We start from the raw sequence: 228,318 nt of genomic DNA on the forward strand, positions 1-228,318 counted from the left end.
ATGTCGCTGCTCTACCTGTATAGCCAGACGCACAGCTTCGACCTCGCCGTGTGGCGCGAAGCGCACCTCGACATGGTGCCGCAGGCGCTGATCTTCCTCGGCTTCCTTGCCGCGTTCGGCGTGAAGGTGCCGATGTGGCCGCTGCACACGTGGCTGCCCGACGTGCACCTCGACGGCCCGACGGGCGCCGCGGTGATGATTGGCATGCTGAAGATCGGCGGCTACGGTCTGCTGCGTTTCGCGCTGCCGATCGCGCCGCAAGCGAGCCATTTCTTCGCGCCGATGATGATCACGCTCTCGCTCGTCGCGGTGATCTATTCGAGCCTGCTCGCGCTCGTGCAGACCGACATGCGCCGACTGCTCGCGTATTCGACGGTCGCGCATATGGGCCTCGTCACGCTCGGTCTGTTCGTCTTCAACCGCTTCGGCCAGTCCGGCGCAATCGTGCAGATGATCTCGTACGGCGTGGTGTCCGGCGCGATGCTGTTGTGCACCGGCATGCTCTACGACCGCACAAAATCCGCGTCGATCGCCGAATACGGCGGCGTCGCCAACACGATGCCGCGCTTTGCCGGCTTCGTGATGCTGTTCTCGATGGCCAACATCGGTCTGCCGGGCACGTCGGGTTTCGTCGGCGAATTCATGGTGCTGATGGGCGCGATCCGCTTCAACTTCTGGATCGGGGCGATCGCCGCGACCACCCTGATCCTGAGCGCGGCCTACACACTGTGGATGTACAAGCGCGTGATTTTCGGTGCGATCGCCAACGCGCGCGTCGCGAAGCTGAAGGACCTCGGCAAGCGCGAGTTCGCGCTGCTCGGTGCGTTGGCGCTGCTGGTGCTCGCGATCGGACTCGATCCGAAGCCGTTCACCGATGCGATCGATCCGTCGGTCGGCACGCTGCTCGCGCAATCGGAACGCTCGGCGCTTCCTTCAGATTCCGTGCCGACGGAAGGCGGCGAGCATCTGCAGGCAGCGGCGCCCGGAGCGGCACCCGTCGCCGCGCACACTCCGGGTTAAAAGAACAGAGCGCAAGAGCCGTTGTTGCATCCACGCGTCAGGATGCGGCGACGCTTTTGCGCTTTTGCGCGTCGCTACTAGTCCCTTGATGAATGCATGAGTCGTGAGGTATGTCGGAATCGCCGCGCATTCAGCGATTTTTTAGTGCTTGTTCTTAAGGGACTTTGCGATGCGTCAACCTTTCGATGCTTCGTATCGGAGCGTCGCGAACGACGCTGGTGAATAGGGTGTGCGGGGAAATGCGGCAACGTGTCGCACTTCGTCTTGGCGCAATAGTTCGTTGCTGAATCGAGTGTTTACCGGACATTCGACGCCCACCTATTATGCGAGCGCTTATTAATGGAGAGCCGTCGAATGACGTTCGTTGAAGTCAAAAAAACGAGGCAGTTGAAATGAAAGGACGGACGCTTAGAAGGCCGGCAAGTTTCCTTTCCGCCAGCCTTATGTTGTTGCTTTCGGGTTGCAGCAACCTCGATATTCTGAATCCGAAGGGGAGTGTGGGACTCGCGGAGCGTGATCTGATCGCGACTTCGGTGTGGGCCATGCTGATCGTGGTGGTGCCGGTCATTCTGATGACACTGTTTTTCGCGTGGCGTTATCGCGCGTCGAACAGGAACGCCGACTACCAGCCAGGGTGGACGCATTCCACCGCGGTTGAAGTCGTCGTCTGGACGATTCCGACTTTGATCATTCTGTTCCTCGCCGTGTTGACGTGGCGGACGACGCATGAGCTCGATCCGTATCGCCCGCTCGAATCGCAGGTCAAGCCGATCAACGTCGAAGTCGTCGCGCTCGATTGGAAGTGGCTCTTCATCTATCCGGACCTCGGCATCGCTTCGGTGAACCAGCTCGCGATCCCGGTCGGTACACCGGTGAACTTCCGGATCACGTCGGACACGGTGATGAACTCGTTCTTCATCCCGCAGTTGGGCGGCCAGATCTATGCGATGGCGGGCATGCAAACGCGTCTGCACCTGATCGCCGATCACGCTGGCGACTACGCGGGTACTGCGGCGAACTTCAGCGGCAAGGGCTTTTCGGACATGAAGTTCCGCACGCTCGCCAGCTCGCCTGAAGACTTCAACGCGTGGGTCGCCAAGGTTCGCGCTTCGTCGGACCGTCTCGACATGGACCGCTATCACGCGGTGTCCGAGCCGAGCGAAAAGGACCCGGTGCGGTACTTTTCGACGGTCGATCCGAAGCTGTTCAACAACATCATCGCCCGCTACAACAACGGCAACGTCCTCGACAACATGAAGGACGCTAACTGTGCGCCTAAGGGGTAACGCATGTTCGGAAAACTAACGCTCGATGCGATCCCGTATCACGAGCCAATCATCGTTACGGCGGGCGCGGGGATGATCCTCGCTGCGCTGGCCGTGCTCGGCGCAATCACGTATTTCGGCAAATGGCGCTACTTGTGGTCCGAATGGTTGACCTCGGTCGACCACAAGAAGATCGGTGTCATGTATATCGTCATTGCCTTCGTCATGCTGCTGCGCGGCTTTGCCGACGCGATCATGATGCGTATGCAACTGGCGCTGTCGTACCTGGCCCCGGGCTTTTTGCCGCCGCATCACTACGACCAGATCTTCACCGCGCACGGCGTCATCATGATCTTCTTCATGGCGATGGCGTTCATGGTCGGTCTGATGAACCTCATCGTGCCCCTGCAGATCGGCGCACGCGACGTCGCGTTCCCGTTCATCAACTCGCTGAGCTTCTGGATGACGGCAATCAGCGCGATCCTGATCAACATCTCGCTGGTGATCGGTGAATTCGCGCAGACGGGCTGGCTCGCTTATCCGCCGCTGTCCGAATTGCAGTTCAGCCCCGGTGTCGGCGTCGACTACTACCTGTGGAGCTTGCAGCTCTCCGGTATCGGCACGTTGCTGACCGGGGTGAACTTCTTCGTGACCATCGTGAAGATGCGCGCGCCGGGCATGTCGTTCATGAAGATGCCGGTGTTCACGTGGACCGCGCTGTGCACCAACGTGCTGATCATGGCGTCGTTCCCGATCTTGACCGTCACGCTCGCGCTGCTCGGTCTGGACCGTTACCTCGGCATGCACTTCTTCACCAACGATGCCGGTGGCAACGCGATGCTGTACCTGAACCTGATCTGGGCATGGGGACACCCCGAGGTGTACATCCTGATCCTGCCGGCGTTCGGTATCTTCTCGGAAGTCGTCGCGACCTACGCGAAGAAGCCGCTGTTCGGCTACAAGACGATGGTGTGGGCGACCTGCGCGATCATGGTGCTGTCGTTCCTCGTGTGGTTGCACCACTTCTTCACGATGGGTTCCGGCGCGGACGTCAATGCGTTCTTCGGTATCGCGACGATGATCATCTCGATCCCGACCGGCGTCAAAGTGTTCAACTGGCTGTTCACGATCTACAAGGGCCGTCTGCAATTCACGACGCCGGTTTTGTGGACGATCGGCTTCATCATCACTTTCACGATCGGCGGTATGACCGGCGTGATGATGGCGATTCCGGGCGCGGACTTCATGCTGCACAACAGCCTGTTCCTGATCGCTCACTTCCATAACGTAATTATCGGTGGCGTGCTGTTCGGCTATCTGGCCGGCTTCAACTACTGGTTCCCGAAGGCGTTCGGCTTCAAGCTGAACGAGAAGCTCGGCAAGGCCGCGTTCTGGTTCTGGCAGATCGGCTTCTGGGTCGCGTTCACGCCGCTGTACGTGCTTGGTTTCATGGGCATGACGCGTCGTCTGAATCACTACGACAACCCGGCCTGGCATCCGTGGCTGATCGCCGCCGCGTTCGGCGCGGTGCTGATCGCAATCGGTATCGCTTGTCAGTTGCTGCAACTGGTCGTCAGCATCCGCGATCGCAACCTGAAGGAAAACCGCGACCTCACGGGCGATCCGTGGGACGGTCATACGCTGGAATGGGCGACGAGTTCGCCGCCGCCGGCTTATAACTTCGCGCATATCCCGGACGTTCGCTCGCTCGACGCGTTCACCGAAATGAAGTCGCGCAAGGGCGGTGTCAAAGTGCCGGCGTATCGCGACATTCACATGCCGTCGAATACGTCCGCGGGTCTGTTGGTGGGTCTGTTCTCGCTAGTGCTCGGTTTTGCTGGTGTGTGGCACATCTGGTGGCTTGCGATCGTTGGCGCGGTCGGCGCGATCGCCACCGTGATCATCTACAGCTTCATGGACAACGACGGCTATTACATTCCTGCCGACACTGTCGCGCTGATTGAGGACAAACGCAACGGCGGTGCTGGTGCCGTGGCCGGTGTCGGCGCAAGCGCCGGCAACCAGGTCGCGCTGGAGGTGGACTGATGTTACAGAAGACTATTGCGGTTGAGCCGCAACTCGCGCCGGACCACGTGCCGTCGCACTCGGTGTTCGGTTTCTGGCTGTACCTGATGACCGACTGCATCATTTTCGCGGCGCTGTTCGCGGTGTTCGCGGTGATGAGCCACCAGTTCGCGGGCGGTCCGAGCGGCAAGGACCTGTTCGAGATTCCGGGCGTCGCACTTGAAACGACGATGCTGCTGCTCTCGAGTATCACGTACGGCTTCGCGATGCTCGGCGCGCACAAGAACCGCAAGGGCGTGCTGCTCGGCTGGCTCGGCGTGACGTTCCTGCTGGGCCTCGCGTTCCTCGTGCTGGAAATGCGCGAGTTCTCGCACCTGATCGCCGAAGGCGCGGGTCCGAGCCGCAGCGCGTTCCTGTCGTCGTTCTTCACGCTGGTCGGCACGCACGGTCTGCACGTGACGTTCGGCCTGATCTGGATGGTCGTGCTGGCGCTGCAGGTGATGCGTCATCGCGACCTGACCGAACGCGACATGATCCGTCTGACGTGCCTGAGCCTTTTCTGGCACTTCCTCGACGTCGTGTGGATCGGCGTTTTCACCTTTGTCTATCTTGCGAGCGTGATCTAAATGGACCATAGTCATAGCGCCCATGGCGCACACTCGGAAGGCGGTCATGGCAGCTTCGGCAGCTATACGGCGGGCTTCGTGCTCTCCGTCATTCTGACCGTCGCGGCATTCGCGATCGTGATGACCGGCACGTTGACGGGCCAGAGCGCGTTGCTCGCGATCGCGGGTCTCGCGTTCGTGCAGATCCTCGTGCATCTGGTGTTCTTCCTGCACATGAACACGTCGTCGTCGCAGCGCTGGAATGTGACGGCGTTTGCGTTCACCGTGCTGACCGCTGTTATCGTGGTTGGCGGCACGTTGTGGGTGATGCATAACGTTAGTATGAATATGATGTCGCGGTAGGCGGATAACGCTTTAGCGCTGGCCTCGATAAAAAGCCCCGCAAGATCTCGATCTTGCGGGGCTTTTCTTTTGTCTGGACGGTTTGTTTTTTTACCATGCTCGTGGCGCGCGCTTTGGCTAGTGGGTAGCGCAGCAGCACGTCGAAGCCCGCGAGCGACGATAGCGCGTGAACTTCATCTGCCCCATCGACGAGCGACAGCAGGTCCGCTTCGGTATCGACGACGTCGGCGAGTTGCTGCGCGTCGATCAGACCATTTCGATTGCCTGATAGCACGTCGGGATGCGGTTTGTAGACGACGAATGCGTCGGGCCGCAGGCGGTGGACTTCGCGCAGCAGCGCATCGGCGGTGTCGATTGCGCGCGTGCCGAGGCGGATGGATGCATCGTCTGCGAATAAGAGCGTGAAACCTGCGATGCGGCCCGATCGTACCAACCCGGGCCGCAACCCATGCGTGATTGCGCCATGGTACGCAACGGCGCGAGGCCTCGTGCTTACAGCGGCACGATTTTGCCCGGCTCCGGATGGAAGACCGGAGTGTAGACCGGCCCGCAGCCGTAATGCACGGGCTGGCAGGGGTTGTAGGAGGGCGGGTTGTAGTACGACGGGCCGCGAACCGGCGGTTTTTCGCCGTAACACGAAGGCGGGTATTCGTGCGGGAAACACGAGTGGCCGCCGCGCACGGACTGTGCAGCTGCGTGATCGAGGTCGTCGCAGCGCGACAGGTCTGCAAGGGTCAAGTTCGACATGATGATTCTCCGGCAACGTTGGATGGGTATAGAGCGCGCGAATGCTTTACGCTCGGGCGTTCCAGTTGCACGCACCATGCCATGCGGCGGGATTCAATGTGTGCTGGCTCGAGCGCTGATCGACCGTATCTGCGCAGTCGAAAACTGATCGGCGTCGGCCAACTTGCGGCAAGCCGGTGTCGTTCAACCGCCAACACGTCGGTCGATCAGCGCGTGCCCCATCCGGCGAGCAACGCCGGTAGCTCGGCCATCTCCCTGAACACGTGCACCGCGCCCGCGCCATGCAACGCGGTCGCGCTGCTATGGCCGAGGTGCGTCGGGCAATAGCCGAATACCGTCGCGCCGGCCGCGACGCCCGCGGTCGCGCCCGTCACCGTATCCTCGATGACCGCACAGCGTGTCGGCTCGACGCCGAGTCCCGCGGCCGCGGCGAGGTAGACGTCGGGAAACGGCTTGCTGCGCGGCGTTTCGTGGCCGCTGAAGATGCGTCCGTCGAAGCAGTCGAGGATGCCGGCCTTCACGAGCTGCAATTCGATCTTGATGCGATCCGCGCCCGACGCCACCGCGATGCGTCCATTCAACGTCTGCTGCAGCGCGCGGACCGCGAAAGGCGCGCCGTCGATCGCGCGCAACTCATTGTCGAGCGCCACGTTGCGACGTGCGCGGAACTGCGCCAGCCATTCGGCCGTGATCGCGAAGCCGGTGCGCGCCTCGATCAACGCGGCTTCGTCCCTGACCGTCTTGCCGACAAAAATGCGCATCGTCTCTTCGACGCTCAAATGCCAGCCGAGCTCGCCTAGCATCTCGGTGAGCACGCGGTTCGTGATGGGTTCGGAATCGACGAGCACGCCGTCGCAGTCGAAGAGCACGGCGTCGAAAGGAAAATCGGACATCGGGGAGGGTAGGGATAAGGTCGCGGACCGGCAAGGATACCGCACCGTGCCGCGTGCCGCAGCCTGGAAGCTGCAGCGGCGGCGTCCAGCGCGGCTGCTCAGTCCTTGTACCCGTCGCTCAGCGTCCTCATGAACGCGATGATGTCCTGGATGTCCTGATCGGTCATCGCGGGCTGGTCGCCGAACTTGCGGTCGAACGGCGCATCGGCGACATCCACGTTCGCATGGTATTGCGGCGGCAGATCGTCGTACTTCTGCACCTTGCCCGACGCATCGCGCGGATAGATTCTGTCCGGCGACGTATTGCGCAGGTTGTAGAAGTCCAGCACCTGCTTGAGGTCGTGATACACGCCATTGTGGAAGAACGTCTTGCGTTCGGCGGCATTGCGCAGTGTCGGCGTCAGGAACATGCCGCAATACTGCGTCTGCCTGGCCATGTCGGTCCGGAATGGCCCACAAATGCCCATGTCGTAGAACTTCGGATTCCTGTTCTGCGCAAGTTCGCGATTGCGCGGCACGCCGAGCGCTTCATACTGCGTGTCGGTAAAAAGAGGTGGAAGGCCGTCCGACGTCGGCTGGCTCAGGTGGCAACCCGCGCAATTGGCCTTGTCCTTGTCGTTGAACAGACGCAAGCCACGTAGTTCGGCTTGCGTGAGGCGTGCACGTCCTTCGAGCCAGGCGTCGTATTTGCTCGAGAATGGATGGAACTCTGGGTCTTCGAATTCATACCGACCAATCGCGAACATGGCTTCCGACACGAGCAGATCGGGATCGTTGACGACGTGCGGACCGAAAAGTTGTCTGAGCGTATCGATGTGCTTCGAGTGCCTTAGCTTGTCGGCAACCGAAGCCAGATCGGGGTTCGCCATCTCGACCGGGTTGGTCAGCGGCCCAAGCGCCTGGTCCTGCAGCGTGCTTGCCCGGCCGTCCCAGAAGAGTCCCCCTTGCGGCACCATAGCCGGCGCGGCAGGCGCAACGCCCGCGGTTTTCTGGGCGCGCTGCACGCCTAGCGCGGCCGATGCCTGAGTATCGAGGCTGACCGGTGCGGCGTCGGTATCGCCCTGATCGGGACCGATGCTAAACGGCGCCTGGCGATACAGGTATGCGAGCGATGGCACCGGCCGATAGCCCGCTTCCGTCATGTGAAGGCCGCCTGGTTGTACCGTCAGGTCGTTGGGAGGCGAGAAAGCGTGCGCGGCGCTGTGGCACGACGCGCACGACTGTTTGCCCGACGCCGAAAGCGACGGATCATTGAACAGGTCCCTGCCGAGTACCGCGACCGCGCTAAGGGGCGCGACGGGGGGACGCAGGAGCTTGACCGGATGGGCGTTGAGGCCCGTCAGATTCTCGACCGTATCGCCGATCGCCGCGGGCATACGCTCGGGATAGATCAGCGCGTAGCCAACCAGAGCGGCGCCCAGGAGCACGATGCCCAGCACTATCCGGAGGATCAGGCGACGCCGCGTGCTGCTCGCAGCGCGAAGGGACGGGCCGCTTCCGGTGGGTAGTTGCGAAGACAAGGTGGCGTTCGAACGACGATTCATGGCGATAGCGGTAGTCAAGCTGAACTGCAAACAAGCACGTCGAGCCACCGTACCGGCTGGCTCGACGTCATCACTGATTGACGGGCATCAACAGCTCCGTTCCCTGAACGTCGCACCGCGTACTTCTCTGTGCGGCAGAACGGACGGATAAACGGGTGGCTCCTTAGTTCGTTGCAGGAGGAGCCGACAGCTTGGTGCCAAGGTTCGTGTCGAGGTACAACGCCGGCGTTTTGCCACCGTTGGTGAAGTCGAACAGCGACGTGATGCTCCCCGTCGTCGCATCGTGCGAGCCGTTGCCGATGCGGGTGCCGCCGAGCCAGTTGTCTTCGATGAACCTGACAACCGAAGCCTGAGTGATCGCCGTGTGGTCAACGTAGTTGCTACGTGCGTACGGCGAGATCACCAGAAGCGGAACACGCGTTCCCGGGCCGCAACGGCCGTTGACAGCCGCGCCTGTCACGCCGACGCCTTGCTTCGCGCCCGTTGCGTTGCAGGCGCCGCCGTTCAGTTGGTCGGCGGTGGCGTCAAACGACGAAGTCGTCGGCGTCGCATATGCGTGGTCGTACCAGCCATCCGAATCGTCGTACGTGATGATGATGGCGGTGTTCTTCCAGTCCGGCTGTTGTTGCAGGAAGTTGACGACCTTCGTGACGAACGCCTGCTCGTCGATCGGATCCGAGTTGCCCGGGTGCGCATCGCCGACGGCCGGTGCCTTCAGGTAGCTGACCGACGGGAAGTTGCCCGCCGAGACGGCCGTGAAGAAGTCGTTGACGTCGTATTGATGGTGCACCGGCGTAGCCGTCGAATCGAGCGGGTCGGTCTGTCCAATCAGCGCGGTCGACGTCGGGCGCGTGTGCGCCAGGTTGGCCGTCGTAGCGTAGTACTGGAACCAGTTGTGGTGAGGTATGTAGTCCGTCTTCGTTGCGCCGAGGACCGACGAGTAGGTACTGCGCTTGCACGCCGTGGTGCCGTTCGAGTTGGTGGCGCTCAGGTCGAAGCCGCCCATGAAGCCGCCCCACGTAATGCCTTTCGCGTTGAGGAGGTCACCGATGTTTTTGTTATTCGAGCTCAGCGTGGCCTGGCCGCTCGACGTCGAGGTGTTGCACACGTCCCCGGTCGGGTCGGAATCGCCGTTCATCGTGAAGCTGCCCGCGCCGTCGGCAATCACGTTGTCGCCTTGAGCGGCACCGTTCGCAGGAATAGCGCCGTTGGTCTGGCCGGAAACCACCTCGAGCGCGCCCGGTGTCGACGGACCGTACGTGTCGGTGTACATGTTGTCGCTCATCGCGAAGTTCTGCGCGTAATTCCACAGCGCGGTGACCGTGTTGCCGTCGAAATAGCCCATCACGAGACCCGGCGTGCCGAACGTCGAACCGCTGCCGGCGCTGTTGTTACCCGTGTACTTGGGGAACAGGTCCGCCGCGCCATTGTCGTAGGCGAGTTGTTCCTTCATGTAGTCGTGCGACTGGCCGTTGGTATTGGCCTGGCTGCGGTCGAGGCGGAACGGATTGATGCCGCTGCCTGCGGAGGCCGCGTTGTTCGCCGTGTTCAGGAAGTTCGGGTTGCTCGTCAGAAGCGAATTCTGATTCAGATTGTTGATCTGGGCCGGCGTGTTCGCCGCCGTGAACGCCGGTTCACCGACCGGGTTCTGCGCGTTCGGATAGGTGCCGAAGTAGTGATCGAAAGAACGATTCTCACCGAAGATCACGACGAGGTGCTTGATCGGCGTTGCCGTGGTCAACGCGTCCTGGGCGGATACGGTAGCAACCGGTGCGGAGGCGGGCGCGGATGCAGTCGAAGGAGAGCTGACGCTGCTGTTTCCGCATGCGCTCAGCACGAACAGTGCGGCGGCAAACGGAATGGGCAAAAGGGCTTTACGAAACATTCTTTGGTGGCTCCACATTCGCGGTCCAGCCCTTCCATCGATAGGTGTGAACGGTGCTGGAAATTGTTGTTAGAAGCGTAACGGCCGACGCCATTGATTGCAGCCCGTGCATTGGACCATCAAAAAGTGAAAATTTTCGGGCAATACGCCGACTATTGCCTTTCGTGAGCCCGACTGTATTCGTGCTTTTTTGCCAATAGCGCGACGGATTTCTTCCGCTGCCGCGTTCAAGTAGAAACGGGGCCGTCCTGGGCGCCGACTTGTTCCAGCTTTGAAGGGAGAAATCGACATGAACACCAACCGCATCACTCGTCTGCTCGGTTCCACGCTGAGCGCCGCGCTGTGCTGCGCGGCCACGCTGACGGCCGCGCCCGTCTCCGCACAAGTGATGATCGCGCCGATGGCACCGCCGCCGCCGCGCGTCGAAGTCGTGCCCGCGCCACGGGACGGCTATGTGTGGGATCAGGGCCGCTGGCGCTGGGAGCACGGCCGCTATGTGTGGGTGCCGGGCCACTGGCAGCCGGTGCGCCTCGGCTATCACTGGGTGCCCGGGCATTGGGCGCAACGTGGGCCGCACTGGCGCTGGATCGAAGGACATTGGGCTTGAGAGGCTTGCGATGAAACCACTCGTGATGATTCTGCTGGCGGCCTCGCTCGCCGGCTGTGTGGTCTATCCGGCACGCCCGACCTACTACCGGCCGGCGCTCGTCGTATATTGACCGCGTACGTGATACCAGCCCGGATAGCGGCGTAGCGGCACGACGACATAACGACACGACAGCTGAAGGAGCGGCGGCAAGTGAACGACGTTGATCCCGTGATGCGGTCCTCACGCGAGAGCGCGCGCGTGATGTCGCGACCGAGCCGCACGCCTTGAGCGACGCACCACCCGATCCGGACGCCGAGCTGATCGCGCGGGTGGGCCGCGCGGAGCCCGGCGCGGTCCGCTCGCTGGTCGCGCGCAAGCTGCCGCGGCTACTTGCGCTCGCCACGCGCATGCTCGGCGATCGCATGGAAGCGGAGGACGTCGCGCAGGAGGTCTTCGTGCGAATCTGGAAACAGGCGGCCCGCTGGCGTGAGGGCGAAGCGAAGTTCGACACGTGGATGCACCGGGTCGCGCTCAATCTTTGCTATGACCGTCTGCGCGGCCAGCGCGAAGACCCGAGCGACGAACTGCCCGACTCGGCCGATCCCGCCGCGCCGCCCGACGCGCGGCTCGAAGCGCGTGCCGACCACGCGCGCGTGCGCGCGGCGCTCGCCGCGCTGCCGGCGCGACAGCGCGAGGCACTCGTGCTGACCTACTACCAGGAGATGTCGAATGTCGACGCTGCCGCCTTGATGGGCGTCAGCGTCGATGCGCTGGAGAGTCTGCTGAGCCGCGCGCGCCGCGGTTTGCGCGCCCAACTGGCCGGCAGCGGCCTTAGCAAGGACAAGTCATGACGCCCGAAAGATTCCATCAGATCGTTGCAGCTTACGGCGCCGACGCGCGCCGCTGGCCGGAGCGCGAACGCGAAGCCGCGCAGGCGTGGGCGCGCGAGCATCGCGTCGAAGCCGATGCGGCGTTGAGCGACGCGGCCAGCCTCGACGCGTGGCTCGCCGCCGACGAGCTCGAACCGCCGAGCCTCGAACTGCAGCGTCGCATCATCGAACGCGCGCCGTCCCGACGCCCAGCCGCGCGCTGGCGTTTGTGGTGGTCGGGCGCGGCGGTGGCAGGTGTCGGGCTGCTCGGCGGCGTGGCGGGGGCGTTCGCGGTGTCGTTCTTCGTGCTGACCGGGAACGCGCCGGTCGTGCATGAATCCTCGTATCTGACTTCGAGCTTCGGCGGCAGCTCCGCCGATTGGAGCGGCGAATGAACGGGCGCTCGTGGAAATTTGCGCTGCTGGGCTCGGTGGTGCTCAACGTGTTTCTGCTCGGCGCGATCGCCGGCGGCGCGTATCAATGGTTCGCCGCGCACGGTGCGAATCCGCCGGCGGCGGCGCAGGACCAGCGCGCGCTGCGGTTCGCCGCCGAGCCGCTGTCGGCGCAACAGCGGCAGGCGTTTATCGACGGCCTGAAGAGCGCGCGGCGCGACGGGCGCCAGTATGCGCGCGACGCTCGCGAAGGGCGTCGTGAGGTGCTGCGTCTGCTGGCCGCGCCGCAGTTCGATCGCGCCGCACTCGATGCCGCGCTCGCGCGCACGCGCGCGGCCGACGTCAGCTTGCGCGCGATGGTCGAAGCGAGCGTCGCCGATTTCGCGGCGACGCTGACGCCCGAGGAGCGCGTCGAATTCGCCGAGAGTTTGAAGTTGCGCGGGCAATGGCGCGAAGCGCCGCCGGCGCCGAACGCGAAAAAACCGGCGGCGAATGCCGCATCGAGCGAATAAAAAATGCGCGCGATGGCGACGGATTTCAGCACGTCGGCCGTTTAACGGACATGCAGGTGTCCTACCTGCCGACGAGGATCGTATGGCCAACTCACCGAACCTGAATGCCGCGGCGATCGCACTGAACCGCTTCGGCCTCGGCGCGCGCGCCGACGAAACGCCGCCCGCCGATCCGAAGGGCTGGCTGCTCGCGCAGTTCGAGCCGTATCAGCCGCGGCCCGACGCGTGGGCGAACCAACCTGATTCGATCGCATTGTCGACGCAGCTCGTGCAGCAGCGCATGCAGATGGAGCAGAAGTCGAAACAGAGGGCGGGCGAGGAGACCAACCCGAGCCAGAATGCGAACCACGGCGCAGACAACAGCGCAAACAAAAGCGCCAGCAACACCGCAGCGGTCAGCCAGACCGACGCGCAAGCCGCCAGGCAAGCCGAAAGAAAAGCACTGCGCGTCGAGATACTCGACATGTATCGCTCGTCGGTCAATGCGCGCGTCGCAAGCGCGCTGACCACGCAGACGCCGTTCATCGAACGCCTCGTGCATTTCTGGGCGAATCACTTCGCGGTGTCGACCGAAAAGCCCGGCGTCGCGGCGCTCGCCGGGTCGTTCGAAGCGGAGGCGATTCGCCCGCACGTGCTCGGCCGTTTCGAGGACATGCTGGTGGCGGTCGAGCGTCATCCGGCCATGCAGCTGTTCCTCGACCAGACCCGCTCGGTCGGTCCCGACAGCATGGCCGCGCTGCGCGCCGCGCAGCGCAATCCGGACAACAAACGCGGACTCAACGAGAACCTCGCGCGCGAGATCATGGAGCTGCATACGCTCGGCGTGCGCAGCGGCTATAGCCAGGACGACGTGACCGAGTTCGCGCGTGCGCTGACCGGCTGGAGTCTCGTCGGCAATCCGGGGAACGGCGGCGCCAATGCAAACCGGCGCGTGCTGGAACAGAACGGCGAACCCGGCAGCTTCGTGTTTCGTCCCGCGCTGCACGAGCCCGGCTCGCGCACGATCATGGGACGCCGCTACGACGAAGCCGGCGAACAGCAGGCGCTCGCGATCCTGCACGACCTCGCGCACGCGCCGGCCACCGCGCGGCATATCGGCACGAAGCTCGCGCGCCATTTCGTCGCCGACAATCCGCCACCTGGCGTCACCCAACGTCTGGCCGATGCGTTCGCGCACAGCGACGGCGATCTGCCGGCCGTCTATCGCGCGTTGATCGATACGCCGCAAGCGTGGTCGCCGGCCGCGGTGAAGTTCAAGACGCCGTGGGAGTGGACCATCTCGTCGATGCGCGGACTCGGCTGGCACGAGCCCGGCAATCTGCAGAGCGCGCCGATCCTCACGCAGCTTGGCCAGCCGGTGTGGCGGCCCGGTTCACCCGCCGGCTACGACGATATCGCCGCGAGCTGGGCCGCGCCCGATGCGCTCGTGCGCCGCGTCGAAGTCGCGCAACGTTTCGCCTCGCGCGTGGGTGACCGGCTCGATGCGCGCTCGCTCGGCCAGACCTTGCTGGCTGGCTCGCTCAGCGAGCCGACGGCCACGGCGGTGTCGCGCGCGGAAAGCGCATCGACGGCGATCGCGCTGCTGCTCGTATCGCCCGATTTTCAACGGAGATGAATGCCATGCTGTCACGCCGCCAGTTTCTGAGCGTCGCCGCCGCCGGTGCCGGCGCACTGCTCGTGTCGCCGCGGATTGCGTTCGCGCATGTCGCGACCGACCGCCGCTTCGTGTTCGTGATCCAGCGTGGCGCGGCCGACGGGCTGAACATCGTGGTGCCGTACGCGGACCCCGCGTATGCGACGCTGCGCGGGCCGCTCGCGATCGATGCGTCGAACGCGCCGCATCTGGACGGCACGTTCGCGCTGCATCCGGCGCTCGCGCAGATGGCGACGCTGTACGCGCAGCGCGAGGCGTTGTTCGTGCACGCGGTCGCCTCGCCGTATCGCGACCGCTCGCATTTCGACGGACAGAACGTGCTCGAAACCGGCGGCACGTCGCCGTATCGGACGAAGGACGGCTGGCTCAACCGGCTCGCAGCGCTACTGCCCGCCACCCGCGAAAACGCGATCGCGTTCGCGCCGACCGTGCCGATGGCGCTGCGCGGGCCCGCGGCGGTGACGTCGTATGCACCGTCGGCCTTGCCGCAGGCGCCCGACGATCTGCTCGCGCGCGTGTCGCAACTGTACGAGCAGGACGCGCAGCTGCGTCCGCTGTGGGAATCGGCGATGGCGGCGCGCGGCCTTGCGGGCGACGCTGGCGCGCGCCAGGACCCGGCGAGCCTCGGCAAGCTCGCGGCCAGTTTTCTGGCGCGCGACGACGGTCCGCGCATCGCGATGATCGAGACCGGCGGGTGGGACACGCACAGCGCGCAGAACGCGCGGCTCGCGAATCAACTGAAGGCGCTCGACACGATGCTCGCGGCGTTGCGCGACGGCATGGGTTCATCGTGGAGCAAGACCACGGTGCTGGTCGCGACGGAGTTCGGCAGGACCGCCGCCGCGAACGGCACGGGCGGCACCGATCACGGTACCGGCTCGGTCGCGATGGTGCTGGGCGGGTCGGTGCAGGGCGGACGCGTGATTGCGGATTGGCCGGGCCTCGCGCCGCATCAGCTGTATCAGTCGCGCGACCTGAAGCCGACCGCCTCGCTCGATGGGTTGATCGCCGGCACCGCTAGTGAAAGTCTCGGGCTCGATCCCGAACGGACGGCGGCAGCGCTGTTTGGCCGGACCATGGCGGGCAGACCGATGACGGGCGTCGTGCGGGCGTGACGCGCTGATCGAACAGCGGCGTGCAATGACGATGGCACGGAGGCGTGATGGGCGATCGAGGGTTCGATGGGCGAGCGACGTGTGATTGTGAAGGACGGAGGTTCGCGTCGCATCGGCGCGGCGAGTCGCGTGAGCTGACGCTGACTGCTTTGCTCGACGCGTTGATCGTCGGTGCAGCGAGCGAAAGTATTGCGCTCGATCCGGAGCGCACCGCGGCCGCGCTATTCGGCCAGACGATCGCGGCCGGGCCGTTGGCGTGGGTGGGGCGGGGCAGGTGAAGCGGCGGGCGTCGCGTGAACCGAGCGCTCGCCGACGCGATGATAGCGGCGGCCGTAGTAGATCAGCGCATCGCCCGCGTCATGCGTGCGCGCGGCTTTCACCGCGCAGAAGAACACCGTGTGCGTGCCGACTTCGGTCACCGACTCGATCTCGCAGTCGAGCGACGCGAGCGCGTCCTGCAACACCGGAGCGCCGGTTGCGAGGTCGTCCCATTGCGCGGCGGCGAAGCGCTCTTCGATCGCGAGCGCGCTCGTGGCGAAGTGCGCGGCAAGCGCCTGCTGCTCGGCGCTCAGCACGTTCACGCAGAGCTTGCCGTTGCTGCGAAACGCCGCGTTGTTGCGGCTACTGCGGTTGATGCAAACGAGCAGGGTGGGCGGCTCGTCGGTGACGCCGCAGACCGCCGACGCGGTGCAGCCCGCAAGGCCGGCTTTGCCGTCGCTGCTGATGATGTTGACGGCCGCGCCAAGCCCTGCCATCGCGTCGCGGAACGTGCTCTTGTCAAGCATGGGGGCCTCTGCTGGAAGTCGGGGTTCGCGAAAACAAGGGTGGTCGAGTTAGCCGCGAGCCTCGTCGTCCGGCGCCGCTGCGCGAGCCGGCGAACGGAAGCGCGCCGCCGTGTGGCTCTCAGGCAGCCGCGCGTGGCCGAACAGCTTTTCGCGCAGCGTGCCGTCACGATACGCGCGCTTGTACGCGCCACGCTCCTGCAGCAGCGGCACGACCAGTTCGATGAAATCGTCGAAGCACTCGGGCACGACGGTGCGCGACAGATTGAAGCCATCGACGCCGGTTTCCTCGGTCCACGCGATCAGCTCGTTGGCGATTTTGTCGGCCGAACCGACGAGCGGCTGTTGGCGGCTGCCGAGCACCATCTGTTCGAGCAGCTTGCGCTTCGTCCATTGCGGACCGGCCGCGCGCGTCATCGCTTCGACGTTCGACACGATCGCCTGGCTCTTGCCCGTTTCGATCGGCTCGTCGAGGTCGTAGCGCGCGAAGTCGATGCCAAGCGACGCGGCCGCATGCACCAGCGCCGCCTCCGAGCTCACATAGCGGCGGTACTCGTCGAATTTCTCCCGCGCTTCCTGATCGGTGCGGCCCGTGATCACGGTCTGGCCGAGCAGTACCTTGATGTCGTCGGCGCGGCGGCCGCCGGCGACCGCGTGCGCGCGGATGTCGTCGACGATCGTCCTGACCGCCGGCTTCGCCTGGCCGTTGACGAACACGCACTCCGCGTGTGCCGCCGCGAACTGTTTGCCGCGCGCGGACGAACCGGCCTGATACAGCACCGGCGTGCGCTGCGGCGACGGCTCCGCGAGATGCATCGCATCGACGCGGTACTGCTTGCCGTGATGATGGATCACGTGGACTTTCGACGCGTCCGCATAGACGCCGCGCGCCTTGTCGCGCAGCACCGCGCCGTCTTCCCAGCTGCATTCCCACAGCTTGTACACGAGCTCCATGTACTCGTCGGCGAGATCGTAGCGGTCGTCGTGCGCCATCTGGCTGCTCAGGCCGATCGCGCGCGATGCGCTGTCCAGATAGCCGGTCACGATGTTCCAGCCGACCCGGCCGCGCGTCAGATGATCGAGCGTCGACATGCAGCGCGCGAACAGAAACGGCTGCTCGACCGACAGATTCGACGTGACGCCGAACGACAGATGCCGCGTGAGCGCGGCCATCGCCGGAATCAGCAGCGTCGGATCGTTGACCGGCACCTGCACGGCGCCGCCGATTGCCGCGTCCGGGCTGCCGCCGTAGACGTCGTACACGCCGACCACGTCCGCGAAAAAGATGCCGTCGAACAGGCCCGCTTCGAGCTTGCGCGCGTAGTCGGTCCAGTACTGCAGATCCGTGTAGCGCGTGGACTGATCGCGCGGATGGGTCCACAGCCCTTGCTGGATGTGGCCTACGCAGTTCATGTCGAACGCATTGAGAACGATTTCCTTCGGCATGGTGTGTTCCTGCTGACGAGCGGGTTCGGGCGATGGCGTTTCGTTTAATATAGTGGACGAAAAATCACTATGCAAGACATTGTTGGCTGGCTGTGCCGGTTGCAGTGGTCGTAGCGGGCTGAACTGGTCTGCGCTGATCCTGGCGCTGGTGCGTCAAAGGCAATCAGCTTGGCGTAGGCTGTGCCGGGGCAGCAAGCCCGCCAACGCAACCGGCATGACACGGGAGGTGAAGGCATTGCGAGTCTCGACTCAATCGCTTATCGTCTCGATGAGTTTCGATAAGAAAGGATGCCCATGCGACCGTCCGTTGTTCTCGACATGAAGCGCAGCGTAGTGCGCGAAGCGACGAGTCGCTTCCGCGCAGCGAACCCGCGCGTGTTCGGCTCGGTGCTGCACGGCACCGACCGGGACGGCAGCGACCTCGATCTGCTGGTCGATGCGTTGCCAGGGGCGACGCTGTTCGACCTTGGGGGGTTACAGGATGAACTGGAAGCGCTACTCGGCGTCCACGTCGATCTGCTGACCCCGGCCGACCTGCCGCAGAAGTTCCGGGCCAAGGTGCTTGCGGAGGCGCAGCCGGTATGAACGAGAACCGCTTGCCGGACTACCTCGACTACATGCAGCAAGCCGCAATCGATGCTTGCAGCTTCGTGAAGGGGCAGGCCAAGGATCACTTCCTTGAGGACAAGCGCACCCAGCGGGCCGTCGTCATGAGCCTCATCATCATTGGCGAGGCCGCCACGAAAGTAATGGACCGCTATGCCGACTTCGCTCAGGCGCACCCTGAAGTGCCGTGGCGCAGCATGCGCGGGATGCGCAACCGCATCGCCCACGGCTACTTCGATATCAACCTTGATGTGGTGTGGGACACAGTGCAAACGGCGCTACCAGAGCTACTGAAACAACTACCTGCCGCGTGCCAGGATGCCGAAGATGAAGACCGCAAGGACGGTGGAATGAAGCAATGACCGAGCGGATGGAGTTAACGGAACTGAAGGCAATTATCTCGGCCGCCGGCGGCAACGAACTCGTCAATGGGCACTGTCACGCCATGATGATCGGCTATGCCCGTGTCTCGACGCAGGATCAGAACCTTGAGTTGCAACAGGAGGCCTTGACCAAGGCCGGTTGTCGGAAGGTCTTTGAGGATAAGGTGCCCCGCACTTGCGCAACGACGACCCCGCCATGTCCGAAACTTCCGCCATCGATCTGACCCAGGCGATTTCCGCGCGCGTGAAGACCGAGCGCGAGGCGCGCAACTGGTCGCTCGCCGAGCTGGCCGAGCGCTCGGGTGTATCGAAGGCGATGATCAGCAAGATCGAGCGTGGCGAGGCGAGTCCGACCGCGACGGTGCTCGGGCGGCTGTCGGGCGCGTTCGGGCTGACGCTGTCCACGTTGCTCGCACTCGCCGAGCAGACCGGCGAGCGGCTCGTGCGTCATGCGGACCAGTCGCTGTGGGAGGACCCCGAAACCGGCTATACGCGGCGGCGTATTTCACCGCCGACCGGCGGCGTGCTGGAACTGCTCGAAATCGAATTGCCGATTGGGGTGAGGGTGCCTTATCCGTCGGATGCGTTCGTGTTTCAGCATCAGCAGATCTGGGTCACGCAAGGGGTGCTGACGTTTCGCGAGGGCGCGCTGACGCACCAGCTCGAAGCGGGGGATTGTTTGCAACTCGGTGCGCCGGTCGAATGCGAGTTCTTCAATGCGGGCACCGAGGTGTGCAGGTATGTGGTGGGGTTGGTGCGGCGCTGAGTTGCGTCCAGCTTGTGCTCAGCTCCCGCCACTCCCGCGGGATGGCAGGTTCAGGGTGAGTCTGTTGGTCACCGAGGTCACGCCCGGCACGCCTTTCGCAACATCGCCGGCCTGCTGGATCATTTCGCCCTGAGGCACCGAGCCGGTCAACGTCACCGCGCCGCCGCGCGCCCGCACGAACACGTTCGATACATTGAAGCCCGGTGCTTTACCGAGCGCGCGCCGCACGTCGCGGCCGAGCTTGCGATCCGCCGCACGCGTCGATTGGGCATTCGTGGCCGGCGCGGCTGCCGTGGCGGCAGGCGCCTGCGCGTCGCTCGCCTGGGCATAGGCGCTGGATGCGGTTGCCACGCACAATGCAATACCGAGCACCTTCAAAAGATTGACTGTTTTCACGGTTTCACCATCCTCGATAGATTGATGTTGCTTCGTTGCATGTTAGAAACGTCGCGCTTTGTCGAGCTGGTCTGGACTCTGGGAAGCGCCTGTCTTGTAGAGGAGTGGTGTTTTTGGCGCTTCCGGCGCGGTTAAAAGATACTCCTGACGGCGCGGACATGCCAAAAAACTGAATCGCGGAAGGAAGTGCGTGCGCCTTGATTCCAGCACGGTGAGACACAGGCACCGGCATACGACGCAGCCGACTATAAGCGCGGGCGCTCGGTGACCAGTTTGTCCCAGAACGACGGAGGTAACGAAATACTCGAATCTCCTTCACCGCCATTTCCGCGGGAAAATTCGACGGACGGACCGAGATAACGGGGCGGCGAATACGGATTCAGCGAGTATCGCAGACCCGTTGACCAGAAAAGATCGGGGACAGGCGTGCTGAACGTGCGCTGTGCTAGCAGCTTCCCAGTTTTTGCATCGAATAGCCTGCCGACATATTCAGGGCTTCCACTGCGGCCCGGAATCCATCGCAACGGTCAAAGCTCTGCCGTGTACAGGCCGTGGGCAGGTGCCGATTTGCGACACTCGCTTCCTTGCGGAGTATGGTCGAAGAGACCGAGACAAAGCACGACGATGAGACCCGCGAACAATGCGACACGCGTAGAGATGCGTTTCATAGATAGAGCACGATCGGCAGAAAGGGTGGCGGCGCACATAGCGCAGGATAAGCCCACGGTGGGGCCGCTCGAGCTGGTTGTAGCGGAAGCGGCGCAGGACCGACGCGACCCACTCGCGCCGTTCGTTGGGGCTTGCTGCCGGAGCAAAGTCGAGCGTATGGGTGCCATCGAGGATAGCGCGCACCTGGTCCAAGGCGCGGATTTGCGATTCGTTCAAGTCAATGATCATCCGGTGATCATCACCCATCCCCGTTACCCGGCGGCGGTCAACTCTGGCGTGTTTGGCACACAACGGGCTCTTCTTCCGTTGGAAACGCGCCAGACGCCGTCGCGCAGGCCTCCGAAAACACTCGTTCACGCTCGCGTCCGGTTGGACAGCGCTTAGCAGTACGCCCTGACAATAAATGACAAATTTCCAGACTTCGCTGGATTGAATCGGGGCGGCTCGCAGGGTAAAAGCGTTGTGGGACGAAATTAGTCCCTCATCGCGGCCTTTCACCACTTTTGCAGTCCCCACGTACCGGGCCGCGCCTCCAAAAACAATCAGCAAGGAGGCCTGCCGATGGCGGACCTGCAAGGCGTACTGCAAGCCATACCAGGGCGGCAGGCGTATCACTTCAATGTGCCCGGCACGGATAGCGCGGCGGCGCTCTCGGTCGTGTCGTTCACGGCGACCGAAAAGATGGGCGAACCCAACGTTGTCCATATCGAACTGACCCACCCGCAGCAGCTACCGCGCGCTGATTTTCTGAACCGTGACGCGGTGTTTTCCATCGTGGCCGACGATGGGATCTTGCGGAAGTTCTCGGGATTCATCGCGCGGTTCTCGACGGCGCAGACCGCGAAAGATTTCGTCAAGTACGAAATCGTGCTCAAGTCGCACCTTGCACGGCTGGAGGCGTGCTCGCGTTGCAGTGCGCGCGAGTGCTGGAGACGGACGAAGTATTGCCCGATGCACCGAAAGGCATGGTGATTATCGAGATCACGCACAGCGGCGCGCGCGACAGGCCCTATTCGAACACCTTCAGGGCGATCCCCGCCGACCGGCGTTTCGGCCTGGAACTGGAGCCGGAAAAATGGGCCAGGGTAAGCGGCACACTCAGCGGGCGGATTTGCAGCCCGGATAAATACACCTATTCGTACATCGACAAGGACGGGCGTTATATCGTCCGCTTCGATTCGGACTTCGAGATGTGGCCCAACGGTGGCGAGAGCGTGCCGCTGCGCCTGGCGAAACCGTTCGCGGGCAAGGGGCAAACCGGCATGCACTTCCCGGCGCTGGACGATGCCGAAGCCGTGATTACCTGTCGCGATGGCGACCCGGACAAGCCCGAAATTTCAGCATTCCACCATCACAGCCAGGCGCGCGACCTGGTGACGAATGACCGTCGCTGGCTCTCGCGCAACATGATCCGCACGCAGAAGAACAACAAGATTCGTTTCGAGGACTGGGAAGGCCAGGAAGGCGTGAAGGTTAGCACCGAACATTCGGGCAAGTCGCAACTGAATCTCGGCTACCTCGTCAATAACAAGCTGGAATACCGGGGCGAAGGGTTCGAGGCGAGAACGTCGGGTTACGGGGTGAATCGCGCAGGCAAGGGAATGATGCTGACGGCCTACGACCGCCCCGCCGCGACCGGCCAGCAACTCGACATGCAGGAAACCATCGCGCAGCTTGAGAGCGCGCTGGCGACCGCGAAGGCGCTCGCCGCGTCCGCCGGCAGTGCCAAGGCCGAGCCTGCCGACACCGACGCCCAGCAGCAGATGAAGGGCGATCTGGACGGCCTGAAAAAGCCGGGGCTGCTGATGAGCACGCCCGCGTCGGCTTCGCTTGTCGCGGGCGGCGGCATGCAGTTCGCCGCCCAGGACAGTATCAACGCCGTGGCGGGAAAGAATGCCGACTGGAGCGTACTGAAGCGCTTCACGGTCGCGGCGGGTGAACTCGTGTCGATGTTCGCGCAGAAGCTTGGGATAAAAATCTTCGCGGCCAAAGGGCCGATCGAGGTGCAAGCCCAAAGCGGCCCGATGTCCCTCATTGCGGACAAGGATGTGAACGTTGCCAGCGTCAACGGCAAGGTCAAGGTGTCGGCCGCGAAGGAAATCATCCTCGAATGCGGCAGTGCGTTCATCCACATGAAGGACGGCAGCATTACGCTCGGCGGTCCAGGCGACCTGTTCCTCAAGACCATTACCGTGCAGAAGAAAGGCAAGGCGTCGATGAATTCGCCCATGCTATCCATGCCACGGTCTGCACCAACTGTCACCGATCTGGAATACCGGCGCATCTATCCCGATGGCTCACCCGTGCCCGGCGCAAGTTACGTCGCGCGACTGGACAGCGGCGCGGTCCATAGGGGCACGCTCGACGCTGAAGGGTACATGCGCCTGAGCGGCCTGCCCGCCGGTACAGGTGCGCAGGTGCGATATCTCGACGACCCGAATTCGCACAGCAGCATCCACACGGTCGCCGCAGACGATGACTTGAACGATGTGATGCAGGCAGCGCGGGGGGCGACGGCATGAGCATGCTGGGAGACGTGTGGGACGAAGCGGTGGGGACGTACAACTGGCTCAAATCGCTGACGCTGGGAGAATTCGCGGAGGGCAGACCCACGAGCGTGATCGTGACGGACATGCTGGTGGCCATGACGGTGCCGGGTGCGGTGATTGTCACGAGCGCACGCGATCTGGCGGCGGTATGTCTGCGGCTTGGCAGGCGGTACGAAGGCGAATCGACCGATGCGCAGAACGCCGCCCATCCCGAGTGGCAGGAATGGGTGATCCTGATTGCATCGGTGCTGGGGGTGTTTGGTCCGGTGATCTGCGCGGCGGTGGGGTCGCTGGTTGGCGCAATGATTGGTGACGAGGCCGCAGCAGTGATCCGCGCGGTATGCCTGCTGCTGATCGACAAGGGCGGCGAAGTGCTGGAAAAGGTGGTGGGCTTTCTGGCGCGCTTCACGAAGGGCAACATCATCAAGCTGCTGGAGAAGGTTCACTTCGCCGCCTACGGCGATGCGATGGTGAAGAAGCTGAAGGAATTCCTTCAGGGCATGCAGTCGCTTATCAAGAAGGCCCAGGGCTGCTCAGCCAGATTGAGTACATTGGTCGCGCGCGGGCGCTGCTGGCGGAACTGGAGCGCATGGAGAAGGCGTTCTACGCGGTACAGGCGAACTGCGCGAAGGAGAAACCGCAGGCGCTGGCAAGGCTGGACGAGGCGTTACAGAAGCTGCTGAAGGACAAGCTGCCGCCGACGTATCATCCGGCCTATGCGGGCGTCCCTGCCCCGAAGCCCGAGGTGGTGACGCCGCCGAAGGTGCGCGTAAGTTCGGGTATCGGTGAGCCGCCGAAGGTGCTGCCGATGAAGCGAGACGGTGCCGAAGGCACGGGCGGCGCGGCGCAAGGCGGCCCGTTGCCCGAGTCGCCGGAGCCGGTGCCGGGCAGCAGCAATGTGCATCGCGACGATGTGGCGAAGATGAGCCGCGCGCAGAAGGGTATCTTTGGCGAGAAGGTGAGCGACGATTTCATGACGGCGCGGCGCTACCGGTCGGAACTGTCGGCGGACCGTCAGATGCGATTGCTGGAGCAGCAGCCGACGGGCCGGGGCATCGACGGCGTGTACATGAAACCGTGGGGCGAACCACCACCGCCTTATGTCGTAACTGAGACGAAGTTTCGGACAGGTGGAGACTTCAGCCCGAGCCAGTTGCCGATGACCAAGAGTTCTGGCAAGCAGATGAGCGCCAGATGGATTGGTGATCGGTTAGGAGATGCCGTCGGCCAAATCAAAGCTCGTACAATATTGAAGGCAAAGTACGAAAGTTGGTTAATGGTTGTTGATGAAACGGGCGCGGTAGTTGACATCACGAAACTGGATTCAAAGGGTAACGCGTTGCTTGACAACACCGACAAACCAATCAAGGTCCCTCTAGATTGATATGTCGTTAACCTATGTGGCCGATATTGAACAGTGAGATAGTCGTGAACCAACCATTTGACAAAACAAAACGCGAGCCGTTACTTCCCGAGCACTATTATCGGGAGACGTTGGAATTTTACAAAGAGGGTTTGGTTGACCCTGAAATTGATGAAATGTTGGCGTCTCCGGAGGAGTCGCTGGATCATAAGATTCGGTTGCTGTGGGGACGGGTGGGTGATGCTTTAAAAATTCTGATTGTGCGCTACTCAGCGGGCGAGGATGTCCAATCTCTGAGAGCCGATGCGGTTACAACGTTTGAATGTTTAAAAAAATACGATGAGTTGAGTAATGATAAATTCAAACTTTGGGAGCCCGACGCCTATCAGTACGTGATGTGGTTGCTGTCGCTGGCGGTGTTGCTCGGACTGAAGGAATGGGTGCCGACCATCGCGACGTGGATTAGCACCGATCCCGAGGACGGCCAGGACGTGCTGATGAGCCGCCTGTTTGGCTGCCTGGGCGTGTCGCTGCCGGGTGAGTCGCTGACACACCAGAAGCCGTTCGGCGACCTGCTACGCGCAACGGAGACGCACGGCGAGGCGCAGCAGCAGGCAATGGCCGACTACCTCAAACGATGGTACGGCGGCATGAAGGATTGCTATTGGCATGATCGCCATAAGCGCCTTGAGGCCGGATTCTTTGGCTACTGGGCCTTTGAGGCCGGGCTGGTGACGCTGCTCTGGAACATCGACGACGGCAGCTATCGCGACGCGCGTTTCTATCCGAAGGACCTGGCGGACTTCGCGCGCGAACAGGCAATGGCCCCGCAGGGCGAAGTGCAGAAGCCGCATATTTCGCGCAGGACCGGCGAGCGCTGCCCGTATGCAGGGCGCTGGGGCGTACTCGAATCGCCGGGTGCGTTTGTCCAGGAGCGCATGTTCAAGGAGGGCGACGTGTTCCCTGAGGGCATCGGCCGCGACCGCCGCGAAGGCCCGGTAACGTGGATTGTGATGAGGCGCGAGGATGGCGGCCCGACCCGCGAAGCTTGAAACACGTCCCCCGGCTAACGCGGGCCACGCCGGGACTGTCAATCAATCAGCCATTCCACACACATGCGCTGCCCACGCGCCCATCGTCGGGCGGCGCTGTTCCATCAAATCAGTGCGGTGATAGGCAACTTCGACCTTGTTTGCCACGGTATGCGCGAGCGCCCGCTCGGCAAGGTCGCGCGCATAGCCCTGTTCGCTGGCCCGATCGCGGAAGCTTGAACGGAAGCCGTGCAATGTCGCCGTGCGCCCGGGCGTGTCGCTCTTCGCCTTGCCGCCCAGCTTTGGAAACACGTAGGTCTCGAGCGTGCTGATCCACTGCGCGGCGTGTTTCTCGTTTTTCCAGCCCGGTTTCAGTTCCTTGTGAAGCTCGCGCGCCGCCTTCTTGAAGGTAAGCGCGGCGGCGGCGCTGCTGGCGGAACTGGAGCGCATGGAGAAGGCGTTGTACGCGGTACAGGCGAACTGCGCGAAGGAGATACCGCAGGCGCTGGCAAAGCTGGACGAGGCGTTACTGAAGCTGCTGAAGGACAAGCTGCCGCCGACGTATCATCCGGCCTATGCGGGCGTCCCTGCCCCGAAGCCCGAGGTGGTGACGCCGCCGAAGGTGCGCGTGAGTTCGGGTATCGGTGAGCCGCCGAAGGTGCTGCCGATGAAGCGAGACGGTGCCGAAGGCACGGGCGGCGCGGCGCAAGGCGGCCCGTTGCCCGAGTCGCCGGAGCCGGTGCCGGGCAGCAGCAATGTGCATCGCGACGATGTGGCGAAGATGAGCCGCGCGCAGAAGGGTATCTTTGGCGAGAAGGTGAGCGACGATTTCATGACGGCGCGGCGCTACAAGTCGGAACTGTCGGCGGACCGTCAGATGCGATTGCTGGAGCAACAGCCGACGGGCCGGGGTATCGACGGCGTATATCGGAAACCGCCTGGCGAACCGCCCCCGCCTTATGTCGTGACGGAGACGAAGTTTCGGACGGGGGGCAACTTTGATGCAAATGACCTGCCGACGACTAGAGGCTCGAAAGGATACCCATCAGCAAGGCAGATGAGCGATGATTGGATCATTCCGAGATTGGATAAGGCCGTAGGGGAAGAGAACGCTGAAATCATCGACAGGATGGGCTATGAACGGTGGCTAATGGTTGTTGACGAATCCGGTGCCGTCGTGGACATCACAAAGTTAGATGAAAGCGGAAATGCGTTACTGGGTGCAAATAAGCAACCAGTCAAAATACCCACGAAATAATTTCGGCTAGCTAAGGACCTACGATATGAGTGAATTATTTGAACAAAGGCGTCGCGAGCCTTTATTGCAGGAGGTGTATTACGAGCAGTCTGTCAATTTCAAAGAGAAGAACTTGGCCGACCCCGAAATCGACGCCATGCTTACAGACCTGTCTATCGACAATGCGCGACGAAAGCGAACGAGTTGGCGACGCGCTTATAAGTCACTCGAATTGCTAATTCAGCGTTATTCAGGCGGAGCCCCCTTGGCCGACCTCGAAGCATACGCCGCACGAGCTTTCGCTCAGTTTCAGCGGCACTATGCTGCATTTTCAGACGCGAAACTTAAGCTGTGGGAACCCGACGCCTACCAGTACGTTATGTGGCTGCTTTCGCTGGCGGTGTTGCTCGGCCTGAAGGAGTGGGTGCCGACAATCGCCACGTGGATTAGCACCGATCCCGAGGACGGCCAGGACGTGCTCGTGAGCCGCCTGTTTGGCCGCCTGGGCGTGTCGTTACCGGGTGAGTCGCTGATCCACGATAAGCCCTACGCCGACCTGTTGCGCGCAACCGAGACGCACGGCGAGGCGCAGCAGCAGGCAATGGCCAACTACCTGAAGCGCTGGTATGGCGGTATGAAGGATTGCTATTGGTTCGATTTACACAAGGAACGAACGGACGCGGGTTTTTTCGGCTATTGGTCCTTCGAGGCCGGGCTGGTGACGCTGCTATGGGGCATCGACGACGGCAGCTATCGCGAGATGCGTTTCTACCCGAAGGACCTGGCGGACTTCGGACGTGAACAGGCGATGGCCCCGCAGGGCGAAGTGCAGAAGCCGCACATTTCGCGCAGGACCGGCGAGCGCTGCCCGTATGCAGGGCGCTGGGGCGTGCTCGAATCGCCGGGCGCGTTTGTCCAGGAGCGCATGTTCAGGAAGGGCGACGTGTTCCCCGAGGGCATTGGCCGCGACCGCCAGGAAGGCCCGGTGACGTGGATCGTGATGGGGCGCGAGGATGGCGGCCCGACCCGCGAAGCGTGAGCCGATGAATCTTGAGGGTAAATTCCGGCACCCGGGCGCGGTGCCGTTTTTCGTTTCACCGCCAGCCTGGGTGCTCGTTCACGAGGACGCGGGCGGAGAACTGCGTGTCGCGACGGAAAGCGCAGGCGAAGGCCGCGCGATCCTCTGTTTTCTGTCACCGCTGGACGCGCTGATCGAGACCGCGCGCTTCGCGCAGTTAGGCGAGACATATCACGTCGCGCCCGCTGCGCATTTTGATGGCGGTCTCTTTCGCGATGCGGATGGGCGCGGGCTGGTCGCCTGTATCCACGCCGGATGGCCGACGCAGGGTGGACGTATCCTGCTGCGTCCAGGCGGCGCGCTGGGCCGCTATGCCAGGACGATACGCATCTGGGCCAACGATCCACCCTGGTTTGAAGTCGATCCGGCCACCATCGAGATGATCGACCGGCTGCACGAACAGGCGGGCCTGTTCGCCTGGCGTGAGACCCTTAGCGCGATCCACGAATGGGACGCGGCGCGTCTGCGCGAAGCGGCGGGCCTGGCGCTTCGCACGGCGGCGGGCGCAGTCGTTGCCGCCCCTTCAACCTGTGACGGGATTGGGCTGTTCGACCCGGAGTTCGGACAGTGGCATTGCGTTGCCCCACCCGACGGTTGAGAGACGCGAGCATCGATGCCCACGTGGGTTGTATTGTGGGTCGAAAAATGCAAAGCACCGTAAGCCATTGACTATACGGGGCTTTTTGTTCATTCATGGCGAAAAGAGTGGAGCGAAGCGACGGTCCGAGTAGATGATGAAATCGATCCACGCCACTATTGCTCGTGAGTCAATCTCGGCGAAACCCGGAGCATTCTGAAAGCGAGGCCGCAGGGGTCGTCCACGCTCCCGACCCGCATCCCGCTATTTGGCTGTAAGCTCCCGTTGACGGGTTCGCGTGTAGGCTGCGCGACCCGGCGTGTGGTTCACGATTCGCAGACGCAATTCGTACGTTATTGCCAATTTTTTCAGGGGATATCAGTGATGAAGAGCTTCGCCATTAAACGAATCATGCTGGGGGTTTCGGCCGTCGCACTGATGGCCGGTACGATTCCGCTCGCGGTCGCGCAGGGCTCGACGGATGCCGCAGCCCAGGAAGGCGCGACGACGAACACCCCAAAGCCGACCAAGGCCGAGCGCAAGGCAGAGCGCAAACAGGCCCGCGCGAAAAAGAACGCCGAGTTGAAGAAACTCGAAGACGCGGGCTACCAGCCGGCGCAGAACGATCCGAACTATCCGGACAAGCTGCAGGCAGCCCAGAAGAAGGCCGGCGTTGGTGCGCCTGCCAGCCAGTAACGGACAGGCGGACGCCCGGCGTGGCATTCATCGTTGATGAGGCGCCGGGCAGTTGCGAGGCGCGATCATGGCAACGAAACATGAAGTGAAACGCTACAAGGCGAATCTCTCCGACGAACTGCACAGCGCCGCCCTCTATGAGACGCTCGCTCAGGTCGAGCAAGACGAGACCCGCAAGCAGGTCTATCAGGATCTCGCGCAATCCGAACACAGCCACGCGCAAGTGTGGGCCGACAAGCTGAGAGCCAATGGCATCGAACCGAAGGGCCGTGGGCACGCGGTCAAAACGCGTCTGATGAAGGGTCTCGTGCGCGTGTGCGGCGCGGACTTCGTGCTGCCGACGCTCGCCGCCGCCGAATACGCGGACCGCAACAAATATCAAGGCCAACGCGACGCGGGCCACATGTCGGCCGACGAACATCATCACGCGGCCGTCGTGCAGACGCTCGCGAGCACCGGCAATGCCAACCTGTCGTCCGGCGCGCGCATTGCCGCGGCCGAGTCGTGGCACAAGGGCGCCGCGTCGGGCAACGATCTGCGCGCGGCGGTTCTCGGCGCGAACGATGGCCTCGTGTCCAACTTCTGCCTGATCATGGGCGTCGCCGGCGCGGGCACCGGCAACAAGGCGATCCTGTTGACCGGCCTCGCCGGGCTGATCGCCGGTGCCTGTTCGATGGCGCTCGGCGAATGGCTGTCGGTCACCAATGCGCGCGAACTCGCGAGCACGCAGATCGCCAAGGAAGCCGAGGAGATCGAAGAACAGCCCGAAGCGGAGGAGCACGAGCTCGCGCTGATCTACCGCGCGAAAGGGCTCGATGCGAACGAGGCGAAACGCGTGGCCTCGCAGATGATGCGCGACAAGGACAAGGCGCTCGACACCCTCACGCGCGAGGAGCTCGGTCTCGATCCGGCGGAACTGGGCGGCAATCCCTGGTCGGCGGCGGGCGTGTCGTTCTGCCTGTTCTCGCTCGGTGCGATTTTCCCGGTGATGCCGTTCCTATGGACGCGCGGCGTCAGCGCAATCGTGCAGTGTATCGTGCTGAGCATGCTGGCGCTCGCGTCGATCGGCGTGTTCACGTCGTTGTTCAACGGCCGCAGCGCGGGGTTTTCGGCGCTGCGCCAGATCATCATCGGACTGATTGCGGCGGGGTTTACGTTCGGCGTCGGGCGTTTGCTGGGCGTGTCGATTTCCTGACCGGTTCACCCCGCAAACGTCGCGCGCTCGCCGCCGTCCGGGAGCGCTGCCTGCTCTGTGGCGACACGCTCCGCGCGCCGGCCAATCCGCGCCAATCCTTTCTCCCACAAGGCTTTCCTCGCCGCGTCGAGCGTTCACCGCGCACCCGGGTGTCGCATTTCCTCATGTGGTTGTCGGAATTAGTCGGTTAGCCGCACTTTTTTCTGGCAACTATGGAGGCACAGCGCGGACGGACGTCCGCGAGCGAGGAGAGCATTCGATGAATTCCCCCAAGGTCGTGGTCGAAGGGCTGTGCAAGGTGTTCGGCAGCAACCCGAAACAGGCGCTCGCGATGCTGGCCAGCGGCGCCACGAAAGAAGAGGTGTTTGCCCGCACCGGTCAGATCGTCGGCGTCCACAACGCGTCGTTCGAGGTTCGCGAGGGCGAGATCTTCGTGCTGATGGGCCTGTCCGGCTCGGGCAAGTCGACGCTGATTCGACTGATCAATCGGCTCGTCGAGCCCAGCGCCGGCAAAGTGCTGATCGACGGCCGCGATGTCGCGAGCGTGCCGCGCGCCGAGCTGACCGCGCTGCGCCGCAAGGACATGAGCATGGTGTTCCAGTCCTTCGCGCTGATGCCGCAGCGCAGCGTGCTGGCCAACGCCGCGTTCGGACTCGAGGTCGCGGGGGTCGGCCGCAAGGAGCGCGATGCGCGGGCGCTGACGGTGCTCGAACAGGTCGGCCTCGCACCGTTCGCGCAGAAACTGCCGGCCGAGTTGTCGGGCGGCATGCAGCAGCGCGTCGGGCTTGCGCGCGCGCTCGCGGTCAACCCGTCGCTGATGATCATGGACGAGGCGTTCTCCGCGCTCGATCCGCTCAAGCGCAAGGAGATGCAGAACGTGCTGCTCGATCTGCAACGCGAGCAGCAGCGCACGATCCTGTTCGTGTCGCACGATCTCGAGGAGGCGATGCGCATCGGCACGCGCATCGCGATCATGGAAGGCGGGCGCGTGGTGCAGATCGGCACGCCGCGGGAAATCATCAAGAACCCGGCCGACGACTACGTGCGCGCGTTCTTCGAAGGCATCGACACGAGCCGCTATCTGACGGCCGGCGATCTGATGCAGACCGACGACGTGCCGCTGATGCACGCGCCGCAGATCGACGCGTCGAGCGTCGCCGCGACGCTCGACGGCAGCGCCGACTACGCGTTCGTGCTCGACAGCGAGCGCCGGATTCGCGGCTTCGTGTGCCGCGATGCGACGGGCAGCGCGTCGCCGAAACTCAACCAGATCGAATGCATCCGCCGCAGCACGCCGCTCGACGACGTGGTCGAGCGCGTGGTCGCGAGCCGCGCGCCGCTGCCGGTCGTCGAAGCGGACGGCTCCTACTGCGGTTCGGTCAACAAGACGAACGTGCTGACCGTTCTCACGCGCCATCGAGGTTCCCATGTCTGAAGTCATTCCACTTGGCGCCTGGGTCGATCACGGCGTTCACTATCTGCTCGATCACGATGCGAAGACTTTCGACACGATCGGCAAGGTCATCGAGAGTTTTGCCGCGGCGGTCGAGCACGGTTTGCAGGCCGTGCCGATGTGGGCGCTGATGGCGTTTTTCGTCGGCATCGGCTTGTGGCGCGTCGGCTGGCGCTTCGCGCTGTTCACGCTGGCGGCGCTGCTGCTGATCTATGGCACCGGCTTCTGGGATCAGATGGTGATCACGCTCGGCCTCACGCTGTCGTCGACTGTGATCAGTCTCCTGCTCGGCGTGCCGCTCGGCATCTGGATGGCGAAGAGCCGCACCGTCGAAATGATCGTGCGCCCGGTGCTCGATCTGATGCAGACGATGCCCGCGTTCGTCTACCTGATTCCGGCCGCGATGCTGTTCGGTCTCGGCCGCGTGCCGGGCATCCTGTCGACGGTGATCTTCGCGATGCCGCCCGCGGTGCGTCTGACCGCGCTCGGCATCAGGCACGTGAATCGCGAAATCGTCGAAGCGGGACAGGCGTTCGGCTGCACGCCGTGGCAACTGCTGTACAAGGTGCAGTTTCCGAACGCGCTGCCGTCGATCATGACCGGCGTGAACCAGACCATCATGATGGCGCTGTCGATGGTGATCATCGCGTCGATGGTCGGCGCCGGCGGCCTCGGTAACGACGTGCTCGCGAGCATCCAGCGGCTCGATATCGGACTCGGCTTCGAAAGCGGGATGTCGGTCGTGATGCTGGCGATCATTCTGGACCGCATCACCGAGAGCTTCGGCCGGGCGCCGGGCAAGGTACGCGCCCCCCTGTTCGCCGGTTTGCGCAATGCGATGAAAGTGCGCCGCGAGCTGGCGGCGCAACACGGTTGACGGCCTGATTCGAGACGTCCATGAAGCGCGACGCAATCGCCTCCGCCGAAGCCGATGCGCGGCTGTGCGCCGTCGCGCACGTCGGCTTCCTGACGCTGCCGAATTTCTCGATGATCGCGTTCACGAGCGCGGTCGAGGTGCTGCGCATGGCGAATTACGTCGGCCGCGCGCAGCACTACCGGTGGTCGGTGATCACGCCGGACGGCGAGCCGGCGCGCGCGAGCAACGGCATCACGGTGAAACCGACCACCACGCTCGCCGAGGCCGGCATGCCGGACCTGCTGTTCGTGTGCGCGGGCTGGCACGTGCGTGAGTATGTGAACGACGCGGTGATCGCGCTGCTGCGCGAGGCGGCCGCGCACCGCGTGCCGCTCGGCGGCATCTGCACGGGTCCGTATGCGCTGCTCGCGGCCGGGCTGCTCGACGGCTATCGCGCGACCGTGCATTGGGAGGACATGTCGCCGTTGCACCAGCGCTATCCGCACGTGCATTTCGACGACGAACTGTTCGTGATCGACCGCGACCGGCTGACCTGCACTGGCGGAACCGCGCCGCTCGACTTGATGCTGCATCTGGTGGGCATGCGGCTGGGGGCCGCGGTGGCAGCGCAGGTGTCCGAGCAATTCATCGTCGAGCGGATTCGCGGCTCGACAGATTACCAGCACATTCCGGTCGACGCGCGGATCGGCCTGTCGCGCGCTGAACTGATCGAAGTGGTGCGGCTGATGGAGGCGAACGTCGAGGAGCCGCTATCGCTCGACGAACTCGCCCGGCTCGTCAACCTGTCACAGCGTCATTTGCAACGGATGTTCAAGCTATTCCTGAACGTGTCGCCGACGCATTACTACCTGAGCTTGCGGCTGCGCCGCGCGCGCGATCTGCTGCGCAATACCGATGCGTCGATCGCGCGTGTGACCACGGCGTGCGGTTTTCATTCTCCGTGTCATTTCAGCAAGGCCTATCGCGCGCAGTTCGGACATGCGCCGAGCGTCGAGCGGCGCATGCCGGAGTAGCGGGTGCCGCGGCCTCTCATGCCGCGCGGATTCAGATCGCCTGCGCGCGGCCCGGAAACGTTTCGTCGTAGCACGAGCCGTCGTCGGCTTGCTGCGCCGTGCCGCGCTGCTCTCGATACATCATCGGCGGCACGCCGAACTGTTTGCGAAATTCCCGTCCCAGGTGCGAGGCGTCCGAAAAGCCGCAGCTCGACGCGATATCGGCGACGGTTTTGTCTGAGCTCGTCAACAACCACGCGGCGGTGCGCAGGCGCACCTGCTTCGCGTAGGCTTGCGGCGCCTTGCCGGTCTGCGCCTTGAACAGCCGTTCGAGCTGACGTGGCGACAGATCGAGCTTGCCCGCCAGTTCGTCGAGCGGCAGCGCGCGGCCCACGTGCTGCTCCATCAGCAGGATCGCGCGCTTGACCTTCGGATGCGAGGCCGGCGCGAGACCGGGGGGATGCGGCTGCGGCGCGTTGCCTTTCTGCAGGTCGTCGACGAGCAGAATGCGCAGCGCCTTCTGCACCGTGGCGGTTTCGAAATGACGCAGCAGGATCGCGGCGGCGACGTCGATCGACGCGCGGCCGCCGGAACAGGTGATGCGCCGCCGGTCGATCACGAACAGCCGGTCGGCGACCAGCATCTGTTCGTCGACCGACGGAAAGCGCTCGATGAAATCCCAGTAGTGAAACCAGCTCACGCAGATCCGATGGCCGTCGAGCACGCCCGCGCGCATCAGCGAGAACACGCCGGTGCACATGCCGACCAGCGTCGCGTCGCGGGCGGCGGCGCGGCGGATGAACGCGAGCGTCGCCTCGCTCGCGGCCGGCCCCGAGTGCAGCAGTCCGCCGACCACCACCACGTAGTCGAACTTCTCGGCGGTCTCGAAGGTTTCCCACGGCGTGATCTGGATGCCGCAACTCGCGCGCACCGGAGCCAGGGTTTCCCCGATCACGCTCCACGAACAGCGTACCGGCTTGCTGAAGTCGCCTTCGTCGGCGGACAGGCGCAGCAGGTCGACGAAACCCGAGAATGCGGTCAGCGTGAAGTTCGGCAGCAGGATGATGCCGAAGCGGATGCGCTGCTTCGTGGCTGTGTCGAGTGAGGGAGGGGCAAGCGTTTCAGCGGAATTCATGCGCGCGGCGGGTCGGTGAAAAAAACGGCGAAAGAGGAACGAACGTTGACCGAAACGGTGAAGCCGAGGATAGCACCACGGACCTTCAGCATTGCCGGCCGCAATCGGGCCGCCTGTCGCAAATGCGTCCCAATTCATCGCAAATGCGCCGGGAGACCCGCGTGGCGGCTCACTTGACGACGCCATCCCATTGCGATGCCGTTTTTATTCTATCGATCCGGCCCGGCGTGCGGTGCAATAGACGCACATTCCATCCGGACGCATCAGTCGAGTCGAAGCGCTTCCGGCCATCGCAACACGCAAGACACAACGCACAAGGCACGCCATGAACGTCAGCGTCTTCGATCTGTTCAAGATCGGCATCGGTCCATCCAGCTCGCACACGGTCGGGCCGATGATCGCCGCATGCCGCTTCGCATCGCATATCGAGGACGCGAATCTGCTCGGCTTCGTGCGGCGCGTCAGAGCCGAGCTGTTCGGCTCGCTCGGCGCGACCGGCAAGGGCCACGGCACCGACAAGGCGGTGCTGCTCGGCCTCGAAGGCAATCTGCCCGACCGGCTCGATCCTGAGCTGATCGAGCCGCGGCTGCGCGCGATCCGCGAGACCCGACAGCTCGTGCTGCTCGGCAAGCATCCGGTCGCGTTCGACGAGCGCGAACATGTCGGCTTCTTCCGCAAGCTGATGCCGGGCGCGCCGGGCTCGGGCGTCGTGCATCCGAACGGCATGCGCTTCCAGGCCTTCGACGAGAACGGTCAACTGCTCGTCGAGAAAGAGTATTTCTCGATCGGCGGCGGCTTCGTCGTCAATCGCGACGGCGATCGCGTGAACGGCCGGCGCGCCGACGCCGAGGTGCCGTATCCGTTTCGCACCGGCGACGATCTGATGCGCGTGTGCCGCGAAAGCGGCCTGTCCATCGCCGAAGTGACGTTGCGCAACGAATGCGCGACCCGGCCCGAACACGAAGTGCGCGAGGGCCTGCTGGCGATCTGGCGCACGATGGCCGCGTGTGTCGAGCGCGGTTGCAAGGTGCACGGCGAGTTGCCAGGCCCGATGCACGTGAAGCGTCGCGCGGCCGAGCTGTGCGAGCGCTTGCGCGCACGCTCGGAGGAATCGCTGCGCGACCCGCTGTCGATGCTCGACTGGGTCAACCTGTACGCGATGGCCGTCAACGAGGAGAACGCCGCGGGCGGCCGGGTCGTCACCGCGCCGACCAATGGCGCGGCCGGCGTGATCCCGGCAGTGCTGCACTACTACGTGAAATTCATGCATGCGGCGAACGACGCCGGCATCGTCGACTTCCTGCTGACCGCCGCGGCAATCGGCATCATCTACAAGGAAACGGCGTCGATCTCCGGCGCCGAGGTGGGCTGCCAGGGCGAAGTGGGCGTGGCCTGCTCGATGGCCGCCGCGGCGCTCGCGGCCGTGATGGGCGGCACGCCCACCCAGGTCGAGAACGCCGCCGAAATCGGCATGGAACACAACCTCGGCATGACCTGCGATCCGGTCGGCGGGCTGGTGCAGATTCCGTGCATCGAGCGCAACGCGATGGGCGCGATCAAGGCGATCAACGCGGCCCGCCTCGCGATGAAGGGCGACGGCAAGCACGTGGTATCGCTCGACAGTGTGATCCGCACCATGCGCGAAACCGGCGCCGACATGAAGACGAAATACAAGGAGACGTCGCGCGGCGGACTGGCCGTGAACGTCATCGAGTGTTGAACCGCTACACCGCATCCGCAAAACCGCAAAGGACCGACGATGAGCCGCTATTCGATATTCAGCCTGCTACGCAACGGGATGTCGTATCACGAGAACTGGGAGCGGCAATGGCGCAGCCCCGAGCCTAAACGTGAATACGACGTCGTGATCGTCGGCGGCGGCGGGCACGGTCTCGCGACCGCGTACTACCTCGCGAAGGAGCATGGCGTGCGCAATGTCGCGGTGCTCGAGAAGGGCTGGATCGGCGGCGGCAACACCGCGCGCAATACGACGATCGTGCGGTCGAACTACCTGTGGGACGAATCCGCCGCGCTCTACGAGAAGGCGATGAAGCTGTGGGAAGGGCTCGCGCAGGATCTGAACTACAACGTGATGTTCAGCCAGCGCGGCGTGATGAATCTCGCGCATACGTTGCAGGACGTGCGCGACACCGAACGCCGCGTCAACGCGAACCGCCTGAACGGCGTCGACGCCGAATTTCTCACTCCCGCGCAGATCAAGGAACTCGAGCCGACCATCAATCTGAACAGCCGCTATCCGGTGCTCGGCGCATCGATCCAGCGGCGCGGCGGCGTGGCCCGGCACGATGCGGTGGCGTGGGGCTTCGCGCGCGGCGCCGATCAGGCCGGCGTCGATATCGTGCAGAACTGCCAGGTCGTCGGCATTCGCCGCGACGGCAGCCAGGTGACGGGCGTCGACACGACGAAAGGTTTCATCAAGGCGAAGAAGGTCGCGGTGGTCGCGGCCGGCAACACGTCGACGCTCGCCGACATGGCCGGCGTGCGACTGCCGCTCGAAAGCCATCCGTTGCAGGCGCTGGTGTCGGAGCCGATCAAGCCGGTCGTCAACACGGTCGTGATGTCGAATGCGGTCCACGCGTATATCAGCCAGTCCGACAAGGGCGATCTCGTGATCGGCGCGGGCGTCGATCAGTACACGGGCTTTGGGCAGCGCGGCAGCTTCCAGATCATCGAGGGCACGCTCGAGGCGATCGTCGAGATGTTCCCGGTGTTTTCCCGCATGCGGATGAACCGGCAGTGGGGCGGCATCGTCGATGTGTCGCCGGACGCGTGCCCGATCATCAGCAAGACCGATGTGAAGGGACTGTATTTCAACTGCGGCTGGGGGACGGGCGGCTTCAAGGCGACGCCCGGCTCGGGATGGGTCTATGCGCACACGATCGCGAAGAACGAACCTCATCCGTTGAACGCGCCGTTTTCGCTGGACCGGTTCTATACCGGTCATCTGATCGATGAGCATGGCGCTGCCGCCGTGGCCCACTAGTCGACAAGGAGACACAGATGCTGCTGATCGAATGCCCCTGGTGCGGTCCCCGCGCCGAAACCGAATTCTCGTGCGGCGGCGAGGCGGACATCGCCCGCCCGCTCGACACGGACAAGCTCACCGACAAGGAATGGGGCGACTACCTTTTCATGCGCAAGAACCCGCGCGGCGTGCATCGCGAGCAATGGTTCCACGCGCAGGGCTGCCGCCGCTGGTTCAAGGCGCAGCGCGACACCGTCAGCTATGCGTTCCAGGGATATCAGACGTTCGAGCGTCCGTTGCTGGCGCTGGACAGTACCGATACACAGGCAGCAAACGCACAGGTAAAGGCACAAGAGGGCAAAGCATCATGAGCCAGAAAGACCGACTCCCGACCGGCGGGCGCATCAATCGCGCGATCGCGCTGAGCTTCACGTTCAACGGCGTCGAGTATCAGGGTTATCAAGGCGATACGCTCGCGTCTGCATTGCTCGCGAACGGCATGCATTTCGTCGCGCGCAGCTGGAAATATCATCGGCCGCGCGGCATCGTGACCGCGGGCGTCGAGGAGCCGAACGCGGTCGTGCAACTGGAGACCGGCGCCTACACGGTGCCGAACGCGCGGGCCACCGAGGTCGAGTTGTACCAGGGGCTCGTCGCGAGCAGCGTGAACGCGAAACCGAGCATCGAGAAGGACCGCATGGCGATCAACCAGAAGATCGCGCGCTTCATTCCGGCGGGCTTCTACTACAAGACCTTCATGTGGCCGCGCAAACTCTGGCCGAAGTACGAGGAAGCGATTCGCGACGCGGCCGGCCTCGGCACCGCGCCGCGACAGCGCGACGCGGACCGCTACGACAAGTGCTTCGCGCATTGCGACGTGCTGGTGGTCGGCGGCGGCCCGACCGGGCTCGCGGCCGCGCACGCAGCGGCCTTGTCCGGCGCGCGCGTGACGCTCGTCGACGATCAGCCCGAGCTGGGCGGCTCGCTGCTGTCCTGCGGCGCGGAGATCGACGGCAAGCCCGCGCTGCAGTGGGTGCGGAAAATCGAGGACGAATTGCGGCAGTTGCCCGATGTGAAGATCCTGAGCCGCAGCACCGCGTTCGGCTATCAGGACCACAATCTCGTCACGGTCACGCAGCGTCTGACCGATCATCTGCCCGTGTCGCAGCGCAAGGGCACGCGCGAACTGCTGTGGAAGATCCGCGCGAAACGCGTGATTCTCGCGACCGGCGCGCATGAACGGCCGATCGTGTTCGGCAACAACGATCTGCCTGGCGTGATGCTCGCGTCGGCGGTGTCGAGCTATCTGCATCGGTATGCGGTACTGCCGGGTCGCAATGCGATCGTGTTCACGAACAACGACGACGGCTATCAATGCGCGCTCGACCTGAAGGCGGCCGGCGCGCAGGTGAGCGTCATCGACCCGCGCGCGGGCGAATCGAAAGGCACGCTGCCGGCGCTCGCGCGCCGCCATGGCATCAAGGTGCTGAACGGCACGGTCGTCACGGCGGCGCATGGCAAGCTGCGCGTCGCGTCGGTGTCGCTCGCCTCGTATGCGAAAGGGCAAATCACCGCTCAGCAGGGCCAACTGCCGTGCGATCTGCTCGCGATGTCGGGTGGCTGGAGCCCAGTGCTGCATCTGTTCGCGCAGTCGGGGGGCAAGGCCCATTGGCATGACGACAAGGCCTGCTTCGTGCCGGGCAAGGCGGTCCAGCCTGAGACCAGCGTCGGCGCCTGCGCGGGCGACTTCACGCTCGGCCAGGGCATCCGCTTCGCGCTCGACGCCGGCGTCGAAGCGGCGCGCGCGGCCGGGCACATCGTCGCGCGGCCAAAGCCGGTGCAGGTCGCCGAACTGAGCGAAACGAAGCTGGAACCGCTGTGGCTCGTTGGCGGACGCGAGTTGGCCACGCGCGGGCCCAAACAGTTCGTCGATTTCCAGAACGACGTCGCGGCGGCCGATATCTTCCTCGCGGCGCGCGAAGGCTTCGAATCCGTCGAACACGTGAAGCGCTACACCGCGATGGGCTTCGGCACCGACCAGGGCAAGCTCGGGAACATCAACGGCATGGCGATTCTCGCCCAGGCGCTCGGTAAGACCATTCCCGAGACCGGCACGACGACGTTCCGGCCGAACTACACGCCGGTCACGTTCGGCACGTTCGCCGGCCGGGAATTGGGCGAATTGCTCGATCCGGTGCGCAAGACGGCGGTGCACGAATGGCACGTGGAACACGGCGCGGCGTTCGAGGACGTCGGCAACTGGAAGCGTCCGTGGTATTACCCGAAAGCGGGCGAGGATCTGCACGCGGCGGTTGCGCGCGAAGCGCTCGCGGTGCGCACGAGCGTCGGCATTCTCGATGCGTCGACGCTAGGCAAGATCGATATTCAGGGCCCCGATTCCGCGAAACTGTTGAACTGGGTGTACACGAATCCGTGGACCAGGCTCGAAGTCGGCAAGTGCCGCTACGGCCTGATGCTCGACGAAAACGGCATGATCTTCGACGACGGCGTGACCGTGCGCCTCGCCGAGCAGCACTACATGATGACGACCACCACCGGCGGCGCGGCGCGTGTGCTCACGTGGCTCGAACGCTGGCTGCAAACCGAATGGCCCGACCTGCGCGTGCGGCTCGCATCGGTCACCGATCACTGGGCAACTTTTGCGGTGGTCGGCCCGATGAGCCGCAAGGTGCTGCAAAAGGTCTGCGACGACATCGACTTCGCGAACGCGGCGTTTCCGTTCATGACGTATCGTGAAGGCACCGTCGCGGGCGCGGCGGCGCGCGTGATGCGCATCAGCTTCTCGGGCGAACTCGCGTATGAGGTGAACGTGCCGGCCAACGTCGGACGCGCGGTGTGGGAAGCGTTGATGGCCGCGGGCGCGGAGTTCAACATCACGCCGTACGGCACCGAGACGATGCACGTGCTGCGCGCGGAGAAGGGCTACATCATCGTCGGCCAGGATACGGACGGCTCGATGACGCCGCACGACCTCGGCATGGGCGGGCTCGTCGCGAAGTCGAAGGACTTTCTCGGCAAGCGCTCGCTCGCCCGCTCGGACACCGCGAAGGCGGGACGTAAGCAACTGGTCGGGCTGCTCGCGGAGGATGCGTCGTTCGTGATACCCGAGGGCTCGCAGATCGTCGCCGGTCCGTTCCAGGGCGACACCGCGCCGATGCTCGGGCACGTCACGTCGAGCTATTACAGCCCGATTCTGCAACGCTCGATCGCGATGGCGGTCGTCAAGGGCGGTCTCGACAAGATCGGCACGACCGTCACGATTCCGCTCGCGAGCGGCAAACAGATCGCGGCGAAGATCGCGAGTCCGGTGTTCTACGACAGCGAAGGAGCACGTCAACATGTGGAATGAAACTGGCGGAACGGTGTCCATCGTGGACCGCACGCTCGGGCGGCAAAACGGCGCGTGGCAGGAGTCGCCGCTGGTCGGTGTGGATGGGCTGCTGAAACAGCATCAGGCCAACGCGACTGCCGCGTTCCGGCTCGGCGAGCGGCCATTTCTCGAACTCGTGAACGTGCGCGGCGATACGCGCGACGCGGCGTTCATTCGCGCGGTGGAACAGGTGATCGGCTGCAAGCCGCCGGAGAAGCCGAACACCGTCGCGCGCGGCAACGGCTACGACATGGTCTGGCTCGGCCCCGACGAATGGCTCGTGCGTTCGGAGACCGCGCACGATGCGACGCGCACGGCGCCGTTGCAGGCGAAGCTCGGCGCGGCGTTCGCGGGCGTGTTCGCATCGGCGGTCGATGTGGGCAGCGGCTATACGGTGCTTGAAATCAACGGCACGCGCACGCGCGACGTGCTCGCGCGCGGCTGTCCGCTCGATCTGCATCCCAAACTTTTCGGCCTGGGGCAGTGCGCGCAGAGCCATTACTTCAAGGCGTCGATCACGTTGCTGCCCACGGGAGCGGACAGTTTCGACATCGTCGTGCGTCGCAGTTTCGCGGATTACTTCGTCAGGATCATGCTCGACGCCGCCGAGCCGTTGATGTGCTGAGCGACGCGCGCTTCGCTTTGCTGATTTCGCCATGACGTCGGCACGCGCGGCCACCTCGCTTCTCACGGCACGCGCGTGCGATGAGCGCGATGCCGGCGCCGCGCTCGCGCTGCTCGATCAAAGCATCGCGTTGCGTCATCGGCGCATTGCGCTGATCCGCTATCTACTCGCGCGGGAGCTCGGTGCGCCGCTCGAAGCGCGGCATCATGCGTACGTCGAGAAAATCGCGGCTCGTCTGAGCGCGGATGCGCTCGCGCGGATCGCCGGCGCAGCGCGTGCGCGGCTGCGCCCGTAAGTCCACGCCGTATCAGGGCTTGCCGCCATCCAGCGCCGTGAGGATCTGATGCGCGGCGCTCACGCGGGCCTCGTTCGGGAAATTGCGGTTGGCGAGCATCACGATGCCGATCCGCTTTTGTGGCACGAACGCGACATACGCGCCGAAGCCGCTCGTCGATCCCGTCTTGTTGATCCAGACGTTCTGCTGCGGCGGCAGCGGCGGTTTGATTGCGGTCGACGGCGTGCCGTTCAGGGCCATCTCGAGCGAGTTGCCCGCTTGCAAGGTGCGCAACTCGACCGGATACGGGTACTGCTCCCACATCAGATCCTGGGTCAGCACGCCGGACTGGAAGTAGCCGGTATGCGTGTCCGTGATCGCGCGCTGCCACTGACTGTCGAGCGGAATCAGGTTCATGTTGGCTTGCACGTAACGCAGCATATCCGCGGCGGTCGACTTCACCCCGTAGGCTTCGGCGGAAATCACGCCGCCCGTCAGACGGACCGGCGCGCCGTCTTTCGCATAGCCCTGCGCATAGTCCGGCATTTTCGCCGCGGGCACGTCGATATAGGTGCTCTTCATACCGAGCGCCGGAAACACGCGTTGCTGCATCAGCACGGTGAAGTCCTGGCCCATGCTCTTCGCGGTGATCAGGCCGAGCGTACCGATGCCTGGATTGGAGTAGGTGCGGAACGTGCCGGGCGCGTGAGCGGGCTGCCAGTCGTGGAAGTACTGCAGCAATTGGGCGTTGTTGTGGATGTCGTCCGGCACCTGCAGCGGCAGGCCGCCAGGCGTGTGTGTGCCGAGGTTCAGCAGGCTGACTTTGCCGAACGGGCGGCCGCGCAGCGTCGGCAGATAGTGCTCCGTGCTATCCGACAACGACAGCTTGCCGTCGAGCTGCGCATACGACGCGAGCGTCGCCGTGAAGGTCTTGCTGACCGAGCCGAGTTCGAACAGCGTGTCGCGGGTGACCGGCTTGCCGGTTTGCGTCGACGCGACGCCGTAGTTGTACACGTAGGGCTTGCCGTCGTCGATCACGCCGATCGCCATGCCGGCGATATGGTACTTCGCCATCAGCGGCCTGATCGCGGCATCGATGGTCGTTTGGAGTTGCGCGGCGGTGGGCTCGGCCGCGTGGCCGACGGGTGAGATCGCGCAGAGCGTGAACAGCGCGAACGTGGCGGTTGTTATCAGTTTGAGCGCTCGGGTCTTCATTGCAAACGGGTCCTCGGTCGGGGGAGTGTGGATCGGCGATTCGGCTGAGGCAGCACTATCCGGCTTTTGCGAACCGCTGGCAAACGAGGATAAGTTAGGCGACGGTAAAGAAAAAGTTGTGGGCGGCAATCCGAGCGGCGCCGGCGTTGTCGGCTGAAGCCAAACGCGTGTCGGGTTCGGCACAGGTGTCGCTCCGGGCGGCCGCTACGCTGGTGAAACGGTGCGCCGCGCGGCGTGCGGGGCGTGCCGCTCACGAACATGGAGACGAGACAATGAGCAGCAATCGCGGCGTCGTGTATCTGGGGCAGGGCAAGGTCGAAGTGCAATCGATCGACTACCCGAAGATGGTCGATCCTCGCGGCCGTTCGATCGGCCACGGCGTGATCCTGAAAGTGGTCAGCACGAATATCTGCGGCTCCGATCAGCACATGGTGCGTGGCCGCACGACCGCCGAGATCGGCCTCGTACTTGGGCACGAGATTACCGGCGAAGTGATCGAGGTCGGGCGCGATGTCGAGACGCTGAAGGTCGGCGATCTGGTGTCGGTGCCGTTCAACGTCGCCTGCGGGCGCTGCCCGACCTGCAAGGCGCAGCATACCGGCGTGTGCCTGAACGTGAACCCGTCGCGCGCGGGCGGCGCGTATGGCTACGTCGACATGGGCGGATGGATCGGCGGCCAGGCCGAATACGTGCTCGTGCCGTACGCGGACTTCAACCTGCTGAAATTTCCCGACCGCGCGCAGGCGATGTCGAAGATCCCGGACCTGACGTGCCTGTCCGACATTCTGCCGACCGGCTATCACGGCGCGGTGATGGCCGGCGTGCAGCCCGGTGCGAGCGTCTACATCGCGGGCGCGGGCCCCGTCGGCATGGCGGCGGCCGCGTCCGCGCGCCTGCTGGGTGCGGCCTGCACGATCGTCGGTGACATGAACGAGGCACGCCTTGCGCATGCGCGCAAGATGGGCTTCCAGACTATCAATCTGTCGAAGGACGCGACGCTCGGCGAGCAGATCGAGCAGATTCTCGGCAAGCCCGAAGTGGATTGCGCGGTGGACTGCGTCGGCTTCGAAGCACACGGTCACGGCAGCGGCGGCTCACACGAGGAGGCCCCGGCCGCGGTGCTCAATTCGCTGATGGAAATCACCCGCGCGGCCGGCGCGATCGGCATTCCCGGACTCTACGTGACCGACGATCCGGGCTCGACCGATGCCGCCGCGCGCCAAGGCAGCCTCAGCTTGCGTTTCGGGCTCGGCTGGGCCAAATCGCACTCGTTCCACACCGGGCAGACGCCGGTCATGAAGTACAACCGCAATCTGATGCAGGCGATCCTGTGGGACCGTTTGCCGATCGCCGACATCGTCAACGTGACGGTGGTGTCGCTCGACGATGCGCCCGAGGGTTACCGGCAATTCGACGGCGGCGCGCCGAAGAAGTTTGTGATCGACCCGCACGGGTTGTTGAAGGCCGCTTGAGTTTGGTTGGCCGCTGGTATCAAGCGGCCATCACCGGCGCATTCGATAGCGAAGGCACCTGCTTGCGACGCTCGCGCGTCGGCGCGGTGCCGAACGCATCGCGATAGCTCTTCGAGAAGTGGCAGGCCGACTGGAAGCCGCACGCCATCGTGATGTGCATGATCGACATGTCGGTCTGCAACAGCAGCTCGCGCGCGCGCCGCAGGCGCAATGTCAGATAGTAGTGCGTCGGCGTCATGCCCAGATGCTCGCGGAACAGCCGTTGCAACTGCCTTTGCGACATGCCGGCGAGCCGCGCCAGCTCTTCGCGCGACAGCGGCTCCTCGATGTTGTTCTCCATTAGCGATATCACTTCGAACAGCGACTTGTTGGCCGAGCCGAGCCGCGCGACGAGCGGCATCTTCTGCTGCGCGCTGGTGTCGCGCACGTGTTCGACGATGAACTGCTCGGCGATCTGCGTGACCCGAGCGGTGCCAACACGCGGCGCGATCAGGTTCAGCATCATGTCGAGCGGCGCGACGCCGCCGGTACAGGTCACGCGATCGCGATCGATCACGAATAGCTCTTTCAGAAAGCGCGTCTCGGGAAACTCCTCCTTCAGCGCCGACATGTTTTCCCAATGAATCGCGCACGCATAACCGGCCAGCAGGCCGGCGCGCGCGAGCGCATAGGTGCCCGTGCAAAGACTGCCCAGCACGCAGCCCATGCGCGCGAAACGGCGCAGCGCGGACAAATGCTCGGCGGTGGTGGAGCGCTGCACGTCGATGCCGCCGACCACGAACACGATGTCGGGTTGCCCGATGCATTCGACCGGACCCGTATCGACGGATAGCCCGTTGCTCGCCATGACCGGCCCGCCGGCGGGACTCACGATCGACCAGCGGTAAAGCGTCTGGCCCGTCAGATAGTTCGCCATGCGTAGCACTTCGATCGCGTTCGTGAAGGCGATCATCGTGAAGTTGGGGACCGGCATGAATGCGAAATGCGACAACGATGCCGTGCGATCGGTGGACATGGGAACGGTGATTCCTGATGTAAATGTCGCGTCGCCGTGGGAGGGCGACTATCTCAATTCTGAGTATCAGGGCAACTACCGTGCCATCAGGCTAAACCCTTGGATACTGCGCACAAAACCTGGAATAGCTAAGCAATCGACTGATGAAAGCATCCGCGCGGCACCGGAACAGCGCGGCGACGCCCTTGCAGCGCACCCGATCGGCGCAGGAATACTGCGTTGTAGTGCAGCGCTGAGCGCGCGGATCGCGCCGACTTGTCGAAAAAGGTTGCGTATGGCGGAAAAGGCAAAGAACGCGTCTGAATTCGTAAATAGACGCGCCGGGCGACCGTCAAGAATAGACCCAGGGCAAAGCGGTAGCGCGATCCCGCCGGCAACCCGCAGCGGCCTTCCCGTCAACGATCTCACGGACCTTCCATGTCGAACCCGAATCCCTTCTTCGAAGACTCGCTAGCGGCGCGCGACCCGGCCGTGCGCGGCGCCATTCTGAAAGAGCTCGAGCGTCAGCAGTCGCAAGTCGAGCTGATCGCGTCTGAAAACATCGTGTCGCGCGCGGTTCTCGACGCGCAGGGCTCGGTGCTGACCAACAAGTACGCGGAAGGGTATCCGGGCAAGCGTTACTACGGCGGTTGCGAATACGTCGACGCGATCGAGACGCTCGCGCTCGATCGTATCAAGCAGCTGTTCGACGCGAAGTTCGCCAACGTGCAGCCGCATTCCGGCGCGCAGGCGAACGGCGCGGTGATGCTCGCGCTCACCAGGCCGGGCGATACGGTGCTCGGCATGTCGCTCGACGCGGGCGGGCACCTGACGCACGGCGCGAAGCCCGCGTTGTCAGGCAAGTGGTTCAACGCGGTGCAGTACGGCGTGCGGCGCGACACGATGCTGATCGACTACGAGCAGATCGAGGAACTGGCGCAGCAGCACAAGCCCGCGCTGCTGATCGCCGGCTTCTCCGCCTATCCGCGCGCGCTCGACTTCGCGCGGCTGCGTGCGATCGCCGATGGCGTCGGTGCGAAGCTGATGGTGGACATGGCGCATATCGCCGGCGTGATCGCGGCTGGCCGCCATGACAATCCGGTCCCGCATGCGCACGTGGTCACGTCGACCACCCATAAGACCTTGCGCGGTCCGCGCGGCGGCTTCGTGCTGACCAACGACGAGGAGATCGCAAAGAAGATCAACTCTGCCGTGTTCCCCGGCTTGCAGGGCGGCCCGCTGATGCACGTGATCGCCGGCAAGGCGGTCGCATTCGGCGAGGCGCAGCAGCCGGGCTTCAAAACCTATATCGACAGCGTGCTCGCGAACGCGCGGGCATTGGGCGAGGTGCTCAAATCGGGCGGCGTCGATCTGGTGACGGGCGGCACCGACAACCATCTGCTGCTGGTCGATCTGCGGCCGAAGGGGCTCAAGGGCAATCAGGTCGAACACGCGCTGGAGCGCGCGGGCATCACCTGCAACAAGAACGGCATTCCGTTCGATACGGAGAAGCCGACCATCACCTCCGGCATCCGCCTCGGCACACCGGCGGCGACGACGCGCGGCTTCGGCGTCAGCGAGTTTCGCGAGGTCGGGCGTCTGATCGTCGAGGTGCTCGATTCGCTGCGCGTGTCGCCCGAAGGCGATGCCGCAACCGAACAACGCGTGCGCCGCGAGATTTTCGCGCTGTGCGAGCGGTTTCCCATTTACTGAGTACGCGTGGAGCAAACGATGAGTCAACTGCACGAGAACAGCATCATCATCGACGGGCTGAACATTTCGAAGTTCGAGCGCTCGGTGTTCGAAGACATGCGCAAGGGCGGCGTGACCGCGGTGAACTGCACGGTGTCGGTCTGGGAGAGTTTTCAGAAGACCGTCGACAACATCGCCGAAATGAAGCAGCAAATCCGCCAATACAGCGAGATCCTCACGCTGGTGCGCACCAGCGACGACATCTTCCGCGCCAAGAAAGAGAACAAGACCGGCATCATCTTCGGCTTCCAGAACGCGCATGCGTTCGAGGACAACCTCGGCTATATCGAAGCGTTCAAGGATCTCGGCGTCAACGTGGTGCAGCTTTGCTACAACACGCAGAACCTGGTCGGCACCGGCTGCTACGAGCGCGACGGCGGTCTGTCCGGCTACGGGCGCGAAGTGATTCAGGAGATGAATCGCGTCGGCATCATGGTCGATCTGTCGCATGTGGGCGGCAAGACGTCGTCGGAGGCGATCGCGGCGTCGAACAAACCGGTCTGCTATTCGCATTGCTGCCCGTCCGGGCTCAAGGAGCATCCGCGCAACAAGACCGACGAGCAGCTGAAGGAGATCGCGGACGCGGGCGGCTTCGTCGGCGTGACGATGTTCGCGCCGTTCCTGAAGCGCGGACCGGATGCGACCGTCGAGGACTATATCGAGGCGATCGAGTACGTGGTGAACCTGATCGGCGAGGACCAGGTGGGGATCGGCACGGATTTCACGCAGGGCTACAGCACCGAGTTTTTCGACTGGATCACGCACGACAAGGGCCGTTATCGCCAGTTGACGAACTTCGGCAAGGTCGTGAATCCCGAAGGCATTCGCACGATCGGCGAGTTTCCGAACCTGACCGCCGCGATGGAACGCGCCGGCTGGAGCGAGACGCGCATCCGCAAGATCATGGGCGAAAACTGGGTAAGGGTGTTCGGCGAAGTCTGGAAGGCGTGAGCTTTAGCCCTTGTTTTCATAGCGGATACGAAACGGAGTCTCCACATGCAACCCCAACTGCCTATCGACGTCGATCCCGACACCGGCGTCTGGACCACCGACGCGCTGCCGATGCTGTATGTGCCGCGCCACTTCTTCACCAACAACCACGTCGCCGTCGAGGAAGCGCTCGGCCGCGACACGTACGCCGGGATTCTCTACAAGGCCGGTTACAAGTCCGCCTATTTCTGGTGCGAGAAGGAAGCGAAGCAACATGGTCTTGCCGGCATGGCGGTATTCGAGCATTACCTGAACCGTCTGTCGCAGCGCGGCTGGGGCATCTTCAGGATCATCGAAGCCGATCCGGCCAGCTCGCATGCGCGGATTGAGTTGCGGCACTCGTCGTTCGTGCTCGCGCAGCCGGGCAAAACCGGCAAGCTCTGCTACATGTTCGCCGGCTGGTTCGCAGGCGCGATGGACTGGGTCAACGATACCGCGCCCGACGGCGCGCGCAAGGGCCCGCCGTCGCAGTCGAAAGAAGCGCGCTGCGCGGCGGAGGGACACGAGCACTGCGTGTTCGAAGTCTCGCCGCTCGCGTCAATCTAATCCGGGCATTCCGAGGTCGATCGCGATGCGTTACCCGAACCTTTTCAAGCCGCTCACGTTGAACAAGCTGACGCTGCGCAATCGCATCGTCAGTACCGCGCACGCGGAGGTCTATGCGGAGCCGGGTGGTCTGCCCGGCGACCGTTATATCCGGTACTACGAGGAAAAGGCCAAGGGCGGAGTCGGACTCGCCGTGTGCGGCGGTTCGAGCCCGGTGTCGATCGACAGCCCGCAAGGCTGGTGGAAGTCGGTGAATCTCGCCACCGACCGGATCGTCGATCCGCTCGCGCGGCTCGCCGAAGCAATGCACGCGCATGGCGCGAAAATCATGATTCAGGCCACCCACATGGGACGCCGCTCGGCGTTTCACGGCGAGCACTGGCCGCATCTGATGTCGCCGTCGGGAGTGCGCGAGCCGGTGCATCGCGGCAACGCGAAGATCATCGAGGTCGAAGAGATCCGCCGCATCATCGGCGACTTCGCGGCGGCCGCGAAGCGCGTGAAGGATGCGGGCATGGACGGCATCGAGATCTCGGCGGCGCACCAGCATCTGATCGATCAGTTCTGGAGCCCGCGCACCAACTTTCGTACCGACGAATGGGGCGGCTCGCTCGAAAACCGCCTGCGTTTCGGCGTCGAAGTGTTGCGGGCGGTGCGCGCGGCGGCGGGCGCCGACTTCTGCGTCGGCCTGCGCATGTGTGGCGACGAATTCCACGAAGATGGACTCGATCACGAGCAGCTGAAAGAGATTGCCCAGGCGATGAGCGAGACCGGCCTGATCGACTATCTCGGCGTGATCGGTTCCGGCGCGGACACCCACAATACGCTCGCCAACTGCATGCCGCCGATGGCGCTGCCGCCCGAGCCGTTCGTGCATCTCGCGGCCGGCATCAAGCAGGTCGTCAAGGTGCCGGTGATGCACGCGCAAAGCATTCGCGACGCGGGCCAGGCCGAGCGCTTGCTCGCGAGCGGCATGGTCGATCTGGTCGGCATGACGCGCGCACAGATCGCCGATCCGCATATGGTCATCAAGATCCGCGATGGCCGCGAGGACGAAATCAGGCAGTGCGTCGGCGCGAACTACTGCATCGACCGTCAGTACAACGGGCTCGACGTGCTGTGCGTGCAGAACGCGGCGACCTCGCGCGAAGCGACGATGCCGCACGTGATCGCGAAGACGCGCGGGCCGAAGCGCAAGGTTGTGGTGGTCGGCGCGGGGCCGGCGGGGCTCGAAGCGGCGCGGGTCGCGAAGTCGCGCGGTCACGACGTGGTGCTGTTCGAAAAGAACGATCACGTGGGCGGCCAGATCATGCTGGCGGCGAAAGCGCCGCAGCGCGAGCAGATGGCGGGCATCGTGCGCTGGTTCGACATGGAGACGAAGCGCCTCGGCGTGGACCGCCGCCTCGGTGTCGCCGCCGACGAGCGGACCATCATGGCCGAGAAGCCCGACATCGTCGTGCTCGCCACCGGCGGTTCGGCGTTCACGTCGCAGGTCGCGGCGTGGGGCGTCGACGCGGGGCTCGCGGTCAGTTCGTGGGACGTGCTGGCCGGCAAGGTCGAGCCGGGCAGGAACGTGCTCGTGTACGACGGCGTCAGCACGCATGCGGGGGCGGGCGTCGCCGATTTCATCGCGAGCCGCGGCGCGAACGTGGAGATCGTCACGCCCGACGTGAAGGTCGCCGACGACGTCGGCGGCACCACGTTCCCGATCTTCTATCGCCGTCTGTACGCGCAAGGCGTGATCCATACGCCCAATTACTGGCTCGACAGGGTGTACGAGGAGGACGGCAAGAAGATCGCCGTGATCCGCAACGAGTACACCGAGGAGCAGGAGGAGCGCGCGGTCGATCAGGTGGTGATCGAAAACGGCAGTACGCCGAACGACCGGCTTTACTGGAAACTGAAGCCTGAATCGGTCAATCGCGGCCAGGTCGACGTGCACAAACTGTTCGCGTCCGAACCGCAACCGGGTCTCGACGAGCAGCTCGGCGACGGCCGCTTCCTGCTGTTCCGGGTCGGCGACTGCATCTCCATGCACAACATTCACGGCGCGATCTACGACGCGCTGCGCCTTTGCAAGGATTTCTGACGATGAGCCCCGTGTTTGTCATCACCGTCCTGCTGTGGGTGTCGGTGGCCGGTCTCGCGTTCGCGCTGGCGCGCCGCGCCGCCTACTGGCGCGAAGGCCGCGCGACCGCCGCGGGCGCGTATGGCTGGGCCAATCTGCTCGCGATCCCGAAGCGTTACTTCGTCGACCTGCATCACGTGGTCGCACGCGATCCGTATATCGCCCGCACGCACGTTGCCACGGCGGGCGGAGCGATCCTCGCGATGGCGCTCGTGTTCGTCAACTACGGCCTCGCGATCTACTCGCCGTGGCTCGACAAGCTGATCTTTCTCGCCGCGCTGGCGATGCTGATCGGCACGGTGTTCGTCTGGCGCCGCCGGCATGGCGCGAAGACGGTGCCGGCGCGGCTGTCGCGCGGCCCGTGGGATCAGTTGCCGCTGCTGCTCGGCGCGTTCGCGCTCGGTCTCGTGCTGTTCATCGCGCTGCCCGCGACGGCGATGTCCGGCGCGCTCGCGGTGATCGTCGCGCTGCTGATCGCGGCGGGCGCGTTCACGATGACGTTCGGCGCGGCGCGTGGCGGTCCGATGAAACATGCGGTGGCCGGTCTGCTGCACCTCGCGTTTCATCCGCGTCAGGAGCGCTTTGCTGGTTTTGCCGCCGCTCGCGATGCCGTGCCGCCCGCCGCACTGAAAACACCGCTGCTCGACGCGAAAGAATACGGCGTCGGCAAACCGGTCGAATTCCGCTGGAACCAGTTGCTCAGCTTCGACGCCTGCGTGCAATGCGGCAAATGCGAAGCGGCGTGCCCCGCGTTCGCGGCCGGTCAGCCGCTCAATCCGAAGAAGCTGATTCAGGATCTGGTAACCGGCATGGTCGGCGGCACCGACGCACAGTACGCAGGCAGCCCGACGCCCGGCATTCCTGTCGGCAAGCACGCGGGCGCGCCCGGCAAGCCGCTGATCTCGACGTTGATCGAAGCGGACACGCTGTGGTCCTGCACGACCTGCCGCGCCTGCGTGCAGGAGTGTCCGATGCTGATCGAGCACGTGGACGCGATCGTGGACATGCGCCGCAATCAGACGCTCGTCGAAGGCAGCGTGCCGGGCAAGGGGCCGGCGACGCTTGCGAATCTGCGCGAAACCGGCAGCCTCAACGGCTACGACATCGGCGCGCGCTACGACTGGGCCGTCGATCTGCAGGTGCAGGTCGCGCAGCCGGGCCGTCACGTGGACGTGCTGCTGATCGCCGGCGAAGGCGCGTTCGACATGCGCTATCAGCGCACGCTGCGCGCGCTCGTCAAGGTGCTGAACCGCGCAGGCGTCGATTACGCGGTGCTCGGCGGTGTCGAGACCGATACCGGCGACACCGCGCGGCGGCTCGGCGACGAAGCGACGTTCCAGCAACTGGCCCGTACGCTGATCGGGACGCTCGCGCAGTACTCGTTCGCGCGCATCGTTACCGCCGATCCGCACGTGCTGCATAGCCTGCGCAACGAATATCGCGCGCTCGGCGGGTTCTATCAGGTGCAGCATCACACGGCGCTGATCGACGAACTTATCGCGAGCGGCAAGCTGTCGCCGCGCGCGGCCGCCGCCGTCGCGGAGCGCAACATCACGTATCACGACCCGTGCTATCTGGGCCGCTACAACGGCGAGACGGAAGCGCCGCGCCGGGTGCTGAAGAGCATCGGCATCAAGGTGGTCGAGATGGAGCGTCACGGCCTGCGCGGACGCTGCTGCGGTGGCGGCGGCGGCGCACCGCTGACCGATATTCCCGGCAAACGGCGGATTCCCGACATCCGTATCGACGACGCGCGCGCGAGCGGCGCGGAGATCGTCGCGGTCGGCTGCCCGAATTGCACCGCGATGCTCGAAGGGGTGGTGGGGCCGCGACCGGAAGTGCTGGACGTGGCCGAACTGGTCGCCGCGGCGCTGGAGTAACGCGATGATGAATACGCTCAAACGAATCGATCCGCGCCGGCCGTTCACGGTGACGGCACAGGGACTCAGGCGCATCACGCTCGGCGTCGTTGGCATCGCGGACGCCGGCGGCAGTGCGTCGCTGGCTGATGCGCGTCACGCCGCGCATGGCGAACAGCCGAAGCCGCGCCGCACGACGGCCACGCCGCACCATGCGCTGCTGGTCGCGGCGCACACGGACCGCGGCGCGCTCGATGAGCACGCGCGCCAGACGCTCGCGGCCGCCGCGCTGATCGCGGACACGCACAGCGAAGTCGTGCTGCTGGTGTTCGGCGAATTCACCGGCGATGCCGCCGCGCTCGGCGCCGACAAGCTGATCGAATTGCCGATGTTCGATCGCCGCACCTACGCGCCGGACGATGAACTGAATGCGCTGGCGGCCTGCGTCGCGGCCTATGCGCCAGCCCATGTCTTGCTGCCCGACAACGCGACCGGCGACGGCGACCTCGGCCGCCGCTATGCGGCGGCGGCCGATGCAAGCGTCGCGACGCACGTCGTCGAGATCGATGCCGGGCACGTGTGCACCTATATTCGCGCGAATTCGGCGCTCGCCAGCCGCGCGCTGCCCGGGGTCGTGCTGCTCGAGCCGAATGCGGTCGATCCGAAGCTGCCGTTCGTCGGCGCGGGCGAGCGGGTCGCGTGGCGCTTCGAGCGCGAAGCGAACAGCACAGTCGCGCAAGGAGCGATACACGATCTCGGCATCGACGAAATCGACGCCGCGCAGGTCGCGCTGGAGGAGGCGGATTTCATCGTGTCGGCGGGCAACGGCGTCAGCGACGTGCCCGCGTTCGAGCGACTCGCGGCGACCCTCGGCGCGGCGATCGGTGCCAGCCGGGTTGCCGTCGACGACGGCAAGTTCACGCGCGACAAGCAGATCGGCGCGACCGGCAAGACCGTCGAGGCGAGCGTGTATATCGCGTTCGGCATCTCGGGGGCGGTGCAGCATCTGCAAGGCATCAAGGATTGCCGCCATGTGATCGCGGTGAATCTCGACGCGAGCGCGCCGATCGCGAAGCGCGCGAATCTGACCGTGATCGCCGACGCGCAGGAAACCATCGCGGCGCTCAACGAGGCGGCGGCCGCGGCGCGCGGTGCCCGCGCCACCTCCGCCGCGCTGCTGCGGCCGGGCAAGCTTGCCGAAGGAGTGCTCGCATGAAGATCGCCGTGCTGGTTTCAGTCGGACGTCACCCGGTCAGCGGCGTCGCGCGCTACAGCCGCAACGATGCGGCGGCGTTGACGCTGGCGCTGTCGCTCGTCAGAACGCATGGCGCGACGCTCGACGTGCTGAACGCGGGCGATCCGTCGAACGCCGCGTTGAAAGAGTATCTGGCGCTCGGCGCGCGTTCGGTCGAAGTGCTCGAGATGCCGCCCGACGCCGATCCTGCGCCGCGACTCGCCGCGCGTTTGCGTGGCTACGAGCTGGTGCTGACCGGCACGCGCGCCGAAGGCGGTTTCGATAGCGGCATGCTGCCATATCGCGTCGCGCATGCGCTGGCGGTGCCGCTCGTCGGCGCCGCCGTCGATCTGGCGCTGCGCGACGGTCGAGCGCAGGTCCGGCAGTTCATGCCGAAGGGCCTGCGACGGCGCGTCGAAGTGCGGCTGCCGGCATTGGTTGCCGTGCATCCGCTCGCGAACGTCGCGACGTCGTACGCGTATGCACGGATGCGCGGAGGCACGATCGAGCGCGCCGACGCGCGGCACGGCACCACTCCCGAACAGTCCGTATGGACGATCGGCCCCGCCACAGCGAAACCGGTGCGCCTCGCCGCCGCCGAAAAGCGCTCAGGCCACGCGCGCATGCTGTCGGCGACGACGACCGAGAGCCGCGGCGGCAGCGTCGTAATTGAAGGGAGTTCCGTCGAAAAAGCACAAGTGATACTCGCGTATTTGCGCGAGCATCAACTGGTCGATTACTGAATTCCGGCTCGGGCCAGCATGCGACCAGGAGGGCCTGGCGCGGCGCCAGACGTGACACGCAACGGAGCACACAATGAAAGTTTCCGCAGACGTTCGCGCAATGATCGAACGCCGCAAGCAGAATTACACGCTGGAAGCGCCGTTCTATACGAGCGAGGATATTTTCGCGATCGACATCGACGCGATTTTCCGTCAGCACTGGATTCAGGTCGCGGTCGAGCCCGACGTGCCCGAGCCGGGCGACTATGTGACGGTCGAGATCGGCGACGATTCGATCCTGATCGTGCGCGACGACGACATGCGGGTGCGTGCGTTTCATAACGTATGCCGCCATCGCGGCGCGCGTCTGTGCAATACCGGCAAGGGCTCGCTCGGCAATATCGTCTGTCCGTATCACAGCTGGACGTATAGCCTCAATGGCGACCTGATGTTCGCCGAGCACATGGGCGAGCAGTTCGAGCGCTGCAAACATAGTCTGAAAGCGGTGCATGTCGAAAATCTCGCCGGACTGATTTTCATCTGCCTCGCCGAGCAGCCGCCCGCCGATTTCGCCGTGATGCGCGCCGCGATGGAACCGTATCTGTTGCCGCACAATCTGGCCGGCTGCAAGATCGCCGCGTCGATCGACATCATCGAGGAGGGCAACTGGAAGCTGACGATGGAAAACAATCGCGAGTGCTATCACTGCGTGGCGAACCATCCGGAGCTGACCATCTCGCTGTACGAATACGGTTTCGGTTATCAGCGCACGCCGGCGAACGAGGAGGGCATGGCCGCGTTCGAGACGACGGTCGCGCGCCGCACCGCGCAGTGGGAGGCGATGCAGTTGCCCTCGGCGGAAATCGAGCGGCTCGCCGACCTGGTCACCGGGTTTCGTACGCAACGTCTGCCGCTCGATCGCGACGGCGAATCGCAGACGCTCGACGCGAAGGTCGCCTCGAAGAAACTGCTCGGCGGTTTCAAGCATGCGGATCTCGGCGGCCTGTCGTTCTGGACCCAGCCGAACTCGTGGCATCACTTCATGAGCGACCACATCGTCAGTTTCTCGGCGATTCCGCTGTCGGCCGGCAAGACGCTGGTGCGCACCAAATGGCTCGTGCACAAGGACGCGCGCGAAGGCATCGATTACGACGTCGACAATCTGACCGCCGTATGGCGCGCGACCAACGACCAGGATCGCGCGCTCGTCGAATATTCGCAGCGCGGCGCGACGAGCAGCGCGTATGAGCCGGGGCCTTATTCGCCGTTCACCGAAGGACTCGTCGAAAAGTTCTGCGAGTGGTATATCGGCCGTCTCGCGGATTACGACGCGAACCCACGGGCGGTGCACGACGAGAAAGTCGTGTCGTCCGTGCGCTGAGCGCAAGACCGCAATGAGGAGCGGGGGGACAACCATGATGCGCGATCAGGCCATGTTTCAACCGGACATCGAGCAGACTTCACAGAATCCAGCCGACGCGCCGAGCCGGGTCACGCAGCCGCGCTTCTGGGACGCGTTGCCGGCGCGCTGGAGCAGCGACGCCGACGACACGCTGGAGTGCTGCCAGGTCCGCAGCGAAACGCACGACGTGAAGAGTTTCTTCTTCCGCGCGCCATTCGGTCGGGCGTTCGTGTTCGAGCCGGGGCAATTCATCACGCTGGAGTTGGAGATTGACGGCGAGCGCGTCAATCGCTGCTATACGATTTCGTCTGCGCCCACACGGCCGCATACGATTTCGATCACCGTCAAGCGCGTGCCGGGCGGCCCGGTGTCCAACTGGCTGCACGACCATCTGCACGCGGGTATGCAGGTACGCGTGCTGGGCCCAGCCGGCGAATTCACCTGCGCGCGGCATCCGGCGCGCAAGTTCCTGTTTTTGTCGGCGGGCTCGGGCATCACGCCGCTGATGTCGATGAGCCGCGCGCATCATGAACTCGGCGAGGACAGCGATATCGTCTTCGTGCACAGCGCGCGTACGCCGGACGACATCATCTTCGCGCGCGAGCTCGATCTGATCGCCGCCAATCAGGCGCATTTCCGCACCGCGTTCGTCTGCGAACGCGTGGGCACGCGCACCAATTGGCCCGGCATCACCGGCTTTCTGACGCTGCCGCTGCTGAAACTGATTGCGCCGGATTTTCTCGAGCGCGAGATTTTCACGTGCGGCCCCGCGCCGTATATGCAGGCGGTGCGCAATCTGCTCGATGAAGGCGGCTTCGATCGCCAGCACTATCACGAGGAAAGCTTCTCGTTCGAGACCGTCAGCGAAGTGGCTGCGCAATCGGCCGAAGCGCATGTCGCGGACACACTGAGCGATGCGTCCGCGCCGGCCGAAACCGCCACGCGTTTCAAGGTGAGCTTTACGCGCAGTCATCGCGAGATCGAGTGCGGCGGCGGCCAGCATGTGCTCGATGCGGCGAAGCAGGCGGGCGTGCGGCTGCCGGCGTCGTGCACACAAGGCATGTGCGGCACCTGCAAGGTGAAGCTCGTGTCGGGCGAAGTGGCGATGAAGCATGCGGGCGGTATCCGTCAGCGCGAGATCGATCAAGGCATGGTGCTGCTGTGCTGTAGCAAGCCGCTGACCGATCTCGTCGTCGACAAGTAATACGACTGATAACACCACAACGACACGGCAAATACTGGGCGGATTTGCGTGGAAGTCGCATGCGGACAACTGCATGTCGCAAAACAACGCTACCCGGCAATTCTGGTTGGCGATTCTAAATACGCAATGTGCGGTTCGATGGCAAACGCGTCAATGGGCAAATGGATCAACGGGAGAACGTCGATGAGACTGATCGGAAAGATAGTGGTGGCAAGCGCGTTGGGGGTGATGCTGGCGGCGGTCAGTGCGGGCGTGTCGGCCGATTCGAAACCGACCATCAAGATCGGTTACGTGGAGGGCTGGGACGATAGCGTGGCGACGTCGAACGTGGCCGCCGAGGTGATCGAAAAACGCCTCGGTTATCAGGTGCAACTGGTGCCGGTGGCGGCCGGCGTGATGTGGCAGGGCGTGGCGCGCGGCGATCTCGACGCGACGCTGTCCGCGTGGCTGCCGGTCACGCACGGCGCCTACTGGAACAACTTCAAGGACAAGGTGGTCGACCTCGGGCCGAACTTCAACGACGCGAAGATCGGTCTGATCGTGCCGGACAACGTGGACGTGAAGAGCGTCGGCGATCTGCAGGCGAAGAAGGCGGAGTTCGGCGCGCGCATCGTCGGCATCGACGCCGGCGCGGGTGTGATGCAGAAAACCAGCGAGGCGATCAAGGCCTATGGGCTCGACTATCAGCTGATGCCGAGTTCCGGAAGCGCGATGACCGCCGAACTGGCGCGCTCGGAGGCGGCCAGCAAGCCGATCATCGTGACCGGATGGAAGCCGCACTGGATGTTCGCCAAGTACAAGCTGAAATTCCTCGACGATCCGAAGAAGGTATTCGGTGAAGCCGAGCACGTGGATAGCGTGGTGAATCCCGAGCTCGAGAAAAAAGCGCCGACCGTGGTCGCGTTCCTGAAAAAGTTCCAATGGAAGCCGGGCGAGATCGACGCGGTGATGCTGGCCACGCAGAATGGCGAAAAGCCGGCTGCAGCGGCCGACGCGTGGGTCAGCGCGCATGCGGACCGGGTGGATAGCTGGGTGAAGTAACTCGGCCAGGCGTCGACGCAGCATCCGAAAACGCCGCTTTTCAGCGGCGTTTTTCTGTTTACCGCAGCACGACGGTGCGCTCGCCGTTGATGAACACACGCCGCTCGACGAACGCCTTGACCGCGCGCGCGAGCGTAATGCATTCGACGTCGCGTCCGGTCGTCAGTAGCCGTTCGGGGCTGTACGAGTGATCGACCGGTTCGACTCCCTGCTCGATGATCGGACCTTCGTCGAGATCGTCGGTGACGAAATGCGCAGTGGCGCCGATCACCTTGACGCCGCGCGCATGGGCCTGATGATACGGTCTTGCTCCCTTGAAACCGGGTAGGAACGAATGGTGGATATTGATCGCGCGCCCGGCGAGCGCGCGGCTCGTTTCGGCGGACAGGATCTGCATGTAGCGCGCGAGAATCAGCAGTTCCGCGCCGGACGTATCGAACAGATCGAGCAGGCCGGCTTCCTGTTGTGGCTTCGTGTCGGCTGTAATCGGCAGATGATGGAACGGCAGGCCGTGCTGTCGCGCGAGCGGTTCGAGATCGCGATGATTGGAGCCGATGCCGACGATGTCCATCTTCAGTTCGCCCATGCGCCAGCGAAACAGCAGGTCGGCGAGACAGTGTTCGAGCCTGGAAACCATGATCAGGACTTTCGGCCGGCTCGACAGATCGTGGATCGCCCACGTCATCCGGAAGTGTTCGGCGATCGGCGCGAATTCCTGCTTCAGCGTGGCGATCTGCAGCGCATCGTCGCTATCGACGTGGTGAAACACGCAGCGCACGAAAAAGCGCTCGCTCAGTTCGTCGTCGAATACGGTGAGTTCGTCGACATAGCAACGATGCCGTTCGAGAAAGCCAGCGACGGCGGCAACCTGGCCCGCCGCGCTCGGACACGCGACGGTGAGAACCCCTTGAGCAGGACGGGAAATGGCGGACATAAGCTCTCCACATTGACGATCAGGCGAGGCCGCGGGGTGCGGCGCGCATCGTCGCAGTAGAGCAAATCGGGCGATAACGCGGATAGAAGCTAACCGCCGTTGCGCTGGAATGGGAGCGCCAGAAGGATCTGCCGTGCTAATCCGCAGGTTCCGCCGCGAGCCTTCGCTTCAGCGTATCGATCAACGCGCGCACCTTCGCCGGCGGGTGACTCGTCGGCGGGAATACGGCCTGAATGCTCGCCGGTGCGCTCGCCCATTCGGGCAGCAGCCGGATCAGCCGTCCCGCCGCGACGTCGTCCGCGATCGAAAAATCCGTCAACAGACCGATGCCGCCGCCCGCGAGCGTCGCCGCGCGGCAGGCATCGGCCGTGTTGACGCGCAACGCGGACGCGCAGCGCACGCTCGCGATCTTGCCATCGACGTGCCGCAAATCGAGCGTCAACGGATGCGGCAGCACCGACAACGCGCAATAGGGCAGGGTCTCCAGCGCGGCCGGCGTGCCCGGCGCGCCCCACGTCCGCAGGAACTCCGGACTCGCGACGAGCCATTTGACGAAACTGCCGAGCTTCACCGCGCGATAGTTGGAATCCGCGAGGCGACCAAGCCGGATCGCTACATCGATGCCATCGGCGATCAGATCGACGTAGCGGTCGCTGCTCAGCAGCTCGACGTCGAGCTGCGCATGCGTGCGGCGCAATTCGACCAGCGCGGGCGTGACGACGAGCGTGCCGTAGTCGTTCGGCGCACTGACGCGCAGCGTGCCGCGCACCGGTGAGGTTTCCCCGCCGAGCGCGTTCAGCGCGTCCTCGGTGGCGCGCAGAATCTTCACGCTCGCCTCGTAGAACGTGCGGCCCGCCTCGGTGACGCCGAGCCGCCGGGTGGTGCGCACCAGCAGGCTCGCGCCGACCTCCGCCTCGAGCCTCTGCATGTGCGTGCTGACCATCGTCTTCGCGAGCCCGAGCCGCGTCGCGGCGGCGCTCAGCGAGCCGGCGTCGATGACCGCGACGAAGATCGCGAGGCGGTTCAGGTTCACGTTGCGCACATCGGCCATGATCGATTGTCCATTCTCGCTTGACTGTGTTTCCCGCATTATCGAGCTTCCGCGCGACAGTGCCTACGCCTTATGCTGGGCGTGTCATTCAACGTATCCGGAGCCATCCATGCCCGCTGCCAGACCCGCCGAGCCTATCAAGCTGTATACGACGCTGCTTTCAGGCCACGGTCATCGCGTGAAGCTGTTTCTGACGCTGCTCGATCTGCCGTTCGAGGTCATCGAGCTGAACATGAAGGCGGGCGACAACCGCAAGCCCGAATACCTCGCGCTGAACCTTTTCGGTCAGGTGCCGACGATTCAGGACGGCGAGTTCACGCTGTTCGACTCGAACGCGATTCTGGTCTATCTGGCGAAGCGCTATGGCGACGCATCGTGGCTGCCCGACGATCCGCGCGGCGCCGCGGCGGTGCAGCGCTGGCTGTCGCTCGCGGCTGGCCAGATCGCCTACGGGCCGTGCGCGGCGCGGCTCGTGACCGTGTTCGGCGCGCCGCTCGACCACGAACGTGCGAAGCAGATCGCCGTCAAGCTGTTCGACGTGATCGACGAGGAGCTTGCCGGTAAGCCGTTCGTGGCTGGCGCGCACGTCACGATCGCCGATATCGCCGCGCACACGTATATCGCTCACGCGCCCGAGGGCGGCGTGTCGTTGCAGCCGTATCCGAACATTCGCGCGTGGCTGCAGCGCGTGGAGGCACTGCCGCGTTTCATCGCGATGCCTTCGACGAAGGCGGGCTTGCTGGCGGCGTGATACGCGTCGACGGCCGCGTCAGATCTTGCAAAGGAGTCCGATCATGTCCGAGTTCGTCCCGTTGAATAGCTGGGGAGGCGACGCGTCGCCGTTTCATGCCGGCGAGCAGGATGCGCAGCAGCGCGCGGGTGTGCGTGAGGTGGCCGAGTCGATGGGACGTCGGGGCATTCGCCGATTCATGCCTGAGCAGCATCGCGAGTTCTTTGCCGCGCAGCCGTTCGTCGTGATTGGCGGCGTCGATGCGAGCGCTCAGCCGTGGGCGACGCTGCGTGCGGGTGCGCCGGGTTTCGTCTCATCACCGGATGCGCGGACATTGCGCATCGAAGGTGGCGCATTGGCTGGCGATCCGCTCGCCGCAGGTTGGCGGGAAGGCGCGCAGCTTGGTGCGCTGGGCATCGAGCCGCGTACGCGGCGGCGCAATCGGGCAAATGGCGTCGTCCGGTCCGTGGAAGGCGAGACGTTGCAGGTCGAAGTCATGCAGAGCTTCGGCAACTGCTCGAAGTATATCCAGAGCCGCGCGCCGTCTTTCATCGAGCGGGACGCGGCCGCGACGCGCGCGCAGCCCGAAATCGCCACGCTTCTGAGCAGTGCCGACCGCGAGTTGCTCGCGAGCGCGGACACGTTCTTTATCGCCAGCGCGAATCTGAGCGAGGAAGCGGGGCCGGGAAAGGGGATCGACGTTTCCCATCGCGGCGGTGCGCCGGGCTTCGTGCGCGTGGACGACGCAACTACGCTGACCACGCCCGACTACAGCGGCAACCGCTTTTTCAACACGATCGGCAACCTCGTGCACGATCCGCGCGCGGGTCTGCTGTTTATCGACTTCGCAACCGGCGATCTGCTTTATCTGGCGGTGCGAGCAGAGATCATCTGGGACGGCGACGAACTCGCGGCATTTGCAGGCGCGCAGCGGCTCGTGCGGTTTCATGTGAACGAAGTGCGGCGCAGTCGCGGCGCGTTGCCGTTCCGATGGTCGGAGGTCGAACTGGCGCCGCAGTTTCTGCCAAAGGTTCGAGAAAGCGCTTGAGCCGATGCGCACGCGCGTGCTTTAGCTGGGTACGCCCGCCGTTTTACTGCGCATTCCGGCCGAGCCGATAAGACACGCCGAGTCGGGTGGCCAGTTGCCATACATAGACTCGCGAGTACGAAATGCCGAACTGACGGCTTATCAGCTCGCGCATGCGCGCATTGCTCCAGCCATCGGCGTCGAAGCCATAGTCCCGCGGCGAGGCCCTCAGCGCCTGGGCCAACCAGTCCAGATCCGCCACCGCGAGTGCGGAATGGCGGCCGCCGACGCTCATGTTTCTCAGTGCCTCGAGCCCACCTTGCTCCAATAGCTTGCGATATCGCTCGACGGTGGTCTTTGCCATGCCCATTTGTCTCGCGACCTCGGCCGCAGCGACGCCGTCGAGCAGTTTCTTGCCCGCCGTGAGACGCCGTGCGACGGTCGGCAAATCGTCATTTGGTCGATGCATCGGAGAACTCCGCCGTTGGGTCGCTGACCGGACTTCAATCGGTTACCAGGGTAGACAGTGAGGAGGGCGCGTCACCTACAGATAATCTAAAAGTCGCCCGTTGTGTCCGAAAGAATAAAAAATCAATCGCGTCTTTCCTCTGATAGAAAATCACGCAAACCTCACGTAAGGCGGTTTCACGATGTTTTCTTTCCAAAATCTTAAATATCTGTCTTGCGATTGAATTTAACGTTTGCTAACCTGAATGAAGCGATTTTAAACACTCGGCTCGCTCTGGCAGCCCGGATAGCGCCAGGCCGCATACCGCTTGACGTCGGGCGCTTTTAAGTGCGGGCGGCAGGTCGAAAGACTGAGCCGTTTGTGTGCGCCGATTCCTGTTTTGCGAATCTAATTGGAATGCATTTTTCGATGCAGAGTGGCGATTCGCCGGAGAGCTGCGAAAAAACTGCTTGAAGCTTGAAAACCCTTCGCGGCGTTTTTCCGGCGGATTATAGCTAAACGGGGCATTCGCGCAGAGTGGCGTTGTGAAGCCCGAGTCCAGTAACCACCCGCTTAATTTTAGCTGCGTCGTTCAATACCGGAAATATTTTATGCCGCAGTTTCCGATGCGATACGCATAACCGCGATAAAGCTGACAGCGCTTTCATCGGTTGCCATTGGGCGCTTGCAAGCCGGCGGTAAGGAGAACGACATGAACATGGATAGGACCCGCGATATTGCCGCGATGCTACTGCGTGCCGCGAAACGCAAAAGACTCGTGACTTATCAGGAACTGCACGCGCTTTTCGGTCGCGACGAACCGTTGCAAAGCCGCTATCGCGCATTGGAGGACGCGGCGCGCTCACTGAGCGATTGCGCGTCGCTCGACTACGGCTGCCTGATGAGCCTCGACAACGGCCTGCCGGGCGATGACTTCTTTAATCGCTTCAGGCACGGCAGGCCGCGTGAGTACGAAAAGGTGATGGGCTTCGGATCGGCGGGACGCTCGATGACGAAGAAACGACTGATAGCGGATGCCGAGCGTCTGCGCGTTTTCGAACATGCATCTCGCATCGCGGCCAGTGGGAGGGTGGCGAACACGTTGCGCCCGTACGCCATGTCGAAATGCACGTAGCCCATTCACAGTCGCTCACCGGCGACACGCTGGCCGATTGAGAGAAATGCGAAACGTCTCTAAGCCACAAGGCAATAGCCGACGATAAAAAATCCCCGCGAACTGCGATAGCGGTATTGGCTTTCTCCACAAAGCTTATTCTCGTGGTGCGCAAGGCAGTATTTAGCAGTTGTCTAATTGCGGCGTGGGGCGTGCATGAATTAATCGGTACGCACGGCGCGTCTTAATTCGTGAGGGCTCTGATTAGGCCCGCCATAAAATTGGAATTGAATTGCCGCGCCAGTTTTGTTGAAACGGGCTGCACGCGGCGTCAGTTGTGGCAGGCGAACGAGTCGCGGTTCGGACGATTCGCGATCGTCACCGGGCATCGGTGTGCATCACCTGTGGCGTGGGGCCGACACGCGGCACGCGCATCGAGGGTGGCGCGTGCGATGCGTGCTCCCGAAGGATTCATAATTTGACATAAGATAAATTATCAACGAAAAATCTGTTAGTCCAAAGTTCAGATGTCGCGTTTCCGCTAAATTGAAATGTCGTGTTTTACCGTGACTGGCAAGCTGGCATTTTCCAAATCGGCCCAACGAGATCTACAAAAACTGTCAGATAAATCCGCTTTAGATTTAATGATTGAGCTCATCGCCTGAGGACTTTATGTACGCTGGCGCACATTGTGCGCGCCTCGTAGGGAATATTTTTCAATACGGTCGTAGAACAAAAAGCGAATGGAAATTTGGGCTATGGACACCCTCACAGACGTGCGCGGGCAGACAGAGACTAAGCGGATTCGAATCGACAAAAGCGTCGCGTTGAAGTCTTTTGATGACGTGATTCCGCAGGAGTCGATCGTCGAAATCAACGACTTCATCGACCACCTGTTTGCCACGACGGCACCGCGCTCGCAGTCCGGCGCAGAGATTGCGGAGATGCTGCGTCGCGGTCAGGCCTTTCGCGAACTCGAACAGTCGATCTGCGCGAATGCGCGCGCAATGGCCGCAAAGTTCGGTCGGACAAACTTACCGACTGAGCCGTTCCACGTACTGCGCTGTGCGAGCAAGACTTCGTTGGCCGAGAGCCACTGCCGCCACTACGACTCGCACCTGCTGACGCTGCTGATTCCGCTTCAGCTCGCACCCGACGGAGTTCACAACGGCGACCTCGTGATGTACCGCAAGCCGCGCCTGTCCGTAACGACGCTGACCAACGTGATCTGCAAGATGCGCCATGGCTTCCTGCAAAGCCTGCCGCTCAGCTGGCGCAGCTGGCATACCTTGCATGATCTGCGTGTCGGCAACTGCAAGCGCATTCCGGTCAAGCCGGGCAGCGTCTACGAATTCAACGGCTTCGCACTTCAGCATGCGAACCTCGACGTACAGAACGGACAGCGGCGCACACTCCTCATTCACTACTACGACCCAGGGCACTCGCTCGGTCTGAGCAGGGTGCTGCGGCGCGGACGGATCGGCTGAGGTCCGCCCCGCAAGCCTGAAATCGTCCACGTTGGCTTGCCGATTCCGCAATCGCACATCATAAGTCCTCCTGAATCGAACCAGAGGCCTTGCCTGCGATCGCAATGCACAAATGCACCACGGCCCGCGGCACGCCCGGCGCTACGCGCGCCAGCCATCGCACTGCCCTATCGCCCTGACAAAGCAAGCGGATTTCACTTTGCTTTTAATCCGGCATAGACTGAATTTTCCGTTAGACGCTTTCTCCGCACTTGCCGTGGCCCTTGGGCGCGGCGACGGATGTTTTTGTCGTGCTCCACGAGCCGATGGCAGCCTAACCGGTTCGTGCCTGATCAACACTGAAAAGGGACGACTTATCATGGCCGATACCGGTTACATGGCACGCAAAACCGTTGCTGATATCGTCGCCAGCGCGGACGTCGAAGAAGGCCGTCACCTGTCGAAAACGCTGGGCGCGACGAGTATCACCGCGATGGGCATCGGCGCGATCATCGGCGCAGGCATCTTCGTGCTGACGGGGACCGCCGCCGCGCAGTTCGCGGGGCCGGCCATCACGCTGTCGTTCGTGCTGGGCGGCATCGCGTGCGCGTTCGTCGGCCTGTGCTATTCGGAGCTTGCGGCGATGCTGCCCGTGTGCGGGAGCAGCTACACGTACACGTATGCGACGCTCGGCGAGATCTTCGCGTGGATCATCGGCTGGGACCTGATCCTCGAGTACGCGATGGGCGCCGCGACCGTCGCGGTCGGTTGGTCCGGCTATATCGTGAGCCTGTTGCGCAACGTCGGCATCGACATTCCACCTACCCTCGCCGCCGCCCCCGGCACCGTCGTCAAACTGGCCGATGGCTCGACGGTCACCGGCGTGATCAACCTGCCGGCCGTGTTGATCATCGCGATCCTGACCACGTTGCTCGTGTTGGGGACGAAGGAGTCGGCGCGGCTCAACAACGTGATGGTCGCGATCAAGCTGACCGTGGTGGTCGCGTTTATCGCCATCGGGATGTTTTTCATCAAGCCGGAACACTGGCATCCGTTCATTCCTGCCAATACCGGGCAGTTCGGCAGTTTCGGCATGAGCGGTATTCTGCGCGGCTCGGCCGTCGTGTTCTTCGCGTTCATCGGCTTCGATGCGGTGTCGACCGCCGCGCAGGAAGCGCGACGGCCGCAGCGCGACATGCCGATCGGCATTCTCGGCTCGCTGATCATCTGTACGGTGCTGTACATCCTCGTCGCCGGCGTGCTGACCGGCCTCGTTGCGTACCCCGAGCTGAACGTTCCTGATCCGATCGCCAAGGGCGTCGACGCGATCGGGGTCACGTGGTTCTCGATCCTGATCAAAATCGGCGCGTTGTCGGGGCTGACCACTGTGATACTCGTGCTGCTCTATGGACAAAGCCGCATCTTCTTCACGATGTCGCAAGACGGTTTGTTGCCGCACTTTTTCTCGAGGGTCCATCTGCGTCTGCATACACCCTATCTGAGTCAGATCCTGATCGGCACCGTCGTCGCGATCGTCGCGGCGCTGACACCGATCGGCGTGCTCGGCGAGATGGTCAGCATCGGCACCCTGTTCGCGTTCGTCCTCGTGTGCGGCGCGGTGCTCTATCTGCGGCGCAGCGACTCCGAGGCGACGCGTCCATTCCGGGCGCCCGGCGTGCCGGTCGTGCCAGTGCTCGGCATCCTGTTCTGCCTGCTGCTGATGGTCGGCTTGCCGCTCGTCACGTGGCTGCGGCTCATCGTGTGGCTCGTGATCGGCATGACGATTTATCTGTCATACGGGCGCAACCATTCGGTGTTGCGGCATCCGGAGCGCAAGCGTACGTGAGTGTGTGGCGACTCGGACTATTTTTTCAGGCGCATCGATTTCGATGACGGCAATCGCTGGATGACAATTGACGTGTAATTGACAATTACCATTCAAGATCTCGTCTGCGAGCGGGAATCCCCGGTCATGACCACCGCGTCCGCCGCCTGGTCGTGGCGAGTCCATTCCACTCGCGACCACCAAGAATAAATTGACAAGCCACCTAGACACGGTAGGATCAACAGAGATCTTTTCCCCGCATTAACGCCCCCACACACATTCTGGATAGTTAATACGACCGCAAACCGTTAAATCCGTCACCGATCTCACGCGCAAAAAAGACTGCCTTGGTCAAAGGAGTTTCTCTTGCTTTGCTCCGCATTCCGCCTGCGTAGTCGTGCCGTATCGCTTCTGATCACCGGTTTGCCGCTCCTGCTTGCCGCCTGCAACGACCGGCCGCAAACTCCCACCGCCGCGTCGATGCCGCCGGTTCCCGTGCTGGTCGAAACGGTTTCCACCACCCCTGTCGCCGATGTCGTCGAGTTGCCTGGCCGTATCGAGGCCGTGCGCACCGCCGAGATTCGCGCGCGCGTCGACGGCATCGTCCAGCGCACGCTCTATCAGGAAGGCACGGACCTGCCGGCCAACGCCCCACTCTTCCAGATCGACGCGAGCGACTATCGCGCGCAGTTGCAGCAGGCGCAGGCCGCGCTCACGCGCGCGACCGCCGTGCGCGACAACGCGGCGTCGGTGGTGGACCGTTTCAAGCCGCTCGTCGGCCGTCATGCGGTCAGCGCGCAGGAATACGACGCCGCGCTCGCGACCATGCAGCAGGCGCAGGCCAATGTCTCCGATGCGCAAGCTGCGGTTTCGCTTGCGCAACTGCGGCTCGATCGCTGCATCGTACGCACGCCGATCGCCGGGCGCGCGGGCCGCGCGCTCGTCACCGAGGGCGCGCTCGTCAGCGCGGGCGCGGCCACGCTGCTCACGCAGGTCAATCAGCTGACGCCGATCAACGCGGTGTTCACGCAGTCGAATACCGCGATGCTCGACGTCGAGCAGCAGATCCAGTCGGGCGCGCGCAAGCCGACCAGCATGAAGCACGTCGGGGTGCAACTGATCCTTGCCAACGGCCAGGTCTACAACGAGCGAGGTTTTCTGGACTTCGCCGATCTCGTCGTCGATCCGTCGACCGGTACGCAGACGGTGCGCGCGCAGTTCGCGAATCCGGACCGCACGCTGTTGCCGGGGCAGTTCGTGCGCGGGCGCATCATCGCGGCGGGCAATGTGCAGGGCATCCGTATTCCCGAGCGCGCAGTGCAGCTCGACAACGGCATTGCAAGCGTTGCGTTGGTCGCCGACGACGGCACCGTGGTCCGCCGCAATATCAATCTCGGCGAACAGGGCGAAGGACGCTGGACCGTGCGCGACGGTCTGAAGCCCGGCGAGCGCCTGATCGTCGATGGCTGGCAGAAGGTGCAGCCGGGTCAGCGGGTCGACGCGCGACCCGCCCCCGAGGCGTCGCCAGCGGCGCATTCGGCCGCGTCGCCCGCTCCCGCTTCGACCGCGCACTGACGGGCTCGCCGATGAATCGATTCTTCGTCGCCCGGCCGGTCTTCGCGTGGGTCATCGCCCTTTTCATCGTGCTGTTCGGCACGATCGCGCTCACGCTGTTGCCGGTCGAGCAGTACCCCGACGTTGCCCCGCCGTCGCTCAGCATCACCGCGGCCTTCAGCGGCGCCGACGCGAGCACGCTCGAGCGTACCGTCACGTCGATCGTCGAAGACGAGATGAACGGCATCGAGAATTTTCTGTACATGTCGTCGGTAAGCCGCTCGAACGGCACGATGCAGATCACCGTGGTGCTGAAGCCCGGCACCGATCTCGACATCGCACGCACCCAGGTGCAGGACCGTCTGAGCCGCGTCGAGCCGCGCTTGCCGCTCGAAGTCCGTCAGGTCGGCGTGCGCGTCACGAAGGCGTCGTCGGGCTTTCTGATGCTACTTGCGCTGCAGGCGACCGACGGCACCACCAGTGCCGTCGCGATGGGCAACTTCGCGTCGAACAACATCGTCAACGAGCTGCGCCGTATCGACGGTGTCGGCGACGTGCAACTTTTCGGCTCGTCGTACGCGATGCGGATCTGGCTCGATCCGCGCAAGCTCGCGGGCTTTGGGCTGTCGGCCAGCGAGGTGTTGCAGGCGATCCAGGAGCAGAACAGCCAGACCGCGGGCGGCGGCCTCGGCGATCAGCCGATCGCGCCGGGCTCCGAGTTCACCGCGCAGATCGTCACGCAAAGCCGCTTCACGACACCCGAGCAGTTCCGCGAAATCATCGTGCACGCGAATCCGGATGGCTCGACCGTGCGGGTGGGCGACGTCGCGCGCGTCGAGCTCGGCAACGACAGCTACGGCAACCGCCTGACCGTCAACGGCAAGGCGTCGGCCGGGATCGCGATCCAGCTCGCGAGCGGCGCGAACGCGCTCGCAGTCGCCAACGCGGTGCGCCAGCGCATGACCGAATTGCAGCCGATCTTCCCGCGCGGCGTCGCATGGACCGTGCCGTTCGACACCACGCCGTTCATCACGACCTCGGTGCAGGGCGTGATCCGCACGATGGTCGAGGCGCTGTTGCTCGTGACGGTCGTAGTGTTCCTGTTCCTGCAGAACTGGCGCGCGACCGTGATCCCGACGATCGTGGTGCCGATCGCTTTGATCGGCACGTGCGCGGGGCTCTATCTGTTCGGGCTGTCGATCAACATTCTGTCGCTGTTCGGCATGGTGGTCGCGATCGGTATCCTCAACGACGACGCGATCGTCGTCGTCGAAAACGTCGCGCGCATCATGCGCGAGGAAGGGCTCGGCGCGCCGCGCGCAACGGTGAAGGCGATCGGGCAGATATCGGGCGCGGCGATCGCGAGTACGCTGGTGCTCGTCGCGGTGTTCATTCCGATGGCGTTTTTTCCGGGCTCGACGGGCGGCATCTACCGGCAGTTTTCGGTCACGCTCGCGGTGTCGATCCTGCTGTCGACGCTGTTGGCGCTGACACTCGGCGCGGCGTTGTGCGCGGCGCTGTTGCGTAGCGAGGCGACCGCCAGGGAGCGGCCGAAGAACCCGGCGTCACGAATGCTGCATCGCGTGTTCGACGGCTTCAATCGCGGGCTCGATGCGGGCACCACGCGCTATATCGGCGGCGTCGATGCGATGTTGCGCTCGCCGCTGCGCTGGCTGCTGGTGTTCGTCGCGGCCTGCGCGATCACCGTGTTTTTCTTCACGCGGCTGCCGACCGGCTTTCTGCCGACCGAGGACCAGGGGCATATCTTCATTACGTATACCGGCCCGCCGGGTTCGACCGACCAGCGCACGCAGCGCGCGATCGACCAGGTCGAGGCGTTTCTGCGAACCCAGCCGCAAGTGCGCAACGTCGCGTCCGTGACGGGCTTCAGCTTCTTTGGCCAGGGGCAATCGGCGGCTCTGTCGTTTGTCGATCTGGAGCCGTGGGACGAGCGCTCGGGCGAGGCCAATTCGGCGAGCGCGCTGGTGCGTCGCGCGAACGCGGCGTTTCGGCAGATTCCCGAGGCGATCATTTTTGCGCTCGACCCGCCGGCGATTCCGTCGCTCGGCAACGCGACCGGCTTCACGATCAAGATCCAGGATCGCAGCGGCATCGGCGGCGAAGCGCTGCAACAGGCCGCGCGGCGGATGATGATCGAGGCGTCGCAAAGCCCTCTTCTCGCTGGCGTGCGCGCCGAGGGCATGCCGGAAGCGCCGCAACTGTATGTCGAGATCGACCGCGTGAAGGCGCGCGCATTAGGCCTGCAAATCGGTCAGGTCAACCAGGCGCTTGCGCTGACGTTCGGCGCGAACTATGTGAACGACTTCGTGTTCGAGGGCAACGTGCTGCGCGTGCTGTTGCAGGCGGACGCCGAGCAACGCATGCGTGCCCAGGACGTGACTTCGCTGCGCTTGCGCAATAACCGCGGCGAGATGGTGCCGTTCTCCGCGTTCACGCGCGTGCGCTGGATTTCCGGACCGCAGCAGCTCGAACGCTATAACGGCTTTCCGTCCGCGACACTGTCGGGTCAGGCCGCGCCCGGCCGTTCGAGCGGCGCGGCGATCGCCGAGATGGAGCGCATCGCGTCGCACGTGTTGACCGGCAACCTGAGTTACGAATGGACCGGCACCGCGCTCGAGGAAAAACAGGCGAGCGGCCAGATCGGCATGCTGCTCGGGCTGTCGCTCGTGGTCGTGTTCCTGTTGCTCGCGGCGCTGTACGAGAGCTGGGCGATTCCGGTCGCGGTGTTGCTGATCATCCCGTTCGGCGTGATTGGCGCGGTACTGTTGACGATGCTGCGTGGACTGTCCGCGGATGTGTATTTCAACATCGGCCTCGTGACGATCATCGGCCTTGCCGCGAAGAACGCGATTCTGATCGTCGAATTTGCGATCAAGGAGGAATCCGAAGGAAGGGACGCGCTAGCCGCCGCCAAAAGCGGCGCACAGCAGCGTCTGCGCCCGATTCTGATGACGAGCGTCACGTTCGTGTTGGGCATGCTGCCGCTCGTGCTCGCGACCGGCGCGGGCGCGGCGAGCCGCCGCGCGGTCGGCACCGGCGTGATGGGCAGCATGCTGACCGCGACGATGTTCGGCGTCTTCTTTACGCCGCTGTTCTATGTCGCCGCGCGACGCTGGCTGAGCCGCAAGAAACGCAGCATCGATCTCGACGATGACGATCTGCCGACGGCGATGCCGCGCGATTCGGGTGGAGGGCATCGCGATGCGTAAATGCCTTCATGTGCGCCTGTTGATGCCCCTCTTCTGCTGCTCGCTCGCCGCCTGCAACTTTGCGCCGAACTATCAGCAGCCCCAATTGCCGATCGCCGATCATTTCGACACGACGGAGACCGCCAATCCGGCCACCGCGCATCTGGCAAGCGAAGTCGACTGGCAGACCTTCTTCGCCGATCCGCGACTGAAGCTGCTGATCGAGGCGGCGCTCGAGCACAACCGCAATCTCGCCGCGTCGATCGCGCGCATCGAGCAGGCGCGCGCGTTTTATCGCATCCAGAACGCCGCGCGTTTGCCGCAGGTCAATGCGAACGCGGGTGCGACCCGCACCAGGGCGCCACTCGGTTCGATCGATCCCGAGTTCGACAACACGGACATCTCGGTCCAGTTCAACCAGTACAACGTTCAGGCGGCGGTGACGTCGTTCGAACTCGACTTCTGGGGGCGCGTGCGCAACACCAGCGAAGCCGCGCGGCGTCGATATCTGGCCACTGTCGACGCGCAGCACGCGTTCCGTTTGTCGCTGATCGGCAATGTCGCGTCGAACTACTACGCGATCCGCTCGGGCGAGGAAGGCATCGAGCTTGCACAACAGACGCTCTACAGTCGGCGCTACGCGCTGGAAGTCGCGAAGATGCGGCTCGACGCGGGCGTCACGTCGATGGTCGATTACGACCAGGCCGCCATTCTCGTCACGCAGGCGCAGACGCAGCTGGCGGAACTGCAACGGACCACCGCGCAGCAGCGCCATCTGCTCGAGGTGCTGATCGGCGGGCCGCTCAGCGAGTCGCTACCGCAGGCGCCGCCTATCGCCGACGCCGCGCAGTTCCGCGAGCTCGATGCGGGCCTGCCCTCCGCACTGCTGATCGACCGGCCGGACATCCAGCAGGCCGAGCAGCAGTTGCGCGCAGCCAATGCCGACATCGGCGCCGCTCGCGCGGACTTTTTTCCGCGCATCGCGCTGACGGGTAGCTTCGGTTATGTGTCGCCCGAACTCGGCGATCTGTTCGTGCCGGCCAAGCAGGCGTGGTCGTTCGGCGCGCTGGTTGGCATGCCGATCTTCGATGCGGGACAGCGCCAGGCGCAACTATCGCAGGCGCGCGCGCGACGCGACGAACTGGTCGCCGATTATCAGCGCACGGTGCAGAACGCGTTTCGTGAAGTGTCCGACGCATTGGTCGCGCGACAACGCTACAAGGAACAGATCGCGGCGCAGGAACAGGCGGTGCAGGCGCAGCGGCAACTCGCCGAAACGGCGGAGCTGCGCTACGAAAACGGGATCTCGATCTATCTCGAGGTGGTGGATGCGCGACGCAATCAGTTTGCCGCCGAGCAGCAGCTGATCCAGCTTCGGGCGACGGCTTTGCAGAACGGGGTGTCGCTTTACGTCGCATTGGGGGGCGGGCCCGACGAGCCGCGGAACGTCACGCAAAGCACGTCTCACGCTGAGGGGGGCCAGCCGTCCAACTGAGGCACGCGCGCCACAGCAGCGCGTCGTGCCGGCCGCCGGCATTGCACCGGCGGGTTCTACTCATCAGCCAAGCGTTACGTCGACCGATGCTTGTTCACCATCGCGCACCACGGTGACAGACACGCTGTCGTCCGCCTGAGCGATCATGCGGCGCAGCTGCTCGACACCGTGAATCACCTTGCCGTCGACGGCAACGATGATGTCGCCCGCCTGAATGCCGGCTTCGGCGGCCGGACCGGTGGCCTGCTGCACCACCACCCCGCCCGGCAGCTGCGCTTGCTGCTGTTCGTCCTGGGTCAGCGCACGCACGGCGACGCCGAGACGCGGACGGTTTTGCTGCGGCGGTTGTTCCTGCTGCTCTTCGGGTGGCGCGGCCGACGCCATGTCCGACGCTTGCTGCGCGCCCACCGTCACCGCCAGCTTGCTTTCGCTGCCGTTGCGCCACACGCTGATCGTCGCTTTGCTGCCCGGCGACAGTTGCGCGACCTGACCGATCAATTCGGTGGGGTTACCGATATGCTTGCCGTTCACGCCGACGATCACGTCGCCCTGGCGCAGGCCGGCTGCGTGCGCGGGACCATCCGGGTCGACCGAGCCGACCAGGGCGCCGCCCGTCGAGTCGAGGCCGAGCGCCTTGGCCTTGTCGGCGCTGAGCGGCTGCACGCCCACGCCGATGCGGCCGCGGCTTACGTGACCGGTACTCACGAGTTGGTCCTTCACGTGCATCGCCGCGTCGATCGGAATGGCGAACGACAGTCCCTGGAAGCCGCCGGTGCGCGAGTAGATCATCGAGTTGATGCCGATCACTTCGCCGTTCAGGTTGAACAGCGGACCGCCCGAATTGCCCGGGTTGACCGGCACGTCGGTCTGGATGAACGGAATCGGGCTATCGTCGGAGAACGAGCGCGATTTCGCGCTGATGATGCCCGACGTCACCGTGCTGTCGAAGCCATACGGCGAGCCGATCGCCACGACCCATTCGCCGACCTTGCTGCTGTCCGGATTGCCGATCTTCACGGTGGGCAGATTGGTCGCGTCGATCTTGACGACGGCGACGTCGGTGGCCTTGTCCTTGCCGATCACGCGCGCGTGGAATTCGCGGCCGTCGGTGAGCTTCACGGTCACGCTGGTCGCGCCGTCGACGACGTGATTGTTGGTCAGGATGTACCCGTCCTGGCTGATGATGAAGCCCGAGCCGAGCGCTTCACCGCCGCTCTTGCGTTGACCGTTCTCGTCGACCGACGCGGCTTCTTTCACGCCGATATGCACGACCGCTGGGCCATAGCGGGTCACGATGCCGGAGAAGTCCGGTGCCGACGAGCGCGAGCCGACGATATCCGCCGCCGCGTGCAGCGACGACGTCGGGCCCTGCGCGTCGTTCACCGACGCATCGGCATTGCGATGGCTGAGCGCATACGCGCCGCCGATTGCGAGGACGACGCCGATCGCAGCGCTACCGCGCCAATAGTTTTTGGTGGTCATAGTCAGGGAGTGTTGCGGAGGGTTACATGGAGGATGCGTAATGTAGTGGCCTCCACTTAAAGCAGACTTAAAGATGGTGTTCGATCAGAATGCGCGCGCAGGCCTTGTTTTAGGCGCTTTTTGCGTGTCGTGCGGCTTTTATGAGATAGCAACACGTGCATCTTTCGCGCGATTCGAGAACGGGTGCGGCGTCGCTTTATCGTGCCTACCAGTAATTTCCCCAGGATTGACCCCGCCCACAGCGGTTCCGATAATAACCATATTGTGGACTTTTTATCCACAATGTGGACAGTGCTTTTTTTTGACACTTTCGCGAGGAATCTCCATGCCAGAGGCCAATCAATCCGACCTGACGCCGTACCAGCTACCGTTCCCGAAGGAAGCGCAAAAGGAAATCGTCGTGCCCTGCGCGATTCCGACCGACGAACGCATGTGGGTCCCGCAGGCAGAAAACGTGTCGTTCCGCCCACTGTGCCTGAATGCGTCGCAGGGATACTGGATGAATCTGCTGCGCGTACGCCGCTCGGGGGTGTTGAGCCGGCATCGTCATCCGCAGGCCGTGCACGGCATGGTGCTCAAGGGCCGCTGGCGTTATCTCGAGCATGACTGGGTCGCGACCGAAGGCAGCTACGTGTACGAGCCGCCGGGCGAAACGCATACGTTATATGTGCCCGAGGACGTCGAGGAAATGATCACGTACTTCCAGGTCAACGGCGTGATGTTCTATTGCGATCCGTACGGGAACTACACCGGTTACGAAGACGTATTCACGAAGATCGACATGTGCCGCAGGCACTACGCGGCGGTGGGCCTCGGCGAAGACTACGTCGACCAGTTCGTCCGGTAAAAAACCGCGCAAGCCCCGACAGAACCAACAGGCAGGACACCGCAATACCGACAGGCACGGCAACACCATTCCCACACAGCAGGACCCATTGCGCAGGAGACAAACATGCTTCAGAAGTCGCAGCGTCTGAAACGTATCCAGGTGGTCGCCGTCGTCTTTCTGACGGTGGCGGGCGTCGTCAATTATCTCGACCGCAGCACGCTGTCGATCGCGAATCATCTGGTCAGCGAGGAATTGCATCTGTCGGCTTCGCAGATGGGGCTGCTGCTGTCCGCGTTCTCGTTGTCGTATGCGTTCGCGCAGTTGCCGGTCGGCGCGCTGCTGGACCGTTTCGGATCGCGCGTGATGCTCGGCCTCGGCATGCTCGTGTGGTCGATCGCCCAGGTCGCGGGCGGCTTCATCCAGACGCTCAATCACTTCCTCACGGCGCGCGTCGTGCTCGGCATCGCCGAGGCGCCGCTGTTTCCGGCCGGCGCGAAAGTCGTCAGCGAATGGTTCGCGGTACGCGAGCGCGGTACGCCGATCGGCACCTTCATCTCGTCATCCACCATTGCGCCGATGATCGCGCCGCCGCTGCTCACGGTGCTAATGCTTTCCTTCGGATGGCGAACGATGTTCGTCATCATGGGCGTGGCCGGCATTGCCGTCGCGCTCGCGTGGTACCTCGTCTATCGCAATCGCAGCGAAATCGCGCTGACCGAAGAAGAAACCGCGCATCTGAACGAAGGCGCGACCGGCCAGGAGAATCCGCAGGGCCTCAGCTGGTCCGAATGGGGCGCGCTGTTCAAGCTGCGCAACACGTGGGGCATGATCTTCGGCTTCATGGGCGTGATCTACATGGTGTGGCTCTATCTGACGTGGCTGCCCGGCTATCTGGAGCGTGAGCGTCATCTGAGCATCGCGCACACCGGCTGGCTCGTCGCGATTCCGTATGTGTTCGGCACGATCGGCATGGCGAGCAGCGGCGTGATCGCCGACTATCTGTTGAAGCGCGGCATGGCGCCGATCCGCAGCCGCAAGTGGCCGCTGTGCGTCGGTCTCGTCGGCGCGGCCGCGTTCACGGTGCCGGCCGCCTACACACCGAGCACGACGCTCGCGATCGTCTACGTGTCGCTCGCGATGCTGTTCGTGAACCTGTCGAGCGGCAGCGCATGGGCGCTCGTCAGCGTCGCCGCGCCGCGACATCTGGTGGCGTCGCTCGGCAGCATGCAGAACTTCGGTGGCTATCTGGGCGGCTCGTTCGCGCCGGTGATCACCGGCATCGTCGTCGATCAGACGCATTCGTTCGTCAACGCGCTGCTGATCAGCGCGGCCGTCGCGTTCGCGGCGGCGCTCGTCTATCTGTTCGTCGTCCAGGAAGTGGCGCCCGCGCCGCTCGCGAGCTCGATCGAGACCCAACCCACCTGAGGCGGCTTTTCCCATGACATTCCAGAACCAGCTCCTCGAAGGCAAGACCGCGCTCGTGACCGGCGGCTTGTCCGGTATCGGCGCGGCGATCGCCAACACGCTCGCGCAGCTTGGCGCGCACACGGTGGCGGCTGGTTTGCCGCTGCCCGAAGGCACGCCCGATACGCTCAATCGCGAGATTGCGCGCGTCACGCTGGATGTCCGCTCGGGCAACGCCGTAACGGCCGCGGTGAACGCGTTCGAGCGTCTCGACATCGTGGTCAACTGCGCCGGCGTGATCAGCCGCGTCGAAGAACATCGGCTCGACGTGTTCGAACGCGTGATGGATATCAATCTGAACGGCACGATGCGCGTGTGCGCCGCCGCGCGCGACTCGTTGAAGGCGTCGGCAGGCTGCATCGTCAATACGGCGTCGATGCTGAGTTTTTTCGGCGGCGGTCTCGTGCCCGCTTATAGCGCGAGCAAGGGCGCGGTGGCGCAGCTAACGAAGTCGCTCGCGATCGCCTATGCCGCCGACGGCATTCGCGTCAATGCGGTTGCGCCGGGCTGGATCGCAACGCCGCTCACCCAGGCGTTGCAGGACGACGATGGCCGCTCGCTGGCGATTCTGGAACGTACGCCGCTGCGTCGCTGGGGCACGCCGGAGGAAGTCGCGCAGGTCGCGGTGTTCCTGTGTTCGCCGGCGGCGTCGTTCATGACGGGCGCAATCGTGCCGGTCGACGGCGGATATCTCGTCGCATGAAGCGGCGCCGCCGTCGTTCGACGCCATCGATAAAGGCATAATTGCGTACCCCTGCCCTGCCCTGCCTCTGTGTGATGTCGAGTTCCGCTTCCAAACCCCGTTCCCACGCCGGCGGCGCCGGCCATGATGCTGTCGGGCACGCCGACAACAAAGCCGACTCCAGGGCCGTCGCCGGCGCCGCCGCGTTCTCGAAGTTCATTGCGGTGCTGCAACTGATCGCCGATGCGCCAACGCCGCCCAACGTCGCGAAGCTGAGCGCGGCGAGCGGCTATCCGCGCCCGACCGTCCATCGCATCGTCGCGGCTTTGCAGGCTGAAGGGCTGATCGTCGCGAGCGGCAGCGGCAACACCTTCGGGCTCGGACCGCGCCTGATCAACCTTGCGAGCCATAGCTGGGAGCGCTCGGATCTGCGGCTCGCGGCCGTCGATGCGTTGATGGCGTTGCGCGACTTCACATCGGAGACGATCCACCTCGCGGTGCCCAGCCAGGGCGAGATGGTCTACATCGAAAAGCTCGAAAGCCCGCACGCGGTGCGCATGGCATCGCGCATCGGCACGCGCGTGTCGCTCACGTCGAGTTCGGTCGGCAAGGCGTATCTGGCGACACTCAGCGTGGCCGAGCGCGAGGCGCTGCTGAAGAACGCGCCGCTCGAGCGTTTCACCGAGCACACGCTGACCGACCTCGACGCCGTGCGCCGCGAGCTCGACGCGACCGCGCAGCGCGGCTACGCGGAAGACCGCGAGGAGAACGAAGTATCGATCTGCTGCTACGGCGCCGCGATCCGCGGCCCGGACGGCCGCGCGGCCGGCTGCGTGAGCATCAGCATGCCGACCTTCCGCCGTCGCGACGATGTGCAAGCCACTTACATCGAGCCGCTGCTTGCGGCATGCCGCATTATCGCGGCGCGGCTGGGGCCGGCGAGCGGCAGATAGCGGACGATAGTGCGGCCGCGCCCGTCGATAAACTGCTATTCTTGCTGTCGCGCGGCCGCTCTGGCCGCCCGCCGCGTGCAAGCGGCAGACCCCGACAAGCTCCCGGCGGCGCTCACGCGCCCGCCTTCGCAAAGACAGGAATACGCATGTTCGGTTTTCTGCGCGGCTACTTTTCCAACGACCTGGCAATCGACCTCGGCACGTCGAACACGCTGATCTACATGCGCGGCAAGGGCATCGTTCTCGACGAACCGTCGGTCGTGTCGATCCGCCAGGAAGGCGGGCCGAACGGCAAGAAGATCATCCTCGCCGTGGGCCGCGAAGCGAAGCAGATGCTCGGCAAGGTACCGGGCAACATCGAGGCGATCCGCCCGATGAAAGACGGCGTGATCGCCGATTTCAACATCACCCAGCAAATGATCAAGCGCTTCATCCAGATGGCGCACGAGTCGCGGCTGTTTGCGCCATCGCCGCGCATTATCATCTGCGTGCCGTGCGGTTCGACCCAGGTCGAGCGCCGCGCGATCAAGGAGGCCGCGCATAGCGCGGGCGCCTCGCAGGTCTATCTGATCGAGGAACCGATGGCAGCGGCGACGGGCGCCGGCCTGCCGGTATCGGATGCAACCGGTTCGATGGTCGTCGATATCGGCGGCGGCACCACCGAGGTCGGCGTGATCTCGCTCGGCGGCATCGTGTACAAAGGCTCGGTGCGCGTCGGCGGCGACAAGTTCGACGACGCCATCGTCAACTACATCCGCCGCAACTACGGCATGCTGATCGGCGAGCAGACCGCCGAGGCGATCAAGAAGGAAATCGGCTCCGCGTTTCCGGGCTCCGAGGTCATGGAGATGGAAGTCAAAGGCCGCAACATGTCCGAGGGCATTCCGCGCAGCTTCACGGTGTCGAGCAACGAAATCCTCGAAGCGCTGACCGATCCGCTGAATCAGATCGTGTCGTCGGTGAAGATCGCACTGGAACAGACGCCACCGGAACTCGGCGCGGACATCGCCGAGCGCGGCATCACGCTCGCGGGTGGCGGCGCGCTGCTGCGCGATCTGGACCGTCTGCTCGCCGAGGAAACCGGCCTGCCGGTGTTCGTTGCAGAGGCGCCGCTGACCTGCGTCGTACGCGGCTCGGGCATGGCGCTGGAGCGGATCGAGAAGTTCGGCAGCTCGTTTTCCTACGATTGATGCGCGTGCCGAACACTGAACGATGACGACCCTGCCCGCCTATGAACCGCCCGTCGACGAAACCGAACTGCTGTTGAAATGGATTCGCCGCGCGCGCGAATCGCAGATGAGCCATTACGACATGGCGGATCTGCTGTCGGCGCGCGAGCGCCGCATGGGCTGGCTCGTGACCGCGCTGACCGCGTTCGTCGGCACAGCGGTGTTCGCGTCGTTGAGCGCGCCGCCGGTGTCGATCGAGATGCGGATAGTCGTTGGGCTCGTCAGCGTGGCGGCGGCGATGTCGGCCGCGTTGCAGACGTTCCTGCGCTATGCGGAGCGTGCCGAGAAGCATCGCGCGGCCGGTGCGCGCTATGGCGCGGTGCGTCGGCGGCTCGAAGCGGTGTTTGCCGGTGACGCCGATGCGCGCGAAGCGCACTACCTCACCGGGATCCGTACCGAACTCGACCGTCTCGCCGAAGACTCGCCGAACGTGCCGCCGCGGATCTTCTATCGCACGCAGCGCACGTTGCTGGCGGACAGGCCGCGTCGGCGTGATGCGTGAAACAGGCGGCCGGGCGCGTTTTCGCCTTCGCTTTCGTTTCAGATCACAGATCGTCCGCGCTGATACCCAGCTCGGTCGCCATGCGCCGCACGACGGCCCGCAGACGGCTGACTTCATCGGCGAGACGCTTCTGCTCGGCCTTCAGCGCCTCGAATGCCGACGGCGGCACGCTGTCGTCCTCGGCGAGCGCGGACTGCGCGGCTTCGGTGATGCTGACCTCGCCGCACAACAGATGCATCCAGCGATTCTCACGCTCGCCCGCCACGCGCGGCAGCCGGACGACGCGAGGCGGATCGCTCGCGGCCAGCTCGTCGAGGAACGCCTCGACCGACGAAATATCGGCGAAGCCATGCAGGCGCGCGCTGTTCAGGCGCAATTCGGCGGCCGTTTGCGGGCCCCGCAGCAGCAGCGTGGTCAGCAGCGCGATCGACTGTCCCGGCAGCCCGAGCACGCGGTTCATGTTGTGCTCGAAGCGCGGCACGCGGCTGCTGCTGCCCTCGAACACGAGGCTCAGGCGTTTCAGGCCGTCGACGGCGGTCAGCACCTCGGCCTCGGTCGCGCTCATCACCGGCGCGCGGCCGGTCTTCTGATTGCAGCCGAGCGTCAGCGCGTTCAGCGACAACGGATAACTGTCGGGTACCGTGTGCTGTTTTTCGACGAGCACGCCGAGAACACGTCCTTCGAGCGCGGTCAGCGCGCGCAGCGAGGGTCGGGAAGGAGCGTCGGGGGTCGAATTCATGGGATTGCGAGGTCTCGTGGAAGATGCGCGCGCCGTTCGCGGCTGGACGGCGCTTTCTGTCAGGTGGGCACTATGATAAACGTGGCGAGCCCGGCGCGGCGAGCGAATCTGCGCTGCCGGCGTTGCCGCGCGTCAGGCCGTCTTCGAATACTTGAAGGTGCCCTGCGCGCTCGCGATCAGCAGCTTGCCGTCCACCCACGCTTCCGAGCGCGAAAAGAAAATCGAGCGGCCCGCGCGTTCGAGAAAGCCCTTCGCGGTGACCGTCGAGCCGAGCCCTTTGTCCAGATAGTTCGTGGTCAGCGACAGCGTGAAGCCATGCCGCGCCGGCTGTCCCGGTGGCGCATAGAGGCCCGCGTAGCCCGCCGCGGCATCGAGCAGCGTCGCGATCGCGCCGCCTTGCAGCACACCCTGACGATTGAGCTTGCTCGCGTCGATCGGCATCAGCAGCTCGGCATAGCCGTCGCGCCATTGCGTCAGACGCACGCCGAGCGATTCGAGAAACGGGTTGTCGATGGGAAAGTCGGACATGATTCGGGCCTTGCCTGGGTCGGAACGAATCGTGAGCATACCCGCGATCCAGCGGCGGCAGCGGCGAAGCGCGTACGCCGGCAAAACCCGCCACATCTGCTAGTGTGAGTTGATCGACATTCTGTTTCGCGGAGACGCCATGCGGTCCACAAGCTCGATATCGAGCGAATCTGCCCGCTTGACCGACGCGCAGATCGCCGCCGAAGCAGCGCGCCGTCTCGCGTGGGATTCGGCCGTGCCGCCACGCGCCGTGCGCGTGAAGGTCGCGCGGGGGCGCATCACGTTGTCGGGCGAGCTTCAGCGCGAAGCACAGCGCGCCGCGATGCTCGAAGACGTGACGCGTCTGTTCGGCGTCACCTCAGTCGTGGACCGGACCGTCGTCCGCAAGGGCTGACCCCAGTCAGGGGGGCCGCTCCCGCCCGCTTGCAGCAGTTGCCGGCAATGCCGCGCGATCTGCCTTTCCTCCTCGGTGTGCAACACCCTCATGGCTTCATCGATGAGCGCGAGTGCCGGCGGAATATGCAATGGCGCGAAGTGCAGCGCGTCGCGCAACTGACGGCGCACGTCGTCGGTGATGAGCCGGTGCGTGCGCAGATGCGGACCGCCATGCACGACGCGATGCCCCACCGCCGAGGGCCGCGCATGATGCCGTTGCACGAGCACCTGCGAGAGCGCCTGCAACGCCTCGGTCTGCGATTGAAGCAAGTGCTCCTGCTGCAACAGCATGCGGCCATCGGCCGCTTTGATCCGCAGCCGGCCGTCGTCGCGGCCGATGCCTTCGGCCGCGCCTTCGAGCAACAGTGTTTCGTCGTTGGCCGAGCGGGCGAACAGCCCGAACTTTAGCGATGACGACCCGCTGTTCAGCACGAGGATCGTCCGTTCCTGATCGTGGTCGTGCATGGCGCCGCCTCGCTCAGCCTTTCCACGTCCAGTTGCGGATTTCCTCCTTGTCGATCCCTTCCTCGTGCGCATACGCGAGATGCTCGATGATCTGCCCGCGCAGCCACTCCTTCGTATGATCGCCGACGCCGCGCAGCGACGGCACGCGATCGATCGCATCGATCGCCAGCGTGAAGCGGTCGACGCCGTTGATGATCGCGAGTTCGAGCGGGGTATTGATGTTGCCCTTCTCGTTATAGCCATGCACGTGCATGTTGCCGTGATTCTGACGGTTGTACGTGAGCTTGTGCACGAGCGCCGCATACGAGTGGAAGTTGAAGATCACCGGCTTGCTGGTCGTAAACAGCGAATCGAAATCACGGTCGGACAGTCCATGCGGATGCGCATGCTCGGGCATCAGGCGGAACAGATCGACCACGTTGACGAAGCGGATCTTCAGCGTCGGGCAGCGCTCCTTCAGGATCTGCACGGCGGCGAGCGCTTCCATCGTCGCGATGTCGCCCGCGCACGCGATCACGACGTCCGGCTCGACGCCCTGATCGGTCGACGCCCAGTCCCAGATGCCGATGCCCTTGGTGCAATGCGTGACGGCCGCGTCCATGTCGAGATAGTCCAGGTGCGGCTGCTTGTCGGACACGATCACGTTCACGTAGTCGCGCGAGCGCAGGCAGTGATCGGCGACGCTCAGCAGACAGTTCGCGTCGGGCGGCAGATAGATGCGCACGACGTCCGGGCTCTTGTTCGTGACCACGTCGAGAAAACCGGGGTCCTGGTGCGTGAAACCGTTGTGATCCTGGCGCCACACGATCGACGTGATCAGCAGATTGAGCGACGGCACCGGCTGCCGCCAGCCGAGCTCGCGCTTGGCTTTTTCGAGCCACTTCGCGTGCTGGTTGAACATCGAGTCGATGACGTGCACGAACGCTTCGTAGGTCGCGAAGAGTCCGTGACGGCCGGTCAGCGCATAGCCTTCCAACCAGCCTTCGAGCGTGTGCTCGCTGAGCATTTCCATCACGCGGCCATCGGGCGACAGTTCGCCGCCGTCGGCGTCGCCCGGTTCGAGCGCGGCGAGCCAGGTCTTGCCCGACGCCTCGTAGACCGCGTGCAGCTTGTTGCTCGAAGTTTCGTCGGGACCGAACAGCCGGAAGTTCGACATGTTGTTGCGCATCACGTCGCGCAGGAACGTGCCGAGCACCGCGGTCGGCGACGTATACGCCGCCGCCGGTTTCTTCACGGCCACCGCGTAGTCGCGGAACGGCGGCATGTCGAGCATCTTGCACAACAGCCCGCCGTTCGCGTGCGGATTCGCGCTGATGCGGCGCGCGCCCTCGGGCGCGAGCGCGCGCAGTTCTTCGACGAGCCGGCCGTTCGCATCGAACAGCGTTTCGGGGCCGTAGCTGCGCAGCCATTCCTCGACGATCTGCAGACTCTTGCGATTGCTCACCGCATCGGCGACCGGCACCTGATGCGAGCGCCACGAGCCTTCCACCTTGTGACCGTCGACTTCCTTCGGCCCGGTCCAGCCCTTCGGCGAGCGCAGCACGATCATCGGCCAGCGCGGCCGCGTGGCGTCGTTGTTCTGCCGCGCATGCTGCTGGATCGCGCGAATTTCGCCGATGCATTGTTCGAGCGTCGCGGCCATCTGCTGATGCATTGTGTCGGGATCGTCGCCTTCGACGAAATACGGCTTGTGCCCGTAGCCGACCATCAATGCTTCGAGTTCCTCACGCGGAATGCGCGCGAGCAGCGTCGGGTTGGCGATCTTGTAGCCGTTCAGATGCAGCACCGGCAGCACCGCGCCGTCGCGGATCGGGTTCAGGAATTTGTTCGAATGCCACGACGTGGCGAGCGGGCCGGTTTCCGCTTCGCCATCGCCGATCATCACGGTGACGATCAGCTCGGGATTGTCGAACGCGGCGCCGTACCCGTGCGACAGGCTGTAGCCGAGTTCGCCCCCTTCGTGAATCGAGCCCGGCGTTTCGGGCGTGCAATGCGAACCGATGCCGCCCGGGAACGAGAATTGCCTGAAAAAGCGCTGCATACCGGCTTCGTCCTCGCTGCGGTCCGGATAAATTTCCGAGTAGTGGCCTTCCAGGTAGCAGTGCGCGAGGCTCGCGGGGGCGCCGTGACCGGGGCCGGACAGAAAGATCACGTCGAGATCGTGTTTGCGGATCAGCCGGTTCAGATGCACGAGCACGAAGCTCTGGCCGGCGTCGGAGCCCCAGTGGCCGAGCAGCCGGTTCTTGATGTGCTCGGGCTTCAGCGGTTTGCGCAGCAACGGGTTGTCGCGCAGATAGATCATGCCGACCGACAGGTAATTGCATGCGCGCCAGTAGCGATCGAGGTTGCGCAGCGTATCGGGGTCCAGAACTTGCGCTGGGGTGGGATGCGAGGTTGCTTCGGCCATGGCGTCACTCCTCGAAAAGAACTGTCAGGCTGGTTGGCGGATAATGCGGCGCACTCGAAACGAAGCCGGGCGGTGCGAGTCGAATGTACCAGGCTGCTCAAACGGGGGCGAATGCTTTCTACCCCTCGCAGTATGTCGCGCTGAATGTGGCATTCATACTGCAACTCCCTTGCGCGGTCTGCTTTCTTTTCGTGATTTTCTATCTCAGGTCAATGGCCGCCCATGTCGACATCTCCCAGTGCGCTCAAAGTGCTCGTGATCCTGGTCCTTACGCTCGTGTTGACATGCCTGGCTGTCGCCATACCGATCGGCATATTCGGGCTGCTGGTCAAGTTGTTCGGCCATGGCTAGCAAAGCGGCGCGGCTGCCAGCGTGCGAACGCGAGCGCCACGGAATGTGTATGCTCGCTGAAAGACCGGGCGCGGCATTGGCAACGCGCCGCTCATTCATCGCAAGGAGAGTGCCTTGACCGACCACACCGACAACCCGCCCGCAACGCAACCCGATCCCGAATTGCAGGCGCTCGCGCGCGAAGTCTTCGACCTCGCGCGGCGCGGCGATGCGACGATGCTCGCGGCCGTCATCGAGAAAGGCGTGCCGCCGAATTTGCGCAACGAGCGCGGCGACAGCCTGCTGATGCTCGCGAGCTACCACGGCCACGTCGACGCGGTGCGCGCGCTGCTCGACCGGGGCGCCGATGCGAACCTGCGCAACGACGCGGGCCAGACGCCGATCGCGGGCGCCGCGTTCAAGGGCTTCGACAAGGTGATCGCAACCTTGCTCGCGCATGGCGCCGACGTCGAAGGCGCATCGCCCGATGGCCGCACCGCGCTGATGATCGCGGCGATGTTCAACCGCACCGCGATCGTCGAACTGCTGCTCGCGCACGGCGCGGACCCGCATGCGCGCGACGCGAACGGCGTCAGCGCGGCCGATGCCGCCGCACGGATGGGCGCGGCCGATACCCAGGCGCGCCTGAAAGCGCTGGGCGCGTGAGCCCGCGATTTCACCCATGAAACGGCGCCCGCACACCGCGCGCGGCGCCGCCTAGTTGCCCTTCGCGCTACGCAACAGCGTTTCCACGTCGATCTCCGCCAACTCGCCGATCCGCCCGACCGTCACGTCCGCGGGCGGATTGCTCGCGATCTCCTTCGCATCGAACGCATAGTGTCCCTGGCGCGGAAACACGGTGGTCAGCTCCGCGCCCCATGCCTTCTTCATCGCGCTCAGAATTCGCAGCTTGTCGTCGACCATCACGTAATGGCGCGCCGGATAGCATTCCATCACCTGGTCGAGCATCAACTCCTTGTGGATGTAGATCAGCACGCGCCCGTCGACTTCGTCCCATAGGCCCGAGCGCGAAATCTTGCGCGGCTGGAACACGACGTCGCCATCCGACAGGATCACCGTCGGCCCGTGCTTGCCGAGATGCCGCAGCGCGTCGAGCGCACCCGGATAGAGCCGGTTCGCAAACGGATACTCGATCAGGAACGACGACATCAACAGCAGGCGCGTGTCGCGTGGATGCTCGGTCCGGTAGCGCTGCAGCGCGCCGAGGTAGTCGGCGTAACCGAGTTCGGTGCGCAGGTTTTCGAAGATCTCCCAATAGCGCGCACTGTTCTCTTCGCCGAACTGGCCCATCATGTGCGCGCGCAGATCCTGCAGAACGTGATCGTTGTCGAGCAGCGTGTTGTCGCAATCGAACAGAAACACGACGTCGTGCGGCGTGGCGGAGGTGACTGGCATCGGGGTTCCTTGTGGCAAGTTCGGCGGGACGGTTCGGCGGATCGGCGTGATAGCTAACGCGTGGATGACCTCGGCTACTTCAGCCCGCCGTCCGGCGCGACGGGTTTTTCCGCGTGACCGCCGAAATCGTGCCGCATCGCCGACAGCACGCGATTCGCGAAATCGGCTTCTCCGCGTGAACTGAAGCGCGCGAACAGCGCCGCGCTGAGCACCGGCGTCGGCACACCTTCGTCGATGGCCGCCGCGACGGTCCAGCGCCCCTCGCCCGAATCCGATACGCGGCCCGCATAGCCTTTCAGTTCGGAGTCGCTGGCGAGCGAGCCGGCGATCAGGTCGAGCAGCCACGAGCCGATCACGCTGCCGCGCCGCCAGACCTCGGCGATATCCGCGAGATTCAGATCGTACTGATACAGCTCGGGACGGCGCAGCGGCGAGGTCTCCGCATCGGCCTCGCGCGCGTGCCGGCCGGCGTCGGCGTGGCGCAGCACGTTCAGACCCTCGGCGTAGGCGGCCATCAGCCCATACTCGATGCCGTTATGAACCATCTTGACGAAATGCCCCGCGCCTTGCGGGCCGCAATGCAGAAAGCCCTGCTCAGCGGTGCTCGCGCCCGCCGCGCGGCCCGGCGTCGCGCTCTGCGTGCCCACGCCGGGCGCCAACGTCGAGAAGATCGGTTCGAGCCGTTTGACGACCTCAGCCTCGCCGCCGATCATCAGGCAGTAGCCGCGCTCGCGACCCGCGACGCCGCCGCTCGTGCCGACGTCCACGTAGTGAAGCTGGCGCGCGCCGAGTTGCTGGCCGCGGCGGATGTCGTCGTGGTAGTAGGAGTTGCCGCCGTCGATCACCACGTCGCCCGGCTCGAGCAGCGGCACGAGCTTGCCGAGCGTCGCGTCGACCACGGCGGCGGGCACCATCAGCCACACGGCGCGCGGCTTGTCGAGCTTCGCGACGAGGTCTTCGAGCGAGCTCGCGCCGGCCACGCCTTCCTGCTTCAGCCTGTCGACCGCCGCCGGCTGCACGTCGTAGACGATGCACTGCTGCGCTCCCTTGGTCAGGCGTCGCACCATGTCGGCGCCCATTCGTCCCAATCCAATCATGCCTAGCTGCATGGCTCGCTCCGAAAGATGCTGCGTTGCGCTGCCCGATTTTCCGGTCGTCGTGTTGCGGCGGCGTGGCTGCCCTTAAGCATAGGCGCTGTGTCGCGAGCTACGCCGAATGTACCGAAGCAAGCCGCACTTTTTTGCAGAGGCGCAGCGCGGCTCAAAGTTCCACGTAGCTGGAAGCGCGCCGCATCCGCACGAAAGCGAACGCGGCGGGCCCGCGTGTCATTCGCTGCGCTCGGGCACGCGGGTGCCGCGGCGGGCGGCCAGCTTCGCGTATTGCTCGGCCGCGAAGCGCTTGACCGCGCGCCACATCAGCGGATAGCGATAGCCGGGCACCGCGAACAGCACGAGCGCGCCCAGCGCCAGCAGTCCGCAGAACAGGAACGTGCCGCGATAGCTGAACGCCTGCACGAGCAGCCCCGATAGCACGCCCGACAGGATCGAGCCGACCCGCGCCGCATTGAAGAACAGCGCGGTCGCACGCCCGGGCGAATGCGGCATCAGATCCTGCACGTAGGTCATGCCGAGGCACGAGGTCACGGCGACCACGAACGCGTTCAGCATCTGCATCGGGATCAGCACGCTGACGTTGCCGGCCAGCGACATCGCGACGAAATACATCGCATGCACGGCCGCGCACGCGGCAAGCCAGTTCGGCTTGTGCAGCGACGACGACTTCGCGCCGAGCGCGAGCATCATCGGGATCTCGGTCAGCGCGCCGAGACCGAGCATCACCGACACGTCGAGATGCGTGCCGTTGAGCCCGTGCACGATGTACAGCGGCAGCACGATCATCGTCGCGTTCGCGGCGAGGCCGAGCAGGGTCAGCGCGGTCACCGAGCGCAGGATGTCGTTCGCCGACGCGGCCGGCAGCGTTTCGTGCGCGTCCTCGCCGGGCTGCCTCAGCGGCGGCACCGTGATCGACGCGGACGGCTCCGACGCGGTGTCCTCGACCGTGTGATCGCCGAGATGGCTCTGCGGCTCCTGCATGCGCCAGACGATGAAGCCGCAGGTCGCGAAGCTGGCGGCCGCGAACAGGAAGAGTCCGGTGAAGCTCGTCGCGGCGAGCACCAGCGCGCCGACCGCCGGCCCGAATACCCATGCGGCCGAGAGGATCGTACGCAGCGTCGCGCTCGCGAACACGCGCTCGGCAGGGTCGGGCACCGGCAGCGCCGCGCGGCTGAACGAGAACACCATCGAAATCGCCGAACCGCCCGCGCCGATGAACACGATGCCGACCACGAGCAGCAGCCGGTAATCGCGCACCACGCACAGACACAGGTAGCCGAGCGCGGCAGCGATGAGCGCCGCCAGCAATAACGGTCGATGCCGCCCGCTCCTGTCGCTCCAGCGCCCCGCCGCCGTGCTCGCGAGCACGCCGCTCGCGGCGATCAGCGTCATGAATACGCCGAGCCGGAACGGCGTCATGCCGGCGCGTTCGATGCCGAACAGAGACAGATACGGTGCGGTGAAGGACATCGCCACACCGAGCATCAGGGTGGCGGCGGCGAGCGGCTTGAAGCCAGGAATGCGAAGCAGGTCGAAAAAACGCGCAGTTCTCAACACGGGGACGGTGGGTCAGGTGGAGCGGGCCTCGATACGCAGCGAAGCGCTCGGAGGCACGTTAGGCGTCGCAGGCAGGGGGCCGGAACGATCGGGGCATTATCGACCCGGAGCGCGGCTCGCGTAAACCCGCTAAGAGCTGTCCCAAATCCGCGAGAAGCCTGCAGATTCATCCGGCTACTCGCGCCGCGCCGTGCCGATGCGTGCCGTTAGCTGCAAGCTGCTGGCACGCTCGCCCCTACTTGCCCTCAGTTGCGCGCATTTGCTGCGCCTGCGCCTTGTAGTCGTAGGTCGGATAGAACTCGGTGTGATAGCCGCCCCACGCGGTCGATTCGATCGCGCGGTTCACTTCACGCAACCGGCTCGCGGGCACGCGCAGCGTCACGACCTGCCCGATGCCCATCATCACGTACCACGACACGACTTCGATGCCTGGCGGCGGGAAGGTCTTGAAGAAGCCCTGCGCGCGCAGTTGATCGTTGATTTTCGGCAGCGGCTTCGATTCGTCGTGGCGCAGGAAGATCGTCAGCAGGAAGGTGTCGTCGGCGGGCGCGGAGGCTGCCGTGGCTGGGGTGGCCCCAATCGTGGCGGGGGGCGCCGCTTCGGCGCAGTGCGCGAGCGGCGCGATGGCCAACATGACCAACGATGCAGCCAGCGCTACCGCGCGCGCGCCGCGCGTCGAAAGCCGATCAGCGGAAAGACCAGCGACTGCCGATGCAATGAGCATGAAACGCCTCCATGACGGATTGAACTCAGCTTCGATAACACACCCCTGCGCGCAGCAATCCCCGCTCCAGCGCGAACGCATCACACCACGACGTAGCCGCGCTGTTCGAGCGTCCAGCGGTGCCACCGGTTGCCATACGCGCCGCATCCGAACGCGAACACGATCGACAGCACGAAGCCGATCAGATCGGCCGTCTCGCCCCACAGACCGATCCCGAGCAGGATCACGTTGATGCCTAGCATCACGAACGCGGCGAACCACATTCTCTTCGACAGCGCCCAGATGAAGCCGAGCAGGCACGCGCCCCAGCTGAAGCCGGTCGCGACCGCGATAGCGTCTTTGTGTTGCGGATGTTGCAGATAGATTCGTGCGTTCATGTTTTGCGAGGTTCCGTGCGATGACGCGGCGCGTCGATCGGTCGAGCACGCGCGCACCGCTTTTTAACATGCCGCGGTGACACCGCGCGCATCGGCAGCATACGGCCGCTGCGCTGACGATCCGCGGCATAGCTGCTACCCTTGGCAGACCACGATCAGCAGCGGAGCACGCATGACCTCGCCGACAGCTTATTCCCCGAAAGGACCGACCCGCGCCGAGCTCGACTCGCTGCCCGGCGTCACCGTCGTCGAATTCGGCACCGACTGGTGCGGCTATTGCCAGGGCGCGCAGGCATCGATCCGGCAGGCGCTCGCGCCGCACACGGGCCTGCGGCATCTGAAGATCGAGGACGGCCCGGGCCGCCCGCTCGGCCGCTCGTTCAAGGTCAAGCTGTGGCCGACGCTCGTGCTGATGCGCGACGGCGCCGAGGTCGCGCGCGTGGTGCGGCCACGCAGCGTCGAGGATATCGAGGACGCGTTCGCGTCGCTCTGAGATTGGAGCTCCGTCATGCGGCAGGCCATCCATCATCTGAGCGTCCATGCCCGCGGCTGCGGCCTCGTCGAATTTACCGACGACGCGCGCCGCTTCGTCGACGATACGGACATCCGTACCGGTCTGCTGACGCTGTTTTGCCGGCACACGTCGGCGTCGCTGCTGATTCAGGAGAATGCCGATCCGTCCGTGCGGCGAGATCTGCAGCGCTACTTCGAGACCCTCGCGCCCGAGGACGACACGCGCTACGAGCACGACACCGAAGGCCCCGACGACATGCCCGCGCATCTGCGCACGGCGCTCACCCAGGTGCAGTTGTGCGTGCCCGTCGAGCATGGAAGGATGGTGCTCGGTACATGGCAGGGGCTGTATCTGTTCGAACATCGGCGTCACCCGCAGCCGCGCGATATCGTGTTGCATCTGCTCGGCGAATGAAGTCCGATCTCGCACCCACTCGTCACGCAAAGGAAACTGTCACCGGCACTTCTCCGCACACCGCATCGAACGGAGCCTACCCAAGGGAGCACACCTCATGGACACCCGTAGCGAGCTGCAAGCCACCGTCAAGGCGATGGTTCAACCGGGCAAGGGTCTTCTCGCCGCCGACGAAAGCGGCCCGACCATCGCCAAACGCTTCAAGACGATCGGCCTCGAATCGACCGAGGAAAACCGTCGCGCGTATCGCAACCTGCTGCTGACGACGCCCGGTCTCGGCGAGTTCGTGAGCGGCGTGATCCTCTACGAAGAAACGCTCGGCCAGAAAGCCGACGACGGCACGCCGTTCCCGCAGGTGGCCGCGGCGAACGGCATCGTGCCCGGCATCAAGGTCGACCTCGGCAAGGTGCCGCTCGCGCTCGCTCCCGGCGACGAGATCACCGAGGGCCTCGATGGTCTCGCCAAACGCTTCGTCGATTACAAGCGGCAAGGCGCGCGCTTCGCGAAGTGGCGCGCGGTCTACAACATCACCGCGAGCCTGCCGAGCCGGCTCGCGATCGAGGCGAACGCCGATTCGCTCGCGCGCTACGCGGCGATCAGCCAGGAAGCCGGCATCGTGCCGATCGTCGAACCCGAGGTGTTGATGGACGGCGATCATACGATCGAGCGTTGCGCGGAAGTCACCGAAGCCGTGTTGCACGAGGTGTTTCACGCGCTGCATCGGCATCGCGTGGTGCTCGAACACATCGTGCTGAAGCCGAGCATGGTGCTGGCCGGCTCCGAGCATCAGCAGCAGTCGAGCACGGCGCATATCGCGGCGGCGACCGTGCGCGTGCTGATGCGTACGGTGCCCTCTTCGGTTCCCGGTCTCGTGTTCCTGTCGGGCGGACAGTCGCCCGAGGAGGCCACCGCCAACCTCGGTGCGATGAACCGGCTCGGCGCGCTGCCGTGGAATCTGAGCTTTTCGTACGGGCGCGCGTTGCAGGAGCCGCCGTTGAATGCGTGGCGCGGACAGCCGGCCAACGTGAAGGAAGCGCAGCAGGCGTTGCTCAAGCGCGCGCGTCTGAACGGCGCGGCCGCGCTCGGCAAGTACGACGCGGCAATGGAAAAGGATTGACCTCTGGCGAGCGATTGCAAATCGCCAGTAATCACGTTTATGTACAAAACGGCAGGAGCCGACACGCCGGGTCACACCCGACGCGGGACTCCAGCCGCCCTTCTGCCTTGATACACTGCGCTTACTGCCCCTTCGTATCGCTGCTCGCGTCGGCGCCCGGCATATTCGTCGAGTCGGTCATGGGCTTCTTCGACTTCGAATGCTTCTTCATGTGATGGTGAGTCGAAGGCGTGGTCATCCCGGTTGCGCCCGCATCGCCGCCCTCACGTGTCGAGGTCGCGGCGTTGGTGTTCGGGTCGTTGCCGGCCGGCCCTCCGCCGCCGCCTGCGCCACCGCCTTGCGCCATTGCGAGCGAAGAGGCCGCGAGCAAGGTGGAAACGAGCACTGCGTGTCTGATCTTCATGGCGATTCTCCTGGGTGTCGAGAGTGTCGAAAGGAAGTGGGCGCGCGGTGACCGCACGCGCAAACCTCGCGCTCTTTTCAGCAAGGGCTGTGCCGCAGCACAGCACGCCAGGAAAAGCCCAGGAACGCGATAGACGAACGGTGCCGTGGCTTCAGGTGCCGCAAGCCACCAGCGCATGCAGTTCGTCGATATTAAACGGCTTCGCGAGTATCGCGATGCCGAGCCGACGCGCACGGTCGAGCTCGTCGGCGTAACCGGTCATCAGTGCGATCTTCTGCGACGGCCACGCGCTGCGGATCTTCTCCGCCAGGTCGATACCGTTCAGCTTGCCCGGCATCTGGATGTCCGACAGCACGAGCTCGAAGCGCTCGCCGGCGCTCAGCACGTCGAACGCCTGGTCGGCGGTCGGCTCGTGATGCACCTCGCAGCCGAAGGTTTCGAGCACCGCGGTCACGCCGGCCGCGACGTCCTCGTTGTCCTCGACGAGCAGCACGGCCCCGGCCGCGGTCGGCAGCGGCTGGCGCGCATCGGCGCCGGCCAGCGCGGCGCGCTCACGATAGCGCGGCAGAAACATCCGCACCGTCGTGCCGCTGCCCAGCACGCTGTCGATCTTCGCGGTGCCACCGGCCTGCTCGGACATCGACAGCACCTGGGCGAGCCCGAGGCCGGTGCCCGAGCCGCGTAGCTTGGTCGTGAACAGCGGCTCGAACGCGCGTCGCGCGACCGATTCGGGCATCCCTTCGCCGTCGTCGGAACAGGCGATCAGCACGTACTCGCCGTCCGGCAGCAGCGTATCGCTGCTGACCAGCCGATTGTTCTGGCAGCGGATCACGAAGCGCCCGCCGCGCGGCATCGCATCGCGCGCGTTCATGGCGATGTTCACGATCGCGAACTCGAGATCGGTCGGGTCGACGAGCACCTGCCACAGGTTCTCCGGAATGCGCAACGCCAGTTCGATCGTGTCGCCGAGCGCCGCGTTGATCAGCGGCACGGCGGCCGGCAGCCAGCGCGCAAGCTCGACGGGCTCCTGCTTCAGCGGCTGCTTGCGCGCCACGCTCAACAGACGCCGCGTCAGCGCTTCGGCCGTGGCCGTGGCACGCTCGACCGCATGCACTTCCTTCTCGAGATTGTTGTAATGCTTGAGGCGTGCGAGCTCGGTGTTCGCCGACACTACCATCAGCAGGTTGTTGAAATCGTGCGCGACATTCGCGACCAGATTGCCGAGCGCGCCCATGCGCTGCAGTTGCCGGCTCGACGCCTCGGCCGACAGACGCATCGCGACCTCGCCCTGCCACCGCTCCCACGCGCGCCGCTCCGCCTCGAGCTGACGCAGCGAATACAGCACGAGCCCCCAGATCGCGATGCAGGGCACCGCCGTCAGCGCCGCGATCAGCATAAAGTGCGTGCGCCACGCCGCCACGATCGATGACATCGCGTACGCGCTCATCACATACAACGGATAGTCGTCGACGCGGCGAAACGCGAGCAGCCGCTCGACACCGTCGACGGTCGAATTCAGATGCACGTGCCCGAACAGCTGTTTGTCGCGCAAGGCGGACATGAACGCGCTCTGCATCGACGGTCGCGCGCCGGCCGGCCATGGCGGATAGCGCACCAGCAGATTGCCGTCCTGCCGGTACAATGCGAGCGCGAGCGACGGATCGCCGTTGGTCAGCTCGCGATAGAAGCGCGAAAAATATTCGTTGCGCAGAGCCACCGTGACCACGCCGAGAAACTGACCGTCCATACCCGAGCGGCCGATCGCGGTCGTGAACACGTCGGTCTTCGACAGCGGGCCGAACATCGGCAGCGAGAAATACGGCTGCGGACGCATCGCCTTCGCGGCGAGAAAGTCGTCGCGCAAACCGATCGTCACTGCCGGCGCCGGATACGCGAGGCTCGACGCAAGTAACTGGCCGTTCACGCCGAGCAGCGAGATCGACGCCACCTGCGGAAAGTCGCCGCCGATGCTCTGCAGACGTTCGTGCAATTCGCGCTCGCGCGCGCGGATCTGCGCGTCGTCGGAATTGCCGAGCAGCTCGATCACGCGCGAGGCCATCTGCCGGTTCAAATCCAGCACCTTGACGGCCTGCTCCTGCGCCACGCGCGCGAGGCGGTCGAGCATATCGTTCGCATCGGAGATTCGGCGCTGGTAGTCGAAGTAGCCGTAGCCCACGAGGCAGGCCAACGGAAACATGATCGACACGGCCAGCAAGATCAGCAGCATGCGCCGCGTCGCCGCGAAGTTGCGTGACGGCATCGGCACATCGACTGCGACACGTTCTGCACGCTGCACGGTCACCTGCTCCATCAAAGTTGCATACGGTCAGGGAAGGCACTGCCTGTGAATTCGCACGCCGCTGTTCGCGCGCTAATTCCCCTGTCTCGAAATTTACAGCAACTCGGCCCATCTTCCCAAGCGGGTTCACGGCATCCCTCCGCCGACGTGTCCGGGCACGGCGATTGCTGCCTTATCGCTGTTTGATGGCAAGCCTGCTTCCGTCACCGCTCGCGACGCGTTTGCGTGCGCTGCGCGAGTTCTTTCTTGCGCGAGGCCTCACCATGTCCACGACTGCCCGCCGCGTCGCGCGGCTCTCGGAATTACCAGCGGACCGCGCGGTGCGCGTGATGGTGGACCGCACGCCGATTCTGCTCGTGCGCGACGGCGAAACCGTGCGCGCGTACTCGCCGGATTGCCCGCATGCCGGGGGCCCGCTCGAAGAGGGCGCGCTGTGCCACGGCCGCATTATCTGCCCGTGGCACAAGGGTACGTTCGACGTCGCGACCGGCAACGTGCTCGAACCGCCCGCGCTGCTGCCGCTCGATCGCTACCCGGTCACGCTCGATGGCGACGACGTGCTCGTCTCGGCGGAAAAAATCGCAGCGTCGGAACCGGCGGCGCACCCATCGCCGCCCGATGCCACCGCGCAAGGAAAGCACTACGTGGTAATCGGCGCGGGCGCGGCCGGCGCCGCTGCCTGTGCCGCGTTATGCGAGTTCGGCTTCGAGGGCCGCATCACGCTGATCGGCGACGAAGCGCACGCGCCCTATGACCGCACCTCGCTGAGCAAATTCGTCCCCTCGTTTGAAATGACGCCCGCCGACGTGCCGCCGCTGCTGCCGCCCGACTGGCTGCACACGCACGGCATCGAGCGCATCGTCGCGAAGGTCGCGCGGCTCGACGTGCCTGCGCACACGATCCATTTCGAAGCCGGCGCGGGTAGTAGCGAACAGAGCATCGAACCGCTGAAATACGACACCGCGCTGCTCGCGACCGGCAGCGTGCCGAAAGTGCCCGACATGCCCGGCTGCGAACTCGGCGGCGTGCATGTGCTTCGACACCTCGACGATGCCGCCGCGTTGATCGACGCGCTCGGCGACGATGCATCGCAAACCCGTGTCGCGATTCTCGGCAGCAGCTTTATCGGCCTCGAAGTCGCGTCCGCGTTGCGCAAGCACGGCGTGCCCGTCACCGTGATTTCGCGCGACAAGGTGCCGTTCGAGAAGCAGTTCGGCGAGCGCGCGGGCCAGATGTTTCGCGCGCTGCACGAAAGCAATGGCGTGAAGTTTTATCTCGACGCCAAGGTCGCCTCGCTCGAGGGCGAGGAAGGCAATGTGCACACGGTGATGCTTGCCGGCGGCGAGGCCATCGCGGCCGATGTCGTGCTGCTGGGCACGGGAGTTGCACCGGCTACGGGGTTTGTCGAAGGACTGCCATTGCAGAAGGACGGCGGTGTGGTCGTCAATGCCGGAATGAACGCCGCGTGCGGTCTGTATGCGGCCGGCGATATCGCCGTGTTCACGCTGCATGAGAATCAGGAGCCGGTGCGTATCGAGCATTGGCGCGTCGCGCAGCAGCATGCGCGCATCGCCGCGCAGAACATGTGCGGTTTGCGCAATCGCTATGTCGACGTGCCGTTCTTCTGGACCTATCACTACGGCAAGAACTTCGAATACCTCGGCCACGCGAGCGAGTGGGATGAGATCGTCGTCGATGGCGACTTCGATCATCACCAGTTCATCGCGCTATACGTGCGCGACGGCCAAGTCGACGCGGTGTTCGCCTGCGAGCGCGAAGCGCTGACCGCGCGGCTTTCCGACGCGATGCGCGGCGGGCTATCGCGTACCGACGCGCTCGCGATCATCGGCGCAACGGCGCGCGGCGCGCCGGAAGCGGCGGCGTCGTGACCCATCGTGTTGCCGTTCAACCTTGACCAAGGAGTCACCATGACGACACACAAGGAAAAACATCCTCACTCGGAAAAGAGCGAAAAGCAGATCGACAAGCAGGTCGAAGACAGCTTCCCGGCTAGCGACCCGCCGTCGACGGGCGGCACCACGAGGATCGAGCCGGAGCCGGACAAGGCAAAGGCCGGGCACGACAAGCCCGCCGGTCAATAGCCGCGTGGCAGCGGTTCGCGCTGCCCGCGCTTCCCGAGCGCCCGCGGCCTCGCCCATCACTGAGTTCGCGGCGGCCGCGGATGGCATCTATTGCACTCCCCCATTCTCAACCCACTGGAACGACGGAAACGACTCACCATGTCAGACGAGACCGGCTCGGCCAGCACCGGGCAGGAAGCATTCGGGCTCGATGCGCCGCACGGCGATGATCGCCGCGACGGCAACGACGAACGCGATGGCGTCGGCAAGCGCGGCGACCAGGGCCGCGCTGACGGCAAACATGGCAACGGCAACAACGACAAGGACAACGGCGACGACGGTCAGCAGAAAAAGACGCCCGGCAAGAAGCCGCTGATCATCCTCGGCGCGGTCGTGATCCTGATCGGCATCGTCGGCTTCGTCTGGTGGTTCGCGACGCGTAACGAGGTGACGACCGACGACGCCTACACCGATGGCAACGCGATCACGATGGCGCCGAAGGTCTCCGGCTACGTGGTGACGCTCGCGGTCGACGACAACCAGTTCGTCCACAAGGGCGATCTGCTGCTCGTGATCGACAAGCGAGACTACCAGGCGCAGGTCGATCAGGCGAAGGCGCAGCTTGGTCTTGCAAAGGCGCAATTGAACGCCGCGCAGGTGCAGCTCGACATCGCGCGCGTGCAGTATCCGGCGCAGTACCGCCAGGCGAAGGCGCAAACCTCGTCGGCGGAAGCGAATCTGCGGGAGGCGCAAGCCTCCTGGCAGCGTCAGCACACGGTCGATCCGCGCGCGACCACGCAGCAGAACGTCGATACCGCCGACGCACAGCGCCAGTCGGCCAACGCGAGCCTCGAGCAGGCGCGCGCGCAGCAGCGGACCGCGAGCCTCGTGCCGCAGCAGTTGCGCGAGGCCGAGGCCGCCGTCGACGAACGCCGCCAGCAGGTGCATCAGGCCGAGGCACAGCTCGAACAGGCGCAACTAAATCTGTCGTACTGCGAGGTGCGCGCGCCGTCGGATGGCTGGATCACGCGGCGCAACGTGCAGCTCGGCAGCTTCCTGACCGCGGGCGTGTCGCTGTTCTCGATCGTCACGCCGCAGGTGTGGGTCACCGCGAACTTCAAGGAGTCGCAGCTCGAACGCATGCGCCCCGGCGACAAGGTCAAAGTCGACGTCGACGCGTATCCGAAGCTCGATCTGCGCGGCCATGTGGATAGCGTGCAACTCGGCAGCGGGTCGCGCTTCTCGGCGTTCCCGACCGAAAACGCAACCGGCAACTTCGTGAAGATCGTGCAGCGGGTACCGGTCAAGATCATCATCGACGAAGGTCTGCCGCGCGATCATCCGCTCGGGCTGGGCTTGTCGGTCACGCCGAAGGTGTACGTGAAATGACGGCGTCCGACGCGCCCGGCGAGGCGTCGCCCGGCGATGAGTCGCCCGGCGATGCGTCGAACTGGAAGCCATCCGCGAATCCGTGGCTGATCGCGATCGTCGTCACGCTCGCCGCGTTCATGGAAGTGCTCGACACGACCATCGTCAACGTCGCGCTGCCGCACATCGCGGGCACGATGTCTGCCAGTTACGACGAAGCGACGTGGACGCTGACCTCTTATCTGGTCGCCAACGGCATCGTGCTGCCGATCTCGGGTTTCTTCGGTCGGCTGCTCGGGCGCAAGCGCTATTTCCTCGTCTGCATCATTGCGTTCACCGTGTGCTCGTTTCTATGCGGCATCGCGACCGATCTGTGGCAACTGATCATCTTCCGCTGTTTGCAGGGCTTTTTCGGCGGCGGACTGCAACCGAACCAGCAATCGATCATTCTCGACACGTTCCCGCCGCAGCAGCGCGGCCGCGCGTTTTCGATCTCGGCGGTCGCGATCGTTGTCGCGCCGGTGCTGGGACCCACGCTCGGCGGCTGGATCACCGACAACTTTTCGTGGCGCTGGGTGTTCCTCGTGAACGTGCCGTTCGGCGTGCTGACCTCGCTCGCGGTGATGCAACTGGTCGAGGATCCGCCGTGGAAACGCAAGGGCGATCTGCGCGTGTCGGTGGATTACGTGGGCATCTTTTTAATTGCGATCGGCCTCGGCTGCCTGCAGGTGATGCTCGATCGCGGCGAGGACGACGACTGGTTTTCGTCGAACTTCATTCGCTCGTTCGCGGTGCTCGCGGTGTCGGGCATCGTCGGTGCGACGTACTGGCTGCTGTACACGAAGAAGCCGGTCGTCGATCTGCGCTGTCTGAAGGACCGCAACTTCGCGCTCGGCTGCGTGACGATCGCCGCGTTCGCGACGATTCTGTATGGCAGCGCGGTGCTCGTGCCACAGCTCGCGCAACAGCAGCTCGGCTATACGGCGATGCTCGCGGGCCTCGTGCTGTCGCCTGGCGCGGTGCTGATCACGATGGAAATTCCACTGATCAGCAAAATGATGCCGCACGTGCAGACGCGTTTTCTGGTGGCCACCGGCTTCGGGCTGCTCGCGTGCGCGCTCGCGTATTCGCACACGCTGGTGCCGGACATCGACTACTTCACGCTGGTGAAGATGCGCAGCGCGCAGTCGCTAGCGATCGGCTTCCTGTTCGTGCCGATCACGACGCTTGCGTATCTGACGGTACCGCCGCGACTGAACGACGACGCGTCCGCGCTGTTCACGATGTTCCGCAACGTCGCGGGTTCGATCGGCATCTCGCTGTCGACCGCGATGGTTCGAGAGCGCGCGCAGGCGCGCATGGCGCATCTGTCGGAGTTCATGTCGCCGCTTTCGCAGAATTACAACGATACGTTGCAACGCAACGCGCAGACGATCGCGGACATCAATGGCATGCCGCTTTCTCAGGCGCTGCAAACGGCGAACGGTCATCTGTACACCACGTACATCTCGCAGGCGACGTTCCTCGCCTATGTCGACGTGTTCGCGTTCCTCGCGATTTTCTGCACGCTTTGCATTCCGATCACGATTTTCTTTTCACCGGCCAAGGCGTCCGGCGGCGGAGGACATTGAAGTGAAGCCTGGTTTGAAGCGCGGCGTTCCCGAACCCGCCACGTGTTTGATTGCCTGTGTCGTCGTCGGCATGTTCGCGCTGCTCGCGTCCTGCACGGTCGGCCCCGACTTTCATGCGCCGCACGCCGACGTGCCGGCGCAGTGGCACGATACGCAGCGCACCGCGGCGAATGCCGCCGCGAGCGACGCGTCCGCAACGAGGCTCAACGTCGCTTCGGTGCCCACCCTCGACACCGACCCCGACCCGCGCTGGTGGCGCAGTTTCAACGATCGGACGCTCGACGCGCTGATCACGCGCGCCGCGCTCGGCAATCTTGACTTGCAGCAAGCGGTGCTGCGCATCGTCGAAGCGCGCACCCAGGTCCAATCGGCGGCCGCGCAGGGTCTGCCGAACCTGCGCGCGACCGGCAGCTATCAGCGCGAGCAGCTTGGCCTCAAAGGTTTTCTGCAGGAGAACGGCGCCTACGACAAGGTCGATCAGCTCGGCGCGCCCAATTCGCCCATCAATGCGATCGCACCGGGCGCGGGCGCCGCGTTGCAAAAAGGCGCGAACAACGTGCTCGCCCAGCTGACCGCGCCGATCAATCTATGGCAGGTCGGCTTCGACGCAACCTGGGAGCTCGATCTGTTCGGCCGCGTGCGTCGCTCGGTCGAGGCCGCGAACGCGCAAACCGAGGCCGCGTACGAGAGCCGCAACGACGCGTTGCTGTCGCTCGAAGCCGAGGTCGCGCAGACCTATATGCAGCTGCGCGGCGCGCAAACCTTGCACAACATCGCGATGAGCCTCGTCGAGCAGCAAACCGAGACCGTCGAGTTGACGGAGAGCAAGGCGAAGGTCGGGCTCGCGAGCGAGCTCGACGTGCAAAGCGCGCGGGCGCAGCTCGCGCAAACGAAAACGCAGTTGCCGCAATACGATCAGCAGATCGCCCAGTCGCTCAACGCGCTCGCGTATCTGATCGGCGAGCCGCCCGGCGCGCTCGAAGCGCAGCTGAGCACGCCGCAAACCGTGCCGCCGGTGCCGCCCGTCGTGCCGATAGGCTTGCCGTCGACGCTCGCGCGGCGCCGGCCCGACATCCGCCGCGCCGAGGCGAATCTGCATGCGGCGACGGCCAGTGTCGGCGTCGCGGTCGCGCAGTTCTACCCCGACGTGTCGCTGACCGGCCAGGCCGGCATGCGCGCGACGAATGCCCGCGATCTCGCGCGCTGGTCGCACCTGTTCTATTCGTTCGGGCCTACCGTCTCTCTGCCGATTTTCCAGGGCGGCGCGCTGGTAGCCAATCTGCGCCTGTCGGAGGCCCAACAGGCCGAAGCCGCGCTCGATTACCGCAAGACCGTGCTGACCGCGCTGAGGGACGTCGACAACGCGCTGGTCGTCTATCGCACCGATCAGGCGCGGCGCGATGCGCTCGCGGACAGCGTCACCGCGCAGCAGACCTCGTTCGATCTGTCGCGCGATAGCTATCGCAAGGGCCTGACGAGCTTCATCAACGTGCTCGATGCGCAGCGGCAGCTCGCGCAGGCACGAGAGCAATACGCTCAGGGCACGACCCAGGTCAGCACCGACCTGGTGGCGCTGTACAAGGCGCTAGGCGGCGGCTGGCAGAGCGATGCCGATGCGGCGGGAGCAACGGGCGCGGCGACGCCGTCAGGCAGCGGCGGATAACCAGCCACGCTGCCGCAAGGCTTCAGCCATGCTCGAACTGCGGCTCCGCGATCACCGTTCGCGTCGCATCGATGCGACGGCACGCGGCCAGCATCTGCTGCAACGACGTCACGGCGCGCTCCGCTTCCACCGATTCCTGCTGTTCCGCGCTCCATTGCTGCAGTTCCTCGGGTGTCCAAAGGCCGACCACGATCGACACATTCGGCAAGCGCGTGCGGATGCGCCGGATCAGATTGCGCAGATGCGACGGTATGCCGTCGATCTGCAGATACAGAAGGCAGACGATGCCCACGTCGTCCGCCACGAGGCTGTCGATCGATGCGCGCGACACCGCCTCGTGCGGCAGCGAGCGCGCCGCGAAGCCGTGCTTGCCGAGCAACTGCAGCAGAATGATCGTCGCGAGTGCATCGAACGGGCCACGGCCCGGCAGGCACAACACGCGGCTCGTCGGCGCATGCCAGGCGAATACGGGCGCGGCGGCGGACGGTTGGCTGAACGCCCCCTGCTCCGGGCCGTGGATCTGTTCAGGCGTGACCGCAGTGGTGCTGATGCCGCTGTTCGCGACGTCGACCGATCGTGACATCGCCCGCGCGGCCTGCGTTTCGTCGGAGGACGCCAGCGGCCCCACTGCGCCCGGGTTCGCCTGCGTCGCGAGCGGCGCCGGCTCGCGATCCTCGTAGCAATCGAGGCCGTCGACCAGGTCGTTGGTCGTCGACTCGATGCGCGCGAGTTGCGCGCTGGTCACGCTGCCGCGCGTGAGGTCATTGGCCGCGAGCCGCAAGCCCTTGATCGCGACTTCGTCGTAGTAGGCCGACAGCGAGCGGTCGCGCAATAGCACTTCGGCCTGCTCGATCGCTTCATCCGGATCGCCGGCGAGCGCGCGTTGATAGAAGTTTTCGACTGGCGTCAGCGCGGGCTGATCGCCGAGCAGCACGTCGAGAAACTCGAGACGCCGCACGTGCCGGCCGAGCACCAGCAGACACAGCGTCAACGGTGTCGACAGGATCAGCCCGATCGGCCCCCAGATCCAGCTCCAGAAGATCGCCGCGACCACCACCGAAAACGGCGACAGGCCGGTGCTGCGCCCATACAGCAGCGGCTCGACCACCTGCCCCACCGCCAGTTCCGCGACCACGAACAGCACCAGCGACCAGATCGCCATCGCCCAACCGGGACTGACCGCGGCCGCGAGCGCGGTGGGCAGTATCGCCGCGATCCAGATGCCGACGTAGGGCACGAGCCGCAGCAGCGCCGCGAGAATGCCCCACAGGATCGGGCTCGGCACGCCGATCAGAAATAGCCCTGCCCCGATCACGACACCGACGCCGGTGTTCACGCCAAGTTGCGACACGAAGTAGCGGCTCAGGCGCCGCGCGGTCTCGTCCATCACCGTGGTCGTGCGGTGCAGGTCGCGCGAGCCGAACAGCCGGATCGCGCGATCGCGCAGGTCGTCGCGTTGCAGCAGGATCACGATCGTGACGACGAAAACGATGAACGCGGTTTCCAACGGACTGATGGCCGGCGACAGCACGCGTCGCGCGAGCTCGAACGGCGTCGGCACCGGCTCGCGCACTTCCACCGGCACCGCCGTCGACGCCTGCGGACTCGCCGCGGCCGCCGCGCCGTTCGGCGCTCGCGGCTGCGGCGGCTCGATCGTCGCGCGCTGCAATGCCTGCCCTGCCTCGCTCGCGAAACGGTTCAGCTTGCCGATCGTCAGACTGTGCACGGTGTCGATCTTGTGCTGGATGGTCGCCTGATAGCGCGGCATGCCGGCCGCGAGATCGGTCAGCTGTGTGGCGATTACGGCGCACAGCAGAGCGATGACCGACACCGAGATCAGGACCGCCGCGCACACCGACGCGACATGGCCGAGTTTGAGCCGGGACAGCGCATCGGCGAGGGGTGCGACGAGAAAGCTCAACAGGATCGCGAGCGTGATCGGAATCATCACCGCGCTCGCGACGTACAGGCATGCGACCGCGATTACGCCGACGCCGAACGTGACGAGGCCCTCGATACCGAGTGCGGTGGAGGCCGCCTGAATGCGCGCGGCGGGGCTCGTGCCGCGCGGCTCGGGTGTGTCGTTCATCTTGCGGAGCGAAAATCGGGCATGGGAAAACGGTCCCTGAGCCGCACGCAGTTCGCCGGCTCCGAGTCTTATTACTCAATACCGTTGAGCGATGTCTATTTCATCGTATCGCCCGACACCGGCCCGCTCTCGACCGGTGGTGCCTCCTTCTCGATCTCACTGCGGGCCTGCTCCCAGTATTGCTCGGGCGTGCCCTTCGGCTCGGCCGCCTGCTCCCACAGATAGTAGGCGCGCATGCGGATCTGCTCGTCGACGCTCGGTTCCTGTTCCATTTGTTCACTCCAGCTTGGCCGTTTGCGTGCGCACGCCTGCCGTGGCGAAGGTCGGAGACGCGTGCGTATCGTCAACCACAGAAGGAGCAAACCTTGTACCTGTGCTGCGGCCCGTTTTTCCAACGAGGCTGGCGTCGCTCGCCAGCCTGCACTAGCCTGGCGCGGAGTCGCCTTCGTCGGAAGTCAACTGCTCTTCGAGGCGGTCGAACACGCGCTGCGTCGCGCGGCTCGGCGCTTCGAGCGCGAGCAGCAGCAGCGAGCGGCCGGTCACCTGGTAGGCATCGCCCGCGCTGAATTGCGGCAGCTCGGCGCGCACCGGCATGTTGGTGTCGACGAGGCAGGTCCAAAAATCGCCCTCGGGAATGTCGGGCAGCGTGAAGTTGACGACGTCGTGATACGCGTTCAGCACCAGCAGCAAGGTCGCGTCGGACGCGAGACGGCGAATGCCGCTCGCCTGCGCACGGCCGTCGATCACGAGGCCGAAGCAGCGCATCGCCGGATCGGCCCACTGCTCGTCGGTGATGTCGGTGCCGTCCGGCGATAGCCAGCGCGTGTCGGTCACGTCGAGCGTCTCGTTGTATTCGCCAGTCAGAAAACGGCCGCGCCGCAGCACCGGCAAACGGTGGCGCAATGTGGTCAGATTGCGCACGAACTCGCTCAGCGCGCGACCGTCGTCGTCGATCGCATCCCAGTCGACCCAGCTGATCTCGTTGTCCTGGCAATACGCGTTGTTGTTGCCCTGCTGCGTGCGGCCGAATTCGTCGCCGGCGAGGATCATCGGCGTGCCCTGCGACAGCAGCAGCGTCGCGAGCAGATTGCGCTTCTGGCGCTCGCGTTGCTGGCGGATGTCGGCGTCGTCGGTCGGTCCTTCGATGCCCATGTTCCACGACTTGTTGTCCGAATGGCCGTCGCGGTTGTCCTCGCCGTTTGCCTCGTTGTGCTTGTCGTTGTACGAGACCAGATCGTTCAGCGTGAAGCCGTCGTGCGCGGCGATGAAGTTCACGCTCGCCCACGGCCGCCGGCCGCGATGATTGAACTTGTCGCCCGACGCGGTGACGCGCGTCGCGAGATCGGCGGCGGTGCCCTCGTCGCCCTTCCAGTACGCGCGCGCGGTGTCGCGGAAGCGATCGTTCCATTCGGCCCAGCCCGGCGGAAAACCGCCCACCTGATAGCCGCCGGGGCCGCAATCCCACGGCTCGGCGATCAGCCGGATGCTGGAGAGCACCGGGTCCTGGCGGCAGCTGTCGAGAAAGCCGCCGCCCTCGTCGAAGCCGTGATCTTCGCGGCCGAGGATCGTCGCGAGATCGAAGCGGAAGCCGTCCACTTTCATTTCGGTGACCCAGTAGCGCAGGCTGTCGGTCACCATCTGCAGCACGCGCGGATGCGACAGGTTCAGCGTATTGCCGGTGCCGGTGTCGTTGATGTAGTAGCGCGGCTCGTCGGGCATCAGCCGGTAGTACGACGCGTTGTCGATGCCCTTGAACGAGACCGTCGGGCCGCGTTCGTTGCCTTCGGCCGTGTGGTTGTACACGACGTCGAGTATCACTTCGAGATCGGCCTGGTGAAAGCGGTCGACCATCTCCTTGAATTCGCCGACCGACTCGGTCGACGACGCGAAAAAGCGCGGATCGGCCGCGAAAAAACCGATCGTGTTGTAACCCCAGTAGTTCGTGAGACCCTTGTCGAGCAGATGGCTGTCGTTGACGAAAGTCTGGATCGGCATCAGCTCGACCGAGGTCACGCCAAGGCTGCGGATATGGTCGAGCACCGGCTGCTGCGCCAGACCCGCGAACGTGCCGCGCAAACGCTCGGGCACCCGCGGATGACGTTTCGTGTAGCCGCGCACGTGCGTCTCGTAAAGAATCACGCGCTCCCACGGCAGCGCGTTGCGCTCCGGATGGCTCCACGAAAAATTCGCGTCGACCACCTTGCACTTCGGCACGAAAGGCGCGCTATCGCGTTCATCGAATGACAGGTCGAGCTCTTCCGAGCCGAGCGTATAGCCGAAGATTTCGGGCGCCCATCTGAGCTCGCCGATGTGCGCCTTCGCATAGGGATCGAGCAGCAGCTTGTTCGGATTGAAGCGATGCCCGTTTTCGGGCTCGTAGGGACCATGCACGCGATATCCATAGACGGCACCCGGTTTCAGATTCGGTACGAACACATGCCATACCTCGTCGGTGTATTCGGGCAGTTCGATCCGTTCGAGTTCGTGTTGGCCAGTTTCATCGAACAGACACAGTTCGACTTTGGCTGCGTGCGCGGAGAACAACGCGAAGTTGACGCCACTGCCGTTCCATGTCGCGCCGAGCGGAAAAGGCGTGCCTTCGGAAATGCGCGTCGAGTAGCTGGGTGGGGATGACATAGGTGTTCTCAGTGGCTGCAAGGAGGTTGCTATCTCAGGATCATGCACGTGTTTTTTTCAACTGCCGTTCCACGTGTTCTTTGCTGCGCATTGTTCCAGTGTAGGCATTCGAGGCCCGCGCGCCGGACATTGCACCGCGCGCAAGCAGCAGGCCGGTTCGTGGAGCAACTTCTGGGCCTGATCTGCCTCGCTTTCCCTCAGATCAAAGTCGCGGCATGAGATTTGCAGCATTGCGGCAAGGCGCAACGCATCGGTGCGCCGTCGAAACGCCACGACAGTAAACAGGGAGAACACAGATGATGCGCAACACGCAGATCAAACCGCTGGCCGCTTCCGCATCGCTTCTCGCCGCGATTACGCTGATTTCCGCGTTGGGCACGTGCGGCAGCGCGTTCGCGCAAGGCGCGCCCCAGGCGATCACCGAAAAACGCACGGACGTCGTGCAGCTCGCGAGCGGCTATCGCGCGTCGAAGCTGTCGGGCGCGGACGTGTACAACCGCAACAAGGAGAACATCGGCACGCTCGATGATCTGATTGTGTCGCCGGGCACCGAGCGCACCACGTATGCGATCCTGTCGGTCGGCGGCTTTCTCGGCATGGGCAAGCATCTGGTCGCCGTGCCGTTCAACGATCTGCAGATCGACAACCGGCGCGTGGTGCTGCCCGAGGCGACGAAGAAATCGCTCGAGGCGTTGCCGGAGTTCAAGTACGCGGATTGAGCGCGGCGTTGCCGCGTCGAATCGATCGACGCGGCAACGGGCCATCCATGCACATGCGTTCAGGGGCGTAGTCAGCCGAGCAGCTTGTCGGGCGTAATGGGCAAATCGCGGATGCGTTTGCCGGTCGCATGCCAGATCGCGTTGCACACTGCCGCGGCCACGCCCACCACGCCGATTTCGCCGACACCCTTGACGCCGAGCGGATTGACGATGTCATCGCGCTCGTCGACGAACAGCACGTCGATCTCGTGAATGTCGGCATTCACCGGCATGTGATATTCGGCGAGATTGTGATTCATCTGCCGTCCTAGCGCGTGATCGAACTGGCCGTGCTCGTGCAGCGCCATGCTGATGCCCCACACGACGCCGCCCGCGACCTGATTGCCCGCCGTCTTCGGATTGACGATGCGTCCTGCCGCGACCGCGCTGACCACGCGCGTCACCCGCACCGTGCCGAGCGCTTCGTCGACGCGCACTTCGGCGAACACCGCCGAATGCGTGCCCATCGAATACGCCTGCTGCTTTTCGTGCGGCTTCACGCTGGCCTGCTCTTCGAGTTCGTCCAGCCCGGCGCGCTGCAACAGCGTCGCAATCGCGATCGAGTCGTCCGCGTGTGGGCCGCACACGAGCCGGTTCCGCTCGCGCCGCACATGTTCGCGAGTCGCCGACGCGAACCGTGCCCCACCATGTTCGCGCGCCAGTTCGACCAGACGGTTGTGCAGGCGCGTACATGCGGCATCGACTGCGCTGCCCACCGACGACACCGTCCATGATCCGCCCTCGATCGGCGCCTCCGGCAGCCGGGTGTCGCCGAGTTCGAAGCTGACGTCGCCTAGCGGCACGCCGAGCGCGTCGGCGGCGATCTGCGTCATCGCGGTGTAGGTTCCGGTGCCGATATCGGCGGTCGAGCTCGACACCTTGACGCGGCCATCGGGCGTCAATACCGCGCGTGCGGACGCTTCGTTCTGCATCGCGTCCCACGCACCGGTCGCCATGCCCCAGCCGATCAACTCGTTGCCGTCGCGGCGTGCGCGCGCCTCGAGCGGCCGCCCCGCCCAGCCGAAGCGGGCCGCGCCTTCGCGATAGCAGTCGCGCAGCGCCTTGCTCGAAAACGGCAGATTCTTGTTCGCGTCGCGCTCCGCATAGTTGACGAGCCTCAATTCGAGCGGGTCCATCCGCAATGCCTCGGCCAGTTCGTCCATCGCGACTTCGAGCGGAAAGAGCCCTTGTGTCGCGCCGGGCGCGCGCATGTCGGCCGGTGTCGGCACGTCGAGCTTCACGACCTTGTAGCCCATCGACACGTTGTCGCATCGATACAGCTGCCCCGCCCAGTTGACCACCACGTCGCAGTAGTCCTCGTAGCGCGAGGTTTCCGACACCGCCTCGTGGATCACCGCCTGCAGGCGGCCATCCGCCGACGCGCCGAGCGCGACGCGCTGCACCGTTTGCGGACGATGCGCGAAGGTGAACATCTGCTGCCGGGTCAGCGTGACGCGCACGGGTTTCTTCAGTTCGCGCGCGGCCATCACCGCGAGCGCCAGATGATATTGCGGCCGCAAGCCGGAGCCGAACGCGCCGCCGACGAATGGCGACACCACGTGCACTTCGTCGTCTTTCAAACCGAACACACGCGTCAGATAGCCCTTCGTATTGACGACGCCCTGAGTCTTTTCATAGACGGTCAAGCGTCCTTGCGCATCGGGCACCACGGTGCATCCGTGCATTTCCATCGGATTGTGATACTCCGGTGGTGTCGTGTAGAAAGCGTCCACGCGCGCCTTTGCATCGGCCAAGGCCTTGCGTGGGTCGCCACGCGAGGGCGGAGGCGGATCGAAGCCGCCCTTCTCGGCCGACGGCGCTACGGCGCTCTTCAACGCGGCCTCGATATCGGTCTGATGCGAGCCGGCCTCGTAACGCACCTGCACCAGCGACGCCGCGTAGCGCGCCAGTTCCAGCGATTGCGCGACCACCAGCGCGACCGGCTGCCCGCTGTACCACACGCGCTCGTCCCACAGCGGCCTCAATGGCGTGCCGCCGGGCGCAATCATGTCCTTGAACGCGTCGACGTCCGACGGCAGCGCCGGGCGCTTGCGATGCGTGAGCACGAGCAGCACGCCGGACAGCGCCTCGGCGGCCGAGCTATCGATCGATACGATCTTGCCCGTCGCGATGGTGCCCGACACGACGACGCCATACACGAGCCCTTCGGCGCAGAACTCGGCGGCATATTGCGCTGCGCCGGTCACTTTGACGGGCCCGTCCACACGCGAATGCGGGACGCCGGTGGCAGGCTTCGGGCTGCCTGTCGACGGCAGGGTTTCGGCACGGTTCATCGCGCGTCCTCCTCGAACGAACGTTGTGTGGCCTCGCCGAAGGCGCGCACGATCACGCGCGCCGCGAGTTCGATCTTGAACGCGTTGTCGCGCTGAGCGCGCGCACCGCGCAGCAGCGTCGCCGCGAAATCGCGCAAGCTTCGCGCGTTCAGCGTCTCGCCGCGCAGTGCGGCTTCGGCGGCGGGATCGCGCCACGGCTTGTGCGCGACGCCGCCGAGCGCGCAACGCGCGTCGACGATCCGCGACTCGTCATCCAGTTCGACACCGACCGCGGCCGACACCAGCGCGAACGCATACGATGCGCGGTCGCGCACCTTCACGTATGCGTGATGCGCGGCAAAGCCTTGCGGCGGCAGTTCGATCGCGGTCACGAGTTCGTCGTCGCGCAGGTTGGTGTCGATATGCGGCGTATCGCCTGGCAGCCGGTGAAAATCCGCGAACGGCAGCGTGCGTGCGCCGTCGTTGCCGATCAGATGCACGGTGGCGCCGAGCGCCGCCAACGCGACGCACATATCGGACGGATGCACGGCGATGCAGTGCTCGCTCGCACCGAGGATCGCGTGAATGCGGTTCACGCCGAGCAGCGCCGGACAGCCGCTGCCGGGTTCGCGCTTGTTGCACGGCGTGCCGATGTCGTAGAAGTAGTAGCAGCGCGTGCGTTGCAGCAGATTGCCGCCGACCGTCGCGACGTTGCGAATCTGCGGCGACGCGCCCGCCAGGATCGCCTTCGCGAGCAGCGGGTAGCGCGTCGCGACGGTATCGTCATACGCGAGCGCGCTATTGGTTACGAGCGCGCCGATCTTCAGGCCGCCTTGCGCCGACGCTTCGATCTGCCTGAGCGGCAAACGGTTGATGTCGACGAGCAAAGCCGGGCGCGCCACGTCTTCGCGCAGCAGGTCGACGAGATTCGTGCCGCCCGCGATGAACGCGGCGCCCGTGTCCGAACGATGCCGTTCGAGCGCATCCTGCACCGCATCGGCGCGCGTGTACGAGAAGCGGTTCATGGCCGCGCTCCAGATTTATTCGCGAGCGCACTGTCTCGCCTTGCGTCCTCGTCACCGAAATGCGCAGCGTCGAGAATCGCGGCGACGATGTTGGTATACGCGCCGCAGCGGCACAGATTGCCGCTCATCTGCTCGCGCACATCGTCCGCGCAGCGCGCATGTCCTTCTTCGAGCATCGCGTGCGCCGAGCAGATTTGTCCGGGCGTACAGTAGCCGCACTGGAACGCGTCGTGATCGATGAACGCCTGCTGTAACGGATGCAACGTGTCGCCGTTCGCGAGACCTTCGATCGTCGTGATCGATGCGCCGTCGTATACGACCGCGAGCGCGAGGCAGGTATTGATCCGCTGGCCATTGACGAGCGCCGTACAAGCGCCGCATTGACCGTGATCGCAGCCCTTCTTGGTGCCGCTCAGGTGCGCATGCTCGCGCAGCAGATCGAGCAGCGAGGTCCACGCTTCGACGTCGAAGCGCCGCGTCTCGCCGTTGATCTCGAACGTCAATGCATGCGACGCGGGCGCGTCGGCCCGGGCGGTTTCAGCATCGGGGATAGCCATCGGATTTCCTCCTCACAAGGCATCGCGCAAGCAATGCGACACGCGACGGAACTCAACGCAACTCAAACCCATGCAAAGCGGCGACAGCGCGCGAGCGCGATGCCGCCGCGGCGTCCGGCGCGTCGCGAGGCAGGCCGACGCGCTCGACGGATCGCTTATTGCCCCGCCCCACTACCCGCGCGCGGCGGCGTCGCGCCTTTGAAGCGCTTGTTGGTGGTTTTCCCATTGCCGCCGCCGGCGACGCCATTGGTGGCGCCCCCCGATTCGTCGACATTGCCGTTCGCATTGTTCGCGCTGGTCGTATCCGGCGTGCGCGACTCTTCCTGGCTTGCGCCGGGTTGCGCGGCAGACTTGCCGTGTTGCATGGACGGATTGGTACCGGTCTGCGCGAAGCCCGCCTGCGCAAAGCCTAGCGCGAGGCAGCCTGAAACGAGCGCGGCAGCCAGTTTGACGGATACATCGATCTTCATGGCACTCTCCCTTATGACGTTATGAAAACCCACTGCGCGAACCTCGTACGTGAGCGCAGGCGGCCATGCCGCCATCAGTTCGACAACCTAAATAATCGGCGCGCCGCCCGTTACCGCAATGGTCGCGCCCGAGATGTAGCTCGCTTCATCCGACGCGAGCATTACGTACGCGGCGGCCAGTTCGGCCGGTTGGCCGGGGCGCTTCATCGGCACCTGCTTGCCGAACTGCTCGACCTTGTCTGCTGGCATCGTCGATGGAATCAACGGCGTCCAGATCGGTCCCGGCGCCACGCAGTTCGCGCGAATGCCCTTTTCCGCGAGCAATTGCGCGAGGCCACCGGTGAAGTTCTGGATCGCGCCCTTGGTGGTCGCATACGCGATCAGGCCAGGATTCGGATGATCGGCATTGATCGACGACGTATTGATGATCGCGCCGCCCGGCTTCATATGGCGCACCGCCGCGCGCGTGATCCTGAACATCGCGCCGATGTTGGTATCGAAGGTCTTGTCCCATTCTTCGTCGCTGATCGCATCGAGCGACGGATAGCTCATCTGATACGCGGCGTTGTTGACCACCACGTCGAGCCGGCCGAATGCCTCGATCGCCTTGTCGACGATCGCATCGCAATGCTTGTGATCGCGGATATCGCCGCCGACCAGCACCGCCTTGCGACCCGCGTCCTCGACCCAGCGCGCAGTCTCGCGCGCATCGTCGTCTTCGTCGAGATAGGCGATCAGCACATCCGCACCTTCGCGCGCGAACGCGATCGCGACCGCGCGGCCGATGCCGCTGTCGCCGCCGGTCACGATCGCCGCCTTGCCTGCGAGACGCCCCGATCCTTCATAGGTTTTCTCGCCGTGATCCGGTTGCGGGTTCATGTCGGCCGTGCGGCCGGGCCTCTGGTCCTGCTGCTGTTCAGGAAACGGCGGTGCCGGACGTTGCGTGTCGCTCATGTCGGATCTCCCTCGGGGCGAATGACCATGGGCGGCGCGCACGAACGCGCCGCATCATCGGTCTTTCAGCAACGAGTGGGCCTGCATGCAATAGCGAGAGGAAACTCCTGCGCTCCGGGCAGCGCAGGGGCACGCATGGCGTAAGAAATCGCGTTGGACAGAACGGTGGCGGATAGATGGCAGATTGATGACAAACGGATTCGCAGAGCGACGAGTGCGATTTTCTGCCGACGACCGTGCAGAAATAACAGAACTGTCAGTGAGTTTTCGCTAACAACGTGATTCAGATGATGGCTCCGCCGCATGCAACGCCGCCGCCGATTCGAGCACGCGCAACAGACGCTCGGGTGTCAACGGTTTGGCGCAGTGCGCATCGAAGCCGGCGGCCTTCGCGAGCGCGCGATCGTCGCGCGACGCAAACGCGGTACACGCGACCAGCAGCATGTGTGAAGTCTGCGGATGCGCGCGCAGCCGCCGCGCGAGTTCGAGCCCGTCGAGTCCAGGCATCTTGATGTCGAGCACCACCGCGAACGGCTGCCATTCGCGCGCGGTCTCGCACACGGCAAACGGATCGTCGAGCGCGCGGCATTCGAAGCCGTCGGCCATCAGTAGCATTTGCAGCGCATCGGCCGCTTCCCGGTAATCGTCGACTACCAGCACGCGACGATGCGCGGCCATCGCATAGCGGATCGGCCGCCATACGAGCACGTCGTCGCTGCTGTCCACGTTGTCGTTGAACACAGTCATTTTTTCTCGCCGTTTTTACATTGGCCCTCAAGGGCATCCGCGCCACCCGTGCAAGATTCGATCCCGTTGCGTCTGCCGAACTACCACCGGTTTTTTGTTATTTCCGCTTCGCTCGGACGATGCCGCGGCCAGCACGCCTGGTCGCGCATTCCGACGTTGCAATCACCTGGAATGCGGAATTCAGCGTGCCAATTCATCACGGCGTTTGAATGACGGCGCCTGCGATGTGCGCGCTGCGCAACATCGATCGACGCACTGTCCTTGTGCGGTCCGTCTCGTTCAGAGGCGTCGCACGATATCGGTATTTCAACGGATTGAGGGGTCCACGCAATGCAAGCCGCAATCGCACTTATGGCGCGAATCGATGACGCGGTCTTATCCAAAGAATAAGCGACGATGCCGATAAAAAAATGCTCGACATGTTAGGGGTTTGTGCTCTGCGGGTTATCCCGCACGATTATCGATGAAGCCTTTCAGCATCGCAAGCGTATCGGCGTCGTCGATATGTTTGTCCGTGCGCCAGCGCAGCATGCGTGGAAAACGCACGGCCACGCCGGACTTGTGACGCGAGCTCGCTTGTATCCCTTCGAAGCCGATCTCGAACACGAGCGTTGGCGTCACGCTGCGCACGGGGCCGAATTTATCGACGGTGGTCTTGCGCACGATCGCATCGACCCGACGCATCTCTTCATCTGTGAGCCCTGAATAGGCCTTCGCGAACGGCACCAACGTGCGCACGCCGTCGGTCTCGTCCCACACCGCGAACGTATAGTCCGTGTAAAGACTCGCGCGACGGCCATGACCGCGCTGCGCGTAAACAAGTACAGCGTCCACCGCATAAGGCTCGATCTTCCATTTCCACCACGTGCCCGACGCCTTGGTACGACCGACGCCGTACATCGACTCGCGCTCCTTGAGCATCAAACCTTCGACGCCGCGCGCGCGGCTCTCGTCGCGCAACGCCGCGAGCGCGGTCCAGTCCGCGGCAAGGACGAGCGGCGATACGCGCAGCAGACCACGCGCGAGCGTGCCGTCGACTGAACTGGCCAGCGCATCGAGGCGTGCGCGCCGTTCAGCGAGCGGGTTCATGCGCTGGTCCTGTCCGTTCGCTTCGAGCAGGTCGTATGCGAGCAGCGCGGCGGGCGAATCCGCGAGTATCTTGCGCGTCAGCGTCTTGCGCGCGATGCGCGGTTGCAGCCGCGCGAACGGCAATGGCGCTGCCGCGCCGGGCTCCCACGCGAGAATCTCGCCATCGATCACGTAACCATCGGGTAATGAGTCGCCCAATGCCGCGACTTCGGGAAAACGATCGGTAATCAGATCCTCGCCGCGCGACCACAACCACACGCGGCCGCCGCGTCTGACCAGTTGCGCGCGTATGCCGTCCCACTTCCACTCGATCAGCCAGTGCGCGGGATCGCCGAGCGTCGCCGGATCGGTCTGCAAGGGATGCGCGAGAAAGAACGGATACGGCAGGCCGAGGTCGCTATCGTGTTCAGGCGCGTGCGCTTGCGGATCGTCGTCGGTCTGCGGCGCGATCAGACGCAGATAGCGCGCCGCATCGGGCTTCTGTTGCGAATCGGTCCAGCCGACCATTCGTTGCGCGATCCGCTTGTGATCGACGCCGGCCACTTCGGCGAGCGCACGCACCACCAGTTGCCGCGCGACGCCGACACGAAAGCCGCCGCCGATCAGCTTGGTCAGCAGGAAACGACCGCCCCAGTCGAGTTCGTCCCAGTAGCCAAGCAGGCGCCTGCGCAACTCGTCGGGCGGCAGGCCGCGCAACGGCAGCATGCGTTGCTCGATCCATTGCGTGAGACCCAGCTCGGAGTTGCGCGACGCGGGCGGCAGGATATGCGCGATGGTCTCGGCCAGATCGCCCACCGCGTGATACGACTCCTCGAACAGCCACTCGGGCAAGCCGGCGCGCTCGCGCGCGATTTCGGTCAGCAAACGCGTCGGCACGAGTTGACGCGGCTTGCCGCCCGCGAGGAAATACGACGCCCATGCCGCGTCTTCGGGGTCGGCCACCGAGAAATAACTGGTCAGCGCCGCGAGCTTGTCGTGCGTCGACGTGGTCGCATCGAGCGCGGTGTAGAGAGCCGCGAAGCGTTTCATACGGTGCCCGTCACGGTTCGCTCGCCGCCGGTGCTTCGTCGGCGCCGGCCGCGTCGGCTTCGACGGTATCGTCGCCGTATTGCGTTTCGAACGCGCTGGCGTGCAGGCCCTGCTCGTTGAGCCAGCGCACCATCGGTTCGATCGAGCCATGCGTGACGATCACGCGCGAGGCGCCGCTCTCGCGTATCGCCGTTTGCAAACCCGGCCAGTCCGCGTGATCCGACAGCACGAAGCCACGATCGACGCCGCGCCGGCGACGCGCGCCGCGCAGGCGCATCCAGCCCGACGCGAACGCATCGCTGTAGTCGCCGAAGCGCTTGAGCCACGAGCTGTTCTGCGCGGACGGCGGCGCGACGATCAGCGCCTGTTTGAATACGCCCTTGTCTTTCGCGGCAATCTCGCCGACCAGACCGAGCGCCGGCAGACGCACGCCCGCGTCGCGATACGCGCGATTGAGCGGTTCGAGCGCGCCGTGGCAGAAGATCGGCCCGATCGCCGCATCGACGCTCGCGAGCACGCGTTGCGCCTTGCCGAATGAATAGCAGAACAGCACCGACGCGCGCCCTTCGGAGGCGTTGTGACGCCACCATGAATCGATCGAATCGAACACGCTTTGCGGCGTATCCCAGCGATAGATCGGCAGACCGAACGTCGATTCGGTGATGAACGTATCGCAGCGCACCGGTTCGAACGCGGCGCAGGTCGGATCGGCCTCGAGCTTGTAGTCGCCCGACGCCACCCATACTCGGCCCGCGTGCTCGATGCGCACCTGCGCCGAGCCGAGCACATGCCCGGCCGGATGTAGCGACACGCGCGCCGCGCCGATCGTCAGCGGCTCGCCGTAGCCGAGCGTGTGCAGCGCGATGCCGGGCAGCCGCGACAGCAGCACGCTCGCGCCCGCGCGCGTGGCCAGGTAGCGCTGATGACCGAAACGCGCGTGGTCGGAATGCGCATGTGTGATCACCGCGCGTTCGACCGGCCGCCACGGATCGATGTAAAAATCGCCGGGCGGGCAATACAGTCCCTCCGGCCGCGCGATCACCAGATCGTTGGCTTGCGGCGCGGTGTTCGTCTGACGCGACGACTGATCCATCGGCTGTCCTCGGGAAAGGAACGCGATCTTGCGAACGCGGCCAAGCAAACTATATGCCGCGCCATCGATGCCGCGCCATCGATGGCCCTGTTTCTGCTTACGGTATATAAAGCACACAGGCGTGTCGTGAGCGGCTGCCCTCCGGCAGTGCCCGGCGCGCACCGCGAGGCCTCATGCCGATCCTGCTCGACCAGCAAGCGCTGAATATCGCCAGACATCCCTGGCGCTTCCTGCTGCAAACGCTGAAAGCGTTTCGCGCGAACCAGGGGCTGCTGCTCGCGGGCGCGGTCGCGTACTACGCGTTGCTGTCCATCGTGCCGCTGCTGATCCTGGTCGTCATCGTGTTGTCGCGCGTGGTGCCGCAGCAACTGGTGCTCGACGCGCTTGCGCATCTGCTGCGCTGGCTCGTGCCCGGGCAGTCGGCCGCGCTCGTGCGCGAGCTGTCGAACTTCCTGCTGCATCGCGCGGTAATCGGCTGGGTGCTGCTGCTGACGATGATCTTCTTCAGCTCGCTCGCGTTCACCGTGCTCGAAAACGCGATGTCGCTGATCTTCGTGCATCGGGTCGTCGTGAAGCGGCGCCACTTCCTGATCTCGGCGCTGCTGCCGTACTGCTACATCCTGTTTCTCGGCTTGGGGCTGCTGATCGTCACGTTCGTGTCGAGCGCGCTCGACACGATCGGCGCAGAAGGACTCCGACTGTTCGGCCTGCACGTGTCGTTGCAGGGCTTCTCGCGAGTGATGCTGTATCTGTTCGGGCTCGCCGGCGAAATCTTCGTGCTGACCTCGGTGTATCTGGTGATGCCGGTGGGACGGCCGTCGCTCAAACACGCGCTGATCGGCGGCGTGGTGGCCGGCGCGTTGTGGGAGATCACGCGGCACGTGCTGGTCTGGTATTTCGCCACGCTGTCGCAGGTCAGCGTAGTCTACGGTTCGCTGACGATGGCGATCGTGATCCTGCTCAGCTTCGAATGGCTCGCGACACTGCTGCTGTTCGGCGCGCAGGTGATATCGCAATACGAGCGCTTCGGCCACGAACCGCTCGACGCGCCGCAACCGAGGATCAAGACCGGCTAAGCAAGCCAGTCGCAAGGAACAACCCTTGCTCGCTCGATACCGACCATGGCCGCCGATTTTGCTCGGCGGCATCGACTGGCTATCGAGGGAGCGAGGATCATGGCTGAAACCGTCGGCGATTTCATCATCGGGCGGCTGCATGCATGGGGCGTGCGGCGTATCTACGGCTATCCAGGCGATGGCATCAACGGTGTGTTCGGCGCGTTGAACCGCGCGCAGAGCGAAGCGAAAAAACGCCACAAAAGCACGGATCAGCCGGGCCCGATCGAATTCGTCCAGGTTCGACACGAAGAAATGGCCGCTTTCATGGCCTCCGCGCATGCGAAGTTCACTGGCGAGTTGGGCGTGTGCATCGCCACCTCAGGGCCGGGCGCATCGCATCTGCTGACGGGGCTGTACGACGCGCGCATGGATCACATGCCGGTGCTGGCGATTACCGGTCAGCAGGCACGCGCGGCGATCGGCGGACACTATCAGCAGGAGCTCGATCTGCCCGCGATGTTCAAGGACGTGGCCGGCTCGTTCGTCGGCTTTGCGACGATGCCCGCGCAGGTCCGCCATCTGGTCGATCGCGCGGTGCGCATCGCGCTCGCCGAGCGCGCGGTCACGGCGCTGATACTGCCGAACGATCTGCAGGACATCCCCTACGAGCCGCCGGGGCGCAAGCATGGCACGCTGCATTCGGGCATCGGTTACGCGCGCCCGCGCGTCGTGCCGAGCGACGAGCAGTTGCGCCAGGCCGCCGACGTGCTGAACGCGGGCCGCAAGGTCGCTATCCTGGTCGGCGCGGGCGCGCTGCACGCGACCGACGAAGTGATCGCGATCGCCGAGAAGCTCGGCGCCGGCGTCGCCAAGGCGCTGCTCGGCAAGGCCGCGCTGCCCGACGATCTGCCGTGGGTGACCGGTTCGATCGGCTTGCTCGGCACGAAGCCGAGCTACGACATGATGACCCATTGCGATACGCTGCTGATGATCGGCTCGGGCTTCCCCTACTCGGAATTTCTGCCGAAGGAAGGCGACGCGCGCGGCGTGCAGATCGACATCAAGGCCGACATGCTGAGCCTGCGTTATCCGATGGAAGTGAACCTCGTCGGCGATAGCGCCGAGACGCTGCGCGCGCTGCTGCCGCTACTCGAGGAAAAGAAGGATCGGCTGTGGCGCGAGCGCATCGAAGGCTGGGTGTCCGACTGGTGGAAGACGCTGGAAAAGCGCGCGCACGAACCCGCGAAAGATGGCCTGAATCCGCAGCTCTCGGTATGGGAGCTGTCGAAGCGCATTCCCCCGAACGCGATCGTCACCAGCGATTCGGGCTCGGTCGCGAACTGGTACGCACGCGATCTGCAAGTGCAGCGCGGCATGATGTGCTCGCTGTCGGGCGGGCTCGCGTCGATGGGCGCGGCCGTGCCCTATGCGATCGCCGCGAAGTTCGCGTACCCCGAGCGGCCCGTGATCGCGCTCGTCGGTGACGGCGCGATGCAGATGAACAACATGGCCGAGCTGATCACGGTCGCGAAGTACTGGCAAGGCTGGAGCGATCCGCGCTGGATCTGCATGGTGCTCAACAATGGCGACCTGAATCAGGTCACATGGGAGCAGCGCGTGATGGAAGGCGATCCGAAGTTCGAGGCCTCGCAGGACATTCCGTCCGTGCCCTATCACCGCTTCGCGGAGATGATCGGTCTGAAGGGCATCTATGTCGACAATCCCGATCAGATGGCCACCGCCTGGGACGACGCGCTCGCGTCGAATCGTCCGGTCGTGATCGAGGTGAAGTCCGATCCGAACGTGCCGCCGCTGCCGCCGCATGTCACGCTCGCGCAGGCCAAAGCGTTCGCCGAGACGTTGATGAAGGGCGACCCCGATCAGGGCAACGTGGTGGTCGAAACGGCGAAGCAGGTGCTCGGTGCCGTGCTGCCGGGGCATCACGACAAATGACGCGGTAGCGGGTCGACGACGCGTGTGCGCGCCAACGTTCGACGCAGAACGTGGCTGGTAAAATGGCGCGCGCTCCGTGCATGCGCTCATTGGGTCTGCTTCGCCGCAGGCCATCACGTCGGCCGTTATCTCATGCTCACACACGTCCTCGCCGTTTTCGCGGCGGCCCACACTGCGTCATTCGCGCAAGTCGCATCATTCGCGTCATCAGGCGTGGACGCTCTTGCCCATGCTTGACGAAACCCGCATCGCGCGCGCATTGACCGCGCGCGGCATCTCTGCCGATGCGCGGCAGCGCGAGGCCATCGGCGCGCTCGTCGCGTTGGTCGGCGGGCAGCAGCGCGCGCGGCAGGCATGGTCCACCGCCGCGTTCGGGCCGCAAGGCGTCTACTGTCACGGACTGCCGGGCCGCGGTAAGAGCCTCGTCGTCGATACGCTGTTCGAGCTTGCACCATGCCGCAAACGGCGCCTGCATTTCCACGAGTTCCTGCGCGAGATGAACCGCCGGCTCGTGCACGCGCCGCGTGGCGACGACCGGCTCGGCGACGTGTCGCGACAATGGCTCGACGGTGTCGAGCTGCTGTGCTTCGACGAATTCCATGTGCACGATATCGCCGACGCGTTCCTGATGGGCCGCTTTCTCGACACCGCGATCAAACTGGGCACGCGTATCGTGCTGACGTCGAACTACGCACCGGACGATCTGTTGCCCGACCCCGAGTTTCACGAGCGCTTTCTGCCGACCATCGCGCAGATCAAACGTGGCTTCACGGTGATCCATTTCGACGGCGTGCGCGATTACCGCTTCGGCGGCGAAGCGGCCGAGGTGCCGCGCTTTTTCGCGCCGCTCGATGCGTCGAGCGAGGCCGCGTTGCGCGATATCTTCACGAGCCATGAACGCGACGCTGCGATCGAGCCGGTCAGGCTGAGCGCGGCGGGCCGGCCGCTCGAAGCGCGGGCCGTCGGCCGCGTGCTGCTGTGGGCGGACTTCGAGCAGCTGTGTGTCGCAAGCCGCTCGCACCTCGACTACCTCGATCTCGCCGAGCGATGGCAAGGCTTGATCGTCGATCGTCTGCATACGGAAGCGCTGAGGCAGTCGCATACGCTGCAGCGCCTCGTCTGGCTGATCGACATCTTTTACGACCGCAAGCATGCGCTCTTCATCGCCTCCGATCAGCCGATCGAGACCGCGTTGAGCGGCCTCGAAGGGGCGCACGATCTGTCGCGTACGCTGAGCCGGCTTGCCGAGATGCAGTCGCGCGCATATCGCAGCACGCTTGAACGAGACGGCGAGGACAACGCGCAACACGGCATCAACGCCAAGGCTTGATGGCCGGGCATCGCACCCGCGCGCATTTCTGCAATTCTTGCAAAGCGACGGTAAAGCGTGCCAACGCCGTTTCGCGTTGACGCACGCGCCACGGCGCCGCGCGATGCATCGCCGGCCACCCGAAACAAGCCTACACTCAACCATGCCATGCCCCGCGGTACCGGAAAACTCGCCGCCAGATCAATTCGATGGGCGTGGGCGAACACGTTCGTTCTTCATCGCGCCGCTCTTTCGCGGCAAAGGAGAAGCCATGGAAAAGATCTCAAAAGCCACGGCCTTATTCATCGCAGGTTTTGGCCCGATTGTGATTGAAGCCCCGGCAAGCCGCGATCTCTACGGTCGGGCCTTCGGTATCCCCTTCAAGGAAGAGAACGGCGGCTATCTCCATACGGAGAGTCTGAACGGCGCAAACTCTTTCGCCTTGTGGCCCCTCTCCCACGCTTCTCAGTCGTGCTTCGGCACGGATTCGTGGCCTCCCGACGTACCCATCCCGCAAGCCTGGATCGAGTTCGATGTCGACGACGTCGAGGCGGCAACGGCGGAACTTGAATCGCAAGGGTATCGGATGCTGGTCAGGAACCGGAATGAGCCGTGGGGCCAGACGGTCAGTCGCTTCATCGGGCCGGAAGGATTGCTGGTCGGAATCACGTTTACGCCATCGATGCGGGAAGGGAAATGATGGCGGCCGTCAGGTTACCCGGTTAGCGCCGAAAATCGATATTCACCATTGTGAATAATGCGCGTAACTATCAGCCACTGCTTTCCTAAACTTGGCATTACGCGACCGCGACGGAAACAGTATGAAAGCATCGTTTGCGTCGAAATCGCAGTCCAACCAAGGAGAAGCGTGTCATGAACAAGGCAACCAGCAAATCGATCGCGGCCGTCGCCGCACTCACGCTGTCGGGCAGCGTCTATGCACAAAGCAACAACACGCTGGCGACTCCGACCACACAGTCGCCGGCCGCTGCAACGAGTGGCTACGGCGCGCCTGGTGCCACCAACACGGACAGCGGCGCCGGGTCGCCGACCTCGGGCCAGCCGAATAACGCGAACAGTAGCTCGACGTCCAGCCCCCCCGCTTACGGGGTTAACAACTCGCTGGCGACCCCAACCACAAAGCCGCCAGCCGGCCAATGAGAGCAATCAAGGCTGGCAACCGGGCGCAAATGAGCGCAAGCGACCAAGCGGTTCAATTTCGTCGGGCGTAGCGTGACCGAATAGCAGCGACTGGCAACACAGATCACGACGGTAGAAAAAAGTTGGTGTGACTGGCCGGTCATAACGCGCCAGAAGGCCGGGTTCGCCCCAACGTGTCGGCCCTGATTGCCACGACGTCTCGATCGCAACGCTACTGAACCAACCGGGGCATCATGATCGTCCCATAGTTGGGCCCGATGCCGTCCGTCTGGTTGTTTTTGCAGTAGTTGGGATCGTTGCCCATCTGAACGGTGATGACTGCGTTGGAGCCGCTGCCCATCTCGTTCAGGATGTGCAGGCACCCGATTGCGACTATCGGCGGAGTACTCCCTTGTCCCCCCGTGACGTTACTCACTACAGCTACGGTCACCCAGGCACAAGTACCCGCCGAACCCGCCGGGATCTGACTACACGTTGCAACACTGTGGAACGCATTGCTATTCCGCTCGTCATCGACCCGACTATGTCGCTGGAACCAAGCCGGCTGTTCGCAGATGAGAGGGAAATCCATTGCTCTGCGTTGCGGTGTCCTCCGACGCTGAGTGCCACACTCCGCATCTGATTGCTGAATGCGAGCGGCCTCGAGAAGCCATCTGGTTGTCATTTTGGCTTCGCTTATAGCGCTAAAGCATACGAGGCGTATCGGGGGAATCTGTGCGCTTCCGGACAATTCTTCAGCAATAAAGGCAAAACGGCTATTGAAGACAACACATTGGATTAGTTTATCTCGCTACGCTTTATCCTGGCCGCGTGCCTTAAACGCACGCCGAATTGCATCATGCGTGCTGTCGGGCACGCGAATCGCGGCCATTTGATGGAGTATGCCAACCTGCTCGGCTTGCAGTCCCTGGACCGGCGAAACCGGCATGCCATGAGGAGCCTGTGCGATTGCCGACCATCAAGCACTCGCTGCGCTCCATCAAATGACAAGGGACTGGCGGTATCGATCAGATACGCGTGGTCGATCTCAGCCTGGCGCGCGCGTTTTCCCCGCGTGATCAATGGCCTTGTAATACCGACCGCCCCAGAACCAGTAACTCGTTGAACTGGGTTACCAGTTCAAAACACAAGACAAACAACACGGTATAAAAGGGCCCGGGAAATTTGTGCATCCACCCCAAAATCGGCACTGAAAAGCGCGTTCTAACGGCGTCCCGAGTCATTATCCCGGTGATGGTCGCTCCAATCGCCGCCCCCGCAAGTATGTCGGTCGGATAATGCCAGCCGAGATAAACGCGCGGCAGACAAATGAAGATCGCGGTGTATAAAAGTGCGAGCATGCCGACGCCGCGCCAAACCAGAAAGATCCCAGTTGCGACCGAAATCCACAGCATTGCGTGGTCACTCGGAAAGGAGCTCCAGGCTGGCAGCACGGCCGCTTCCAGACCACCCGATGGAAAATTCAAGTGCAGCTCAGGATTAAAGAGAGGCCGCATACGGAATGGCAAATAATGGGCAATGAGCCTGAATATTGCGAGCGCAAGAAGGCCGCTCGCGATCGTCGCGACGACCATTTCACGCTCCCATTCGCCACGCTGGCTGGGTTTGAACCATATCCACCACAATACGGGCATGAGCACCAAACCTTTGAATGTGTATAGGTCCGCGATGATTCTTATCGCGTGGTTCAACATGGCGCAACTCAAAGCAATGTGCGTCAGGAAAGTTTGGATTGCGGTATCGAAAAGGTCCATTCTGCAATTTCTCTAAATTTTTTAGTTATAGAGTTTCTGAGCAGCGGGAGCGGGCACGGGTTGTGTCGCGATAGTCATTCCACCAATCGCATCTGCCCGCGGGCTTCGAGTCGTTGCTGCGCAAGAACTTTAGCCTTGACGTTTTCGCGAACCCTCACGCAGGCACATGGCCCGACGAGTTCGTGCTTCGTCATCCACACACGCACAGCCATCTGGGCGCGTGACCGCGATCGTGTATTCGTCGTCAAGAGAAGTGGTCAACACGGGGCCTTTACCAGGCCGCTCGAAAAAGATCTTGGGCATGGGATTGTTTCCATTTGGTTTCTACGTCGCGCAGCCGAGCGACCAGCGGTGTGTTGTTGATTGAGCCCTTCATGCAGTCAGTTAATCCGTTGGCTGGGTGATTTGCATCGTCGCTTGAAAACGGCCGCCGTCCCAGTATCCCCCCTAACTTTCGGACAATCAGTGTGACATCGAACGTTCGCGCTCATCGGTGCCGGTTGTGATCCAGCGCTGCCCTGATTACGACGCGGGGCCGGCGGTCTCGCAACCCGCAGCCAGCGAAGACCGTTACTCGCGATGGGTTTCAACCTGCGCTGAAAGCCTCCCTCGTCAAAAGTAACCGTCCTCCATGACGACGTTGCGGGCGCATGCTTCTCACCGTCTAGCCGACATTCGTGGATGTCCGATCACTGATCTACGATCGAAGCGAACCGCGGCAAATTCAGTGCGACGAGACATAAGCCGTATCAGCGAATACTGCCGGCATCGCGAAGCTCTCGCGCATACGCTTTGCCTCTGCGGCCGGCGTCAAGCCAAACAGACGCCTGAATTCCCTGCTGAACTGGGACGGGCTCGCATAACCCACAGCATGTCCCGCCGCCTCCGCGGTTAGCTCATTGCGCACCATTAACAGGCGAGCCTGATGAAGGCGCGTCGACTTCACATATTGCATCGGCGACACCTGCGTAATTGCCTTGAAGTGGCTGTGGAAACTCGGAATGCTCATACCCGCTTGGTCGGCCAGTTGCCTCACGTCGAGGGGCTGCGCATAGCTTGCATGAATCAGGCGTAGTGAGCGGCCTATCTGGCCGAACTGTCCTCGCATCGCCAGAGCCTCGCGCAACGCGCCTCCCTGGGCTCCGGTGAGCACCCGGAAATACAGTTCACGCAGCAGGCCGGCGCCCAACACAGCAGATTCGAGTGGCCGATGCATCGCCTCGAGGAAGCGCAGCACGGACGCTTGCATTGCGTCATCCATCGGCGTCGACATCATGCTTTGAGGTGCTGGTGCGCACTCCCCCACGCCTTCGCGGTCGATCCGCTCCGCGAGTTCGGCGGCCAATGCGAAATCGAGGTGCAGATACAGCGCGAGCAGTGGGCGCTCCTCGGTTGCGTCGGTCTCCATGCTGAACGGCACGGGCACGGACACGGCGAGGTAGTGATGCTCGTCGTATAGGTAGAGCTGGTCGCCGAAATAACCTCGCTTGCGGCCCTGGCAGACGATCACGATACCGGGGTCGTACAGAACGGGCGTGCGCGATAACGCCCGGTTCGACCGCAAGATGCGGACGCTCGGCAGTGCCGTCAGGTTGTAGCCCTCGTCGGGCGCCAACGCGCGTAGCAGGACAATCATGCGTTTCCGGCTTCGAGAGGATAAAGCTGGATGCTGGGTCGAAGCGCGTATCGTGTTCATAGTTTTATGCAAGAAAATTAGCGGAATTCGGCTTAATTTGCCTCGCGCGTCAGATTAGTATGCACTCTCCAATCGACATTCGGGAGAAGCTTCAATGGCAACCAGCAAAACTCTGCTCATGACCGGCGTCAGCAGCGGCTTTGGCCGCGCGCTCGCACAGGAAGCACTGGCGGTGGGTCACAAGGTGGTCGGCACGGTGAGAAGTGCCCAGGCGAAGCGTGAATTCGAGTCCTTATCCGCGAATGCCGCTTGGGGACGTGTGCTCGACGTGACCGACTTCGACGCGATCGACGGCGTCGTGGCGGAAATCGAGGCTGGCGTCGGACCAATCGATGTGCTGGTCAACAATGCCGGCTACGGCCACGAGGGCATCATGGAGGAATCGCCGCTCTCGGATATGCGCCGACAGTTCGATGTGAATGTATTTGGTGCGGTCGCCATGATGAAGGCCGTCCTGCCGTTCATGCGCGAGCGCCGCCGCGGCCACATTCTGAATATCACATCGATGGGCGGCTACATCACGATGCCGGGAATCGCTTATTACTGCGGGAGCAAGTTCGCGTTGGAGGGCATCTCCGAGGCGCTTGGCAAAGAGGTCAAGCCCTTCGGTATTGCCGTGACGGCCGTGGCGCCGGGCTCATTTCGCACTGACTGGGCAGGTCGCTCGATGACGCGGACCCCCCGCTCGATTTCGGATTACGACGATATTTTCAATCCCATCCGCCAGGCCCGCGAGGAAAAAAGCGGCAAGCAATTGGGAGATCCCAGGAAAGCGGCGCGCGCAATGCTGGCCACCATTGCAGCGGATCATCCGCCCACGCGTCTTTTGCTCGGTAGCGACGCACTCGGGCTCGTTCGAGACAAGTTGTCGGCATTGAACGCGGAAATCGATGCCTGGGAGGCTACCACCGTTTCGACGGACGGCTGATGACCGCCGAGGCTGAGAATCTGTCGAGAACCGTATCCCGCGGCGTCGGGTGCGAACGAAGCGATGCTTGCCCGATCTGAAAGTCCGTTGGCAATGCGTAGCAGCCCTTTATTCGTGACACCCCGAACGACGGCTCGGGGTCCGATTGCCGCTCCGGACGTGGCCAAGGGATCGATGGATCTTTCGAGGCTTCATCGCATAAGTTTCTCGAAGCAAGTCGAAGCGAGCGTGCGCTTTCTTCTGCATCCTCGCCTCGAGCGCGAGCCTCGGCGGATGCCTGCGCGCCCGATGCGGCGGGTGTGTCGCTCGCGGCCTGCCCAGGCTTCTTCAGTGCAGCGTGTAGAGAGTCTGCGGCCCCTCGGCATAGAGGGTCATGGCGACCTTCAGGATCTCATTGCGATTCCGGTCAAAGGAGGCCAGCACCTCGGCTTCGTCAGTACCGAGGGCGGAGTCGAAATGCTTCAGTACGCGGTCTTCCACAAAGAAGGTAATCTCGCGTGCCTTGTCGTATCCCCAGAACCACACGCCATGCCTGATCCCATCATAGCTGCGGCTGGGGTTGGAAAAACTGAGTGCCATGTGTCGTCCTTCGTTCTACGCCTTGGATGGACCGGGTTGCACGCTCACTACCTGCGCTGAGCGCTCCCGCTAGTGCGGATCGCCTTTCATGCTTTCGGCTTCCATCGCGGCATGCAATTCCTCGTACGCCTCGATTGGTTCCATGTCCTGATCGACGAACGCGGCTGCGCGCTCAGCGGCGGTCGACGCGTCGCCCGGGATATCGCTCCCGCTGTCGTCTTCGGTACTTGGCGGCAGCAGCATGTCCTCGAGCATCCCGCGCAGTTCGGGCGTATTCCATGGCTTGCCCAGCTTGGCCTTCCGGTTCAGGTAGTGACGAATTTCCGAGTCTTGCTCGGCCGTGAGCGGAAGCCCACGAAAAGTGGGGTCCGAGTTGTGGTGGATCATGATGCGCCTCCCGAAGCGGTTTGCGCCTTCAATGTGGAGATATCAATTTCCTGCGGTGAACATTACAAATTGCATGTGATCGCTCTGCCGCATGTCCGCGGCCAACCGATTTACTTCTTCTTCTTGGCGACACCTTCGTTCGCAACCCGCGAATGAACCGTGCTGAACGGATTTGCCGGCACTGACGGCTTCGTGGGTTGCTTGGGCTTTTTCGCTTCGCGAGTGCTGCGTAATTGACTCTTGGCCATGGTGTTGCTCCTGATGCGTTGCGTGACAAGGTGGTATTCCCAGCATACGCGCTTAGCTTGGTCGCGGCGTCAAAATGAACTGATTTGCAGTGTCGCTACGCGGAAAACTGCCAGGATTGGCCCATTTTAGCGAAGTGCAGCCGCCACCGCCTCGTCAATCTGCAGCGCAAAGCGCGCTTCAACATCGGGCACCGCGTAGCCAATTGACAGTTCCAGATACGCGTCGCCTAGCACCAACTGAACGAATGTCGCTGCCCGCAATACAGCAGTCGATTCGTCAAATCGCCTTCGCAGAATTTTTGCAGCGAAGGCACGCACGACCTTTGCGCCATTTTCGTAAAACACCTGGCCGAGTTCCGGAAGACGCTCCGCCTCAGCAACGATGGCCCGGTAAAGCCGCAGATTGTCCAGCGCGATAAGGTTTCGTGCCAACACCCACCCCAATTCGCGCAACTCGACTTCGGGCGATCCATCGGATTGCTCGTCCCGAGCGCTGGCAAGAAGTCCACCCACCTGAGCGCACATCGAGCTCACCAGTCCAACGAAGAGCGCCTCCTTCGACTTGAAGTGGCGGTAGACCGTCTGTTTGCCGACGCCAGCGGCCGCGGCGACATCGTCCATTGTTGCCAGGCCGAAACCTTGGCTTAAAAAGACGGTTTTCGCGCCTTCGAGGATGGCGGACCGCTTACGGCGTTGCAGCGGGCTCAGGTCGGGCAGAGAGTGCGTGTTCATCCGAGATAAATAACAGATCGCCGACTAGTTGACAAGACTGGTCAGTCTCGTTTAGATTCGCCACAACGAGACCGGCAAGTCTCGTTCATGTGACTTATCAACTTCGCAGGCAATCATCGAGGAGAACGCTATGGAACTGTTCATTACAGGTGGTACTGGCTACATCGGGCAAGCGGTCGCGCGCAAGGCAATCAGCCGCGGCCATCAGGTGACGGCGCTGGTGCGCCAGGACAGGTCGGCGGCCGCCAGCGCGCTGGCACGTCTCGGCGTGAAACTGCATTCCGGCGACCTGCGTGAGCCACAGTCTTTCGCTGCGACTGCCGGTGTCGCTGATGGCGTGGTGCACATGGCGTCGACCGGTGATGCTTCCGCCGGTGCCGTTGACGAGGCTGCGGCTGTAGCGATGCTTTCGCATTTGCAGCCGGGCGCGGCGTTTATCTATACGTCGGGCACCTGGGTCTACGGCAATACGGAGGGGGAGCCCGCGACTGAAGCTTCGGCGCTGAACCCGACACCACTTGTCGCCTGGCGGCCCGCAGTGGAGCGACATGTGCGGGCGCTAGCGGCGAGCCGCTCGATTGCCGCAGTGATTCTCAGGCCGGCGATGGTGCACGGCTACGGCGGCGGCGTCTTCGGCATGCTTGCCGGGATGGTCCGTCAGACCGGCAGTGTGAGGATCGTCGGCGATGGTCGCGATCACTGGCCTGCCGTTCACGTCGACGATCTCGCCACGGCTTACCTGAGCGCGGTGGAACAGGCGGCAAGCGGGGACGATCGGGTCACGGGACAGATCTTCAACGTGGTCGCGGAAGATGCCGTTGCCGTTGCCGAAATGGGTGAAGCGATTCGGGCCTCGGTCGGCGCCGATCGCGTCGAACTCTGGCCGCTCGACGATGCTCGCAAATCGCTTGGACTGTTCGCTGACGCACTGGCGCTCGACCAGACAGTAAGCGGCCAGCATGCCCGGCGAGTTCTTGCGTGGGAGCCCCACCGCCCCGGTCTGATTGCGGACCTCTCTGCACAAAAACACTTTCAGCAAATCAACGGAGCATGACGATGGCGTGGAACAGTGCGTCTTTAGAATCGATCCTCGCGACGATCGTAGCGGTTCTGTTCGCGGTTGCTGGGGTGGTCAATCTCGTAAGACCCGGCGCGGTGAAGCGCGACTTCGCACGCTGGGGTTATCCGGCATGGTTTCAGTGGCTCTGTGGCGCTCTCGAGTTGTTGAGTGCGGCACTTCTTCTGGGACAACAAACCAGAGTCTTAGGCCTAACGCTGGCCGGTGCGATCATGATCGGTGCGGTCTTCACGTTGCTACGGAATCGGGAGCCGTTCCGGCATCTCGCCCCGGCGCTGATCTTCTCGGCTCTCATTGTGGTTACTGTGGCGGTCCGCGGTTGAGGCTTCCTTGTCACCAGGCGAGTGAGCCCGGGACGCTAGCAGGCCGCGCGTGCAATCCGTGCTGCAGGTACTTGAAATACGCACACGGATAGCTGCATTGGACCAACTCCGGTTTGATAACGTGCGTCATGCGTCCGCTTTTTCGTAGCGAAGCCTTCCGGGTTAATTCTTGACAAATCAATCTGCCTACCTACCCTTAGCAGAACTTGGCAACAGCTCAATCGCGTGCGCATAACCAGTAAGGCAACGACTGTTCGGGGAGATGCTGTCCAAAATCAACGTCGATGGGTCGGTCTTCCGAAGTCAAGCTCGCTTGACCTGGCAAACGTCCACCGGCAGGTAACGGAGGGTCGTCGTGGCGGCAAGATCGATGCACCGCGCATCGTTAAGCACGTTGGCCGGCAGCGCGCGCGGTCGATTGACGATTCCGCTGACGACGCGGCACCAGCGACTCAACTCTTTTTGCATCCTCCATGCCATCTGGCTCATGGGCCTGTCACCCGTGCCGGCATTGGCGCAGACGGTGACCGAACGGCCCAATCTCTCCGGGAGCGAAACGATCGACACTCCCGCCAACAACGTCCTGTTCGTTGGCACCGATAACACGAGCACCAGCTTCTCCGGCACGATCAACAATGCTGGCGTTGCGAGCGATCCAACGTCGCAGCAAGGCCAGTTTGTCAAAACGGGAGGCGGAACACTTACGCTCGACGGCGCAAGGATCCGGGGGGGCTCCGCATTCGTGATTGGCGGTGGACTGGCGGTGACGAGCAGCGACGCCGCCATCGACTATCTTTCGCTGGGCTTGGGCAATGCCCCAACTCTTCCCGGATCGACGTCGTCTGGCACGTTGAACGTGAGCGGCGGCACGCTCACGTTCAACTCCGCGCTCCAGGTCGGCGACTTCGGCGGCACGGGCACGGTTACGCAGACTGCGGGCAACGTCGTCTTCGGTATGCCGGGCACGCCGGTGTCGCTGAACATCGGCAACCAGGGCGGTACGGGCACCTACAACCTGGCGGGCGGAACGGTCACATTCGGCAACAGCACCACCGACTTCATGACGCTCGGCCGCAATACGCAAGGCAGCCCGAGCAGCGGCACGCTCAATCTGAGCGGCGGCACCTTCAACGTGGCTAATGGGACGCTGTTCATCGGCTCGAACGTCGCGTCCTCGGGTAGCCAGGGCACCGGTACGATCAACCAGACCGGCGGTACCCTTGCAATCGGCAGCGCGTCGAGACTGTTCCTCGCGGCGGCCGGCAACGGCACGTATAACCTGTCGGGCGGCACACTGCAGATTGGCGGGAGTTCGCTGTTCGGCGACTTCAACAATCTGGGTGGCACCTATGCATTCAATCTCGGTGGAGGAACGATACAGGTGGTGGGTTCGGCGCTGAGCGCAGGCGTCAACGCAACGCTGGTCGGAGGCACGACGTCGACCATCGACACCAACGGCATGGGCGCGACATGGTCCGGCGTGCTCTCCGGAAGCGGGGCACTGGCCAAGGCCGGCAACGGCGTGCTCACGCTGACCAATGCGAATACCTATACCGGCATGACGACCATCTCTGCTGGCACGCTGGCGCTGACGGGAAGCGGCAGCCTCAATTTGACCGGCGGGATGTTAAACAACGGCACCTTCGATATTTCGGGCGTCACAACCACTCCGATTCCGGGGGTCGCGACGGGCGTCGTGCCGCTGCCGAACCTGTCGGGCAGCGGCACCGTGATCGACGGCACGAACATACTGGTGGTTGGCAGCGATAACACGAGCACCAGTTTCTCCGGCACGGTCATCAATGCCGGCACGGCGAGCGACGCGCTGCACGGCATCTTCGTCAAGACTGGCGCAGGGACGTTCATGATCAACGGTGCGCGGATTCAGGGCGGCTCGGCTTTTGTGGTGGGCGGTGGACTAGCGGTCTCCAGCGGCAGCACCGCGATCGACTATCTTTCGCTGGGCCTCGGCAATACCCTGGCGACGCAGGTCCCCGGATCGACGTCGTCTGGCACGTTGAACGTGAGCGGCGGCACGCTCACGTTCAACTCCGCGCTCCAGGTCGGCGACTTCGGCGGCACGGGCACGGTTACGCAGACCGCGGGCCACGTCGTCTTCGGTATGCCGGGCACGCCGGTGTCGCTGAACATCGGCAACCAGGGCGGTACGGGCACCTACAACCTGGCGGGCGGAACGGTCACATTCGGCAACAGCACCACCGACTTCATGACGCTCGGCCGCAATACGCAAGGCAGTCCGAGCAGCGGCACGCTCAACCTGAGCGGCGGCACCTTCAATGTGGCCAGTGGGACGCTGTTCATCGGCTCGAACGTCACGTCCACGGGTAGCCAGGGCACCGGTACGATCAACCAGACCGGCGGTACCCTTGCAATCGGCAGCGCGTCGAGACTGTTCCTCGCGGCGGCCGGCAACGGCACGTATAACCTGTCGGGCGGCACACTGCAGATTGGCGGGAGTTCGCTGTTCGGCGACTTCAACAATCTGGGTGGCACCTATGCATTCAATCTCGGTGGAGGAACGATACAGGTGGTGGGTTCGGCGCTGAGCGCAGGCGTCAACGCAACGCTGGTCGGAGGCACGACGTCGACCATCGACACCAACGGCATGGGCGCGACATGGTCCGGCGTGCTCTCCGGAAGCGGGGCACTGGCCAAGGCCGGCAACGGCGTGCTCACGTTATCCGGCCAGAACACCTTTACCGGTCCGACCAACGTTCGCAATGGCGTGCTCAATCTGACCGGCTCGTTGCAGTCGCCGGTCCATGTGGAGGCGAACGGAACCCTGGGCGGTACAGGAACGGACTTGAACACCGTCACTAATGCCGGAACGGTTGAGCCGGGCTTCGGGCTCCCGGCAGGGCAATTCGGTGCGATGACTGTCAAAAATTTCGTGGGTGCCGGCGGCACGCTCGCGCTGCGGACGTTCCTCGGTCTGGATGGCTCGCCGTCGGACAGACTCATCATCAACGGCGGCAGCGCCGACCCTTCAGCCGTACGCATCACGAACGCAGGCGGCTCCGGTGGGTTGACGACAGGGAACGGCATTCTCGTCGTCGAGACAACCAACGGTGGCACCACGGCGTCGGACGCCTTTATGCTCGTCGGCGAGGCGCGCGGTGGCGCCGAAGACTATCGTTTGTTTCGCGGTGGCCTCAACAGCAGCAATCCCGAGGACTGGTTTCTGCGCTCGTCGTTCGTCGTGCCGCCCCCACCGGAGGGAGGCGAAGAGGAACCGGGAACTGGACCTGGCACCGAGCCCCCACCGGATCCGCTGCCGCCAGGCGTCTACCCGATCATCGGGCCGGAACTGGCCACCTATGGCGTAGTTCAACCGGTCGCCCGGCAGATGGGTGTCGAGATGCTCGGGACGCTCCATGAGCGCATCGGCGACAGGCTCACGACGGCGAGCGGCGGCGCGGGCGGCTCGGGCTGGGCAAGCTCCGCCTGGGGACGCGTGTTCGGCGGCCAGATCGACAACCGCTACGGGGCTTACGCCGATCCGCGCGTGAGCGGCGGAGTCGGAGGCGTGCAGACCGGTCTCGACATATGGCGTGGAAGCGTCTGGCCCGGTCATCGCGACGCTGCGGGCGTCTACTTTGCATACGGCTACGGCAGTGCAGATGTCGACGGCCTGGTCACCAACGCAACGGCAACCGGATACACGCTGGAGCACACCGGCTCAATGCATCTGAATGCATATACAGGCGGAGGCTACTGGACGCACTACGGCCCCAGTGGCTGGTATGTCGATGCGGTTGTGCAGGGTACGCACTACGACGGCGCCGCGACCACTCAGTTTGCGAATCTGCCGGTCCGGGGTACGGGCTTCGCGACATCACTCGAGGGGGGCTATCCGATCCCGCTGCCGCTCGGCCCGGGTTTCGAGCTGGAGCCGCAGGCGCAGATCATCTGGCAGCACGTGTCGTTCTCCGACGCGAACGATGGTCTGGGTGAAGTCTCCCTCGGCTCCACTTCGGGCGCGAGTGGCCGCCTCGGCGTGCGCGGGAAGTGGACCATCGAAGGCAGCCAGGGAGCGGTGTGGCAGCCGTATGTGCGTGCCAACCTGTGGCGGGATTTCAATGCCCAGGCCACCACGACCTTCGCCAATGACCGGGTGCCGCTGAATGTGCAGGCCACGCGACTGGAGCTCGCCGGCGGCGTCACCGCCAGGATCAAGGAGCGGCTGAACCTTTACGGACAGTTCGGCTACCAGTTCGCTGTGAGTGGAGACAGCAATGTCCGCCGTAGTGGCGTCGAGGGCGATCTCGGCGTGCGCTACCAATGGTAGGGCCTCTAAACGTGCAAGGTGTCCTGCATCCCGACCTTCCTGATCGTAGAGCATCAAAAGCGGCCTCAGGATGCGGAAGCCATCGACCGCCAGCAACGGGGGGCGTGCTGCCGATCGATGCCATGCGGTGTGCAAGCTGTGTGTGCAAATCGCGTGAGGCGGCGACCGGCCATGAAGGTCATTCTTCAGAATCATTCTCTGGACGTACAGGGGGCGGCTCCGCACCGGCAAACGGCCGTTCGATTGGCGAAAATGAGCTGCGTCCTCCGCCAAAAGCTGTCTCTCGCCCCTGCCCTCATCCAAACCGAACACAATAAGCAGGCGGCAAATGCGCTGAAATCAAATGCCAGCTTTCGCCGCCGTCGTCGGACGTCCATAGCGCGCCGGTGGTCGACGCCATTGCGAGGCGCGTGCCGGAGTCGTCTACAGCGAGCCCGTGCCGATACACGAGGTCATACGCCGGTGCAGGCGGCAACCCGTTCGAGAAACGCTCGAACGTGCGGCCGCCGTCGCGTGTGCGCGTGACGACGAACTGGCCGTCCACCGGGATCCGGCACTGGTCTTTCACGGCGGGCACAAACCACGCGGTGTCCGGCTCGCGCGGATGCACGGCAACCGCGAAGCCGAAGCTCGATGGCTGCGCTTCGATCCGCTGCCAGTGCGCCGCGCCGTCGGTCGAGCGGAAGATAGCGCAGTGATGCTGCGTCCACAGCGCTTCTGGATTTGCGGCGCATTGCACCACGCGGTGCGGGTCTTGCACGTTGGCATCGCCGCGCCGCTCCGGCGGCATGTAGTCGGCCTCCATGCCTTCGGCACTAACGCGCCAGGTCGCGCCGCCGTCGGCGGTTTGCCAGACGCCGCCACACGACACGCCGATCGTCACGTGCCGGCTGTCGCGCGGATCGACCATCACGGAATGGATGCCCGGCGCGTCGTAGCCGCCTCCGAACCATTCTCGGCGCTCCGGGCGATCCCACAGCGCCCGGTTGAGCAGCCATGTGTCGCCGCCGTCGTCGGAACGGAAGAGCCCGCCGGGAATCGTGCCGGCCCACAGGACGCCCGGCTCGTCCGGGCCGCCGGTTTCGAGCGACCAGATTTGCTGGAGCGTCCAGGGAGGAGCCGGCGGGCTGGGCACGGCGGCGCTCGCATTGTCCGCGCTCGTGTCCGCGCCGTCACCGGTATGCGTCTCGTCGGCCGGCTGCGGCGGGTAGACGGGGACCGCGCACTCTTCCCAATCCTCTATGCCCGCGCGCCGGCGATGCAGCTTCACGCCGAAGTGGCCGAGATTGAGCGCGGCATACAGCGAACCGTCGCGCGGATCAGGCAGCACCATGCTCACCGGCTCGCCGACGAAATACGGCTCACCGAGCGTCCAGCCGCCCTCGCCGTCGGCTTGCAGAACGAACAATCCCTTGCGGGTTGCAACAAGCAATCGATCGCTCATGTGAGGTGTCTCCTGTCGACCAGAGTTGGCGCTTTAGCGCTTACTCTGGTCCCATGCAAAGCTCGAGTAAGAGTGGAACCTTCTTATCCGCCCGACAACGCCTGTATGACGTAAACGCGGCTTTCCTCGCCGAGCGCATCGGCCAAATGTTGTCGGTCGCGCACCGGCCGGCCGTCGACAAACACGGCGAGATGCCTTCGCAGTGAGCCCTGATCGTCAAGGATGTAGCCGCGCAGTCGAGGTTGCTCGGCGAAGACGGCCGCCAGTGCTTCACCGAGCGTGCGCGCGTCGATCTCGCGCTCGGGCGTTGCGATATGCCGTTGAATCGAAGCAGCGAAGAAGATGTGCGCCATGGCGGGGTAGCCGAGCGGGAATGGCCTGTTCGTCGATTCTGCAGTTTAGACGATCCGCAGGGTGCTTCGGGGCATCGCCATACAACAGACGACAGGTTGCGCCTCCGAAGCGGCCGTTGCGGTGTCGCGAGTCCGAAAGGCGGCTCGGGGTCGCGGGCCGCCGATCGTGACCACGAACGTTTCGGCTGAGCATGCCCGTTGCATGAGGCGGCACGCGGCCACATCCGGTCGTTCAAGCCATATCGCGCAATGACATTCAAGCGTCCGGGGACAGCTCTTAGCGAACCTGGAGCTGCGCCCAGCGTTGAATACTACTGGCGCGTGCAGCCAATTTCATTCGCTTGTCTGATCATTCGGTACTACAACAACAGAAGTAAGCGCAAGCGGCTTGCTTCCGCGACTTCAATACTTGCCGTGTCAATCTCTAGAGGGGGCACGCAATGCAGATAGAGGGATGCACGAAAGCGGCGCAATCCTGGCCATCGCTGACCGAGCACAGCGTCACGGTCCCAATGACCAGGCCCAATGCAGATTGCTGGCACGGCAAGTTCCGCCAACTCATGCAACGCGGTCCGATTGCCGCAGCAGCGTCGCCGAACCATTCATTTCCATTTCAGCGTCCGTCCACATTGGGCAGCCAGGCATTCAGGTCAGGCGCACCGCCGTCTGCCTTCGACAACTTCCTGTATCACCCGGCAAAGATAATGCGGGTGGGGATGGCAAACCCCGACGCGTCAGACGAAGGCGCACCGAAAAGCGCTCTAACAACGTTCCGGCTTGTAGTTTTCCCCCTTCTGGCTGCCCTGGGCGCTACCGGCGCTGCCGATCTCGTTCATGCACAGTCAATAACGACCACGGGCAACGTGACCCCCACGGCGCAATTGCCGTCTACCTCGATCATCACGGGCCCCGTCCAGGTGCCCGCGGCCGTTGGCGTCGGCAACGGCACAAACGGCAGTCTTACCATCGAAGGCGGCGCAAGCGTCACATCCAACACCGGGTCCGTCGACAGAAACATATGGGGCGTGGGTGCCGGAAACATGGCCACGGTGATCGTGACCGGTCCGGGGTCGACTTTTACGAGTTCGCCGGCCAACGCCAGCAATCTGGAGCTCGGTCAGAACGGGGGGATGGGCAATCTCACCATCGAGAACAGCGGGACAGTCAACGCACCATTTCTGCGCGTTGGTTCCGGCGTCAACGGGCCGCCCGACACCACCGGCGGCACGGGCTTCATCGCGATCACCAGCGGCGGAGCGCTCAATATCACGGGGAGCCCCTTTGCCACCGCCGATCAGATCGGCTGGCTTTCCAACTCCGTAGGTACGGTGACGGTAAACGGCACTGGCGGCGGGGCCACTTATACCAGCGGCCCTCAGATCAGTGTCGGCTGGGCGGGGGTGGGCACTCTGAACATCATCAATGGCGGACTGACTACGGCCAACGGCGGAATGGACGTCGCAGTTCTGGCCAACAGCACGGGCACCGTCAATGTGAATGGCGGCGGCACACTGGCGACGACGTTCCTGACAGCCGGTTGCGATCCGGTTCGCATCGGCCAGCAGGGATGCACCAGCGTCCAGAAGGGCAATGCACAGCTTAATTTCAACGATGGCACCTTGCGTGCGCTGACGAGCAATTCAGGCTTCCTCACTGCCTTTTCCGGCACAGAACTCAACATCATGGCGGGCGGCCTGAGCATCGACAGTCAAGGCTTCACGGTCGCCACCGATACCACCTCGGCCTTCACCGGCGCGGGCGGGCTGACCAAGATCGGCAGCGGCACGTTCATTACGAATGCAGCCAACAGTTACAGCGGTGTGACTACGGTGACGGGCGGCACGCTTGCAGCGGGCGCGGTCGATGTCTTCAGTCCGAATTCCGCGACCGTGGTCAATCCTGGCGGAACGCTCGCCCTGCAAAGCTTCAACCAGACGCTCCCCAGCCTTTCGAACGCGGGCGCGGTCGTGCTCCCGGCAATTGCGGGTGAATCCAGTCCAGCCACGACGCTGACCGTCAACGGTAGCTACTCCGGTAGTGGCGGCCACCTCGTGCTCAACAGTTTTCTTGGCGGCGACGGCTCTGCGTCCGATAAGTTGATTACTGGCTCGGCCTCAGGCACCACGAGTATTTTCGTCAACAATGTCGGTGGACCGGGCGCGTCGACCCCGGGCAACGGCATCCTCGTAGTGCAGCAAGCAAGCGCGGTGACACCCGGTGTTTTTGACCTTGATAACCCGGAGCTGCGCGCGGGCCTGTTCGATTATCGCCTGTACCCGGGGGGCCGCAACGGTACGGACCCCACCAGCTGGTTCCTGCGGTCGTCCTTCATCGTGCCACCGCCACCTGGACCACCACCCGAGCCTCCAGGACCACCTGGACCACCTCAACCGCCGGGGCCGGAGGAGAACGTCGGCACCGAACCGCCGCCTCAACCTTCACCGCCGGGCGTGTGGCCCATCATTGGACCGGAGCTCGCGACCTACGGCGTCGTCCAGCCCATCGCCCGCCAGATGGGCCTGACGATGCTCGGCACGCTGCATGAGCGCATCGGCGACACGCTTACGGCCGCCGGTGGCGGCACGGACGGTTCGGGCTGGGCGCAGTCCGCCTGGGGCCGTGTGTTCGGTCAGCAGGTCGATAACCACTATCAGGCGTTCGCCGATCCACGTGCGAGCGGTTGGGTCGGGGGGCTGCAGACTGGCCTCGACCTGTGGCGCGGCAGCATCTGGCCGGGCCATCGCGACACCGCTGGCGTGTACTTCGCCTATGGCTATGGCAATGTCGATGTCGACGGTCTCGTCACCAACGCGGCGGCCACCGGCTACGTCCTTGAGCACACCGGTTCGATGCACCTGAATGCGTATTCGGGCGGTGGCTACTGGACGCATTACGGCCCGAGCGGCTGGTATCTCGATGCGGTGCTGCAGGGCACGTACTACGACGGCAACGCGGGTACGCAGTACGCCAGCCTGCCGCTGCGCGGCTCGGGCTTTGTGACCTCGCTTGAAGGGGGCTATCCGGTGCGGTTGCCTCTAGGGCCTGGCTTCGTGCTCGAGCCGCAGGCGCAGATCATCTGGCAGCACGTATCGTTCAGCGATGAGAACGACGGCCTGGGGCCGGTTGCGCTGGGCTCGACTTCGGGCGCCACCGGGCGGCTCGGCCTGCGAGGGCGGTGGACCATCGAGGGCAGCAACGGTGCCGTATGGCAGCCGTATGTGCGGGCGAACCTGTGGCGGGACTGGGGCGCGCAGGCGAGCACGGCCTTCGGCACCGACCCGGTGCCACTGAACGTGCAGGCCACGCGCGTGGAGTTCGCCGGGGGTGTCGCCGTGAAGATCAAGGAGCGTTTGAGCCTGTACGGCCAGTTCGGCTATCAGTTTGCCGTGAGTGGAGACAGCAACGTCCGCCGCAACGGCGTCCTCGGAGATCTCGGCGTGCGCTACAGCTGGTAGGCATCGCGGTGCGGAACGGCGTAGTCAGGGCCTTTTGCTTGTTCGATCGCTTGCCAATGCTGCGCGAAATTGCGTCGCTGCAACGTTCCCGCAGCATGGAGTGTGACGATAAAACCATTCAGCAGTAAGCACTGCCGCGACCAGAGCAACGGTGCAAAAGGCCACGTCAGCTAACGGCCGTTCCAGTATCAAAAGCGGCCGTTGTTTGTGTCTTTGATCGAACGGCAGAGATGGGTCGAGATGGACTGTGTGAAAACGCAAAAGTACTCAGTTTTCGGGTGTCGCTTTACCCTTGGCAAGTTGCTGCCAGCCATACGGCGCGGTCTGAACGGTCGGCTTTTCCCAACGCCGCACTGAGTGTGCGTTTCCACACTGCCTCGGCCACTTCATTCAGGAGTCTTGGCTACATCGGTGACAATCCGTCTACAAGTTAACTTTTTGCTGCGCTCGGCGAATTTCGTCCGTCACCCCAGCGATGGTCTGTAATCTGTCCCTTCTGCTGCGGACAAGAGGTTGGAGTTGTGAGATCAGGATACGGCGCGATATTCACCGCCTTAATCGCCGCGGCGCTGTTCGGTGCCGCGACGCCGTTGGCCAAGTCGCTGCTCGGCTCAGTCAACCCCTTCATGCTCGCAGGGCTGTTTTATCTCGGTAGCGGCCTGGGGCTTGGCGTCGGCATCGCGTGGCGTGCCTTTCGATCGCGCGGGCTTCAGTCCGCCGCGGACCACCGCATCACCAAAGGCGAGTTGCCTTGGCTGATCGGGGCGATAGCGATGGGTGGCGTCGCCGGCCCCGCATTGCTGATGCTGGGCCTGTCCACCACACCAGCGGCAACGAGTTCGTTATTGCTCAACCTTGAGGGTGTGTTGACCGCAGTGATTGCCTGGGTGGTCTTCCAGGAAAATGTCGACATTCAGGTTTTTCTCGGGATGGTGGCGATCGTTGCGGGCGGCGTGCTTCTGTCGTGGCATCCCGGACAGTCAGGCGTGCCGGTGGGTGCGTTACTGATCGTCGGCGCATGTCTGTGCTGGGCAATCGACAACAACCTGACGCGCAAGGTCTCGGCGAACGACGCGATGGTGATCGCGTGTCTCAAAGGGATGGTGGCCGGTCCCGTGAATCTCGGCATTGCGATCGCGGCGGGCGCTTCGCTTCCGTCAGCAGGAACCATGGCGGCAGCGATGCTGACCGGGCTTGGCGGTTACGGTATCAGCCTCGTGCTGTTCGTTGTTGCACTTCGCCATCTCGGTACGGCGCGTACAGGCGCGTACTTTTCCGTCGCGCCGCTTTTCGGTGTCATGCTTTCGCTGATCATATGGCCCGCGCTACCCGATCTGTCTTTCTGGATTGCCGCCGCCCTGATGGCGCTGGGCATCTGGCTACATGTGCGCGAGCGGCATCAGCATGAGCACAGCCATGAGTTACTTCAACACGCGCACCGGCATCTCCATGACGAGCACCATCAGCATGCGCATGATTTTCCTTATGCCGGTGAGGAGCCGCACACGCACCCCCACGTGCATCTGCCTATTACACATTCGCACGCGCATTTCCCCGATATCCATCATCGGCATCAGCACTAGCTGTCCTCCGAGGTCGTCATTTCCCCAGGGCGGCGCAGCATCTTGTCGACTTCTCCCGCGTGCATCTCCTCGACGTGGATCATCTGACGGGCGAACTCCTCGAGTGCAACCGAGCGGTCCTCGACGAGCGCCAGCAGGTCGCGATACAACTGCAACGCAAGATTCTCGGCTTGCAGCGACTCGCGGAGGATCGAAGAGATATCGAAGGTGTGCGAGTCGAGCAGAGGACCGATCGCAAGCGACGGATAGGCGCCCAGAGTCGTGATCCATTCGCCGGCCTGCTGTGCGTGCAACAACGATTCATCGGCCTGCGCGCGCAACCACGACCTGATCGGAATGCGTCCGAATCCGAAAACAAGGAACGAATAGTGCGTATATCGGACGACGCCGGCCAACTCGGATTCGAGAATCCGGTTCAGCACCGCAACAACGTCTTCCTTATTGATCTCGGCCATTTGAAGTCTCCTTTCATGGCGCGGCGAGGCGTCCGGCCTCGCGACCGAGTAGGCCGGCAAGCGGCCGCAAACCATGGCCGCGCGCCTGAACGAGACGGATAGAGATCCCGCCGGCCCACCGCTTTTCGCATCAAGCGTTCACGACGTCGACGAGCGCCGTACGCTCAAGTGCCCTTCCCCTTCTTCACCCGCTCGATCTGCTGCTTCGCCGCCTGATACACGGCTTCCGGCGTGAAACCGAATTTCTTCTTCAGATCCGCGATCGGCGCCGATGCGCCGAACGTATGCATGACGACCTGCGCACCGAACCGTCCTGTATACCGATCCCAGCCGAGCGACGCAGCCTGCTCGACCGCGACGCGCGCCTCGACGTCCGCGGGCAGCACCGACTCCTGATACGCGCTGTCCTCGCGCTCGAAGATGTCCCACGAAGGCATCGACACGACGCGCGCCGCGATGCCCTCGCTCTTCAGCTTCTCGTACACGTCGGCGCAGATCGACAACTCGCTGCCGGTCGCCATCAGGATCACCTCGGGCTTCTTGCCGTCGGGCGCATCGGCGAGCACATAAGCGCCGTGCCTGACGCCGCTCGCGGACGCATAGCGGCTCCGGTCGAGCGTCGGCAGCGGCTGGCGCGACACGACGATGCACGCCGGCCGATGCGGCTGCGTCAGCGCGACACGCCATGCCTCGGCCGCTTCGTTCGCGTCGCCGGGACGCAGCACCGTGAGGCCGGGCACGCCGCGCAACGACGCGAGCTGCTCGATCGGTTGATGCGTCGGACCGTCTTCGCCGAGCCCGATCGAATCGTGCGTGAACACAAAGATGGCAGGCACTTCCATGATCGCGGACAGGCGGATCGGCGGCTTCATGTAGTCGCTGAAGATCAGGAACGTCGAGCCGTACGCGCGCAGATTCGATATCGCAAGACCGTTGACCACCGCGCCCATCGCATGCTCGCGAATGCCGAAGTGCAGATTGCGGCCGGCATAGTTATCCGCCTGGAAGCTGCCGGCGCCTTCGAACTTCAGGTTGGTTTTCGTCGACGGCGACAGGTCCGCCGCGCCGCCGATCATCCACGGCACGCGCGCGGCAATCGCATTGAGCACCTTGCCCGACGATTCCCGTGTCGCGATGCCCTTCGGGTCCGCGTTGAAACTCGGGATGTCGCTGTCCCAGCCCTGCGGCAATTCGTGCGCCTCGATCTGCGCGAATTCGCGCGCGAGCTCCGCATACTGCTTTTTGTAGCTGTCGAACTTCGCCTGCCATTGTTCGCGCGCCGCCTTGCCGCGCGCGCCGATGCCCTGCGCGAAGCGCTCGTGCACGCCCTCGGGCACGTAGAAGAACTTGTCCTCGGGCCAGCCGTAGAACTTCTTGGCCAGCGCGACTTCCTCGACGCCGAGCGCTTCGCCATGCGCGGACGCGGTGTCCTGCTTGTGCGGCGCCCCCCAACCGATGATGCTGTGGACCACGATCAGCGTCGGCCGGTCGGTCACGCTCTTCGCTTCGACCAGCGCCTTTTCCAGCGCGGCGGTGTCGTTCGCATCGCCGACGTGCAGCGTGTGCCAGTTGTAGCCGTGAAAGCGGCTTGCCACATCGTCGCTATACGCGAGGTCCGTATGGCCTTCGATCGTCACGCGGTTGCTGTCGTAAATCCAGATCAGGTTCGACAGCTTCAGATGGCCCGCGAGCGAGGCCGCTTCGTGCGAGATGCCTTCCATCATGTCGCCGTCGCCGCAAATCGCGTACACGCGGTAGTCGAACAACGGCGCGTCCGCGCGATTGAAGTGGCTCTCGTACCAGCGCGCGGCCATCGCCATGCCGACGCTATTGCCGAGCCCTTGCCCAAGCGGTCCCGTGGTGGTCTCGACGCCGGTCGTCATCCGGTACTCGGGATGGCCCGGCGTATTGCTGTCGATCTGGCGGAAATGCTCGATGTCGTCGAGCGACACGGCCGGCGCGCCGGTCGGCTTGCCGTGTTCGTCGACGGCTTTCACGTTGGCCAGATGCAGCAGCGAATAAAGCAGCATCGACGCATGCCCGGCCGACAGCACGAAGCGGTCGCGATTCGGCCATAGCGGCTCGTCAGGGTCGTAACGCAGATGGTGTTGCCACAGGTGATAGGCGACCGGCGCGAGCGCCATCGGCGTGCCGGGGTGGCCGGAATTGGCTTTCTGCACGGCGTCCATCGACAGCGTGCGGATCGTATTGATGCACAACTGATCGAGGGCGGAATCGTTTTGCATGGGACGCTCCTTATTCGGCAATTCGGCAGACGGCCGACGCGCGCCGCGGAGCGCGCGGACGGATCGGCGCATCGTGTCGACATGGAATCGCGCGCGTCCGGGCATGTCGATAAGGACGCGAAGCCGCACGTGGAACCGCACACGTGCCAGCGTCACCGCCGAAAGCGCGCGGGGAAATCGCGGCGAAGCCCACAGATGATGCGCCTAACCGCGCAACCCTGCACGCCACGCCGCCGCGGGTCGGTTGCTTCGCGAACGACGAAGTTCAGGCCGACTGCAGCCAAAGCTCGACGACCGGACCATGCTTGCCGTCGATCGGATCGAGCGGCGGAAACGGCAACGCCAGCATCTCGGTGAGTTCCTGCGGCGTCAGCGCTTCGCGGCGAATGTCCCATTGCTGCCCCAACGGATAGCCCGCCACCACCTGAAAATGCCGCTCGAACGATTGCAGACAATGGCCGGTGCCGGCCGGCAGCAGCAGCACGTCGCCCGCGCGCACCGTCACCACGCGTCCGCCCGGCCCGCCGACGATCACCTCGGCGCTAGCGTCGGTCACGCCGAGCACCTCGTGCGCGGTCGCGTGAAAGTGATGAAAGTCGAAGATGCTGTTGCGCCACTGCGCCGGCCATGCATTGCGCTCGAACAGGATTTCGAACCCGGCGGCCAGATTGCCGCTGCGGGGCGACAGCGCGCGCCGGTACAGCACCACCGGCAGCTTGCTGTTGTTCGGCACCCAATCATGCGGCTCCAGCATGAACGCTTCGTATTCGGTCTGCGCGGCGTCGAAGCCGTGCCTGGACTCGTTGAACATGGTTGCTCCTGGCTTGTGATGCGGTTGCCGCGAACCCGCGGACGAGCAGCCGGCTAGCCTCCGCCGATGCCCTGCAGCACCTTGCCCGTGCCGCCGCACACCGCGCAGCGAGCGCCCTCGACCTTGCCCGTGCCGTGGCAGGCGGCGCACAGGTCCTCGCCAGCACCCGGCGTGTTGGGCGGCGCTTCGTCGCCGGGGTTCATCGATTCGGTTGGATTGTCCGGTTGCATGCGCTTTCTCCGGTTGGATGTTGACGGATTCGAGGCGCGGGCTGGCACGCATCGCGCCGCGTCATTGCTCGCCCGGCTGCTTGTGATGCGATTCGCGCCCGCCGCCCCCCGGCGGCTCCGCGTGCTCGCCGGTGCCGAGCGGCACTTCGGCGCCGTGGCGCGGCCGCTCGCTCGACCGTGGCGGATTGGTCGCTTTGTCCACGCCGGTCTGCACGACCGGTTCGATGCCGAGCGGACTCGGCTCGACGTAGTGCGTGCCGCTCGGCTTGTTGCGGGCTTTGACTTCGTCGGACAGCGTGGGTGCGGCGCGGTTCTCTGGCGTCGCGGACTTCTCGCCGCCCGGCGTCGCGCTCTGCTGCGGGGTGTCGGTCGATTGGGGATCTTGCATCGCGCCCTCCTCGTTTGTTCTGCCCTCGATTCGCGTCATTACGCGCCATCTCGAACGGGCACCTGGTTCATGCAGCAACATTCGAGCCTTGCCGGAGAAGTCCGCGCGCAGTGCAACAGGCACGGCCGTTGCGGCCTCGAAGGCAGTAGCACGGCACGTTCGCTTTGTAAAAAAGCGCCCCCGAAAGGAGAATCTCATGAGCATTACGACAATTCGCGTATCCGATACCGAGGTGCAGGTCGAGCGGACGCTGTACACCTTCGCGCAAAAGAGCGACGCCGATGCGTTTCAGAACTGCGTTGTCGACGGTTCGATCGACACCTGCTATCGCGATCATCCGCCGCTGTCGGCGCGCCCCACCCTGCCCGACGAACATCTGGACGATCCCGCGCGCGGCAGCACGATTTCGCCGTCGCTCGGCGGTATGCCTTGAGGGCTCTGCGCCTCTCACGGAAGCACTGTCAAACCGGCTGCGTCCGCTCAGCCTTCGGGCGCGGCACGATCGGCCGCGACGAGCTGGCGGCCGTACGCAATCGCGGCGCGGCGTGCTTCGTCGGCGGTCGCATAGGGGCCGATCTGCGGTGCGCCCTCGAACGGGAACAGAATCCGCCTGTCCGCTTTCCTCACAACCTTCAGTCCACCTATGTATCGGCCGTCGCCTGTTCCGTGATAGCTGGCGAAAATCTCGAAGTCGTCGTCGGCAACGTCGGCCTTGTGTCGCGCCATATGCGCTCCTCGTCCTGTGCTTTGCGTGGCGATGTCCACTGTGAGCCGGGCGCGCGCGGTCATCGCGATGCGGCGCGCGTGCCGCATTCCAGCAATTGGCGTTCCACGCGAACGACATCCGTCGGCATGCGGCACGAGCATTGCGCGTCTGAATGAAGACTATGGGGAGAGGACTGATGGATTTACCTGACACGAGCCGGCAAGCGCCTAGTGCAATCGGCACATTCGACCTGAACCCGACAACCCACGCGCAAATTTCGATGCAGTCGCTGTCGCTGCCGCTGCATCCGCATACGCCGATGCCGCCCGAAGTCGACCCCGACATCGCGCCGAACACGCCGCCGCCGAACATCGACCCCGATCCGATCCCGGACGATCCGGTCGACGTTCCGCACGAACCACCGGAAGGCGATCCGCCTGCGGCGCCGCCGCCACAGCATGCATGGCGCAGGCGTGCGGCGCTAGCCCGCCGGCGCGCGCATCGTCGCGATCGGAATCAGGAATTCGGACACGCCGGTCAGAATGATCTGCACGCCGATGCATAGCAGCAGGAACGCCGACACCCGCAACGCGACCTTGGTGCCCTCGACGCCGAGATAGCGCGCGAGGATCGTCGCGCGGCTGTAGATCAGATACACGCAGACGGCCACCGCGAACGTGATGGCGACCGACGCGATACCCGACATCACGAACGCCGATAGCTTGTGCGTGCGATTCGCCGACAGCGCGATCGCGGTCGCGATCGAGCCGGGCCCAGTGGTCAGCGGCACGGTCAGAGGAAAGAACGCGCGCGATTTCGCGGTTTCGGCGTCGACGCGCTTGACGTCCGTCTGCTCGACCGGCGTGTCCGGCGCATTGAGCATTTGCCAGCCGCCCACGGCAAGCGCGAGCCCGCCGCCGATGCGCAGCGCCTCCATCGAGATACCAAAGAAATGCAGGATCGGCGTGCCGATGAAGAATGCCACCAGCAGCACAACGGCGGCGTTGATCGCGATCTTGCGGGCGAGTAGGGTGCGCTCGTCGAGGGTCAACGACGCGGTCCGGTCCAGAAACACAAACGCGCCGCTGAACGGATTGATGATGCTGATTAAGCCGATAAAGCCAAACATGATGTCCGAGATCAGACTTTCGACCATGTGCGTGTCCGTGTGTCTGCTTGTCTGCGTGTGCTCGCGCGAGTTCGCGCCTGGGCGCGCTGCCGGTCATGAACCCGGTTGGAATCGCCCGGTCCGGAAAATGCTGCAATGCTCGCAGATCATATCGCGGCGCGCCAGTCGGCCTGCAAAAAAGCCGCGCGATGCCTTGCACGCGACGGCGCGTCCCGCTTTGCACTGCAGCAATCCGGGCTGGAAAGATGCAAGTGCAACGGTCGAAACTCCGACATTTATTTTGACCTGCTTTACGGGACCGAAGTATCCGGCATACAGTCCTCAGCGAAGCCGGAATTTCAACGACACATACCTACTGGTTCGAGGAGTTGTCCACATGCTGCTTCGTGTACTTGCCGCGTTGCCGTTCGTCGGCATCCTGGTCGGCGTTTCGTTTGTCAATCGCGTCGAGCCGATCGTGCTCGGCATGCCGTTCGTGCTGGCCTGGATCGTCATGTGGGTGGTGTTGAGCGCGATCATCATGGCGATCATCTATAACCTCGATCCGTCCAACCGACACGTCGCCGCCGATGGCGAGGAGGTTCGCCCATGAGCGCACTCGTCATCATCGCCGCCGTTACGCTATTCGCGCTGTTCCTCGGCGTGCGCGCAAGGCGCGGCCACGACATGAGCCTCGAGCAGTGGACCGTGGGCGGCCGCAGCTTCGGCACCGCGTTCGTGTTCCTGCTGATGGCCGGCGAAATCTATACGACCTTCACGTTCCTCGGCGGCAGCGGCTTCGCGTACGGTAAGGGGGCGCCGGTCTACTACATCCTCGCGTACGGCACGCTCGCGTACATCCTGTCGTACTGGATGCTGCCGCCGATCTGGCGCTACGCGAAGACGCACCGCCTGGTCTCGCAGCCGCACTTCTTGAGGCGCAAATACGAGAGCCCGGCGCTCGGCACGCTGGTCGCGCTGGTCGGCGTGGCCGCGCTGATCCCGTACCTGGTGCTGCAATTGAAGGGCCTCGGCATCATCGTCGCGACCGCGTCGTACGGTGCGATCTCGTCGACGGCGGCGATCTGGATCGGCGCGATCGTCGTGACCTCTTACGTGATCGTGTCGGGCGTGCGCGGCTCCGCCTGGAACTCGGTGGCCAAGGATCTGCTGATTCTCGCGATCGTGCTGTTCCTCGGCATCTATCTGCCGCTGCATTACTACGGCGGCATCGGCGAGATGTTCCGCACGATCGACGCCGCCCGTCCCGGCTTCCTGACCTTCCCGGCGCGCGGTTCGAGCGTCGTGTGGTTCCAGTCGACGGTGCTGCTGACCGCGCTCGGCTTCTTCATGTGGCCGCACACGTTCGGCTCGATCTTCACGGCGAAGGACGAGCGAATCTTCCGCCGCAATGCCGCGATTCTGCCGCTCTATCAGCTGATCCTGCTGTTCGTGTTCTTCGTCGGCTTCGCGGCGACGCTGCGCGTGCCGGGCCTGAAGGGCGCCGACATCGACCTGTCGTTGTTCCGCCTGTCGCTGCAGACGTTCGATCCGTGGTTCGTCGGCGTGATCGGCGCGGCCGGTATCCTGACCGCGCTGGTGCCGGGCTCGATGATCCTGACCTCGGCGTCGACGCTGCTCGCGAACGACGTGTATCGCGGCATGGTGAACCGCAACGCGTCGGATGCATCGGTCGCGGTGATCGCGCGCGTCCTCGTACCGGTCGTGGCGCTGGTCGCGGTCGCCTTCACGCTGAACGGCGGCGAAACCATCGTCGCCCTGCTGCTGATGGGCTACAGCTTCGTCACGCAATTGTTCCCGGCCGTGCTCTGCAGCCTGTTCCCGCACAACCGCGCGACCAGGCAAGGCGCGTTCTGCGGCATCGTCGCGGGTGTCGCGGTGGTCACACTGACCACGACGCTGCACTGGAGCGTCGGTCAACTGATGCCGTTCCTGCCCGATGCGCTGAAGGACGTCAACATCGGCTTCCTTGCGCTCGCGGTGAACGTGATCGTGTTCGTGATCGTCAGCGCGGTGACGCAACCGAGCGCAGCCGAGCAGGAGAAGCACGCGTCGGCGCATTGAAAGACGTCGCCGCGGCGTGATTCGAGGCTTGCTGTTTCGAGCGCCCGCATTTGCGTAGCTGGCGCCTGACGCATCTGAAGGGGCTGTTCGTTTCGGCGACAGCCCCTTATTCTTTCTGTACACGGCTCGACCGCGCTCTCGACGATCCACGGAGTCCCGAATGTCCTACGTTCTCTACTACTCGCCCGGCGCGGCCAGCATGCCCGTGCACTGGATGCTGCTCGAAATGGGCGTGCCGTTCGAAGCGCACCTCGTCGATATCGACGCGGGCCAGCAGCGCGATCCCGAGTATCTGCGTCTGAATCCGGCCGGGCGCGTGCCCACGCTGGTCGTCGATGGCGTGCCGCGGCACGAATCGGCCGCGCTGCTGATGCTGCTCGCCGAGCGCCACGCCGAGGCCGACCTCGCGCCCGCGCCCGGCTCGGCCGCGCGCGCGGATTGGCTCGAATGGATGATCTACCTCGCGAATACGCTGCTGCCCGCGATGCGCGACTGGTTCTACGCCGGCAGCGACGGTGACCCTGCGGGCGCCGAGGCGGTGCGCGCGCTCGCGCAACGCCGCATCGAAGAAGCGTGTGCACGGCTCGACAGACATTTCGCCGACGGCCACGCATACCTCGCGGGTGGCAAGCTCAGCACCGCCGATCTGCTCGCGCTCGTGCTGATGCGCTGGACCCGCAACATGCCCCACCCGGCGACGGCGGGCTGGCCGCATCTCGCGAGCTATATCCGCAGGCTGCGCGCACGGCCTGCGTTCATCGAACTCAACGAGCGCGAAAAGCTGACGGAGTGGCGCAACGAAGCCCAGTGACGTTCAGGCGGTTCACAACGTCGCTTCCCTGCCCGTCTGCGCCGCGAACGCGAAGCCGTTCTTGCCGTCGCGCTTGACCTGATACATCGCGGCATCGGCGGCGGCGACCAGACGGCGGTGATCGTCGACGTCGTCGGGATAACTCGCGATGCCCACGCTCGCGCGCACGCCGCCGATTCCCATCTGCGCGTCGGTGTCGACCACGCAGGCCATCAGCCGGCGCGCGATCTCGGCGAGCTCGTCATCGCCCGCAAAGGTGCGCACCAGCACCGCGAACTCGTCGCCGCCGATGCGCGCGACCAGATCGCCTTTGCGCACCGAGGCGCGAAACCGGGCGGATACCGCGGCGAGGAATTCGTCGCCGGTGCGATGCCCGAACGAATCGTTGACCTGCTTGAAGCCATCGAGGTCGATATACAGCACGGCGAAGCGCTGCTCGGCGGCTGCGGTCCGCGCGTGCCTGGCGGCGGAGTCGAGCGCGGCCAGCAGCTTGCGGCGGTTCGACAGGCCGGTCAGCGAATCGTGCAGCGACGCGAGCTCGAACTCGTGCGACTGCCCCGCGAGCTGACGGTTGCGCTTCGCGTACATCCCGAGCGTCGTGATCAGCATGCAAAACAGCAGCGCGGCGAGCGCGATCAGCGTGCGCGCGACGTGCGCGACGCGCAGCCGCACGTCGGCGCTCGACGCGTCGCGTTGCGCGCGCCAATAGGCCGATACGCTGCCGAGCACCGTCGCTATGGCTTCGGGCGTCGCCTGTGTCGGCGACATCGACGGAATGGGCGGTGCCGGCGACGGACTCGCGTTGACGAGCGCCGCGAGCGACGCGAAACGCCGCGCGAGTTCGGCGCGCGCCGCGTCATAGGCCGGCACGAACGACGCGTCGTGACTCGCCGGGGTGTCGGCCATCCGCTGCCACGCGGCCAACTGTTCGCGCGCGCTGTCGACGCGCCCGGCGGCTTCGAGCACGAGGCCCGCGTACTCCTGCTTCAACTGATCGGAAAACACCGTGCGGATCTGCATCGCCACATACAGCAGGCCGAACAGCAGACACAACAGCGCGGCCACGCCGACGCTCGCGGGCCCCGGCCGGAAGCGCCACACCGGCACGCGCGCGCGCGCGGCGCCGCGCAGCCCTGCTCGCCCCGCTGGTCCGACGATCGCGTCCTCAGGGATGGGAGTAGGTATCTTGTTGCCGTCGGCCGTTGTCATGTTGACGATAGCTCACGCGTCGAAAGAACTGTCCGATCCGCGCAAACAGACCGCCCTTGTGCTGCGACGACGCGCGCCGCTCCTGCTGTGCGAGCCGCGTTTCTTTCGCGTCGTGACCGGCCGCGGGCTTCGCGGTGGAATTGGCGGCATTGGCGACGTGCCGCGTGTAGCCCGGCGGTGGCGTGGGAACAATGGGGGCTGTGGGTGGGTTGGCCGTCATATCCGCGGACATATCCGCCGACATATCCGCCGAGGTATCGACCGGCGTATCGGCCAGCGTGGCGGTGAGATTCGGGTCAGGCGTACTCGGACGGATCTGCCCGGACCACGCGGCCGGGTTGGTGTCCTCGAAGCCGCCGTTCGCGCCGGCCGCTTCGAGCACTACTGGCGCGGCGCGCTGCCTGGCTGACGGCATGACAAAGGGCGCGGCGGCCTCCTCCGGCGCGTGCGCGACGGCCACCGTCGGCACCCCGGCCGATGTCGATGAACCGAGCGCCTGGCGCGCGCCCGCAATGGCATCCGCGTATGTCTGCTGATCCTGGTTGAACCAGACGCCGTAGGCGACGGTGCCCATCACACCGAAGGTCAGCGCGCCGGCCGCCGCGAGGCACAGGGCGAGGCGGCCGAAGCGCGGGGGCGGCACGCCCGATTTGTCCGGGCCGTCGAGATCGAAGCCGGTGGACCGGCTGTCCGTTGCGGAATGACGCAAGTCGGTATCGTTGGGATCGGTAACCATCGCAATACGCTCCGGGTATGCCACTTCCTGCTGACAAGCTGGCGCGCTGACGAGCCGGTGCGTAAACCGAGCTCGCGGGCCGCCGCTGCACGCAATGCTCAATGAATGTAATCCTGTCGCGAACGGCAGACAACACGGCAGCGTTGCGTTTCCGCCTCGCTTCGGTGGTGCTTCGAACGACGCCGCCAGAGACCGCGTGAGTTGGCAAAAAAGCGTGCAAAGCCGGTAAAAACTCCAACCCGGCAAAGCGCCCGATAGCCAGCCGTGCGTCTGCCGTGGGCCGATGCGACGCGGATTCTGCGAAACGCGCCAACGCGGTCGCCGTTCTGCATGCAACAACCGGGCCTGGGGGCGAACGCGCGCGCGACGCCGAACCGCCGCTTGGAACCCCCGTTGGACTGCGGGCGCCGCGCGCCTCGAGGAGCATCCCGCGATGCCGGCTACCGTGCGAATTCCCGAAGCCGTCCGTGCCGGATGGTAAGGTCACGAGCGCGCATGTCGCGAACGCCGCGCCGTTCCGGGCCCAACGGGGCCCGGCCCAACGGTGCCCGGCCCAACGTCATCGGTCAGCATAAAAATCATGTCGCACAGGTATCAGCACCAACCACTCACGCCGTTGCGCCGAGCGCTCGCGCGCTTTTCTCTGTCGGAAACCGCCAAGTACACGAAGCTGACGCTCGGCCTGTGGATCGGTTTCGGCATCCCATACCTGCTCGGCTTTCCCGACGCGGCCGTGCCGCTCGCCGGTTCGACGATGCTGACGCTGGCGCTCGGTAGCTCGATTTCGGCGGCTCGAAGCTACTTCTACAAGCGCGTGTTTTCGAACGTGGTGGCGATGCCGATTGGCACGCTGCTGATCTGGCTGACCGCGCCACACCTATGGATGGGCGCGGCGCTGCTGCCGGTCGTGATCTTCAGCATCGTCGCGCTGCGGCCGTCGCTGTTCCAGATGACCAGCATCACGGTGCCGATCACGCTCGTCCTCTATACCGGCGAACATCTTCCGCTGCTCGAACAGCGCCTGATTGGCGTGGTACTCGGCATGTTGCTCGGCTTCGTCATCCAGCAGATCGCGTTTCCGCCCGATCACGGCTACTGGGCGAACACGCTCGTCAACGACGGCAACGAACAGGCCACCGATGTCGTCGCGCAACTGGCCGCGGGACAGCTCGACAAAGCGCAGATCAGGCCGGCGGCCTCCAGGCTGCGCACGCTGAGCACGAACCTGAAGCAGGCGCACCTGCTGCTGAAGACGGACCTCGAGCAGGCGTGGGTGTCGCCGCATCTAAAGCGCAACGCGGCACGGCTGCCGGTCTTCGCGAGCTATCAGGAGACCTTCGATTCGCTGGTCAATTTTCTTGAAACGATGGACACGTTTCACGATCAGTTCGCCGCGCTCGACGCCGCGTGGCGCGAAATGTTCCTCGCGCGGCTCGCGCGGCTCGTCAACGCGCACCGGCAACTGGCCGAGGCGGCGGACCTGCGCGTCGAGCGTCCGCCGCTCGACGCGCCGCCGCTGCATATGGAGGACCTGCGTCAACTGACCGGGGACCTGCCCGCGTCGAACGTGTTCACGAGCGTGTACCTCGGGCATCTGACCGGCTATGGGATTCTGCTATGCCGGTTGAGCGAGCTGCATACCGCGTGAGGGGTGCGGGTTGCCCGGTTTCACCGCTTATTGCACGGTAATGGTCGCCTTCATGTTCGGATGGATGCCGCAAAAGATCTTGTACACGCCCGGTTTATCGAATTTGAACTGATAGGTGTCGTCCTGATCGAGCGCGGCCGAGCGGAACAGGCCCGCGTCGTTGACCACGGTGTGCGGCTCGCCGTCGAGATTTTTCCATGTGACCGTCGTGCCCGCCTTGATGGTCAGTTCCATCGGCGAGAACATGAAGTTCTTGATGACGATCGCGTTAGGCGTCGACGCGACGGTCTGTTTCTGCACCTGCATCGGCATCGTCGTTTGCGCAAGACCGAGCCCCGCCGACACCGCCAGAATCGCGACACTGTCGAGCAGAATCGCGAGCGCGCGGCCCATCATCCTGGTTAGCATCATTGACCTCCTCGAGCGTAAAAGTAGCGCGTGTCGTCAGGCGAGCGTCGTGTCGTCGAGCGTCGCCTTCAGCGGATGACGCGCGATGCTGACGCTCGTCACACCGAGCATCTTCGGCAGCTGGTCGCTCGCGACCTTCAGCGGCCCAGGGCCATCGCCCTGACCGGCGGTCGGCTGCGGATAGGCGGTCGAGCGCGCGGTATGGAACGTCACGTTGCCCTCGACCTTTGTCACGATCTGATGAATGTGGCCGTTCAACACCGTCACGGAACCGAAGCGCTTCAGATAGTTCATCGCCTGACCCGCGTCGCCGGTGCCCCAGCCCCACGGCTCGTAGATGGTCCACATCGGCATGTGCGCGAACACCACGACCGGGGTGCTCGACGAGCGGCCTTTCAGATCGTTTTCGAGCCATTCGAGCTGTTCGTCGCCGAGACCGCCGAGACCGTTCGGCTTGAAATGCATCACGTTCACGAGCCCGACGAAATGCACGCCCTGGTGATCGAAGCTGTAATAGCCGCGGTTATCCGAAGCCTTGCCGAAGCGGCTGAAGTACTCCGTGCCGGGGCCGTCGGTGACGTCATGCTCGCCGGGGACCGTGTGCAGCTCGGCGATCTTCAGTCCCGACATCAGCTGCGCGGCCAGATCGAATTCCGCGGGCTTCGACAGATGCGTGATGTCGCCTGTGTGAATCGCGAGCGGCGGACGCGCCGGCATCGCGTTGATGTAATCGATCGTCTGTTTCAGCGTGCCCGCGACGTCGCGATTCGCCTCTTTGTTGAAGCCGATATGCGTGTCGCTGATCTGCAGGAAAAGCGGCGTGCCAGCCGCTGGCGTCGCGGTGTTCGAGTCGGCCGCGAGCGCGAGTTCGACCGGCGTCAGCACGCCGCCCGACAGCATGAACACGGTGCCGAGGCCGCCGAACGCAAGACACTTCAGCGCGCCGCGACGCGCCGGATCGAATGAATGATGTGACGACATGATGACCTCACGATAGGGATTCGCCGAACCGAACCCGGTTCGTGAGGCATGACTGGCGTGGGGCGGGTTTTATTCCCGTGTTGTGCGGCGTTTGTGGGAGGCGACACCTGTACGCGAATAGAAAGCGGCAAGTAATCGCCGTGATGGATTGCGCATCACGTCAGCCGCCGACCGCCGCGATGATCCGCGCGCGCATCGCGTCGTCGGGCAGCGGTCCCGCTCCCGCGCGCACGTTGTCCGCCATGTATTGCGGCCGCCCGGTGCCCGGAATCACGACGGTCACCGCCGGCTGCGCGAGCACGAATTTCAACAGAATTTGCGCCCAGCTCGTGCAGCCGATTTCGCCCGCCCATGCGGGCAACGGCGTTTTCATCACGCGCGCCAGCAAACCACCGCCGCCGAATGGCTGATTGATCACGACGCCAATGCCGAGATCGACCGCGAGCGGCAGGATGCGCTGCTCGGCCGCGCGATCGTCGGCGGCGTAGTTGATCTGCACGAAGTCGGGCTTCTCGCTGCGCATCACCGCCGCGACTTCGTCGAACGCGCTCGACGTGTAATGCGTGATGCCGAGATAGCGAATCCGGCCGCGCGCTTTCCAGTCGCGCAAGGTCGCGAGCTGCGTGCGCCAGTCGAGCAGATTGTGGATCTGCATCAGATCGACATGCGGCTGCTGAAAACGCCGCAGCGATTCCTCCATCTGCGCGATGCCGGCCTCGCGTCCCTCGGTCCAGACCTTGGTGGCGACGAACGCCTTGCGATGCGCGTCGAGCTGCGTGAGCAGCGCGCCCGCGACCGCTTCCGACGAACCGTACATCGGCGAAGAATCGATTACCGAGCCGCCCGCTTCGAACAGGATGCGCAGCACCTCGGCGAGTTGGGCGTGCGCGGCGGCATCGTCGCCGACGTCGAAGGTGCGCCACGTGCCGCAGCCGATCACCGGCACCGCTTCGCCGGTGGACGGGATCGCGCGGCGGCTCATGCGGGGTAAGGGGGTGACGGATTGCGCGTGCGCCTCAGTTTGCGCGGACGTGACGCGCGACAACGCAAGCGCTGCCGGCAGCCCCAGCGCCGTGCGCAGAAAACGGCGGCGGTGATCGTGGTTCGACGCATGTGCCATAGCGTGTATGGTGCTCTCGTTCATGAAAGTTCGACCACCGTCCACGCTGGCCGGGCTGTCGTCGATGAATAGCGTGTCCGTTGCGGCCGCGCCGAGGCGTTCGACGCAGCGCGCAGACAGGTTTGCGTGGCGGGCTTCGCCGCGCCGAACGCCGCCGAAAGGACCACGGTCAACCGCTTTAAATCGGGATAAGCCGGTTTTGACAAACCTTGACGGTGATCATTTCGGGCATTTCATTTCTATTGCATATTCCTGCTGGGCGCCGGATGAATAAGAAAGGCGGCATGAGCCGCCTTCGCCGTTAGTGATCGACGCTGGTTAGCGCGCTCTCTGCCGCAACGGCCTGAAGAACTTTCGAATTTCGGCCGCGAGCAACGCGGGCTTTTCCATCGCCGCGAAGTGCCCGCCGGCTGGCATTTCGCTCCACTGCGCGACGTTGAAGGTTCGTTCGAGCCAACTGCGCGGCGGATGATTGATCTCCTTCGGAAACAGCGCGAAGCCGACTGGCGTGTCGATGCGCTCGCCGTCGGAGAAACGCATCGGCTGCAGGCGGTTTTCCCAATACATCTGCATCGCCGGGCCGATGCACTGCGTGAACCAGTACAGCGAGATATTGGTCAACAGATCGTCTTTCGAGAACACGCTTTCCACGTCGCCGCCGCAATCGCTCCACGCGCGAAACTTCTCGCCGATCCACGCGGCGAGTCCCACCGGCGAATCGTTCAACGACGCGGCGACGGTCAGCGGCTTGGTGCTGTGCTGATGCGCGTAGCCGCCTTCGAGTGCGGCCCAGTCGTTCTTCTCGCGCAGATAGTCCTGCTCGGCCGGCGTCAGTTCCCGCTGCGCCGCGCCGATCGCGGGCTCATAGGAACTCGGCAGGAAGTTCAGATGGATGCCGTCGATCACCCGCGGATGATGCGCGGCCAACGCGATCGACACGCCCGCGCCAAGATCGCCGCCCTGCGCGCCGAAGCGCTCGTAGCCGAGCCCGCGCATCAGCGACACCCACAGGTCCGCGACCTGGAACGCGGATATGCCGGCCTGCGCGGGCGCAGGCGAAAACGCGAAGCCCGGCAGCGACGGCGCGACGACGTCGAAGGCGTCGGCGGGATCGGCGCCGAACGCGACCGGATCGCACAACTGATCGAGCAGCGCGCGAAACTCGAAGAAGGAACCGGGCCAGCCGTGCGTGATCACCAGCGGATAAGCCTGAAAGCCGGGCGCGACACTGGCGGCGCGCCGATGTGCGAAGTGCACGGTCTGGCCGTTCACGTCGGCGAGAAATTGCGGCAGCTGGTTCAACCTGCGTTCGGCCGCGCGCCAGTCGAATTGCCCGGCCCAATAGGTCGCGAGTTCGCGCAGCCAGGCGGGGTCGGCGCCCTGCTGCCAGGCGGGCGCGGGCGTGGTGGGCGCCCAGCGGGTGGCGTGGATGCGGCGGCGCAAATCGTCGATGTCCTGATCGGCGATCGCAATCTCAAACGGGTCGATCTGCATGGCGGGTCGTCCTGGGTCGTTGGCGGCTCATCGTCATCGTACGCGCGTCGGACGAAAGCCGGACAATGGGCGTCCCTTCCCCACGATTCATTCACCGACCCACAGGAGATTGACGCGATGTCCGCTGACGAATCCAAGCTGCCGCGAGTGCTGCTGACGAACGACGACGGTATCGACGCGCCCGGCCTCGCCGTGCTCGAAGCCGTAGCCGCCGAGCTCGCGCACGAAGTCTGGGTGGTCGCGCCCGAGCACGACCAGAGCGGTACGTCGCATTCCATCAGCCTGCATTCGCCGCTGCGCGTAAGCCGCCAGGGCGAACGCCGTTTCGGCGTGACCGGCACGCCCGGCGATTGCGTCGTGATGGGCGTGCGTCATCTGATGCGCGAGGCGCCGTCGCTGGTGCTGTCCGGCGTCAATCGCGGCGGCAACCTCGGCATCGAAACGATGTTCTCGGGCACGGTCGGCGCGGCGATGACGGGTCTGCTGCTCGGGCTGCCGTCGTTCGCGCTGAGCCAGGCGTTCAGCGATCGCGAGCGCGTGCGCTGGGACACCGCGCGCACGCTCGCACCCGGTGTGATCCGTCAGTTGCTCGCGATCGAGCATGCGGCGCCGACCTGCCTGAACATCAACTTTCCCGACGTCGATGCCGCCGACGCCGGTCCGCTGACGCCGACGCGCCAGGGCGTCGGGCTCGTCAGGGACATCGAGGTGCTGCCTGAAGTCGATCCGCGCGGCATCGCGTATCACTGGCTGCGCTTCGATCGTGGCCCGCGCGAGAACGATGCCGACAGCGAAACGGCAACGGTCGCGGCGGGTCGCGTATCGGTCACGCCGCTTGCGTTCGATCGCACCGACGAAGCCACCTTTGCGCGGCTCGCCGCGTCGTTGATCTGACGGTTGCCTGCGGCGCGGCGCGGGCGCTGCTTCAGTGCGCCCCAGGTCCCGATGGCTCGGGTCTGCCGAAGGCGGGCATCGTACCGTTCTCACGCGCGCGCACGAGTTCGGCCTCTACTTCGGCGCGGGTTTTGGGGCCGTTGCTGGCGACCGCCTGATTTGCGGCCTGGTTGGTCAGCCCCGCGCGCGGCATCGACCATGGCGACTCGACGCCTTGCGTGGCATATTGCGACGACGGCCGCGCCTCTGGCACGACGCTGGCCGCTTTCTTCCCAGACCGCTCGGCAGAAGAACTTTTCCGGTGGCTGCCGCCCCGCGCATGACTACCCGATGTCGTCGCAACGCTTTGCGCTGAGCGCGCTTTCGTCGTAGTACCCGACGCAATGTGGCCATGGTGTGCGTGCCCGGTCTTTGCCGTGGGTGGCGCCTGGGTCCGGTTCGAAGTCACCGCAGGCTGCGGCGGCAAACTCGGCTGCTGCGGCTGCGGCTGTTGCTGCAGCTGTTGCTGCACCTTGTTCGACTCCCGCGCGAACTGTAGTGCGGCGATGGCCAGAGCGTCGCCCGCCTGCGCTCCAATCGACGCGGCCGACTGACCCCGCAAGGCGGTCACGTCGTCGCGCAGCGCATGGCGGCGCGTTGCCGGCGCGACCGTCGCCGCGCCGGGCTGGCCTTCGCTCTGCCCCGCCGCCGCGCCCATCGTGCTGACACCCCGCTCGCCATAGGCGACGAGACTCACGTCCCGACCGGACGACCAGTCGTTGTCCAGTTGCGACACATAGGCCCCAAGCGTCACCGCGCCGAAGACGAGGCCCGTCAACACGATCATTCTCGGTTCGCTATACAAGGCACGCTCCCCATTCCAACCGATCGACCGCCGAAGTCGACGCACGCGCATGCGATCGACCCATTAGTCAAAGTGTGGGCGATACGAATGACAGTGTTTTCCTTTTTAGACCCAACAAGCTGCGAATCGGCGGATCTGGTCGGGGATGTGTCCGAAATCGACGGGTATTCCTCCGTTCAAACGCGCTCTGAAGGTGACGACGAGCGGCAACGCGATCCTCGTCGACCTGGACGGCCAGCGCGTGGTGAGCGCCAACGACGCGACCAATGCGCTGCCCGCGGCGTTCCAGTCGGGCAGCTTCGGCGTGCGGCGCTTCGGTGTCGGCGTATCGCACGACGCCAGGCAGCGCGACCGGCAAGGTCCATCTCGCCGCGAACCAGAGCGCGTCGATCAAGGTCGAGTACGTGCACGGCACGGGGACGGCGAGCATGCATCTGTTCTGGTCGAACCCGGCTGCGAAGAGCCCTGGCGTGTTGAAGATCGTGCCGTCGGATTCGCTGGTGACGTCGAGCTGATAGGGATGGTTGTGGCGGGCGGCGCGGTAGGGTTGAAACCGCGCCGCCGCGCCGGCTTTTAGCAAGCCGAGTGTTAATCCCTCAAACTAAAAACCGTTTTAATGCCGCTTTAACCCGCACAAATTTCCCGATTATCCGCAAGCGGCAAGAAGTTACCGGTCTTGCCATCGAGCGCAAGCATTTCACCGCTTTCGATATTGAAGATCCAGCCATGCAGCCGCAGCGTCTTGTTCACGAGTCCGACCGCCACCGACGGATGCGTGCGGATGTTGCTGAGCTGCGCGATCACGTTGTCCTTGACCAGCGCCTCGAGACGCTCCGCATCCGAGCAGTAGTGGCGCGACGCGTTGATCGCCTTCGCCGCATCCGCGTGACGCAGCCAGCTCGCGACCGCCGGCATGTGCTCCAGATTCGTGCAGCTCGAGATCGCCGTCATCGCGCCGCAGTTCGAATGGCCGCAAATCACGATGTCGGTCACGCCGAGCACGGCAATCGCATATTCGACGGTCGCCGACACGCCGCCCGGCTCCGGGCCGTACGACGGCACGATGTTGCCCGCGTTGCGGATCACGAACAGCGAGCCCGGTTCGGTCTGCGTCAGCAGTTCCGGCACCACGCGGCTGTCCGAACAGGTCACGAAGAGCGTGCTGGGATTCTGCGCGGTCGACAACCGCTTGAAGAGCGCGCTTTGCTGTGGGAAGACCTCGCGTTGAAAGCGGATCAGACCTTCGATGATTTCCTGCACGATATTCTCCAGAGAATCGAAGAGACGGATTTAAAGTTGCCGCGACTATACCGCAGCCTTTCAATCGTCGCGCGAATCACCGTGCTAATCGTCGGACGCTCCTGCCGCGAATTGCCAGCGAAATCATGGCGTGCCTGCACGTGCCATAAAAAAGACCCGGCTGCCGGCAGCCGGGTCCAACTCTCTCTCTCACACGCGTTAAACGGTGTGCGCGTCGATACTGTAGCCGCGCCGGCGTCGCGGATAAGTCGCCGCGATGGAAGAGTCCTTTCCACCGCGGCACGAATGGCTTGACCCGATACGAGCAAGCGGGCCGTTCAATCGAAGTCGCGCGTCTCGAGCTCCACGGACCGTCCCCCGTTGCGTTCGAGCACCCGCCGCGTAGCATTTTCAATGCGGGCGCGGTTCGCCTCGAACGCTCCCACCAGATCGTGAGCAGACGGGGCGCCGTTGCCGAGGCTGCCATTGCCGAAATGGTCGTTGAGCGCGTCGAGCGATACGCTGCACCATACGTCCTTCCCGTCCACATTGGCCTCGTAGGCGACGCGCGCAGCAGCCACCACTTCCCGGCGTCCGGTGAATTCGATCCTCATGATTGTCCTCCGTGTGTCAAAGGGAAATCCGAATACGCAACGGTCGTGCCCAATCCGGCCGGCTCGCCGGCTGCCCAGGCGCGAGCACGCATTCTCCGCAAGGTGCATACTCCTGACCGGCCGCCACGCGCGGCCGCGCCGATGCGTCGCAGCAAGGCCTCCTCCGGGCCGTCGACGCATTCAACATATCGATACTACGCCCTTCATGTCCCGCAATACTCAATCTTCACGCCCGCTCGTGATCGCCGCCGTGATGGCCTCGATGGCGATGGTCGCGATCGAAGCGACCATCGTGTCGACCGCGATGCCGCAGATCGTCTCGCAACTCGGCGACCTGCATTTATACAGTTGGGTGTTCTCGTCGTTCCTGCTCACGCAGACCGCGATGACGGTGGTGTTCGGCAAGCTCGCCGACCTCTATGGGCGCAAGCCCGTGATCCTCGCGGGCATCGCGATCTTCCTCGTCGGCTCGGTGCTCGCCGGCTTCGCGTGGTCGATGCCGGCGATGATCGTGTTCCGCCTGATCCAGGGGATCGGCGCGGGCGCGATCCAGCCGGTCACGCTGACCGTCGTCGCCGATCTGTACCCGGCGCGCGAACGCGGCAAGGTGCAGGGTTATCTCGCGAGCGTGTGGGCGATTTCGGCGGTCGTGGGTCCGATGGTCGGCGGCTTCATCATTCACAACCTGTCGTGGGCGTGGATCTTCTGGATGAACGTGCCGATCGGGCTCGCGTCGGCGGCGGGCTTCATCGCGTTCCTGCGCGAATCCGAACGGCACGCGCGGCCGTCCATCGACTTCGCCGGCGCCGCGCTGTTCATGACCGCGATCGCAGCCCTGATGATGGCGCTGACCTACGCCGGCGACGACGCGTTGGCGCCAGCCTCGCTCGCAGGCGGCGTCTTCGTGCTGTGCGTGCTGCTGTTCGTGCTGCAGGAGCGTCGCGCGGCCGAACCGATGATCTCGTTCGCGCTATGGAGCCGCCGCCCGATCGCCGCGTGCAACGGCGCGACGGTGCTGGCCGGCATGATCCTGATGGGCGCGACCACGTTCCTGCCGATGTACGTGCAGGGCGTGCTGCATCGTTCGCCCGTGGTGGCCGGCCTCGCGCTGACGATGATGATGGTCGGCTGGCCCACCGGCGCGACGTTCGCGGCGAAGTCGTTTCACCGGCTCGGTTTGCGGCGCATCCTGATCTGCGGCAGCGCGTTCGTGCCGCTCGGCGCGGTGCTGCTGCTGTTGCTGTCGCCGGGCGCGTCGCCGCTCGTTGCCGGGTTCGCGTCGCTGATCATGGGCTTTGGCATGGGGACCTCGAGCGTCAGTTCGCTCGTGCTGATCCAGGAGATCGTCAGAATGGACGAACGCGGCAGCGCGACCGCGTCGAACCTGTTTTCGCGCAATCTCGGCAGCACGCTCGGCGCGACGCTGTTCGGCGCGGTGCTGAACTTCGGGCTCAGTCATTCGCAGGGCGTCGCGACGGTTACGTCGGATCAGCTAAAGGCGCTGCTGCAGAACCGCGCCGCCGACCTCGGCGACAGCGATCTGGTCCGGCTCGTGCTGCACCAGTCGCTGCATCTGACCTTCGTGTCGATGTTCGTGATCGCGCTATTCGTGGTCGCGCTGCTCGCGCTGGTCCCAACGATCCGGTTCGGCGACGACAAACCGGCACCACTCAAGGCCTTGTCGCCGCTCGAGGACTGAGTCGCGCGGCGTCGCGAACCACTTGCGTTCGCGAGCGCTACGAGCCGCCCGCCGGCAGCGTCGCCGCGAAGAAATCACGCACCTGTGCCGCCGTTCGCGCATGAATCGCGGCGCGATCGACACCCGGCCCGTCCTTGCAGATCGGCGCCAGACGCTCCATCGCCTCGGGCTCGCACACATCCATGAACGTATAGTGCGAGGCGCCCGGCACCATCGTCACCTTCGCTTGCGGCATGAAGCCCGCGATGCGGTGAATGTTGGTGTTGACTGGCGCGGTCGTGTCCGCCTCGCCCGCGAGCAGCGCGACCGGAATCGTCACTTCCCTGAACGACGCACTGTTGAATGCCTCGCCGAGCGCGGGTGCGATCGCGAACGCGGCTTTGACGCGCGGATCGCGATACGAGTCGCCCGAGCGCGCGCGCGACGCGTTCGTTTCCGCCGATAGCCCCTCGACCGTCAGCGCCGGCGCGCCCGGCGCGTGCGCGAGATTGGCGGCTTCGGGCGGCGAGCAGATCGCATCGGCTTCGGGCGACGTGCAAAAGCGCTCGAATGCGACGCGATCGGTCCGTGCGCCCGCGACTTCGAGCACCGTATAGCCGCCGAGCGAAAAGCCCAGCGCGCCGATCCGCGTGGTGTCGACGCGCGGACCGAAACGCGGGTCCGCGAGCACCCCGTCGAGCACTTCGCTCAAATCGGTCGCGCGCTCCCACCAGAGGATGAAGCCGTCGCGCGTGCGCGGCTCCAGCGCGTTGTTACCCGGATGGTTGACGCCCGCGACGATATAGCCCTGCGCGGCCAGCGAGGCCGCGAGCCAGTCGAGACTGTCCGCGCTGCCGCCGGTGCCGTGCGATAGCAGCAGCAACGGGTATTTGGGCTGCGCGGCGGACAGCGGGGCATCGTCGGCGGCCGCGTGGCCGACGAACATCGGATGGCCCGGCGCGCCGATATCGTGAGGCGTCTCAGGTTGCGCCGCATCGGCCGGGTACCAGATGCGCGTGATCAGCGCCTGCGTTTGCGCGCCGCGCCAGTTGCGGGTCACGGCGGGGTGAAATACGCGGCTCGTTTCGCCGACATGCCAGCCGGCGGGGGCGGTTTGCGCGATGGCGTTCGCCGGCAACGAAGCCCACATCGCGCCAGACAGCGCCCCTGACAACGCCGCGGTCAACGACACCACCACCGCGCTCGACAGCGCGGCACAACCTCGACGCATCATGGTTAGTTCTCGCAAATGGGGATCAGTAGATCGGTGACGCAGGGATGTTGCTCGCTGCGATCGGGCGTGCTTCGATACAGTTCCAGCCCCGGCCGCTGATCGCGCCGGTAGCCGCTGCGCGGCAGCCAGCCGCTGTACAGCGCCCTGAAAGTGGGCGAGATCAGCGCATAAGGGCCGACGAGGCGGTGCACCGCATACAGCCCGCCTTCGAGCCGCAGCGGCTCGATGCCCGGCGGCGGCCCGGCAACACGCGGGCGTTGCGCGGCTTCGTCGAGCCGCTCCATCGCACTGCTCAACGCCGCCTGCGAGCCCGCGACAATTGCCGCGTGATAGCAAAATCCGCCAGCCATCGACGGATCGCGCGCGCAAATGCCGACCCGCTGTTGCAACAGCGGGTTCTCGTCGCAGCGCAGCGTCGTCATCAGCGTGTGGAAGGTCTGGCCGATCGTCGCGATCGGGCCGTCATGGCGAAGGCATAGCACGTCGAGCGGCGCGAGCTCGGTGACTTCGACGGACGGCAGCGCGGGCGGGCTTTGGCTTTCGGTGCTTTCGTCACGATTACCGTCGACGCCATCGTGAATGCGGGCGCCATCGCCATCGCCGTCGCCTCGCTGCGCGATGCGCGCTTGCGCCGTTCGCAGGGTCCGCGCCGAAGCTGTCGAAACCGCCGGATTCGCCACCAGATGCCCCTGCCGGGTCCTGAATTCGCTCGGCGACACACCGGTGAAATCGCGAAACGCGCGCGCGAATGCTTGGGGACTGTCGTAGCCGGCGTCGTGCGCGACCGCGGTGACCTGCGCGGCGTCGGTCAATCGCTGGGCCGCCTCGGCGAGCCGCAGACGCTTGACGGTGTCGCCGACGCTCTCGCCCATCAACGCCCGATAAATCCGGTGGAAGTGATACGGCGACATATGCGCGACGGCCGCGAGGCTGTCGAGCGTGTGTCGCGCGCCGGGCTCGACCAGAATGGCCTCGACCACGCGAGCGATCCGTCGACGGTAATCACGTTCGGTGCTGGGCTTCATCATGGCGCCACGATAGCGGTCTGCGCGCCGCGAGGCGGTGCAGAACTTGCTGATTTTCGCGTTTTCGCGCTTCGCGTTTTGCCAGCAGACGGGCGGCCAGGCTCGCGCGCTGCGTCACATTATGATCGACAACGCACGCGGCTTCCTGACGCCAGAAAGGCTTTCACGGCGCCGTCAACTGCCCTTCGCATACAGCGTCGAATCGGCGAACCCTTCGGCGGCCAGCACCTGGCCGACCAGAATCAGCGCGGTGCGCTCGATCGCGCTGCCCTGCACCTTCGCGACGATATCGTCGAGCGTGCCAGTGATCTTTTCCTCGTCGGGCCAACTCGCGCGATAGATCACCGCGATCGGACACGCGCCGCCGTAATGCGGCCGCAACTCATCGACGATGCGCGCGAGATGCCGCACGCCGAGGTGAATCGCCAGCGTCGCGCGATGCCGCGCGAGATCGCCCAACTGCTCGCCTTCGGGCATCGACGTTTTGCTCGCGTAGCGCGTGAGGATCAGCGTCTGCGACACGTCGGGCAGCGTCAACTCGCAGCCGAGCGCCGCCGCGCATGCGGCCGTCGCGGTAACGCCGGGCACGATTTCGTAAGGAATGGCCAGCTCGCGCAAACGGCGGATCTGCTCGCCGATCGCACCGTACAGCGACGGATCGCCCGAATGCACGCGCGCGACATGCTGGCCCTTCGCGTGCGCCGCCGCGAGCAGCGCGACGATCTGGTCGAGATCGAGCTCCGCGGTGTTGATCACCTGTTGCGCGCCATGACCTTCGAGCACCGCGGCCGGCACCAGCGACCCCGCATACAGGATCACCGGACAACTGCGCACGAGACGCTGCCCTTTGACCGTGATCAGTTCCGGGTCGCCCGGACCCGCGCCGATAAAAAACACTGTCATTCAGTACTCCAGTTATTTGCTCACTTACCCGAATCCGCATTCGCCTGCGCGGACAACGCATCGAGAAGATCGGCAACGCTGGCGAACTCGCGATCGATCTCGGGCAACACCGGCCGTCGCAGCATGATCACCGGCAAGCCGCGTTCGCGCGCGACCTCGAGCTTCGCCTCGGTCGCGCCGCCGCCGCTGTTCTTGCTGACGACCACGTCGAACGCCTGCAGCGCGAACAGCGCGCGTTCGCCGTCGAGCGTGAACGGTCCGCGCGCCGCGAGGATGCGCGAGCGCGCCGTGTCCGGATGCGAATCGAGCACGCGCACGGTCCAGAATTGATGCGGCGGAATCTCGTCGAGATGCGCGAGCGGTTCGCGCCCGAGCGTGAAAAGCGGCCGCCTGAACGGCGCGAGCGTGTCGATCAGTTCGTCCCAGTCATCGACCATGCGCCAGTCGTCGCCGGCTTGCGGCTGCCACGCTGGACGCCGCAGCGCCCAGCACGGCACCTTCGCCGCGCGGCACGCGTCTACGGCATTCGCGCTGATCCGCGCCGCGTACGGATGCGTCGCGTCGATCACGAGGCCGATCGCTTCGCTCGCGAGGTAACGCGCCAGACCCGCACTGCCGGCGAAACCGCCGACGCGCACCGCGCACTTCAAGTCGTCGGGGACCTTGCCGAGTCCCGCGAGACTGTACACATGCGCGGGACCGAGTTGGCGCGCGATCTTCAGCGCGTCGCCAGTGCCGCCGAGCAGCAGGATGCGCGTCATCGCGCGACTCCGACGATGTTGCCCTGCCGGTCGATCGCGAAGATTTCGACGCTGACCTGCGGCGGCACGATATCGCGAGCAACGGCCAAAGCGTGCTGACAGACGATATCGCCGAGCGGCACCTGCCGCGCGTGAGCGAGCGCGAGCGCCTGCTGGCTCGTGTTGGCCGCGCGCATCGCCGCTTGCAGCGCGGCGTCGGCGCCATGCGCGGCAGCCCAGCCGGCGAGTTGTTCGAGATCGATGCTGGAGTTGCGGCTATGCAGATCGAGATGGCCAGCCGCGAGCTTGCTGAGCTTGCCGAAGCCGCCGCAAATGCTCAGTCGCTCGACCGGCGCGCGCTTCACATGCTTGAGCACTGCGCCCACAAAATCGCCCATTTCGATCAGCGCGATATCGGGCAGGCCGTAATGCGCGCGCATCGCGTCCTCGCTCGCGTTGCCGGTGCAGGCGGCCACATGCGTATAGCCGTTCGCGCGCGCGACGTCGATGCCCTGATGGATCGACGCGATATACGCCGAGCACGAAAACGGCCGCACGATGCCGGTGGTGCCGAGTATCGACAGCCCACCGACAATCCCGAGTCGCGGGTTCATCGTTTTCAGCGCGAGCGCTTCGCCGCCTTCGACGCCGATCGTCACTTCGAAGCCGCCGCGATACGCGTGGCGCGCGGCGAGTTCGTCGAGGTGCTGCGTGATCATCTGGCGCGGGACCGGATTGATCGCCGGTTCGCCGACCGGCAGCGTGAGCCCCGCGCGCGTGACCGTACCGACGCCCGGCCCCGCGCGAAAGATCACACCGGGCCCGGGCACGAGGCGCACGCGCGCGAACACGAGCGCACCGTGGGTCACGTCGGGATCGTCCCCGGCGTCCTTGATCGTGCCCGCTTCGGCGATCCGTTCGCCGTCGGTCGCGGCAAGCCGGCAGAACGTGAGCCGCATCGGCACGTGCTGGCCCTTCGGCAACACGATCTCCGCGACCTCGCTGACCTCGCCCGCCAGCAGTAGACGAGCGGCCGCGAGCGACGTCGCGGTCGCGCAACTGCCGGTCGTATAGCCGCTGCGCAGCGGCGCCGGCTGTTCGGGAGTCTCGTCGCGCATCACGAATCGGCCGATGGTTTGGCGGGTTTGGTCACGTCGAGCAGTGTGATCGGCAACGCCTGGCGCCACGTATCGAAGCCGCCGAGCGGTTGCGCGTGAGCGAGCCCGATGCGCGTCAGCGTACCGCCATGCCGCTCGCGCCATGCGGCGAGCACCGCCTCGCCTTGCAGCGTCACCGCGTTCGCGACGAGCCGGCCGCCGTCGCGCAGTTGTGTCCAACAGGTGTCGAGCACGTCGGGCTCCGTCACCCCACCGCCGATGAACACCGCGTGCGGCGCCGGCAGTCCCCGCAACGCGTCGGGCGCGCGGCCGGCCACGAGCTGCAGCCCGGGCACGCCCAAAGCATCGCGATTCTGTTCGATGAAGCGCTGCCGCGCTTCGTTCGCTTCGATCGCGATCGCGCGACACGTGGGATGCGCGCGCATCCATTCGATTCCGATCGAACCGCTGCCCGCGCCGACGTCCCACAGCAATTCGCCGGGCGCGGGCGCGAGGCGCGCGAGCGTGATGACGCGCACGTCGCGCTTGGTCAACTGGCCGTCGTGGATAAAGGCGTCGTCGGGCAAACCGCAGGTCAGCGGCAGACGCGGCGCATGCGCCGACGCGCGGCACTCGAGCGCGATCAGATTGAGCGCGGCCATCTCGCCGGCCGGCCATTGATCCGCGCGGCCATCGACACGCCGTTCGCGTGCGCCGCCCAGATGTTCGAGCACGGTCATGGCAGTCGCGCCGAAACCGCGCGCATCGAGCGAGGCCGCCAGTGCCGCGGGCGTGCGCCCGTCCGCGCTCAGCACGAACAGACGCGCGCCGTCACGCAGATGCGCATTCAGCGCGGCAAGCGGTCGGCCGACCAGCGAGACGGTCGCGACATCCTGCAACGCCCAGCCGAGCCGCGCGGCCGCGAGCGACAAGGACGACGGCGCCGGCAGCACGCGCAACTCGCCGGCCGGCAACTGCCGCGCGAGCGTCGCGCCGACGCCGAACAGCATCGGGTCGCCGCTCGCGAGCACGCACACCGCGTGCGGACGCTCGGCGAGCAACGGCGCGAGATCGAACGGACGCGGCCACGCGGCACGGCGCGCGGCGAGCCGCGCGGGCAGCATCGCCAGATGGCGCTCGCCGCCGTACACGACCGACGCGCCCAGCAACGCACGCCGCGCGGGCCGCCCCAAACCGGCGAAGCCGTCGTCGCCAATGCCCACTACGGTCAGCCATGCCGGCATGCATCCATCCTCATCAGTTGCGTCGATTCTTTAGCGATTGCACCGGCTCACGCATGCGGCTTTGCGCAGGCTCGGAGCGCGGGTTGCGAAAGTCCGCATGATACCGCCGCCATGCGGCCCGCGGCTTCGCGGCGGAGCGCCATGCTGCCGGGATCACCGGTATCGCGCGATGGCCGGCAAACAGGCGCTGCGGCCGCAGCGTAAAGATATAATGGCCGCTTTCATTGCCCACGGTCAGCCCGCAGCGCTTTTCGGCCGCACAGTTCACGCCGGTCCTCGTCGGGCAGCATGCAGCGAGGCCGCAGCCATGCCGTCGCGCGACGCTAAACCCGGTGCCCCTTTGAATCGAGCTTCGCCTCCCACCGTTTCGTCCCACGCGGTCACGACACCGCGGCCCTCGGCATGTCCGGGGTTGCTGCGCATCGTCCCCGCGCGCGACGGCGGCATCTGCCGCATCAAACTGCCCGGCGGCGTCCTGAGCGCGGCGCAGGCACGCGCGATCGCCGATGCGAGCACGCGGCACGCGAACGGCGTCGCCGAACTGACCAATCGCGCGAATCTGCAACTGCGCGGCGTGCGTGACGGACACGAAGCGGCGTTGAGCGCGGCGCTGATCGGCGCGGGGCTTGGACCGGCGGGCGCGCTCAGTTCCGCCGACGACGTCCGCAACGTGATGATCAGCCCCGCCGCCGGCCGCGATCCGCACGCGCTGCTCGACACGACGCCACTGTGCGGAGAACTGCTGGCGCTGCTGCAAGGCGATGCGCGCTTCGTAGCGTTGTCGCCGAAATTCGCGCTGCTGCTCGACGGCGGCGAACAGCTTGCGCGGATCGATCATCCGCATGACGTGTGGCTCGCGGCGTCGGCTGACGAAGAAGGCGTGCGCTTCGTGTTCGGCCTCGCGGGGTGCCCGGCTCCGGCAGGCGAGAACTCGAACCCGCGCGACCATCGCGATTCCAACGGCACGGGCGCGCTCGCGGCGGTGCCGCCGTCGCGCGTGCCCGCGCTCCTGCGCGCGTTGCTGCACACGTTCCTCGACCTCGCCGCAGCCGACGCGACCCGCATGCGCGACCTGCTCGCCACGCATTGCGCCGACGCGCTGCTGCAGCACGCGCAGCGCTACGTCGATTTCCCGCTCGCGCGCGACGCATCGCTGAGCCACTGGCAACGGCACATCGCCGCCAACCCATCGCTGCGGCTCGGCGCGCACGCGCAGCGCGGCGACGGCAGGTCGCATGTCGGCGGCCAACCACCGCTCGGCCGGATCGATGCGGCCACGCTGCGCGCCCTGGCTGCGCTCACGCAAAAACACGGCAACGGCAGGTTGCACGCGACGCCATGGCAAAGCGTGCTGCTGCCCGACATCGCGACGACGGCGGTGCCCGCCGTGCTCGCGAAGCTGATCGCACTCGGTCTCGCGTGCGATCCCGCGCAGGCCATCACGCACGTGATCGCCTGCGCCGGTTCGGCCGGCTGCGCGAAGGGCCTCGCCGACACCAAGACCGACGCGCTGCAACTCGCCGAGCGCTTGCCCGCCGGCGTCGACGTGCATCTGACCGGCTGTCCGCGCTCCTGCGCGGCAGCCCATCGCGCGCCCTACACGCTGCTCGCCGCCGCGCCCGGCCTCTACGACCTTTATCGACGCGACGGCCGCCCCGGCTTCGGCCAATGCGTCGCGCCCCAACTGACGATCGACGAGGCCGCCGCGCTGCTCGCGCGCCTCGCCCGGAGTACTCCACATGCTTGATTACATTCGCGACGGTCAGGAAATCTATCGCCAATCGTTCGCGACGATCCGCGCGGAGGCCGACCTCGCGCGCATCCCCGCCGACCTCGAAAAGCTCGCGGTGCGCGTGATCCACGCGTGCGGCATGGTAGACGTGATCGACGACCTCGCGTTCTCCGACGGCGCCGGCAGCGCGGGCCGCCGCGCGCTCGCGCAAGGCGCGCCGATCCTGTGCGATGCGGGCATGGTCGCGCAAGGCATCACGCGCGCGCGGCTGGCCGCGAACAACGAAGTGATCTGCACGCTCACGCACCCGGACGTGCCCGCGCTCGCGCGCGAAATCGGCAACACGCGCTCGGCCGCCGCGCTCGAATTGTGGCGCCCGCATCTGGCGGGCAGCGTCGTCGTGATCGGCAATGCACCGACTGCGCTGTTTCATCTGCTCGACATGCTCGATGCCGGCGCGCAGAAGCCGGCGCTGATTCTCGGCTTTCCGGTCGGCTTCGTCGGCGCGGCGGAATCGAAAGCGGCGCTCGCGCAAAACAGCCGCGGCGTCCCCTATGTGGTCGTGCACGGACGGCGCGGCGGGAGCGCGATGGCCGCCGCCGCGGTCAACGCGCTTGCGACGGAGGTCGAATAAATGGCGAGCCAGCTAACGAGTCGCGGACGGCTGTACGGCATCGGCGTCGGTCCCGGTGACCCGGAATTGCTGACGTTGAAGGCGCTGCGGCTGCTCAAAGCGGCGCCGGTGGTCGCGTATTTCGTCGCGAAGGGCAAGAAGGGCAACGCGTTCGGCATCATCGAGGCGCATCTGCACGACGCGCAGCAGCATCTGCCGCTCGTCTATCCGGTCACCACCGAAGCGCTCGAACCGCCGCTGTCGTACGAAGCGATCATCGCGGACTTCTATGACACCGCCGCCGAAATCGTCGCGGGCCATCTCGACGCGGGCCGCGACGTCGCGGTGATCTGCGAAGGCGATCCGTTCTTCTATGGCTCGTACATGTATCTGCACGACCGGCTCGCGGCGCGCTACGACAGTGAGGTGGTGCCCGGCGTGTGCTCGATGCTCGGCGGCGCGGCGGTGCTCGGCGCGCCGCTCGTGTATCGCAACCAGAGCTTGTCGGTGCTGTCGGGCGTGCTGCCCGAAGATGAATTGCGCCGCCGTCTGGCCGACGCCGACGCGGCGGTCATCATGAAACTCGGCCGCAATTTCGACAAGGTACGGCGCGTGCTCGACGAACTCGGACTCGCGCACCGCGCGCTGTACGTCGAACGCGCGACGATGCGAAATCAGCGCATCGTGCCGCTCGCGGAAGTCGATCCGATGGCGTCGCCGTATTTCTCACTGCTGGTCGTTCCGGGGCAAAAATGGCAAGGATGAACGCGCCCGCCATCGTGATTCTCGGCACGGGCGCGCTTGCGACCGCGCGGCGGATTCAGGCGTCGTATGTCGAGCGTGGCGCGCATGCCGCGGCCGGCGTTGCCACGGACTGCCAGGTCCATGCGCTGCAGGGGCGCGTCGACGCCGACGTCTCGTACAGCGAACTCGGCGCGCATCTGCGCGAGCTGTATGCGCGCGGCACGCCGATCGTCGCGCTGTGCGCGGCCGGCATCGTGATTCGCTGCCTCGCGCCGCTGCTGTCGAACAAAGGCGCCGAGCCGCCGGTCCTCGCGGTCGCCGAGGACGGCAGCGCGGTCGTGCCGCTGCTCGGCGGCCTCGCGGGCGTCAACGTGATGGCGCGCGACATCGCCGCGGCGTTGGCCGTGCAGCCCGCGATCACGACGAGCGGCGAGCTGCGTTTCGGCACCTGCGTGCTCAATCCGCCCGATGGCTATGCGCTCGCCGACCTGGGTCAGGGCAAGCGCTTCGTGTCGGATCTGCTCGCGGGCGAAAGCACGCGCATCGAAGGCGACGCGCCGTGGCTCGACGACGCGCAACTGCCGCGCTCGGAGTCGGCGCGTCTCGCGATTCGCGTGACGCCGCGCGCGTGGGATGGGCGTGAAGACGAACTCGTCATTCATCCGCGCAGTGTGGTGGCGGCTGTCGCCAGCGGCGATGCCGATGCCGCCGACGCGATCGTCGCGCGCGTGCGCGCGGCACTGAACGCGCAGGGTCTCGCGATGCTTTCGCTTGCGGCCTTGCTCGCGCCATCGACGAGCATGGCCGACCCGGCGCTCGCGCAAGCGGCAAGGCTTCTCGAGGTGCCGCTGCGCTTCGCCGATGCCAGCGCCGAACAGGGCGAATCGAGTGCCGCAAGCTTGCTGCATACCGCGCTGCGCGTCCCCCACGAAACGCTGCACGACGACGCACACCCCAACGTCGCGCTCGCCCTCTCCCCGCTCGCCATCGACCCCGCGACGCTCGGCCGTGCCCGCGGCCGTCTGACCGTGATCGGCCTCGGTCCCGGCCGGGCCGAGCTGATGGTCCCGGCCGCGCGCGCCGCGTTGAACGAAGCCACCGACATCCTCGGCTACGACACCTACGTGAAAATGGCCGGCCCGCTGCGCGCCGGTCAGCGCGTGCACGGCACCGACAATCGCGAGGAAATGCAGCGCGCGCGGCACGCGTTCGAGCTCGCGAGCGAAGGCCGCTCGGTCGTGATGGTGTCGTCGGGCGACCCCGGAGTGTTCGCGATGGCGGCCGCCGTGCTCGAAGCGCTCGAAGCTTCCCGGAACGACGCATGGGCGGCCGTCGAACTATCGATCGTGCCGGGCGTGTCGGCCGCGTTCGCGACCGCCGCGCAGGCCGGCGCGCCGCTCGGCCACGACTTCTGCATGCTGTCGCTGTCGGACAACCTGAAGCCGTGGACGATCATCGAAACCCGCCTGCGCCATGCGGCGCAAGCCGATCTCGTGATGGCGTTCTACAACCCGATCTCGCGCGCGCGTCCGTGGCAACTCGACAAGGCACTCGACATCGTGCGGGAGTATCGCGTGCCATCGACCCAGGTGGTGCTGGGTCGCGATATCGGCCGGCCCGGCGGCACGCTGCGCACGCTGACGCTCGGCGAGCTTCGCTCGGCCGATGTGGACATGCGCACGATGGTGATCCTCGGGTCGTCGCTGACGAGAAGATTCGCTTGCGGTCATCACGGCGCGCAGTGGGTGTACACGCCGCGGTGGTACGGGTAAGCGGACCGTACCGGGTGGTACCAGCCCGCCCCGCTCACGCCACCTTCAGATCCTGCACCGCCCGCTGCCTCACGCCCAGGTCGTCCCACAACTCCGGATGGCACGTGAACACCAGAATCTGATGCCGCGTCGCCGCGTCGATCAACGCGCGTTTGAGCGCGTCGCGGCGCGCGGCATCGGTGTGTACCGCGGCGTCGTCGAGCATCAGCAGAGTCGGCCGGCCTGAGGCCTGCAAGAGATCCGCGTACGCGAGCCGCGTCAGGATGCCGAGCTGTTCGCGCGTGCCGAAGCTGAGCGCATCGAGCAGTTCCGCGCGGCCGTCGCGATCGAGCATCGCCGGAATCAGATCGTCGCCGAGCGCGAGGCTCGACTGCGGAAAAAGCCGCTTCAGGTAGTGACCGACCCGCTCGGTCAACGGCGCACGCAGTTGGGCGAGCGCGGCGTCGCGTTCGTCGACCAGCACTTCGTCGAGCAGACTCAGCGCGCTCGCGCGCAGGCGCAGTTCGTCGTTGCGACGCGTGGCCTGCTCAACCTGGGCTTCGAGCGCGGCAAGCCGTTCGCCGAGGCCCGATGCGCCCATCGTTTCGAGCTGGCTACGCAGCTCCGCGATCCGCAGTTGACGCTCGTGCTGCTCGTTGCGCGCGAGGTCCGCCGATGCGCGATAGCGCTTCGCCTCCGCCACGGGGTCGTCCAGACGCGCCGCATCGAGTTCGCGCTCGCGCTCGCCGCGCTGGTTCTTCAGCGCATCGACCTTGACGCGTTGCTCGACGATGTGCGCCTGCCACCGCGCGCGGTTGCGCCGAAACGCTTCGTCGTTCAACTGCGCTTCTTTACGCTGCAACTGCGCCGTGAGCGAATCGGCCTTCGCAACGCCGCTGGATTGCGCGCCCGCCGCCTGCGCGAGCACCTTGCGCGCGGTCTCCAACGCGTCGCGCGCGATGTCGGCGTTGCGGCGCGCGTCGTCGACCGGCGGCGCCGCGGACACGTCGGGCAGACTGGCAAGGCGCTCGCTCGACGCCTGCAAGCGCGCCGCCGTCGATGCCAGCGCCGCGCGCAACGCATCGATGCCTTGCGGCGCATGGACTTCGAGTATCCTCGCCTGGCTCTTCTGTTGCGCGACCAGCGATTTCCATTGCTCGTGACGCGCCTGCGCATCGCCCACCGACGCGACGCCGAGCGAGCGCAGCAACTGCGCGTGCTTCGCCTCGAGCGACGCCAGCTCCGACAACCGCGCGGACAGATCGGACACGCCCGGAATCACGCGCAATTCGCCGAGCTTCCCGAGACCGATGCGCTTTTCATCGTCGACATGCAGCACGCCCGTGCCGCTGATCGTCTGATCGCCGACGCTCAATTCGCCATTCAAGCTGTACTCGATGCGCGTCATCGCCGCTTCGGTCCGCGCGCGCAACACGGTCAATTCGCCGTCGAGCGCTACGAGGCGCTTGAACTGCGCGTCGTCGAGTTCGAGCGCCGCCGCGTCTCGCGCGGCCTGCAACACCGCCGCGTTCGCCTTGTCCGCCTCGCCGATCGACGCTTCGAGCCGCTGGCCCTCCGCCCGATAGAAATCGACCTGGCTGCGCAGATCGGCGGCGGTTACGGCCGCGTTCGCGAGTTCGAGCGCGCGGTTCGCCTCGGCCGATGCCTGCTCGAACTGCGCCACACGGCTTTGCGCCTGCGCATGCGCGGTTTGCGCGGCCGCGACCTCGGCGCGCGCCGCGTCGAGCTGCTCGCGTTCGCGCGCGATGGCCGCCTCCAGTTCGAGCGCGCCCTGCTCGTGCTGCACCGACAACGCGAGTTCGGCCTCGCCGATCTTCAGCGAGTGCGCGAGCCCTTCGAGACCGCGTTCGAGTTGTTCGACCGCCGCGGCACGTTGCTGCGCGAGCGCGGCCTTCTGCTCGTGAAGCTCCCAGGGACGCCTGCGCTCGGCTTCGTCGAATGCCTGCTGTTGGGCGGCGAGGCGCGCGATGTTGTCGTCGAACTGCTGGCGCTGCTGTTGCAGCTCGTCGCGGCTCGCGATCAGCGAGGCGAGCTTCTGCTCCGCCTCGGCGAGCGGCCCGGTCGACTTCTGCGTGCGCGCGGTCAGCAGTTGCCGCAGCTCGCGCTGCACGGCCGCGATCAGCGCGTCCTCGCCGCCCGCTTCGCGGCCGCCCGACAGTTGCGTGAGCGCGTCGCGCAGATACTGTGCCGCGTGCCCGGTCGAATCGCGCATCTCCTGCGTGCCGCCTTGCTGCACCCACAACAGACCCGGCACGCCGGCGTTCTCGGCTTTCATCGGACCGCGCGCCGCGCGCGAGAAGCCGAGCAGCGCGGCGAGCTTGTCTTCGGCTTCGTCCTCGCTATACACGGCCTGGCCGATCCTCAGCTCGCAACGCTGACGCGACACGAACTGCTTCGACAGACGGCACGCCACACCATCGAGCTCGAAGCTGACCTCGACCGACGGCTGCCCGCTCGCGAGCCCCCACGGCAACAGGTCTTTCAGATGCGACGCCTTGTAGCGTTCGAGGAACACCGTGCGCACCGCCTCGGCAATCGTGCTTTTGCCGGCCTCGTTCGGGCCGATGAACAGATTGAGACCGGGCTGCAGATCGTCGATCACGATCTGCCCGCCGAACTGCCTGAATTCCTGAATCGCGATACGCTGCAGCTTCATGCGGGGGCTCCTTCACGCGGCGCTTCAGGTTGCTGCCGCTCGCGCGTCTGCGCGGGTGTTGCGGCCTGCGAATCGCGTTGCCGCTGGTCGCGCTGAAAACGCGCCAGCAGCAGCAACGCCTCGGCCGCGCGCCGCGCCTCTTGCGGATCGGCCTGCGCGTCTTCCTGCAGGCCGCGCAGCCGCGCCACCACCTTCGCGAGATAGCCGCTTTGCGCGCCGAGTTCGGCGAGATCGTCGGCGGTCGGCAGCACGTGCAGACTGCCCAGATCGGCACGCAACGCGCGCACGCCCGCGCGCGCCTGTTCGACCGCGACATGCAGCGCCTCGGCATCGGCGAGCGCCGCGGTGCCGCCGACCTCGATGCGCAGCACGTCATTCGCGCCGAGTTCGGCGAGGCGGGTTTTCAATGCATCGACATCGGTCGGCACCGAAATCGTCTCGTCCCAGCGATGCCACCGGTATTGCCCGACCCGCACCGCGGCGACCTGCGGCACCGCACCGGGATCGCTGACGGTAACGTCGAGCACGAAGCCCGGCTCGTTCGCGCGGAAACGGTCCTGCTCGTGCGTGCCCGCGTACCACGTGCGTTCGTCGACACGCAGATGGCCATGCCAGTCGCCGAGCGCCAGATAGTCGAGCCGCGCACTGGCGGCGCGCGTCGGCGCGATCGGATTCGACGAATCGATGCCGTCTTGCAGAATGCCGCCGACGCTGCCATGCGCGAGCCCCACGCGGTGATAGCCTGGCGGAGTATCGGTGGAATCGAAGAACGCGGTGGTGTCGTCGTAGGTGATGCGCTGCGTGAGCGGCGCGCACAGCAGCGCGCAACGGCACGCGTCGAGCAGCACGACGCCGGCTTCGAGCACGAGTCGCACGTTCGGCGGCACGCAATCGAGCCGCTGCGCGCGGGTCCACACGCTTTCGACGAGCGCCGCGTCGTGATTGCCCGGCAGCATGATCCACGCTCCGGAAAACGCTTGTAGCGCGGCGAACAACCGTCGGATCACGGTGTCCGACACCGTCTGCAGATCGAACACGTCGCCCGCGACGAGCACCGCGTCGACGTTGCGCGCGGCCGCTTCTTCGGCGATGCGGCGCACCGTGTCGAAGCGCGCCTGGGCGAGATGCGCGGCCTCGTCCGGTTCGAACTGACCGAATTGCGTGCCGATCTGCCAGTCCGCGGTGTGCAGAAACCTGATCACTGTGCCTCCATTTCGATTGCGTTGCGTCCTCTTGCGTTGATTTCGCCGAGGAGCCCAATCGCGAATGTTACCTTGCCGAAGCGCCGGCGCGTATCCAGGCTGGACGCGCGCGCGGGCCGTACCGCATCATTGCAACCGAACCGGCTGAGCCCGCCGACTTTCCAGCCGCCGCCCGACACGATCAACCGCGCCCGATGGACAAGACCACCGAACTGAAGAAGGCCAAGCGCACGCCTTTACTGCTGCTGCTCGCGGCCGCCTGCGTTTTCGTCGTCGCCGCATTCCTGCCGCGCGGCCTGTGGGTCGACGGCATCAAGGCCGTCGCCGAGGCCGCGATGGTCGGCGCGCTCGCCGACTGGTTCGCGGTCGCGGCGCTGTTTCGCCGCGTGCCGATTCCGCTCGTGTCCGCGCACACCGCGATCATCCCGCGCAACAAGCACAAGATCGCCGACAACCTCGCGCACTTCGTGCAGGACAAGTTTCTCGACGTGCCGTCGCTGGTCGGTCTGATCCGCCGGCACGATCCGGCGCAGACCATCACCGCATGGCTCAGCGAATCGGCCAACACCGCGCGCCTCGGCGACTACGTGGTGCGGCTCACCGGCGGCATCCTCGACGTGGCCGACGACGCGCGCATTCAGAACTTCATCAGGGACGGGTTGCGCGACGTGCTCGCGAAGGTCGATCTGTCGCAATCGCTCGGCGCGATTCTCGACACGCTGACGCGCGACGGCCGCCATCAGGAACTGCTCGACACCGCGATCGATCAGGTGATCGCGGTGCTGCGCGAGGCGCCGGCGCGCGAATTCATTGCCGCGCGCATCGTCGATTGGGTGAAAAGCGAGTATCCAAGTATGGAGAAGTTTCTTCCGTCGGTATGGCTCGGCGAGAAGGGGGCGGAGGCGATCGCGAGCGCCGCGAACCGTATGCTCGAACAGATCGCGCAGAACCCCACGCACGAGCTGCGCGACAAGTTCGACCAGGCGGTGCAGAAGCTGATCGTGCGGCTGAAGACCGATCCTGTGTTCCTGCAGCAAGGCGAAGCACTGAAGCGCTATCTGGTCGAAGGCGATGCTTTCGGCAGCTACGTGAAGGACATGTGGGGGGAGTTGCGCGCGTGGCTCAAGCGCGATCTGCAAAACGCCGATTCGGCACTGCATGGGCGTGTCGCCGCGATGGGCGCGTGGGTCGGCCGCGAACTCGCGCGCGATCCAGCGCTGCGGCAATCGCTGAACGATCACCTCGAGGACGCGGCGCGCGCGATGGCGCCGGATTTCGCGCGGTTCCTCACGCGCCATATCAGCGATACCGTGAAGAACTGGGACGCGCATGAGATGTCACGGCAGGTCGAGTTGAATATCGGCAAGGATCTGCAGTACATCCGCATCAATGGGACGATCGTCGGCGGATTTATCGGCTTGTTGCTGTATGTGAGTTCGCTGTGGCTGGAGATGCTGCGGGTGCATGTCGGCTAGCATGCGGATTGGCGGACCCTACCGGTAGTCTTCCATGCCGCCGATCGGCCGAAGGACGTCGCACTTTTTGCCTGATGCGGTTTCGATCGCGGTTTTGAACAAGGAGTGCGCATCGAGCAATTCTCTGACTCGTGCATGCCGCGTTCGCAAATCACTTCGCATTTCGTCACGCGCAAATCGGACAATGGTCAGTACAAAACGGAACGCATTCATCTTCCGACGTGCCGTATCAAGTAGAAGCAACCTGTGTCCATATTCGGGGCCACGTTCCCTCGCCGCTTGCCCGATGTATGATCAGCCATCCTACTTACGTCGACTGGCTATGTCCGAGAACCTTACACACAGTGTCGAGGGAAGAGTTGGAGCCACCGGGTTCTTCTTCGTCGTCGCGTATGCGGCGCTTTCGTTGACAGCGATAGCGCTGGTCGGCCCTTATGGCTGGGACGACGGCGCCATCACTATTGCCTATGCGCATACACTCGGGCGAGACGGGGTACTCGCGTTGACATCAGCTTCGGCGCCGGCCGAAGGTACGTCAACTTTGCTCATGACGGCGATGTTGGCGATAGGGCAGTGGATGATGCATCCAGGCTTTCTGGATGCGATCATGACGGCGCAGTTGCTCTCCTTCATCGCAATGAGCGCTACCCTGGTGCTCGTGTGGCGCGCACTTGAACCGTGCCTGCCGAGCCCAACGCATCGCCTCATCGTGGTGTGCTTGCTGGGGCTGCTGCCAGCCTGTCAGGCCGAGATCATCAATGGCATGGAAATGACGGTCTTTGCGTTGCTGCTGTTTGCGTTCGTGCTCTCCTGGCGCGCGCGATCGACACTCGCCTATGCACTGTTGCCGCTTCTGATGCTGACTCGCTTCGAGGCGGTGTTCTATCTGGGATTCGCGCTTGGCTGGATGGTCGTGTTTTGCCCGCAGGATAGGCCGCATGCCATTCGAATGTGCGTCTGGCTCATGCTTTGCTTTCTGCTGATGACAATCTGGAGGTATCGTGTCTTCGGCACGCTATTGCCGAATACCATCCTGGCCAAGCTGCAAATGCCCTACAGTAAAAAAGGCTGGGACGGCGTATTGGTAAAGCTGCGCGGTCTCAAGGATTTCCTTTTCGTGAATGCCGCGTTTCTGGCTGGCATGTACCTGAGCCGGAAGGGAGAGAAAAAGCGCCGTCTGGATCCGATGCCTGTACTTCTAATATTTTCTTTTGCCGTATTCGCGCTCGTATCCGGAAAAAATTGGGGCTATACCGGGCGGATGTTCATGGCCGTGGTTCCCCTATTCGTCCTTTCTCTCGCAGAACGTTTTGCGAATATGCGTCAGCCATATGTATTTCGTGGGCTTTTGCTGTGCCTCTCTGGAACTTTCCTGTTCAACATTGCGTTGCTGCGCGACAACGTCGACACGGTAATCCTTGGTGCGGCGACGCGTGGCGTGCTGCCCGCTGCGCTGAATGCGGCGGGAGACGCGGCCCGAAAAAGAGCGTGGCACGATTTCCCCGGTGACTGGCGCGGAATTACGCCAGCGAACTACGCGATGACGGGTGCTTCGGTTGATCATCTGCGCGAGTATCTGGGGCAACCGACGCTCAAGTTCATGACGCCAGACGTTGGTGGTGCCGCACTGTGCTGCGAACGTCTGGACATTCTGGATTCGGCGCTGTTGACCAACCCATCGCTGGCGCGTCGCGGGTATGCAGGGTTTGCGGACTATCTGAGCAAGGAACGTCCGGAAGTCATCGAAACACATGGCCTTTGGAGCAGCAACAGCGGGATATACTCCGTCGCTGAATTCCAGACGGACTATCTGCCCGCGATTTACGATGGGACGCTTTTCTGGCTGCGTCATGACGTCCTGGAGCGTCTGGTTGCTCGCGGCGTGGCGGCCGATCCTGTTCGCCCGGGGAGGTTGCTTGATATTCGCTATATGGGAGACAGTCGAGACACCTCGTATCTGATGCGATTTCCCGCTGTGACGGTACTCAGTCCGTGAACCTCTATCGGCTCAGGAGCTGTTGCGAGCGCCCCAACGGGTAGCAACGGTTCGACGAGGGACCACAGTTCGTCGGGTATGCATTCTCTGAGCTTCGCCTCAAATCGCGACAAACCGAGACAGAATAGTACGGAAGGTCTGCTGAACTCGTTTCCTGACCGCTGTACCTTCAGGCGATCAATGCTTTGCAGAGCAGATCGCTTCGCATTTCGGCTTCTTCAAAGGCGTGATGGCGAGCACTCGTTCGCATCGGCCTCGGGCTATGTTGCAGTGCTAGTCCTTGCGCTTTACATGAAATCCACCGACGTGACGGTGCTGTACAGCCATCCCCATCGGCTGTGGATTCTGTGTTGCCTGCTCCTGTACTGGATCAGCCGCGTCTGGATGGTTGCATTTCGCGGTGAGATGCACGACGACCCGATCGCCTACGCAATAAAAAACTGCTCCAGCCTTCTGACCAATGCGCTGTGCGTAGTTGCAGTGCTCATTGCGATTAGCCCGCGATGCATGGTGCGTGACCGGCGCACGCGTTCATCGTGTCGCATGTCGGAATGTGTCGATAAGTTCCACAGCCGCTGACGCCATGTTGCCTTTGGTGACCCTGGCATGCGTCGCCCTTCGCTCACGGTCTCGCCGTTGGGTGTTGGCGTTCTCGAATTCGAGCGGCAAACGGTAGCCAATCCTACTGTGCAGGCGGCGTACGTCGTACCAGCCCTCCAGGAACCAGACGATGCGCGGCCGGCGATCTGAATCGGCCTCTTACCGCTCGCCGCGACGTGGCAGAGCACCCCACCCCGCCAAACCACCTACAATTCGGGCATCTGTCTTGCTGACGACCAGTGCTCCGCTCGGCCGTCAACACGTCCCAACCGGAATTCTGCTTACATGAAAATATCGCTACCGCCGCCGCATGGGCGGCCCAACCGCGTTTACCCGCCGGGCACGCCGGGCCTGCATGGCCTCGTGTCGCTGATCACCGGCGTGGTGGTCGTGTGCGGGCTGTACTTCGGGCGGGAGGTACTGATTCCGATCACGTTGTCGGTGCTGCTGAGCTTCCTGCTCGCGCCGCTCGTGCAGATGCTGCGGCGTCTGCACATGGGCCAGTTGCCGTCGATCTTCATCGCGGTCCTGTTCGCTCTCGCCTCGCTGCTCGCGGTCGGCGCGCTGATCGGCGCGCAGCTCGTGCAGCTCGCGGACGCGCTGCCGCAGTACCAGGAAGCGATCGAGCAGAAGATCGAAACCGTGCAGGAAAAGACCGTGGGCCGCGCCGACTCCCTGATGAGCAGCGCTGCCAGCGCGCTGCAGCGCGTGGCGCCATCGCGCCCCGCGCCGCCGCGCCCGACCGGCCGCGCCGCGCGCAACGCGCCGCAGGTGCCGCAACAGGTCGAGGTGCACGAGCCCGCGCCGACGCCGGTGCAACTTGCGCAGCGCGCGCTGACGCCGGCCATCGCGCCGATCGAGACGACCTTCATCGTGCTGGTCGTGACCATCTTCATCCTGTTGCAGCGCGAGGATTTGCGCGACCGTCTGATCAGCCTGTTCGGTTCGCGCGACTTGCACCGCACGACTACCGCGATCAACGACGCCGCCGGGCGCCTGTCACGCTATTTCGTCGCGCAGCTCGGCGTGAATCTGAGCGCGGGCGGCATCATCGCGATCGGGCTCGCAATCATCGGCGTACCGGGGGCGCTGCTGTTCGGCGTGATCGCCGCGCTGCTGCGCTTCGTGCCGTACATCGGCATCTGGATCGCGGCGATCCTCGCATTCTTTCTCGCAGCCGCGATCCAGCCGCAATGGACGATGGCGGTCCTCACGCTGATCCTGTTCATCGTCGTCGACGTGGTCGCCGGGCAGATCGCCGAGCCGCTGCTGTATGGTCATCGCTCGGGCCTGTCGCCGCTCGCGGTCGTGGTCGCGGCGATTTTCTGGAGCTGGCTGTGGGGGCCGATCGGCCTCGTGCTGTCGACGCCGCTCACGCTGTGCGTCGTCACGCTCGGGCGCTACGCGGACCGGCTCAACTTCCTGACCGTGCTGCTCGGCGATCAGCCCGCGCTGACGCCCGCGCAGAACTTCTATCAGCGCCTGCTCGCCGACGATCCGCACGAGGCGATCGTGCAGGCCGAACGGCTGCTGCGCGAGATGTCGCTGATCGACTACTACGACAAGGTCGCGCTCGAAGGCCTGCGGCTCGCGCGCAACGACGCGCAGCGCGGCGTGCTGATGCCCGACCAGTTGCAGCGGATCAACGACGCGCTCGTCGATATCGTCGAGAACCTCGATATCGCCGAAGGGCTGCGCGATTCGCTGTCGCCTGCCGAACCGGCGGACGCGGGTAACGCGCTGCTTGCCGGGGCGCCGGACCTGGCGTCGCCGGGCGCGGGTGCCACGGAGCGATACCGCAGCGATCTGCTCACGCGCTCGCAACAGCCGGACGGAGCGGGCAAAGCCGCAGTGTTGTGCGTGCCCGGCCGCGGCGCGTTCGACGAAGTGACGACCGCGATCGCCGTGCAACTGCTGAACCGCCAGGGCTTCGCGCCGCTGATGGCGACGCACTCGGGCTATCGCAGTGCGCGCGCCGACGAGCCGAGCTTCAAGGACACATCGATCATCTGCATCGTGTCGCTCGACGCGCCCGAGTCGCCGCTGTACCTGCGCAACATGCTGCGGCGCACGCGCGAATGGCGGCCACGCGCGACGCTGGTTGTCGGCGTCGGCGTCGGCGACGCGCCGGACGGCAGCGTCGAACTCGATGCGGGCGGGGAGCTGCATGCGTCGCCGACGTTCCGCGCGATGATCGAGGCATGTCACGCGGCGACGGCTGGGCAGCCCATGCGGCAGCCGTCGCAGACGGCCAGCGCCGGCTGAGGCCGGGTGGGCTGACGCCGTGACCGGAGTGGTGAAAATCTGCGTCGTGATCGCCATTTGCCGGTCACTGCGCTCGACGCTGATAACCGCTCTTCAATGCGTCCACTACAAGCTCGACTGCCCGGGATGATTTGCGGCGACCAGGGTAATAGACGTGATGTCCGACGAACGTGGGAAACCAGTCTTCCAGCACCCAATTCAGGCGCCCCGCCCGGACGTGCATCTCAGCCAGGTCTTTGGGCACGTACGCGAGCCCAAACCCGCCAAGCGCTGCGTCCATCATCTGGTAGACGCTATTGAAGGTGAGCTGCCCTTCGACCCGCACCTGCAGTTCTCGCCGCCCCTTCCGTAGCTCCCACGGCAGCAGTGAATCTCGCGTTGGCAATCGGAGATTGATGCAGTTGTGCAGCGTTAGATCCTGCGGCGTCTTCGCCGGTGCGGTCGATTGCAGGTAGCCTGGCGAGCCCGCGATTGCCATCGTCATGTCAGGCGCGATTCGCACCGCGATCATGTCTTTGGCCACCTGGTCGCCTAGCCGCACGCCGATGTCGTACCGATCCGCGACGATGTCGGCTAACCCGTAGTCATTGATCAATTCAATCTTCAGGTCCGGATACTGGCGCAGCAACGGTTGCAGACGCGGCCAAACGTACGAGTTTGCCGCGTAGTCGGTGGTCGTGATCCGGACAGTTCCGCCTGGGCGGCTCGTCATCGCGCGCAAAGAATCGACCTCCGCTTCGATTTCCTGAAAACGCGGTGCAATCGCCGCCAGTAGCCGTTCGCCTGCCTCCGTCAACGAGACACTCCGGGTAGTGCGCATCAGTAACTGAAGGCCCATCCGCTTTTCAAGGCCGGCAACCGTCCGGCTCAAGGCCGACTGCGAGACTCCCAGTTGCGCGGCCGCCCGCGTGAAGTTGCGCTCACGCGCGACGTTCATGAAGCCGACCAGATCGTTGAAATCCTCTTTCAATTAATCCTCCACGGCATAAGGGCATGCCGATATTGCGATCTAGTCGCATCAATTGCCAGGAGTTAGATTAGCAGCAGTGGCATATCACCCCGACGATACCGACGAGGAACAGTCATGGAATTGAAACGTGCGGGCTCCCAGCCCTCGAAGAAAGGCCCTGAAGAGTGGTTTACCGGCACGGTGCGACTCGACCCGCTGAACGCTCCGCCTCCGCCGGCACGCGTTTCGTGCGCGAGCGTCACATTTGAGCCGGGAGCGCGGACTAACTGGCACACCCACCCGCTCGGCCAAACTTTGATCGTTACGGCCGGCTGTGGCTGGACCCAGTGCGAAGGCGAGCCGCGCGTCGAAATCCGGGCTGGTGACGTGATCTGGTGCCCGCCTGGCCACAAGCATTGGCATGGCGCAACTTCGACGACCGCGATGACACATATCGCCATTCAGGAAGCGCTCGACGGCAAGAACGTCGAATGGCTGGAGAAGGTCACGGACGAGCAGTACCTCGGCAGCGGCGAGCAGGTGTAATGCGGTTCATGAGGCCGCACGCGTGCACTTTTGTGCGCCGCAAATCCAGAACGCGGCTGCTGGCGCGCGTCGTTACGGCGACAGGCGTGGCGCTTATCTTCGCTGCCTGTACCTCAATGGAAAGGACTGGAAACATGCAAGATTCATTGTCACAAATTGATCTCACTCCCGTTTCTCCGGCATTCGCGCGTCATACGAACCAGACCGTGCTCGGCGGCCTCTGGAAGAGGCCGCAACTGTCACCCCGAGACCGAAGCATCGTGACGCTGTCGGTGCTTATCGCCCGCAACCAGACCATCGAGATGCCGTTCTATTTCCGGTTGGCGCTGGATAGCGGTGTGAAGCCTGCCGAGATTTCGGAAATGATCACGCACCTCGCCTTCTATTCCGGCTGGGGAAATGCGACCGCAGCGGCTGTCGTCGCGAAGTGTATCTTCGATGAACGTGGCATCGGTATCGATCAGATCCCTCGGGCCGATGTCGAGCCGCTACCACTGAACGAAGTCGCAGAGCAACAGCGTGCGCTGGCGGTCGAGCAAAGCTTCGGCTCGGTCGCTCCCGGCGTTGTTCAGTACACGACCGATGTGCTTTTCCGCGACCTTTGGCTGCGTCCAGGACTCGCTCCACGCGACCGGAGCCTGGTCACGGTGAGCGCCCTGGTTGCCAGCGGTCAGGTCGCTCAGATTCCGTATCACCTCGGCCGTGCCATGGACAACGGTCTGACGAAGGACGAGGCGTCCGAAATGCTGACGCAGCTCGCGTTTTACGCAGGCTGGCCGAACGTCTTTTCGGCGATGCCCGTGTTCAAGGATGTATTCGCGAAGCGAGCGGCATAAACGTCGATGCGGGATCGTCCACCGGTCGGGAAACCGCGTTTTTCCAACCGAGGTGGAAGCTCGTCGGCCCGGATGCTGCACTGGCACCGCGGAAGCTCGAACAAACATCAGTGAGGGACCGCGTCTTCACCTCATACCGGTTCTCGAACAGATTCACGCCACTGACCGAGAAAGGATCCGCAAAAAGGCGCTTGACGTGCAAGGCACGATCCCGGGACCTGGCGAATGCTGTATTCGCTATCGGGAGACGAAAGGGCACCGGCTTACGGTGCCCGAGGAAGGCTAGCGACCGGCGCTCTGACCGCCGTCGACGTGCAGGATTTCTCGCATGATGAACGGTGCGGATTCAAGTAAGAGAATCGCGTCGGCGATATCGCTCATCTCGCCCATGCGCCCCAGCGGATGAAAGGCGCCCAGCGCCTCACGTGTTTCCGGCGCGTGCATCGGCGACTTGATGATCTCCTGCGCGACCGCATTCACGCGAATTCCTTTCCTCGCGTACTCGATCGCCAGTGACTTCGTGGCGGCGTTCAGCCCGCCTGTCGTCAGGGCTGCCAGTACCGAACACACACCACTGACCGCAGCGTCGACGACACTGGCGGTCACGCTGACCACGTGCCCGTTGGATTGCTTTTCCATTTCGGCGATGGCGAGTTGCGTGACGTGATAGAAACCCGCCATGTTCACGTTCGTCACCGCCGCGTAGTCTTCAGCGGTGTATTGAGCGAAAGGCTTTCCAATGTAAATGCCGGCGTTGTTGACCAGCGTGTCGATCCGGCCCATGCTTTGCCCAGGAAATTTTCCGCTCGGCTTCAACGCCACCCGAGTCGATAGCCAATATCAAGCAAAACGCAGACATGCTGATTCTGGTTTCGCATCGACCTGAAATCACCCCTTTTCAGTTTGCGCCAGCCACTGGTCCAGGCTCACGCGGCCAATCCGCGCGTCGCCGAGCGGTACGAGCGACTTTTCCTCGACGCGGCCGCCGTAATAGCGGGCACCTTGATCCGTCACAACAGGGCGCGGGTCGCCGACAGACTTCAGATAACGTCTGATGATGGCGGCAAACGGTTCACGGTCCGGGCCCGCGATATCGACTGTACCGTTCAGTGGCGTGGCGAGAGCGACCTGCGCGAGGATCGCTGCGACGTCATCCGCGGCTATCGGCTGGAACAGTCCGTCCCCAACGCGCACCGTCCCGCCTTCTGTGCCGGAATCAGCAATAGCGCCGATGAATTCCATGAACTGGGTCGCGCGCACGATCGTATAGGGCACGCCCGCCGCTTCAATCGCCTCTTCCTGCGCGACCTTGGCAACGAAATACGCATTTTCCGGCGTGCGGTCGCAGCCGACGATGGAAAGCGCGACGTGATGGCGTACCCCTGCAGCCACTTCGGCTTTGCCGAGGTTGCGCGTCGAGGTGCGGAAAAAGTCGAGCACCGCCTGAGGCTCCCAGGAAGGCGCGTTCGCCACATCCACTACGACGTCCGCGCCCGCTAGCGCGTTGCTCAGACCTTCCCCCGTCACGGCGTTCACACCGGTACGCGGCGACGCAGCAAATGCCTCGTGACCCGCCTCGCCGAGCAGCGTGACGAGGCGCGAGCCGATCAGGCCGGAACCACCGATTACGACGATCTTCATGGCGCATCCTCCAGATGAGAGTCAGTTGACACGGGCAGGCGGCTGGCGGCCGTTGCATCGCGGGAAGAACTCGCCGCCGTCGCATCGTGTGAGGCTATTGTGAGAAGATCATGAACTATCGAAAAGTGCCAAGAATTGTCGATCGGACCAGGACATCCTGATTCCGGTCTGCTTGCCGGCAAGACCGTGATGACCCTACCGCCTACCGCATTCACCGTCGATATCGATCGGCAGCTCCAGTTGCCGATCTACCTGCAGATCTGCGCGCGCTTCAGAACCGCGATCGCCGCAGGGCATCTGCGTCCAGGCGATCGCGTGCCCGCGCTGCGCAGCCTCGCTACGCAACTGAACATGGCGCGCGGCACGGTTGAACTGGCGTATACGGTCCTCGTCGACGAAGGCTACCTGCAGATGCGCGGTGCGGCTGGCACGTTCGTGTCGCCCTCGCTGCCAGCTTCAGTGACGCGCTCGCGTACGCAAAGCACAAAGAGTTCGGACGGCACGCGGAGCGTAAAAGCGGCTACCGCACCTCGGACGCCAGGCGAATCGCACGGCGCTCAACCGGCGCCGCGCCAGCTTGCCATTGCCGCCGCCATGAGCGGCGAGCCCCGGCCGTTGCAACCCGGGCTGCCCGCGCTTGACGCGTTTCCGGTCAAGGCTTGGAAGCGTCTCGTTTCGCATCGCGCGCGCAGCGGCGAGCGCTCGATGCTCGCGTACCCGGATCCTGCCGGCTACCGGCCGCTTCGCGAACACATCGCCACGTATCTTGGGCTGTCGCGCGGGGTGACCTGCCTGCCGGACCAGGTGTTCGTGACGGGCGGCTACCGTGCGACGCTCGAGCTCGTGTTGCGCAGTCTCGCCCGCCCGAACGACAGCGTGTGGTACGAAGATCCGGGTTATCTGCTCGCGCGCGGTTTTCTTGCCGAAACCGGCGTGCAGCTCGTCGCAGTGCCGGTGGACGAAGAAGGGATCGACGTCGAACACGGCATACGGCTGGATGCGCAGGCGCGCTTCGCGGTGGTCACGCCGTCGCACCAGAGCCCGCTCGGGCACACCTTATCGCTCCCCCGACGCATGGCGTTGCTGGGCTGGGCAGAGCAAGCGTCCAGCTGGATCGTCGAAGACGATTACGACAGCGAGTTCCGCTATCTGGGCCGGCCATTGCCGGCATTGAAGAGCCTCGATCGTCACGATCACGTGATCTATTGCGGCACATTCAGCAAGGTGATGTTTCCCGGCTTGCGGCTCGCGTATGCGGTGGTGCCGGAGCGGGCCGTCGAGCGCGTCGGGCGGGTGGCGCGCAGCATGAACGCCGGATCGCCAACCTTGTTGCAGGCCGCTTTGGCGGACTTCATCGAGCGGGGGCATTTTGCGCGACATCTGAAGCGCATGCGTGCGTTATACGCCGAGCGGCGCGTGCTGATCGTGCGCGCGTTGGAGCAGGCGTTCGGCGAACGGCTGAGCGTCGAACTGCCGCCAGGGGGAATCCAGTTCGCGGCACAGTTCGTCGAGGGCCCTGATGGCCCGGTCGACGACGTCGCGGTTGCGGCGCGCGCCCGCGAAGCGGGGCTCGCCGTTCTGCCGCTCTCGGTCTGGTACGCGAATGGTCGCACCCGTCGCACGCCGCGTGGCGTTGTGATGGGCTTCGCAAACATCGCCAATGCAGGTGAAGCGGGCCACCTCGCGCGGAGCTTGCGCGCCTGCCTGGACGGCTAACGAGCGGCGAAGGTCCCGGTCTCTACCACTCGTCACGTTCGCGCGCGGCGTTGTACCCAAAATGAGGACAGCCGCGCGCGAACGCTGACGCATACTGGACCGATAACGCAAGAAAACTGGAGACACGCATGACCCGCCCGTTCAAGCCCTATCCGTTCGCCCCGCGCCGCTATCCGGCCGCGGTGCCGCCGCTCATCGACGGACGCGATCCACAAGCGCGCGCCGTCGCGATCGTCGGCGGCGGTCCGGTCGGCATGACGCTCGCGCTTGCGCTCGCGCGCCAGGGCGTGCGCTCGGTGCTGATCGAGGCGGATGACAGCGTGTGCACCGGCAGCCGCGCGATCTGCATCTCGCGACGCAGCCTCGAAATCTTCAAGCGGCTCGGCGTCGTCGACGGCTTTCTGCAAAAGGGGCTGGCGTGGACCGGCGGGCGCAGTTTCTATCGCGACACCGAGGTGTTCCGCTTCGCGATGCATCAGGACGACGAGCAGTCGCTACCGCCGATGATCAATATCGCGCAGTATCAGATCGAGCAGTTGCTGCTCGACGAGATCGAACGGCACGCCGATCTGATCGACGTGCGCTGGCAAACGCGTGTGACGGGCCTCGAGCAACGGCCGCAGGGCGGCGCGACGTTGATCTTGCGCAGCGCCGATCCTGCCGATCCGCAAGGCAAAAGCTGGCAGATGGACGCTGCTTGGGTCGTCGCCTGCGACGGCGGACGCAGCACGATCCGCGACCTGCTCGGGCTGAAGCTCACAGGCACGACCTACGAAGGCCGCTACGTGATCGTCGATATCGAACTCGACAGCACGCGGGCGACCGAACGGCTCGCGTACTTCGATCCGCCGTCGAATCCGGGCTCGACGGTGCTCGTGCACAAGCAGCCTGACAACGTGTGGCGCATCGACTATCAGTTACGCGACGACGAAGACCCCGACGACGCCGTGCTGCCCGGGAACGTGATACCGCGCGTGCAAAACTTGCTCGACTCGATGGGCGAAGCCGGCGCTTGGTCGCCGATCTGGATCACGATCTACAAGGCCAATGCGCTGACGCTCGAACGCTATCGGCATGGCAGCGTGCTATTCGCGGGCGACGCCGCGCATCTGGTGCCGATCTTCGGCGTGCGCGGCGCGAACTCCGGCATCGACGACGCCGACAATCTCGGCTGGAAGCTCGGCTGCGTGATCAATGGCAGCGCGTCGCCAGCGCTGCTCGATAGCTATAGCGACGAACGTGTGTACGCGGCGCGCGAGAACCTGAGCTATGGCATGAAAAGTACCGAATTCATGGCGCCGCCGACCTTCGCGTTCGACTTGCTGCGCACGGCCGTGCTCGGGCTCGCCGAAAGGCATGCGGCGGTGCGGCCGCTGATCAATCCGCGCCAGACGCATGCGATCGCGTATCGGCAATCGCCGCTGAACTTCGCAGGCGACGGAGCCGATGCGTTCGATCGCGGCCCCGCGCCGGGTACCGTGCTGCCCGAGAGCAGGCTGCTCAAACAATCGCAAGATGGCGCACGGCTCGGCATTCATCTAACCGATCTGCTCGGACCGTGCTTCACGGCGCTGCGCTTCGACGCAGACCTCGCGAACGATGGTGACGCGTGGCGGCAACTGCAAAGCACGCTAGCCCACCAAGGCGTTCCGTTCAACCTGATCGATATCGTCACGGCCGAAGCGCAATCGGCAAACAGCCCTCGAACGATCGACCCAACCGGCCGCCTGCACGACATGCTCGACGCACGGCCCGGCACCGTCTATCTGATCCGCCCCGACGGCCACGTACTCGCGCGCTGGCGCAACGGCAGCGCGGCGGCCGTTCTGCGCGCGCTCGATGCCACGCTGACACGGCAGAACTAACGCGCAAGGACCTTCGACATCATGACCGATTCCGATCTCGACCTCGTCTATACGACGCTGTGCAACACGCTGACCCACGAAGGCGAGGCGCAGGCGTCGCTGTATCTCGCGCGCCTCGCGCTCTTGTGCCTGACCGAACTCGACGACTCGCGGCGCGCGTTGTCGTTGATCGAAGCGGCGAAGCTGCCGGTTGCCGCCACGGCCTAGCGCGGGCAAAAAAACCGCCTCCCTGGAGGCGGTTCGCTAGAGGCGGTAACGGCAATGCCGCAGCAGTGCGAGGGAATTACAGCCATCACAACAAAACGGGCGCTGGCAGACCGACCTCACTGCCTCGGATACAAGCCCAACGTACTCGCATGCAGCCGCGCGAGTCCGAGCAACGCATCCGTATAGGGCGTCGGCACGCGCGTCAGTTGCCCGAGTTCGCGCACCGCGCCGACCAGCGCATCGAGTTCGACCGCCTTGCCGGCCTGCACGTCCTGCAACATCGATGTCTTCATCGCGCCGAGTTTCAGCGTGACCGCGTGACGGTCGTCGGGCGCCTGGTCGATCGGGATGCCGAAGCGCGCGCCGATTTCCTTCGCCTCCAGCATGATGTGCGTGACGAAACCGCGCACGAGTTCGTCGCCGAGGATCCGGTCGGTCGTTGCGCCGGTGATCGCGCTGACCGGGTTCATCGTCATGTTGCCCCACAGCTTGAACCACACGTCGCGCTGGATCTGCGCCGAAGCCGTTGCATGGAAGCCCGCCGCCTGCAACAGCGCGGCGAGCAGCTCGATACGCTCGCTCGGCTTGCCCGACGCCTCGCCGACGATCAGTCCGTTGCCCTGGTGATGCCGGACCACGCCGGGCGCGTCGATCAGGCAACTGGCATGCACGACGCAGCCGACCGTCTGCGCGGCGGGGATCGCGGCGGTGATCGCGCCGTCGGGATCGATCGTCTTCAGGCGCTGGCCGGCGAGTTCGCCGCCCAGGCCGTCGCAGAACCACCACGGCACCCCGTTCATCGCCGTCAGCACGATCGTCTCGGGGCCGAGCAGCGGTTTGATATGCGCGGCCACGGTCGCCATCGCCGGGCCCTTCACCGCGATCACGACGAGTTCCTGCACGCCGAGATCGGCCGGCTTGTCGCTCGCCTTCACCTGCTCGGCGTAGATCACGCCGCCTTCGATCAGCCGCAGACCATGCTGGCGCACCGCGTCGAGCGTCGCGCCGCGCGCGACCACGCTGACCCGATGGCCCGCCTGCGCGAGCTTCACTCCCATCCAGCCGCCGATCGAGCCGGCGCCGTAGATCGCTACTTTCATCGCCTGAATCCTTGCCTGTTGCTGTGATTATTGCAGCGTTGATTGTCGCGCTCTTTGACGCGTGGCTTCAATCATTGCCGGAAACTCGCATCGATCCGGTCGACCCGCCGCACCAGCGCATCGAACACGTCCTGCCCGGCGCCGTGGCGCGGATCGAACTGCAGCGCGTCGCGCGAGCAGCGAATCGCGACCTCCTCCGGCACCGGCCGAGCGCGGCCCATCGAGAACGTCGCCACCTGGACTTCGCACGCGCGATTCAGCGTCCACAGAATCGCGAAGGTCTGCGGCAACGTCCGGCCCCACGATAGCAGACCGTGGTTGCGCAGGATCACTGCCTGCCTGTCGCCGATATGCGCGAGCAGCCGCGGCCCCTCTTCCGCATGAATCGTGATGCCTTCAAAGTCGTGATACGCGATCCGGTCGTGCAACTGCGCGCTATAGAAGTTGGTCTGCTGCAGGCCCTCTTCGAGGCAGGCGACCGCGACGCCCGCCGTCGTATGCGTATGCATCACACAGTGCGCGTCGGGCAAGCCCTCGTGAATCGCCGCATGCACCACGAAGCCAGCCGGATTCACCGGATACGGCGAGCCGTCGAGCACGCGCCCCTGCGCGTCGATCTTCACCAGATTGCTCGCGGTCACTTCGCTGTAGTGCAGCCCGAACGGATTGATCAGGAACTGGCGCTCGGCGCCGCTGACGCTTTCGGGCACGCGCAGCGTGATGTGGTTGTAGATCATCTCGGTCCAACCGAGCAGATCGAAAATCCGGTAGCAGGCGGCGAGTTGCACGCGCGCCTGCCATTCGTCCGGATGCATCGCGGCCGATCTGGGCGGGCTCGCGGGTTGCGCTTCGAGGGTCGTGGCCATCGTCGGTGTCTCCATGATTGTCGTTGTGACGGCGCGCCCGTGCGCGCCGCCCATCATATTCGCGCGTGCCGCAACAGCGGCCCGAGCGCTGGACCGCTTCAGGCGCCCGACACAACCGCCGCTATCGACGACGCGACATAGTCCGCGTTACGCGCGTTCAGCCCGGCGACGCACATGCGGCCCGAGCGCAGCACGTACACCGCGTATTCGTTGCGCAGACGCTCGACCTGGCTTTCGGACAGGCCCGTATACGTGAACATGCCGCGCTGCGCGACATAGCGCGCGCGCATCACTTCATCGACGCGTCCGTCGAGCCCCGCGTGGATCACCTTGCGCATCGCCAGAATGCGCTCGCGCATCGCGCCGAGCTCGGCTTCCCACGACGCGCGCAGCGTCGCATCGGCGAGCACGTTGGCGACGAGGCGCGCGCCGTGCGTCGGCGGATTGCTGTAGTTCGCGCGCACCGCCGACATCAGCTGGCCCGCCACGCGCGCCGCTTCGTCGGCGCTCTTGCAGACCACGCTCAACGCGCCGACGCGCTCGCCGTAAAGCGAGAAATTCTTCGAGAACGAGTTCGCGACGATCAGCGCCACGTTCGCGTCGGCGAGCAGCCGCACCGGCGCGGCGTCTTCTTCGAGGCCCGCGCCGAAACCCTGGTAGGCCATGTCGACGAACGCGATCAGCTTGCGGCGCTGCAAAACCGGCACCAGTTCCGCCCATTGCGGCGGACTCAGATCGACGCCCGTCGGGTTATGGCAGCACGCGTGCAGCAGCACGATGCTCTTTTCCGGCAGCGCGTCGATTGCGGCGAGCATTTCGGCAAAGCGCAGGCCGCCCGTTTGCGCGTCGTAGTACGGATAGGTGTTGACCGTGAGGCCCGCGCCTTCGAACACCACGCGATGGTTTTCCCAGCTCGGATCGCTGATCCACATCTGCGAGCCGGGGAAGTAGCGCTTCAGGAAATCGGCGCCGACCTTCAGCGCGCCCGAGCCGCCGAGCGTTTGCAGCGTCGCGATCCGGCCTTCGGCGCGCGCCGCGCTGTTGGCGCCGAACACGAGCGCCTGCGCGGTGTCGCGATAGAGCGGCAGACCCGCCATCGGCAGATACGAGCGCGGGCCGATCGCGTCGAGCAGCGCGGTTTCGGCGCGGCGCACCGCGTCGATCACCGGCAGCTTGCCGGCGTCGTCGAAATAGATGCCGATGCTGAGGTTGACCTTGTTCGGCCGGGGGTCCAGCTGAAAGTCTTCGTTCAGGCTCAGAATCGGGTCGCCCGGATAGGCGGGAATATGGTCGAACATGACGGGTCCTTGAAGACGGCCTCTGCAGGCCTGTTGTAGCGGTCGTCCGCGCGCCTCGGGACGACAGGGCAAACCTTGAGTCTAAGCGGGTTTGCCGGGCTAAGTCGACCCGCACGAGTGTCGGTCGTCGGCGTGCCGCGCACAATCAATCGATTTTTCACGATTCGTAAGTTTTTCTTTAGAATCGATCGTATGCCTCTTACCCGCGTCTCGATCCGTCAACTCGAAGCGTTCCTCGCCATCGTCGATCTGCACAGCATCGGCGCGGCGGCGCAGCGGCTCGGGCTGACCTCGTCGGCGGTCAGCCAGCTGCTTGCCGAACTCGAAACGGAGCTCGGCTTCCGGCTGTTCGATCGCACCACGCGGCGCGTCGCGCTGTCCAGCGCGGGGCAGGACTTTCTGGCGTCGGCCGAATCGGTGCTGCGCCACGTGCGCGCAGCCGCCCAATCCGCCGACGATATCCGCAACCGCGCGGCCGGCATCGTGCGGGTCGGCGCGCCGCTCGTTATCGCGTCGACGGCGCTGCCCGCGGCGATCGCCGAATACGCGCGCGACAAGCCGAAGGTGGTCGTGCGCGTCTGCGATACCGTGGTCGAGCAACTGGTGGAGCGCGTCGAGAGCGGCGACATCGATCTCGCGATCGGCCCGGACCGGCAAAGCGGGCCGCGCGTGCGCTCCGAGCCCGCGTTCGCGAGTCCGTGGGTCATGTGGTGCTCGGCCGCGCATCCGCTCGCCGCGCGCCGCCGCGTGCAGTGGCAGCATCTGCGCGACGTGCCGATCGTCGCGACCGGCCGCGACCACGAGCGCGCGGTCGACCAGATGCTCGCCAATCTGCCGGTCGAGGCGCGCATCATTCCCGTCGATGTCGTCGACAACGTGACCACCGCGTTCGGCCTCGCCGCGCAAGGGCTGGCGGTCACGCTCGCGCCAGCCTATGTCGCACCGCTCGCGCGGACCTTCGGGCTCGTGATGAAGCGTATCGTCGATCCTGAAACGATTCGCGAGGTGTGCGTGTATCGGTCGACCGAGCGTGCGCTGTCGCCATCGGCCGACGGCTTCGCCGATTTCGTGATGCCGTGGTTGAAACGCTGGGATCGGGAGACGCAGGTCGAGGCGCGGGGTAAGCGGAGTTGAAGCGGACTCGAAGCGCGATGCGACGCGCGCTTCGGCGCGAGTTTCGACAGATGTGCAGCTAGGGCTGCATACACAACGCGAACAGTTGCCGCTGATTAGAAATCCCGAGCCGCGCGTACGCGCGCTTCTGGTACGTGACGACGCTTGCTGGCTTCACGCCCATCTGCCCGGCGATCTCGGCCGCGCTCGCGCCATCGAGCGTGCCACGCAACGCGTCGAGCTCGCGCGGCGTCAGCGTCGGACATGCGCGCCGCACGCGTGCGAGCATCGCCGCACCGGTGCCCAGCTGATGTTGCCCGTTCAGCGCGTATTGGCCCTTCGCCGCATCCGCGAACAGCGGCGCGACGCTTTCGATCCGCTCCAGTTCGCCCGGCGCGAATACGCCGTACGCGCGGTCGCGATACAGGTTGATCGACAGCCACACGCTATCCGCCGGCTGCACGAGCAACGACAGCCGGTCCGATACGTTCGGCTGCGCGTAGCAGGCCGCGCGGTACGCTTCGTTTTCGATTTCGTCGCCGCGCTGCTGATGCAGCACCAGCGCATCGCGCGAAGCGGTGCGCCGGCTGTGGTTCGATGGACCGATGATCGCGCGATTGCCGTCGAGCGCATAGAAATGCGCGGCGTAGCGTTCGGCGACGTCGCGCAGAAAATGCCCGCCGCGATGGTCGGCCGCCGACACCGTACGGGGCCGCGCGTCGAACTCATACGCGAAGATCGTGCACTGCGAGACGGGCAGCGACAACGATTCGCCAACCGTCAGCAGAATGCTCGCGGCGAGCGCGTCGGCATCCGGGTGGGAGATCGCCATGACGAGATCGGTGGCGAGCGCGGTGCTGATCTGACCGCTGCGCTGCGGTGATGCGAGGCGCCAGGAACGCATGATGGGGATTCGTGCTTGCGCTGCGTGAATTGGGTTGCGGCAAGCGTAGCACAGCGGGCACGCGGTGGCCCACCGGCGTGATCGCCGGCCTGGCGATGCTTTATCGCCGGGTAAGCGCCCCCCGCTGCAACGCCACCGTCCTCGGCAATTCGATCGTAAAGGTCGTGCCGGACTCGTCCGTGGATACGACGCTGACGTCGCCGCCATGCATGCGCGCGATCTGCTGCACGATATGCAGACCGAGCCCGAGCCCTTCGCGCGAGCGCGCGCCGTTGCCGTTCGACACGAACGCCTTGAACAGATGCGGAAACACCTCCGCCGGAATCGTGCCGCGATTGGACACCTTCAGGCGCACGCAATCCTCGGCGTCGCCGTCGACCTCCACGCCGATATCGCCCTCCGACGCCCCATGATGCAGCGCGTTGCTGACGAGATTCGACACCGCCTGCCACACGAGATCGGTATCCCACGCGCCGGCCGTATTGCCGGTGCAGGCGAACACGATCTGCTTGCCGCTCTTCTGCGATGCGAATTCGTCGATGACCGAGCGGCACAGCGTCGCGAGTTCGATCGAGCGCGGCTGCAACGGCAGACGTCCGCCTTGCAGGCGCGCGAGGTTCATCAGCTGATCGACCATCCGCGCCATGCGCAGGGAGCTGTTCTTCACGCGCGAGGCGACGGTTGCGGCCTGCTGGTCGGCGGCCGTGCGCATCAGGTATTCCGCCGACGCCAGCACCGCGCCGAGCGGCGTGCGCAGATCGTGGCTGAGCACCGCCATCAGCATCTCGTTCGCTTCGAGCATCTGGCGCGTCGTCACCAGTTGCGCGGCGAGCTGGCGCTTCTGCTGCTCCAGCTGCACGAACACGTCGACCTTCGACTGCAGGATGCGCGGATCGAACGGCTTGTACAGGAAGTCGACCGCGCCTGCCTCGTAACCGCGGAACGTGCGCGACGCGTCCTGGGCGGTCGCGGTCAGGAAAATGATCGGCACGTGCGACGTGCGCGGGCTGCCGCGCATCAGCGCGGCCAGCTCGAAGCCGTTCATGCCGGGCATATTGACGTCGAGAATCGCCAGCGCGACTTCGTGCTTGAGCAGCAGATCGAGCGCGGCGGTGCCGCAGTCGGCGACCAGCACCGCGACGTCGGGCCGCGCGAGCAAGGCTTCCAGCGCGGTGATGTTGTGGACGATGTCGTCGACGATCAGGATTTTCACAGGTGAGTTCGTCATGGCACCGGATCAGAGGGAAGTCGGCAGCGCGGCAAGGCGCTTCGCCAGGGTTGCGGGATTGTAGATCGCGTCGGCCGCGCCGCGCTCGATCGCGGCGCGCGGCATCTCCGGTGCACCGGCGCTGCCGGGGTCCTGCACCCACGCGGTGCCGCCGAGCGCGCGCACGCGTTCGAGCCCGTGCGCGCCGTCGTCGTTGGCGCCGGACAGCAGGATCGCGAGCAGCCGCTCGCCGTACACCGCGGCGGCCGATTCGAACAGCACGTCGATCGACGGCCGCGAGAAGCGCACCGCCGCGGCGGTCGACAGCGCGACCGTGCGGTCCACTTCGACGAGCATGTGATAACCGGGCGGCGCGACATACACGCGGCCCGGCAGGATCGGCTCCCCCGCATCGGGTTCGAGCACCGGCAGCGCGCAGCGATGCGCGATCGCCGGCACCAGATAGCTCGGCGAATCGGGCGGCAGATGCGCGACGATCATCACGGCTGCCGCGAAGCGCGCGGGCAGCGCGGCGAGCAGCACGTTGAACACCTCGATGCCGCCCGCCGACCCGCCGATCACGACCAGTTGATAGCCGCGCCGCGCGCGCGTCCGCGCGGCGGCGCTGGCGTCGGCGGCGTGGGTGGGCGGGGGTTGACTGGTCGAGCGTGGCATCGCGACCTCGCTAACGCTTCTGATAAATGCGTTCGGCCGGGCGAAACTCGTCGAACGCCGGGTAGTGATGTGAAAACCGCAGGGTTTCCTTGCTGCCCAGGCCGAGAAAGCCGCGCCGCACCAGTGCGTTCTCGAACAGCCCCAACGCGCGATCCTGCAAGCCGCGATCGAAATAGATCAGCACGTTGCGGCACGACACCAGATGCGCTTCGAGGAACACTTCGTCGGTGGACAGGCTGTGATCGGCGAACACCACGCGCTCTTTCAGCGAGCCGGCAAAGCGCGCGCCGCCATACGCTGCATGATAGTAGTCCGACAGCGAACGCGTGCCGCCCGCCGCCAGATAGTTCTGCGTGAAGCCCTGGATGCGTTCGAGCGCGTAGATGCCCGCCTCCGCGCGCGCGAGCGCGTCGGGGTTGATGTCGGTCGCGTAGAACAGCGTGCGCTCGGTGAGACCCTCCTCGTCGAACAGGATCTTCAGCGACCAGAGCTCCTCGCCGGTGCCGCATCCGGCGACCCACACCTTGATCGACGGATAGGTGCGCAAACGCGGCAGCACGTGCTCGCGCAGCGCGAGGAAATACGACGGATCGCGAAACATGTCGCTGACCTGCACGGTCAGGTAGCGGAACAGCCGCGAAAACTCGTAGCCGTCGCGCATGATGCGGTCCTGCAATTGCGACAGCGTCTCCACGTTGAATTCATCGAGCGCCTGCGTGAGGCGGCGGCGCAGCGACGACATCGCGTAGTGGCGAAAGTCGTGCTGATACTTCAGATAGATCGCCTCGAGCAGCAGCCGCAGCTCGATGTCGAAATCGCTGATGCGGTGCGGTACCTCAGATGCGGACGGTTTCATCGCGTTTCTCGCTTCCGTGCCAACGCTCGCGCCGTCAGCGCTGCCGCAGCCACACGCGGCACAGCGCGACGAGCTTGTCGACGTCGATCGGTTTCGACACGTAGTCGTCGGCACCCGCTTCGAGGCAGCGCGTGCGATCGTTCGCCATCGCCTTCGCGGTCAGCGCGATGATCGGCAGATGCGCGAAGCGCGGATTGCGGCGAATCTCGCCCATCGCGGTCAGGCCGTCCATCTCGGGCATCATGATGTCCATCAGCACCAGATGCACTTCCGGCCCGTTCTGCAGTTCGTCGAGCGCCTCGCGGCCGTTGCGCGCGATCAGCAGTTTCGCGCCGAGCGGCTCCAGCACGTGCGACAGCGCGAAGATGTTGCGCACGTCGTCTTCGGCGAGCAGGATCGTGCGGCCCTCGAACGCATTGTCGCGTTGCCGCACGGTGCGCAGCATGCGCTGCTGCTCCGGCGCGAGCGACGACTCGACGCTATGCAGAAACAGCGTGACTTCATCGAGCAGACGCTCCGGCGATTTTGCGCCCTTGATGATGATCGACTTCGAGTAGCGGCGCAGCCGGTGCTCCTCTTCGTCGGACAGCATGCGGCCCGTGTAGACGATCACCGGCAGCGATGCATGCGCGCTGTTCGCGGCGAGCCGTTCGAGCAGATCGTAGCCGGTGCCGTCCGGCAGCGCGAGATCGGTGACGACGCAGTCGAACGTCAGCGCCGACAGTTGCTCGAACGCCTCGGCGAGCGTCGCGACCGCGACGATCTCGGTGTTCTCGCTTTGCAGCAGCGCGCGGATGCTTTCGCGCATCGGCGCGTCGTCCTCGATCACCAGCACGCGCTTCAGGCGCTGTTGCAGCCGCGCTTCGAGGCGGCGGATCGCGGCCTCCATCGTCGAGCGCGCGGTCGGCTTCAGCGTGTAGCCAATCGCGCCGAGATGCAGCGCCTTGTCGGCGTGATCGGTGGCCGACACGATATGGATCGGAATGTGGCGAGTCAGCGGGTCGTTCTTCAGCCATTCGAGCACCGTGAGGCCCGAGCGGTCCGGCAGACCGACGTCGAGCAGCACCGCGGCCGGCCGCATGTCGCGCACCAGCGCGAGGCCGCTCGCGGCATCGCTCGCGTGCACGAAGTCGAAGTCGAGTTCGTGCACGAGATCGCGCAGAATCGCAGCGAACGGCGGATCGTCTTCGACCGCGACGATCAGACGGCCCGCGCGGGTGCGATTGTCGCGATCGTCGGCTATCGACGTGGCGGCGGGCTCGGCGGTGCCGGGCAGCATGGCTTCGCGCGACGCGGTGGGCGGCGCCCAGCTTGCCAGACCATTCGCTGGCGAGATCACCGCGGCGGGCGCGGCGTCGAGCGGCGGGCGCAGCAACGGCGCTTCCGCCGTCGTCTGCGCGCCCATGCCCGCGTTCAGCGCGTTCGGCGCGGCGACGCTCGTCGTCGCGCCGTCCGCGCTCGCGCGCGCCTCGCGCGCATCGAGCGGCAGCCACAGCGAAAACACGCTGCCCTTGCCCACTTCGCTCGCCACCGTGATGCGCCCGCCCAGCAACCGCGAGAACTCGCGCGAAATCGACAGCCCGAGGCCGCTGCCCCCATATTGACGGCTCGTCGAGCCATCGGCCTGCTGGAACGCCTCGAAGATCATGTCGAGCTTGTCGGCCGGAATACCGATGCCCGAATCGCGCACGTCGAAGCGCAGCACGTTGTCCTCGACCTTGGCGACCTCTAGCGTGACCTCGCCGCTCTCGGTGAACTTCACCGCGTTCGACAGCAGGTTGCGCAGGATCTGCGCGAGCCGCTGGCCATCGGTGACGAACGTATCGGGCGTGCCCGGCAACTTGTCGAAGGCGAGACGCAAGTGCTTGGTCGCCGCGATCGGACGAACCATTTCTTCGAGCGATTGCAGCGTCGCCTCGATCGACACCGTTTCGGGCTCGACCGTCAGTTGACCCGCCTCGACCTTAGACAGGTCGAGAATCTCGTTGATCAGCACGAGCAGATCGCTGTTCGACGCGTAGATCGTTTCCGCGTAGCGCACCTGCTCGTCGGTCAGATTGCCGCTGCGATTCTGCTGCAGCAGCTTCGCTAGAATCAGCGAGCTGTTCAGCGGCGTGCGCAATTCGTGCGACATGTTCGCGAGGAACTCGGACTTGTAGCGGCTCGACTGTTCGAGGCGCTCCGCGTTGGCCGCCAGATCGTTCTGCGCGCGCAGCAGATCCGATTTCTGCCGCTCCAGCCGGTGCGCGTATTCCTCGAGTTGCACGTTGGTCTGTTCGAGCTCGGCCTGCTGCGCTTCGAGGCGCCGTTGCGATTCCAACAGCGCGCGGCCGCGTTCCTCGAGCCCTTCGTTGGAGACCCGCAACTCCTCCTGCTGGACCTGCAACTCCTCGTTCAACTGCTGCGTCTCGGCGAGCGCATCCTGCAGGCGTTCGCGATACAGCGCCGCCTCGAGAAAATCGCCCATGCTGTGGCGGATCAGCTCCATGAACTCTTCGTCGCGCGGCGTCACCTCGCGCAGGAAGCCCATTTCGACGACGCCGTTGACCTGGCCATCGTTGTCGATCGGCAGGATCAGGAGATTGCGCGGCGCGCCGCTGCCCGTCGCCGACACGACCCGCACGTAATCGGCCGGCACGTCGCGCAGCACCAGCGTGCGGCGCGAGCGCGCGGCCTGGCCGACCAGCGTTTCACCCTCCTCGAAACTCAGAGCGGCCGTCTGCTCACTGTCACGGCTATATCCGTACGCGGCGATGCGGCGCAGCGTGCCGCTCTGCCTGTCGCGCACGTACAGCGCGGCGACGACCGCATCGAGATATTGGGCGAGAAACTCGAGCATCGCGCGGCCGACGAGCGGCGCGCTCGTCTGGCCGACGACCTTGTCCGCGAGCAGGCGCTGGCCCGAGCGCAACCAGACCTGCTGCTCGAGCAGCGCGGTCTGTTCGCCCTGGCGGCGCAGCACGTCGTCGTAGGTCCCGGACAGGTCCAGCAGTTCGCGACGGCCTCGCCACGCTAGCAGGCCGCTGACGACGAGGCTGAACAGCAGGAACACGCCGAGCAGCGTCGCCGTCACGTTGCGCGTCGCTTCGATGCGCTGCTGGCGCAAGCGCAATTCGACGTCGAGAAAATCGCCGAATTCGCGGCGCGTTTGGTCGAATTCGAGCTTGCCGCGCCCCGCTGCGATCGCGCTCTCATAGTCCTGGTTGCGGCGGCGCGCGTCGATGATCTGTTCGGCGAAGCGGCTCCAACGCTCCTGCAAGGCCTCGATCTGCTTGAGCCGCTCGATTTGCGGCGGGTTGTCGGCGACCTGCTTTTTCAACGCTTCGAGCTGTGCCTTGAATTTCGGGCCGCCGTTTTCATACGGCGCGAGGAAACTCTCGTTACCGGTGATCAGAAAGCCGCGCATCGACGATTGGCGATCCACCGCGAGCCGCAGCATTTCGTTGGCGTCGCCGATCACGCGCTCGGAGTGCTCGGCCCAGGTCATCGTCGACACGAGATACGCGATCAAGCCGACGAACAGCGCCATCGTGACGAGGCCGACGCCCAGAGGCAGCGCGATATTGCGGCGAAGGATGCGGCGGAAACGGAGTTGATCGACGGCCTGCGATGCGGTCATTTTTTCTGTAAGTGGCATGGCGAATCGGGTCGATGCGGAACGTTTTTCGGGTCTGCGCACGGTGTTGAGTGCCGCGATGCGACCGCTGTCATCATACAAGGACCACCCGCATCTCGTAACGGGAGTGCGCTCGTTGAGCCCTGCTGGGCACGGCGCGGCTCCCTTCGCACGATTCGTCGAGCGCGACGCGGAATGCAAAAAGAATCCGGCCGGCTAACACCGGCCAGATTCCTGTATCGACGCGCATCGACGCGCCGCGTTTCAGCTACGCTCAGCACCGTTCAGCGGCTAACGCGGCAGCGCGTCAGCGCAACCGGCTCGGCCCGCTCAGGCCGGCACCGATTCCGCCTGCGCCGCGCGCGACCACACGCGATGCTGTCCGGCGGCCTTGATGAACGCCTTCAACACGTCGGCGGACTGCGAGTCCTCGCCGGTCGCGACGCCGTCCGGCTGCGCGGGCAACTGCGCGGCCGCGAGCAGGTCGCGCCCCGCGCCGAGCGCCGCGATCGCCTTCAGATGCTTGAACGCTTCGAGCACGAAGTGCCGCGCATCGCCCGATTGCGACAGTGCCTTCGCCCCCTTCTCGCCGCCGACGACGATCACCGCGTCGAACATCACCGATGGCAGCCCGGCGATCGTCGCGTCGGGCGCGAGGCCATCGATCTCGGCGAGCGTCGGCGCGATCAGCATCGGCGTCGCGCCTTCGCCCGTGAGCGCCTGCTGCAACTGTTTGATCGCCGCGCCATCGGAGCCGGGTGCGGCGAGCAGCGCGATCTTGCGAGTCTTGATGCCGGGCTTCACGCGATTGAGCAGACTCAACGCCGGCGACGTCTTCGGCCCGACGAGTTTCGCCGTGCCCTGTTTCGGCGCCGGCAAGCCGAGTCCTTCGGCGACCTTCGCGGCGAGATCGGCGTCGAAGTTCGCGAGAATCTCGTTGACCTGGCGCGCGCGAATTTCGGGCTTAGTCACCTTGCCGAGCTCGAACTGATAGGCCGCCGCGATATGGTCTTTTTCCGGCTGCGACATGCTGTTGTAGAACAACGCGGCCTGCGAGAAATGATCGGCAAACGAGTCGCTGCGCACCCGAATCTTCGTGCTCTCGACGCGTTCCTGATAGCTGTCGAAGCCGCCATCTTCGGCGGCTGGATCGGTTTCCTTCGGCCAGCCCTCGTTCAGCGAGTTCGGCTCGTACGACGCCTGGCCGACATGGATCGCCTGCCGATGCATCGCATCGCGCTGATTGTTGACGGATGGACAGACCGGCCGGTTGATCGGAATCTCGTGAAAGTTCGGGCCACCGAGGCGGCTGATCTGAGTGTCCGTGTACGAAAACAAACGCCCCTGCAGCAACGGATCGTTGGTGAAATCGATGCCCGGCACGATATGCCCCGGATGGAACGCGGCCTGTTCGGTCTCGGCGAAGAAGTTGTCCGGATTGCGATTGAGCGTCATCTTGCCGATGATTTTCACCGGCACCAGCTCTTCCGGAATCAGCTTGGTCGGATCGAGCAGGTCGAAATCGAACTTGTGCTCGTCGGCTTCCTCGACGATCTGCACGCCCAGTTCGTACTCCGGATAATCGCCGCGCTCGATCGCTTCCCATAGGTCGCGCCGGTGAAAGTCCGGGTCCTTGCCCGCGAGCTTCTGCGCTTCGTCCCACAGCAGCGAATACGAGCCGAGCACGGGACGCCAGTGGAACTTGACGAAACGAGCTTTGCCCTGCGCATTGACGAAGCGGAACGTGTGAACGCCGAAGCCTTCCATCGTCCGGAAGCTGCGCGGAATCGCGCGGTCCGACATCGTCCACAGCACCATGTGCGCCGATTCGGGCACGAGCGAGACGAAGTCCCAGAACGTGTCGTGCGCGGACCCGCCGGTCGGCATTTCGTTCGGTGCTTCCGGTTTCACCGCGTGCACGAAGTCAGGAAACTTGATCGCGTCCTGAATGAAGAACACCGGCATGTTGTTGCCGACCAGATCGAGATTGCCTTCCTGCGTGTAGAACTTCGTCGCGAAGCCGCGCACGTCGCGCACGGTGTCGGCGGAGCCGCGCGGACCTTGCACGGTCGAGAAACGCACATAGACCGGCGTTTCGGCGGCCGGGTCCTGCAAAAACGCGGCCTTGGTGTACTCGCGCATCGATTCGTAGACCTTGAAGACACCATGCGCGGCCGAGCCACGCGCGTGCACGATCCGTTCGGGAATGCGCTCGTGGTCGAAGTGCGTGATCTTTTCACGCATGATGAAATCTTCGAGCAGCGATGGACCGCGCGGTCCCGCTCGCAACGTGTTCTGGTTGTCGGCAATCTTGACGCCCTGATTGGTCCTCAGGGCCTGGCCTTGCGGCTTCACGCGATTGCGTTCGAGATCGTTCGATTTCGCGTCGTTCGACTGCGCTGCCCCGTTTGCCTGGGCCGCGGGCTTCTGGGTGTTCGCTTTACCTGCCATGGGGATCACTCCTTCTGTTCGGGCGCGCGGCGACGGAGGCGTCGCGGCGCACGATCACGGAGTCAGCAAGGGCTATACCCACGAAGTCACGGCGCAGTGGCTGCGACGCGGCGGTGCGTCAGAACCGGTAGTTGATCGATACGTCGGCGACGCCGTTCGCGCGGCTGCGCGTGATCGGACTGTTGCCCGCGCTGCCGACGAGTTGCTCGAACGCGCCGTCGGCGGTCGCGAACCAGTGCTTGCTGAACAGCCAGATCGCGCTGACGCCGAAACCCACCGACTTGAAGCCCGCGCTCGCGTGATACTGCGGATACTGCGAGTGCGCGGCCTGTTCCTGATTGACGCCGAACCAGCTATTCATGTAATTGGAGTCCGCGAGCACCACGTTCGGGCCGGCGAACCAGAAGAACTGCTTGGTGCTGCCGGGCATCGGCATATAGGCGCCGAGATCGCCGATCCAGCCGTTCGATCCGCCGAAATAGCGGCGGATATCGGCGCGCAGGACGAGCGGAAAATCCTTCGACACGACGTACTCGCCCGAAAGCTTCAGACCGGGCGCCGGGTTGATGTTGCCGAGCCCGTTGAGTTCCTGCGGATCGTCCTGGCCGCGTCGCCCGAGGTCGTAGACCGCGGCGAGACTCATGCGCCAGTTCTCGCCCTGCGCGAAATTCACGCCGAAGCCTTCGCCGCTCGACAGAAAGAACAGATCCTTGTAGCGCACGTCGATGCTCGGGCCGGTCACCAGGTGATAGCGGTCCGATCCTTCGAAGCGCGGCTGGAACGATGTGGCCACGCCGAAGCGCAGTTGCCAGTCGGGAATGTTCGGCTGCCACATCTTCTGCAGCGGAATGCCCACCGAATATTGCCATTCGCCGAGCGGCGACGGCGTCTGCGCGAAGACCACACCCGGCACGCAGGCCATCGCACCCAAGGTCGCGGCGACGAGCGAGCTCGCCGCGATGCCGGTTCGTTTATGGCGAGGCATGGCGCCCCGCTTCTTTCTACGGCTGTTCACCACCGGAAGCCTCCAATTTCGCTCGTCGCGATGAGGTTAGGTTGTCGCCCGGGGTCCAGCGCGGACCCAAAAACGCGGACGACCGCCGCGCTGTTACTTACGGCGTGTAATTTTTCCAATCAATGAAGCGGGCAGCGCGATGTGCACGAGGCGCGGCGCATGACCCACGCGCTAGCGTGGTGGCCACTGCGCATAGTCCTTGCGCGCCGCGGTGACGCGGACAATGGCCAACGGCACATTGCTTCGCAAGATATGCGCCAACTCTGTGGAAGATTGATGACGAGCGCGACCCAAGGCGTAATCCGAAGACGGTCCGGCGCTGTGGCGGCGCCGCTGGCGCCGCCGTTCGGGGGGTTATTGCCCTGCTTCGACGAGCACCGGCTTGTCGCGATACAGGTTCGGGAACAAGCGTTTCAGGTTGGCGATTTTCGGCATGTCATTGAACACGATGTAGGCCGAATCGGGATGCAACGTCAAATAGTTCTGGTGATACGACTCTGCCGGATAGAAGCCCTTGTACGGCTCCGTCTTCGTGACGATCGGCGCGGGGAACACGTGCGACTTGTCGAGCTGCGCAATGTAGCTTTGCGCGACATGCCGTTGCGCGTCGTTCAGTGGAAAGATCGCGGAGCGGTATTGCGTGCCGCTGTCGGGCCCCTGACGATTCAGCTCGGTCGGGTCCTGAACCACCGAGAAATACACCTGCAGCAACTGGCCGTAGGTGACCTTGCCAGGATCGAACGTGACCTGCACCGATTCGGCGTGCCCCGTCTCGCCGCCGCTGACGGTCTCGTACTGCGCGGTGTCGCGTGAGCCGCCCGAGTAGCCGGACACCGCCCGCGTGACACCGCGCACATGCTGGAACACCCCCTGGACGCCCCAGAAACAGCCACCCGCGAACACCGCGGTTTCCTCGTGCGCGGTGCTGGCCGGGATCGGTTCGTCGAGCGCGGGGGGCGCGATCACGACCGCGTTCTCCGCCGCGAACGCGACGCGCTGCGCGAGCGGCAATGCAAGCGCGGCCGCGCCTAGCAGCAACGACAACGCGGCCGCGCGTGAGCGTTTCGAGATGCCGCCGAACGATGTAAGGAATTGCGGTCTGTTGCGAGTCATGATGGTCGCTCCGGAAAAGTGCCGGCGCCCGCCCGCGTTGGCACGGTGCTGCCACGGCCGCATGCGGGTGCGCCGAAGCTTGGTCGCGCGGGCTCGGCATTTATGACAGCATGCGCGCTTTCGCGGCCGGCGGCGCGGCCGCGCGGCTCACAGCGGAAATTTCGTGGTCGACAGGATTTCCTTCAGCACCATGAATGAGCGAATCTGCCGTACGCCCGGCAGATACAGCAACTGCTCGGCGTGCAGTCGATTGAAGCTGTCGCTGTCGCGCGTGCGGATCACCATGAAATAGTCGAACTCGCCGGTCACCACGTGGCACTCCATGCAGCCGGCCACCTTCTGCGCGGCCTTCTCGAACTCGGCGAACGACTCGGGCGTCGAGCGATCCAGAACCACGCCGATGATCACGAGCATGCCCGCGCCGGCCGCCTTTGGATCGAGCAGCGCGACCACGCCGCGAATCAGCCCCGATTCCTTCAAGCGTTCGACGCGCCGCAAACACGCCGGCGCGCTCAGCTTCACTTTCGCGGCGAGCGCCACGTTCGAAATCGACGCGTCGGTTTGCAACTGCCGCAGGATCGCGCGATCGATGCGATCGAGCGGGTGGTGAATCGCGCCGATGCCCGAAGGTGGCGCTCCAGCACGAACTTTCGTTGCGCTCATGACCATGTATGCGAAGTTTTATTAGGAAGCGGACATTCTTTGATTTCGAAAAATACGTCCAGGAGATTTTTTTCGCAAGCTCATTTCTGGCGGTTTTTCCTAACATGAACTCATGGAAATCACCCCACCACGGAGCCGCGATGAACCTGCAACGATTCCCCCGCTACCCGCTCACCTTCGGACCGACGCCAATTCAACCGCTCAAGCGTCTGAGCGAACATCTCGGCGGCAAGGTCGAGCTTTATGCGAAGCGCGAGGACTGCAATAGCGGCCTCGCGTTCGGCGGCAACAAGACCCGCAAGCTCGAGTATCTGATCCCCGACGCGCTCGCGCAGGGCTGCGACACGCTCGTGTCGATCGGCGGCATCCAGTCGAACCAGACGCGCCAGGTCGCGGCGGTTGCCGCGCATTTGGGCCTGAAGTGCGTGCTCGTGCAGGAGAACTGGGTCAACTACTCGGATGCGGTGTATGACCGCGTCGGCAACATCCAGATGTCGCGCATGATGGGCGCCGACGTGCGGCTCGTGCCGGACGGCTTCGACATCGGCTTTCGCAAGAGCTGGGAAGACGCGCTCGACAGCGTGCGCGCGGCCGGCGGCAAGCCGTACGCGATTCCGGCCGGCTGCTCGGACCATCCGCTCGGCGGCCTCGGCTTCGTCGGCTTTGCCGAAGAGGTGCGTCAGCAGGAAGCCGAACTAGGCTTCAGGTTCGACTACATCGTCGTGTGCTCGGTGACGGGCAGCACGCAGGCTGGCATGGTCGTCGGTTTCGCCGCCGACGGCCGCGCCGATCGGGTGATCGGCATCGACGCATCGGCGAAACCGGCGCAGACACGCGAGCAGATCATGCGCATCGCGAAGCGGACCGCCGAGAGCGTCGAACTGGGCCGCGACATCACCGCGAAGGACATCGTGCTCGACGAGCGCTACGGCGGCCCGGAATACGGTCTGCCGAACGACGGCACGCTCGAGGCGATCCGTCTGTGCGCGCGGCTCGAAGGCATGCTGACCGATCCGGTGTACGAAGGTAAGTCGATGCACGGCATGATCGACAAGGTGCGTAACGGCGAATTTCCAGCCGGCTCGCGCGTGCTGTATGCGCACCTGGGCGGCGTGCCGGCGTTGAGCGCGTACAGCTTTATCTTCCGCGACGGTTGATGCGGTTTAGGCGATTAGCCGACGGGCGTCCGCGGTTCGGTCGCGAGCTTCTTCCTCAGATGCTTGCGCAGAAATTCGACGAACGCCCGGATCGTGACCGAGCTTTGCCGATGCTGCGGATACACGGCATAGACGCCCGTCGCCGACGGCAGGAACGCTTCGAGCACGGGCACGAGTTGTCCGCTTGCGAGCGCATCGGCGACGATGAAATCCGGTAGCCGAACGATTCCAAGTCCCGCGACGGCCGCATCGCGAATCAGATCGCCGTTATTGGCGCGTAACGGCCCCCGCACCTCGACGCTCTTCACCACGCCCTCGACGCTGAAGTCCCAGCTCACCGCGCCGCCATGGCCGTACAGCAGACATTCGTGGTTCGCGAGATCGCCAGGCACGGCCGGGCTGCCACGCCGACGCAAATAACCGGGGCTGCAGCACGCGACCATCTTCACATCGATCAGCTTTTGCGCGATCAGCGACGAATCCGCCAGCGTGCCGATACGGATCGCCATGTCGAAGCCTTCGCCGACCACATCGACGGCGCGGTCGCTCAGTTCCATGTCGAACCGCACGTCGCGATGCTCGCGCAGAAACGCCGCGACGAGCGGCGACAGATGCATCATGCCGAACGACATCGGCGCGCTCACGCGTAGCAGCCCGCGCGGCCCGGCGCGGCGCAGTGACATGGCCTGCTCGGCGTCCTCGACCTCGCCGAGGATGCGCTTCGCGCGCTCGTAGAACTCCTGACCCAGATCGGTCACCGCCAGCTTGCGCGTGTTGCGGATCAGCAGTTGCACACCGAGCGCTTCCTCGAGCGCCATCACACGGCGGCTCACGAACTGTTTCGACAGCGACAGCCGGTTCGCCGCGGCGGTGAAATTGTGGGCGTCGACGGTCGCGACGAAGATGCGCATGTCATCGAGTTGCATCGTATTGTCCACTCCAATGCGACAGTGTTTCCGGTTTTACCATGATTATAGCCATCCTGATTGACCTACACTGTCGTTCATGGATCGCAGCCAAACATCTGGCCCGGATCGCACGACAAAACTCAAGGAGAAAGAGCATGCTCGAAATCAGACACGCCAACCAACGTGGCCGCGCGGAACACGGCTGGCTCAGCTCGCGTCATACGTTTTCGTTCGCGAACTATCACGATCCGAAGCAGAACGGCTTCTCCGACCTGCTCGTGATCAACGACGACCGTGTGGCGCCGGCGCAGGGCTTCGGCAAGCATCCGCATCGCGACATGGAGATCTTTTCGTACGTGCTCGAAGGCGCGCTCGAACACAAGGACACAATGGGCACGGGCTCGGTGATCGTGCCGGGCGACGTCCAGTTGATGAGCGCGGGCACCGGTGTGGCGCACAGCGAATACAACCATTCGAAGAGCGAGCCGGTGCACTTCCTGCAGATCTGGATCGCGCCGGCCCAGCAAGGCACGAAGCCGCGCTATCAGCAACAGCACTTCGGCGCGGCCGACAAGCGCGGTGTGCTGCGGCTCGTGCTGTCGCCGGACGGTGCGAACGGTTCGCTGCAGTTGCAACAGGATGCGCGCGTGTATGCCGGTCTGTTCGACGGCGACGAAACCGCACGGCTCGAACTCGCGAGGGACCGCTATGCATATGTTCAGGTGGCGCGCGGCAGCGTCACGGTGAATGGCGTCGAGCTTGCCGAGGGTGACGGCGCGCGGGTGCGGGGTGAAGAAGCGCTGACGTTCACGCAGGGCCGCGAAGCGGAAGTGCTCGTGTTCGACCTGCGTAATATCGAAACCTCGGCGTTGTGGGCATAAGCGCTCCGCTTGCGCTGCTATTGACTCAAACCTGAACGCGGCTCGCTGGACGACGATTTCCAGCGAGCTTCATCGCTCTACCCTATCGGGAAAAATCATGCGCTACACACTGTTTGAAAACCAGAAAGACGTCGTCGTTCTCGTCGCTCGAATCCTGCTGATGGTGCTGTTCGTGATGTTCGGCTGGTCGAAGTTGACCGGCTTCGCAGGCACCGTCGCTTATATGACGTCGACCGGCGCGCCCGTGCCGGCGTTCTCGGCTGTTATCGCGGTGGTGATGGAGCTTGTGGTGGGCGTCGCGCTGTTAGTGGGATTTTTCACGCGACCGCTGGCGCTGCTGCTTGCGGTGTATACGCTCGGCACCGCGATCATCGGCCATCACTACTGGAACATGACGGGCGCGATGCAGTACGACAATATGATTCATTTCTACAAGAACATCGGCATCATCGGCGGGTTGCTGCTGTTGTGCGTGACCGGCCCCGGCAAGTATTCGTTCGACCGGCGGTGATACCGATTCCCGTGCTTTAACGAAAAAGGCCCGCACGAATGCGGGCCTTGTTGCATGCGCAAACTGAAACGGCGGCCCGCGGGCCGCCGTTTGCGTCTCTGATCTACCGGATCAAACCGCTGCTTCGGCTTCCGCTTCCGCTTCGCTGACCGCCGCGACTTCTTCGCTGTTGCGGATCAGGTGATCGAATGCGGACAGCGATGCCTTCGCACCCTCGCCCACCGCGATCACGATCTGCTTGAACGGCACCGTGGTTACGTCGCCGGCGGCGAACACGCCCGGCACCGACGTCGCGCCGCGAGCATCGACGACGATCTCGCCATGCTTCGACAGCTCGACCGTGCCCTTCAGCCATTCGGTGTTCGGCACGAGACCGATCTGCACGAACACGCCTTCGAGTTCGACGTTCTTCACTTCGCCCGAAGCGAGGTCCTTGTAGACCAGACCGTTGACCTTGTTGCCGTCGCCGGTGATTTCCGTGGTCTGCGCCTGCGTGACGACCGTTACGTTCGGCAGGCTGCGCAGCTTGCGTTGCAGCACCTCGTCGGCACGCAGCGTCGCGCCGAATTCGAGCAGCGTCACTTCGCGCACGAGACCCGCCAGGTCGATCGCGGCCTCGACGCCCGAGTTGCCGCCGCCGATCACCGCGACGCGCTTGCCTTTGAACAGCGGGCCATCGCAGTGCGGGCAGTACGCGACGCCATGATTGCGATACTCGCGCTCGCCCGGCACGTTGATTTCGCGCCAGCGCGCACCGGTCGCCAGGATGATCGTCTTCGACTTCAGCACCGCGCCGTTGGCCAGACGTACTTCGATGATGCGCCCAGGGATCAGCGCTTCGGCGCGCTGCACGTCCATGATGTCGACTTCATAGGCCTTCACGTGCTGTTCGAGCGCGGTCGCGAACTTCGGTCCTTCGGTTTCGGTCACGGAGACGAAGTTTTCGATCGCCAGCGTATCGAGCACCTGGCCACCGAAACGCTCGGCCACGACACCGGTCGCAATGCCCTTGCGCGCCGAGTAGATCGCCGCCGCCGCGCCCGCCGGGCCGCCGCCGACGATCAGCGTGTCGAACACCGGCTTATTCTCCAGTTGCTTCGCGGCGCGCGCACCGGCGTTGGTATCGAGCTTCGCGAGGATTTCCTTCACGCCGCTGCGGCCCTGGCCGAAGGTTTCGCCGTTCAGGAACATGGTCGGTACCGCCATGATCTGGCGCGCGTCGACTTCGTTCTGGAACAGCGCGCCGTCGATCGCGACGTGACGGATGCGCGGATTGATCAACGCCATCACGTTCAGCGCCTGCACGACTTCCGGGCAGTTCTGGCACGACAGCGAGAAATACGTTTCGAATTGATAGTCGCCGTCGAGGCTGCGGATCTGTTCGATCACCGCATCGTCGAGTTTGACCGGATGGCCGCCGACCTGCAGCAGTGCTAGGACGAGCGACGTGAATTCATGCCCCATCGGAATGCCGGCGAAACGGATGCCGGTTTCCTTGCCCGCTTCGCCAATCGAGAACGATGGCTTGCGTTCGTCGTCGCCGCGACGCTCGATCAACGTGACGCGCTCTGACAAGGTTGCGATGTCGTTCAGCAGGGCCAGCAGTTCCTGCGACTTCGCGCTGTCGTCGACCGACGCGACGAGCTCGATAGGCCTGCTAACTTTTTCGAGGTACGACTTCAGTTGAGTCTTGAGATTGGCGTCAAGCATGGCGTTGCGATTCCGTGACGAGGGGTGTGGGTGTCCCGGCGCCGCACGCATCCGGATAGGACGTGTTGGGCCCGGGGACGCGCGAAGCGCCGTATCAGGCGATTCGCGCGGTGAAGCGACGGGAAGATCCCGGCAGATGCAGACTGCGGGTGCAGCGTGAGCTGCGCGGACCTTAGATCTTGCCGATCAGGTCGAGCGACGGGGTCAGCGTTTCCGCGCCCGGCGTCCACTTGGCGGGGCACACTTCGCCCGGGTGCTTTGCGATGTACTGAGCGGCCTGAACCTTGCGCAGCAGTTCGCCAGCGTCACGGCCGATGCCGTTGTCGTGGATTTCGCACAGCTTGATCTCGCCTTCCGGGTTGATCACGAACGTGCCACGCAGCGCGAGGCCCTCTTCTTCGATCAGCACGTCGAAGTTGCGCGAGATAGCGAGCGTCGGGTCAGCCAGCATCGGGTACTTGATCTTGCGGATCGTATCCGACGTGTCGTGCCAGGCCTTGTGCGTGAAGTGCGTATCGGTCGACACGCTGTAGATTTCCACGCCCAGCTTCTTGAAATCTTCATAACGATCGGCCAGGTCACCGAGTTCGGTCGGGCACACGAATGTGAAGTCGGCCGGGTAGAACACGAAAACCGACCACTTGCCCTTCAGGCTTTCTTCAGTGACGGTCTGGAAATCGCCGTTGTGAAAAGCCTGTGCTTTGAACGGTTTGACTTGACTGTTGATGATCGGCATTTGCTGAATCCTCTCTTTGAGGGGGTTGGAAAGTGGAGTCAGTATGTCAGACTACGCTTAATAGGTAAAGTGGATTGTGTCAATGACTTCAATAGTCCTGCCCTATTAATTTCGTCGGTCGAAACTATCGGACGATTTGCCGGGCGTTTCAGCCCTTCAGAAGCCGCCACAGCGTGGTTCTGCCGATGCCGAGCGCGCGGCTCGCGGCGGCGCGATTGCCGCCCGATTGTTCGAGGGCGCGCAGCGCGGCCTCACGGCTGGGGGTAGCGCGGGGCGCCGTACTGCCGGGCGCAGAGCCTGGAGGCGCCTGTGTGATCTGCTCGACCTCGACCGCCCTGATCCGGAAGAACTCGGGAAACACGGCCTGCTGGTCTGGCAAGGCGTCGGCAGTCAAGTTCCCGGACATCTCGTTGGTTGGCTCACCGATATAAATCGCCGCGCGGGCCAGGAGATTTTCCAGTTCACGGACGTTACCGGGCCACGCGTAATCCGCAAAAAGCGGGGCGAGGAACACGAGCACCCGCTCGAGCCCCGCCGCCGACAAGCCGTACTGCACCGCGCTGCGCTCTAGCAGATGCCGCGCCAGCGGCGCGATGTCGGCACGGCGTTCGCGCAGCGGCGGCAATTTTATCTGAAGCAGATTTAATCTGAAATACAGGTCCGCGCGAAACGCGCCCTCCTCGACGAGCGCGTGCAGATCGCGGTGCGTCGCGGCGATCACCCTCACGTCGACCGGCGTCGCGCGGCCCGCGCCGAGCTTCATCACCTCGCGCTCCTGCAGCACGCGCAATAGCCGGCTTTGCAGCGCGGCCGGCATTTCGCCGATCTCATCGAGAAAAATAGTGCCGGTGTGCGCGATTTCAAACAACCCCGGCTTGCCGCCGCGCCGCGCGCCCGTGTACGCCCCTTCCTCGTGTCCGAACAGTTCGCTTTCGATCAGCCCCTCGGGCACCGCCGCGCAGTTGAACGCGACGAACGGATTGCCGCGCCGCCGGCCCGCGTTGTGAATGCCCTGTGCGACCAGTTCCTTGCCGGTGCCGCTTTCACCACTCAGGAGCACGGTCGCGTCGTGCGCGGCGCCGGCGCGCGCGAGCCGGCGCACGCGCTCGAGCGCTGCCGAAGCGCCGATCAGATCGTCGAGCCGGTGCCGCGCGACCAGATGCCTCGGCCGCTGGCTGGTGCGCAGGGAACGGTCGATCCGCTGCGCGACGAGTGCGTCCTGCGCCGTCACGACGAAACCGGCGCGCGCGCCCTGCTCGACGATCGGCACACAGCCGACGATCAGTGCGCGGCCGCCGATCTGTTCGATGCGTTCGTCGACCGGCTGGTCGGCGGCGCGCGTCTCGCGCAGCAGCGGCGCGAGCGCGCGCGCGACTCGTGCGGGGGTGTCCTCGTCGTCGTTTGGAACGTCCTGCGCGGCGCCTAGGCCGAGCAGTTCGAGCATTGCCGGGTTGACGGCTTCGAGCTGGGCGGCTTCGTCGAACGCGGCGACGCCGTCGCGCAGATGCGCGACGATCGTGTTCAGGCGCACCCGCTTCGATTCCTTCTGGCGGCTCACGCGCGCCAGTTCGACTGAGCGCTCGAACGCTTCCTCGACCGCGGCGAGCGAATACAGGAACACGCTTTCCATGCCGGCCTGCTGCGCCAGATCGCAGGCCATGCCAGCGCCGACCACCACGCGGCAGCCCTGCGCGGCGAGTTCATCGACTGCGAGCCGCACTTCGTCGATCGACCGATACGCGCGCTGCCGCAGATCGACGTTCAAGAGCGGGCTCAGGTCGGCCAGCTCCTGCGCGATTGCTTCGTGCAGCACGAGCCCGATGCGCGCCCGCGGCCATGTGGCCGTCGCGCGCGTGATCGCGCTCAACACGTCGAAGCCATTCACCTTGACCATTACCACCGGCACGCTGAGGTTCTCGCGCAGGTACGCGCCGTTCGAGCCGGCGGACAGTACGACGTCGACCGAACCTGCGTCCACGTAAGCCTGCAACGCGGCGACGGCCGCCCCGTAGCCCTCCCGCACCGTGAAGAACTTCGCCCGGCCCGCGTAGCGCGGCGCCACCGTCTCGCAAAGCGACTGCAGTCGGCTGATACTGACGAGTGCGACACCGGGCCGCCCGGAGTCGACGGCGGGGCTCGGATTCGCGACGAATGGGATGAACGTGGACACGCCGCCCTCCTCGATTGAAACGTTCCTCGAAACGTTTCATGAAACGTTTCATCGATTGTGCCACAAACGTCCAGACCGACCTGGTATCGCGCAAATCCTTGTTCCAGCGGAACGACCCGTGAAACACTCGCCAATGGCACGCTTCCTGCAGAATGTCGTCGGCGTTCTACTACCGATTTCCCTCATGGAGACCCCATCATGACCACCACTTCCGCCAGCCGCCGCGCCGCCTTCCGCGCCAAGGTCAATCAGCGTCAGGGCCTGCTCGTGCCCGGCGCGTTCAACGCGATGAGCGCGCGCGTGATCGAGGACGCCGGTTTCGAAGCGGTCTACATCACCGGCGCGGGCGTCACCAACATGTCCCTCGGTCTACCCGACCTGGGCTTCATCGGCCTTGCCGAAGTCGCAGAGCACACCGCGCGCATCCGCGACGCGGTCGCGCTGCCGCTGATCGTCGATGCCGACACGGGCTTCGGCAACGCGCTGAACGTGCGCCAGACCGTGCGCGTGCTGGAGCGCAGCGGCGCCGACATGATCCAGTTCGAAGATCAGGTGATGCCAAAAAAATGCGGCCACTTCTCGGGCAAGGAAGTCGTCGCGGCGAGCGAGATGGTCGGCAAGATCCGCGCGGCTGTCGACGCACGCGAAGACGCGAACCTGCAGATCATGGCTCGTACCGACGCGGCCGCGGTCCACGGCATCGAGGACGCTATCGAGCGCGGTCATCGCTTCATCGAGGCGGGCGCCGACATCCTGTTCATCGAGGCGACCGAATCGCTCACCGACATCGAGCGTCTGCCGGGGCTGTTCAATGTGCCGCAGCTGATCAACATCGTGATCGGCGGCAAGACGCCGGTGCAGTCACGCGACGCGCTCGCGAAGCTCGGCTACGGCATCGTGCTGTACGCGAATGCGGCGCTGCAGGGTGCGGTGCTCGGCATGCAGCGCGCGCTCGGCACGCTGCAAAGCAACGGCCGCCTCGACGAGGACGCGACGATCGTCGCGCCGTTCAGCGAGCGCCAGCGGCTCGTCAACAAGCCGCTGTATGACCGGCTGGACAAGGAGTACGCGGGGAAGGACTGACGCTCGGGCGGCGGCGCGGCGGTGTGACGCGCTGCATGCCCGCGCGATATGGAACCCTTTATTGCGTTAGGATTCAGGGCTGGCAATCGAGGCTGGCAATCAGGGATGACAAGCGGGACTGACAATCAGTCAAGCCGATGTTCCCGCCAGCCCGCCGCGACAGTTCGTGGCACCGGCCTCCTCTCGTCGGCTCGCTCTCCCGGCTGCCGGCAGAATCACAAAAGCGCAAACGAAAGGTAGTCGCAAGCACCATGAAGTCAAACTATTCACGCGCCCCGCGCGGGCTCGGCAATTGTCTTTCAGCGCGCACGCGCGCAGCACGGGAGCTCACCCGATGAGCGGCACCCGCACCGCGCACGTCGGCTGGCTGCCGTACATCGTCGCGGCTACCTTCTTCATGGAGTACCTCGACACCACGGTGATCGCCACCGCGCTGCCGCAGATGGCGCGTTCGTTCGGCGTCGGCCCGAACAGCCTGAGTCTCGGCATGACCGCCTACATGCTCGCGCTCGCGATCTTCATCCCGGCGAGCGGCTGGGTCGCCGACCGCTGCGGCGCGCGCACCGTGTTCGTCAGCGCGATCGGCGTGTTCACGGTCGCGTCGGTGCTGTGCGGACTGTCGCAGAACGTGCCCGAGTTCACGGCCGCGCGGCTGCTGCAAGGCATCGGCGGAGCGATGATGGTGCCAGTCGGCCGTCTCATCGTGGTCCGCAGCACCGAGAAAGCTCGCATGATGCAGGCGATCTCGACGATCACATGGCCGGCCATCGCGGCGCCGGTGGTCGGCCCGCCGATCGGCGGATTCATCACGACCTACGCGTCGTGGCGCTGGATCTTCCTGTTGAACGTGCCGTTCGGCCTCGCGGCGATCGCCGTCGCGCTCGCCATCGTGCCGAACCTGCGCGGCACCGAGCGCAAGCCGCTCGACGTCGTCGGCCTGCTGCTGAGCGGCGTCGCGCTGACCGCGATTCTGTACGGCGCGGAACTCGCGAGCCAGCCGGCCACCAATCCGTGGCTCGCGGTCTCGATCGTGGCGGGCGGTCTGCTGGTCGGCGCGCTCGCGTTCCAGCATGCGAAGCGTCATCCGTATCCGCTCGTCGACGTGTCGACGCTGAAGGTGCCGACGTTTTCCGTGACGATCATCACCGGCTCGTTCACGCGCATTGGCATTGGCGCGGTGCCCTATCTGATGCCGCTGCTGTTCCAGGTCGGTTTCGGGCTGTCGGCGTTCCGCTCGGGGCTGCTGCTGCTCGCGAGCGCGCTCGGCAATCTCGGCATGAAGGCGCTGACCACGCGCATCCTGCAGCGCTACGGCTTCAGGATGGTGTCGATCGTCGATGTGGCGGTGGCCGGCATTTTCATCATCGCGTGCGGACTGCTGACGCCGGACGTGCCGCTCTTGTTCGTGCTGATCGTCGTGTTCGTGTACGGCGTCGCGCGCTCGATGCAGTTCTCGACGCTCGCGACGCTCGCCTATGCCGACATCCCGCAGCCGCAGATGAGCGCGGCGAGTACCCTGTGGAGCGCGGCCGCGCAGATGACGATCGGTCTCGGCATCGCATTCGGCGCGGTGTCGCTGCGCGTCGCGGCGCTGTTCAACGGCGAGACGACCGGCCACGTGTTCACGCTCGACGATTTCCGCCTCGCGTTCCTGTTCGCGGGCGTGCTGACGCTGCTGTCCGTGCTTGGATATATGGGGCTTGCCCGCAATGCTGGGCAGAGTATCGGTGGGGGTTCGCGCGGCGGTGAAACTCCGGCGAAGAGCTAGGGGACGCGCAAGCGCTGCGCGATCAAAAGGAGACGTGCCGTGCAAGCAGGCGAACTGGCGATTTCCAGCCGCATCGACGATCTCGACCTCGACCTCGTCTACACATTCCTGTCGCAGGAAACGCCGTGGGCGCGCGGCATGCCACGCGCGACCTTCGAGCGCGCCGTCGCCGGGTCGCTCTGCTTCGGCGGGTTTGTCGACGGCAAGCAGATGGCGTTCGCGCGCCTCGTCACCGACGAGGCGACCTTCGCCTACCTATGCGACGTGTTCGTGCTGCCCGCGTATCGCGGCCAAGGCTATGCGTCGGCGTTGATGAAACATATCTTTGCGAGCCCTTCGCTCGCCAGTCTGCGTAGAGTCGTGCTGGTCACGACCGACGCGCATCGCGTTTATGGGCCGCATGGGTTCACGTCGCTCGAGAACCCCGAGCGGTATATGGAGCTACATCGACCGGATGTTTATAAGACGGACGCATGAACACGCATCCAAATGCCGACTATCGCGGGTGTGCCATGATCGGCTTGCACGGCCGCCGCCCTTAGCCTTCTTCTCTGCCCGCAATCCATGCAATTGTCATGGCCCAACTGCCACATTTCGTTCATCGGCTACCGGATTGCCATCATCGCCGATCAGAGAAAATAGCACGCTTGCATTTTCACCCGGGTTGCCGTGCAGCGTCTCGAGAGAGACAGTGGCGCTGGAAAACGGGGCGACCATATCGGCCTGGGCTCGTTGCGACGCATTCGCCAGCTTGACCTCCACGGCACCGATCGTGGCGTAATAGGGTGTCGGGTTGTCAACCTTCAGCACAAGTTTGTCCGATGCCTGGGCAAGCGAGAACACAAGATGCCGGGGGAGCTCGCTCACGGAATAGGGGAGCTTTTCTGGTCGCACGAACACCTTGACCTGGGTGCGCATCGTAACAGTCACCGTCTGAGCGTCGGGTAGCCGGTCTCTAGGTGTTGCTGGAATCTCATACAGATTGAGCCAGAACAGGGACTCGCGATCTGCGGGCAGCGGCGCTCCCGAATTGATGAGGCGCAGACTCGTTTGATCACCTGGACCCATGCGAAAAACAGGCGGCAGCAGGATGATCGGCGCCTTCGACTCCTGTGGCACCGAATTGATGTCACCGTCATCCACCCATGCCTGAACGAGTACTGGGTACTTGTTGACATTGAACACCTGCAGGGACTGTTCGGTGGCACCCGCCGCGAACACCACCCGCGACACCTCGGGCGTCACACCGGCAGCGGCCTGAGCGCTCCATATAGCCAGGGGCAGTGCGCCCCACGCAAGGGCGAAGCGCACCAACTGGCGCGATCCACGCACGGCCAGACGTGTCCAGCCAGTACGAGACCTGCCCACCTGTCCACGCGCGGTCGGGGCACCGCGCCGGTCCGCAAACGTCGGGCGAATCGACGGTCTTTCGGCATCCTGCGCGCGGGACGCTGACACGTGGATCTTCATAGGGGCTCACAAAGATGGATGCTGATCTAACGACTTTACTATTCGGTTGCGGCCGCAAACTTCATTAGAGCGCCGCAACCGGCGCTCTAATAATGACCGTTTGTGACGGTAGAACCGATTACTGCACCCGCACGATAACCTGAGCCGTCGCGTTAAACTTCCCTGCCGTCACCGGCGTCGCTCGTGGCGCAAAGGCCTTGAAGGTCGCATTGATCGTGCGCGTATAGGAGGTCATGCCGCCAGATGCCGGGCCATTTGCAGATGCATCATTCAAAACCGGATCCCAGCCATCCTTGGTACCGCCAGCGGTGACGTACTCGTTGGTGAGGAAATTCAAGGCAGCACCTCCCGGCCTCGACAATGCCACACCCACGCCGGTTGCAGCACCGGGATCGGTTCCGTAGCCATCGGAGAGCAGATAGCTTACGCCGCTTCCCGTGGTCGTCAGGCCCACGCTGGTCGCGGTCTGTGCATTGGCCGGCGGAGCAAGAATGCCCAGCGCGGTCTGGTTGGGCGCCGTTCCGCTCGCGAAAGCCGCTAGGTTCGCAGGCTTAGTGGTCTGGCACTGCATCTGGATTGTGATGGGCAACTGCCTGGAACCACCCTGATTCAGTTCGCCTATCGTAATCGACGGGAAATTCACCACCGGTGTTGCATTGGTCACTGCACAGGTGGCGGATCGTCTGACCGTTACATTGCCATAAGGGTTAATCGAACCGGGCCAATTGCCATACCAGCCGTCGTAGTGATTGAGGGAGTCGGCGCCAACCGACAGGTTACCCTTGATGATAGTGCCACTGGCGCCGCCAACAAACGCAGAATAGGCGACGGGCTGGGAATACGCCCAAGCCCCAGTGCTAGTATTGTCATAGACCGGGCAGGTGCTGCACTGGAAAAACTCCATCTTGTACTGACTGAAGTTCTTTGCCTTGACGAGAAACCAGCCCTGACTGTCGACATCGAGGTTAGTAAGGGGCGTAGCTTTCCAGTACCGCGACACGTATTCACCTGTTGTCATGTTCGTTACTCGGGACACGACCCCCGTGTAATAGGTTTCATACGTTTCCGGGATACCTGACTGGGCACTGACATTGGTATAGCCAGCATATGCGTTATCGCCGTTCGTCGAATAGTATTCAAACATGGTGCCGGCCGAATCAGGGGAGCAGCGGAACAGAACCTGCTCGGGACTGTAGCCCCCAACGCCTTTATCACCGAGGTTGACCATGGGCGCCACGCCGCTTGCGAGCAGCGTGCCGTCTGGCACAAAGGGAGGGGTGTTGATCTGAATGGTCATTGGATAGGCGCCTTTCCCCCCCCCATCGGTTGACCCCGTCCAGCTACTGGCAACGGTACCCGGGTCCGTGTAGAGATTCGAATTCTTATTGGTGGTAAGACTCGTGATCTTCCAGCACCCCCTCGAGGTGGACTGGGCCGAGGCGTGCGTGGGCACGACGATGCTCGACATGACAACCAGCGTTGCCAGCAGGCCGTTTCGGCTCACCCGTGGCGAATGCCGGACGAAGTTTAAAAAACGCTTCATGAATAAAAACTCCTGATAGTCGTCGATTCCGCCGTGAGCCCGAATCGACGGGTGCGTCAGCCTTGCCGGCGCACAACATTACCTGGCTGCGGCCTGAATTTCAGCCGATTCAAGGGGCGTGCACCTTGCGCTCATCCGAATGATGGGTGCGGAATCCTGCCCGGTGGTGTCGTACGCGATAGCGCATTGATCTTCGCGATGCTCTCCCCACTTCACGGTCAACGTGCCGCGATCCGCCGGCACCCGAGCGTAGACCTGTCCACCCTGACCCACCATACCGATCGCAGCGCCGGTGCTGTCCAGCACATCCGCGCCCAGAGGCAGCGGCTCGCCTTCCGGCCGAGTCGCTCCGATCAACAACGCGTGACCGGTCAGTGTGGAGAATTTGAGCAGCACAGCAGATCCGGCATACGGTGCAATCCGAATCTGGTTACCTGTCAATTCAGCGTTCTGGTTGATCCCCTTGGTATCAAGCGCCACATCGTTGTAGCGGTACGGTGTCAGCGACGGAACGATTGCGTACCCGAAACTGTCCACGCGCGCACCCGACCCGTTGCGCACAGTGGCACCCTCTGCACCCTTGGCTTCAACGAGGCCGAACGTATCGCTCAGGTACGGGCCGAATGTGACTCCACCACCATGCGCGACTGCTGCGCCGCGTGCGTTGGCACCAGCCTGCCAGAAGCCATTACCCTGCGAATAGTTCGCGCCCATCGTGACCATCGACAGGTTCTTCTGCACGTTGCCGCTGACGCTCTTCGCGCCGTTTTGCGTCTCGGCCGATGCCGTCAGGCCATAGCTGAGTGTCTGCGCCGTATCGGCGATACCGCTTACCGACGTCTGGAACGAGGTGCCTTGGCCAGTACCGGTTGCAACGCTGCCGGAGAGACTTGCGGAGCGCGGGCCGTAGCCGAGCGGGATCGAAACCGTCGCCATGAACGTATTGGACGACTGGCCGCTTGATCCCGACTGGCCACTGCCGGACACCAGGTTCGGCAAGCCCGTGCTGTAGAGCATGGCGGTCTGCTGGCGAATGAACGACAGGTTATAGTTGATCGACTTGTAGTGATTGTTATAGCTGAGCTGGAGCTGCGTATCGCGCGGCCTCGAGCCATAGTAGCTACTTATCGCAGCTGACAGAGAAAGGGAGCCGTACTGGTTGAGGCTCTGGTTGACGTTAACCGTAAACTGATCGCGCTGCTGATACGTGCCTGAAGACCAGGTCTCGCCGCTCTTATAAGCCGCCCGTGCGCTCAGTGCATCCAGAAAGTCCCGATATCCTTTGGTCGAATAGCGATAGCCGGCCAGCGAGAACGTAGTCATGGTCTGCTGGAGGGTATGGCTGTAGTTGATGGAACTCCGCCATCCGTTCACGCGGTTACCCTGCGCATCGAGTGCGTTGGACCACGCAGCGTTCAGGCCGAACGCGCCAAATGACGTTCCAAATACCACACCAGCCAGTACGGACTGGTAATCCGTGGAAAGACGTGCGCCGCCGTTGGCGGTGATCATATTGGTCAGACCGCGCTCATATGTAAAGTCGGCGAACTTTGCGTTCGAGCTTTCCACCTGGCGCACCTGACCCAGCGTGAAACCGTAGTGTGACGCGCCGGGTCGCAGTGAGTTCGGCACTGCTGAAAACGGCACCGTGAACGTGGACACCTGCCCGTTCGCTTCAAACACGCGCACGGTCAGGTCACCCTGATAGCTCGTGGGATTCAGATCGTTGATCGAAAACGGACCCGGCGCAACTGTGGTCTGGTAAATGACGTTGCCGTTCTGACTTACCTCGACCCGTGCGTTGGTGTTGGCAACACCATTCACGACCGGCGCGTAACCGCGCATGGAGTCCGGCAGCATGCGCTCATCAGTCTCGATATGCAGCCCTGTATAACCCACACTACTGAGCAGGTTGCCACCCGTGAAGTTTTGCCCGACAGTGAGGTGGCTGTTCCAGCCCGGCAACGGTCGCTCGGCGTACGTGCGAATGTTGTTCCACTGCCCGGCGCTACCCGCGGGGCTGTTGTTAAACGTATAGGCGGATTGCTGGTGAAATCGCCATAGCCCGATATTCAGACCGGCGTTGATACCCGCATAAAGCGAGTTTGTCTTGTAACCAAACGCCGATGACGTGTAGTAGTTCGTGTCATAGTTGAGATAGGCCATGGTCTGGCCTGCCTCGAGGCTGGCCAGGTCGACAGCACCGCGCGGCACATGCTTCATCTGCGCGTGAGGAACGCTGATGTTCAGACGCAGGCGCGGCAGGTCGAAGGCAGTGGATGCGCCCGGCACGCGCTTCGCAAGCGGACCGCACAGCGCAGTCAACGCCTCTGCGGGTGGCGTATGCACGGTTGGCATAGCCTCATCCGGGACACTGTCCATTGATCCGGAAGACGCGCCGGACACTTCGCTGGATGTGGCGCTCTCTACCAGTATCCCGGTCGACATCAGAAAATCGTCGCTCAGACACGGATAAACCTCGCCGCTATCTGCGCTGCGGAACTCGACCGGCCGACGGGAAATAAAGACATCATTCACGTAGATATCGACCCGATAATTTCCGGGGTCAACGCTGCTGGTTTTATTAAAGCGTTCGATATCGGCGACACCGAGTGATGAACCCATCAGTAGATCGCTGTCGAACGTATAGGCAGGTGCTGCACTAGCAGAAGCCTCGACAACTGTCGGAATTGGCGCGGCCAGCGCCCGGCATGCGGGGATCGCAAAACCGAGGGCCGCTACGACTATCGAAACCTGGGAAGGTCTGATTGACCGTACGTCGGTGGAAGCACCCCGACTGTTGACGGAATACACTGCTTTTCGAGGCTGACGCAACATCTCACTTGATCCCTTGTTCTACGATTACTGGATATTCCGATTCGTGAACCGCACCGTAGTCGTCGACGTGTTTGATTTTCAGACTAGGGGTTGCCCCTTCAAGCGGACATTCGCCCTTAATGCTCCATCCAGCCTCGGAACGAGGCGCAACCATGTCAGCCGCGAGAGTTGCGGTATGCGTGCCGCAGGTCAAACTGCCGTCAAGAAGTGAAATGTGGTAACCCGACGGATTGTTGGCGGTGACGCGCTCACTCTTGCCTTCTTTGCCAATACGAAATGTGAGCAGCTGCTGCGCTTTTTGTGCGCTGCCTTCAATTGCGGTCGGACGATAGAAAAGCTTGAGCCGGTTGCGCAACATCACCAGCATCTGGTTCTGGTCGGCGTAGGCCGCGTTTTTCGATGGGATCTGCAGGGTATTGAGGTAAAAGACCGACTCGCGATCTTGCGGCAGATCCTTGCCGGTAAACACCAGGCGTACTGTCTGCCCCGCCTTGGGCTCGATGCGGAATATGGGTGGGGTAACCAGAAACGGCGCGTCGGCCGTGTCGGGGGTGGACTGGGCATTCCCCGAGTCAACCCATACCTGCATCACGCTTGGTCCATCGTCCTGGTTGGAAAACTGCAGACTCTGCTCTCTGGCGTTTCCATCGAAGATGACACGGGTACTGGGCATGATGACACTGGCGCAGGCGCTGCCAATCTGGGCAGCACACGTTGCGGCCAGCATTACCTTGTAAACATTTTCACGAACCCAGCCCATGATTTCTCCGTTTCCGCAAGCTATTGATTAGATGTACTGATATAAAATCCTTCGGGCTTGCTCAGATATGCAAGCCCGAAGGCAAGGGGGTGATTACTGGTAGCTAACTGCGTACTGCACGCTGCCCAGAACCGAACCTGGCGTTGCGCCGCCTTCTTCGGAGATGTACTGAACAGCGAAGTCGTGCGACGCGGCCGATGCGCCAACTTTCAGATTCAGACCCGGTGCTGCATAACCGTTGACGCCGCTCAGATTGAACGGCGCAGCGGGTGCTGCCGGATCGAGCAGTTGCAGGGCAACTTTAGTCGCGGTGCCGGTGTTGCCCAGATTACCGCTTGCGGTGACCTGGTTGCCCACGAACACCGTATTGATCGACTGAGCCACCGTCGTCGGAGCCATACATCCCGTCACGCCAATCGTGAAGTTGGTCGGTTCAGCGGTAGCGCCCGCAGCAGCCAACTGTGACGCTGCGACGGTAGGCAGCAGCACCGTCGGGCTGGCAGCATTGCCATTGATCGCAACCGCGCACGTCTGATCCGTCACTTCGCCCTGGAAGTTGATGGTGTTGCCGCTGGCAGCAAACGCGAAGGCAGGAACAGCTGCAATGGCGAGGGCAAGAAGATGTTTTTTCAAGGTATAACTCGTTTTGGAAAGGTTGATAAATGTGCCGCTTCTCAGGCAGCAAACGAATTCTGATTCTTTCAACGTCATTTCGCTCTAGGACGTCTCCGATAACTTCGTTGGTAGGCTCGGACATCCGGACAATTCGAAGGAAAGCGCAGGCCAATCGCACAAATTGTTCAATCGTTATGAATTGTGCCAGCCGGGAATTTGAGGGCGATAGACGTCGTTGGTACATGCCTTCACCGGTTCAGGGCGATGCCATCTCCGAGGCAAAATCCAGAGTAATCGCGTGCACCACTTTGTTTAGATGCCTTCCGGTCAATCTTTAAATAACAATCTTTAATACTTCATTCAATCGCGCTATGGCGGGAATGGCAAAGATCTTCGATTGGAATCAATCGCATTCGGACGACGCCCTCGATCTAGGGGGTACGCTAAGAAAGGGGCATCAAAGTACGCCAAGCCAAATGCCAACCCCGTGACTCGGGATGGTGTCACCGTGCGTTCTCGACGACAAGCTCCGTTCTGCAAGGTGAATCCCGCATTTCCGAAGGAGCCTGTCTGAAGTGCCGTGCATCCTGTTTCTTGCGACCGGTCCGCTCTCCCTCCTTAAACAACCTTCTACTGTGGGCGTGCCCTCGTCTGCACGCGGAAATGCGCATGGCACAGCACGATCTTGCTATCGTTAGAACGATTGTCCTTCCCGATGTGCCGCTGAACGCGCGGACGATTCATGCCCCGTTCCCTCCTGAATCCACGCCCAAGGCCCGCGTCGCGGCGCTTGCCCCTTACGGGAAGCGCCATGCAGAAGGTCCATTTTTCTGCCTATCTTGCCTGGGGTGAACATCAACCTCGTTGGCTTTGCGGACCGGGACGAAGCGGATCGGAATCAAATTTGCCAGAGCCCGCCTCAGCCGTACGCGCGCTCGCGCATCCACTTCGTCATGATCCACTTATCGCCGGCAAGCACCGGCGCGCCGCCGTGCAGAGTCGACGGATCGAGCTGGCGTTGGCCGTTCATGTAGCGGAAATACACCGCGCCGCCCGCGCGCGCCGCGACCGACAGGCTCGCTGACGGAAACACCGTCTCGCCGCCGTCGGCGACGTCGTTCAGATACATGATCAGGGTCGCGACGCGTTGGCCGCCCTGCGCGGTATGCACCGCGCTTCCCGGATGATCGGGTGTGAAGAAGTCGAAATGAGGGCTGTATTCGCCGCTCCTGTCGTAATGGAGCACCTGCAGGCCTTCGCCATTTTCGAGCGGCCAGTTCGTCAGGCTCTCGATGCGCCGTTCGATCCGCGCGATCAACGCATCCTCACCGCGCCGATA

At 64.4% G+C, this 228,318-nt stretch carries 198 protein-coding genes and 7 pseudogenes (2 of these 205 only partly in view); 109 read left to right on the forward strand and 96 right to left on the reverse strand.

From position 1 onward, the window contains the following. The 5 genes from OKW45_RS06230 to cyoD form a co-directional block, all read left to right on the forward strand. Positions 1-1,020, forward strand: partial view of an NADH-quinone oxidoreductase subunit M gene (locus tag OKW45_RS06230; protein WP_429466596.1) — the 3' portion only. It extends 537 nt beyond the left edge of the window; 1,020 of the gene's 1,557 nt are visible here — the last part of the coding sequence; the start codon falls outside the window, past its left edge; its stop codon occupies positions 1,018-1,020. A 392-nt stretch (positions 1,021-1,412) separates the two neighbouring features. Further along, complete coding sequence (cyoA, locus tag OKW45_RS06235) at positions 1,413-2,306, forward strand: ubiquinol oxidase subunit II (RefSeq protein ID WP_429466598.1); 894 nt, start codon at positions 1,413-1,415, stop codon at positions 2,304-2,306. Positions 2,307-2,309: 3 nt separating this feature from the next. Beyond that, a complete protein-coding gene (gene cyoB / locus OKW45_RS06240; protein WP_429466600.1) occupies positions 2,310-4,331 on the forward strand; it encodes a cytochrome o ubiquinol oxidase subunit I in 2,022 nt (673 codons plus the stop codon). Further along, positions 4,331-4,936: a cytochrome o ubiquinol oxidase subunit III gene (gene cyoC / locus OKW45_RS06245; protein WP_018425052.1), complete on the forward strand. Its 606-nt coding sequence runs from the start codon at positions 4,331-4,333 to the stop codon at positions 4,934-4,936. The genes cyoB and cyoC overlap by 1 nt, the downstream gene beginning before the upstream one ends. Next, on the forward strand, positions 4,937-5,278 hold the full coding sequence (cyoD, locus tag OKW45_RS06250) for a cytochrome o ubiquinol oxidase subunit IV (RefSeq protein WP_184010081.1): 342 nt from the start codon (positions 4,937-4,939) through the stop codon (positions 5,276-5,278). It begins immediately after the preceding gene. A gap of 127 nt (positions 5,279-5,405) precedes the next feature. On the opposite strand, the pseudogene OKW45_RS06255 reads toward cyoD, so the two are convergent. The 5 genes and pseudogenes from OKW45_RS06255 to OKW45_RS06275 form a co-directional block, all read right to left on the reverse strand. After that, positions 5,406-5,846, reverse strand: a pseudogene (locus OKW45_RS06255) (capsular polysaccharide export protein, LipB/KpsS family); the annotation flags it as partial. Continuing rightward, positions 5,771-6,025, reverse strand: a complete 255-nt coding sequence (locus tag OKW45_RS06260) for a hypothetical protein (protein ID WP_018425055.1) — start codon at positions 6,023-6,025, stop codon at positions 5,771-5,773. The pseudogene OKW45_RS06255 and the gene OKW45_RS06260, both read right to left, overlap by 76 nt. A 206-nt stretch (positions 6,026-6,231) precedes the next feature. Beyond that, positions 6,232-6,918: an HAD family hydrolase gene (locus OKW45_RS06265; protein WP_018425056.1), complete on the reverse strand. Its 687-nt coding sequence runs from the start codon at positions 6,916-6,918 to the stop codon at positions 6,232-6,234. A gap of 98 nt (positions 6,919-7,016) precedes the next feature. After that, positions 7,017-8,462, reverse strand: a complete 1,446-nt coding sequence (locus OKW45_RS06270; protein ID WP_429466603.1) for a cytochrome-c peroxidase — start codon at positions 8,460-8,462, stop codon at positions 7,017-7,019. A gap of 163 nt (positions 8,463-8,625) precedes the next feature. After that, positions 8,626-10,347 (reverse strand): phospholipase C, encoded by a 1,722-nt coding sequence (locus OKW45_RS06275; RefSeq protein WP_429466605.1) that lies wholly within the window; start codon positions 10,345-10,347, stop codon positions 8,626-8,628. A gap of 289 nt (positions 10,348-10,636) precedes the next feature. Between OKW45_RS06275 and OKW45_RS06280 the strand changes: the two genes are divergently transcribed. From OKW45_RS06280 to OKW45_RS06305, 6 genes and pseudogenes are all read left to right on the forward strand, one after another. Next, a complete protein-coding gene (locus OKW45_RS06280; protein ID WP_429466607.1) occupies positions 10,637-10,954 on the forward strand; it encodes a YXWGXW repeat-containing protein in 318 nt (105 codons plus the stop codon). Between the two features lie 242 nt (positions 10,955-11,196). Then, positions 11,197-11,787 (forward strand): annotated as a pseudogene (locus OKW45_RS06285) (RNA polymerase sigma factor); the annotation flags it as partial. After that, positions 11,784-12,200 (forward strand): hypothetical protein, encoded by a 417-nt coding sequence (locus tag OKW45_RS06290; RefSeq protein WP_018425062.1) that lies wholly within the window; start codon positions 11,784-11,786, stop codon positions 12,198-12,200. The pseudogene OKW45_RS06285 and the gene OKW45_RS06290, both read left to right, overlap by 4 nt. Then, complete coding sequence (locus OKW45_RS06295) at positions 12,197-12,709, forward strand: periplasmic heavy metal sensor (protein WP_018425063.1); 513 nt, start codon at positions 12,197-12,199, stop codon at positions 12,707-12,709. Before OKW45_RS06290 ends, OKW45_RS06295 begins: the two co-directional genes overlap by 4 nt. A gap of 82 nt (positions 12,710-12,791) precedes the next feature. After that, positions 12,792-14,324, forward strand: coding sequence for a DUF1800 domain-containing protein (locus tag OKW45_RS06300; protein WP_429466609.1), 1,533 nt, complete (start codon positions 12,792-12,794; stop codon positions 14,322-14,324). A 5-nt stretch (positions 14,325-14,329) separates the two neighbouring features. Then, positions 14,330-15,478: a DUF1501 domain-containing protein gene (locus OKW45_RS06305; protein WP_429466611.1), complete on the forward strand. Its 1,149-nt coding sequence runs from the start codon at positions 14,330-14,332 to the stop codon at positions 15,476-15,478. A 221-nt stretch (positions 15,479-15,699) separates the two neighbouring features. On the opposite strand, the gene OKW45_RS06310 is transcribed toward OKW45_RS06305, so the two are convergent. Then, positions 15,700-16,263, reverse strand: a complete 564-nt coding sequence (locus OKW45_RS06310; RefSeq protein ID WP_429466613.1) for a flavin reductase — start codon at positions 16,261-16,263, stop codon at positions 15,700-15,702. Positions 16,264-16,311: 48 nt separating this feature from the next. Continuing rightward, a complete protein-coding gene (locus OKW45_RS06315; RefSeq protein ID WP_429466615.1) occupies positions 16,312-17,706 on the reverse strand; it encodes an LLM class flavin-dependent oxidoreductase in 1,395 nt (464 codons plus the stop codon). Between the two features lie 294 nt (positions 17,707-18,000). Here OKW45_RS06315 and OKW45_RS06320 point away from each other — a divergent pair, with 294 nt between their 5' ends. From OKW45_RS06320 to OKW45_RS06335, 4 genes and pseudogenes are all read left to right on the forward strand, one after another. Next, positions 18,001-18,291 (forward strand): nucleotidyltransferase family protein, encoded by a 291-nt coding sequence (locus OKW45_RS06320; RefSeq protein WP_184010058.1) that lies wholly within the window; start codon positions 18,001-18,003, stop codon positions 18,289-18,291. Further along, on the forward strand, positions 18,288-18,674 hold the full coding sequence (locus tag OKW45_RS06325) for a HepT-like ribonuclease domain-containing protein (RefSeq protein ID WP_429466617.1): 387 nt from the start codon (positions 18,288-18,290) through the stop codon (positions 18,672-18,674). Before OKW45_RS06320 ends, OKW45_RS06325 begins: the two co-directional genes overlap by 4 nt. A gap of 83 nt (positions 18,675-18,757) precedes the next feature. Then, positions 18,758-18,877, forward strand: a pseudogene (locus OKW45_RS06330) (recombinase family protein); the annotation flags it as partial. Positions 18,878-18,891: 14 nt separating this feature from the next. Continuing rightward, a complete protein-coding gene (locus tag OKW45_RS06335) occupies positions 18,892-19,461 on the forward strand; it encodes a helix-turn-helix domain-containing protein (RefSeq protein ID WP_429466619.1) in 570 nt (189 codons plus the stop codon). Between the two features lie 18 nt (positions 19,462-19,479). Here OKW45_RS06335 and OKW45_RS06340 read toward each other — a convergent pair whose 3' ends face one another. Beyond that, positions 19,480-19,857, reverse strand: a complete 378-nt coding sequence (locus OKW45_RS06340; RefSeq protein WP_429466621.1) for a BON domain-containing protein — start codon at positions 19,855-19,857, stop codon at positions 19,480-19,482. A 1,230-nt stretch (positions 19,858-21,087) separates the two neighbouring features. Here OKW45_RS06340 and OKW45_RS06345 point away from each other — a divergent pair. The 4 genes and pseudogenes from OKW45_RS06345 (at position 21,088) to OKW45_RS06360 (ending at position 25,490) form a co-directional block, all read left to right on the forward strand. Continuing rightward, positions 21,088-23,048 (forward strand): annotated as a pseudogene (locus tag OKW45_RS06345) (DUF2345 domain-containing protein). Continuing rightward, a complete protein-coding gene (locus OKW45_RS06350; protein ID WP_429466623.1) occupies positions 23,045-23,758 on the forward strand; it encodes a hypothetical protein in 714 nt (237 codons plus the stop codon). Before OKW45_RS06345 ends, OKW45_RS06350 begins: the two are co-directional and overlap by 4 nt. Then, positions 23,665-24,459, forward strand: a complete 795-nt coding sequence (locus tag OKW45_RS06355; RefSeq protein WP_429466625.1) for a hypothetical protein — start codon at positions 23,665-23,667, stop codon at positions 24,457-24,459. Before OKW45_RS06350 ends, OKW45_RS06355 begins: the two co-directional genes overlap by 94 nt. A 44-nt stretch (positions 24,460-24,503) precedes the next feature. Continuing rightward, the gene (locus tag OKW45_RS06360) at positions 24,504-25,490 is read left to right on the forward strand and encodes a PoNi-like cognate immunity protein (RefSeq protein ID WP_204357201.1); all 987 of its coding nucleotides are present in this window, start codon (positions 24,504-24,506) and stop codon (positions 25,488-25,490) included. A 42-nt stretch (positions 25,491-25,532) separates the two neighbouring features. Here the strand turns inward: OKW45_RS06360 and OKW45_RS06365 are convergent, their stop codons facing one another. Beyond that, on the reverse strand, positions 25,533-25,919 hold the full coding sequence (locus OKW45_RS06365) for a phage integrase central domain-containing protein (RefSeq protein ID WP_429466626.1): 387 nt from the start codon (positions 25,917-25,919) through the stop codon (positions 25,533-25,535). On the opposite strand from OKW45_RS06365, the gene OKW45_RS06370 reads away from it, so the two are divergent. From OKW45_RS06370 to OKW45_RS06405, 8 genes are all read left to right on the forward strand, one after another. Continuing rightward, positions 25,918-26,727 (forward strand): hypothetical protein, encoded by an 810-nt coding sequence (locus OKW45_RS06370; protein ID WP_429466628.1) that lies wholly within the window; start codon positions 25,918-25,920, stop codon positions 26,725-26,727. The two genes, OKW45_RS06365 and OKW45_RS06370, sit on opposite strands and share 2 nt — an antisense overlap. Before the next feature lie 25 nt (positions 26,728-26,752). Then, the gene (locus tag OKW45_RS06375) at positions 26,753-27,745 is read left to right on the forward strand and encodes a PoNi-like cognate immunity protein (RefSeq protein WP_429466630.1); all 993 of its coding nucleotides are present in this window, start codon (positions 26,753-26,755) and stop codon (positions 27,743-27,745) included. A 70-nt stretch (positions 27,746-27,815) separates the two neighbouring features. Beyond that, on the forward strand, positions 27,816-28,382 hold the full coding sequence (locus OKW45_RS06380) for a hypothetical protein (protein WP_429466632.1): 567 nt from the start codon (positions 27,816-27,818) through the stop codon (positions 28,380-28,382). 363 nt (positions 28,383-28,745) lie between these two features. After that, positions 28,746-29,057 (forward strand): hypothetical protein, encoded by a 312-nt coding sequence (locus OKW45_RS06385; protein WP_429466634.1) that lies wholly within the window; start codon positions 28,746-28,748, stop codon positions 29,055-29,057. A 67-nt stretch (positions 29,058-29,124) separates the two neighbouring features. Beyond that, the gene (locus tag OKW45_RS06390) at positions 29,125-30,252 is read left to right on the forward strand and encodes a VIT1/CCC1 transporter family protein (protein ID WP_429466636.1); all 1,128 of its coding nucleotides are present in this window, start codon (positions 29,125-29,127) and stop codon (positions 30,250-30,252) included. 259 nt (positions 30,253-30,511) lie between these two features. Next, positions 30,512-31,687 (forward strand): quaternary amine ABC transporter ATP-binding protein, encoded by a 1,176-nt coding sequence (locus OKW45_RS06395; protein ID WP_018425080.1) that lies wholly within the window; start codon positions 30,512-30,514, stop codon positions 31,685-31,687. Then, positions 31,680-32,582: a choline ABC transporter permease subunit gene (choW, locus tag OKW45_RS06400; RefSeq protein ID WP_018425081.1), complete on the forward strand. Its 903-nt coding sequence runs from the start codon at positions 31,680-31,682 to the stop codon at positions 32,580-32,582. The genes OKW45_RS06395 and choW overlap by 8 nt, the downstream gene beginning before the upstream one ends. Positions 32,583-32,602: 20 nt before the next feature. Then, positions 32,603-33,595: a GlxA family transcriptional regulator gene (locus OKW45_RS06405; RefSeq protein ID WP_429466638.1), complete on the forward strand. Its 993-nt coding sequence runs from the start codon at positions 32,603-32,605 to the stop codon at positions 33,593-33,595. 31 nt (positions 33,596-33,626) lie between these two features. On the opposite strand, the gene OKW45_RS06410 is transcribed toward OKW45_RS06405, so the two are convergent. Then, positions 33,627-34,709: a GlxA family transcriptional regulator gene (locus OKW45_RS06410; RefSeq protein WP_184010046.1), complete on the reverse strand. Its 1,083-nt coding sequence runs from the start codon at positions 34,707-34,709 to the stop codon at positions 33,627-33,629. A 325-nt stretch (positions 34,710-35,034) separates the two neighbouring features. Between OKW45_RS06410 and OKW45_RS06415 the strand changes: the two genes are divergently transcribed. The 6 genes from OKW45_RS06415 to OKW45_RS06440 are packed head-to-tail and all read left to right on the forward strand — an operon-like array spanning position 35,035 to position 42,006. Then, complete coding sequence (locus OKW45_RS06415) at positions 35,035-36,429, forward strand: L-serine ammonia-lyase (protein WP_429466641.1); 1,395 nt, start codon at positions 35,035-35,037, stop codon at positions 36,427-36,429. Between the two features lie 39 nt (positions 36,430-36,468). Beyond that, positions 36,469-37,713, forward strand: coding sequence for a sarcosine oxidase subunit beta family protein (locus OKW45_RS06420; protein WP_429466643.1), 1,245 nt, complete (start codon positions 36,469-36,471; stop codon positions 37,711-37,713). A 17-nt stretch (positions 37,714-37,730) separates the two neighbouring features. Then, entirely contained in the window at positions 37,731-38,066 is a 336-nt protein-coding gene (locus tag OKW45_RS06425; protein ID WP_429466645.1) for a sarcosine oxidase subunit delta, read from the forward strand. Continuing rightward, complete coding sequence (locus tag OKW45_RS06430; RefSeq protein WP_429466647.1) at positions 38,063-41,065, forward strand: sarcosine oxidase subunit alpha family protein; 3,003 nt, start codon at positions 38,063-38,065, stop codon at positions 41,063-41,065. Before OKW45_RS06425 ends, OKW45_RS06430 begins: the two co-directional genes overlap by 4 nt. Continuing rightward, positions 41,055-41,711 carry a sarcosine oxidase subunit gamma gene (locus OKW45_RS06435; RefSeq protein WP_429466649.1) on the forward strand — a complete coding sequence of 219 codons (657 nt, stop codon included), beginning with the start codon at positions 41,055-41,057 and terminating at the stop codon, positions 41,709-41,711. Before OKW45_RS06430 ends, OKW45_RS06435 begins: the two co-directional genes overlap by 11 nt. A 31-nt stretch (positions 41,712-41,742) precedes the next feature. Continuing rightward, positions 41,743-42,006 (forward strand): hypothetical protein, encoded by a 264-nt coding sequence (locus OKW45_RS06440; protein ID WP_018425089.1) that lies wholly within the window; start codon positions 41,743-41,745, stop codon positions 42,004-42,006. 12 nt (positions 42,007-42,018) lie between these two features. Here OKW45_RS06440 and ampC read toward each other — a convergent pair whose 3' ends face one another. Continuing rightward, a complete protein-coding gene (gene ampC, locus OKW45_RS06445; RefSeq protein WP_429466651.1) occupies positions 42,019-43,200 on the reverse strand; it encodes a class C beta-lactamase in 1,182 nt (393 codons plus the stop codon). Positions 43,201-43,472: 272 nt separating this feature from the next. Between ampC and fdhA the strand changes: the two genes are divergently transcribed. After that, on the forward strand, positions 43,473-44,672 hold the full coding sequence (gene fdhA, locus OKW45_RS06450) for a formaldehyde dehydrogenase, glutathione-independent (protein WP_429466653.1): 1,200 nt from the start codon (positions 43,473-43,475) through the stop codon (positions 44,670-44,672). Positions 44,673-44,691: 19 nt separating this feature from the next. Here the strand turns inward: fdhA and OKW45_RS06455 are convergent, their stop codons facing one another. Further along, on the reverse strand, positions 44,692-45,687 hold the full coding sequence (locus OKW45_RS06455; RefSeq protein WP_018425092.1) for a GlxA family transcriptional regulator: 996 nt from the start codon (positions 45,685-45,687) through the stop codon (positions 44,692-44,694). 417 nt (positions 45,688-46,104) lie between these two features. Here OKW45_RS06455 and OKW45_RS06460 point away from each other — a divergent pair, with 417 nt between their 5' ends. From OKW45_RS06460 to OKW45_RS06505, 10 genes are all read left to right on the forward strand, one after another. Next, entirely contained in the window at positions 46,105-47,379 is a 1,275-nt protein-coding gene (locus OKW45_RS06460; protein WP_429466655.1) for a serine hydroxymethyltransferase, read from the forward strand. 18 nt (positions 47,380-47,397) lie between these two features. Continuing rightward, the gene (locus OKW45_RS06465) at positions 47,398-48,369 is read left to right on the forward strand and encodes a dipeptidase (RefSeq protein WP_429466656.1); all 972 of its coding nucleotides are present in this window, start codon (positions 47,398-47,400) and stop codon (positions 48,367-48,369) included. A 45-nt stretch (positions 48,370-48,414) separates the two neighbouring features. Continuing rightward, positions 48,415-48,954 (forward strand): DUF5943 domain-containing protein, encoded by a 540-nt coding sequence (locus OKW45_RS06470; protein ID WP_429466658.1) that lies wholly within the window; start codon positions 48,415-48,417, stop codon positions 48,952-48,954. 25 nt (positions 48,955-48,979) lie between these two features. Further along, entirely contained in the window at positions 48,980-51,043 is a 2,064-nt protein-coding gene (locus tag OKW45_RS06475; RefSeq protein WP_429466660.1) for an oxidoreductase, read from the forward strand. A gap of 2 nt (positions 51,044-51,045) precedes the next feature. Next, positions 51,046-52,962, forward strand: coding sequence for a (Fe-S)-binding protein (locus OKW45_RS06480; RefSeq protein ID WP_429466661.1), 1,917 nt, complete (start codon positions 51,046-51,048; stop codon positions 52,960-52,962). 7 nt (positions 52,963-52,969) lie between these two features. Further along, positions 52,970-54,157, forward strand: coding sequence for an electron transfer flavoprotein subunit alpha/FixB family protein (locus OKW45_RS06485; protein ID WP_429469281.1), 1,188 nt, complete (start codon positions 52,970-52,972; stop codon positions 54,155-54,157). Continuing rightward, positions 54,154-54,918 (forward strand): electron transfer flavoprotein subunit beta/FixA family protein, encoded by a 765-nt coding sequence (locus OKW45_RS06490; RefSeq protein WP_429466663.1) that lies wholly within the window; start codon positions 54,154-54,156, stop codon positions 54,916-54,918. The genes OKW45_RS06485 and OKW45_RS06490 overlap by 4 nt, the downstream gene beginning before the upstream one ends. Positions 54,919-54,991: 73 nt before the next feature. Next, a complete protein-coding gene (locus OKW45_RS06495; RefSeq protein ID WP_429466665.1) occupies positions 54,992-56,278 on the forward strand; it encodes an aromatic ring-hydroxylating oxygenase subunit alpha in 1,287 nt (428 codons plus the stop codon). Positions 56,279-56,312: 34 nt separating this feature from the next. Beyond that, positions 56,313-57,503 carry an FAD-binding oxidoreductase gene (locus tag OKW45_RS06500; protein ID WP_429466667.1) on the forward strand — a complete coding sequence of 397 codons (1,191 nt, stop codon included), beginning with the start codon at positions 56,313-56,315 and terminating at the stop codon, positions 57,501-57,503. Between the two features lie 183 nt (positions 57,504-57,686). After that, positions 57,687-58,544, forward strand: coding sequence for a glycine betaine ABC transporter substrate-binding protein (locus OKW45_RS06505; protein WP_026226642.1), 858 nt, complete (start codon positions 57,687-57,689; stop codon positions 58,542-58,544). Between the two features lie 58 nt (positions 58,545-58,602). On the opposite strand, the gene purU is transcribed toward OKW45_RS06505, so the two are convergent. Beyond that, complete coding sequence (gene purU / locus OKW45_RS06510) at positions 58,603-59,478, reverse strand: formyltetrahydrofolate deformylase (protein WP_429466669.1); 876 nt, start codon at positions 59,476-59,478, stop codon at positions 58,603-58,605. A gap of 136 nt (positions 59,479-59,614) precedes the next feature. Further along, positions 59,615-60,529: a LysR family transcriptional regulator gene (locus OKW45_RS06515; RefSeq protein ID WP_429466671.1), complete on the reverse strand. Its 915-nt coding sequence runs from the start codon at positions 60,527-60,529 to the stop codon at positions 59,615-59,617. A gap of 109 nt (positions 60,530-60,638) precedes the next feature. Between OKW45_RS06515 and OKW45_RS06520 the strand changes: the two genes are divergently transcribed. Further along, on the forward strand, positions 60,639-61,280 hold the full coding sequence (locus OKW45_RS06520) for a glutathione S-transferase family protein (protein WP_429466673.1): 642 nt from the start codon (positions 60,639-60,641) through the stop codon (positions 61,278-61,280). Between the two features lie 43 nt (positions 61,281-61,323). Further along, a pseudogene (locus OKW45_RS06525) lies at positions 61,324-62,280 on the forward strand (pyridoxamine 5'-phosphate oxidase family protein); the annotation flags it as partial. A gap of 70 nt (positions 62,281-62,350) precedes the next feature. Here the strand turns inward: OKW45_RS06525 and OKW45_RS06530 are convergent. Further along, positions 62,351-62,755 carry a helix-turn-helix domain-containing protein gene (locus tag OKW45_RS06530; protein ID WP_090809994.1) on the reverse strand — a complete coding sequence of 135 codons (405 nt, stop codon included), beginning with the start codon at positions 62,753-62,755 and terminating at the stop codon, positions 62,351-62,353. 691 nt (positions 62,756-63,446) lie between these two features. Here OKW45_RS06530 and OKW45_RS06535 point away from each other — a divergent pair. From OKW45_RS06535 to OKW45_RS06560, 6 genes are all read left to right on the forward strand, one after another. Beyond that, a complete protein-coding gene (locus tag OKW45_RS06535) occupies positions 63,447-63,869 on the forward strand; it encodes a hypothetical protein (protein WP_429466675.1) in 423 nt (140 codons plus the stop codon). Between the two features lie 737 nt (positions 63,870-64,606). Then, positions 64,607-65,335 carry a hypothetical protein gene (locus tag OKW45_RS06540; protein ID WP_429466677.1) on the forward strand — a complete coding sequence of 243 codons (729 nt, stop codon included), beginning with the start codon at positions 64,607-64,609 and terminating at the stop codon, positions 65,333-65,335. Positions 65,336-65,693: 358 nt separating this feature from the next. Further along, positions 65,694-67,160, forward strand: coding sequence for an amino acid permease (locus OKW45_RS06545; protein ID WP_429466679.1), 1,467 nt, complete (start codon positions 65,694-65,696; stop codon positions 67,158-67,160). A 345-nt stretch (positions 67,161-67,505) separates the two neighbouring features. Continuing rightward, positions 67,506-68,714 (forward strand): efflux RND transporter periplasmic adaptor subunit, encoded by a 1,209-nt coding sequence (locus tag OKW45_RS06550; RefSeq protein WP_429466681.1) that lies wholly within the window; start codon positions 67,506-67,508, stop codon positions 68,712-68,714. A gap of 11 nt (positions 68,715-68,725) precedes the next feature. Then, the gene (locus OKW45_RS06555) at positions 68,726-71,923 is read left to right on the forward strand and encodes a multidrug efflux RND transporter permease subunit (protein WP_429466682.1); all 3,198 of its coding nucleotides are present in this window, start codon (positions 68,726-68,728) and stop codon (positions 71,921-71,923) included. Continuing rightward, entirely contained in the window at positions 71,916-73,397 is a 1,482-nt protein-coding gene (locus OKW45_RS06560) for an efflux transporter outer membrane subunit (RefSeq protein ID WP_429466684.1), read from the forward strand. Before OKW45_RS06555 ends, OKW45_RS06560 begins: the two co-directional genes overlap by 8 nt. Before the next feature lie 63 nt (positions 73,398-73,460). Here the strand turns inward: OKW45_RS06560 and OKW45_RS06565 are convergent, their stop codons facing one another. Continuing rightward, entirely contained in the window at positions 73,461-74,879 is a 1,419-nt protein-coding gene (locus OKW45_RS06565; protein ID WP_429466686.1) for a trypsin-like peptidase domain-containing protein, read from the reverse strand. Between the two features lie 325 nt (positions 74,880-75,204). Between OKW45_RS06565 and OKW45_RS06570 the strand changes: the two genes are divergently transcribed. The 6 genes from OKW45_RS06570 to OKW45_RS06595 all read left to right on the forward strand — a co-directional run bounded on the left by OKW45_RS06570 (position 75,205) and on the right by OKW45_RS06595 (position 80,538). Further along, positions 75,205-75,726, forward strand: a complete 522-nt coding sequence (locus OKW45_RS06570) for a 2,4'-dihydroxyacetophenone dioxygenase family protein (RefSeq protein ID WP_429466688.1) — start codon at positions 75,205-75,207, stop codon at positions 75,724-75,726. A 105-nt stretch (positions 75,727-75,831) separates the two neighbouring features. Next, positions 75,832-77,133 (forward strand): MFS transporter, encoded by a 1,302-nt coding sequence (locus OKW45_RS06575; RefSeq protein WP_018425117.1) that lies wholly within the window; start codon positions 75,832-75,834, stop codon positions 77,131-77,133. A gap of 13 nt (positions 77,134-77,146) precedes the next feature. Further along, entirely contained in the window at positions 77,147-77,875 is a 729-nt protein-coding gene (locus OKW45_RS06580) for an SDR family NAD(P)-dependent oxidoreductase (RefSeq protein WP_018425118.1), read from the forward strand. 74 nt (positions 77,876-77,949) lie between these two features. Continuing rightward, on the forward strand, positions 77,950-78,807 hold the full coding sequence (locus tag OKW45_RS06585; RefSeq protein ID WP_429466690.1) for an IclR family transcriptional regulator: 858 nt from the start codon (positions 77,950-77,952) through the stop codon (positions 78,805-78,807). A gap of 146 nt (positions 78,808-78,953) precedes the next feature. Next, the gene (locus OKW45_RS06590) at positions 78,954-79,997 is read left to right on the forward strand and encodes a rod shape-determining protein (protein ID WP_013091688.1); all 1,044 of its coding nucleotides are present in this window, start codon (positions 78,954-78,956) and stop codon (positions 79,995-79,997) included. Between the two features lie 22 nt (positions 79,998-80,019). After that, entirely contained in the window at positions 80,020-80,538 is a 519-nt protein-coding gene (locus tag OKW45_RS06595; RefSeq protein WP_018425120.1) for an SLATT domain-containing protein, read from the forward strand. Between the two features lie 43 nt (positions 80,539-80,581). On the opposite strand, the gene OKW45_RS06600 is transcribed toward OKW45_RS06595, so the two are convergent. Both OKW45_RS06600 and OKW45_RS06605 read right to left on the reverse strand, forming a co-directional pair. After that, positions 80,582-81,277, reverse strand: coding sequence for a YceH family protein (locus tag OKW45_RS06600; protein ID WP_429466692.1), 696 nt, complete (start codon positions 81,275-81,277; stop codon positions 80,582-80,584). Positions 81,278-81,409: 132 nt separating this feature from the next. After that, positions 81,410-81,805, reverse strand: coding sequence for a PaaI family thioesterase (locus OKW45_RS06605; RefSeq protein ID WP_429466694.1), 396 nt, complete (start codon positions 81,803-81,805; stop codon positions 81,410-81,412). A gap of 139 nt (positions 81,806-81,944) precedes the next feature. Here OKW45_RS06605 and OKW45_RS06610 point away from each other — a divergent pair, with 139 nt between their 5' ends. Next, on the forward strand, positions 81,945-82,199 hold the full coding sequence (locus OKW45_RS06610; RefSeq protein WP_429466696.1) for a BON domain-containing protein: 255 nt from the start codon (positions 81,945-81,947) through the stop codon (positions 82,197-82,199). 83 nt (positions 82,200-82,282) lie between these two features. On the opposite strand, the pseudogene OKW45_RS06615 reads toward OKW45_RS06610, so the two are convergent. Next, positions 82,283-82,705, reverse strand: a pseudogene (locus OKW45_RS06615) (acetate kinase); the annotation flags it as partial. Positions 82,706-82,718: 13 nt separating this feature from the next. Beyond that, positions 82,719-85,112 carry a phosphoketolase family protein gene (locus OKW45_RS06620; RefSeq protein ID WP_429466698.1) on the reverse strand — a complete coding sequence of 798 codons (2,394 nt, stop codon included), beginning with the start codon at positions 85,110-85,112 and terminating at the stop codon, positions 82,719-82,721. Between the two features lie 465 nt (positions 85,113-85,577). On the opposite strand from OKW45_RS06620, the gene OKW45_RS06625 reads away from it, so the two are divergent. Further along, positions 85,578-86,108 (forward strand): ankyrin repeat domain-containing protein, encoded by a 531-nt coding sequence (locus OKW45_RS06625; RefSeq protein ID WP_429466700.1) that lies wholly within the window; start codon positions 85,578-85,580, stop codon positions 86,106-86,108. A 51-nt stretch (positions 86,109-86,159) separates the two neighbouring features. Here the strand turns inward: OKW45_RS06625 and OKW45_RS06630 are convergent, their stop codons facing one another. The 5 genes from OKW45_RS06630 to OKW45_RS06650 form a co-directional block, all read right to left on the reverse strand. Continuing rightward, positions 86,160-86,858, reverse strand: coding sequence for an HAD family hydrolase (locus OKW45_RS06630; RefSeq protein ID WP_429466702.1), 699 nt, complete (start codon positions 86,856-86,858; stop codon positions 86,160-86,162). Positions 86,859-86,932: 74 nt separating this feature from the next. After that, entirely contained in the window at positions 86,933-87,967 is a 1,035-nt protein-coding gene (gene gnd / locus OKW45_RS06635; RefSeq protein WP_429466704.1) for a phosphogluconate dehydrogenase (NAD(+)-dependent, decarboxylating), read from the reverse strand. Between the two features lie 216 nt (positions 87,968-88,183). Continuing rightward, complete coding sequence (locus OKW45_RS06640; RefSeq protein WP_429466706.1) at positions 88,184-89,527, reverse strand: sugar efflux transporter; 1,344 nt, start codon at positions 89,525-89,527, stop codon at positions 88,184-88,186. A 235-nt stretch (positions 89,528-89,762) separates the two neighbouring features. Continuing rightward, positions 89,763-90,251: a hypothetical protein gene (locus OKW45_RS06645; protein WP_429466708.1), complete on the reverse strand. Its 489-nt coding sequence runs from the start codon at positions 90,249-90,251 to the stop codon at positions 89,763-89,765. 80 nt (positions 90,252-90,331) lie between these two features. Beyond that, complete coding sequence (locus OKW45_RS06650) at positions 90,332-90,628, reverse strand: DUF2628 domain-containing protein (protein WP_018425131.1); 297 nt, start codon at positions 90,626-90,628, stop codon at positions 90,332-90,334. A gap of 172 nt (positions 90,629-90,800) precedes the next feature. On the opposite strand from OKW45_RS06650, the gene OKW45_RS06655 reads away from it, so the two are divergent. From OKW45_RS06655 to OKW45_RS06665, 3 genes are all read left to right on the forward strand, one after another. Continuing rightward, the gene (locus OKW45_RS06655) at positions 90,801-91,121 is read left to right on the forward strand and encodes a thioredoxin family protein (protein ID WP_018425132.1); all 321 of its coding nucleotides are present in this window, start codon (positions 90,801-90,803) and stop codon (positions 91,119-91,121) included. Positions 91,122-91,136: 15 nt separating this feature from the next. Beyond that, positions 91,137-91,556: a secondary thiamine-phosphate synthase enzyme YjbQ gene (locus tag OKW45_RS06660; RefSeq protein ID WP_429466710.1), complete on the forward strand. Its 420-nt coding sequence runs from the start codon at positions 91,137-91,139 to the stop codon at positions 91,554-91,556. Positions 91,557-91,653: 97 nt separating this feature from the next. Then, a complete protein-coding gene (locus OKW45_RS06665; protein WP_429466712.1) occupies positions 91,654-92,673 on the forward strand; it encodes a class I fructose-bisphosphate aldolase in 1,020 nt (339 codons plus the stop codon). Positions 92,674-92,794: 121 nt separating this feature from the next. On the opposite strand, the gene OKW45_RS06670 is transcribed toward OKW45_RS06665, so the two are convergent. Further along, the gene (locus OKW45_RS06670) at positions 92,795-93,076 is read right to left on the reverse strand and encodes a hypothetical protein (protein WP_018425135.1); all 282 of its coding nucleotides are present in this window, start codon (positions 93,074-93,076) and stop codon (positions 92,795-92,797) included. A gap of 151 nt (positions 93,077-93,227) precedes the next feature. Further along, entirely contained in the window at positions 93,228-95,372 is a 2,145-nt protein-coding gene (locus OKW45_RS06675; RefSeq protein WP_429466714.1) for a hybrid sensor histidine kinase/response regulator family protein, read from the reverse strand. A 266-nt stretch (positions 95,373-95,638) separates the two neighbouring features. Between OKW45_RS06675 and OKW45_RS06680 the strand changes: the two genes are divergently transcribed. From OKW45_RS06680 to OKW45_RS06700, 5 genes are all read left to right on the forward strand, one after another. Continuing rightward, positions 95,639-97,264 (forward strand): FAD-dependent oxidoreductase, encoded by a 1,626-nt coding sequence (locus OKW45_RS06680; RefSeq protein WP_429466716.1) that lies wholly within the window; start codon positions 95,639-95,641, stop codon positions 97,262-97,264. A 39-nt stretch (positions 97,265-97,303) separates the two neighbouring features. After that, positions 97,304-97,477, forward strand: coding sequence for a hypothetical protein (locus OKW45_RS06685; protein WP_429466718.1), 174 nt, complete (start codon positions 97,304-97,306; stop codon positions 97,475-97,477). A gap of 138 nt (positions 97,478-97,615) precedes the next feature. After that, positions 97,616-98,845, forward strand: coding sequence for an HlyD family secretion protein (locus tag OKW45_RS06690; protein ID WP_429466720.1), 1,230 nt, complete (start codon positions 97,616-97,618; stop codon positions 98,843-98,845). Beyond that, positions 98,842-100,455 (forward strand): DHA2 family efflux MFS transporter permease subunit, encoded by a 1,614-nt coding sequence (locus OKW45_RS06695; protein ID WP_429466722.1) that lies wholly within the window; start codon positions 98,842-98,844, stop codon positions 100,453-100,455. The genes OKW45_RS06690 and OKW45_RS06695 overlap by 4 nt, the downstream gene beginning before the upstream one ends. A gap of 70 nt (positions 100,456-100,525) precedes the next feature. Then, positions 100,526-102,118, forward strand: coding sequence for an efflux transporter outer membrane subunit (locus tag OKW45_RS06700; RefSeq protein ID WP_429469283.1), 1,593 nt, complete (start codon positions 100,526-100,528; stop codon positions 102,116-102,118). A gap of 22 nt (positions 102,119-102,140) precedes the next feature. Here OKW45_RS06700 and OKW45_RS06705 read toward each other — a convergent pair whose 3' ends face one another. From OKW45_RS06705 to glgX, 3 genes are all read right to left on the reverse strand, one after another. Next, a complete protein-coding gene (locus OKW45_RS06705; RefSeq protein WP_429466724.1) occupies positions 102,141-104,207 on the reverse strand; it encodes an AI-2E family transporter in 2,067 nt (688 codons plus the stop codon). 95 nt (positions 104,208-104,302) lie between these two features. Further along, on the reverse strand, positions 104,303-104,479 hold the full coding sequence (locus OKW45_RS06710) for a DUF2934 domain-containing protein (RefSeq protein WP_013091710.1): 177 nt from the start codon (positions 104,477-104,479) through the stop codon (positions 104,303-104,305). Positions 104,480-104,630: 151 nt separating this feature from the next. Next, the gene (glgX, locus tag OKW45_RS06715; RefSeq protein ID WP_429466726.1) at positions 104,631-106,844 is read right to left on the reverse strand and encodes a glycogen debranching protein GlgX; all 2,214 of its coding nucleotides are present in this window, start codon (positions 106,842-106,844) and stop codon (positions 104,631-104,633) included. Positions 106,845-107,140: 296 nt separating this feature from the next. Here glgX and OKW45_RS06720 point away from each other — a divergent pair, with 296 nt between their 5' ends. Continuing rightward, the gene (locus tag OKW45_RS06720; protein WP_429466728.1) at positions 107,141-107,563 is read left to right on the forward strand and encodes a PRC-barrel domain-containing protein; all 423 of its coding nucleotides are present in this window, start codon (positions 107,141-107,143) and stop codon (positions 107,561-107,563) included. 71 nt (positions 107,564-107,634) lie between these two features. Here OKW45_RS06720 and OKW45_RS06725 read toward each other — a convergent pair whose 3' ends face one another. The 8 genes from OKW45_RS06725 to OKW45_RS06760 form a co-directional block, all read right to left on the reverse strand. Then, complete coding sequence (locus OKW45_RS06725; protein WP_429466729.1) at positions 107,635-109,896, reverse strand: xanthine dehydrogenase family protein molybdopterin-binding subunit; 2,262 nt, start codon at positions 109,894-109,896, stop codon at positions 107,635-107,637. Next, entirely contained in the window at positions 109,893-110,900 is a 1,008-nt protein-coding gene (locus OKW45_RS06730) for an FAD binding domain-containing protein (RefSeq protein WP_429466731.1), read from the reverse strand. Before OKW45_RS06730 ends, OKW45_RS06725 begins: the two co-directional genes overlap by 4 nt. Beyond that, on the reverse strand, positions 110,897-111,457 hold the full coding sequence (locus OKW45_RS06735; protein ID WP_429466733.1) for a (2Fe-2S)-binding protein: 561 nt from the start codon (positions 111,455-111,457) through the stop codon (positions 110,897-110,899). The genes OKW45_RS06730 and OKW45_RS06735 overlap by 4 nt, the downstream gene beginning before the upstream one ends. Positions 111,458-111,612: 155 nt before the next feature. Next, positions 111,613-111,927, reverse strand: a complete 315-nt coding sequence (locus OKW45_RS06740; RefSeq protein WP_429466735.1) for a hypothetical protein — start codon at positions 111,925-111,927, stop codon at positions 111,613-111,615. Positions 111,928-112,014: 87 nt separating this feature from the next. Then, the gene (locus tag OKW45_RS06745) at positions 112,015-112,881 is read right to left on the reverse strand and encodes a glucose 1-dehydrogenase (protein ID WP_429466737.1); all 867 of its coding nucleotides are present in this window, start codon (positions 112,879-112,881) and stop codon (positions 112,015-112,017) included. Positions 112,882-113,151: 270 nt separating this feature from the next. Further along, positions 113,152-113,628, reverse strand: coding sequence for a response regulator (locus OKW45_RS06750; RefSeq protein ID WP_018425151.1), 477 nt, complete (start codon positions 113,626-113,628; stop codon positions 113,152-113,154). 444 nt (positions 113,629-114,072) lie between these two features. Next, positions 114,073-115,746, reverse strand: a complete 1,674-nt coding sequence (locus OKW45_RS06755) for an ATP-dependent DNA ligase (RefSeq protein WP_429466739.1) — start codon at positions 115,744-115,746, stop codon at positions 114,073-114,075. 10 nt (positions 115,747-115,756) lie between these two features. After that, positions 115,757-116,839 carry a ligase-associated DNA damage response exonuclease gene (locus OKW45_RS06760; RefSeq protein ID WP_429466740.1) on the reverse strand — a complete coding sequence of 361 codons (1,083 nt, stop codon included), beginning with the start codon at positions 116,837-116,839 and terminating at the stop codon, positions 115,757-115,759. A gap of 173 nt (positions 116,840-117,012) precedes the next feature. On the opposite strand from OKW45_RS06760, the gene OKW45_RS06765 reads away from it, so the two are divergent. The 5 genes from OKW45_RS06765 (at position 117,013) to OKW45_RS06785 (ending at position 122,320) form a co-directional block, all read left to right on the forward strand. Next, a complete protein-coding gene (locus OKW45_RS06765; protein WP_018425154.1) occupies positions 117,013-117,915 on the forward strand; it encodes a YihY/virulence factor BrkB family protein in 903 nt (300 codons plus the stop codon). 99 nt (positions 117,916-118,014) lie between these two features. Beyond that, positions 118,015-119,850, forward strand: coding sequence for a thiamine pyrophosphate-requiring protein (locus tag OKW45_RS06770; protein ID WP_429466742.1), 1,836 nt, complete (start codon positions 118,015-118,017; stop codon positions 119,848-119,850). Between the two features lie 229 nt (positions 119,851-120,079). After that, complete coding sequence (gene zapE / locus OKW45_RS06775; RefSeq protein ID WP_429466744.1) at positions 120,080-121,180, forward strand: cell division protein ZapE; 1,101 nt, start codon at positions 120,080-120,082, stop codon at positions 121,178-121,180. A 250-nt stretch (positions 121,181-121,430) separates the two neighbouring features. Continuing rightward, positions 121,431-121,859: a VOC family protein gene (locus OKW45_RS06780; RefSeq protein ID WP_018425159.1), complete on the forward strand. Its 429-nt coding sequence runs from the start codon at positions 121,431-121,433 to the stop codon at positions 121,857-121,859. A 173-nt stretch (positions 121,860-122,032) separates the two neighbouring features. Next, positions 122,033-122,320 (forward strand): hypothetical protein, encoded by a 288-nt coding sequence (locus OKW45_RS06785; protein WP_018425160.1) that lies wholly within the window; start codon positions 122,033-122,035, stop codon positions 122,318-122,320. A 1,058-nt stretch (positions 122,321-123,378) separates the two neighbouring features. On the opposite strand, the gene OKW45_RS06790 is transcribed toward OKW45_RS06785, so the two are convergent. Further along, positions 123,379-124,074 (reverse strand): phosphatase PAP2 family protein, encoded by a 696-nt coding sequence (locus OKW45_RS06790; RefSeq protein WP_429466746.1) that lies wholly within the window; start codon positions 124,072-124,074, stop codon positions 123,379-123,381. A 724-nt stretch (positions 124,075-124,798) separates the two neighbouring features. Continuing rightward, positions 124,799-125,710 (reverse strand): AraC family transcriptional regulator, encoded by a 912-nt coding sequence (locus OKW45_RS06795; protein ID WP_429466748.1) that lies wholly within the window; start codon positions 125,708-125,710, stop codon positions 124,799-124,801. A 154-nt stretch (positions 125,711-125,864) separates the two neighbouring features. On the opposite strand from OKW45_RS06795, the gene OKW45_RS06800 reads away from it, so the two are divergent. Beyond that, entirely contained in the window at positions 125,865-126,698 is an 834-nt protein-coding gene (locus OKW45_RS06800; protein WP_429466750.1) for an oxidoreductase, read from the forward strand. 327 nt (positions 126,699-127,025) lie between these two features. Here the strand turns inward: OKW45_RS06800 and OKW45_RS06805 are convergent, their stop codons facing one another. The 4 genes from OKW45_RS06805 to OKW45_RS06820 all read right to left on the reverse strand — a co-directional run bounded on the left by OKW45_RS06805 (position 127,026) and on the right by OKW45_RS06820 (position 128,644). Beyond that, on the reverse strand, positions 127,026-127,277 hold the full coding sequence (locus tag OKW45_RS06805) for a DUF1488 family protein (RefSeq protein WP_018425166.1): 252 nt from the start codon (positions 127,275-127,277) through the stop codon (positions 127,026-127,028). Between the two features lie 69 nt (positions 127,278-127,346). Further along, positions 127,347-127,664: a hypothetical protein gene (locus OKW45_RS06810; protein ID WP_018425167.1), complete on the reverse strand. Its 318-nt coding sequence runs from the start codon at positions 127,662-127,664 to the stop codon at positions 127,347-127,349. Positions 127,665-127,774: 110 nt separating this feature from the next. Next, positions 127,775-127,912: a hypothetical protein gene (locus OKW45_RS06815; RefSeq protein ID WP_018425168.1), complete on the reverse strand. Its 138-nt coding sequence runs from the start codon at positions 127,910-127,912 to the stop codon at positions 127,775-127,777. Between the two features lie 126 nt (positions 127,913-128,038). Beyond that, positions 128,039-128,644: a TetR/AcrR family transcriptional regulator gene (locus OKW45_RS06820; RefSeq protein ID WP_429466752.1), complete on the reverse strand. Its 606-nt coding sequence runs from the start codon at positions 128,642-128,644 to the stop codon at positions 128,039-128,041. Between the two features lie 130 nt (positions 128,645-128,774). Here OKW45_RS06820 and OKW45_RS06825 point away from each other — a divergent pair, with 130 nt between their 5' ends. Both OKW45_RS06825 and OKW45_RS06830 read left to right on the forward strand, forming a co-directional pair. After that, entirely contained in the window at positions 128,775-129,698 is a 924-nt protein-coding gene (locus OKW45_RS06825; RefSeq protein WP_429466754.1) for an NAD-dependent epimerase/dehydratase family protein, read from the forward strand. 2 nt (positions 129,699-129,700) lie between these two features. Further along, positions 129,701-130,045, forward strand: coding sequence for a DoxX family protein (locus OKW45_RS06830; RefSeq protein ID WP_429466756.1), 345 nt, complete (start codon positions 129,701-129,703; stop codon positions 130,043-130,045). A gap of 303 nt (positions 130,046-130,348) precedes the next feature. Here the strand turns inward: OKW45_RS06830 and OKW45_RS06835 are convergent, their stop codons facing one another. Next, on the reverse strand, positions 130,349-130,534 hold the full coding sequence (locus OKW45_RS06835) for a hypothetical protein (protein ID WP_162634108.1): 186 nt from the start codon (positions 130,532-130,534) through the stop codon (positions 130,349-130,351). Between OKW45_RS06835 and OKW45_RS06840 the strand changes: the two genes are divergently transcribed. Beyond that, positions 130,533-134,354: an autotransporter outer membrane beta-barrel domain-containing protein gene (locus OKW45_RS06840; RefSeq protein ID WP_429466758.1), complete on the forward strand. Its 3,822-nt coding sequence runs from the start codon at positions 130,533-130,535 to the stop codon at positions 134,352-134,354. The two genes, OKW45_RS06835 and OKW45_RS06840, sit on opposite strands and share 2 nt — an antisense overlap. A gap of 295 nt (positions 134,355-134,649) precedes the next feature. Here OKW45_RS06840 and OKW45_RS06845 read toward each other — a convergent pair whose 3' ends face one another. Next, entirely contained in the window at positions 134,650-135,798 is a 1,149-nt protein-coding gene (locus tag OKW45_RS06845; protein ID WP_018425173.1) for a WD40/YVTN/BNR-like repeat-containing protein, read from the reverse strand. 83 nt (positions 135,799-135,881) lie between these two features. Next, complete coding sequence (locus tag OKW45_RS06850) at positions 135,882-136,151, reverse strand: MoaD/ThiS family protein (RefSeq protein ID WP_018425174.1); 270 nt, start codon at positions 136,149-136,151, stop codon at positions 135,882-135,884. A gap of 440 nt (positions 136,152-136,591) precedes the next feature. Between OKW45_RS06850 and OKW45_RS06855 the strand changes: the two genes are divergently transcribed. Beyond that, positions 136,592-139,606, forward strand: coding sequence for an autotransporter family protein (locus tag OKW45_RS06855; RefSeq protein WP_429466760.1), 3,015 nt, complete (start codon positions 136,592-136,594; stop codon positions 139,604-139,606). 521 nt (positions 139,607-140,127) lie between these two features. After that, positions 140,128-141,189 carry a DMT family transporter gene (locus OKW45_RS06860; RefSeq protein ID WP_429466762.1) on the forward strand — a complete coding sequence of 354 codons (1,062 nt, stop codon included), beginning with the start codon at positions 140,128-140,130 and terminating at the stop codon, positions 141,187-141,189. On the opposite strand, the gene OKW45_RS06865 is transcribed toward OKW45_RS06860, so the two are convergent. The 5 genes from OKW45_RS06865 to OKW45_RS06885 all read right to left on the reverse strand — a co-directional run bounded on the left by OKW45_RS06865 (position 141,186) and on the right by OKW45_RS06885 (position 145,319). Next, positions 141,186-141,644 (reverse strand): ferritin-like domain-containing protein, encoded by a 459-nt coding sequence (locus tag OKW45_RS06865; protein ID WP_018425186.1) that lies wholly within the window; start codon positions 141,642-141,644, stop codon positions 141,186-141,188. The genes OKW45_RS06860 and OKW45_RS06865 overlap by 4 nt on opposite strands. Positions 141,645-141,808: 164 nt before the next feature. Then, positions 141,809-143,890, reverse strand: a complete 2,082-nt coding sequence (gene tkt / locus OKW45_RS06870) for a transketolase (RefSeq protein ID WP_429466764.1) — start codon at positions 143,888-143,890, stop codon at positions 141,809-141,811. Positions 143,891-144,155: 265 nt separating this feature from the next. Next, a complete protein-coding gene (locus OKW45_RS06875; protein ID WP_018425188.1) occupies positions 144,156-144,701 on the reverse strand; it encodes a cupin in 546 nt (181 codons plus the stop codon). Between the two features lie 53 nt (positions 144,702-144,754). Then, the gene (locus OKW45_RS06880) at positions 144,755-144,931 is read right to left on the reverse strand and encodes a hypothetical protein (RefSeq protein WP_018425189.1); all 177 of its coding nucleotides are present in this window, start codon (positions 144,929-144,931) and stop codon (positions 144,755-144,757) included. 61 nt (positions 144,932-144,992) lie between these two features. Continuing rightward, positions 144,993-145,319 carry a hypothetical protein gene (locus OKW45_RS06885; RefSeq protein WP_429466766.1) on the reverse strand — a complete coding sequence of 109 codons (327 nt, stop codon included), beginning with the start codon at positions 145,317-145,319 and terminating at the stop codon, positions 144,993-144,995. Between the two features lie 196 nt (positions 145,320-145,515). On the opposite strand from OKW45_RS06885, the gene OKW45_RS06890 reads away from it, so the two are divergent. Beyond that, positions 145,516-145,752 carry a hypothetical protein gene (locus tag OKW45_RS06890; protein WP_018425191.1) on the forward strand — a complete coding sequence of 79 codons (237 nt, stop codon included), beginning with the start codon at positions 145,516-145,518 and terminating at the stop codon, positions 145,750-145,752. Between the two features lie 47 nt (positions 145,753-145,799). Here the strand turns inward: OKW45_RS06890 and OKW45_RS06895 are convergent, their stop codons facing one another. Beyond that, the gene (locus OKW45_RS06895) at positions 145,800-146,045 is read right to left on the reverse strand and encodes a DUF6723 family protein (RefSeq protein ID WP_184009718.1); all 246 of its coding nucleotides are present in this window, start codon (positions 146,043-146,045) and stop codon (positions 145,800-145,802) included. Positions 146,046-146,221: 176 nt separating this feature from the next. Between OKW45_RS06895 and OKW45_RS06900 the strand changes: the two genes are divergently transcribed. Next, entirely contained in the window at positions 146,222-146,590 is a 369-nt protein-coding gene (locus tag OKW45_RS06900; protein ID WP_429466768.1) for a hypothetical protein, read from the forward strand. On the opposite strand, the gene OKW45_RS06905 is transcribed toward OKW45_RS06900, so the two are convergent. Continuing rightward, on the reverse strand, positions 146,507-147,181 hold the full coding sequence (locus OKW45_RS06905) for a MarC family protein (RefSeq protein ID WP_429466770.1): 675 nt from the start codon (positions 147,179-147,181) through the stop codon (positions 146,507-146,509). The two genes, OKW45_RS06900 and OKW45_RS06905, sit on opposite strands and share 84 nt — an antisense overlap. Before the next feature lie 349 nt (positions 147,182-147,530). Between OKW45_RS06905 and OKW45_RS06910 the strand changes: the two genes are divergently transcribed. From OKW45_RS06910 to OKW45_RS06920, 3 genes are all read left to right on the forward strand, one after another. Then, positions 147,531-147,746 carry a DUF3311 domain-containing protein gene (locus OKW45_RS06910; protein ID WP_018425194.1) on the forward strand — a complete coding sequence of 72 codons (216 nt, stop codon included), beginning with the start codon at positions 147,531-147,533 and terminating at the stop codon, positions 147,744-147,746. After that, on the forward strand, positions 147,743-149,218 hold the full coding sequence (locus OKW45_RS06915) for a sodium:solute symporter family protein (RefSeq protein WP_429466772.1): 1,476 nt from the start codon (positions 147,743-147,745) through the stop codon (positions 149,216-149,218). Before OKW45_RS06910 ends, OKW45_RS06915 begins: the two co-directional genes overlap by 4 nt. Positions 149,219-149,378: 160 nt before the next feature. Continuing rightward, positions 149,379-150,029 (forward strand): glutathione S-transferase family protein, encoded by a 651-nt coding sequence (locus OKW45_RS06920; RefSeq protein WP_429466774.1) that lies wholly within the window; start codon positions 149,379-149,381, stop codon positions 150,027-150,029. A gap of 12 nt (positions 150,030-150,041) precedes the next feature. Here the strand turns inward: OKW45_RS06920 and OKW45_RS06925 are convergent, their stop codons facing one another. Both OKW45_RS06925 and OKW45_RS06930 read right to left on the reverse strand, forming a co-directional pair. After that, positions 150,042-151,238 (reverse strand): diguanylate cyclase domain-containing protein, encoded by a 1,197-nt coding sequence (locus tag OKW45_RS06925; protein ID WP_429466776.1) that lies wholly within the window; start codon positions 151,236-151,238, stop codon positions 150,042-150,044. Continuing rightward, a complete protein-coding gene (locus OKW45_RS06930) occupies positions 151,195-151,974 on the reverse strand; it encodes a hypothetical protein (RefSeq protein WP_429466778.1) in 780 nt (259 codons plus the stop codon). The genes OKW45_RS06925 and OKW45_RS06930 overlap by 44 nt, the downstream gene beginning before the upstream one ends. A gap of 580 nt (positions 151,975-152,554) precedes the next feature. On the opposite strand from OKW45_RS06930, the gene OKW45_RS06935 reads away from it, so the two are divergent. Next, on the forward strand, positions 152,555-153,622 hold the full coding sequence (locus tag OKW45_RS06935; RefSeq protein WP_429466780.1) for an aromatic acid exporter family protein: 1,068 nt from the start codon (positions 152,555-152,557) through the stop codon (positions 153,620-153,622). Positions 153,623-153,649: 27 nt separating this feature from the next. Here OKW45_RS06935 and OKW45_RS06940 read toward each other — a convergent pair whose 3' ends face one another. The 4 genes from OKW45_RS06940 to OKW45_RS06955 all read right to left on the reverse strand — a co-directional run bounded on the left by OKW45_RS06940 (position 153,650) and on the right by OKW45_RS06955 (position 157,625). After that, the gene (locus OKW45_RS06940) at positions 153,650-154,030 is read right to left on the reverse strand and encodes a cupredoxin domain-containing protein (RefSeq protein WP_429469286.1); all 381 of its coding nucleotides are present in this window, start codon (positions 154,028-154,030) and stop codon (positions 153,650-153,652) included. Positions 154,031-154,066: 36 nt separating this feature from the next. Further along, positions 154,067-155,011, reverse strand: a complete 945-nt coding sequence (locus tag OKW45_RS06945; protein ID WP_429466781.1) for a metallophosphoesterase family protein — start codon at positions 155,009-155,011, stop codon at positions 154,067-154,069. A gap of 160 nt (positions 155,012-155,171) precedes the next feature. Continuing rightward, complete coding sequence (locus OKW45_RS06950) at positions 155,172-156,131, reverse strand: aldo/keto reductase (protein ID WP_026226661.1); 960 nt, start codon at positions 156,129-156,131, stop codon at positions 155,172-155,174. A 318-nt stretch (positions 156,132-156,449) separates the two neighbouring features. Continuing rightward, the gene (locus OKW45_RS06955) at positions 156,450-157,625 is read right to left on the reverse strand and encodes an epoxide hydrolase family protein (protein ID WP_429466782.1); all 1,176 of its coding nucleotides are present in this window, start codon (positions 157,623-157,625) and stop codon (positions 156,450-156,452) included. A gap of 117 nt (positions 157,626-157,742) precedes the next feature. Between OKW45_RS06955 and surE the strand changes: the two genes are divergently transcribed. Further along, positions 157,743-158,519 carry a 5'/3'-nucleotidase SurE gene (gene surE / locus OKW45_RS06960; RefSeq protein WP_018425205.1) on the forward strand — a complete coding sequence of 259 codons (777 nt, stop codon included), beginning with the start codon at positions 157,743-157,745 and terminating at the stop codon, positions 158,517-158,519. 31 nt (positions 158,520-158,550) lie between these two features. Here surE and OKW45_RS06965 read toward each other — a convergent pair whose 3' ends face one another. Next, entirely contained in the window at positions 158,551-159,345 is a 795-nt protein-coding gene (locus tag OKW45_RS06965; RefSeq protein ID WP_429466784.1) for a DUF4148 domain-containing protein, read from the reverse strand. A gap of 335 nt (positions 159,346-159,680) precedes the next feature. Between OKW45_RS06965 and OKW45_RS06970 the strand changes: the two genes are divergently transcribed. Continuing rightward, positions 159,681-159,878 carry a PA14 domain-containing protein gene (locus tag OKW45_RS06970; RefSeq protein WP_429466786.1) on the forward strand — a complete coding sequence of 66 codons (198 nt, stop codon included), beginning with the start codon at positions 159,681-159,683 and terminating at the stop codon, positions 159,876-159,878. Between the two features lie 109 nt (positions 159,879-159,987). Here OKW45_RS06970 and OKW45_RS06975 read toward each other — a convergent pair whose 3' ends face one another. Together OKW45_RS06975 and OKW45_RS06980 are read right to left on the reverse strand one after the other, a co-directional pair. Then, entirely contained in the window at positions 159,988-160,623 is a 636-nt protein-coding gene (locus tag OKW45_RS06975; RefSeq protein ID WP_018425208.1) for a carbonic anhydrase, read from the reverse strand. Between the two features lie 317 nt (positions 160,624-160,940). Next, positions 160,941-161,216 (reverse strand): DUF1488 family protein, encoded by a 276-nt coding sequence (locus OKW45_RS06980; RefSeq protein WP_008923225.1) that lies wholly within the window; start codon positions 161,214-161,216, stop codon positions 160,941-160,943. On the opposite strand from OKW45_RS06980, the gene OKW45_RS06985 reads away from it, so the two are divergent. Then, complete coding sequence (locus tag OKW45_RS06985; protein ID WP_275426106.1) at positions 161,215-162,915, forward strand: MDR family MFS transporter; 1,701 nt, start codon at positions 161,215-161,217, stop codon at positions 162,913-162,915. The genes OKW45_RS06980 and OKW45_RS06985 overlap by 2 nt on opposite strands. A gap of 37 nt (positions 162,916-162,952) precedes the next feature. Here the strand turns inward: OKW45_RS06985 and OKW45_RS06990 are convergent, their stop codons facing one another. From OKW45_RS06990 to cbiE, 6 genes are all read right to left on the reverse strand, one after another. Beyond that, positions 162,953-164,128, reverse strand: coding sequence for an alpha/beta hydrolase family protein (locus OKW45_RS06990; protein ID WP_429466788.1), 1,176 nt, complete (start codon positions 164,126-164,128; stop codon positions 162,953-162,955). A 2-nt stretch (positions 164,129-164,130) separates the two neighbouring features. Next, positions 164,131-165,156: an AraC family transcriptional regulator gene (locus tag OKW45_RS06995; protein ID WP_429466790.1), complete on the reverse strand. Its 1,026-nt coding sequence runs from the start codon at positions 165,154-165,156 to the stop codon at positions 164,131-164,133. Positions 165,157-165,327: 171 nt separating this feature from the next. Further along, positions 165,328-166,056: a precorrin-4 C(11)-methyltransferase gene (gene cobM, locus OKW45_RS07000; protein ID WP_429466791.1), complete on the reverse strand. Its 729-nt coding sequence runs from the start codon at positions 166,054-166,056 to the stop codon at positions 165,328-165,330. Positions 166,057-166,076: 20 nt separating this feature from the next. Further along, positions 166,077-166,817: a cobalt-precorrin-6A reductase gene (locus OKW45_RS07005; RefSeq protein WP_429466793.1), complete on the reverse strand. Its 741-nt coding sequence runs from the start codon at positions 166,815-166,817 to the stop codon at positions 166,077-166,079. Continuing rightward, on the reverse strand, positions 166,814-167,914 hold the full coding sequence (locus OKW45_RS07010) for a cobalt-precorrin-5B (C(1))-methyltransferase (RefSeq protein ID WP_429466795.1): 1,101 nt from the start codon (positions 167,912-167,914) through the stop codon (positions 166,814-166,816). The genes OKW45_RS07005 and OKW45_RS07010 overlap by 4 nt, the downstream gene beginning before the upstream one ends. After that, positions 167,914-169,137, reverse strand: a complete 1,224-nt coding sequence (gene cbiE, locus OKW45_RS07015) for a precorrin-6y C5,15-methyltransferase (decarboxylating) subunit CbiE (RefSeq protein ID WP_429466796.1) — start codon at positions 169,135-169,137, stop codon at positions 167,914-167,916. Before cbiE ends, OKW45_RS07010 begins: the two co-directional genes overlap by 1 nt. Positions 169,138-169,444: 307 nt before the next feature. On the opposite strand from cbiE, the gene cobG reads away from it, so the two are divergent. From cobG to cobJ, 4 genes are read left to right on the forward strand one after another with little or no spacing between them, the layout of a single operon-like run. Next, positions 169,445-170,884, forward strand: coding sequence for a precorrin-3B synthase (gene cobG, locus OKW45_RS07020; protein WP_429466798.1), 1,440 nt, complete (start codon positions 169,445-169,447; stop codon positions 170,882-170,884). Beyond that, positions 170,877-171,503, forward strand: a complete 627-nt coding sequence (locus OKW45_RS07025; RefSeq protein ID WP_090809844.1) for a precorrin-8X methylmutase — start codon at positions 170,877-170,879, stop codon at positions 171,501-171,503. The genes cobG and OKW45_RS07025 overlap by 8 nt, the downstream gene beginning before the upstream one ends. Further along, the gene (locus OKW45_RS07030) at positions 171,504-172,247 is read left to right on the forward strand and encodes a precorrin-2 C(20)-methyltransferase (protein ID WP_018425219.1); all 744 of its coding nucleotides are present in this window, start codon (positions 171,504-171,506) and stop codon (positions 172,245-172,247) included. It abuts the gene before it with no gap. After that, complete coding sequence (gene cobJ / locus OKW45_RS07035; RefSeq protein ID WP_429469289.1) at positions 172,244-173,998, forward strand: precorrin-3B C(17)-methyltransferase; 1,755 nt, start codon at positions 172,244-172,246, stop codon at positions 173,996-173,998. Before OKW45_RS07030 ends, cobJ begins: the two co-directional genes overlap by 4 nt. Positions 173,999-174,032: 34 nt before the next feature. On the opposite strand, the gene OKW45_RS07040 is transcribed toward cobJ, so the two are convergent. Both OKW45_RS07040 and OKW45_RS07045 read right to left on the reverse strand, forming a co-directional pair. Next, entirely contained in the window at positions 174,033-176,654 is a 2,622-nt protein-coding gene (locus OKW45_RS07040) for an AAA family ATPase (RefSeq protein ID WP_429466802.1), read from the reverse strand. Then, positions 176,651-177,856 carry a metallophosphoesterase family protein gene (locus tag OKW45_RS07045; RefSeq protein WP_429466803.1) on the reverse strand — a complete coding sequence of 402 codons (1,206 nt, stop codon included), beginning with the start codon at positions 177,854-177,856 and terminating at the stop codon, positions 176,651-176,653. The genes OKW45_RS07040 and OKW45_RS07045 overlap by 4 nt, the downstream gene beginning before the upstream one ends. A 194-nt stretch (positions 177,857-178,050) precedes the next feature. On the opposite strand from OKW45_RS07045, the gene OKW45_RS07050 reads away from it, so the two are divergent. The 4 genes from OKW45_RS07050 to OKW45_RS07065 all read left to right on the forward strand — a co-directional run bounded on the left by OKW45_RS07050 (position 178,051) and on the right by OKW45_RS07065 (position 184,192). Then, positions 178,051-179,331: a DUF445 domain-containing protein gene (locus OKW45_RS07050; RefSeq protein ID WP_018425224.1), complete on the forward strand. Its 1,281-nt coding sequence runs from the start codon at positions 178,051-178,053 to the stop codon at positions 179,329-179,331. Positions 179,332-179,653: 322 nt separating this feature from the next. Next, positions 179,654-181,327 carry a hypothetical protein gene (locus OKW45_RS07055; RefSeq protein WP_429466805.1) on the forward strand — a complete coding sequence of 558 codons (1,674 nt, stop codon included), beginning with the start codon at positions 179,654-179,656 and terminating at the stop codon, positions 181,325-181,327. Between the two features lie 291 nt (positions 181,328-181,618). Continuing rightward, positions 181,619-181,906, forward strand: coding sequence for a hypothetical protein (locus OKW45_RS07060; RefSeq protein WP_429466807.1), 288 nt, complete (start codon positions 181,619-181,621; stop codon positions 181,904-181,906). Positions 181,907-182,212: 306 nt separating this feature from the next. After that, entirely contained in the window at positions 182,213-184,192 is a 1,980-nt protein-coding gene (locus tag OKW45_RS07065) for an AI-2E family transporter (protein ID WP_429466809.1), read from the forward strand. A 64-nt stretch (positions 184,193-184,256) separates the two neighbouring features. Here the strand turns inward: OKW45_RS07065 and OKW45_RS07070 are convergent, their stop codons facing one another. Beyond that, a complete protein-coding gene (locus tag OKW45_RS07070) occupies positions 184,257-185,162 on the reverse strand; it encodes a LysR family transcriptional regulator (RefSeq protein ID WP_429466811.1) in 906 nt (301 codons plus the stop codon). A gap of 114 nt (positions 185,163-185,276) precedes the next feature. Between OKW45_RS07070 and OKW45_RS07075 the strand changes: the two genes are divergently transcribed. Both OKW45_RS07075 and OKW45_RS07080 read left to right on the forward strand, forming a co-directional pair. After that, positions 185,277-185,687, forward strand: coding sequence for a (R)-mandelonitrile lyase (locus tag OKW45_RS07075; protein ID WP_429466813.1), 411 nt, complete (start codon positions 185,277-185,279; stop codon positions 185,685-185,687). Between the two features lie 134 nt (positions 185,688-185,821). After that, the gene (locus tag OKW45_RS07080; protein WP_429466815.1) at positions 185,822-186,523 is read left to right on the forward strand and encodes a carboxymuconolactone decarboxylase family protein; all 702 of its coding nucleotides are present in this window, start codon (positions 185,822-185,824) and stop codon (positions 186,521-186,523) included. Between the two features lie 282 nt (positions 186,524-186,805). Here OKW45_RS07080 and OKW45_RS07085 read toward each other — a convergent pair. Further along, positions 186,806-187,303 (reverse strand): annotated as a pseudogene (locus OKW45_RS07085) (SDR family NAD(P)-dependent oxidoreductase); the annotation flags it as partial. 108 nt (positions 187,304-187,411) lie between these two features. After that, positions 187,412-188,164, reverse strand: coding sequence for an SDR family oxidoreductase (locus OKW45_RS07090; RefSeq protein ID WP_429466817.1), 753 nt, complete (start codon positions 188,162-188,164; stop codon positions 187,412-187,414). A 189-nt stretch (positions 188,165-188,353) separates the two neighbouring features. Between OKW45_RS07090 and pdxR the strand changes: the two genes are divergently transcribed. From pdxR to OKW45_RS07105, 3 genes are all read left to right on the forward strand, one after another. Then, a complete protein-coding gene (gene pdxR / locus OKW45_RS07095; protein ID WP_429466819.1) occupies positions 188,354-189,880 on the forward strand; it encodes a MocR-like pyridoxine biosynthesis transcription factor PdxR in 1,527 nt (508 codons plus the stop codon). A gap of 128 nt (positions 189,881-190,008) precedes the next feature. Beyond that, complete coding sequence (locus tag OKW45_RS07100) at positions 190,009-191,745, forward strand: FAD-dependent oxidoreductase (protein WP_429466820.1); 1,737 nt, start codon at positions 190,009-190,011, stop codon at positions 191,743-191,745. Positions 191,746-191,766: 21 nt separating this feature from the next. Beyond that, positions 191,767-191,952: a hypothetical protein gene (locus OKW45_RS07105; protein WP_184009777.1), complete on the forward strand. Its 186-nt coding sequence runs from the start codon at positions 191,767-191,769 to the stop codon at positions 191,950-191,952. Positions 191,953-192,068: 116 nt separating this feature from the next. Here the strand turns inward: OKW45_RS07105 and OKW45_RS07110 are convergent, their stop codons facing one another. The 3 genes from OKW45_RS07110 to OKW45_RS07120 all read right to left on the reverse strand — a co-directional run bounded on the left by OKW45_RS07110 (position 192,069) and on the right by OKW45_RS07120 (position 195,216). Further along, positions 192,069-193,052 carry a 2-dehydropantoate 2-reductase gene (locus OKW45_RS07110; RefSeq protein WP_429466822.1) on the reverse strand — a complete coding sequence of 328 codons (984 nt, stop codon included), beginning with the start codon at positions 193,050-193,052 and terminating at the stop codon, positions 192,069-192,071. A gap of 71 nt (positions 193,053-193,123) precedes the next feature. After that, a complete protein-coding gene (locus OKW45_RS07115; RefSeq protein WP_026226665.1) occupies positions 193,124-193,918 on the reverse strand; it encodes a class II aldolase/adducin family protein in 795 nt (264 codons plus the stop codon). A 98-nt stretch (positions 193,919-194,016) separates the two neighbouring features. After that, a complete protein-coding gene (locus OKW45_RS07120; RefSeq protein ID WP_018425239.1) occupies positions 194,017-195,216 on the reverse strand; it encodes an amino acid aminotransferase in 1,200 nt (399 codons plus the stop codon). A gap of 192 nt (positions 195,217-195,408) precedes the next feature. Here OKW45_RS07120 and OKW45_RS07125 point away from each other — a divergent pair, with 192 nt between their 5' ends. Beyond that, on the forward strand, positions 195,409-196,350 hold the full coding sequence (locus OKW45_RS07125) for a LysR family transcriptional regulator (protein WP_429466824.1): 942 nt from the start codon (positions 195,409-195,411) through the stop codon (positions 196,348-196,350). A 58-nt stretch (positions 196,351-196,408) separates the two neighbouring features. Here the strand turns inward: OKW45_RS07125 and OKW45_RS07130 are convergent, their stop codons facing one another. From OKW45_RS07130 to OKW45_RS07170, 9 genes are all read right to left on the reverse strand, one after another. Further along, positions 196,409-197,233, reverse strand: a complete 825-nt coding sequence (locus OKW45_RS07130; RefSeq protein ID WP_429466826.1) for a helix-turn-helix transcriptional regulator — start codon at positions 197,231-197,233, stop codon at positions 196,409-196,411. Positions 197,234-197,333: 100 nt separating this feature from the next. After that, positions 197,334-198,461, reverse strand: coding sequence for a hybrid sensor histidine kinase/response regulator (locus tag OKW45_RS07135; protein ID WP_429466828.1), 1,128 nt, complete (start codon positions 198,459-198,461; stop codon positions 197,334-197,336). Between the two features lie 9 nt (positions 198,462-198,470). Continuing rightward, entirely contained in the window at positions 198,471-199,115 is a 645-nt protein-coding gene (locus OKW45_RS07140) for a chemotaxis protein CheB (RefSeq protein WP_429466830.1), read from the reverse strand. 10 nt (positions 199,116-199,125) lie between these two features. Beyond that, a complete protein-coding gene (locus OKW45_RS07145; RefSeq protein ID WP_429466831.1) occupies positions 199,126-199,971 on the reverse strand; it encodes a CheR family methyltransferase in 846 nt (281 codons plus the stop codon). A gap of 34 nt (positions 199,972-200,005) precedes the next feature. Continuing rightward, positions 200,006-203,590, reverse strand: a complete 3,585-nt coding sequence (locus tag OKW45_RS07150) for a response regulator (RefSeq protein ID WP_429469291.1) — start codon at positions 203,588-203,590, stop codon at positions 200,006-200,008. 327 nt (positions 203,591-203,917) lie between these two features. Further along, entirely contained in the window at positions 203,918-206,038 is a 2,121-nt protein-coding gene (gene katE / locus OKW45_RS07155; RefSeq protein WP_429466833.1) for a catalase HPII, read from the reverse strand. 118 nt (positions 206,039-206,156) lie between these two features. Next, the gene (locus tag OKW45_RS07160; protein WP_429466835.1) at positions 206,157-207,056 is read right to left on the reverse strand and encodes a MipA/OmpV family protein; all 900 of its coding nucleotides are present in this window, start codon (positions 207,054-207,056) and stop codon (positions 206,157-206,159) included. A 351-nt stretch (positions 207,057-207,407) separates the two neighbouring features. Then, complete coding sequence (msrA, locus tag OKW45_RS07165) at positions 207,408-208,166, reverse strand: peptide-methionine (S)-S-oxide reductase MsrA (protein WP_429466837.1); 759 nt, start codon at positions 208,164-208,166, stop codon at positions 207,408-207,410. A 147-nt stretch (positions 208,167-208,313) separates the two neighbouring features. Then, complete coding sequence (locus OKW45_RS07170; protein ID WP_026226668.1) at positions 208,314-208,829, reverse strand: Lrp/AsnC family transcriptional regulator; 516 nt, start codon at positions 208,827-208,829, stop codon at positions 208,314-208,316. A gap of 140 nt (positions 208,830-208,969) precedes the next feature. Between OKW45_RS07170 and OKW45_RS07175 the strand changes: the two genes are divergently transcribed. Further along, positions 208,970-209,986, forward strand: a complete 1,017-nt coding sequence (locus OKW45_RS07175; protein ID WP_018425251.1) for a 1-aminocyclopropane-1-carboxylate deaminase — start codon at positions 208,970-208,972, stop codon at positions 209,984-209,986. Between the two features lie 14 nt (positions 209,987-210,000). Here the strand turns inward: OKW45_RS07175 and OKW45_RS07180 are convergent, their stop codons facing one another. Then, positions 210,001-210,912, reverse strand: a complete 912-nt coding sequence (locus OKW45_RS07180; RefSeq protein WP_026226669.1) for a LysR family transcriptional regulator — start codon at positions 210,910-210,912, stop codon at positions 210,001-210,003. A gap of 137 nt (positions 210,913-211,049) precedes the next feature. On the opposite strand from OKW45_RS07180, the gene OKW45_RS07185 reads away from it, so the two are divergent. Further along, positions 211,050-211,775, forward strand: a complete 726-nt coding sequence (locus OKW45_RS07185; RefSeq protein ID WP_429466838.1) for a pirin family protein — start codon at positions 211,050-211,052, stop codon at positions 211,773-211,775. Between the two features lie 97 nt (positions 211,776-211,872). Beyond that, positions 211,873-212,286, forward strand: coding sequence for a DoxX family protein (locus OKW45_RS07190; RefSeq protein WP_018425254.1), 414 nt, complete (start codon positions 211,873-211,875; stop codon positions 212,284-212,286). Between the two features lie 111 nt (positions 212,287-212,397). Here OKW45_RS07190 and ahpF read toward each other — a convergent pair whose 3' ends face one another. From ahpF to prpR, 3 genes are all read right to left on the reverse strand, one after another. Further along, a complete protein-coding gene (ahpF, locus tag OKW45_RS07195) occupies positions 212,398-213,996 on the reverse strand; it encodes an alkyl hydroperoxide reductase subunit F (protein ID WP_429466840.1) in 1,599 nt (532 codons plus the stop codon). 172 nt (positions 213,997-214,168) lie between these two features. After that, positions 214,169-214,732, reverse strand: a complete 564-nt coding sequence (gene ahpC / locus OKW45_RS07200; protein ID WP_429443665.1) for an alkyl hydroperoxide reductase subunit C — start codon at positions 214,730-214,732, stop codon at positions 214,169-214,171. A gap of 148 nt (positions 214,733-214,880) precedes the next feature. Then, positions 214,881-216,902: a propionate catabolism operon regulatory protein PrpR gene (gene prpR / locus OKW45_RS07205; protein ID WP_429466842.1), complete on the reverse strand. Its 2,022-nt coding sequence runs from the start codon at positions 216,900-216,902 to the stop codon at positions 214,881-214,883. A gap of 198 nt (positions 216,903-217,100) precedes the next feature. Here prpR and OKW45_RS07210 point away from each other — a divergent pair, with 198 nt between their 5' ends. From OKW45_RS07210 to OKW45_RS07220, 3 genes are all read left to right on the forward strand, one after another. Continuing rightward, on the forward strand, positions 217,101-217,985 hold the full coding sequence (locus tag OKW45_RS07210; RefSeq protein ID WP_018425258.1) for an isocitrate lyase/PEP mutase family protein: 885 nt from the start codon (positions 217,101-217,103) through the stop codon (positions 217,983-217,985). Between the two features lie 334 nt (positions 217,986-218,319). After that, complete coding sequence (locus OKW45_RS07215; protein ID WP_429466844.1) at positions 218,320-219,753, forward strand: MFS transporter; 1,434 nt, start codon at positions 218,320-218,322, stop codon at positions 219,751-219,753. Between the two features lie 39 nt (positions 219,754-219,792). After that, complete coding sequence (locus OKW45_RS07220) at positions 219,793-220,230, forward strand: GNAT family N-acetyltransferase (RefSeq protein ID WP_018425260.1); 438 nt, start codon at positions 219,793-219,795, stop codon at positions 220,228-220,230. Between the two features lie 96 nt (positions 220,231-220,326). Here the strand turns inward: OKW45_RS07220 and OKW45_RS07225 are convergent, their stop codons facing one another. The 6 genes from OKW45_RS07225 to OKW45_RS07250 form a co-directional block, all read right to left on the reverse strand. Then, on the reverse strand, positions 220,327-221,223 hold the full coding sequence (locus tag OKW45_RS07225) for a fimbrial biogenesis chaperone (protein ID WP_429466846.1): 897 nt from the start codon (positions 221,221-221,223) through the stop codon (positions 220,327-220,329). 118 nt (positions 221,224-221,341) lie between these two features. Beyond that, positions 221,342-222,766, reverse strand: coding sequence for a fimbrial protein (locus OKW45_RS07230; protein WP_051103854.1), 1,425 nt, complete (start codon positions 222,764-222,766; stop codon positions 221,342-221,344). Between the two features lie 78 nt (positions 222,767-222,844). Further along, entirely contained in the window at positions 222,845-225,391 is a 2,547-nt protein-coding gene (locus OKW45_RS07235) for a fimbria/pilus outer membrane usher protein (RefSeq protein ID WP_429466848.1), read from the reverse strand. A gap of 214 nt (positions 225,392-225,605) precedes the next feature. Beyond that, positions 225,606-226,364 carry a fimbrial biogenesis chaperone gene (locus tag OKW45_RS07240; RefSeq protein ID WP_429466850.1) on the reverse strand — a complete coding sequence of 253 codons (759 nt, stop codon included), beginning with the start codon at positions 226,362-226,364 and terminating at the stop codon, positions 225,606-225,608. A 93-nt stretch (positions 226,365-226,457) separates the two neighbouring features. Beyond that, complete coding sequence (locus tag OKW45_RS07245) at positions 226,458-226,997, reverse strand: fimbrial protein (RefSeq protein WP_429469294.1); 540 nt, start codon at positions 226,995-226,997, stop codon at positions 226,458-226,460. Between the two features lie 901 nt (positions 226,998-227,898). Next, on the reverse strand, positions 227,899-228,318 hold the end of the coding sequence (locus OKW45_RS07250) for a 2OG-Fe(II) oxygenase (protein WP_018425267.1). The gene runs 441 nt beyond the window's last position; the window shows 420 of its 861 coding nt (coding positions 442-861); its start codon lies beyond the right edge, outside the window; the stop codon is at positions 227,899-227,901.

It is taken from the genome of Paraburkholderia lebeckiae (assembly GCF_050436225.1).
Lineage (GTDB): Bacteria > Pseudomonadota > Gammaproteobacteria > Burkholderiales > Burkholderiaceae > Paraburkholderia > Paraburkholderia tuberum.

What these genes read in the sequence shown, in the direction of transcription:
- OKW45_RS06720 (WP_429466728.1), top strand. Translation starts at nt 107,141, where the DNA reads ATGATGCGCAACACGCAGATCAAACCGCTGGCCGCTTCCGCATCGCTT.
- OKW45_RS06670 (WP_018425135.1), bottom strand. Translation starts at nt 93,076, where the DNA reads ATGAAGATCAGACACGCAGTGCTCGTTTCCACCTTGCTCGCGGCCTCT.
- ampC (WP_429466651.1), bottom strand. Translation starts at nt 43,200, where the DNA reads ATGAAGACCCGAGCGCTCAAACTGATAACAACCGCCACGTTCGCGCTG.
- OKW45_RS06725 (WP_429466729.1), bottom strand. Translation starts at nt 109,896, where the DNA reads ATGAACCGTGCCGAAACCCTGCCGTCGACAGGCAGCCCGAAGCCTGCC.
- OKW45_RS07235 (WP_429466848.1), bottom strand. Translation starts at nt 225,391, where the DNA reads ATGGGTTCATCACTCGGTGTCGCCGATATCGAACGCTTTAATAAAACC.
- OKW45_RS06505 (WP_026226642.1), top strand. Translation starts at nt 57,687, where the DNA reads ATGAGACTGATCGGAAAGATAGTGGTGGCAAGCGCGTTGGGGGTGATG.
- OKW45_RS06750 (WP_018425151.1), bottom strand. Translation starts at nt 113,628, where the DNA reads ATGACTGTGTTCAACGACAACGTGGACAGCAGCGACGACGTGCTCGTA.
- OKW45_RS06795 (WP_429466748.1), bottom strand. Translation starts at nt 125,710, where the DNA reads ATGATTGTCCTGCTACGCGCGTTGGCGCCCGACGAGGGCTACAACCTG.
- OKW45_RS06660 (WP_429466710.1), top strand. Translation starts at nt 91,137, where the DNA reads ATGCGGCAGGCCATCCATCATCTGAGCGTCCATGCCCGCGGCTGCGGC.
- OKW45_RS06590 (WP_013091688.1), top strand. Translation starts at nt 78,954, where the DNA reads ATGTTCGGTTTTCTGCGCGGCTACTTTTCCAACGACCTGGCAATCGAC.
- OKW45_RS06680 (WP_429466716.1), top strand. Translation starts at nt 95,639, where the DNA reads ATGTCCACGACTGCCCGCCGCGTCGCGCGGCTCTCGGAATTACCAGCG.
- glgX (WP_429466726.1), bottom strand. Translation starts at nt 106,844, where the DNA reads ATGTCATCCCCACCCAGCTACTCGACGCGCATTTCCGAAGGCACGCCT.
- OKW45_RS06710 (WP_013091710.1), bottom strand. Translation starts at nt 104,479, where the DNA reads ATGGAACAGGAACCGAGCGTCGACGAGCAGATCCGCATGCGCGCCTAC.
- cyoB (WP_429466600.1), top strand. Translation starts at nt 2,310, where the DNA reads ATGTTCGGAAAACTAACGCTCGATGCGATCCCGTATCACGAGCCAATC.
- OKW45_RS06690 (WP_429466720.1), top strand. Translation starts at nt 97,616, where the DNA reads ATGTCAGACGAGACCGGCTCGGCCAGCACCGGGCAGGAAGCATTCGGG.
- OKW45_RS06310 (WP_429466613.1), bottom strand. Translation starts at nt 16,263, where the DNA reads ATGCTTGACAAGAGCACGTTCCGCGACGCGATGGCAGGGCTTGGCGCG.
- OKW45_RS06570 (WP_429466688.1), top strand. Translation starts at nt 75,205, where the DNA reads ATGCCAGAGGCCAATCAATCCGACCTGACGCCGTACCAGCTACCGTTC.
- OKW45_RS06950 (WP_026226661.1), bottom strand. Translation starts at nt 156,131, where the DNA reads ATGGCACATGCGTCGAACCACGATCACCGCCGCCGTTTTCTGCGCACG.
- OKW45_RS07040 (WP_429466802.1), bottom strand. Translation starts at nt 176,654, where the DNA reads ATGAAGCTGCAGCGTATCGCGATTCAGGAATTCAGGCAGTTCGGCGGG.
- OKW45_RS06320 (WP_184010058.1), top strand. Translation starts at nt 18,001, where the DNA reads ATGCGACCGTCCGTTGTTCTCGACATGAAGCGCAGCGTAGTGCGCGAA.
- OKW45_RS06595 (WP_018425120.1), top strand. Translation starts at nt 80,020, where the DNA reads ATGACGACCCTGCCCGCCTATGAACCGCCCGTCGACGAAACCGAACTG.
- OKW45_RS07110 (WP_429466822.1), bottom strand. Translation starts at nt 193,052, where the DNA reads ATGAAAGTAGCGATCTACGGCGCCGGCTCGATCGGCGGCTGGATGGGA.
- OKW45_RS06405 (WP_429466638.1), top strand. Translation starts at nt 32,603, where the DNA reads ATGAAGCGCGACGCAATCGCCTCCGCCGAAGCCGATGCGCGGCTGTGC.
- OKW45_RS06800 (WP_429466750.1), top strand. Translation starts at nt 125,865, where the DNA reads ATGGCAACCAGCAAAACTCTGCTCATGACCGGCGTCAGCAGCGGCTTT.
- OKW45_RS07005 (WP_429466793.1), bottom strand. Translation starts at nt 166,817, where the DNA reads ATGACGCGCATCCTGCTGCTCGGCGGCACTGGCGACGCGCTGAAGATC.
- OKW45_RS07115 (WP_026226665.1), bottom strand. Translation starts at nt 193,918, where the DNA reads ATGGCCACGACCCTCGAAGCGCAACCCGCGAGCCCGCCCAGATCGGCC.
- OKW45_RS07190 (WP_018425254.1), top strand. Translation starts at nt 211,873, where the DNA reads ATGCGCTACACACTGTTTGAAAACCAGAAAGACGTCGTCGTTCTCGTC.
- OKW45_RS06945 (WP_429466781.1), bottom strand. Translation starts at nt 155,011, where the DNA reads ATGTCGTCACATCATTCATTCGATCCGGCGCGTCGCGGCGCGCTGAAG.
- OKW45_RS06985 (WP_275426106.1), top strand. Translation starts at nt 161,215, where the DNA reads ATGATTGTCCTCCGTGTGTCAAAGGGAAATCCGAATACGCAACGGTCG.
- OKW45_RS06555 (WP_429466682.1), top strand. Translation starts at nt 68,726, where the DNA reads ATGAATCGATTCTTCGTCGCCCGGCCGGTCTTCGCGTGGGTCATCGCC.
- OKW45_RS06850 (WP_018425174.1), bottom strand. Translation starts at nt 136,151, where the DNA reads ATGGCGCACATCTTCTTCGCTGCTTCGATTCAACGGCATATCGCAACG.
- OKW45_RS06825 (WP_429466754.1), top strand. Translation starts at nt 128,775, where the DNA reads ATGGAACTGTTCATTACAGGTGGTACTGGCTACATCGGGCAAGCGGTC.
- OKW45_RS06410 (WP_184010046.1), bottom strand. Translation starts at nt 34,709, where the DNA reads ATGAATTCCGCTGAAACGCTTGCCCCTCCCTCACTCGACACAGCCACG.
- ahpC (WP_429443665.1), bottom strand. Translation starts at nt 214,732, where the DNA reads ATGCCGATCATCAACAGTCAAGTCAAACCGTTCAAAGCACAGGCTTTT.
- OKW45_RS06335 (WP_429466619.1), top strand. Translation starts at nt 18,892, where the DNA reads ATGTCCGAAACTTCCGCCATCGATCTGACCCAGGCGATTTCCGCGCGC.
- OKW45_RS07180 (WP_026226669.1), bottom strand. Translation starts at nt 210,912, where the DNA reads ATGCAACTCGATGACATGCGCATCTTCGTCGCGACCGTCGACGCCCAC.
- OKW45_RS06890 (WP_018425191.1), top strand. Translation starts at nt 145,516, where the DNA reads ATGAGCATTACGACAATTCGCGTATCCGATACCGAGGTGCAGGTCGAG.
- OKW45_RS07090 (WP_429466817.1), bottom strand. Translation starts at nt 188,164, where the DNA reads ATGAAGATCGTCGTAATCGGTGGTTCCGGCCTGATCGGCTCGCGCCTC.
- ahpF (WP_429466840.1), bottom strand. Translation starts at nt 213,996, where the DNA reads ATGCTTGACGCCAATCTCAAGACTCAACTGAAGTCGTACCTCGAAAAA.
- OKW45_RS07105 (WP_184009777.1), top strand. Translation starts at nt 191,767, where the DNA reads ATGACCGATTCCGATCTCGACCTCGTCTATACGACGCTGTGCAACACG.
- OKW45_RS07055 (WP_429466805.1), top strand. Translation starts at nt 179,654, where the DNA reads ATGTCCGAGAACCTTACACACAGTGTCGAGGGAAGAGTTGGAGCCACC.
- OKW45_RS06760 (WP_429466740.1), bottom strand. Translation starts at nt 116,839, where the DNA reads ATGGATCAGTCGTCGCGTCAGACGAACACCGCGCCGCAAGCCAACGAT.
- OKW45_RS06980 (WP_008923225.1), bottom strand. Translation starts at nt 161,216, where the DNA reads ATGAGGATCGAATTCACCGGACGCCGGGAAGTGGTGGCTGCTGCGCGC.
- OKW45_RS06705 (WP_429466724.1), bottom strand. Translation starts at nt 104,207, where the DNA reads ATGAACGACACACCCGAGCCGCGCGGCACGAGCCCCGCCGCGCGCATT.
- cobM (WP_429466791.1), bottom strand. Translation starts at nt 166,056, where the DNA reads ATGACAGTGTTTTTTATCGGCGCGGGTCCGGGCGACCCGGAACTGATC.
- OKW45_RS06845 (WP_018425173.1), bottom strand. Translation starts at nt 135,798, where the DNA reads ATGAGCGATCGATTGCTTGTTGCAACCCGCAAGGGATTGTTCGTTCTG.
- OKW45_RS06930 (WP_429466778.1), bottom strand. Translation starts at nt 151,974, where the DNA reads ATGGTTACCGATCCCAACGATACCGACTTGCGTCATTCCGCAACGGAC.
- OKW45_RS06270 (WP_429466603.1), bottom strand. Translation starts at nt 8,462, where the DNA reads ATGAATCGTCGTTCGAACGCCACCTTGTCTTCGCAACTACCCACCGGA.
- OKW45_RS06620 (WP_429466698.1), bottom strand. Translation starts at nt 85,112, where the DNA reads ATGGCCGAAGCAACCTCGCATCCCACCCCAGCGCAAGTTCTGGACCCC.
- OKW45_RS06770 (WP_429466742.1), top strand. Translation starts at nt 118,015, where the DNA reads ATGGCTGAAACCGTCGGCGATTTCATCATCGGGCGGCTGCATGCATGG.
- OKW45_RS06305 (WP_429466611.1), top strand. Translation starts at nt 14,330, where the DNA reads ATGCTGTCACGCCGCCAGTTTCTGAGCGTCGCCGCCGCCGGTGCCGGC.
- OKW45_RS06465 (WP_429466656.1), top strand. Translation starts at nt 47,398, where the DNA reads ATGAGTCAACTGCACGAGAACAGCATCATCATCGACGGGCTGAACATT.
- OKW45_RS06370 (WP_429466628.1), top strand. Translation starts at nt 25,918, where the DNA reads ATGGAGAAGGCGTTGTACGCGGTACAGGCGAACTGCGCGAAGGAGATA.
- cyoD (WP_184010081.1), top strand. Translation starts at nt 4,937, where the DNA reads ATGGACCATAGTCATAGCGCCCATGGCGCACACTCGGAAGGCGGTCAT.
- OKW45_RS06520 (WP_429466673.1), top strand. Translation starts at nt 60,639, where the DNA reads ATGCCCGCTGCCAGACCCGCCGAGCCTATCAAGCTGTATACGACGCTG.
- OKW45_RS06485 (WP_429469281.1), top strand. Translation starts at nt 52,970, where the DNA reads ATGAATACGCTCAAACGAATCGATCCGCGCCGGCCGTTCACGGTGACG.
- OKW45_RS06585 (WP_429466690.1), top strand. Translation starts at nt 77,950, where the DNA reads ATGTCGAGTTCCGCTTCCAAACCCCGTTCCCACGCCGGCGGCGCCGGC.
- OKW45_RS06540 (WP_429466677.1), top strand. Translation starts at nt 64,607, where the DNA reads ATGGACACCCTCACAGACGTGCGCGGGCAGACAGAGACTAAGCGGATT.
- OKW45_RS07030 (WP_018425219.1), top strand. Translation starts at nt 171,504, where the DNA reads ATGGCGAGCCAGCTAACGAGTCGCGGACGGCTGTACGGCATCGGCGTC.
- OKW45_RS07185 (WP_429466838.1), top strand. Translation starts at nt 211,050, where the DNA reads ATGCTCGAAATCAGACACGCCAACCAACGTGGCCGCGCGGAACACGGC.
- OKW45_RS06460 (WP_429466655.1), top strand. Translation starts at nt 46,105, where the DNA reads ATGTCGAACCCGAATCCCTTCTTCGAAGACTCGCTAGCGGCGCGCGAC.
- OKW45_RS06645 (WP_429466708.1), bottom strand. Translation starts at nt 90,251, where the DNA reads ATGCTCATTGCATCGGCAGTCGCTGGTCTTTCCGCTGATCGGCTTTCG.
- OKW45_RS07210 (WP_018425258.1), top strand. Translation starts at nt 217,101, where the DNA reads ATGACCACCACTTCCGCCAGCCGCCGCGCCGCCTTCCGCGCCAAGGTC.
- OKW45_RS06965 (WP_429466784.1), bottom strand. Translation starts at nt 159,345, where the DNA reads ATGATCGTGTTGACGGGCCTCGTCTTCGGCGCGGTGACGCTTGGGGCC.
- OKW45_RS06475 (WP_429466660.1), top strand. Translation starts at nt 48,980, where the DNA reads ATGCGTTACCCGAACCTTTTCAAGCCGCTCACGTTGAACAAGCTGACG.
- OKW45_RS06805 (WP_018425166.1), bottom strand. Translation starts at nt 127,277, where the DNA reads ATGGCACTCAGTTTTTCCAACCCCAGCCGCAGCTATGATGGGATCAGG.
- cobJ (WP_429469289.1), top strand. Translation starts at nt 172,244, where the DNA reads ATGAACGCGCCCGCCATCGTGATTCTCGGCACGGGCGCGCTTGCGACC.
- OKW45_RS06835 (WP_162634108.1), bottom strand. Translation starts at nt 130,534, where the DNA reads ATGAGCCAGATGGCATGGAGGATGCAAAAAGAGTTGAGTCGCTGGTGC.
- OKW45_RS07010 (WP_429466795.1), bottom strand. Translation starts at nt 167,914, where the DNA reads ATGCGCGACGAGACTCCCGAACAGCCGGCGCCGCTGCGCAGCGGCTAT.
- cbiE (WP_429466796.1), bottom strand. Translation starts at nt 169,137, where the DNA reads ATGCCGGCATGGCTGACCGTAGTGGGCATTGGCGACGACGGCTTCGCC.
- OKW45_RS06530 (WP_090809994.1), bottom strand. Translation starts at nt 62,755, where the DNA reads ATGCATCGACCAAATGACGATTTGCCGACCGTCGCACGGCGTCTCACG.
- OKW45_RS07135 (WP_429466828.1), bottom strand. Translation starts at nt 198,461, where the DNA reads ATGACGAACTCACCTGTGAAAATCCTGATCGTCGACGACATCGTCCAC.
- OKW45_RS06355 (WP_429466625.1), top strand. Translation starts at nt 23,665, where the DNA reads ATGGAGAAGGCGTTCTACGCGGTACAGGCGAACTGCGCGAAGGAGAAA.
- OKW45_RS06300 (WP_429466609.1), top strand. Translation starts at nt 12,792, where the DNA reads ATGGCCAACTCACCGAACCTGAATGCCGCGGCGATCGCACTGAACCGC.
- OKW45_RS06490 (WP_429466663.1), top strand. Translation starts at nt 54,154, where the DNA reads ATGAAGATCGCCGTGCTGGTTTCAGTCGGACGTCACCCGGTCAGCGGC.
- OKW45_RS06925 (WP_429466776.1), bottom strand. Translation starts at nt 151,238, where the DNA reads ATGACAACGGCCGACGGCAACAAGATACCTACTCCCATCCCTGAGGAC.
- OKW45_RS06915 (WP_429466772.1), top strand. Translation starts at nt 147,743, where the DNA reads ATGAGCGCACTCGTCATCATCGCCGCCGTTACGCTATTCGCGCTGTTC.
- OKW45_RS06565 (WP_429466686.1), bottom strand. Translation starts at nt 74,879, where the DNA reads ATGACCACCAAAAACTATTGGCGCGGTAGCGCTGCGATCGGCGTCGTC.
- OKW45_RS07240 (WP_429466850.1), bottom strand. Translation starts at nt 226,364, where the DNA reads ATGGGCTGGGTTCGTGAAAATGTTTACAAGGTAATGCTGGCCGCAACG.
- OKW45_RS06605 (WP_429466694.1), bottom strand. Translation starts at nt 81,805, where the DNA reads ATGTCCGACTTTCCCATCGACAACCCGTTTCTCGAATCGCTCGGCGTG.
- OKW45_RS06785 (WP_018425160.1), top strand. Translation starts at nt 122,033, where the DNA reads ATGAACAAGGCAACCAGCAAATCGATCGCGGCCGTCGCCGCACTCACG.
- OKW45_RS06325 (WP_429466617.1), top strand. Translation starts at nt 18,288, where the DNA reads ATGAACGAGAACCGCTTGCCGGACTACCTCGACTACATGCAGCAAGCC.
- OKW45_RS06840 (WP_429466758.1), top strand. Translation starts at nt 130,533, where the DNA reads ATGGGCCTGTCACCCGTGCCGGCATTGGCGCAGACGGTGACCGAACGG.
- OKW45_RS06875 (WP_018425188.1), bottom strand. Translation starts at nt 144,701, where the DNA reads ATGTTCAACGAGTCCAGGCACGGCTTCGACGCCGCGCAGACCGAATAC.
- OKW45_RS06470 (WP_429466658.1), top strand. Translation starts at nt 48,415, where the DNA reads ATGCAACCCCAACTGCCTATCGACGTCGATCCCGACACCGGCGTCTGG.
- OKW45_RS06425 (WP_429466645.1), top strand. Translation starts at nt 37,731, where the DNA reads ATGCTGCTGATCGAATGCCCCTGGTGCGGTCCCCGCGCCGAAACCGAA.
- OKW45_RS07075 (WP_429466813.1), top strand. Translation starts at nt 185,277, where the DNA reads ATGGAATTGAAACGTGCGGGCTCCCAGCCCTCGAAGAAAGGCCCTGAA.
- OKW45_RS06995 (WP_429466790.1), bottom strand. Translation starts at nt 165,156, where the DNA reads ATGATGAAGCCCAGCACCGAACGTGATTACCGTCGACGGATCGCTCGC.
- OKW45_RS06700 (WP_429469283.1), top strand. Translation starts at nt 100,526, where the DNA reads ATGTTCGCGCTGCTCGCGTCCTGCACGGTCGGCCCCGACTTTCATGCG.
- OKW45_RS06655 (WP_018425132.1), top strand. Translation starts at nt 90,801, where the DNA reads ATGACCTCGCCGACAGCTTATTCCCCGAAAGGACCGACCCGCGCCGAG.
- choW (WP_018425081.1), top strand. Translation starts at nt 31,680, where the DNA reads ATGTCTGAAGTCATTCCACTTGGCGCCTGGGTCGATCACGGCGTTCAC.
- OKW45_RS06365 (WP_429466626.1), bottom strand. Translation starts at nt 25,919, where the DNA reads ATGCGCTCCAGTTCCGCCAGCAGCGCCGCCGCCGCGCTTACCTTCAAG.
- OKW45_RS06815 (WP_018425168.1), bottom strand. Translation starts at nt 127,912, where the DNA reads ATGGCCAAGAGTCAATTACGCAGCACTCGCGAAGCGAAAAAGCCCAAG.
- OKW45_RS06685 (WP_429466718.1), top strand. Translation starts at nt 97,304, where the DNA reads ATGACGACACACAAGGAAAAACATCCTCACTCGGAAAAGAGCGAAAAG.
- OKW45_RS06650 (WP_018425131.1), bottom strand. Translation starts at nt 90,628, where the DNA reads ATGAACGCACGAATCTATCTGCAACATCCGCAACACAAAGACGCTATC.
- OKW45_RS07175 (WP_018425251.1), top strand. Translation starts at nt 208,970, where the DNA reads ATGAACCTGCAACGATTCCCCCGCTACCCGCTCACCTTCGGACCGACG.
- OKW45_RS06495 (WP_429466665.1), top strand. Translation starts at nt 54,992, where the DNA reads ATGAAAGTTTCCGCAGACGTTCGCGCAATGATCGAACGCCGCAAGCAG.
- OKW45_RS06435 (WP_429466649.1), top strand. Translation starts at nt 41,055, where the DNA reads ATGTGGAATGAAACTGGCGGAACGGTGTCCATCGTGGACCGCACGCTC.
- OKW45_RS07120 (WP_018425239.1), bottom strand. Translation starts at nt 195,216, where the DNA reads ATGTTCGACCATATTCCCGCCTATCCGGGCGACCCGATTCTGAGCCTG.
- OKW45_RS06880 (WP_018425189.1), bottom strand. Translation starts at nt 144,931, where the DNA reads ATGCAACCGGACAATCCAACCGAATCGATGAACCCCGGCGACGAAGCG.
- OKW45_RS06420 (WP_429466643.1), top strand. Translation starts at nt 36,469, where the DNA reads ATGAGCCGCTATTCGATATTCAGCCTGCTACGCAACGGGATGTCGTAT.
- pdxR (WP_429466819.1), top strand. Translation starts at nt 188,354, where the DNA reads ATGACCCTACCGCCTACCGCATTCACCGTCGATATCGATCGGCAGCTC.
- OKW45_RS07225 (WP_429466846.1), bottom strand. Translation starts at nt 221,223, where the DNA reads ATGAAGATCCACGTGTCAGCGTCCCGCGCGCAGGATGCCGAAAGACCG.
- OKW45_RS07065 (WP_429466809.1), top strand. Translation starts at nt 182,213, where the DNA reads ATGAAAATATCGCTACCGCCGCCGCATGGGCGGCCCAACCGCGTTTAC.
- cobG (WP_429466798.1), top strand. Translation starts at nt 169,445, where the DNA reads ATGCCGTCGCGCGACGCTAAACCCGGTGCCCCTTTGAATCGAGCTTCG.
- OKW45_RS07230 (WP_051103854.1), bottom strand. Translation starts at nt 222,766, where the DNA reads ATGAAGCGTTTTTTAAACTTCGTCCGGCATTCGCCACGGGTGAGCCGA.
- OKW45_RS07215 (WP_429466844.1), top strand. Translation starts at nt 218,320, where the DNA reads ATGAGCGGCACCCGCACCGCGCACGTCGGCTGGCTGCCGTACATCGTC.
- OKW45_RS06440 (WP_018425089.1), top strand. Translation starts at nt 41,743, where the DNA reads ATGACGTCGGCACGCGCGGCCACCTCGCTTCTCACGGCACGCGCGTGC.
- msrA (WP_429466837.1), bottom strand. Translation starts at nt 208,166, where the DNA reads ATGACTCGCAACAGACCGCAATTCCTTACATCGTTCGGCGGCATCTCG.
- OKW45_RS06810 (WP_018425167.1), bottom strand. Translation starts at nt 127,664, where the DNA reads ATGATCCACCACAACTCGGACCCCACTTTTCGTGGGCTTCCGCTCACG.
- cyoC (WP_018425052.1), top strand. Translation starts at nt 4,331, where the DNA reads ATGTTACAGAAGACTATTGCGGTTGAGCCGCAACTCGCGCCGGACCAC.
- OKW45_RS06580 (WP_018425118.1), top strand. Translation starts at nt 77,147, where the DNA reads ATGACATTCCAGAACCAGCTCCTCGAAGGCAAGACCGCGCTCGTGACC.
- OKW45_RS07080 (WP_429466815.1), top strand. Translation starts at nt 185,822, where the DNA reads ATGCAAGATTCATTGTCACAAATTGATCTCACTCCCGTTTCTCCGGCA.
- zapE (WP_429466744.1), top strand. Translation starts at nt 120,080, where the DNA reads ATGCTTGACGAAACCCGCATCGCGCGCGCATTGACCGCGCGCGGCATC.
- OKW45_RS06265 (WP_018425056.1), bottom strand. Translation starts at nt 6,918, where the DNA reads ATGTCCGATTTTCCTTTCGACGCCGTGCTCTTCGACTGCGACGGCGTG.
- OKW45_RS06895 (WP_184009718.1), bottom strand. Translation starts at nt 146,045, where the DNA reads ATGGCGCGACACAAGGCCGACGTTGCCGACGACGACTTCGAGATTTTC.
- OKW45_RS06315 (WP_429466615.1), bottom strand. Translation starts at nt 17,706, where the DNA reads ATGCCGAAGGAAATCGTTCTCAATGCGTTCGACATGAACTGCGTAGGC.
- OKW45_RS06560 (WP_429466684.1), top strand. Translation starts at nt 71,916, where the DNA reads ATGCGTAAATGCCTTCATGTGCGCCTGTTGATGCCCCTCTTCTGCTGC.
- OKW45_RS06735 (WP_429466733.1), bottom strand. Translation starts at nt 111,457, where the DNA reads ATGGCTATCCCCGATGCTGAAACCGCCCGGGCCGACGCGCCCGCGTCG.
- OKW45_RS07170 (WP_026226668.1), bottom strand. Translation starts at nt 208,829, where the DNA reads ATGAGCGCAACGAAAGTTCGTGCTGGAGCGCCACCTTCGGGCATCGGC.
- OKW45_RS06780 (WP_018425159.1), top strand. Translation starts at nt 121,431, where the DNA reads ATGGAAAAGATCTCAAAAGCCACGGCCTTATTCATCGCAGGTTTTGGC.
- OKW45_RS06665 (WP_429466712.1), top strand. Translation starts at nt 91,654, where the DNA reads ATGGACACCCGTAGCGAGCTGCAAGCCACCGTCAAGGCGATGGTTCAA.
- OKW45_RS07125 (WP_429466824.1), top strand. Translation starts at nt 195,409, where the DNA reads ATGCCTCTTACCCGCGTCTCGATCCGTCAACTCGAAGCGTTCCTCGCC.
- katE (WP_429466833.1), bottom strand. Translation starts at nt 206,038, where the DNA reads ATGGCAGGTAAAGCGAACACCCAGAAGCCCGCGGCCCAGGCAAACGGG.
- OKW45_RS06755 (WP_429466739.1), bottom strand. Translation starts at nt 115,746, where the DNA reads ATGAAACGCTTCGCGGCTCTCTACACCGCGCTCGATGCGACCACGTCG.
- OKW45_RS06885 (WP_429466766.1), bottom strand. Translation starts at nt 145,319, where the DNA reads ATGCAAGATCCCCAATCGACCGACACCCCGCAGCAGAGCGCGACGCCG.
- surE (WP_018425205.1), top strand. Translation starts at nt 157,743, where the DNA reads ATGTCCGCTGACGAATCCAAGCTGCCGCGAGTGCTGCTGACGAACGAC.
- OKW45_RS06865 (WP_018425186.1), bottom strand. Translation starts at nt 141,644, where the DNA reads ATGGCCGAGATCAATAAGGAAGACGTTGTTGCGGTGCTGAACCGGATT.
- tkt (WP_429466764.1), bottom strand. Translation starts at nt 143,890, where the DNA reads ATGCAAAACGATTCCGCCCTCGATCAGTTGTGCATCAATACGATCCGC.
- OKW45_RS06730 (WP_429466731.1), bottom strand. Translation starts at nt 110,900, where the DNA reads ATGAACCGCTTCTCGTACACGCGCGCCGATGCGGTGCAGGATGCGCTC.
- OKW45_RS06910 (WP_018425194.1), top strand. Translation starts at nt 147,531, where the DNA reads ATGCTGCTTCGTGTACTTGCCGCGTTGCCGTTCGTCGGCATCCTGGTC.
- OKW45_RS06920 (WP_429466774.1), top strand. Translation starts at nt 149,379, where the DNA reads ATGTCCTACGTTCTCTACTACTCGCCCGGCGCGGCCAGCATGCCCGTG.
- OKW45_RS07150 (WP_429469291.1), bottom strand. Translation starts at nt 203,590, where the DNA reads ATGACCGCATCGCAGGCCGTCGATCAACTCCGTTTCCGCCGCATCCTT.
- OKW45_RS06390 (WP_429466636.1), top strand. Translation starts at nt 29,125, where the DNA reads ATGGCAACGAAACATGAAGTGAAACGCTACAAGGCGAATCTCTCCGAC.
- OKW45_RS06905 (WP_429466770.1), bottom strand. Translation starts at nt 147,181, where the DNA reads ATGGTCGAAAGTCTGATCTCGGACATCATGTTTGGCTTTATCGGCTTA.
- OKW45_RS06260 (WP_018425055.1), bottom strand. Translation starts at nt 6,025, where the DNA reads ATGTCGAACTTGACCCTTGCAGACCTGTCGCGCTGCGACGACCTCGAT.
- OKW45_RS07050 (WP_018425224.1), top strand. Translation starts at nt 178,051, where the DNA reads ATGGACAAGACCACCGAACTGAAGAAGGCCAAGCGCACGCCTTTACTG.
- OKW45_RS06695 (WP_429466722.1), top strand. Translation starts at nt 98,842, where the DNA reads ATGACGGCGTCCGACGCGCCCGGCGAGGCGTCGCCCGGCGATGAGTCG.
- OKW45_RS06790 (WP_429466746.1), bottom strand. Translation starts at nt 124,074, where the DNA reads ATGGACCTTTTCGATACCGCAATCCAAACTTTCCTGACGCACATTGCT.
- OKW45_RS06535 (WP_429466675.1), top strand. Translation starts at nt 63,447, where the DNA reads ATGAACATGGATAGGACCCGCGATATTGCCGCGATGCTACTGCGTGCC.
- OKW45_RS06290 (WP_018425062.1), top strand. Translation starts at nt 11,784, where the DNA reads ATGACGCCCGAAAGATTCCATCAGATCGTTGCAGCTTACGGCGCCGAC.
- OKW45_RS06610 (WP_429466696.1), top strand. Translation starts at nt 81,945, where the DNA reads ATGCGGTCCACAAGCTCGATATCGAGCGAATCTGCCCGCTTGACCGAC.
- OKW45_RS07100 (WP_429466820.1), top strand. Translation starts at nt 190,009, where the DNA reads ATGACCCGCCCGTTCAAGCCCTATCCGTTCGCCCCGCGCCGCTATCCG.
- OKW45_RS07130 (WP_429466826.1), bottom strand. Translation starts at nt 197,233, where the DNA reads ATGCGTTCCTGGCGCCTCGCATCACCGCAGCGCAGCGGTCAGATCAGC.
- OKW45_RS06515 (WP_429466671.1), bottom strand. Translation starts at nt 60,529, where the DNA reads ATGGCCGATGTGCGCAACGTGAACCTGAACCGCCTCGCGATCTTCGTC.
- OKW45_RS06575 (WP_018425117.1), top strand. Translation starts at nt 75,832, where the DNA reads ATGCTTCAGAAGTCGCAGCGTCTGAAACGTATCCAGGTGGTCGCCGTC.
- OKW45_RS06740 (WP_429466735.1), bottom strand. Translation starts at nt 111,927, where the DNA reads ATGAAGATCGATGTATCCGTCAAACTGGCTGCCGCGCTCGTTTCAGGC.
- OKW45_RS06630 (WP_429466702.1), bottom strand. Translation starts at nt 86,858, where the DNA reads ATGCCAGTCACCTCCGCCACGCCGCACGACGTCGTGTTTCTGTTCGAT.
- OKW45_RS07140 (WP_429466830.1), bottom strand. Translation starts at nt 199,115, where the DNA reads ATGCCACGCTCGACCAGTCAACCCCCGCCCACCCACGCCGCCGACGCC.
- OKW45_RS06480 (WP_429466661.1), top strand. Translation starts at nt 51,046, where the DNA reads ATGAGCCCCGTGTTTGTCATCACCGTCCTGCTGTGGGTGTCGGTGGCC.
- OKW45_RS06955 (WP_429466782.1), bottom strand. Translation starts at nt 157,625, where the DNA reads ATGCAGATCGACCCGTTTGAGATTGCGATCGCCGATCAGGACATCGAC.
- OKW45_RS06455 (WP_018425092.1), bottom strand. Translation starts at nt 45,687, where the DNA reads ATGTCCACCGATCGCACGGCATCGTTGTCGCATTTCGCATTCATGCCG.
- OKW45_RS06375 (WP_429466630.1), top strand. Translation starts at nt 26,753, where the DNA reads ATGAGTGAATTATTTGAACAAAGGCGTCGCGAGCCTTTATTGCAGGAG.
- OKW45_RS07060 (WP_429466807.1), top strand. Translation starts at nt 181,619, where the DNA reads ATGAAATCCACCGACGTGACGGTGCTGTACAGCCATCCCCATCGGCTG.
- gnd (WP_429466704.1), bottom strand. Translation starts at nt 87,967, where the DNA reads ATGCAGCTAGGCATGATTGGATTGGGACGAATGGGCGCCGACATGGTG.
- OKW45_RS06545 (WP_429466679.1), top strand. Translation starts at nt 65,694, where the DNA reads ATGGCCGATACCGGTTACATGGCACGCAAAACCGTTGCTGATATCGTC.
- OKW45_RS07145 (WP_429466831.1), bottom strand. Translation starts at nt 199,971, where the DNA reads ATGAAACCGTCCGCATCTGAGGTACCGCACCGCATCAGCGATTTCGAC.
- OKW45_RS06820 (WP_429466752.1), bottom strand. Translation starts at nt 128,644, where the DNA reads ATGAACACGCACTCTCTGCCCGACCTGAGCCCGCTGCAACGCCGTAAG.
- OKW45_RS06745 (WP_429466737.1), bottom strand. Translation starts at nt 112,881, where the DNA reads ATGAGCGACACGCAACGTCCGGCACCGCCGTTTCCTGAACAGCAGCAG.
- OKW45_RS06385 (WP_429466634.1), top strand. Translation starts at nt 28,746, where the DNA reads ATGAAGAGCTTCGCCATTAAACGAATCATGCTGGGGGTTTCGGCCGTC.
- OKW45_RS06415 (WP_429466641.1), top strand. Translation starts at nt 35,035, where the DNA reads ATGAACGTCAGCGTCTTCGATCTGTTCAAGATCGGCATCGGTCCATCC.
- OKW45_RS06855 (WP_429466760.1), top strand. Translation starts at nt 136,592, where the DNA reads ATGCAGATAGAGGGATGCACGAAAGCGGCGCAATCCTGGCCATCGCTG.
- OKW45_RS06295 (WP_018425063.1), top strand. Translation starts at nt 12,197, where the DNA reads ATGAACGGGCGCTCGTGGAAATTTGCGCTGCTGGGCTCGGTGGTGCTC.
- purU (WP_429466669.1), bottom strand. Translation starts at nt 59,478, where the DNA reads ATGTCCGCCATTTCCCGTCCTGCTCAAGGGGTTCTCACCGTCGCGTGT.
- fdhA (WP_429466653.1), top strand. Translation starts at nt 43,473, where the DNA reads ATGAGCAGCAATCGCGGCGTCGTGTATCTGGGGCAGGGCAAGGTCGAA.
- OKW45_RS06935 (WP_429466780.1), top strand. Translation starts at nt 152,555, where the DNA reads ATGTCGCACAGGTATCAGCACCAACCACTCACGCCGTTGCGCCGAGCG.
- OKW45_RS06830 (WP_429466756.1), top strand. Translation starts at nt 129,701, where the DNA reads ATGGCGTGGAACAGTGCGTCTTTAGAATCGATCCTCGCGACGATCGTA.
- OKW45_RS06395 (WP_018425080.1), top strand. Translation starts at nt 30,512, where the DNA reads ATGAATTCCCCCAAGGTCGTGGTCGAAGGGCTGTGCAAGGTGTTCGGC.
- OKW45_RS06990 (WP_429466788.1), bottom strand. Translation starts at nt 164,128, where the DNA reads ATGATGCGTCGAGGTTGTGCCGCGCTGTCGAGCGCGGTGGTGGTGTCG.
- cyoA (WP_429466598.1), top strand. Translation starts at nt 1,413, where the DNA reads ATGAAAGGACGGACGCTTAGAAGGCCGGCAAGTTTCCTTTCCGCCAGC.
- OKW45_RS06275 (WP_429466605.1), bottom strand. Translation starts at nt 10,347, where the DNA reads ATGTTTCGTAAAGCCCTTTTGCCCATTCCGTTTGCCGCCGCACTGTTC.
- OKW45_RS06430 (WP_429466647.1), top strand. Translation starts at nt 38,063, where the DNA reads ATGAGCCAGAAAGACCGACTCCCGACCGGCGGGCGCATCAATCGCGCG.
- OKW45_RS06350 (WP_429466623.1), top strand. Translation starts at nt 23,045, where the DNA reads ATGAGCATGCTGGGAGACGTGTGGGACGAAGCGGTGGGGACGTACAAC.
- OKW45_RS06500 (WP_429466667.1), top strand. Translation starts at nt 56,313, where the DNA reads ATGATGCGCGATCAGGCCATGTTTCAACCGGACATCGAGCAGACTTCA.
- OKW45_RS06940 (WP_429469286.1), bottom strand. Translation starts at nt 154,030, where the DNA reads ATGCTAACCAGGATGATGGGCCGCGCGCTCGCGATTCTGCTCGACAGT.
- OKW45_RS07025 (WP_090809844.1), top strand. Translation starts at nt 170,877, where the DNA reads ATGCTTGATTACATTCGCGACGGTCAGGAAATCTATCGCCAATCGTTC.
- OKW45_RS06600 (WP_429466692.1), bottom strand. Translation starts at nt 81,277, where the DNA reads ATGAATTCGACCCCCGACGCTCCTTCCCGACCCTCGCTGCGCGCGCTG.
- OKW45_RS06280 (WP_429466607.1), top strand. Translation starts at nt 10,637, where the DNA reads ATGAACACCAACCGCATCACTCGTCTGCTCGGTTCCACGCTGAGCGCC.
- OKW45_RS06765 (WP_018425154.1), top strand. Translation starts at nt 117,013, where the DNA reads ATGCCGATCCTGCTCGACCAGCAAGCGCTGAATATCGCCAGACATCCC.
- OKW45_RS06900 (WP_429466768.1), top strand. Translation starts at nt 146,222, where the DNA reads ATGGATTTACCTGACACGAGCCGGCAAGCGCCTAGTGCAATCGGCACA.